Annotated in this window: 162 protein-coding genes, 3 tRNA genes and 4 pseudogenes (1 of these 169 only partly in view); 83 read left to right on the top strand and 86 right to left on the bottom strand. The window is 71.4% G+C overall.

What is annotated here, in order from left to right; all coding sequences use genetic code 11:
- Nucleotides 1-179, top strand: the end of a protein-coding gene (locus O7621_RS13745) for a lactate utilization protein B (protein ID WP_282234589.1). 1,312 nt of this gene lie to the left of the window's left edge; the window shows 179 of its 1,491 coding nt (coding positions 1,313-1,491); the start codon falls outside the window, past its left edge; the stop codon is at nt 177-179.
- A complete protein-coding gene (locus O7621_RS13740; RefSeq protein ID WP_282234315.1) occupies nt 172-846 on the top strand; it encodes an LUD domain-containing protein in 675 nt (224 codons plus the stop codon). Before O7621_RS13745 ends, O7621_RS13740 begins: the two co-directional genes overlap by 8 nt.
- Here O7621_RS13740 and O7621_RS13735 read toward each other — a convergent pair.
- From O7621_RS13735 to O7621_RS13720, 4 genes are read right to left on the bottom strand one after another with little or no spacing between them, the layout of a single operon-like run.
- Entirely contained in the window at nt 825-1,427 is a 603-nt protein-coding gene (locus O7621_RS13735; protein WP_278167549.1) for an ATP/GTP-binding protein, read from the bottom strand. The two genes, O7621_RS13740 and O7621_RS13735, sit on opposite strands and share 22 nt — an antisense overlap.
- A complete protein-coding gene (locus O7621_RS13730) occupies nt 1,408-1,794 on the bottom strand; it encodes a DUF742 domain-containing protein (protein WP_282234314.1) in 387 nt (128 codons plus the stop codon). Before O7621_RS13730 ends, O7621_RS13735 begins: the two co-directional genes overlap by 20 nt.
- Entirely contained in the window at nt 1,784-2,182 is a 399-nt protein-coding gene (locus O7621_RS13725; RefSeq protein ID WP_282234313.1) for a roadblock/LC7 domain-containing protein, read from the bottom strand. Before O7621_RS13725 ends, O7621_RS13730 begins: the two co-directional genes overlap by 11 nt.
- 23 nt (nt 2,183-2,205) lie before the next feature.
- Nucleotides 2,206-4,722: a nitrate- and nitrite sensing domain-containing protein gene (locus tag O7621_RS13720; RefSeq protein ID WP_282234312.1), complete on the bottom strand. Its 2,517-nt coding sequence runs from the start codon at nt 4,720-4,722 to the stop codon at nt 2,206-2,208.
- 325 nt (nt 4,723-5,047) lie between these two features.
- On the opposite strand from O7621_RS13720, the gene O7621_RS13715 reads away from it, so the two are divergent.
- The 3 genes from O7621_RS13715 (at nt 5,048) to O7621_RS13705 (ending at nt 6,796) form a co-directional block, all read left to right on the top strand.
- On the top strand, nt 5,048-5,662 hold the full coding sequence (locus O7621_RS13715) for a hypothetical protein (RefSeq protein WP_282234311.1): 615 nt from the start codon (nt 5,048-5,050) through the stop codon (nt 5,660-5,662).
- An 11-nt stretch (nt 5,663-5,673) separates the two neighbouring features.
- Nucleotides 5,674-6,318: a hypothetical protein gene (locus O7621_RS13710; protein WP_282234310.1), complete on the top strand. Its 645-nt coding sequence runs from the start codon at nt 5,674-5,676 to the stop codon at nt 6,316-6,318.
- A 166-nt stretch (nt 6,319-6,484) separates the two neighbouring features.
- Nucleotides 6,485-6,796, top strand: coding sequence for a hypothetical protein (locus O7621_RS13705; protein ID WP_282234309.1), 312 nt, complete (start codon nt 6,485-6,487; stop codon nt 6,794-6,796).
- 113 nt (nt 6,797-6,909) lie between these two features.
- Here the strand turns inward: O7621_RS13705 and O7621_RS13700 are convergent, their stop codons facing one another.
- Entirely contained in the window at nt 6,910-8,709 is a 1,800-nt protein-coding gene (locus tag O7621_RS13700; protein WP_282234308.1) for a glycoside hydrolase family 6 protein, read from the bottom strand.
- Nucleotides 8,710-9,179: 470 nt separating this feature from the next.
- Here O7621_RS13700 and O7621_RS13695 point away from each other — a divergent pair, with 470 nt between their 5' ends.
- From O7621_RS13695 to O7621_RS13675, 5 genes are read left to right on the top strand one after another with little or no spacing between them, the layout of a single operon-like run.
- Nucleotides 9,180-10,052 carry a glycosyltransferase family 2 protein gene (locus tag O7621_RS13695; RefSeq protein WP_282234307.1) on the top strand — a complete coding sequence of 291 codons (873 nt, stop codon included), beginning with the start codon at nt 9,180-9,182 and terminating at the stop codon, nt 10,050-10,052.
- Between the two features lie 3 nt (nt 10,053-10,055).
- Nucleotides 10,056-11,018, top strand: a complete 963-nt coding sequence (locus tag O7621_RS13690; protein ID WP_282234306.1) for a glycosyltransferase — start codon at nt 10,056-10,058, stop codon at nt 11,016-11,018.
- Nucleotides 11,015-12,325, top strand: coding sequence for a glycosyltransferase family A protein (locus O7621_RS13685; protein ID WP_282234305.1), 1,311 nt, complete (start codon nt 11,015-11,017; stop codon nt 12,323-12,325). Before O7621_RS13690 ends, O7621_RS13685 begins: the two co-directional genes overlap by 4 nt.
- On the top strand, nt 12,322-13,677 hold the full coding sequence (locus O7621_RS13680) for a hypothetical protein (protein ID WP_282234304.1): 1,356 nt from the start codon (nt 12,322-12,324) through the stop codon (nt 13,675-13,677). The genes O7621_RS13685 and O7621_RS13680 overlap by 4 nt, the downstream gene beginning before the upstream one ends.
- Nucleotides 13,674-16,043, top strand: coding sequence for a hypothetical protein (locus O7621_RS13675; protein ID WP_282234303.1), 2,370 nt, complete (start codon nt 13,674-13,676; stop codon nt 16,041-16,043). Before O7621_RS13680 ends, O7621_RS13675 begins: the two co-directional genes overlap by 4 nt.
- Here O7621_RS13675 and O7621_RS13670 read toward each other — a convergent pair.
- The 12 genes from O7621_RS13670 to O7621_RS13615 all read right to left on the bottom strand — a co-directional run bounded on the left by O7621_RS13670 (nt 16,028) and on the right by O7621_RS13615 (nt 52,588).
- Nucleotides 16,028-16,960 (bottom strand): glycoside hydrolase family 16 protein, encoded by a 933-nt coding sequence (locus O7621_RS13670; protein WP_282234302.1) that lies wholly within the window; start codon nt 16,958-16,960, stop codon nt 16,028-16,030. The two genes, O7621_RS13675 and O7621_RS13670, sit on opposite strands and share 16 nt — an antisense overlap.
- The gene (locus O7621_RS13665; protein ID WP_282234301.1) at nt 16,957-17,763 is read right to left on the bottom strand and encodes a polysaccharide deacetylase family protein; all 807 of its coding nucleotides are present in this window, start codon (nt 17,761-17,763) and stop codon (nt 16,957-16,959) included. The genes O7621_RS13670 and O7621_RS13665 overlap by 4 nt, the downstream gene beginning before the upstream one ends.
- Nucleotides 17,764-18,136: 373 nt before the next feature.
- Nucleotides 18,137-19,249: an endo-1,4-beta-xylanase gene (locus O7621_RS13660; RefSeq protein ID WP_282234300.1), complete on the bottom strand. Its 1,113-nt coding sequence runs from the start codon at nt 19,247-19,249 to the stop codon at nt 18,137-18,139.
- A 239-nt stretch (nt 19,250-19,488) separates the two neighbouring features.
- The gene (locus O7621_RS13655) at nt 19,489-19,908 is read right to left on the bottom strand and encodes a cold shock domain-containing protein (RefSeq protein WP_282234299.1); all 420 of its coding nucleotides are present in this window, start codon (nt 19,906-19,908) and stop codon (nt 19,489-19,491) included.
- A 270-nt stretch (nt 19,909-20,178) separates the two neighbouring features.
- On the bottom strand, nt 20,179-29,697 hold the full coding sequence (locus O7621_RS13650) for a type I polyketide synthase (RefSeq protein WP_282234298.1): 9,519 nt from the start codon (nt 29,695-29,697) through the stop codon (nt 20,179-20,181).
- A gap of 6 nt (nt 29,698-29,703) precedes the next feature.
- Nucleotides 29,704-44,811, bottom strand: coding sequence for a type I polyketide synthase (locus O7621_RS13645; protein WP_282234297.1), 15,108 nt, complete (start codon nt 44,809-44,811; stop codon nt 29,704-29,706).
- A 93-nt stretch (nt 44,812-44,904) separates the two neighbouring features.
- Complete coding sequence (locus O7621_RS13640) at nt 44,905-46,095, bottom strand: cytochrome P450 (RefSeq protein WP_282234296.1); 1,191 nt, start codon at nt 46,093-46,095, stop codon at nt 44,905-44,907.
- A gap of 282 nt (nt 46,096-46,377) precedes the next feature.
- Nucleotides 46,378-47,637, bottom strand: a complete 1,260-nt coding sequence (locus tag O7621_RS13635) for a methylaspartate mutase (RefSeq protein ID WP_282234588.1) — start codon at nt 47,635-47,637, stop codon at nt 46,378-46,380.
- A gap of 68 nt (nt 47,638-47,705) precedes the next feature.
- A complete protein-coding gene (locus O7621_RS13630; RefSeq protein WP_282234587.1) occupies nt 47,706-48,167 on the bottom strand; it encodes a cobalamin-dependent protein in 462 nt (153 codons plus the stop codon).
- Nucleotides 48,164-49,390 carry a type III PLP-dependent enzyme gene (locus O7621_RS13625; protein WP_282234295.1) on the bottom strand — a complete coding sequence of 409 codons (1,227 nt, stop codon included), beginning with the start codon at nt 49,388-49,390 and terminating at the stop codon, nt 48,164-48,166. Before O7621_RS13625 ends, O7621_RS13630 begins: the two co-directional genes overlap by 4 nt.
- A complete protein-coding gene (locus O7621_RS13620; RefSeq protein ID WP_282234294.1) occupies nt 49,387-50,883 on the bottom strand; it encodes an AMP-binding protein in 1,497 nt (498 codons plus the stop codon). Before O7621_RS13620 ends, O7621_RS13625 begins: the two co-directional genes overlap by 4 nt.
- Before the next feature lie 157 nt (nt 50,884-51,040).
- A complete protein-coding gene (locus tag O7621_RS13615) occupies nt 51,041-52,588 on the bottom strand; it encodes an AMP-binding protein (RefSeq protein WP_348775303.1) in 1,548 nt (515 codons plus the stop codon).
- Nucleotides 52,589-52,702: 114 nt separating this feature from the next.
- Between O7621_RS13615 and O7621_RS13610 the strand changes: the two genes are divergently transcribed.
- On the top strand, nt 52,703-52,951 hold the full coding sequence (locus O7621_RS13610) for an acyl carrier protein (protein WP_281553691.1): 249 nt from the start codon (nt 52,703-52,705) through the stop codon (nt 52,949-52,951).
- Between the two features lie 109 nt (nt 52,952-53,060).
- On the opposite strand, the gene O7621_RS13605 is transcribed toward O7621_RS13610, so the two are convergent.
- Nucleotides 53,061-53,993 carry an ACP S-malonyltransferase gene (locus O7621_RS13605; protein WP_282234292.1) on the bottom strand — a complete coding sequence of 311 codons (933 nt, stop codon included), beginning with the start codon at nt 53,991-53,993 and terminating at the stop codon, nt 53,061-53,063.
- On the bottom strand, nt 53,986-54,903 hold the full coding sequence (locus tag O7621_RS13600) for a proline iminopeptidase-family hydrolase (protein WP_282234291.1): 918 nt from the start codon (nt 54,901-54,903) through the stop codon (nt 53,986-53,988). Before O7621_RS13600 ends, O7621_RS13605 begins: the two co-directional genes overlap by 8 nt.
- A 216-nt stretch (nt 54,904-55,119) precedes the next feature.
- Between O7621_RS13600 and O7621_RS13595 the strand changes: the two genes are divergently transcribed.
- Nucleotides 55,120-55,857 carry a thioesterase II family protein gene (locus tag O7621_RS13595; protein ID WP_282234290.1) on the top strand — a complete coding sequence of 246 codons (738 nt, stop codon included), beginning with the start codon at nt 55,120-55,122 and terminating at the stop codon, nt 55,855-55,857.
- An 82-nt stretch (nt 55,858-55,939) separates the two neighbouring features.
- On the opposite strand, the gene O7621_RS13590 is transcribed toward O7621_RS13595, so the two are convergent.
- From O7621_RS13590 to O7621_RS13550, 9 genes are read right to left on the bottom strand one after another with little or no spacing between them, the layout of a single operon-like run.
- Entirely contained in the window at nt 55,940-56,683 is a 744-nt protein-coding gene (locus O7621_RS13590) for a class I SAM-dependent methyltransferase (RefSeq protein WP_282234289.1), read from the bottom strand.
- A gap of 8 nt (nt 56,684-56,691) precedes the next feature.
- Nucleotides 56,692-65,520: a type I polyketide synthase gene (locus O7621_RS13585; protein WP_282234288.1), complete on the bottom strand. Its 8,829-nt coding sequence runs from the start codon at nt 65,518-65,520 to the stop codon at nt 56,692-56,694.
- A gap of 21 nt (nt 65,521-65,541) precedes the next feature.
- Nucleotides 65,542-75,102, bottom strand: coding sequence for a type I polyketide synthase (locus tag O7621_RS13580; protein ID WP_282234586.1), 9,561 nt, complete (start codon nt 75,100-75,102; stop codon nt 65,542-65,544).
- An 8-nt stretch (nt 75,103-75,110) separates the two neighbouring features.
- Complete coding sequence (locus O7621_RS13575; RefSeq protein ID WP_282234287.1) at nt 75,111-79,838, bottom strand: type I polyketide synthase; 4,728 nt, start codon at nt 79,836-79,838, stop codon at nt 75,111-75,113.
- Nucleotides 79,839-79,844: 6 nt separating this feature from the next.
- Complete coding sequence (locus O7621_RS13570) at nt 79,845-84,062, bottom strand: SDR family NAD(P)-dependent oxidoreductase (RefSeq protein WP_282234286.1); 4,218 nt, start codon at nt 84,060-84,062, stop codon at nt 79,845-79,847.
- On the bottom strand, nt 84,049-85,317 hold the full coding sequence (locus O7621_RS13565) for an activator-dependent family glycosyltransferase (RefSeq protein WP_282234285.1): 1,269 nt from the start codon (nt 85,315-85,317) through the stop codon (nt 84,049-84,051). The genes O7621_RS13570 and O7621_RS13565 overlap by 14 nt, the downstream gene beginning before the upstream one ends.
- Nucleotides 85,318-85,351: 34 nt before the next feature.
- Nucleotides 85,352-86,332: an SDR family NAD(P)-dependent oxidoreductase gene (locus O7621_RS13560; protein ID WP_282234284.1), complete on the bottom strand. Its 981-nt coding sequence runs from the start codon at nt 86,330-86,332 to the stop codon at nt 85,352-85,354.
- Entirely contained in the window at nt 86,275-87,663 is a 1,389-nt protein-coding gene (locus O7621_RS13555; protein ID WP_282234283.1) for an activator-dependent family glycosyltransferase, read from the bottom strand. The genes O7621_RS13560 and O7621_RS13555 overlap by 58 nt, the downstream gene beginning before the upstream one ends.
- 58 nt (nt 87,664-87,721) lie before the next feature.
- The gene (locus O7621_RS13550) at nt 87,722-88,927 is read right to left on the bottom strand and encodes an NAD(P)/FAD-dependent oxidoreductase (protein WP_282234282.1); all 1,206 of its coding nucleotides are present in this window, start codon (nt 88,925-88,927) and stop codon (nt 87,722-87,724) included.
- 269 nt (nt 88,928-89,196) lie between these two features.
- Here O7621_RS13550 and O7621_RS13545 point away from each other — a divergent pair, with 269 nt between their 5' ends.
- Genes O7621_RS13545 through O7621_RS13525 form a run of 5 tightly spaced genes read left to right on the top strand, consistent with a single transcriptional unit; the run spans nt 89,197 to nt 95,367 of the window.
- Nucleotides 89,197-90,171 carry an aldo/keto reductase gene (locus tag O7621_RS13545; RefSeq protein WP_282234281.1) on the top strand — a complete coding sequence of 325 codons (975 nt, stop codon included), beginning with the start codon at nt 89,197-89,199 and terminating at the stop codon, nt 90,169-90,171.
- Between the two features lie 5 nt (nt 90,172-90,176).
- Nucleotides 90,177-91,502, top strand: a complete 1,326-nt coding sequence (locus O7621_RS13540; protein WP_282234280.1) for a P450-derived glycosyltransferase activator — start codon at nt 90,177-90,179, stop codon at nt 91,500-91,502.
- 30 nt (nt 91,503-91,532) lie between these two features.
- Entirely contained in the window at nt 91,533-92,642 is a 1,110-nt protein-coding gene (locus O7621_RS13535) for a DegT/DnrJ/EryC1/StrS family aminotransferase (RefSeq protein ID WP_282234279.1), read from the top strand.
- A gap of 34 nt (nt 92,643-92,676) precedes the next feature.
- A complete protein-coding gene (locus tag O7621_RS13530) occupies nt 92,677-94,131 on the top strand; it encodes an NDP-hexose 2,3-dehydratase family protein (protein WP_282234278.1) in 1,455 nt (484 codons plus the stop codon).
- Between the two features lie 39 nt (nt 94,132-94,170).
- On the top strand, nt 94,171-95,367 hold the full coding sequence (locus O7621_RS13525) for a class I SAM-dependent methyltransferase (protein ID WP_282234277.1): 1,197 nt from the start codon (nt 94,171-94,173) through the stop codon (nt 95,365-95,367).
- A gap of 166 nt (nt 95,368-95,533) precedes the next feature.
- Here O7621_RS13525 and O7621_RS13520 read toward each other — a convergent pair whose 3' ends face one another.
- Complete coding sequence (locus O7621_RS13520) at nt 95,534-96,349, bottom strand: ABC transporter permease (protein WP_282234276.1); 816 nt, start codon at nt 96,347-96,349, stop codon at nt 95,534-95,536.
- Nucleotides 96,346-97,308 (bottom strand): ATP-binding cassette domain-containing protein, encoded by a 963-nt coding sequence (locus O7621_RS13515; RefSeq protein ID WP_282234275.1) that lies wholly within the window; start codon nt 97,306-97,308, stop codon nt 96,346-96,348. The genes O7621_RS13520 and O7621_RS13515 overlap by 4 nt, the downstream gene beginning before the upstream one ends.
- Nucleotides 97,309-97,499: 191 nt before the next feature.
- On the opposite strand from O7621_RS13515, the gene O7621_RS13510 reads away from it, so the two are divergent.
- From O7621_RS13510 to rfbA, 7 genes are all read left to right on the top strand, one after another.
- Complete coding sequence (locus tag O7621_RS13510; RefSeq protein WP_282234585.1) at nt 97,500-98,288, top strand: TetR/AcrR family transcriptional regulator; 789 nt, start codon at nt 97,500-97,502, stop codon at nt 98,286-98,288.
- A 151-nt stretch (nt 98,289-98,439) separates the two neighbouring features.
- Entirely contained in the window at nt 98,440-99,768 is a 1,329-nt protein-coding gene (locus tag O7621_RS13505; protein WP_282234274.1) for an activator-dependent family glycosyltransferase, read from the top strand.
- A gap of 6 nt (nt 99,769-99,774) precedes the next feature.
- Nucleotides 99,775-101,046, top strand: coding sequence for an activator-dependent family glycosyltransferase (locus O7621_RS13500; RefSeq protein WP_282234273.1), 1,272 nt, complete (start codon nt 99,775-99,777; stop codon nt 101,044-101,046).
- 20 nt (nt 101,047-101,066) lie between these two features.
- A complete protein-coding gene (locus O7621_RS13495; protein WP_282234272.1) occupies nt 101,067-102,371 on the top strand; it encodes an activator-dependent family glycosyltransferase in 1,305 nt (434 codons plus the stop codon).
- Nucleotides 102,368-103,795, top strand: coding sequence for a hypothetical protein (locus O7621_RS13490; protein WP_282234271.1), 1,428 nt, complete (start codon nt 102,368-102,370; stop codon nt 103,793-103,795). Before O7621_RS13495 ends, O7621_RS13490 begins: the two co-directional genes overlap by 4 nt.
- Nucleotides 103,796-103,797: 2 nt before the next feature.
- On the top strand, nt 103,798-105,018 hold the full coding sequence (locus O7621_RS13485) for a nucleotide disphospho-sugar-binding domain-containing protein (protein WP_282234270.1): 1,221 nt from the start codon (nt 103,798-103,800) through the stop codon (nt 105,016-105,018).
- A 30-nt stretch (nt 105,019-105,048) separates the two neighbouring features.
- Nucleotides 105,049-105,933 carry a glucose-1-phosphate thymidylyltransferase RfbA gene (gene rfbA / locus O7621_RS13480; RefSeq protein WP_282234269.1) on the top strand — a complete coding sequence of 295 codons (885 nt, stop codon included), beginning with the start codon at nt 105,049-105,051 and terminating at the stop codon, nt 105,931-105,933.
- 130 nt (nt 105,934-106,063) lie between these two features.
- Here the strand turns inward: rfbA and O7621_RS13475 are convergent, their stop codons facing one another.
- Nucleotides 106,064-108,886, bottom strand: coding sequence for a LuxR family transcriptional regulator (locus O7621_RS13475; protein WP_282234268.1), 2,823 nt, complete (start codon nt 108,884-108,886; stop codon nt 106,064-106,066).
- A gap of 69 nt (nt 108,887-108,955) precedes the next feature.
- Nucleotides 108,956-110,014 carry a hypothetical protein gene (locus O7621_RS13470; RefSeq protein ID WP_282234267.1) on the bottom strand — a complete coding sequence of 353 codons (1,059 nt, stop codon included), beginning with the start codon at nt 110,012-110,014 and terminating at the stop codon, nt 108,956-108,958.
- Between the two features lie 202 nt (nt 110,015-110,216).
- Between O7621_RS13470 and O7621_RS13465 the strand changes: the two genes are divergently transcribed.
- Nucleotides 110,217-110,417: a hypothetical protein gene (locus O7621_RS13465; protein ID WP_282234266.1), complete on the top strand. Its 201-nt coding sequence runs from the start codon at nt 110,217-110,219 to the stop codon at nt 110,415-110,417.
- 126 nt (nt 110,418-110,543) lie between these two features.
- Nucleotides 110,544-111,653: a ScyD/ScyE family protein gene (locus O7621_RS13460; RefSeq protein WP_282234265.1), complete on the top strand. Its 1,110-nt coding sequence runs from the start codon at nt 110,544-110,546 to the stop codon at nt 111,651-111,653.
- A gap of 41 nt (nt 111,654-111,694) precedes the next feature.
- Here the strand turns inward: O7621_RS13460 and O7621_RS13455 are convergent, their stop codons facing one another.
- The 5 genes and pseudogenes from O7621_RS13455 to O7621_RS13435 all read right to left on the bottom strand — a co-directional run bounded on the left by O7621_RS13455 (nt 111,695) and on the right by O7621_RS13435 (nt 119,289).
- Entirely contained in the window at nt 111,695-114,820 is a 3,126-nt protein-coding gene (locus O7621_RS13455) for an AfsR/SARP family transcriptional regulator (RefSeq protein ID WP_282234264.1), read from the bottom strand.
- A gap of 949 nt (nt 114,821-115,769) precedes the next feature.
- Nucleotides 115,770-117,329: a CotH kinase family protein gene (locus O7621_RS13450; RefSeq protein WP_282234584.1), complete on the bottom strand. Its 1,560-nt coding sequence runs from the start codon at nt 117,327-117,329 to the stop codon at nt 115,770-115,772.
- Between the two features lie 114 nt (nt 117,330-117,443).
- Nucleotides 117,444-117,641, bottom strand: a pseudogene (locus O7621_RS13445) (chitobiase/beta-hexosaminidase C-terminal domain-containing protein); the annotation flags it as partial.
- A gap of 185 nt (nt 117,642-117,826) precedes the next feature.
- Nucleotides 117,827-118,687: a polyphosphate polymerase domain-containing protein gene (locus O7621_RS13440; protein WP_282234263.1), complete on the bottom strand. Its 861-nt coding sequence runs from the start codon at nt 118,685-118,687 to the stop codon at nt 117,827-117,829.
- Nucleotides 118,684-119,289, bottom strand: coding sequence for a DUF4956 domain-containing protein (locus O7621_RS13435; protein ID WP_282234262.1), 606 nt, complete (start codon nt 119,287-119,289; stop codon nt 118,684-118,686). The genes O7621_RS13440 and O7621_RS13435 overlap by 4 nt, the downstream gene beginning before the upstream one ends.
- 453 nt (nt 119,290-119,742) lie before the next feature.
- On the opposite strand from O7621_RS13435, the gene O7621_RS13430 reads away from it, so the two are divergent.
- Together O7621_RS13430 and O7621_RS13425 are read left to right on the top strand one after the other, a co-directional pair.
- Nucleotides 119,743-120,525: a hypothetical protein gene (locus O7621_RS13430; protein ID WP_282234261.1), complete on the top strand. Its 783-nt coding sequence runs from the start codon at nt 119,743-119,745 to the stop codon at nt 120,523-120,525.
- Nucleotides 120,526-120,559: 34 nt separating this feature from the next.
- The gene (locus tag O7621_RS13425; RefSeq protein WP_348775317.1) at nt 120,560-120,970 is read left to right on the top strand and encodes a PIN domain-containing protein; all 411 of its coding nucleotides are present in this window, start codon (nt 120,560-120,562) and stop codon (nt 120,968-120,970) included.
- A 52-nt stretch (nt 120,971-121,022) separates the two neighbouring features.
- Here O7621_RS13425 and O7621_RS13420 read toward each other — a convergent pair whose 3' ends face one another.
- Nucleotides 121,023-121,424: a winged helix-turn-helix domain-containing protein gene (locus O7621_RS13420; protein ID WP_282234260.1), complete on the bottom strand. Its 402-nt coding sequence runs from the start codon at nt 121,422-121,424 to the stop codon at nt 121,023-121,025.
- A 127-nt stretch (nt 121,425-121,551) separates the two neighbouring features.
- Here O7621_RS13420 and O7621_RS13415 point away from each other — a divergent pair, with 127 nt between their 5' ends.
- From O7621_RS13415 to O7621_RS13385, 7 genes are read left to right on the top strand one after another with little or no spacing between them, the layout of a single operon-like run.
- Entirely contained in the window at nt 121,552-121,875 is a 324-nt protein-coding gene (locus O7621_RS13415) for a DivIVA domain-containing protein (protein ID WP_282234259.1), read from the top strand.
- Nucleotides 121,872-122,114, top strand: coding sequence for a hypothetical protein (locus tag O7621_RS13410; RefSeq protein WP_282234258.1), 243 nt, complete (start codon nt 121,872-121,874; stop codon nt 122,112-122,114). The genes O7621_RS13415 and O7621_RS13410 overlap by 4 nt, the downstream gene beginning before the upstream one ends.
- Nucleotides 122,107-122,313 (top strand): hypothetical protein, encoded by a 207-nt coding sequence (locus O7621_RS13405; RefSeq protein ID WP_282234257.1) that lies wholly within the window; start codon nt 122,107-122,109, stop codon nt 122,311-122,313. The genes O7621_RS13410 and O7621_RS13405 overlap by 8 nt, the downstream gene beginning before the upstream one ends.
- Nucleotides 122,310-122,525 (top strand): flavin reductase, encoded by a 216-nt coding sequence (locus O7621_RS13400; RefSeq protein ID WP_282234256.1) that lies wholly within the window; start codon nt 122,310-122,312, stop codon nt 122,523-122,525. The genes O7621_RS13405 and O7621_RS13400 overlap by 4 nt, the downstream gene beginning before the upstream one ends.
- Nucleotides 122,525-122,716, top strand: a complete 192-nt coding sequence (locus O7621_RS13395) for a hypothetical protein (RefSeq protein ID WP_282234255.1) — start codon at nt 122,525-122,527, stop codon at nt 122,714-122,716. Before O7621_RS13400 ends, O7621_RS13395 begins: the two co-directional genes overlap by 1 nt.
- Before the next feature lie 40 nt (nt 122,717-122,756).
- A complete protein-coding gene (locus O7621_RS13390) occupies nt 122,757-123,608 on the top strand; it encodes a hypothetical protein (protein ID WP_282234254.1) in 852 nt (283 codons plus the stop codon).
- A 10-nt stretch (nt 123,609-123,618) separates the two neighbouring features.
- Entirely contained in the window at nt 123,619-124,092 is a 474-nt protein-coding gene (locus tag O7621_RS13385) for a hypothetical protein (RefSeq protein ID WP_282234253.1), read from the top strand.
- 313 nt (nt 124,093-124,405) lie between these two features.
- Here O7621_RS13385 and O7621_RS13380 read toward each other — a convergent pair whose 3' ends face one another.
- Complete coding sequence (locus tag O7621_RS13380) at nt 124,406-125,587, bottom strand: AAA family ATPase (RefSeq protein ID WP_282234582.1); 1,182 nt, start codon at nt 125,585-125,587, stop codon at nt 124,406-124,408.
- 248 nt (nt 125,588-125,835) lie between these two features.
- Between O7621_RS13380 and O7621_RS13375 the strand changes: the two genes are divergently transcribed.
- Nucleotides 125,836-128,400, top strand: coding sequence for a DUF262 domain-containing protein (locus O7621_RS13375; protein ID WP_282234252.1), 2,565 nt, complete (start codon nt 125,836-125,838; stop codon nt 128,398-128,400).
- A gap of 10 nt (nt 128,401-128,410) precedes the next feature.
- A complete protein-coding gene (locus O7621_RS13370) occupies nt 128,411-129,142 on the top strand; it encodes a UvrD-helicase domain-containing protein (protein ID WP_282234251.1) in 732 nt (243 codons plus the stop codon).
- A 67-nt stretch (nt 129,143-129,209) separates the two neighbouring features.
- On the opposite strand, the gene O7621_RS13365 is transcribed toward O7621_RS13370, so the two are convergent.
- Both O7621_RS13365 and O7621_RS13360 read right to left on the bottom strand, forming a co-directional pair.
- Complete coding sequence (locus tag O7621_RS13365) at nt 129,210-130,472, bottom strand: glycosyltransferase (RefSeq protein WP_282234250.1); 1,263 nt, start codon at nt 130,470-130,472, stop codon at nt 129,210-129,212.
- Between the two features lie 12 nt (nt 130,473-130,484).
- Entirely contained in the window at nt 130,485-131,075 is a 591-nt protein-coding gene (locus tag O7621_RS13360; RefSeq protein WP_282234249.1) for a tetratricopeptide repeat protein, read from the bottom strand.
- Between the two features lie 298 nt (nt 131,076-131,373).
- On the opposite strand from O7621_RS13360, the gene O7621_RS13355 reads away from it, so the two are divergent.
- A complete protein-coding gene (locus O7621_RS13355; RefSeq protein WP_282234248.1) occupies nt 131,374-133,695 on the top strand; it encodes a DUF4573 domain-containing protein in 2,322 nt (773 codons plus the stop codon).
- A gap of 501 nt (nt 133,696-134,196) precedes the next feature.
- Here O7621_RS13355 and O7621_RS13350 read toward each other — a convergent pair.
- The 3 genes from O7621_RS13350 to O7621_RS13340 all read right to left on the bottom strand — a co-directional run bounded on the left by O7621_RS13350 (nt 134,197) and on the right by O7621_RS13340 (nt 137,915).
- Nucleotides 134,197-135,285, bottom strand: a complete 1,089-nt coding sequence (locus O7621_RS13350; protein ID WP_282234247.1) for a Gfo/Idh/MocA family oxidoreductase — start codon at nt 135,283-135,285, stop codon at nt 134,197-134,199.
- 12 nt (nt 135,286-135,297) lie between these two features.
- Nucleotides 135,298-136,464 carry a Gfo/Idh/MocA family oxidoreductase gene (locus tag O7621_RS13345; RefSeq protein ID WP_282234246.1) on the bottom strand — a complete coding sequence of 389 codons (1,167 nt, stop codon included), beginning with the start codon at nt 136,462-136,464 and terminating at the stop codon, nt 135,298-135,300.
- Nucleotides 136,465-136,532: 68 nt separating this feature from the next.
- The gene (locus tag O7621_RS13340; RefSeq protein ID WP_282234245.1) at nt 136,533-137,915 is read right to left on the bottom strand and encodes a PHB depolymerase family esterase; all 1,383 of its coding nucleotides are present in this window, start codon (nt 137,913-137,915) and stop codon (nt 136,533-136,535) included.
- Between the two features lie 172 nt (nt 137,916-138,087).
- Here O7621_RS13340 and O7621_RS13335 point away from each other — a divergent pair, with 172 nt between their 5' ends.
- The 7 genes and pseudogenes from O7621_RS13335 (at nt 138,088) to O7621_RS13305 (ending at nt 146,667) form a co-directional block, all read left to right on the top strand.
- On the top strand, nt 138,088-139,218 hold the full coding sequence (locus O7621_RS13335; RefSeq protein WP_282234244.1) for a LacI family DNA-binding transcriptional regulator: 1,131 nt from the start codon (nt 138,088-138,090) through the stop codon (nt 139,216-139,218).
- A gap of 78 nt (nt 139,219-139,296) precedes the next feature.
- A complete protein-coding gene (locus tag O7621_RS13330; RefSeq protein ID WP_348775316.1) occupies nt 139,297-141,144 on the top strand; it encodes a prolyl oligopeptidase family serine peptidase in 1,848 nt (615 codons plus the stop codon).
- A 5-nt stretch (nt 141,145-141,149) separates the two neighbouring features.
- Nucleotides 141,150-141,308 carry a hypothetical protein gene (locus O7621_RS13325; protein ID WP_282234242.1) on the top strand — a complete coding sequence of 53 codons (159 nt, stop codon included), beginning with the start codon at nt 141,150-141,152 and terminating at the stop codon, nt 141,306-141,308.
- A 97-nt stretch (nt 141,309-141,405) separates the two neighbouring features.
- Nucleotides 141,406-143,265, top strand: a pseudogene (locus O7621_RS13320) (RiPP maturation radical SAM C-methyltransferase); the annotation flags it as partial.
- Nucleotides 143,266-143,356: 91 nt separating this feature from the next.
- Nucleotides 143,357-144,079: a DUF5825 family protein gene (locus O7621_RS13315; RefSeq protein ID WP_282234241.1), complete on the top strand. Its 723-nt coding sequence runs from the start codon at nt 143,357-143,359 to the stop codon at nt 144,077-144,079.
- Nucleotides 144,080-144,119: 40 nt separating this feature from the next.
- Nucleotides 144,120-145,322, top strand: a complete 1,203-nt coding sequence (locus O7621_RS13310) for a cytochrome P450 (protein ID WP_282234240.1) — start codon at nt 144,120-144,122, stop codon at nt 145,320-145,322.
- A 16-nt stretch (nt 145,323-145,338) separates the two neighbouring features.
- Complete coding sequence (locus O7621_RS13305) at nt 145,339-146,667, top strand: MFS transporter (RefSeq protein WP_282234239.1); 1,329 nt, start codon at nt 145,339-145,341, stop codon at nt 146,665-146,667.
- Nucleotides 146,668-146,672: 5 nt separating this feature from the next.
- On the opposite strand, the gene O7621_RS13300 is transcribed toward O7621_RS13305, so the two are convergent.
- The 3 genes from O7621_RS13300 to O7621_RS13290 form a co-directional block, all read right to left on the bottom strand.
- On the bottom strand, nt 146,673-148,424 hold the full coding sequence (locus tag O7621_RS13300; RefSeq protein WP_282234238.1) for a ricin-type beta-trefoil lectin domain protein: 1,752 nt from the start codon (nt 148,422-148,424) through the stop codon (nt 146,673-146,675).
- A 316-nt stretch (nt 148,425-148,740) separates the two neighbouring features.
- On the bottom strand, nt 148,741-149,190 hold the full coding sequence (locus tag O7621_RS13295; protein ID WP_282234237.1) for a carboxypeptidase-like regulatory domain-containing protein: 450 nt from the start codon (nt 149,188-149,190) through the stop codon (nt 148,741-148,743).
- Between the two features lie 154 nt (nt 149,191-149,344).
- Nucleotides 149,345-150,322, bottom strand: coding sequence for a trypsin-like serine protease (locus tag O7621_RS13290; RefSeq protein ID WP_282234236.1), 978 nt, complete (start codon nt 150,320-150,322; stop codon nt 149,345-149,347).
- Between the two features lie 248 nt (nt 150,323-150,570).
- Here O7621_RS13290 and O7621_RS13285 point away from each other — a divergent pair, with 248 nt between their 5' ends.
- The 3 genes and pseudogenes from O7621_RS13285 to O7621_RS13275 all read left to right on the top strand — a co-directional run.
- Nucleotides 150,571-150,948, top strand: coding sequence for a hypothetical protein (locus tag O7621_RS13285; RefSeq protein WP_282234235.1), 378 nt, complete (start codon nt 150,571-150,573; stop codon nt 150,946-150,948).
- On the top strand, nt 150,948-154,562 hold the full coding sequence (locus O7621_RS13280) for an AAA domain-containing protein (RefSeq protein ID WP_282234234.1): 3,615 nt from the start codon (nt 150,948-150,950) through the stop codon (nt 154,560-154,562). Before O7621_RS13285 ends, O7621_RS13280 begins: the two co-directional genes overlap by 1 nt.
- Nucleotides 154,563-154,729: 167 nt before the next feature.
- Nucleotides 154,730-154,984, top strand: a pseudogene (locus tag O7621_RS13275) (HAD family hydrolase); the annotation flags it as partial.
- On the opposite strand, the gene O7621_RS13270 reads toward O7621_RS13275, so the two are convergent.
- The gene (locus O7621_RS13270; RefSeq protein WP_282234233.1) at nt 154,985-156,010 is read right to left on the bottom strand and encodes an XRE family transcriptional regulator; all 1,026 of its coding nucleotides are present in this window, start codon (nt 156,008-156,010) and stop codon (nt 154,985-154,987) included.
- On the opposite strand from O7621_RS13270, the gene O7621_RS13265 reads away from it, so the two are divergent.
- The 9 genes from O7621_RS13265 to O7621_RS13225 all read left to right on the top strand — a co-directional run bounded on the left by O7621_RS13265 (nt 156,003) and on the right by O7621_RS13225 (nt 161,828).
- A complete protein-coding gene (locus tag O7621_RS13265) occupies nt 156,003-156,854 on the top strand; it encodes a hypothetical protein (RefSeq protein ID WP_282234232.1) in 852 nt (283 codons plus the stop codon). The two genes, O7621_RS13270 and O7621_RS13265, sit on opposite strands and share 8 nt — an antisense overlap.
- 51 nt (nt 156,855-156,905) lie before the next feature.
- Nucleotides 156,906-157,427, top strand: a complete 522-nt coding sequence (locus tag O7621_RS13260; RefSeq protein WP_282234231.1) for a topology modulation protein — start codon at nt 156,906-156,908, stop codon at nt 157,425-157,427.
- Nucleotides 157,428-157,451: 24 nt separating this feature from the next.
- Nucleotides 157,452-158,267, top strand: a complete 816-nt coding sequence (locus O7621_RS13255; RefSeq protein ID WP_282234230.1) for a class I SAM-dependent methyltransferase — start codon at nt 157,452-157,454, stop codon at nt 158,265-158,267.
- Nucleotides 158,264-158,653, top strand: a complete 390-nt coding sequence (locus tag O7621_RS13250) for a hypothetical protein (protein ID WP_282234229.1) — start codon at nt 158,264-158,266, stop codon at nt 158,651-158,653. Before O7621_RS13255 ends, O7621_RS13250 begins: the two co-directional genes overlap by 4 nt.
- Before the next feature lie 7 nt (nt 158,654-158,660).
- Entirely contained in the window at nt 158,661-159,002 is a 342-nt protein-coding gene (locus O7621_RS13245; RefSeq protein WP_282234228.1) for a phosphotransferase, read from the top strand.
- A 20-nt stretch (nt 159,003-159,022) separates the two neighbouring features.
- Nucleotides 159,023-159,673, top strand: coding sequence for a histidine phosphatase family protein (locus O7621_RS13240; protein WP_282234227.1), 651 nt, complete (start codon nt 159,023-159,025; stop codon nt 159,671-159,673).
- Nucleotides 159,670-160,461 (top strand): aminoglycoside phosphotransferase family protein, encoded by a 792-nt coding sequence (locus tag O7621_RS13235; RefSeq protein ID WP_282234226.1) that lies wholly within the window; start codon nt 159,670-159,672, stop codon nt 160,459-160,461. Before O7621_RS13240 ends, O7621_RS13235 begins: the two co-directional genes overlap by 4 nt.
- A gap of 142 nt (nt 160,462-160,603) precedes the next feature.
- On the top strand, nt 160,604-161,284 hold the full coding sequence (locus O7621_RS13230) for a hypothetical protein (protein ID WP_282234225.1): 681 nt from the start codon (nt 160,604-160,606) through the stop codon (nt 161,282-161,284).
- Nucleotides 161,285-161,480: 196 nt separating this feature from the next.
- Nucleotides 161,481-161,828: a hypothetical protein gene (locus O7621_RS13225; RefSeq protein WP_282234224.1), complete on the top strand. Its 348-nt coding sequence runs from the start codon at nt 161,481-161,483 to the stop codon at nt 161,826-161,828.
- 171 nt (nt 161,829-161,999) lie between these two features.
- Here the strand turns inward: O7621_RS13225 and O7621_RS13220 are convergent.
- Nucleotides 162,000-162,075, bottom strand: a tRNA-Lys gene (locus tag O7621_RS13220).
- 186 nt (nt 162,076-162,261) lie between these two features.
- On the opposite strand from O7621_RS13220, the gene O7621_RS13215 reads away from it, so the two are divergent.
- Both O7621_RS13215 and O7621_RS13210 read left to right on the top strand, forming a co-directional pair.
- Complete coding sequence (locus tag O7621_RS13215) at nt 162,262-163,542, top strand: Ig-like domain-containing protein (RefSeq protein ID WP_282234223.1); 1,281 nt, start codon at nt 162,262-162,264, stop codon at nt 163,540-163,542.
- Nucleotides 163,543-163,765: 223 nt separating this feature from the next.
- On the top strand, nt 163,766-165,067 hold the full coding sequence (locus O7621_RS13210; RefSeq protein WP_282234222.1) for an Ig-like domain-containing protein: 1,302 nt from the start codon (nt 163,766-163,768) through the stop codon (nt 165,065-165,067).
- A gap of 73 nt (nt 165,068-165,140) precedes the next feature.
- On the opposite strand, the gene O7621_RS13205 is transcribed toward O7621_RS13210, so the two are convergent.
- Nucleotides 165,141-165,216: transfer RNA gene (locus tag O7621_RS13205), tRNA-His, on the bottom strand.
- Between the two features lie 131 nt (nt 165,217-165,347).
- The gene (orn, locus tag O7621_RS13200) at nt 165,348-165,938 is read right to left on the bottom strand and encodes an oligoribonuclease (RefSeq protein WP_281553624.1); all 591 of its coding nucleotides are present in this window, start codon (nt 165,936-165,938) and stop codon (nt 165,348-165,350) included.
- A 72-nt stretch (nt 165,939-166,010) separates the two neighbouring features.
- On the opposite strand from orn, the gene O7621_RS13195 reads away from it, so the two are divergent.
- On the top strand, nt 166,011-167,303 hold the full coding sequence (locus tag O7621_RS13195; protein WP_282234221.1) for a glycosyltransferase 87 family protein: 1,293 nt from the start codon (nt 166,011-166,013) through the stop codon (nt 167,301-167,303).
- On the opposite strand, the gene O7621_RS13190 is transcribed toward O7621_RS13195, so the two are convergent.
- Both O7621_RS13190 and O7621_RS13185 read right to left on the bottom strand, forming a co-directional pair.
- The gene (locus tag O7621_RS13190; RefSeq protein WP_282234220.1) at nt 167,257-168,090 is read right to left on the bottom strand and encodes a YcnI family protein; all 834 of its coding nucleotides are present in this window, start codon (nt 168,088-168,090) and stop codon (nt 167,257-167,259) included. The two genes, O7621_RS13195 and O7621_RS13190, sit on opposite strands and share 47 nt — an antisense overlap.
- 13 nt (nt 168,091-168,103) lie before the next feature.
- Nucleotides 168,104-169,759, bottom strand: a complete 1,656-nt coding sequence (locus O7621_RS13185; RefSeq protein ID WP_282234219.1) for a copper resistance protein CopC — start codon at nt 169,757-169,759, stop codon at nt 168,104-168,106.
- Nucleotides 169,760-169,939: 180 nt separating this feature from the next.
- Between O7621_RS13185 and O7621_RS13180 the strand changes: the two genes are divergently transcribed.
- The 3 genes from O7621_RS13180 to O7621_RS13170 are packed head-to-tail and all read left to right on the top strand — an operon-like array spanning nt 169,940 to nt 172,363.
- A complete protein-coding gene (locus tag O7621_RS13180; protein WP_282234218.1) occupies nt 169,940-170,404 on the top strand; it encodes a MauE/DoxX family redox-associated membrane protein in 465 nt (154 codons plus the stop codon).
- Nucleotides 170,405-170,436: 32 nt separating this feature from the next.
- Entirely contained in the window at nt 170,437-171,147 is a 711-nt protein-coding gene (locus O7621_RS13175; protein WP_282234217.1) for a thioredoxin domain-containing protein, read from the top strand.
- Nucleotide 171,148: 1 nt separating this feature from the next.
- Nucleotides 171,149-172,363: a hypothetical protein gene (locus O7621_RS13170; RefSeq protein WP_282234216.1), complete on the top strand. Its 1,215-nt coding sequence runs from the start codon at nt 171,149-171,151 to the stop codon at nt 172,361-172,363.
- Here the strand turns inward: O7621_RS13170 and O7621_RS13165 are convergent.
- The 4 genes and pseudogenes from O7621_RS13165 to O7621_RS13150 form a co-directional block, all read right to left on the bottom strand.
- A pseudogene (locus tag O7621_RS13165) lies at nt 172,343-173,092 on the bottom strand (ABC transporter ATP-binding protein); the annotation flags it as partial. The gene O7621_RS13170 and the pseudogene O7621_RS13165 overlap by 21 nt on opposite strands.
- A 50-nt stretch (nt 173,093-173,142) precedes the next feature.
- Nucleotides 173,143-173,913 carry a cobalt ECF transporter T component CbiQ gene (cbiQ, locus tag O7621_RS13160; protein ID WP_282234215.1) on the bottom strand — a complete coding sequence of 257 codons (771 nt, stop codon included), beginning with the start codon at nt 173,911-173,913 and terminating at the stop codon, nt 173,143-173,145.
- 6 nt (nt 173,914-173,919) lie between these two features.
- Entirely contained in the window at nt 173,920-174,315 is a 396-nt protein-coding gene (locus O7621_RS13155) for a PDGLE domain-containing protein (RefSeq protein ID WP_282234214.1), read from the bottom strand.
- Nucleotides 174,312-175,055: an energy-coupling factor ABC transporter permease gene (locus O7621_RS13150; protein WP_282234213.1), complete on the bottom strand. Its 744-nt coding sequence runs from the start codon at nt 175,053-175,055 to the stop codon at nt 174,312-174,314. Before O7621_RS13150 ends, O7621_RS13155 begins: the two co-directional genes overlap by 4 nt.
- Nucleotides 175,056-175,189: 134 nt before the next feature.
- Between O7621_RS13150 and bcp the strand changes: the two genes are divergently transcribed.
- The 3 genes from bcp to O7621_RS13135 all read left to right on the top strand — a co-directional run bounded on the left by bcp (nt 175,190) and on the right by O7621_RS13135 (nt 176,484).
- Nucleotides 175,190-175,681 carry a thioredoxin-dependent thiol peroxidase gene (bcp, locus tag O7621_RS13145; RefSeq protein ID WP_282234212.1) on the top strand — a complete coding sequence of 164 codons (492 nt, stop codon included), beginning with the start codon at nt 175,190-175,192 and terminating at the stop codon, nt 175,679-175,681.
- A 77-nt stretch (nt 175,682-175,758) separates the two neighbouring features.
- A tRNA-Leu gene (locus tag O7621_RS13140) sits at nt 175,759-175,832 on the top strand.
- Nucleotides 175,833-175,878: 46 nt separating this feature from the next.
- Nucleotides 175,879-176,484: a GNAT family N-acetyltransferase gene (locus O7621_RS13135; protein ID WP_282234211.1), complete on the top strand. Its 606-nt coding sequence runs from the start codon at nt 175,879-175,881 to the stop codon at nt 176,482-176,484.
- On the opposite strand, the gene O7621_RS13130 is transcribed toward O7621_RS13135, so the two are convergent.
- Both O7621_RS13130 and O7621_RS13125 read right to left on the bottom strand, forming a co-directional pair.
- The gene (locus O7621_RS13130) at nt 176,470-177,501 is read right to left on the bottom strand and encodes an expansin EXLX1 family cellulose-binding protein (protein ID WP_282234210.1); all 1,032 of its coding nucleotides are present in this window, start codon (nt 177,499-177,501) and stop codon (nt 176,470-176,472) included. The two genes, O7621_RS13135 and O7621_RS13130, sit on opposite strands and share 15 nt — an antisense overlap.
- A gap of 54 nt (nt 177,502-177,555) precedes the next feature.
- Nucleotides 177,556-178,425, bottom strand: coding sequence for an MOSC N-terminal beta barrel domain-containing protein (locus O7621_RS13125; protein ID WP_282234209.1), 870 nt, complete (start codon nt 178,423-178,425; stop codon nt 177,556-177,558).
- Nucleotides 178,426-178,556: 131 nt separating this feature from the next.
- Between O7621_RS13125 and O7621_RS13120 the strand changes: the two genes are divergently transcribed.
- Genes O7621_RS13120 through hutH form a run of 6 tightly spaced genes read left to right on the top strand, consistent with a single transcriptional unit; the run spans nt 178,557 to nt 186,558 of the window.
- Nucleotides 178,557-179,480 carry a MurR/RpiR family transcriptional regulator gene (locus tag O7621_RS13120; protein WP_282234208.1) on the top strand — a complete coding sequence of 308 codons (924 nt, stop codon included), beginning with the start codon at nt 178,557-178,559 and terminating at the stop codon, nt 179,478-179,480.
- 12 nt (nt 179,481-179,492) lie between these two features.
- Entirely contained in the window at nt 179,493-181,208 is a 1,716-nt protein-coding gene (locus O7621_RS13115) for a urocanate hydratase (RefSeq protein WP_282234207.1), read from the top strand.
- A gap of 14 nt (nt 181,209-181,222) precedes the next feature.
- Entirely contained in the window at nt 181,223-182,497 is a 1,275-nt protein-coding gene (locus tag O7621_RS13110) for an allantoate amidohydrolase (RefSeq protein WP_282234581.1), read from the top strand.
- 10 nt (nt 182,498-182,507) lie between these two features.
- A complete protein-coding gene (locus O7621_RS13105; protein WP_282234206.1) occupies nt 182,508-183,827 on the top strand; it encodes a formimidoylglutamate deiminase in 1,320 nt (439 codons plus the stop codon).
- Between the two features lie 23 nt (nt 183,828-183,850).
- A complete protein-coding gene (hutI, locus tag O7621_RS13100) occupies nt 183,851-185,029 on the top strand; it encodes an imidazolonepropionase (protein ID WP_282234580.1) in 1,179 nt (392 codons plus the stop codon).
- Nucleotides 185,017-186,558 (top strand): histidine ammonia-lyase, encoded by a 1,542-nt coding sequence (gene hutH, locus O7621_RS13095; RefSeq protein WP_282234205.1) that lies wholly within the window; start codon nt 185,017-185,019, stop codon nt 186,556-186,558. The genes hutI and hutH overlap by 13 nt, the downstream gene beginning before the upstream one ends.
- A gap of 102 nt (nt 186,559-186,660) precedes the next feature.
- Here hutH and O7621_RS13090 read toward each other — a convergent pair whose 3' ends face one another.
- The 22 genes from O7621_RS13090 to O7621_RS12985 all read right to left on the bottom strand — a co-directional run bounded on the left by O7621_RS13090 (nt 186,661) and on the right by O7621_RS12985 (nt 210,220).
- Nucleotides 186,661-187,929, bottom strand: coding sequence for a DUF4143 domain-containing protein (locus tag O7621_RS13090; RefSeq protein WP_282234204.1), 1,269 nt, complete (start codon nt 187,927-187,929; stop codon nt 186,661-186,663).
- A 475-nt stretch (nt 187,930-188,404) separates the two neighbouring features.
- On the bottom strand, nt 188,405-189,328 hold the full coding sequence (locus O7621_RS13085; protein WP_282234203.1) for a glycosyltransferase family A protein: 924 nt from the start codon (nt 189,326-189,328) through the stop codon (nt 188,405-188,407).
- Nucleotides 189,325-189,900 (bottom strand): glycosyltransferase, encoded by a 576-nt coding sequence (locus O7621_RS13080; RefSeq protein ID WP_282234579.1) that lies wholly within the window; start codon nt 189,898-189,900, stop codon nt 189,325-189,327. Before O7621_RS13080 ends, O7621_RS13085 begins: the two co-directional genes overlap by 4 nt.
- Before the next feature lie 124 nt (nt 189,901-190,024).
- The gene (locus tag O7621_RS13075) at nt 190,025-190,507 is read right to left on the bottom strand and encodes a UDP-N-acetylglucosamine--LPS N-acetylglucosamine transferase (RefSeq protein ID WP_278167457.1); all 483 of its coding nucleotides are present in this window, start codon (nt 190,505-190,507) and stop codon (nt 190,025-190,027) included.
- Between the two features lie 365 nt (nt 190,508-190,872).
- The gene (locus O7621_RS13070) at nt 190,873-192,183 is read right to left on the bottom strand and encodes a hypothetical protein (RefSeq protein ID WP_282234202.1); all 1,311 of its coding nucleotides are present in this window, start codon (nt 192,181-192,183) and stop codon (nt 190,873-190,875) included.
- Nucleotides 192,180-193,082, bottom strand: coding sequence for a sulfotransferase domain-containing protein (locus O7621_RS13065; RefSeq protein ID WP_282234201.1), 903 nt, complete (start codon nt 193,080-193,082; stop codon nt 192,180-192,182). Before O7621_RS13065 ends, O7621_RS13070 begins: the two co-directional genes overlap by 4 nt.
- Nucleotides 193,083-193,089: 7 nt before the next feature.
- On the bottom strand, nt 193,090-194,589 hold the full coding sequence (locus O7621_RS13060; protein ID WP_282234200.1) for a lipopolysaccharide biosynthesis protein: 1,500 nt from the start codon (nt 194,587-194,589) through the stop codon (nt 193,090-193,092).
- Nucleotides 194,586-195,830: an O-antigen ligase family protein gene (locus O7621_RS13055; protein WP_282234578.1), complete on the bottom strand. Its 1,245-nt coding sequence runs from the start codon at nt 195,828-195,830 to the stop codon at nt 194,586-194,588. Before O7621_RS13055 ends, O7621_RS13060 begins: the two co-directional genes overlap by 4 nt.
- A gap of 46 nt (nt 195,831-195,876) precedes the next feature.
- Nucleotides 195,877-197,601 carry a lipopolysaccharide biosynthesis protein gene (locus tag O7621_RS13050; protein ID WP_282234199.1) on the bottom strand — a complete coding sequence of 575 codons (1,725 nt, stop codon included), beginning with the start codon at nt 197,599-197,601 and terminating at the stop codon, nt 195,877-195,879.
- On the bottom strand, nt 197,594-198,142 hold the full coding sequence (locus O7621_RS13045) for an acyltransferase (RefSeq protein WP_282234198.1): 549 nt from the start codon (nt 198,140-198,142) through the stop codon (nt 197,594-197,596). The genes O7621_RS13050 and O7621_RS13045 overlap by 8 nt, the downstream gene beginning before the upstream one ends.
- A gap of 111 nt (nt 198,143-198,253) precedes the next feature.
- Nucleotides 198,254-200,191, bottom strand: coding sequence for a hypothetical protein (locus O7621_RS13040; RefSeq protein ID WP_282234577.1), 1,938 nt, complete (start codon nt 200,189-200,191; stop codon nt 198,254-198,256).
- 181 nt (nt 200,192-200,372) lie between these two features.
- Nucleotides 200,373-202,100, bottom strand: coding sequence for a glycosyl hydrolase (locus O7621_RS13035; protein ID WP_282234197.1), 1,728 nt, complete (start codon nt 202,098-202,100; stop codon nt 200,373-200,375).
- Nucleotides 202,101-202,222: 122 nt separating this feature from the next.
- Nucleotides 202,223-202,852: an RdgB/HAM1 family non-canonical purine NTP pyrophosphatase gene (rdgB, locus tag O7621_RS13030; RefSeq protein WP_282234196.1), complete on the bottom strand. Its 630-nt coding sequence runs from the start codon at nt 202,850-202,852 to the stop codon at nt 202,223-202,225.
- On the bottom strand, nt 202,849-203,577 hold the full coding sequence (gene rph, locus O7621_RS13025) for a ribonuclease PH (protein WP_282234195.1): 729 nt from the start codon (nt 203,575-203,577) through the stop codon (nt 202,849-202,851). The genes rdgB and rph overlap by 4 nt, the downstream gene beginning before the upstream one ends.
- A 112-nt stretch (nt 203,578-203,689) precedes the next feature.
- Nucleotides 203,690-204,841 carry a glycosyltransferase family 1 protein gene (locus O7621_RS13020; protein WP_282234194.1) on the bottom strand — a complete coding sequence of 384 codons (1,152 nt, stop codon included), beginning with the start codon at nt 204,839-204,841 and terminating at the stop codon, nt 203,690-203,692.
- 98 nt (nt 204,842-204,939) lie between these two features.
- Entirely contained in the window at nt 204,940-205,686 is a 747-nt protein-coding gene (locus O7621_RS13015) for an MBL fold metallo-hydrolase (protein ID WP_282234193.1), read from the bottom strand.
- 262 nt (nt 205,687-205,948) lie between these two features.
- Nucleotides 205,949-206,914 (bottom strand): pyridoxal-phosphate dependent enzyme, encoded by a 966-nt coding sequence (locus O7621_RS13010; protein WP_282234192.1) that lies wholly within the window; start codon nt 206,912-206,914, stop codon nt 205,949-205,951.
- A 10-nt stretch (nt 206,915-206,924) separates the two neighbouring features.
- Nucleotides 206,925-207,242 carry a MoaD/ThiS family protein gene (locus O7621_RS13005; RefSeq protein WP_282234191.1) on the bottom strand — a complete coding sequence of 106 codons (318 nt, stop codon included), beginning with the start codon at nt 207,240-207,242 and terminating at the stop codon, nt 206,925-206,927.
- Nucleotides 207,243-207,303: 61 nt separating this feature from the next.
- The gene (locus tag O7621_RS13000) at nt 207,304-207,795 is read right to left on the bottom strand and encodes a M67 family metallopeptidase (RefSeq protein ID WP_282234190.1); all 492 of its coding nucleotides are present in this window, start codon (nt 207,793-207,795) and stop codon (nt 207,304-207,306) included.
- A gap of 79 nt (nt 207,796-207,874) precedes the next feature.
- Entirely contained in the window at nt 207,875-208,384 is a 510-nt protein-coding gene (locus O7621_RS12995) for a DUF2017 domain-containing protein (RefSeq protein WP_282234189.1), read from the bottom strand.
- Nucleotides 208,381-208,671, bottom strand: a complete 291-nt coding sequence (gene clpS / locus O7621_RS12990; RefSeq protein ID WP_278167442.1) for an ATP-dependent Clp protease adapter ClpS — start codon at nt 208,669-208,671, stop codon at nt 208,381-208,383. The genes O7621_RS12995 and clpS overlap by 4 nt, the downstream gene beginning before the upstream one ends.
- Before the next feature lie 49 nt (nt 208,672-208,720).
- Entirely contained in the window at nt 208,721-210,220 is a 1,500-nt protein-coding gene (locus O7621_RS12985; protein WP_282234188.1) for a hypothetical protein, read from the bottom strand.
- A gap of 173 nt (nt 210,221-210,393) precedes the next feature.
- Between O7621_RS12985 and O7621_RS12980 the strand changes: the two genes are divergently transcribed.
- From O7621_RS12980 to O7621_RS12965, 4 genes are all read left to right on the top strand, one after another.
- Nucleotides 210,394-213,069 (top strand): LuxR family transcriptional regulator, encoded by a 2,676-nt coding sequence (locus O7621_RS12980; protein WP_282234187.1) that lies wholly within the window; start codon nt 210,394-210,396, stop codon nt 213,067-213,069.
- Nucleotides 213,066-214,355: a nicotinate phosphoribosyltransferase gene (locus tag O7621_RS12975; RefSeq protein ID WP_282234186.1), complete on the top strand. Its 1,290-nt coding sequence runs from the start codon at nt 213,066-213,068 to the stop codon at nt 214,353-214,355. Before O7621_RS12980 ends, O7621_RS12975 begins: the two co-directional genes overlap by 4 nt.
- A gap of 78 nt (nt 214,356-214,433) precedes the next feature.
- A complete protein-coding gene (locus O7621_RS12970) occupies nt 214,434-215,018 on the top strand; it encodes a nicotinamidase (protein WP_282234185.1) in 585 nt (194 codons plus the stop codon).
- A gap of 399 nt (nt 215,019-215,417) precedes the next feature.
- Nucleotides 215,418-215,699: a hypothetical protein gene (locus tag O7621_RS12965; protein ID WP_282234184.1), complete on the top strand. Its 282-nt coding sequence runs from the start codon at nt 215,418-215,420 to the stop codon at nt 215,697-215,699.
- Between the two features lie 33 nt (nt 215,700-215,732).
- Here the strand turns inward: O7621_RS12965 and ctaD are convergent, their stop codons facing one another.
- The 4 genes from ctaD to eda form a co-directional block, all read right to left on the bottom strand.
- Nucleotides 215,733-217,493 carry a cytochrome c oxidase subunit I gene (ctaD, locus tag O7621_RS12960; RefSeq protein WP_278167436.1) on the bottom strand — a complete coding sequence of 587 codons (1,761 nt, stop codon included), beginning with the start codon at nt 217,491-217,493 and terminating at the stop codon, nt 215,733-215,735.
- A 136-nt stretch (nt 217,494-217,629) separates the two neighbouring features.
- The gene (locus O7621_RS12955) at nt 217,630-218,745 is read right to left on the bottom strand and encodes an FAD-dependent monooxygenase (RefSeq protein ID WP_282234183.1); all 1,116 of its coding nucleotides are present in this window, start codon (nt 218,743-218,745) and stop codon (nt 217,630-217,632) included.
- Between the two features lie 177 nt (nt 218,746-218,922).
- Nucleotides 218,923-220,050, bottom strand: coding sequence for a sugar kinase (locus O7621_RS12950; RefSeq protein WP_282234182.1), 1,128 nt, complete (start codon nt 220,048-220,050; stop codon nt 218,923-218,925).
- 91 nt (nt 220,051-220,141) lie between these two features.
- A complete protein-coding gene (gene eda, locus O7621_RS12945) occupies nt 220,142-220,840 on the bottom strand; it encodes a bifunctional 4-hydroxy-2-oxoglutarate aldolase/2-dehydro-3-deoxy-phosphogluconate aldolase (protein WP_282234181.1) in 699 nt (232 codons plus the stop codon).
- Nucleotides 220,841-220,904: 64 nt separating this feature from the next.
- Between eda and O7621_RS12940 the strand changes: the two genes are divergently transcribed.
- Nucleotides 220,905-221,678: an IclR family transcriptional regulator gene (locus tag O7621_RS12940; protein ID WP_282234180.1), complete on the top strand. Its 774-nt coding sequence runs from the start codon at nt 220,905-220,907 to the stop codon at nt 221,676-221,678.
- Between the two features lie 92 nt (nt 221,679-221,770).
- A complete protein-coding gene (locus tag O7621_RS12935) occupies nt 221,771-222,910 on the top strand; it encodes a cellulose binding domain-containing protein (RefSeq protein ID WP_282234179.1) in 1,140 nt (379 codons plus the stop codon).
- 111 nt (nt 222,911-223,021) lie between these two features.
- Here O7621_RS12935 and O7621_RS12930 read toward each other — a convergent pair whose 3' ends face one another.
- Nucleotides 223,022-223,756, bottom strand: a complete 735-nt coding sequence (locus O7621_RS12930) for an aldo/keto reductase (protein ID WP_282234576.1) — start codon at nt 223,754-223,756, stop codon at nt 223,022-223,024.
- Between the two features lie 248 nt (nt 223,757-224,004).
- Between O7621_RS12930 and O7621_RS12925 the strand changes: the two genes are divergently transcribed.
- From O7621_RS12925 to O7621_RS12905, 5 genes are all read left to right on the top strand, one after another.
- Nucleotides 224,005-225,411 (top strand): trehalase family glycosidase, encoded by a 1,407-nt coding sequence (locus O7621_RS12925; protein WP_348775302.1) that lies wholly within the window; start codon nt 224,005-224,007, stop codon nt 225,409-225,411.
- A 445-nt stretch (nt 225,412-225,856) separates the two neighbouring features.
- Nucleotides 225,857-227,035 carry a hypothetical protein gene (locus tag O7621_RS12920; RefSeq protein WP_282234178.1) on the top strand — a complete coding sequence of 393 codons (1,179 nt, stop codon included), beginning with the start codon at nt 225,857-225,859 and terminating at the stop codon, nt 227,033-227,035.
- A gap of 34 nt (nt 227,036-227,069) precedes the next feature.
- Nucleotides 227,070-229,652: a nitrate- and nitrite sensing domain-containing protein gene (locus O7621_RS12915; protein ID WP_282234177.1), complete on the top strand. Its 2,583-nt coding sequence runs from the start codon at nt 227,070-227,072 to the stop codon at nt 229,650-229,652.
- Nucleotides 229,649-230,131 carry a roadblock/LC7 domain-containing protein gene (locus tag O7621_RS12910; RefSeq protein WP_282234176.1) on the top strand — a complete coding sequence of 161 codons (483 nt, stop codon included), beginning with the start codon at nt 229,649-229,651 and terminating at the stop codon, nt 230,129-230,131. The genes O7621_RS12915 and O7621_RS12910 overlap by 4 nt, the downstream gene beginning before the upstream one ends.
- Entirely contained in the window at nt 230,128-230,643 is a 516-nt protein-coding gene (locus O7621_RS12905) for a DUF742 domain-containing protein (RefSeq protein ID WP_282234175.1), read from the top strand. The genes O7621_RS12910 and O7621_RS12905 overlap by 4 nt, the downstream gene beginning before the upstream one ends.
- Nucleotides 230,644-230,686 lie beyond the last annotated feature (43 nt).

Below are 230,686 nucleotides of genomic sequence, written 5' to 3'. Positions count from 1 at the left end.
GGCGCGGCACGGTCCGCCGACTGCCGTGGCCGCTGGCCGGTTGGACGGCGAGCCGGGACGCACCGGTGCCACCCCGGCAGAGTTTCCGTGACTGGTGGCTGACCCGCTCCGACGACCGGACCGGACCGCAGGACGACAGCGCCGGACCGCACGAGGACGGGAGGCCACCCGGTGGCTGACGCCCGTACCGAGATCCTGGCCCGGTTGCGGACGGCGCGGGACCACCAGCCGGCACCGGTTCCGGTGCCACGCGGATACCGGACCGCCGGCGCGGACCCGACCGGCGCGGACCCGGTGGCTCTGTTGGTGGACCGGCTGCTCGACTACCGGGCGACGGTGCACCGGTGCGTCCCGGACCGGTTGGCCGACCTGATCGCCGAGGTACTCACCGGAGTACGCCGGGTCGCGGTGCCGCCGGACCTGCCGGACGGCTGGCTGGGCGGCTGCACCGCAGAGGTACTACGCGACGGCCCGACCCGACCGCTGTCCGTCACCGACCTGGACCAGCCCGGCCTGGCCGCGCTGACCGGCTGCGCGGTGGCGATCGGCCGGACCGGGACGGTGCTGCTGGACACCGGGCCGGCGCAGGGTCCGCGCCGGCTCACCCTGGTGCCCGACCACCACGTCTGTGTGGTCCGGACCGACCAGGTGGTGGCCGAGGTACCGGCTGCGCTAGCCCGGCTGGCCGACCCGACCCGACCGATCACGCTGATCTCCGGGCCGTCCGCCACCAGCGACATCGAGCTGAACCGGGTGGAAGGGGTGCACGGGCCGCGCCGGCTGGACGTCGTGCTGGTCGACACCGGCCGGCAACCGGCGGCAGGTCAGCCCGCCGGCACCGGCTGACCGCGCAGGTACGCCACATGCTCGACCAACGCGATCAGCACCGTCTTGCCCGAGCCACGGTTGCGGGCGTCGCACAGCACGATCGGCACGTCCGGGTCGAGGTCCAGCGCACGGCGCACCGAGTCCTGACTGAACTGCTGCGCCCCTTCGAAGCAGTTGACCCCGACCACGAACGGCGTACCCCGCTGTTCGAAGTAGTCGACCGACGGGAAACAGTCGGCGAGCCGGCGGGTGTCGGCCAGCACCACCGCACCGAGCGCGCCGAACGCCAACTCGTCCCAGAGAAACCAGAACCGGTCCTGCCCCGGCGTACCGAACAGATAGACCTGCAAATCATCGTTGATGGTGATCCGGCCGAAGTCCATCGCGACGGTCGTGGTGTTCTTGCCCTCCACCCAGGACGTGTCGTCGGTGCCCAGGCTGGCGCTGGTCAGCACCTCCTCGGTCTGCAGCGGCCGGATCTCACTGACTGCGCCGACCAGGGTGGTCTTCCCGACGCCGAAACCGCCCGCGATGAGTATCTTCAGCGCGAGTGGGACCCGCCGAGAGGGCTGATGCCGGTTAGAGCGCACGGAGTCCATTGACCACCGCCTTGAGTATGTCGTCGTGGGGGTGAGCGGCCGAAGCCGGGGGTTCGTAGAGGGCGATCAGTCCGGCGGCGAGCAGGTCCCCGAGCAGGACCCGGACCACACCGAGCGCGAGATCAAGGTCGGCCGCCAGGTCGGCGACCGAGACCGGCTGCTGGGCCAGCCCGACGATGCGCCGATGTTCCGGCTGCAGCGCAACTTCGGCGCCGACGCCCTCCGGGGCTTTCGCCACCACGAAGGCCAGCAGGTCGAAGGTGGCACCGGTCGGCTGCACCCGGCCACCGGTCACCGCGTACGGACGGACCACCGGGCCGGCGTCTGAGTCCAGCCAGTCGTGGGGTCCGGCCGGGTCACCCCGCATCGGATTGCGCCGCCGGTGTCCGGCTCGGCGTGCTGAGAGTCTGCCCGACCCTGGTGACCAGCATCGCCATCTCGTACGCGATCAGGCCGATGTCCGCGTCGGCCGCGCTGAGCACCGCCAGGCAGGCCCCGTGCCCGGCTGCGGTGACGAACAGGTACGCCGACTCCATCTCGATCACGGTTTGCCGTACCGGGCCCGACCCGAAGTGCCGGCTGGCACCCTTGGCGAGGCTCTGGAAGCCGGCGGCCATCGCCGCCATGTGCTCGGCACCCTCCCGGGTCAGCCCTCGCGACGCGCCCATCAGCAGGCCGTCGGCGGAGAGCACGACGGCCTGCTGCGCGGTCGGGACCCGGTCGACGAGGTCGTCGAGCAGCCAGTCGAGGTTCATCGCATGCCGCATGGTATGCACAGCTACAGCTCCCTCTCCGACTCTTCCGTCGCCGGGGGCGGCAGCACCGCGCCCGGAGGCGGAGTCGCGGTGCCCCGGACCGGGCCGGTCGACCCGGTCGGGGACGGTTCCGATGCCACGGAAGCCGGCTCGTCGCCGGAACCGGGGGTGCCGTCGCCGACCGGCAGCACCGGGCCGCCGTCGACGATCGGCGTCGTGTCGCCGGCGCCATCCGGCTGCGAGGCCGCCGGCAGGCCGGCCGCCTGCCGGCCTCGGGCGGTTCCCGCCTGCAACGCGGACATCAGGGACCGCACCTCCTGCGGGGACCGTTGCGGGGCTTCCCGCAGCGGCTGACCGTCGGCCCCGGACGAATCGGGCGCCTGGCGCAGTTGGGGCGCCAGGCTGGACTGGCGTACCCGGCGCGGCAGGCCGTCCTCGGTGGTCGCGCCGGCGCCGTTGGACCGCCGGGTCGGCAGGGTGGTGGGACGGCGGCGGGACGGCAGCTGAACCCCGGTCGGCTCCGCTGCGGGCTCGGGGCTCGGGCGGGGGGTGGCCAGCGCGTCCGGCGCGGGAGTCTGCCGGACCGTGGTCAGTGCGGTAGGTGGCCGACCGGACGGCAGCGCCAGCACCTCGGACTCGGGCACCACCAGCTCCGCCGGGATCAGCGTGACGGCGGTGATCCCGCCGAACGGTGACGGCCGGAGCCGGACCCGTACGCCGTGCTTGGCCGCCAACTGGGCGACAACGAACAGGCCGAGCCGGGCGCTGTTGTGCGGGTCGAAGTTCGGCGGCTCGGCGAGGCGCTGGTTGGCGTCTTCGATCGCGTCCGGCTCCATGCCGAGACCCCGATCCTCAACCTCGACCGCGTACCCGTTGGGCAGGCTCTGCCCGATAACGGTGACCCGGGTCTGCGGCGGCGAGAAGGAGGTGGCGTTCTCGATCAGCTCGGCCAGCAGGTGGATGACGTCGCCCACGGCCCGGCCGGCGACCGCCGCGGCCTCCACGGTCGTGACGTGCACCCGGGCGTAGTCCTCGACCTCGGAGACGGCGCCCCGGATCACGTCGACCATCGGCACCGGGTTGCGCCATCCCCGGCCCGGTGCCGCTCCCGCGAGGATCACCAGGTCCTCCGCGTGCCGGCGCATCCGGGTCGCCATGTGGTCGACCCGGAACAGATCCTCCAGCTCCGTCGGGTCGGTGCTGCGCCGTTCCATCCGGTCCAGTACGGCCAGCTGCCGGTGCAGCAGCGTCTGGCTGCGTCGGGCGATGTTGAGAAACGTCTCGTTCAGCCCACGACGCAGCGCCGCCTCCTCGACGGCCGATCGTACGGCGGTCCGCTGCACCTCACTGAACGCGTGCCCGACCTGGCCGATCTCGTCGGCGCCGTACTCCAGCGGCGGGGCTTCGGTGACGACGTCGACGTCCTCGCCGCGGCGTAGCCGGGCGACCACCCCGGGCAGCCGCTCGCCGGCCAGCTCCAGGGCGGCGGCGCGCAGCCCGGTCAGCCGGTGGATCAGCGACCGGCCGACCCGCAGCGAGATGACCACGGAGACGATCACCGCGGCCAGGCCGACCAGTCCGGCTGCGGCGAGTCGGGCCAGAATGGCGATCGCGGTCGGCATGCTGCGTTCGGTCAGCGCGTCGGCGGCGAGCAGCTCGAAGTCGCGCAGCTGCTCCTGGACCAACTGGTAGCTGCCCCGCCATCTGGACTCGGATACCGGCAGCCCGTCCTCAGTGGGCCCACCGGCGATCAGCGTGTCCTGCATCTGCCGTAGCCCGGTGTAGTCGTCGCCGGCGGCGAGCTGGTGGTAGGCCCGGCTGTCCGGGTCGGGCAGCTCGGCCACCGCCCGGTCGAACAGCAACCGCTGGTTGGCGACGATCTGCACCAACTGCAGGTGGCCGGCGGAGGTCAGCTCACCGGCGGCGAAGGCCCCGGCGAGCAGAGCGTCGGTCCGGCCGAGCAGGTCGCGGCCCAGCCCGATGTCGGTCAACGCCCGCGCCTGGCGGTTGATCTCGTTGTCCGGCAGCCCGGCCAACGCCCCGAACATCTGAAACGCGGTGTCGACGATGCCGCTGTACAGGCCCAGCGCGCCGGCTGCGTCCATCTCCCGACGCTCGATGAACCCCCGGCCGGACGGCAGCAGCTCCAACTCGGACAGGGTCGCCGCGATCCGCTCGTCCAGCACAGACGGATCCGCCGGCGGTTCGTCGCCGCGAGCAGAGCTTTGGAACTCGTCGACCGCCGCGTCGGTGGCCTTCCACTGGTCGCGCAACTGCCGCAGGTCACCGGCGCGCAGCGCGTTCTGCCCCTCGGCGCGGGACAGGTACACCACGGAGAGTCGGCGTTCCCGCTGCAGCTCGGCCACCACCGCCTCGCCGGGGCGGCCGACGTCGTCGAGCAGTGCCTGGGCACCCAGCAGGCTCAGTGCCGGGCCGACGGTCAACGACGTCGCGAAGATCCACAGCGCCAGCAGCGCGGCGATCGGGACAGCGACCAGCGCAACGATCTTCGAGCGGATCGACCAGTTGCGGGTATTCATCAGACCTCGCCGGCGCGGTGGTGGCTGAGCTGGCGCGGCGGATGCGAACCGACCGGTCCGGGTGAGTGGATGGTCAGTCGCGTCCGGCGCCTCCGGAAGGATACGTAATTAACGGCTCAGGCACTACCAGAGGCACTCAGCGGTCGATTGTGGGCACGGAGCGTACCGAAAGCGGCAGCATCCACGGTCCTCGTCGCGACCTGCAGCGGACCATCCCGGCGAGCGATCCGGATCAGATGCCGACGAGATCGTCAAGGAGATGTGACAAACCTGGATTGAGGATCCGGGTCGAGCGGGAATACCAGGGTGAGAAGGAGGAACAACCATGTCGCCCATCGAGATCGTCCTCATCGCCGCCGTACTTCTCGTCGTGCTCGCGGCGCTCGCCCTGCTCTGGACCCGGTGGCGGCGGCGCCACGACCTGCGTGGCACCTTCGGTCCGGAGTACGACCGGGTCGTCGCCGAGCAGGACAGCCGCAGCGCCGCCGAGCGCGAGCTCCGGCAGCGGGAACGCCGGCACGCCGAGTTGACCCTGACTCCGCTGTCCGGAACGTCCCGTGCCCGCTACGCCGCCGCCTGGGCCGACGTGCAGACCCGGTTCGTCGACGCGCCCGGCGCCGCAGTCGGCGACGCCGACGAACTGCTCACCCGGCTGATCGCCGAACTCGGCTACCCGACCGGGGACTACGACGAGCAGGTGGCTCAGCTCTCCGTGGAGCACGCCCGTACGCTCGGCAGGTACCGCGAGGCGCACGAGATCCATCTGGCCAACGAGCGCGGGGAGGCGAGCACCGAGCAGTTGCGTCAGGCGGTGGTGCACTACCGGGCGCTCTTCGCAGAGCTACTCGGCGAGGATCCCGTGCCCACCGCGGCCCCGACCGAGCAAGCCTCGACCCCGACCGAGCAAGCCTCGACCCCGACGGAAGCTTCGACCCGCTGAGGAGAGACATCATGACCCGCACCGATCAGTGGCACGACGAACGTACCGAGGTCATCACCTCGCACGGCGGACCGGGCCGGCCGGACGCCGGTCACGGCCGCGACGGGTACGTGGACCCGGACCGTACCGAGGTCATCTCCGGCGTGGAGACGCCCGAGCGGAACGAGCCGGTCCACCACGAGCCGGTCGAACAGCCGACCGCGTTCGGCGCCGCCACTGTCGGCGGCGCGGTCGCGGCCTCGGCGATGGCCGGCCCGGAGCGGCTACACGAGCCGCGCGACCCCAGCGACGACGACACCGTACAGGTAGGCGACGGCGGCGAACCGGAGCAGACCGGGCAGCCGGAGCCGACCGCCACCGCCGACCGGACGCCCGACCCGGGTTCTTCCCCAAAGGGGATCTTCGGGACGGAGCAGGCAGACGCGTTCCGGGACCGGTGGCGCGACGTGCAGCTGCGCTTCGTCGACGACCCGCACGCCGCGGCGGGCGAGGCACAGAACCTGGTGACCGAGGCCGTCGAGGCAGTCACCGCGGCGCTGACCGCGCAGCGCGACGAACTCGGCGGGTGGACCGACGCCGGTCCGGAGGACACCGAGCAACTGCGGATGGCGGTCCGCCGCTACCGGGATCTGCTGGACCGGGTGCTGTCGATCTGAGCCGTCGGTCGAACTGAGCCGTCGCCAGACCTGAGCCTCCCGATCTCTGCGGCCTCCGGCGCCAGCTGCGCCGGAGGTCGCGCGTTTCCGCCGGGCGGCGCCCGCGCATATTCGCCCCTGCCCCGGGTACCCGGCGCCTCGAAGGCTCCGACGGGAGGGGGCAGCCATGACGGACCGGGACAATGCGATCGGCCGGGTGCCGCTGGAGGAAGAACCGGCAGTGGCCGCCGCGGTCGAGGACGACACCACGGTGCCGCTGCTGGTCACCGACCCGGACACCGAGCAGGACAGTCCGGACTTCCAGCCACCGGACGGCCAGTCCGGTCCGGCAAGGGTGCGAACCGGTGCTGAGCAGCCGTGGGACGCCAAGGACCTCGCGGTGGCCAAGGGTGGTGACGGGAGCCCGGAGCAGGTGGAGCGGGCGCGTCAGGAGCTGGAACACGACGGTGCCGCGGCGATCGAACGCACCGTGCCCTGACCTGCCGTGCCCTGACCTGAGCGCTGACCCGTCAGGGGCAACGGCCGAAATGGGGCGGGGCCCGGTGCCGTGTCCGGCACCGGGCCCCGCTCAGTGTCGAGCGTCCAGCCTTGTCACAGTGGCGGGTACGCGTTCGCCATCAGCTCCTGGAACTGAGCCGAGAACCAGTGCCCGGAAACCGGGGCGTTCGGCAGGGCACCACTCATGTTGTTGTTGTTCCGCGGGTTACCCGTGTACGTCGGGTCACACATCCGGTCGAAACCCTTACCCTCGTCGTTCGGGATCTCCGAGCTCGAACCGTCCGACTCACCCGGCGGCTTGATCCACACGTACGCGTCGATACCCGAAGCGGGCGCCGCGGTCGGACGCTCACCCAGACCCGCACCCGACTGGTTGCACCAGTTGCCCTTCTGGAACCGCCGGTCGATCCGCGACTCGTCGACACGGGTGTCCACATCCGTGGCGTTGCTCGGACCGGTCGGACGGTCCGGACCACCCCAACCGTTACGCGACGTGTCGATCAGCATACCGATGCTCGACGGGAACCCGGCCTGCACCAACCGCTGCCGGAACGCCTGCGCGAACGTCAACTCGTCGTTGTAGTTGTTCCAGTCGATCCACGACGACTGGCGGGTGTTGCTGTCCACCGTGATGTACGGCTCCCGCAACGCCGAGTAGTTCGCCGTGTTCGTGATGAACCCGTGCACATCCGACGGCGACGCACCCGACGCGTTCGCCGCCTGCGCGATGATCTGCGCCGTCGGACCGAAGTTGTCCTCCCAGCCGATCCAGCCGTGATGCCCGGCGTCGATGTAGTTGTACACGTTCGGCACGTCACCCAGCTGCGAGATCGCGTAACCCACACCCGTCACGTAGTTGCCGTTCGCCAGCATCACGTCACACTCAGGCGTCGCCGTCGCCCGGGAACCCACATTCGTCACCAGGTTCGGCAGCGAGTCGATCTCGATCACCGCCACGATCCGCAGATTCCGGTACTCCGCCCGACCCACGATCTCCGCGATCGGATCGATGTACTCCGTCCGGTACGCGCCGATCTCCGTCGGACCCAACTCACCGTTCGACGCCAACGCCGCACAGTCCCGACCCGGCAGGTTGTAGATCACCACCTGGAACACCAACGGACGACTACCGTTCGCCGCGTCCTGCCGCACCGCCTCGTCCAGATGGTCCGCCAGACCCATGTCACCCGTCGTCGGGCTGTTGTTGCCGTAGATCGCACTCGTGCGGTCCAGCCACACACCCGTCGGCTCGTCCGCGATCCGGCTACCACCCGGCTCAGCCGCCGCGTTCGCACTCCAGATCGGGTTCACGTAGACATCGGCACCCACGTACGGGTTGTCCACCCGCGGCCCACCCGGCGGCGGGGAGGTGGGCGGGGGCGCGGTCGTCGGCGGGGCCGTCGTGGGCGGCGCAGTCGTCGGCGGCGCGGTGGTGGCCGGCGGCGTGGTGCCGACAACCTGACCGGTGCAGGCGACGCCGTTGAGCCGGAACACCGTGGGCGCGGTGTTGGTGCCGGAGTAGCTCGCGTTGAAGCCGGGGTTGACGCTGGCGTTGGTGCCCAGCGAACCGTTCCACGGCGCATTGCGCAGAGTCACCCGGTTGCCGCTCTGGGTGAATTCACTGTTCCACGCCTGGGTGATCTGCTGGTTGCCGGAGTAGTCCCACTCCAGGGCCCAGCTGCTTAGCGGGTCACCGAGGTTGGTGACGGTCAGGTTGGCGGTGAATCCGGTGTTCCACTGGTTGACCGAGTAGTTGACACGACACCCGGCCGCGGCGCTGGCCTGGGTGGCCGCGACCACGAGCACACCGGAGCCGAGTACGACCGCGGCGGCCGCGGACAGCCCGCGACGCATCCGCGAGCGCCCAGCGCCGCGTAGTGGGTTCAGGTTCATGCGGAGTTGTCTCCTCGCGACATAACTGGTCACCGGCACGTCGGCCGGGACCCTGGTGAGGTCGGTGCGCCACCTGTCGTCGGATGGACGACTCGGCGGTCGAATCGCCGGCCGGAAGATCCGGTTGCCCTCGGCGAAACAGGTGTGCTTGGCTGGCTCCGCAGCGCCAATCGATCATCATCATGTCATGGGAACGCTCCCACCGCAACCGCCCGGAAATCTGCCGGTGACGAACCCACCCGGCACGGCTCAGCGCACACGCCCGGCGCCACCCTGATGCCGGCCCTTGTCGAACCAACCACGCCACGTCGGATGTGACCCAGCCCACCGACCTGCGCGACGCCCGAAATAACCGGCATATCAGGTTGTTGACCCCCGGTGATGGACCGCTAGTCAGTCCGGGCGGCTCGCGAACGGCCCCGCGTCGCCTGGTGTCCAGCACCCTCCCCCCACCCCCGGAGGACACCGGCATGTCCGTCTACGCCAACCCCCGCCTGCACCCGACGCTGCCAGCGCCGCACCCGACCCCACCGCCGACCGGGCACGGCCCGCACCTGCCGTCGGTGACCGTCGTCATCCCCACCATCAACGAGGAACGGAACCTGCCGCACGTCTTCGCCCGGCTCCCCCGCGACGTCGACGAGGTCGTCGTCGTCGACGGCGGCTCGGTCGACCGTACGGTGCAGGTCGCCCGGGAACTCTGGCCTGCGGTGCGGATCGTCCAGCAGACCCGCACCGGCAAGGGCAACGCCCTCGCCTGCGGCTTCGCCGCCGCAACCAGCGACATCGTGGTGATGATCGATGCCGACGGGTCGACCGACCCGGCCGAGATCCCGCGCTTCGTCGCCGCGCTGCTCGCCGGAGCCGACTTCGCCAAGGGTTCCCGCTTCCGCGCCGGTGGCGGCAGCCACGACATCACCCCGCTGCGCCGGCTCGGCAACGAAGGCCTCAACGGCATGGTCAACCTGCTGTTCGGCACCCGGTTCACCGACCTGTGCTACGGCTACAACGCCTTCTGGCGACGGGTGGTCCCAGCGCTGGACCTGCCCGACCCGACCACCCCCCGGCCCGCCGACGGCAGCAAGCTGTGGGGCGACGGTTTCGAGATCGAAACGTTGATCAACGTCCGGGTCGCCGCCCACGGGCTGCGGATCACCGAGGTGCCCAGCATCGAGCACCTACGGATTCACGGCGAGAGCAACCTCGACACGGTGCGCGACGGCACCCGGGTGCTGCGCACCATCCTCAGTGAGTTCGGCCGCGAACGCCGACTGCGCCGGACCCGCCGGCAGCACCGCCGGCAGCGGACCGCCACCGTACCGGTGACCGTCGAGGAGGGCTGAGCGATGCGTCGACCGACCGTCAGCGTGGTGGTCCCGACCCACCACCCGGACCGGCTCGCCGGGCTGCGTAGCGCCGTCGAGTCCGTCCGCCGGCAGGACCTCGAGCCGGCCGAGATCATCGTGGTGGTCGACCATCACCCCGCGCTCGCCGACCGGATCCGGCGGGAGCTGCCCACGGTCACCGTGCTCGGCAACGCGTACCAGCGGGGCGTCTCCGGCAACCGCAACACCGGCGCCCGGCACGCCGGCAGCGACCTCGTGGTGTTCCTCGACGACGACGTCGTCGCCCACCCCGGCTGGCTGGCCGGACTGGTCGCCGCGTTCACCGACCCGACGGTGGTCGGGGCCGGCGGCGCCATCGAACCCGCCTGGGAACGGCACCAGCCCGGCTGGTTCCCCGCCGAGTTCCGGTGGGCGGTCGGCGGCTCGTACGCCGGCCAGCCGGTCCGACCCGGACCGGTGCGCAACGTCTGGTCGGCAAGCATGGCGGTACGCCGCGACGCGTTTCTCACCGCCGGCGGTTTCCGCACCGGCTTCGGCAAGGTCGGCAACCGGGCACGGCCCGAGGACACCGAGCTCTGCCTGCGGATGGCCGCGGTCACCGGCGGGCAATGGTGGTACGTGCCACAGGCGGTCATCTCGCACGGCGTACCCGCCACGCACAGCACCTTCCGCTACTTCCTGCGCCGCTGCTTCGCCGAAGGCCGCGGCAAGGTCATGATGGCCGGGCTACTCGACGGCGCGCCCAGCCTGGGCGCCGAGCAGGACTACCTGCGCCGTACCCTGCCCGCCGCGCTACGTCGGGAGATCGGCGCGACCCTGCGGGGGCGCGGCCACCGGCACGTCGCCCGGGCCGGCGCCATCCTCGCCGGCACCGCCGCCGCAGCCACCGGCGCGCTGACCGAACTCGCCGGCCGCGCCACCCAGACTCCGTCCCCACCCCCACCGATCGGAGCCGCACGATGAACCCGCGTACCTCCGTGCACTTCCCGGCCGCCACCGCGGACCGGATCCCGGCCACCGTCATCGACCTGGAAGTCACCGACCGGTTCCCGGACGTCCCCGGGACCGACCCGGCCGGCCGCCGGGTGGAACGCGCCTGGCTGCTGGTCCGCCAGTTCACTCAGCCGATCGGCGCGCTGCTGCTCGACGTACCGCCGCACGGGCTGACCGGCGCGGACCTCGCCGCCGCCGTCGACCGGGAGATCCCCCCGGCCGAACGGCCCGAACCCGGCTACCTGACCCGGCGGGCCGAGGTACTCGACGACGCGCCGCACATCACCGTGGTCGTCTGCACCCGGGAACGGCCCGTCGGGCTGGCCCGCACGCTGGACAGCGTGCTGGCCCAGCAGTACCCCCGGTTCCGGGTGCTGGTGGTGGACAACGCGCCGGTCAGCGACGCCACCGTCCGGGTGGTCGCCCGCGCTGCCGCCGACGGCGGGGCAGCCAACGGCCACGCTGTGCCGGTCGACTACATCCGTGAACCCCGGCCCGGGCTGTCGCACGCCCGCAACCGGGCGCTGCGCGCCACCGTCGGCGAGATCGTCGCCTGGATCGACGACGACGAGGTGGCCGACCCGCACTGGCTCACCGAGATCGCCCGCGCCCTGGCCGACCACCCGCAGGCCGACGCGGTCACCGGGGCCATCGTGCCGGCCGAACTCGCCACTGACGCCCAGCTGTGGTTCGAACAGTACGGCGGGCACAGCAAGGGCCGTGGCTTCACGCCGGACGTGTTCTCCCCGGCCACCGCGCACCGGCAGAGCCCGCTCTACCCGCTGCCGCCGTTCGGCGCCGGCGGCAACATGGCCTTCCGACCCGGCGTGCTGGAGCGCATCGGCGGCTTCGACACCGCGCTCGGCGCCGGCACCCCCGCGATGGGCTCCGAGGACACTCTGGCCCTGATGCAGGTGCTGATCGCCGACGGCACCGTCGCCTACCAGCCCAGCGCCCTGGTCTGGCACCACCACCGCCGCGACCTGGCCGGGCTGCGCAACCAGCTGGTCGGCTACGGCACCGGGCTGACCGCCGCCTACACCAGCCTGCTGCTGCGCGAACCTCGGCTGCTCGGACCGCTGCTGCGGCTCGCCCCGACCGCGCTGCGCGACACGTTCGGCGGCGGTGACGGGCAGCGGTTGGCCGGGCTGCGCGACGACTTCCCCCGCGAGCTGGTCGGCGCCAACCGGCGCGGGCTGCTCGCCGGGCCGGTCGCGTACCTGCGCAGCCGGATGGCCGACCGACGGCTGCGCCGTCGGATGCGGGGCTGGCCGTGACGGCCGCCGGCACGACCGTCCCGCCACCGGCAGTGGTGGTGGTCCGCCGCCCGGCGCTGCTGCGCAGCGCGGCGGCGCTGATGACCTCCACTGTGGCCAGCGCCGCGCTCGGGTTCGTGTTCTGGGTGGCGGCCGCCCGCTGGTTCGCGCCGGAGGCGGTCGGCCGGGCGTCGGCGGCGGTGTCGGCGATGACACTGCTGGCCGGGCTCGCCCAACTCAACCTGATCAACCTGTACGCCCGGTTCCTGCCCGGCGCCGGTCGGCACACCCGCCGGCTGGTGCTCGCCGGATACGCCGCGTCGGCGGCGATGTCACTGCTGCTCAGCGGCGGGTTCCTGGCCCTCGGCATGGGCACCGGCATCATCGGCCCGGCACCGACGCAGCGGCTGCTCTTCGTCGCCGCCGTGATCGGCACGGCGATCTTCTTCATCACCGACGGGGTGCTGACCGCGCTGCGGCGGGCCGGCAGCGTACCGGCGAAGAACGTGATCGCGTCCACCGCCAAGGTGGCGCTGCTGCCGCTGCTGGCCGGCACCGCCGCCGGCGACGGCATGCTGGTCGCCTGGTCGGTGCCGATGCTGGCGACCATGCTCGGGGTCAACTGGTGGGTGCTGGCCCGGCTCGCCCCGGCGCACGCCCGCACCGCACCGGCGGCGCCGGCCCCGGCCCGGCGGGAGCTGCTCGGCTTCGCCTCCGCCGAGTACGTCAACGGGCTGCTCACCAACGCGGTCGCATACCTGCCGCCGGTGCTGGTGGCCAGTGTGCTGGGCGCCACCGCCAGCGCCTACTTCTATATCCCGTGGGTGATCGGGGTGGCCGGCAGCACGCTGCTGTGGAACGTCGTCACCTCGTTCGTGGTCACCGCGTCCAGCGACGCGGCGGCGGCCCGGGCACATGTCGACCGGGCGGTCCTGCTGGTCGCCGCCGTGGTGCTGCCGGGTGCCGCCGTGCTCGCCGGGGCGGCCGGGCCGCTGCTGCGGCTGCTCGGCGGGCAGTACGCCGCCGAGGGCGCCGACACGCTACGGCTGATCGGGCTGTCGCTGCCGTTCACCGGGGTGATCCTGCTCTACTGCGCGTTCGCGATGATGGAGAAGCGGATGTGGCCGGTGGTGACCGTACAGTCGGCCGGCATCGCCGCGTTTCTGCTGGTCAGCTGGGTCGGGTTGCCCCGGGTCGGAATCATCGCGCCGGCCGCCGCGCTGTGTATGGCACAGGCTGCGGTCGCGATCGTGCTGCTTCCCGGGCTGATCCGCCGCTACCGGGCCACCGGCGACGTGACGAACGCCCCGGCCTGGGCCCGACGTACCGCCGAGTCCGAGACCGTTACCGCCGACACCGGAGGTGCCGGATGACCGAGCTCGCCCTGCGCCCCGTCCGCCCGCTCCCCCAGGCACCGGCAGCCGGGCCGGCCGTCGACACCGCGCCTGGTGTCCACACCGCGCCAGCTGTCGACGGCGTACCTGCCGTGGACGGCCGGACCGGTCAGGCGGTCACCGGTCTGGTCGTCGCGGTCCTGGCGCTGCTCGGTCTGGCAGCCGGCGGCCCGTGGCAGGCCCCGACCGCGGTCGCGTTCGCCGCCCTGGGCCCCGGCGCCGCGCTGCTCAGTCACCTGACCGTCCGGCCGGCGGCGACCCGGTGGGCGACGACCGTACTCGCCAGCCTGGCCGGGTACGCGGCCGTGGCCACCGGATCGGTCTGGGCCGGCTGGTGGCAGCCCAGGTTGGCCGTCGGCGCGATGGCGGTGGCGGTGGCGGCCGCCAGCGCCGCCGGCCTGCTCCGGGTCGCGCGGGCGGGCCATGGCCTCAGTTCCCGCCCCGGGCCGGTCCGACGGTGGCCGTACGCCCGGCGGGCGGGCCTCGCCGGGCGTACGGCTGTCGCACGGCGGCCGCTGCTGGCGCATGCCGTGGTGATCGGTGCGGCGTTGGCGCTGTGGTGGATCGCGGTGTCCCGCACCGATGTGGCCCAGGTAGGCGGTTTCGGGCTGCTCGGCACCGTCAGTCCGGTCTTCCTGGCCGGGCTGGCGCTCACCGTGGCCGGCTTCGTCGCCGCGCTGGCCGGCCTGCGGCCCACCGGTGACCGGCCTACCGCTGCCGACGGGGCCGCCAGGCGCGGGCTGGCCGCCGCCGGCTACCTGGTGCTGCTGGTCGTGCTGCTGCACGGCACCACCCCGCTGCTGCTCGACCAGCCGCAGTACGCCTGGACGTACAAGCACCTCGGGGTGATCGACCTCATCGCGGCCGGCAACCCGGTCGGTGCGGCGACCGACATCTACCAGCAGTGGCCGGCGTTGTTCGCCGGTGCCGCCCAGCTCGGCGCGGCCGGTGGCATCGCCCCGGCGACGCTGGCCGACTGGTCGCCGGTCTTCTTCAACCTGGCCGCCGCCCCGGTGCTGTACGCCATCGCCCGTACCCTCGCCGACGACCGGCGGGTGGCGTACCTGACCGTGTTCGGGTTCTTCGCGGTCAACTGGGTGGAAGAGGACTACCTGTCCCCGCAGGCGTTCGGTTTCCTGCTCGGCCTCGGGGTGCTGCTGATCGTGCTGACCTGGCTGCGCTCGCCGGCCAACGCCAGCGCATCGGACCGCCGCGATGGACCGGACCGCCGGGTCCGGGGCTGGGCGACCGTGGCGGCGTTGGCGCTGCTGGGCGTGCTCACCGCCGCCCACCAGCTGTCGCCGTACCTGGTGGTGGCGCAGGTGGCCGTGCTTGCCGCGCTGCGGCTGGTCCGGCCCCGCTGGCTGCCGCTGGCGATGGGCGCGGTCGTGCTCGGCTACCTGCTGCCCCGATTCGGGTTCGTGTCGGAGGCGTTCGGCGTCTTCGACGGGTTCGACGTCTTCTCCAACGCCGCCGGCAACGCCGAGAGCTGGGGTTCGACCGGGCAGGCGTTCTCGGCGATCGTGGTCCGTACGCTCGCGCTGACCGTCTGGGCGCTGACCGTGCTGGCGGTGCTGGCGTACCGGCGCCGGCTGCGTGCCGTGCTGGTGCCGGCGCTGCTGGCCGTCACGCCGTTCGTCCTGATCGCGGCGCAGAGCTACGGCGGCGAGGCGATCTACCGGGTGTTCCTGTTCTCCGCGCCGTGGTGCGCGTTCCTGATCGCCCGCGCGGTGGTCGACCGGGCCGACCGTCAGCTCGACCGCGCCGACCAGCGTCGGGCTGGCCGGCGTCGGCGGTGGCTGGGGCCGGTCGCAGCGGTGGCGGTCGCGGCGGCGCTCGGCGGCTTCGCCCTCGGTACGGTGCAGGGCCGGCACGGGCAGTTGGCCGTGGACCGGCAGACCGCCGACGAGGTGGCCGCCGCCCGCCAGCTGTACGCCGCCGCCGAGCCCGGTGCCACCATCGCGGTCGCCACGTCCAACTTTCCCAGCCGCCTGACGGCGGCGTACCCACAGTTCAACACCGATGTGCCGGCCGGCGAGCCGGACCTGGTGGTCGGGGCGCAACTGCGCGGCGCCGCACTGGACGGCGAGCACCTGCCGACGATCGAGCAGTTCCTCGGCTCGTTCACCGGCGACCCGGCGTACCTGGTGGTCAGCGACGGAATGCGGCGGCAGTCCGACTACTTCGGCTACTTCGCGCCCGGGTCGTTGGACCGCCTGGAACAGTTGCTCGACGGCCGGGACGGCTGGTCGGTCTTCCAGCGCAGCGAGGACGTCACCGTCTACCGGTACGCCGGGGACGGTGCCGACGGCGGACGCCCCGCCGGGCGTCAGGCCGGAGCGTAGATGGCGACCCAGTCGATCTGCAGGTTGACCACGTCCGGTGTGGTCTCGTCCGGGCAGGCCTCCCAGGTGTGTCCGCAGTACCACGCCTGGCTCTGCAGAGCCAGCGCCATCGGCTCGTCGGGCACCTGGTCGCCGGTGATTGTCGCCCACGGCTCGCCGTCCAGGGTGTAGACCAGCCGGTCCGGCGTCCATTCCAGACCGGCGGTGTGCCAGCGGGTGAAGTCACCGCCGACGTCATGCCCGATCCGGTCGCCGGTCACCGGATGCAGCACCCCGTACATCCGGTCCCGGCCCTTGCCGTTGTCCTCGGCGATGTCGATCTCCGGCGGGTAGACGTTGTCGCCCGGCCAGAGCAGCAACGCGTATGCGATCCCGGTGCCCTGGTCCATCCGGAACCGGATGTCGTACCGGCCGTAGCTGCGGGTCACCGCCCGCCGGTTGGACACTCCGCCGGTGACGTAGATGTTGTCCCGGCTGGCTTCCCGCCAGGCGCCGATGGTGAGCATGCCGGCTCCGACCGACACGTGGCCGGGGTCGAACCAGCCGCCCGGATCACCGTCCGGCTGCCCGGAGTAGGCGAACCAGTCGTCGCTCAGCTCGGTGCCGTCGAAGTCGTCGACGAAGATCTGCCGCCAGTTGGGCAGATCACCGGTGGGCAGGGCGATCCCGGACGGGTTCATCGTCCGGTCACCGCCGGCCGTGGTGGGTGGCGGCCCGGACGGCGGCGGTCCACCGCCGGCGTCCGGCTGGCCGGTCCCGTCGGGCTGACCGGGCTGGCTGGTCTGGTCGGGCTGGTCCGGCTGGTCGGCGCGGTGCTGCAGCAGCGGGACCACTACGCCGAAGGCCAGTACCAGCGTGGCAAGGGCGGCCGCGACCGCGAGGGGGCCGCCGCGCCGCCACCAACGGCGGGCCGTCACGTCAGTTGGCGGCCGGCCCGCCGGGCCACCCGCCGGGTCAGCCGCCAGGCGGGCTGGGCCAGTCGTTTCGCCTGCGGCACCATCCGGGGTCCGCCGGTGCGGACCAGGTCGAGCAGCGCGGCGCCGTCGTGGTCACCGGTCGGCAACAGCCGGGGTACGGCGAGCCGCCGGTCGCCCGGCCGGTACCGCCGTCGGCCCACCTCGCACGCGTTGTCGTGCCCGGCCCGGCGGACCGCCGCCCGGACCCGCCAGTCGTGGTAGCCGTGTGGATAGCAGAACGACCGGACCGGGGTGCCGAACCGCTGTTCGAGACGGTCCCGGGCGACGACGATTTCTTCCGCCGCCCGCTGTGGCGGCAGGACATCGAGCGGATGGTGCAGCAGACCGTGTGAGCCGATCTCGACCCGGCCCGACCCGGCCACCTCGTCCAACTGGGTCCAGTCCAGCAGCGGGCCGAACTCGTCGGCCCACTGGCCCAGCCAGTCGGCGTACTGCCCGAGGTGCCCGACCGACGGGTAGAGGGTGGCCCGGGCGTCCGCGGCTTCGAGCAGCGGCAGCGCTTGGGTGAGGAAGTCGGCGTACCCGTCGTCGAAGGTCAGCGCGACCATCGACGGAGCCGGCCGGTTGCGGTCGATCGCCGCGTCGTCGAGCAGGTCGAGCGCCTCGCTGAGGCCGACCATCCGGTAGCCGGCGTCGGCGAGCGCGGCGAGTTGCTCGGCGAACCGGGTCGGTCCGACGGCGAGTGACCGCAATGGCCCTCGGGCCGCAGGAGAGATCGAGTGGTACATCAGCACGGGCAGCACCGGTCGCACGGCGCTCGGGCGTGCCGCGGAGCTGTATGCCGGAGGCTCGGGCCCGGTCATCCGGGCTGTCTACCCGACCTACGCGGGGCAAACCTGCTTCTCGCCCCTGCTCCTTGTCGCCGGCCGTGCTCGGCGTGACCGCCAAACCGGCCGTGGCTGAACTGGCTGGGGTCGGAGTTCGCCAGGGCAGCCACGGCCGGTGGTCGTTGGTCCGGCACTGGGGAGCATTGGACCAGCTAGAACAGCAGTGAAACTTCCGGGATCTGTCCGGTATTTTCGGCTGTTCTGTCGGTCAGGCTACGGCCGGACGGTACAGCGGTCAATCAATGCCGATGGTTACCAGGGTGCTGTCCAGTGGACGCTCCCGTGGCGGTCACCGGCGCGGTGGCACGGCGAGGCCGAGGGTCGCCCGGACCGCGTCGTATGCCGGCTTCGGCTGGTACTCCTCGTCCAGGATGTTCGCCGCACCTTCGCCGTCGAACCAGTCCGGCACCCAGGAGTACTTGTCGGTGAAGCCCCAGAAGGTGAACGAGTTGCACCGGTCCGCCAGCAGACAACCCTGCAGCAGGGTGTTGTAGCCCTGTGCCTGCGACTGCAGCTTGATCACGTCGGTCGGCATCGGCATCCGGACGTCCGCCTCGGTCACCGCGGTCTCCAACCCGAGCGCCTCGAACCGGCGCAGGTTCTCGGCAACCGCGGTTGCCGACCAGAAGCCGTACTGGATCCCGAGATGGCCCTGGATCCCCATGCCGTGCACCGGAACCCGTTGCCGGCGCAGCTCCCGCACCAGGTCGTAGTAGGCGGTGCTCTTCGCGCTGATGCCCTCCACGTTGTAGTCGTTGAGGAACAGCTTCGCGGTGGGGTCGGCCCGGTGCGCCCAGCGGAACGCGTCGGCGATGTAGGACGGACCGAGCTCGCGCAGCCAGATCGAGTCCCGCAGCTCGGCGTTGTCGTCGAAGATCTCGTTGGCCACGTCCCACTGGTGGATCCGGCCCTTGAAGTGGCGGACCGTCTCGGTGACGTGCTCGCGCAGGATCTGCCGCAGCTCGGCGGAGTCGATCTCACCGGACTCGACGCCCTCGGTCAGCCAGGCCGGGTTCTGGTTGTGCCAGACCAGGACGTGCCCACGGACGACCTGCTTGTTGCGGCGGGCGAAGTCGACCAGTTCGTCGGCGGGCCCGTAGTCGCGCTCGCCCCGCACCGGCTCCAGCGTCTCCCACTTCATGACGTTCTCGGCGGTGACGCTGGAGAACTCGGTGGCGATCCGGTCGCGGTAGGTCTCGTCCTCGGCCAACGCGGTCATGTTGACCGCGGTGCCGATCTGCAGCTTGTTCCACTTGGCCAGGCCGCGCAGGGACTGGTCGGTAACGGGTGGGCCGCCGGCGGGTGGGCGGCCGGAGTGGGAGGTCGCGGAAGCGCTGGCACCGATCGTGGCCATCATGGCCACGGAGAGTACGCCAGCGGCGAGTATACGGGTCGCCTTCATGGCATCCTTCCGGAGACTGCACGGCGGAAGCACCCGGAGGGCAAGGCCGAAAGGTGCCCGAAACCAGGACGGCGGTTTCCGGAATACTTCCGTAAGTTGATTGGAACCTATGGCCGTCAGAGGCCATAGTCAACCCTGGATGTGAAGGTGAACGGCCCCGGCAGGCCGGAGAGCGCCGGCGAGCAGCCGGCGACGGAACGCCCGTCAGACGGTCGCCAGCGGACGGCGCGCGGAGAGAGTCAGTCGACCCAGCCGCACTTGCGGGAGAACCGCAACAGGTGCCCACGCAACTCGACGATCTGCGCACCGGTGAGGTACGGCGCGTCGGAGAGCAGCAGCTCGGTGATCCGCTGCAGGTACTCCGGCTCGGAGAAGATCTCGCAGAGCTCGTCGTCGCCGCCCTCGCCGGAGGTGCCCGCCGCCCGGCTGACCGCGACGCTGGCAGGAGCGGTGGCATCGTCGATGATCTCGACGTCGTACGCCTTGGGACCGCGACCGCCGTCGATCACCTTAAACGACACCCGGGTGCCGGTCGCCACCCGGATGCCCCGTTGCGTGAGCTCACCGGCGTGCACGAAAACGTCGTCGCCACCGTCGTCCGGGGCGATGAAACCGTACCCACGGCCCTCGTCGAACCGCACCACCCGACCGGCACCCATGCCAACTCCTCCTACCGAACCACCTCGGCCGCGACCGGCCGTCGATCACCGAACTCGTCCGGACCAACCGCCGCCACCGGAGGTCGCGCCCGACGCTCACCGACTATGACAGTGTGGCACTCCCTCGCCGGCGAGGGAGACCGCCGGCTCGACCCGGTCCCGGTGGAACCCGCGACCCGCTGCGACCGGGCACCGGCTGCGGCTGGTCGAGCCAGCCAAGGATCTCACTCGTCGGGCGCGTCACCGGCCAGCGACCCACCGACGGAGATTTCAGCGGGACCGGCCGAGTTCCCCGTCCAACAGCTCGAACAGCTCCTCGGCACTCGACGAACCCAACTCGCCGACGGACGACCCCGTCCCGTCGGGAGGTGGAGCCAGCCGTCCCGCCAGCGCCTGCAGGCGTGCCGCCAACGCCAGGCGCTGCTCGTCGCCGGGACCGACCCGGGCGAGCGCCGCTTCGAGGGACGCTTCGAGGGTCGCCAGGTGCTCGCCGATCCGGCGGGACTCGTCGGCGCCGAACTCGGCGGTCAGATGGTCCGCGACCGCGGCGACACTCGGATAGTCGAAGATCAGCGTGGCCGGCAGCTTCCGCCCGGTCGCACCGGTCAGTCGGTTGCGCAGCTCCAACGCGGTCAACGAATCGAATCCGATGTCGAGGAACCCCTGCTCGGTTGAGACCGCGTCGGCTCGGTTATGGCCGAGCACCGCCGACGCGTGTGCCCGCACCAGCTCGAGCAGCGCGGCACGGCGCTCGGTCGCCGGCAGGTCCGCGAGCCGATCGGCGCCGTCGGTCGCCACCGGTGCGGTACCCGCACCGGCCGGGGTACCCGCGCCCGCGGGTGAGGTGCCCCCAGGTGACGTCGTCGAGACGGCGGGCGGTCCGGCCGGCACCGGCGCGACCGGGCCGGTCAGGTCGAGGAACACCGGCGCCGTCGCCCAGCCCTCGGCACGCAGCGCCGCGACGTCGAACTTGGCCGGCACGAGCACGTCGGCGTCACTGGCGAGCGCGGTGTCCAGCAGCGCGAGTCCTTCCTCGGCCGATAGTGGCAGCAGTCCGGACCGGGACAGCCGACCACCATCTACCGTGGACAACCGAGTGGCCATGTCGTCCCCGGTCGCCCACCGGCCCCACAACAGCGAGTGTGCCGTCAGCCCGCGTGCGTGCCGATGCTGGGCGAGACCGTCGAGAAACGCGTTGGCCGCCGCGTAGTTGGCCTGCCCGGCCGCGCCGCCGACACTGGCGACCGACGAGAAGAGCACGAACGCAGACAGTTCGGAGTCGGCGGTGAGCTCGTGCAGATGCCAGGCGGCGTCCACCTTGGCCCGCAGGACGGCGGAGATTCGCTGCGGGGTCAGCGCCGTCAGCACCCCGTCGTCGAGCACGCCGGCCGCGTGCACGACCGCCGTCAGCGGGTGCGCGGCCGGTACTCCGGCCAGTAGCTCACCGACCGCGTCGCGGTCGGCGACGTCGCAGGCCACGACCGCGACCTCGGCCCCCATGCCGGTCAGTTCGGCCACCAGCGCGGCGACGCCCGGCGCCCGACCCCCCCGGCGGCTGACCAGCAGCAGACGCCGCACGCCGTACGCGACGACGAGATGGCGGGCCACGGCCGCGCCGAGACCACCGGTGCCGCCGGTGATCAGCACCGTCCCGTCCGGCGGCAGGGAGCGCCGCGCGGGCGACGGTGGCACCGGCGCCACCGTCAGCCGGGGCACCAGCAGCTCCCCGCCCCGGATCGCCAATTCGGTCTCCCCGCTGGCCAGGGCGGCGGCGAGGACCTGTGCGGACTCGGCCCGCCCGTCCTGGTCGACCAGGAGGAACCGGTCGGGGTTCTCCGCCTGCGCCGCGCGGACCAGACCCCACACCGCGGCGGCGGCGAGGTCGACGTCAGGACCGTCCGGCCCACCTGCGGCAGGCCCACCGCCTGCCCGTACGCTCACCGCGCCCCGCGTGACGATGGCCAACTTGGCTGCCGCGTACCGTTCGTCGGCGAGCCAGCCACACAGCGCGTCGTGGATCCGTGTCACGCTCTGGTGGGTCGCGGCGACCGGATCATCCGCCGGCAGTTCTTCGGCGGGCGCGCACCGCAGCACGACCGGCACCGGATCGAGCGGCCCGGGTGGCCGGGCGTCCCACTCAAGGTACGGTGCGGCGTCCGGCGCCGAGCGGGGGCCTGCCTGCCACCGCAGCTGGTGGACGGCCCCGGCCGGCTCGCCGGTCGACGGCAGCGCCCGGGCCACGATCGTCTCGATCTGGGCGACGGGCTCTCCCGCCACGTCGGCGAGCGTCAGCGACAGATCGCGCTCACCGACGCGGGCGATGCGCGCCCGTACCGTCTCGACACCGGCGTGCCGCAGGGTGACCCCCCGCCAGCTGAACGGCACCTCCACCGGCCCGTCACCGTCGAGCAGGACGTGGACGGTCGCGTCGAGCACGGCCGGGTTCAGGGTGAACCGGTCCATGGCCGCGTCGGCCACGGACACCTCGACGAAGACCTCGGTGCCCCGGCGCCAGGCCGCCCGTACTGCCTGGAACGACGGGCCGTATCCGAGGCCGCGCTCGGCGAGCCGCCCGTACAGGGCGTCGATCGGCAGCGGTACGGCGTCGTGTGGCGGCCATTCGTCCAGCCGTGGCCCCGGCGGCGGGCAGCCCGACGGACCGGTGGGCCGGATGCTGCCCGACGCGTGATGGCGCCAGGCGGCGTCGCGTGCTTCGCTGCGGTCCCGGGAGTGGATGCTCAGTTGCCGTACCCCCGCCGGGTCGGCGGCGGTGACGACGACCTGGACGTCCGCGCCGCCCTCGCCGAGGGTCAGTGGCGCGTGCACGGTGAGCTCGTCGATCCGCGGGCAGCCGACCTCGGCCGCAGCGGACAGGGCCAGATCGATGAAGCCCGCGCCGGGGAAGAGCAGCTGCCCGTCCACCCGGTGGTCGGCCAGCCACGGCTGGCTGGTCGGGGCCAGCCTGCCCGTGAAGTGCACCACGCCCGGCTCCGGGGTGCTCAGCCCCGCGCCGAGCACCGGGTGGCCGATCGCGTCGAGGCCGAGCGCGGCGGGGTCGCTCGCCCAGCTCCGGCTGCTGATCCAGTAGCGCTGGTGGTCGAAGTGGTGCGTCGGCGGCTCCACCCCCCAACCCACCGCCACATCCCCCGGCGCCTCCTCCACGATCACGTGCGCGTTCGTCCCGCTCAACCCGAACGACGACACCCCCGCCCGCCGTGCTCCGCCGGTACCCGACCACGACCGCGCCCGCGTCAACACCCGCACCCCACCCGCCGACCAGTCCACATGCGACGACGGCTCCGACACATGCAACGACCGCGGCAACACCCCCGCCCGCAACGCCATCACCATCTTGATCACACCACCGACACCCGCCGCCGCCTGCGCATGACCGATGTTCGACTTCAACGACCCCAACCACAACGGACGATCCACATCCCGACCCTGCCCGTACGTCGCCAGCAGCGCCTGCACCTCGATCGGATCCCCCAACCGCGTCCCCGTACCATGCGCCTCCACCACATCCACATCCCCCGCCGACACACCCGCCACCGCCAACGCCCGCCGAATCACCCGCTCCTGCGCCGGACCCGACGGCGCCGTCAACCCGTTCGACGCACCATCCGAACCCACCGCACTACCCCGCACCACCGCCAACACCCCATGACCACGACGCCGCGCATCCGACAACCGCTCCACCACCAACACACCCACCCCCTCCGACCACGCCGTCCCATCCGCGTCATCCGAGAACGACTTGCACCGCCCGTCCGGCGCCAGACCACGCTGCTCGCTGAACTCGACGAACATGCTGGGCGTCCCCATGACGGCGACCCCACCGGCCAGGGCCAGCTCACACTCACCCGAACGCAACGCGTTGACCGCCAGATGCAACGCCACCAACGACGACGAGCACGCCGTGTCCACCGACACCGCCGGCCCCTCCAGACCCAGGTGGTACGCCACCCGACCGGAGACCACGCTGCCGGCGCTGCCGGTCGGGCCGTAGTCGTGGTACATCACCCCGGCGTAGACACCGGTACGGCTACCCGCCAACGACGCCGGCTCCACCCCCGCCCGAAGCAACGCCTCCCACGACACCTCAAGAAACAACCGCTGCTGCGGATCCATCTCCCGCGCCTCACGCGGACCCACCCCGAAAAACCCCGCGTCGAACCCCGCCGCGTCGTACAGGAACCCACCACGACGCACATACGACCGCCCCACCCGACCCGGCCGAGGATCGAACAACGCCTCCGTGTCCCACCCCCGATCCACCGGAAACTCACCAGTCGCATCCCCCTCACCCACCACCAGATCCCACAACCCCTCCGGCGACACCACCCCACCGGGGAACCGGCACGCCATCCCCACGATCGCGATCGGGTCGTCCTCTGGTGCGGCGGCCGGGGCCGCAGTCGCCGTACCGGCGGATCCGGTCAGGGCGGCCGGGCTGACGCCGGCGTGGCGGTCGAGTTCGGCGCCGAGGAAGTCGGCCACCGACTGGCTGTTCGGGTGGTCGAAAACCAGGGTCGCCGGCAACCTGACCCCGGTGGCACCTTCGAGCTGGTTACGTAGTTCCAGTGCGCTCAGCGAGTCGAAGCCGAGTTCGGCGAACGCCCGCCGGGGGGCGACCTGCTCCGGTCCGGCGTGTCCCAGCACCGTGGCGACGTGGCGGCGTACCAGGTCGAGCAGCCGCCGGTCGCGGTCGGCACCGCCGACGTCGGTGAACGGCCCTGCCGGTGAGCGCTGGTCGCCGCCCGCGCCGGTACCGGCGGCGGCCAGATCCCGCAGCAGCGCCGGCACCTGATCGGTACGGGCGGCCAGCGCGCGCTGGTCGACCCGCACCGGCAGCACCAGCGCGGCGTCGGCGGCGAAGGACGCGTCGGCCAACGCCAGCCCGTCGTCGACCGGCAGCGCCGGCAGCCCGAGCCGGGTCATCCGGCGGCGGTCGGCCTCGGTGAGCGCGGCGCCCATGCCGGTGGCGGTGTCCCACAGTCCCCAGGCAAGGCTGACCGCCGGCAGGTTCTCGGCCCGGCGGTGCGCCGCGAGCGCGTCCAGGAAGACGTTCGCGGTGGCGTAGCCGCCCTGGCCGGCGGCGAGCAGCGTGCCGGCCGCCGACGAGAACAGCACGAACGCGGCCAGCGGCAGTTCCCGGGTCAACTCGTGCAGGTGCCAGGCCCCGTCGACCTTCGCCGCGAGCATGGACTCCATCTGTTGACCGGTCAGGGTCTCCAGCGTGCCGGCCTCGGCGACACCGGCGGCGTGCACCACCGCCGTCAACGGATGATCAGCATCGATCCCCGCCAACACCCCCGCCACCGCACCCCGGTCCGCCAAATCACACCCGACGACCCTGACCCGCGCCCCCAACCCCGACAACTCAGCACACAACTCCCCCACGCCCGGCGAACCCAACCCACGCCGACCCACCAACACCAGATGCCGCACCCCGTGCACCCGCACCAGATGCCGCGCCACCAGACCACCCAGACCACCCGTACCACCGGTGATCAGCACCGTGCCGTCGCCGGCGAAGCCCGGTGGCGCGGCCGGAGGCGTGGCAACCAGGCGGGGGGACAGAATCCGACCGCCGCGTACGGCCAGTTCCGGCTCGTCGGTGGCGATTGCCCGGCGCAGCGTCGCGCCGTCGACATGTCCGTCCACATCGATCAGTTGGATCGCGCCGGGATGCTCGGCCTGCGCGGCGCGCAACAGTCCGTACAGCGGGGCGACCGCCAGATCACCGACGCCGTCTCCAGCGGTGGTGGGCACCGCCGCGGTGGTCAGCACCACCAGGCGGGTCGCGGCCAGCCGGGGTTCGGTCAACCACCGACGCAGTACGGTCAGCAGCCCGGCGACGTTGGAGCGGAGCCGTGGCAGCAGCGCGCCACCCGACGTCGCGGTGAGCGTCTCGACGCGCACGCACACGATCGTCGGTGCCGCCGCGCCCGGGGTGCCGTCGGCAGCGTCAGCGATGTCAGCGGCGGCGTGGCTGCCAGCGGCGACGGCTGCCAGCAGACCGTCCAGATCGGGGTGCACGTGGCCGCCCAGGTCGAGATCGTCGCCGATCGCGTCCATCCGCTCGGGCAGCGGCTCGTCACGGTGACCGGCCGTGGTCGGCCGCCAGCCGATCGTGAACAGCGCATCCATCACCGCCGGGTGTGTCGCCGCCAACTGGTCACGGGACACCGGCCGGGCGATGATGGACCGCACCGACGCGACCGGACGGTCGTCGGTGTCGGTGACGACGAGTCTCGTCTCGACGTCACCGCGAACCCTGGTCAGCCGGACCCGGACCGCCCGGACGCCGGCCGCGGCGAGCTGGAAGTCCGACCAGGTGAACGGCAGCAGCGCCACGTCCTGGTCGTCGTCGACGAGCAGCCCGACGTGCAACGCGGCGTCCAGCAGCGCGGGATGCAGGCCGTATCCGGCGACGGCGGCCGGTTCCGGCAGGGACACTTCGGCGAACAGCTCGGCGCCGCGTCGCCAGGCGGCGGTGAGACCGCGCAACGCCGGGCCGTACCGGTAGCCCCGGCGGGCGAGCCGGTCGTACGCCTCGGTCACCGGCAGCGCGGTCGCACCCGGCGGCGGCCACTCCGGCTGGCCGTGCTCCGTGGCCCGGGTCACGCCGGACGGCTCGGACGGGAACAGGTCCGACGCGGACGGGTCCGACGCGGACAGGATCCCGGCGGCCGCCGGGGCGAGCGAGCCGACGGCATGGCGGGTCCAGGCATCCGTGTCGTCGAGCCGGGAGAAGATCTGCACCGACCGGACCCGGGCGTGGTCCGCCGCACCCACCAGCACCTGCAGCGCCGCGCCGCTGCCGGCCGGCAACACCAGCGGTGTCTGCAACGCGAGCTCCCGCAACAGGTCGCAACCCAGGTGCTCGCCGGCCCGCCGGGCGAGTTCGACGTACGCGCTGCCGGGCACCAGGACGGCGCCGAGCACCTCGTGGTCGGCCAGCCAGGGCTGCCGCGTCGGTGACAACCGCCCGGACAGAACGACGCTGTCGGCGTCCGGCGCGGGTACCGCGACCGACAGCAGCGGGTGCGCCAGCGGGGTCATCCCGAGTGACTCGACGTCGGTCGACGTGGTGTCACGGGGTGGCAGCCAGAAACGCTGATGCTGGAACGGGTACGTGGGCAGCGGCACCCCTGGGCGCCGGTCCGCGCCGAGCACCGCCGACCAGTCCACCGGGCACCCGTTGACGTAGGACCGGGCGAGCGCGCCGAGCAGTTCTTCGGCCTCCGGCCGGGCGCGGCGCATCGTCGCGGCGAACGTCCGCCCGGTCGGCTCGACGCAGCGCATCGCCAGCGGCGCCAGCACCGCGTCAGGCCCGACCTCGACGAAGGTGGTGGCACCGGCCTCGACCAGCGCACCGACGGCGTCACGAAAACGCACCGTACCGCGCACCTGGCGTACCCAGTACTCGGCGTTGCCCAACACCGAGCCGTCGGCCAACGCGCCGGTCGCCGTGGAGACCAGGGCGATGTCCGGCTCGGCGTAGTCGAGCGCGGCGGCGGTGCGCGCGAACGCGGGCAGCATCGGATCCATCAACGGCGAGTGGAACGCGTGCGACACCGACAGCCGGATCGTCCGGTGCCCGAGCTTCTCGCACCGGGCGACCGTCGCCAGGACGGCGGACTCCTGCCCGGAGACCACCACCGACGCCGGCCCGTTGACGGCGGCCAGCGACGCACCGTCAACCAGCAGCGGCTCCACCTGCTCGGCGGCGGCCGACACGGCGACCATCGCCCCGCCGGGGGGCAGCGCCTGCATCAGCCGCCCCCGGGCCGCGACCAGGTGGCACGCGTCCGACAGGGACAGTACGCCGGCCACCTGCGCCGCAGCGATCTCACCGATCGAGTGTCCGCAGACGAAGTCCGCCCGTACGCCCCAGGCGGCGAGCAGCCGATAGAGACTCACCTCGATGGCGAAGACCGCGGCCTGGGTGTACGCCGTCTGGTCGAGCAGGGCCGCCTCGGCGCTGCCCGGCTCGGCCCACATGACGGAGCGCAACGGCCGGTCGAGCTGCGGGTCGAGCAGTTGGCAGATCTCGTCCAGGGCGGCGGCGAACGGCGCGTACCGCCGGTACAGCTCGCGGCCGGCGCCAATGCGCTGCGAGCCCTGCCCGGTGAACAGCAACGCGATGCCGCCCGCAGTGTCCTCGCCCTGCCAGACGCCGGGGCCGCCGCGGCCGTCGGCCAGCTGGCGCAGGCCGTCGACGAGGTCGGCACAACTGGTGACGACGAGCGCCGCCCGGTGCTCCAGCACGGTACGCGCGGCGGCCAGGGTGGTGGCGACGGCGGCCGGCGACTCCTGCGGCACGGCGTCGAGCCGGTCGAGCAGCCGTGCCGCCTGGTCCCGTACCGCCTGCGCCGACCGGGCCGACAGCGGCACCGGGACCGGTCCTTCGGCCGGGCGGTCCGCGGCCGGCGCCGGATCCGGGTCGCCTTCCTCGATCACCACGTGGGCGTTGGTGCCGCTGATCCCGAAGGAGGAGACCGCGGCGCGGCGCGGCCGTTCGCCGGCCGGCCAGTCCCGCGCCTCGGTGAGCAGTTGGACGGGCCCGGCGGACCAGTCCACCTGGCGGCTGGGGCGGTCGGCGTGCAGGGTACGGGGAAGCGTCCGGTGGCGCATCGACTCGACCATCTTGATGACGCCGCCGACTCCGGCAGCGGCCTGCGTGTGGCCGATGTTCGACTTCAACGAGCCGAGCCACAGCGGCCGTCGTCGGCCGCGGCCGTACGCACTGAGCAGCGCATGGGCTTCGATCGGGTCGCCGAGGGTGGTGCCGGTGCCGTGCGCCTCGACCACGTCGATGTCGTCGGGGCGCAGACCGGCGCTGTCCAGGGCCTGGTGGATGACGCGTTGCTGGGCGCTTCCGTTCGGCGCGGTCAACGCGCTGCTGGCCCCGTCGGAATTGACCGCGCTGCCACGCACCACCGCGAGGATCCGGTGGCCGTTGCGGCGGGCCTCGGAGAGCCGCTCGACGACCAGCACCCCGGCGCCTTCGGCCCATCCCGTACCGTCGGCGTCGTCGGAGAACGACTTGCACCGGCCGTCGGCTGCCAGTCCACGCTGCCGGCTGAACTCGATGAACGTCTCCGGCGTCGCCATCACCGTGACACCGCCCACCAGGGCGAGCGGGCACTCGCCCCGGCGTACCGACTGGATCGCCCAGTGCAGCGCGACCAGCGAGGACGAGCAGGCCGTGTCGACGGTGACGGCCGGCCCTTCCAACCCCAGCGTGTAGGCGATCCGGCCGCTGATGAGGCTCCCGTCGCTGCCGCCGGTGCCGTAGTCGTGGTACATCACGCCGGCGAAGACACCGGTACGGCCGCCCCGCAGCGAGCGGGGGTCGATGCCGGCGTTTTCCAGGGCCTCCCAGGACACTTCGAGCAACTGCCGCTGCTGGGGGTCCATGGCGGTGGCCTCGCGGGGGCTGATGCCGAAGAAGTCGGCGTCGAAGCCGGCGGCGTCGTACAGGAAGCCACCCGAGCGGGTGTAGCTACGCCCCGGCTTGCCGGGTTCGGGGTGGTAGAGCGATTCGACGTCCCAGCCCCGGTCGGTGGGGAACGGGCCGATCGCGTCCCGCCCGGCGGCGACCAGGTCCCACAGCTGTGCCGGCGAGCCGACGCCACCCGGGTAGCGGCAGCCCATGCCGACGATGGCCACCGGCTCGGCGGCGGCGGCCGTGATCGCCTCGTTCTCCCGACGCAACCGGTCGTTGTCCAGCATGGACTTCCGGAGGGCCTCGACGATTTCTGCGACAGATGCTTCCACGGTGCCTCAGCCCTTCGAGTTGCCGGCATCGCCCCGACCAAGGGCGGCGCGTACCAGGTCGTCCACGTTCATGGCCCGGATCGATTCGGCGTCGATCGCGGACCGCTCGGCTGCGTCGCCGTCGCGGTGCGGGGCGTCGCCGTCGCGGTGCGGGGCGTCGCCGTTGCCGGCGAGCGCGAGCAGGGTGTCGAAGATCCCCGCCTGACGGATCGCGGCCAGCGGCACCGCCGCCAGGGCCGCCCGCAACCGTTCCTCGTCCGGGTCCGGACCGTCGGCGGGCTCGGGCTCGGCACCGAGCAGTTCGGTGCGCAGGTACGCCGCGAGCAGGTTGGCGGTCGGCTGGTCGAACACCAACGTCGCCGGCAGCCGCTGGCCGGTGGCCGACGCGAGCCGGTTACGCAGTTCGAGCGCGGCCAACGAGTCCAGTCCCAGGTCGAGGAACCCCTTGTCCGGGTCGACGGTGCGCGGGTCGGAACGGCCGAGAACGGCGACGACGTGGGACCGGACCAGGTCGAGCATGGTCCGCTCCCGGTCGGCGGTGCCCATCGCCGCCAGCCGCTGCCGCAGAGGTACGTCGGCTGCGGCGACCGGGACCGAGCGGGCGGCCGGGCCGGCCAGATCACGCAGCACCGCCGGTACGTCAGCGGAGCGGGCCCGTACGGCGGCGGTATCCAACTGCACGGCGACCGCCACCGGACCGGCGGCGGCGACCGCGCGGTCCAGCAGCGCGAGCCCGTCGGCCGGGGCGATCGCGGTGACGCCGAGTCGACGCAGCCGCTCGATGTCGCCGGCGGCCAGTTGGCTGGTCATCGCGCTGGAGGCCAGTTCGGGATCGTCCGCCCACAGCCCCCAGGCGACCGAGACTGCGGGCAGTCCCTGGGACCGGCGCAGCCGGGCGAGCGCGTCGAGGAACACGTTGGCTGCCGCGTAGCTGCCCTGGCCGCCACCGTCCAGCACGCCCGAGGCCGAGGAGAACAGCACGAACGCCGACAGGTCCCGGTCGGCGGTGAGCTCGTGCAGGTGCCACGCGGCATCGACCTTGGGACGGAGAACGGTGTCGATCCGCTTCGGGGTGAGGCCGGTGACGACCCCGTCGTCGAGCACACCGGCGGTGTGCACCACGGCCGTCAACGGGTGCGCGGCCGGGATCTGGGCGAGCAGGTCGGCCAGCGCGTCGCGGTCGGCGACGTCGCAGGCCACCACCGACACCGCTGCACCGAGCTCGGTGAGGGTCGTGACCAGGCGGTTCGCCGCAGGTGCCTGCTGGCCACGTCGGCTGGTCAGCAGTAGGCGGCGCACGCCGTGCCGGGTGACCAGGTGACGTGCGACCAGCGCGCCCAGGGCTCCGGTGCCGCCGGTGACCAGGACCGTACCGTGCCTCGGCCAGGCCGCGGCCGCGTCATCCGCCTCAGCCGGTACCAGCCTCGGTACCCGCAGCTCGCCGTCGCGTACCAGCAACTCGGGTTCGTCGGACGGCAGGGCCGGCAACTCGCCGGAGTCACTGTCGACCAGGACGAACCGGTCGGGGTTCTCCGCCTGCGCGGCCCGGACCAGGCCCCACACCGGCGCCTGGGCCAGGTCGGTGACCGGTTCGACGGCACCCTGGGTGAGTACCACCAGTCTGGCCTTGGCGAAGCGCTCGTCGGCCAGCCACCGCTGGACCGTGGCGAGTGTCCGGTGGGTCACCTCACGGACCCGCTGCGGTACGGCGCCGTCGTCGTCGCCCACGCGGCAGGTCAGCACGACAAGATCCGGTGCCGGATCACCGGCGTCGATCACCGCCGCGAGGGCGTCCAGGTCAGGCTGGTCGGTGCCGAGCACGACCCGCCGACCCTCACCGGTTGCCGGCGGTGCACAACCCCGCCACACCAGGTCGTACAGTGGCTCGTCGCCGTCGGTGAGTTGCTCCGGCGTCAACGGCCGGGGCGTCAGCGCACCCACCGTCGCCACCGGCTGGCCGGCGAGGTCGGTGACGTCCAGCGCCACGACACCGTCCGGCTGCAGGGCGCGGGCGTGCACCCGCACCGCGCCCGCTCCGGCGGCGCGCACCGCGACGCCGGTCCAGGCGAACGGCACCCGGGTCTGGGTGATCGCCCGCGGTCCGCCCTCGACCAGGAAGTCCGCGGCCTGCACGGCGGCGTCCAGCAGCGCCGGATGCAGCCCGAACGCCCCGGCGTCCGCGCTGTCGGGCAGCACGACCTCGGCGAAGACCTCGGCGCCGCGCCGCCACAGTGCGCGCAGTCCCCGGAACGTGGGACCGAACCCGTACCCCAGGGAGGCGAAGTCGTCGTACACGGTGTCCAGATCGACCGGCTGGGCACCGGCCGGCGGCCACTGGTCGGGTGCGGTCACCGTGGGCGGGGCGTCCGGGGCGAGGGTCCCGGTGGCGTGCCTGGTCCACCCGTCGGACGTGTCGTGCCGCTGCGGCCGGGAGTACACCGACACCGGCCGGCGACCGGTGTCGTCGGCCGCGCCGAGCACGACCCGCAGGGCCAGGGCCGCGCCGTCGGGCACCACCAGCGGCGCCAGTTGGGTCAGTTCCTCCAGGTACGCGCAGCCGACCTGGTCGCCGGCCCGGGTGGCGAGTTCGACGAAGGCGGTGCCGGGCAGCAGCACGCGGCCGAGCACCTGATGGTCGGCCAGCCAGGGCTGACCGGCCACGGAGATCCGTCCGGTCAGCGTCAGCCCGCCGGTGTCCGGCATCGCCACCACGGCCGACAGCAGTGGATGGTTCAGCGGTTCCAGTCCGGCCGCACCGAAGTCGCTCGTGCCGGGGCCGTCCTCCAACCACAGCCGCTGGTGGTCGAAGTGGTGCGTCGGCGGCTCCACCCCCCAACCCACCGCCACATCCCCCGGCGCCTCCTCCACGATCACGTGCGCGTTCGTCCCGCTCAACCCGAACGACGACACCCCCGCCCGCCGTGCTCCGCCGGTACCCGACCACGACCGCGCCCGCGTCAACACCCGCACCCCACCCGCCGACCAGTCCACATGCGACGACGGCTCCGACACATGCAACGACCGCGGCAACACCCCCGCCCGCAACGCCATCACCATCTTGATCACACCACCGACACCCGCCGCCGCCTGCGCATGACCGATGTTCGACTTCAACGACCCCAACCACAACGGACGATCCACATCCCGACCCTGCCCGTACGTCGCCAGCAGCGCCTGCACCTCGATCGGATCCCCCAACCGCGTCCCCGTACCATGCGCCTCCACCACATCCACATCCCCCGCCGACACACCCGCCACCGCCAACGCCCGCCGAATCACCCGCTCCTGCGCCGGACCCGACGGCGCCGTCAACCCGTTCGACGCACCATCCGAACCCACCGCACTACCCCGCACCACCGCCAACACCCCATGACCACGACGCCGCGCATCCGACAACCGCTCCACCACCAACACACCCACCCCCTCCGACCACGCCGTCCCATCCGCGTCATCCGAGAACGACTTGCACCGCCCGTCCGGCGCCAGACCACGCTGCCGACTGAAGTCGACGAAGACCTCCGGGGTGGACATCACCGTCACCCCGCCGGCCAGGGCCAGCGCACACTCACCCGACCGCAACGCGTTGACCGCCAGATGCAACGCCACCAACGACGACGAACACGCCGTGTCCACCGACACCGCCGGCCCCTCCAGACCCAGGTGGTACGCCACCCGACCGGACAGCACACTGGCGGAGCTGCCGTTGGTCAGGTACGGCACGACGTCCTCGGGTGGGTTGTGCAACCGGGTGCCGTAGTCGTCGTACATCACGCCGGCGAAGACGCCGGTCGCGCTGCCGCGCAGGGCACGGGGGTCGATCCCGGCGCGTTCGACGGCCTCCCAGGCGGTCTCCAGCAGCAGGCGCTGCTGGGGGTCCATGGCGATCGCCTCACGACGGCCGATGCCGAAGAAGTCCGGATCGAAACCGGCCGCGTCGTCGAGGAAGCCACCTTCCCGCACGTAGCTGCGCCCCGGCATGCCCGGCTCCGGGTGGTAGATGCCGTCGACGTCCCAGCCCCGGTCGGTGGGTAGCGGCGCGATCGCGTCGACCTCGTCGACGACCAGCCGCCACAGGTCGGCCGGCGAGTTCACCCCGCCGGGGTAGCGGCAGGCCATCCCGACGATCACGATCGGATCGTCGACGGTGGCCGGGGCGACGGCGACCGACGACGCCGCGCCCGCCGTGGTGGTGGTGTCGGCCGGTGCGCTGTCCGCGGTCGACAGGCCGTTCGGCGGCGGGCCGCCGGGCGTGAGCCGGTCCGCCAGCAACCGCGCCACGGCGGCGGGAGTGGGGTGGTCGAACACCATGGTCGCCGGCAGGGTCAGCCCGGTCGCCGTGGCGAGCTGATTACGCAGCTCGACCGCGGCGAGCGAGTCGAACCCCAGATCGCGGAACGCCCGGCTGGGCGCGACGGCGTCCGGACCGTCGTACCCGAGCACCCCGGCGACCTCCACCCGGACCCGGTCGAGCAACGCCTGCTCGCGTTGCTCGGCGGGTAGCTCGGCGAGTCGGGAGACGTTACGGCGGGCCGACGGTCGGTCACCGTCGCGGACGGACCGCCCGGCCAGGGAACGTAGCAGCGCCGGCACCTCGGACCTGGCGCGCAGCGCGGCCCGGTCCACCTGGAGCGGAACGATCGCAGGCACACCGGCGGCCAGCGCGGCGTCGAACATCGCCAGCGCGTCCCCGCGGTCCAGGGCGGGCATCCCGAGCCGGGACATCCGGTGCAGGTCGGCGCGGTCCGGCGCACCCATCCCGGTGGCTTCGTTCCACATCCCCCAGGCCATCGCCGTCGCCGGCAGCCCGTGCGCCGCCCGGTACTGCGCCAACTGGTCGAGGACCGTGTTGGCCGCCGCGTAGGTGCCCTGCCCGGCGGCCAGCACCAGCCCGCCGGCGGAAGAGAACAGCACGAACGCGGCCAGCGGCAGCTCCCGGGTCAACTCGTGCAGGTGCCAGGCGGCGTCGACCTTGGGGCCGAACACAGCAGACACCGCGTCCGGGGTCAAGGTGGTCAGCGTGCCGGCCTCGGCGACACCGGCGGCGTGCACCACCGCCGTCAACGGATGATCAGCATCGATCCCCGCCAACACCCCCGCCACCGCACCCCGGTCCGCCAAATCACACCCGACGACCCTGACCCGCGCCCCCAACCCCGACAACTCAGCACACAACTCCCCCACGCCCGGCGAACCCAACCCACGCCGACCCACCAACACCAGATGCCGCACCCCGTGCACCCGCACCAGATGCCGCGCCACCAGACCACCCAGACCACCCGTACCACCGGTGATCAGCACCGTGCCGTCGGGATCCCAGGTCGCCGTGGCGGCGGTACCGGCCGGGTAGCGGCTCAACCGGGGCACGAAACAGCGCCCGTCCCGCACCGCCAGCTCCGGTTCGTCGCCAGCGAGTCCCGCCCGTAGTCCAGCGACGGCCGTCGCGTCCCCGCGGTCCAGGTCGATCAGCTGGAACCGGCCCGGCTGCTCCTGCTCCGCCGCCCGGATCAGCCCCCACACCCCGGCGTGGGCGAGCGCCGGCTCGGCGTCGGTGGGCAGCCGGACCGCCCTGTCGGTCACGACGGTCAACCGGGTCGCGTCGAACCGGCGGTCGGCGACGAACGCCTGCGCGACGGCCAGTGTCGTCTCGACCGCCGCCCGGGCCGCCTGCGCGACCGTGCCCGATCCGTCCCGGTCGGGCACGCGCAGCACCAGCACCCGGGGCGCCGGGGTTCCGTCGTCGACCGCCGCCAGCAGGGCAGCCGGATCCGGCCAGGTCGGCTCGGTGCCGTACGGCGCGCCGATCGTGTGCCACTCGTCGGCGGTGACTGGTTCTCCGCCGGACACCGGTGTCCACTCGACGGTGTGCAGCTGCTGACCGGCCGGTGCGGCCAGCTGGGCCGGCGCGACGGGTCGAGAAACCAGTGTGCCGATGCTCGCCACCGGCTGGCCGGCGACGTCGGCGACGTCGATCGAGGACAGCTCGTCGCCGCGCCGGCGGGTGATGCGTACCCGTAGTTCGGACGCGCCGGACCGGTGCAGCACGACGTCGTTCCAGACGAACGGCAGCAGGGTCGGTCCACCGGCGAGCAGGTCGGCGTGCATCGCGGCGTCCAGCAGCGCCGGGTGCAGCCCGTAACCGGTGCTGGCGGTGTCGGCGGGGAGGGTGACCTCCGCGAAGATCTCCTCGCCGCGCCGCCACGCGGCCTGCAGTCCCTGGAAGGCCGGTCCGTAGCCGTAGCCGCGATCGGCGAGCTGGTCGTAGGCCGCGGTCACGTCGATCGCGGTGGCCCCGGCCGGCGGCCACTCGGTCAGCGCGGCACCGGTGGCACCGCCGCCGGTTGCGGTCGTCGCGGGCCGCATGGTCCCGGTCGCGTGCCGGGTCCAGGCGGCGTCAGCGGCAGCGTTGGCGGGGCGCGAGTGGATGGATATCGAGCATCCGTCGGGCCCGGGGCAGTCGACGACGACCTGGACGACCGCGCCGTCGGCCCCGTTCAACGGCAGCGGGGCCTGCAGGGTCAGCTCACCCAGGACCGGATGGTCCACCTGCGCCCCGGCGCGCAGCGCGAGTTCGACGAACGCCGTGCCGGGCAGCAGCACGGTGTCCAGTACCTGATGGTCGGCGAGCCACGGCTGCGTGGCCGGGTCCAGCTGCCCGGTTAGTACGACACCCGCGCCGGCCAGCGGCAGCACCGCCGCGAGCATCGGGTGCCGCGCCGGGGTCTGGCCCACGCCGGTCGGGTCGGCGCTGGCCGCCAACCAGTAACGTCTGCGCTGGAACGGATAGGTGGGCAGGTCGACAGGTCCACGGCCGCTGTCGTTGTCGGCCGCGGGCGGCAGCACCGCGTCCCAGTCGACCGTGGCACCGCGTACCCACAGCCGGGCGGCGCCGGTCAGCACCGACTCCACCTCGTCGACCCCGGTGCGCAGCAACGGCACCACCTCGGTGCCGGCGACGCTCGTGGCGACCAGGCCGGACAGCGCCGCGCCGGGCCCGACCTCCACGAACGTCGTCACGCCGGTGTCGACCGCGCTGGTCACCGCGTCGCCGAAACGTACCGGCCGCCGGATCTGGTCCACCCAGTAGTCCGGCTCGCCCCACTGGTCGTCAACCGCGTCGCCGGAGACCGACGACACCGCCGGCACCGTCAGCGGTCGGCTCGCCACCTGCGCCACGACCTGCCGGAAGTCAGCCAGAACCGGTTCCATCAGCCCGGAGTGGAAGGCGTGGGACACCCGCAGCCAGGAGACCGGGGTCCCCGCCGGCAGCCGATCCACCGCCGACTCCACCGCCGGGCGCGACCCGGACAGCACCACCGCCGACGGCCCGTTGACCGCCGCCAGCCACACGCCGTCGCCCAGCAAGGGACGCACCACGTCCTCGGCGGCACCCACCGCCGCCATCGCTCCGCCTGCGGGTAGTCGCTGCATCAACCGGCCCCGGTGTGCCGCCACCTGGCAGCCGTCGGTGAGCGACAGCGCACCGGAGACCACCGCCGCCGCCAACTCGCCCACCGAGTGGCCGAGCACCACGTCCGGGTTCACCGCCCACGAACGCAGCAACCGGCTCAGCGCCACCTCCACCGCGAACAGCCCCGGCTGTACGTACGCGGTCTGGTCCAACCAGTCGTCGGTCTCGCCGAGCAGCGCGTCGCGCAACGGCAGCCCCAGCTCGTCGAAGACCGCGCACGCCTCGTCGAACGCCGCCGCGAACACACCGAACCGGTGGTACAGCCCACGACCCATCCGCGGCCGCTGCGAACCCTGGCCGGGGAACACGAAGCCGACCTCGCCGTCACCGGTCACCGAACCGACGACGACCCGCGCGGCGGTTCCGCCAGTGGCGACCAGCCGTAGTCCGGCGGTGGCGTCCATCGGGTTCTCGGCCAGCACCACGGCCCGGTGCGGGAACACCGCCCGCGTGCCGGCCAGCGCCCGCGCCACGTCGGTCAGTGGCACACCGGACTCCACCACGGGCACCAGCCGCTGCGCGAGCTCCCGCAGCGCGGCGGAGTCGCGCGCGGACAGCACCAGCGGCACCACTGCGGCGTGAGCCGGTCCCGGGTCGGCGGGCACCGGCGCCGGCACCCGCACCGGCGCCTGCTCGAGGATCACGTGGGCGTTCGTACCGCTGATGCCGAACGACGACACCGCCGCCCGCCGCAGGCCGTCCGGTGCCGGCCACGGGCGTGCCCGCGCCAGCAGTCGCACCTCGCCCGCCGACCAGTCGACCTGTGCCGATGGCTGGTCCACGTGCAGGGTCCGAGGCAGTTCAGCGTGCCGCATCGCCTCGACCATCTTGATCACCCCGGCGACGCCGGCGGCCGCCTGGGTGTGGCCGAGGTTCGACTTGATCGAGCCGAGCCACAGCGGTCGGTCGCCGCGCCGATGCTGTCCGTAGGTGTTGATCAGCGCCTGCGCCTCGATCGGGTCGCCCAGGGTGGTGCCGGTGCCGTGTGCCTCGACGGCGTCGACGTCCGCCAAGCTCAGCCCGGCACTGGCCAGCGCGTCGTGGATCACGCGTTCCTGGGACGGGCCGTTCGGGGCGGTCAGTCCGTTGCTGGCGCCGTCGGAGTTGACCGCCGAACCTCGGATGACCGCCAGCACCGGGTGGCCGTTGCGCTGGGCGTCCGACAACCGCTCCAGCAGCAGCACGCCGGCACCCTCGCCCCAGCCGGTGCCGTCCGCCGCCGCCGCGAACGACTTGCATCGGCCGTCGCCGGCCAGCCCGCGCTGGCGACTGAAGTCGATGAACGTGTCGGGTGTGGACATGACGGTCACCCCGCCGGCCAGGGCCAACGTACACTCCCCCTGCTGTAGCGCCCGCGCCGCCCAGTGCAACGCGACCAGCGACGAGGAGCAGGCGGTGTCGACGGTGACGGCGGGCCCTTCGAAGCCGAAGGTGTACGCGATCCGGCCGGACACCACGCTCGCCAGACTGCCGTTGCCCAGGTAGCCCGCGATCTCCTCGGAGACCTGCCCGAGCCGGGTGCCCCAGTCGTGGTACATGACGCCGGCGAACACCCCGGTACGGGATCCGCGCAACGAATGCGGGTTGATTCCGGCGCGTTCGACCGCCTCCCAGGTGATCTCCAGCAGCAGGCGCTGCTGCGGATCCATCGCGGCCGCCTCCCGTGGACTGATCCCGAAGAACTCCGGATCGAACATGGCCGCGTCGTGCAGGAATCCGCCCTGGTTGACATAGCTGCGACCGGGTTGTCCCGGCTCGGGGTGGTAAATCTGCTCGAGCTGCCACCCCCGGTCGGTGGGGAACTCGCTGACCGCGTCCACCCCGTCGGCGACCAGGCGCCACAGCTGCTCCGGTGACGCCACGTCGCCCGGATAGCGGCACGCCATCGCGACGATCGCGATCGGCTCGTCGGTGGCGGCGGTGACGGTGCCCGGCGCGGCTGCCGGCGCGTCGACGACCCGCACCGCCTTGTCGACCAGGTAGGCGGCCAGCGCCTGCGGGGTCGGGTAGTCGAAGACGAGCGTGGCCGGCAGGGTGAACCCGGTCTCGGTGGTCAGCAGGTTGCGCAGCTCCACGGCGGCCAGCGAGTCGAACCCGACCTCGCTGAACGGCCGGTCGGGCTCGACGGCCTCGGCACCGCTGTGCCCGAGGACGGCGGCCGCGTGGCGGCGGACCAGGGTGAGCACGGCGCGCTGCCGCTCGGCCGGGGCGAGCCGTGCCCAGTCGGCCGCCGCTCCGTGCGGTGCCGGACGCCCGTCCGGCCTCGCGGTGCCGGACGCCACGGTGCCGGTCACGGCTGTCGACCGGTTTCCGCCGGGGTGGACCACCGGGACGATCTGACGCAGCAGCGGCGGCACACCGTCCGGCCTGGCCCGCAGCGCGGCCGGGTCGAGCCGCAGCGGCAGCAGCGTCGCCGCCGGTACGCTCAGCGCCGCGTCGAACAGCTCCAGATTTTCCTGGGTGGACAGGCCGGGCAGGCCGGATCGTTCGATACGTCGCCGGGCCGCGTCGTCCAGCCGGTCACCCATGCCACCGGCCTGTGCCCACAGCCCCCACGCCAGACTGAGCGCGGGCAGGCCGGCGTCACGACGGTAGGCGGCGAGGGCGTCCAGCGCGGCGTTCGCGGCCGCGTAGTTCGCCTGGCCGGCACCGTCAAGGTGACCGGCGGCCGACGAGCAGAGCACGAACCGGGCCAGCGGCAGTTCCCGGGTCAGCTCGTGCAGATGCCAGGCGGCGTACGCCTTCGCGGCGGCGACGGCCTCCATCCGCTGCTCGGTGAGGGTGTCGACGAGCCCGTCGTCGAGTACGCCAGCGGCGTGCACCACCGCGGTCAGCGGGTGCTCGGGCGCGATGCCGTCGAGCAGCGCGGCGAGGGCGGACCGGTCGGACACGTCGCAGGCGGCGACGCGCGCGCTGGCCCCCAGCTCGGCCAGTCTGGCGGTCAGGTCCCCGGCTCCGGCGGCCTGCGGGCCGCTCCGGCTGACCAGCAGCAGGTGCCGTACCCCGTGCGCACGGACCAGATGCTCGGCGAGGACGGCCCCGACCCCGCCGGTGCCACCGGTGATCAGCACCGTGCCGGCCGGATCGAGCCGGCCCGACCGACCGTTGCGGACGGCTGCGCCAGCGGGGGCGGCTCCGACGGCCGGAACGGACGGGAGTGGTTGCACTGGCGGGGCGAGGACCAGCCGGGGCGCCAGCACCGCGCCGACGCGAACCGCGACCTGGGGTTCGTCCGCGGTGACGGCGACGGCGAGCGCGGCGGCCAGGCCGCTGGCGTCGGTGTCGACGACGTCGAGCAGCAGGAACCTGCCGGGATGTTCGGCCTGGGCCGCCCGGACCAGGCCGTGTACGCCCCCGTGGGCAGGGTCGGCGGTGCCGGCGCGATCACCGTCGAGGGTGTTACCGCCAGCGGTCACGATGGCCAGCCGGCATTCGGTCGTACGGGGGTCGGCCAGCCACGACCGGATCACCGCCAGCGTCTCGTCGCAGGCGGCGCGGACCGCCTCCGCTCCGGTGCCGGCGGCACGCACCGGCAGTACCACGACCTGCGGCAGCACGTCGGGCAGTTGCCGGACCTGGTCGAGCAGCACGTACGTGAGCGGCCGCTGCGCCGGGCCGACCGGAATCCAGGTCACCCGGTAGAGCTGGCCGCCGGCGGTCGGTACGGCCAGCCGGGCGGCGTCGGCGGGACGGGTGACGAAGGACTCGACGTTCGCCACGGGCGCGCCGGTGGCGTCGACGGCCTCGATCGACACCCCGTGCCCGCCGGCCGAGGTGACCCGCACCCGCAGGGCGCGCGCGCCGGTGGTCAGAGCGGACACCTGGCGCCAGGCGAACGGCAACCGGATCTGCCCGGCACCGCCCGGCTGGGCCGGCGGCGAGTCGGTCGCCGGCTCGTCCGGCGCCCTGGTAGGCGGCTCGGTCGCCAGTTCGGTGGCCTGCAGCACCGCGTCGAGCAGGGCCGGATGCAGCCGGTAGCCCTCGACGTGGACCGGCTCGGGAAGTTCGACGTGCAGGAACGCCTCGCCTGCCGAACGCCAGGCGGCCCGCAGCCCACGGAAGCTGTCGCCGTACTGGTAGCCCTGGGCGGCGAGCCGCTCGTACCAGCCGGACAGGTCGACCGGTTCGGCGCCGGGCGGTGGCCACGTCACGGCCCAGTCGGCTTCGGTGGGTGCGGCCGGCGCGGCCGGCGCCAGGGTGCCACTGGCGTGCTGCAGCCAGCGGCTGCCGCTGGTCACGGCTTCGCCGCAGGAGTGGATTGTGACGGTACGCCGGCCGTCATCCTGGTCGGGACCGACCATGATCTGCAGTGCGGTTGCCGCCCCGTCGGCCAGGACCAGCGGCGCGTGCAGGGTCAGTTCGGCCACCATCGGGCTGCCCAGCAGCGCGCCGGCGTGTCCGGCGAGTTCGACGAAGGCGGTGGCGGGCAGCAGGTTCGCACCGGCGACGACGTGGTCGGCCAACCAGGGATGGGTCTGCGCCGAGATCCGGCCGGTGAGCAGCGTACGGTCGCCGTCGGCGAGCCGGACCACCGCGCCGAGCAGTGGATGTTCGGCGTCGGCCTGGCCGAGTGCGGGCGCGTCACGGCGCGGGCCGGGTGGCGTGAGCCAGTGCCGGCGACGCTGGAACGGATACGTAGGCAGCTCGACCCGGTGGTTCACCCGCCCGCCGAACACGGCCGGCCACGTCACCGACGCACCGCGCTGGTGCAGGTGGGCGAGCACTCCGACCAGGTCCCTGACCTCGTCGCGGCCCGGCCGCAAGGTGGCGACGAGGGAGACGTCGTCGAGGCCGTCGGGCAGGCAGGCCGGGCCGAGCACGCTGAGCACCGCGTCCGGGCCGAGTTCGACGAAGGTACGCACCCCGGCGGCGACCAGCGCGGCCATGCCGTCGGCGAACTGGACGCTCTGACGCACCTGCCGTACCCAGTACTCCGGGTCGGCCAGTTCGTCGTCGCCGATCAGCGCGCCGGTCACCGTCGACACCATCGGGATCCGGGCCGGAGCGAAGTCGACCACCTGGGCGAACTGGCGGTACGGCGCGAGCATCGGGTCCATCCGGGCGGAGTGGAAGGCGTGCGACACCCGCAGTGGGTGAATCCGGCGGCCCTGTGCGGCGAAGGTCTCGGCGACCTGGGTGACCGTCCGCTCGTCGCCGGAGATGACCAGCGAGCGCGGACCGTTGACGGCCGCGACGCTCACGTCGGCGGGCAGCCGCTCGGGCAGTTCGTCGGGTGCCGCCTCGATGGCGACCATCGCTCCGCCGACGGGCAACGCCTGCATGAGCTCGCCCCGGGCGGTCACCAGCAGCGCCGCGTCGGCCAGGGTGAGCACCCCGGCGACGTGGGCGGCGGCCAGCTCGCCGACCGAGTGGCCCAGTACGTAGTCGGGGCGAAGCCCCCACGACTCCAGTAGCCGGTACAACGCCACCTCGGTGACGAAGATCGCGGCCTGGGCGTACCGGGTCTGGTCGAGCAGGGCCGGGTCGTCGCCGGCCAGGATGGAGCGCAGCGGTCGGTCCAGGTGCACGTCGACCTGGTCGGCGGCGTCGGCGAAGGCCCGCGCGAACGCGGGGAACCGCCGGGCGAGGGCCTGCCCGGCGGCGAGCCGCTGGGCACCCTGACCGGTGAACAGGTACGCGACCCTGCCGCCAGCCGTACGTCCTACATAGACTCCGGAACCGGTCGTCTCGCCTGCGGCCAGCGCCTCCAGGCCCCGTACCGCCTCGGGCGCGTCGGCGGCGAGCACCACGGCCCGGTGTTCCAGCGCGGCGCGGGTGGTGGCCAGCGCGTACGCGGTGTCGGGCAGCGACGTCCCGGCCCGCAGCAACGGCAGCAGCTGACCGGCCTGTGCCCGCAACGCCGACGCGCTGCGGGCCGAGAGCACCAGGGGCAGCACCGCGGGCGCTTCCTGGCCCGCCGGTTCGCCGGCCCCGGCGGACACACCGGTCTCGGCGGGTACGGCGGTCTCGGCGTCGGCCTCTTCGACGATGACGTGGGCGTTGGTGCCGCTCACACCGAACGAGGAGATCCCGGCGCGGCGCGGACGCGGCAGTGCCGGCCAGGGGCGGGCGTCGGTCAGCAGCGCGACCGCGCCGGCGGTCCAGTCCACCCGCGGCGTGGGGCGGTCGACGTGCAGCGTCGCGGGCAGCAGCGAGTGCTGCAGGGCCATGATCATCTTGATCACGCCCGCCACCCCGGCTGCCGCCTGGGTGTGGCCGATGTTGGACTTGAGCGAACCGATCCACAGCGGTTCGACCCGCTCCTGGCCGTACGCCGCGAGCAGCGCCTGCGCCTCGATCGGGTCGCCGAGCCTGGTGCCGGTGCCGTGCGCCTCGACGGCGTCGACGTCACCCGGGACGAGTCCGGCGTCGGCCAGCGCCGCCGCGATCACCTGTTGCTGCGCGGGCCCGCTGGGGGCGGTCAACCCGTTGCTCGCCCCGTCGGAGTTGATCGCCGAGCCGCGCAGCACGGCGAGAACCCGGTGTCCACGCCGACGTGCCTCACCGAGCCGTTCCAGGACGAGGATCCCGACCCCCTCGGCGAAGCCGGTGCCGTCGGCGGCATCGGCGAACGGCTTGCAGCGGCCGTCGGGGGCCAGGCCGCGTTGGCGGCTGAACGCGGTGAAGGTGCCGGGGCCGCCCATCACCGCGACCCCGCCGGCCAACGCCAGCGACGCCTCGCCGGTGCGCAGGGCCTGGCTGGCCAGGTGCAGCGCGACCAGGGACCCGGAGCAGGCGGTGTCCACGGTCAGGGTGGGGCCGTGCAACCCCAGGATGTACGCCACCCGCCCGGCGACCACGCTCGGCGCGTTGCCGGCCAGCAGGTAGCCGTCCAGCCCGGCCGGGGCCTCGTACAGTCGTGGTCCGTACTCCTGCGGTTCGGCGCCGACGAACACCCCGGTCCGGCTGCCGCGCAGTGACATGGGGTCGATGCCGGCGTGTTCCAGCGCGACCCAGGACGTTTCCAGCACCAGCCGCTGCTGCGGGTCCATCGCCGACGCCTCGCGCGGGCCGATGCCGAAGAAGTCGGCGTCGAACTCGGCGGCGGTGTCGAGGAAGGCGCCGTGGCGCACGTAGCTGGTGCCCGGCCGGTCGGGGTCCGGGTCGAACAGTCCGGCCAGGTCCCAGCCCCGGTCGGTCGGGAACTCCCCGATCACGTGCCGGCCGTCGGCGACGAGCTGCCACAGGTCGGCGGCGGAGAACACCCCGCCGGGGTAGCGGCAGCCGATGCCGACGATCGCGATCGGTTCGTCCGCGCTGTCGCGTCCGGGGCGTACCGGCCGGGCGTCGGCGGGCGTGCCGACCAGCTGCCGCACCACGAGATCGGCGACGGCCTGCGGGGTCGGGTGGTCGAACGCCAGGGTCACCGGCAGCGCCAGGCCGGTGGCGGCGGTCAGCCGCTCGTGCAGTTCGACCGCGGCCAGCGAGTCGAACCCGAGGTCCTGGAAGGGCAGCACCGGGTCCACCGCGGCCGGCGCATCGGGCTGGACCTGCGAGATGACCTGGGTGGTCACGACGCACACCAGCTCGAGCACCAGGCGGTGCTGCTCCACCGGGGGCAACCCGGCCAACCGGGTACGGAACCCGGCGACACCGCCCGAGCTGCCGGTGGTGTCGTCGACGACGCTCTCGGGCTGGATGTTCATCCGGGCACTCCACAACTAAAGCGGCAAAGCGAATGCGAGGACTTGGCTCGATGCTAGTGACGGGCAATCCACCGCCGGACCCCTAGCGACCCCTCACCAGGTGATCGGCAGAGTGGCCGGACCGCGTACGATCACGCCGAACTTCCACTCCAGATCGTCGGTGACGTCGAGTCGTAGGAACCGGTCGAGCAGGGCACGCAGGGCGACCTGCAACTCCAACCGGGCCAGTTGCGCCCCGATGCACAGATGTGGCCCGTAGCCGAACGTCACGTGCGGGTTCGTCGCCCGGGTCAGGTCGAGGCGGTCCGGATCCGTGAACACGTCCGGGTCACGGTTGGCCGCCGCCAACGACGGCAGGACGGGTTCACCGGCGCGTACCGTGACACCGGACAGCTCCACGTCCTCCAGCGCGTATCGGGCGAACATCGCCGCCGTGTTGATCGGCACGAACCGCAGCAGCTCCTCGACCGCCGACGGCATCAGGTCCGGCTCGGCGCGCAGCCGCGCCAGCGCCAGCGGATGCCGCAGCAGCGTGTAGACGAAGCTCGGCAAACCGCAGGAGACCGTCTCGGTGCCGGCGGTGAGCAGGCCGGCACCGGCCAGGTCGATCAGCTCGGTCTCGGTCAGCTTGTCACCGTCGTCGCGGGCCCGGACCAGGGCGCCCAGCAGGTCGTCGGTAGGCCGTCGGCGACGCTGGGCGACCAGCTCGGCGAAGTAGGCGTCCATCTCCGGGCCGACCGTGGCGAGAACACCGGTCGACGCCGACTCGTCGTTGGTGAACGCCTCGGTCCAGCGAGTGAACCTCGGATAGTCCTCGAAGGGCACCCCGAGCAACCCGCAGATGACGGTCACCGGCAACGGCCGCGCGAAATGCGTCACCAGGTCGGCCGGCTGGCCGGCGGCCACCATCGCGTCCAGCAGCTCGGTGGTGATCCGCTCGACGGTGACGCGCATCCTCTCGACCCGCCGTGCGGTGAACGCCTTCATCGCCAGCCGGCGCAGTCGCGTGTGGTCCGGCGGGTCCATCCCCATGATGCCGTCGTTCATGTTCTCGACCCGCATCCGTGGCTGGTCGAGGCCCTGTGCGACGGCCCGGCTGAACCGCGGATCGGACAGTACGGTCCTGACGTCCCGGTGCCGGGTGACCAACCAGGCCGGCTCACCGTAGGGCAGCTGCACCCGGCTGACGGGTTCGCTGCGGCGTAGTGTCGCGTACATCGGCGACACCTCGGTGCGCTGCATCGGGAACGGATACCGGCGGACCTGCCGGTCGACTGCCGTCATCGGATTCCTTCCGTGGATACTCCGGCGTCGCGGCCGGGGAGAAGACGGAACTCCTGCGGAGCAGGGCAGGGCAAGCCGATCCGGCGCCGAGGCGGACCGGCGTCCACCCCACACACCGCCCCACGGCTCACGGCCGGATCGATAGGGCTCTCCGTGATTGCCTGTGGAGGCGGTGCAGGACCTCACCGGGAGTCCTCCTCTCGGACGGGGCGGTCGTCGGTGGAACAGGAATCCCCTTGGGCGGCCAAGGGAGTCCCCCGATCCTTCAGCGCGGGACGGAGGTCAACGCAACTCACTTCCTGCCGTGTCGTACTTGCGTCGCACGTAGCCGAGTGCGTCCAGCAGCCCGGCCGAGCTCACCTGCCGCCGCTGCCGGCGTGGCACCAGATGACCGATCGGAAGCAGCCCGATGTCCGCCCACCTCAGGGCCCCGTCCACGTCCAGGTAGCTGCGGGTCCGGCCGAGATTGTCCGGGTGCAGGCAGTACGGGATGTCCAGGTAGCCGCGTTTGAAGCTGTGCAGCAACGCACGACCGAGGTCGCCGTCGAGGTCGCGGATCGCTTCCACCATGGCGCGCGCCTCCTGGTAGGTCTGCGAGTCGGCGGCCGGGTCGACACCCGGCCGCGGTGCGGGCCGGCTGCGGGCGGCGGCACCGGCGAATTCGAGCGCGTCGACGTTCTCGGCGATGGTCGGAATCCGCTGCGACTCCACGACCGTCTTGACGATCAGCCGCTCGGACCCGGTGGCCCGGGCCAGCTCCACGGCTTCGGCGAGCAGCCGCCGCGCTCCGCACGGCGTGGTCGGGTACACCCCCATGTACGTGTAGACGACCACGTGCCAGTCGATGTCGTCGAGCAGCTCGGCGCAGAGTCGGCGCAACGCGAAGATTGCTTCCTCGTCCTGGCGCGGGTTCGTCTGCTGGGCGTAGCTGACCGCCACGCTGCGTACCCCGTACTGGCGGAAGAACATCGCCTCCAGCACGCTGAGCGCCACCAGTTGGCTGGGTGGGCAGAGCTGGCCGAGCATGCAGCCGCCGAACGTCTCCAGGTTGGGCTCGACCGGCGCGTGCTCGCGCAGGTGGGCGAAGAGCTCACAGCACTGTGCCCAACTACGCACGGACTCTTCCAGCGGCACCCGTCCGTACGGCAGGCAGTAGGAGACCGGTCCGCCTTCGGTGGCGTCCAGGCCGGCGGCGATCAGCGCGGCGAAGATGTGCTGCGGAGTCGCCGAGCCGTGGCGCAGCTGGACCGGGAACCCGCTGTCGCGTACCCCGTCCAGAACGGACCGGGTCACGTGCACCGGATGACTGACGATGGGGTAGCCGTTGAGGTCCGCGCCGGCGAGGACGGCCCGCTCGGCGGCGGCAAGGTCACCGACCCGGGTGTAACTGTCCAGGGTGATCGTGCCCACGGTGGTCGCCGGTACCGCCTTGGTGGCCCGCAACCCGCTGCGCATCGACTCCGGGCTGCCGAAGCCCATCCTCGGCTGCACCACCAGGTTCCCGGCGGCCCGCGCGGCGCGGACGAACTCGCCGAGGCCGATCCGGACCCGGTCGCCGGCCGTCGCCGCGACCGGTGCACCGGTCGCCGTCACCGGTGAACGGGTCGAGGTCACCGGATCGCCCGGACGGGCAGCGTGTCGAGAAATCGGCGGAACGCGGTGACGGTCTCGGCGTTCTCCTCGAACACCGCGTCGCAGCCGGCCCGGGCCAGCTCGTCGCGCTGTGCGGCGGTCAACCCGCCGGCCACCCCGAGCTTGCCGCCGATCACGATCGGCAGGCCCGCCAGTGGCGGCAGACCGCGCAGCCGGCGAACCACCCGCGCCCCGTCGAGGTGGCCGTGCCCGTTGACGCTGCTCAGCACGAGCAGCTCGGGTGCCCGGTCCAGGCACTCGCGGACGAGAAGTTCGTCGGGCACGCACGCCCCGAGGTTGGTCACCCGGTACCCGAGCTCGGCGAGCAGCAGTTCCAGGAAGACCAGATTCCAGGTGTGCGCGTCCGAGGAGAGCCCGCTGACGATCACCGTCGGAGGTCCGGGCCGGGTGGCCTGGCGTACCCGGCCGGCCGGGTTCATGTCCACGGGCCGTGGCCACGGTGGAATTCCAGGCGCGACACGGAAACGACCTGGCGGCCCCGGACGACCACTTCGACCGGGGCCGGTCGGCCCAGGAAGGCCAGCAGGCTGGCTGTCGGCCCGTACGCGCCCGCGTTCGGGATCGCCACCACGTCGCCGGAGGCGAGCTCCGGCACGTCGACGTCGCGTCCGAGCACGTCGCCCGGGGTGCACAGCGGCCCGACCAGGCTCGCGGTACCGACCGGGGCGTCCTCGTCGAGCTGAACCGCCACCGGTAGCAGCCGGCCCAGCCCGGACATGCCGCCGAAGGTGTTGATCCCGCCGTCGAGGATCACGAACCGCCGGCCCCGGCTCGTCTTGAGGTTGACCACCGAGCAGAGCAGGGTGCCACTGTCCCCGACGAGGTAGCGCCCGGACTCGCAGGCGACACCCGGCGTACCGTGGCGCCAGCCGGCGAAGCTGGCATCGAGCGCGTTCTCCAGCTCGACGCGCACCTTGTCGTACCTCGGGCGGCTGCCCGGCACCGCGTACGGCGCCGCGAAGCCGCCACCGATGTCCAGCAGCCGCACCGGCAGACCGAGCTCGTCGTGCAGTTGCGCCGCGAGGGTGACGGTGTGCTGGAACTCGCTGATCAGACTCGCCTCGTCACGGGCGTTGCTCAGCGGGAAGAAGTGGGCACCGACGATGTCGGTGCCGGCCACGTCGCGCAGCTCGGGCAGCAGGTCGGGCAGGGTCTCGCTGTCGATGCCGAACTGCGACGGCGCCCCGGTCATCCGGATACTCGTCGACGCCCGCGCGCTGGCGCTGTTGATCCGTAGCAGGCACTGGGCGACCACGCCGTGCCGGCTGGCCACCGTACCGATGCGACGGAGGTCGCCGGGAGATTCCACGGAGAACGTCCGCACGCCCCGGCCGATCGCCTCGGTCAGCTCACCGGTGGTCTTGCCCGGTCCGGTGTAGAGGCAGCGCCCGGCGTCGAAACCGGCGGCGAGGGCGACCGCCAGCTCGCCGGTGGAGCTGATCTCCGCGCGGACCCGGTCCGCGGCGACCGCCGCGGCCACCTGCGAATGCGGGTTGGCCTTGACCGCGTAGAACAGCTCCATCGGTTCGGGCAGGCTGGTCAGCAGATCCCGCCGGGCGGACTCGATCCGGTCCAGGTCGTAGAGATACAGCGGGGTGCCGTACCGCTCGGCCAGTTCCGCGTACCAGGTGGCCGTGCTCACGACAGCGCCTCGTCCAGGATCATGGCGAGCTTCCCTCTCTCGTTCTTGCCGTGGTGGTTCAGCGGCAGTTCGTCGAGCACCCGGCAGGTCGCCGGCACCTTCGCCGGCTCCAGCCGCCGGGCCAGTTCCCGGAGCACCACGTGCGGGGCCAGCTCGGAGACCACGCAGAGGGCGAGGTCGCGGTGCGGGGTGGGCGGCACCGCGACGGCCGCCCGCACGCCCGGAACGTCCATCGCGGCGGCTTCGATCTCCACCGTGCTCATCCGGATCCCCTTGCGCTTGAACATCTCGTCGCGCCGGCCGGCGAAGTAGAGGTAACCGTCCTCGTCGAGACGGCCGTAGTCGCCGGTGTGCAGCCGGATCCGCCCGGTGCGCGGGTCCGGCCGGAACGTCCGGGCGGTCTGCTCCGGCGACCGCCAGTAGCCAGCCATGACGTGCGGGCCGGTGACCACGATCTCGCCGGTCTCACCGGGCGGCACGCTCCGCCCCTCCGGGTCGAGGATCAGCACCTCGGTGCCGGCGAGCGGGCGCCCCACCGAGTCGGGACGTTCCCGGTCCTGTTCCGGGGGCATCACCGAGATGCGCTTGCACTCGGTCTGGCCGAACTGGCGGACCACCCGGGCGCCGGGGAAGGCCGCGCGCAGCTGCTCGATCGTCGGTTGCGGCAGCGCGGCGCCGGTGTTGGTGAACATCCGCACCGGCGGCAGCGGCCCGGCGGCGCGCCGGGCCAGCGTGACGATCATGGCGGCGAGTGACGGCACCACCGGAACCACGGTCGTGGCGGTCTGCCGCATCCGGTCGAGCAACGCCAGGTCCGACTCGGTGCCGGCGAGCACCACCTCGGCCTGCGCGGCACAGGTCATCAGCACCTTGTGCAGCCCGTAGTCCCAGGACATCGGGAAGCGACAGAACACCACGTCGTCCGGGCGGTAGCCGAGCGCGTCGCGCAACGCCCGTACGGCGAACGTGGTCTGGGCGTGCGGGGTGACGACCGCCTTGGGCGCGGCGGTGCTGCCGGAAGTGTAGATCAGGGCGGCCGCGTCGGTGGACGCCGGCGTCGCCGCACGGGCGAGCCGTCGCCCGGCACCGGCGTGCACCTGTGGCCACACCGTCCCGGTCTCGTGCACCGGCAGCCGGGTGACCGAGCGCAGCGTCTCGGCGTTGGCCCGGTCGGCGACGACCAGGCGGGGTTCGGCGTTGGCGACCACCGCCGCGAGGTGGAACGCCTTCGTCGCGGGATTGATCGGAACGAAGGTCGCGCCGCGCCGGGAGACCCCGAAGAACATCGCGACCAGCTCGCGGGTGGTCTGGGCCTGCACCAGCACCCGGTCACCCGGGCCCACCCCCCGGTCGTGCAGCCAGGCATCGACCGCGTGGCTGTGCTCGTGCAGCTCGGCGTAGGTCCAGGCACCAACCGCGTCGCGTACGGCGGGCCGGGTCGGGGCGACCGCCTCGGCCACGTCCAGCAACGAGTGAACCAGATCGTCGTCCAAAACCGCACTCCTGCCGCCTGGAAAAGACTGGAGGCGCCGTCGCGGAATTGCTGTCCAGCACCCGGACCGAATCGGCCGATCGAATCCGCCGACCGGGATCAGCCAACAGAAAGATAACCGCCGGTCGACGGCTTCGGGATCCCCTACCAGCCCCTACTCAGGCCGGTGCCAGCGTGGGGATCCCGGTCACCATTTCCCTCGCCCGGGCCCGGAGCGCCGGCCGGTCCACCTTGCGGTTCGCATTCAGCGGCAGCTCGTCGCGGTGTTCGTAGCGCCTGGGCACCAGTCGCTGCGGCAGGCTCTGCCGCAGCTGCCGGGTCAGCTCGACCACCGCAGCCGGTCGCCCGGTGTAGAACACGACCAGCTCGGTCGTGTCCTCAACGGCGACGTCGAGGACGGCTGCGTCGTCGACGCCGACGCAGCCGCGTACCGCGTGTTCGATCTCGGCGAGTTCGACCCGCCACCCGTGCACCTGCACCTGGGCGTCGAGTCGACCGAGGTAGAGCAGTTCGCCGCCGGCGGTGCGGCGTACCCGGTCGCCGGTGCGGTACCAGGTCCGCCCGTCGCGGACGACGAAGCGTCCGTCGCCGTCGGCTGGATCGAGGTAGCCGGGGGTCAGTTGCGGCCCGCTCACCCACAGCTCCCCCTCGTCGGCAACCGGCTGTCCGGCCTCGTCCACCAGCAACTGCTCGTGCCCGTCGTGCAGTGGCCCGATCGGCACGACACCGTTGACGGCCAGCTGATGCGACCCGGCCCCGTAGCGGTGCCGGGTGACGGTGATGGTCAGTTCGGTCGGCCCGTACAGGTTCTCCACGGTGGAGTTGACCGCCGCGTCCTGCCAGTGCGCCGCGTCCCGGCAGCGCAGTGCCTCACCGGCGAAGAAGCTGCGCCGCAGCGTCGGCAGCGTGCCCGCGCCGAGGCCGCCGAGGCGACGGACCAGCCCGATGCTGCTGGGGGTGGAGAACCAGACGGACACCTGGTGGGCGGCGAGGAAGCCGGGTAGGTCCCGGTAGGCCTGCCCGGGTACCCGCAGCAGCTGTGCTCCGGCTCCCCATGCGCAGAACAGGTCGAACATGGCGCAGTCGAAGTTCAGGTCGAACGTCTGCGAGAACACGTCGGCGCTGTCGAAGTCGTAGCGCTGATCCAGCAGGCGGAAGTAGTGGGCCAGACTGGCATGGGTGATCGGCACCCCCTTCGGTCGCCCGGTCGACCCGGAGGTGAACAGCATGTACGCGGCGTCGCCGGGCCGCACCGGTCGCGGCGCGGGCAGCGGCCGTCCGGACCTGCCGGGCAGCATCCGCAGCGGCGACCGGGGCTGCGGGTCCTGCCCGGCGACCAGGACCGCGACGTCCCGACCGGCCGGTAGCGACGCGGGCAGGCCGGCCACCGCCGGCTCGTCGGTCACCACGACGGTGACGCCGGCGGCGTCGAGCATGGCCCGGGTACGCGCCGGCGGGAAGTCGGGATGCAGCGGAACGACCGTGGCACCGGCGTACAGGGCTGCGAGGATCCCGACGTACGCCGGAAGGCTGCCCGCCGCCAGGACCCCGACCGGAGCGGGTCGCCCACCGGCGTGCTCGGTCAGCACCGCCGCCCAGCGCAGTGCCGTCCGGTGCACCTCGGCATAACTGATCGTGTCGGAACCGATCCGGACCGCCGGCTGGTCCGGGGCGGCCTCCAGCCCTCGCATGAATCGTGCCGACAAGACGCCAATGGCACCTTCGTCCATTTTTTGCCCCCATCTCTTCAGTTCGCATCATCGATGCGAAATGGTATGGTCAATCAGACCAGCAGGATTTCTTCAATCGGAGTCGCCATCATGTGGGACGACCAGTTCGAGACACTGCTCCGCCAACACCTACCATTCATCGGCGACGACGAGAAGCTGTCGCCAGAAAGCTCGCTGCGTGATTTCGGTCTCGATTCACTCGGGACCGTCGAACTGCTCGCCGCGATCGAGTCGGCGTACACGGTGCGGTTCACCGACGAGGCGTTGGCGATGGAGTCGTTCGCTACCCCGGAGGTGCTCTGGACAACGCTGTCGGCGGTCCGGATGCAGGCTGCCTGAGCTGCCAGGTCCGGCCGGTCCGGGTTGCGGTCCGCGCCGGATTCGGCCGCAACGGCGAAGCGCCGGCGGTTGTCCGCCCCGGTCACCGGTGACCGCCAGCCCGGCCGTTTCAGACCGCCGCGCTGGACCGTCTCGGCTGCAGAGCCAGCCGGGGCGTGACAGCGACCACGTCGAACGCCGCAGTGGTAGCCCGCACCCGGCCGAACAACCGGTCGGGTCCGCAGACGCGCACCTCGCGCACGCCCCGCGTACGCAGCGACGCGACCACGTCGGGCCAACGCAGCGGCCGGACGAAGCTGTCCAGCAGCATTTGCCGCACCCCTGCTCCGGTGGTGATCAGCGTGCCGTCCTGATCGGCGACGACCGGCACCGTCGGGTCGGCGAACTCAAGCCCGTCGAGCACCTCCCGCGCCACGATGTCGCGCAACGGCGCGAACGCGGCGCAGTGCATCGGCGGGCGCATCGTGTAGAGCGGAAGTCCGCCCGCCGACCGCAGCCTCGCCGCCAGCCAGTCGAGCATGTGTTCCCGCAGCGACAGCATGTGGAAGTCATGATCGACGTAGCAGGAGATCTCGTGCCACTCCCCTTGCCCGGCGAGCTCGTCGAGCACCTCCCGCAGCAGCGGCTCGGGCGTACGGGTGAACGAGTGCGTCACCACGTCCCGGTGCTCGGTGGCGAAGTAGTCCTCCATCCGACGGGCCAGCTGCGCGGTCAGCCAGATCGCCTGCGGGACCGGCAACGCGCCGACGTACGCGATCAACGGCTTCTCACCGAAGCTCGGCCCGACGCAGAAGTCCGGCACCGTCCCGCCCTGCTCGCTCCAGCGGGCCAGCGCCAGGCAGTTGACGAAGAAGGCCACCTGCGCGGCCTCCGAGTAGTCGCCGCCGGTGCGGTAGCGCTGCAGCAACGGGTATCCGAGGACCTCGTCGGCGGTCGCGGTCAGCTCGCGCGCGTACGGGTTGGCCAGCATGAACCGGCCGACCTCGGCGAAGCCGGTGGGTCCCATGCCCGGAAACACCAGCGCGGTACGCCCCTCAGCCATGCGTGCCCTCCCCCTTCAGTTCGGTGAGGAACTCCAGCAGCACCTCGGCGAAGCGCTCCGGCTCCTCCAGGTGCGGCAGGTGACTGGACTCCTCGAAGACCACCCACCGGGCACCGGGCACCCGATCCAGGTACGGCTGCAACGTCGCCGGGGTCGCCTCGTCGTGCCGGCCGGACAGCACCAGGGTGGGCACCCGGATGTCGGCCAGGCAGTCGACGACGGACCAGTCCCGCAGCGTACCGATGACGTGGAACTCGCTCGGGCCGTTCATGGTCAGGTACACCGTCGGGTCGTTCGCGATCTCCATGAACGACGCCAGATAGTCCCGTGGCCACGGCGTGACCCGGCAGACATGCCGGTCGTAGAACACCCGCATGGCGGTGAAGTACTCCTGGCTGTCGGTGGTCCCCGCCTGCTCGTGGCGGATCAGGGTCTCGTTCACCCCGGCCGGCAGCGCCTGGCGCAGCCGTCGCGCCTCCTGCAGCCACAGTGGATACGAGGCCGGCGCGTTGGCCACAACCAGGCCACGCAGCCCAGCCGGGCGGGTCGCCGCGTGCCGGGCTACCAGCGGGCCACCCCACGAATGGCCGAACAACACGTAGTCGTCGGCGACGCCGAGCGAGCGCAGCAAATTGTCCAGCTCGGCGAGGAACAGCTCGACGGTCCAGAAGTCGGCGCCCCGGTCGGGCAGGCGGGTGGATCCGCCGTTACCGATCTGGTCGTAGTGCACCACCGGCCAGCCGTGTTCGGCCAGCCCGGCCAGGTTCAGCAGGTAGTCGTGGGTGCTGCCCGGCCCGCCGTGCACCACGACCAGCGCCGGACCGCCCGCGCCGGCCGGTCTGGTCACCCGGTACCACGTCTGGTACTCCCCGAACGGCACGAGTCCCTTGTCGTGCGCAGCCACTGCCATGTTCACACCTCGCCGACCTCACCGTGTCCGCCCCGTACCGCATCGGATCCGGCCGGTACCGGGACCGACGGTGTCGGTTCCGACGGTGCCAGCGGCCACGACGCCGGACAACCCCAGATCAGCCCCGCACTGCCGCTAGGGGTGGACACGGGTTGCCACACCCGCCGCCGGCCTGTCACGGTCACACCATTTGCTGGTACGGCGATCGGAGTCCTCTTGACCTCGGCCACGACCTCGTGGGTCCGCCGGTTCCGGCCGAAGCCGGACGCCGCCACCCGACTGGTGTGCTTCCCGCACGCGGGAGGGTCTGCTTCGTACTATCTGCCGGTCGCCCGAGGCGTACCAGCCTCGGTGGACGTGCTGGCCATCCAGTATCCGGGACGCCAGGACCGGCGGCACGAGCCCGGCATCGACGACATCGAACGGCTCGCCGACCTGGTCACCGCGGAGCTCGCCGACTGGCGTGACCGGCCCCTGGCCCTGTTCGGGCACAGTATGGGCGCGATGGTCGGCTACGAGGTGGCGCGCCGGTTGGAACGCGACGGCACCACGCCGGCCGCGCTGATCGTCTCCGGCCGACGCGCGCCGTCGCGGCATCGGGAGACCAGTGTGCACCGTCTCGACGACCACGGCCTGCGCGCGGAACTGGCCCGGCTCAGCGGCACCGGCAGCGAACTGCTGGACGACGTGGACATGCTCAACATGATCCTGCCGGCGACCCGCTGCGACTACCGTGCGGTCGAGTCCTACCGGTACCGGCCGGGGCCGCCACTGCGCAGCCCGGTACTCGCCCTGGTCGGCGACCAGGACACCGAGGTGACCGTCGCGGAGGCCGAGGCGTGGCGGGAACACACCGCCGGTGCCTTCGAGCTACGGGTCTTCCCCGGCGGCCACTTCTACCTCAACGAACACGCGGCCACCGTACTCGAACTGATCACCCGACGGCTGGTCTAACCGACGGCGGCTGGCGCGCCGTGATGTCCGGGCGGGCGGTGGGACCCTCCGGTTCCACCGCCCGCCCGGCGCCACGTACCGGTCAGGCACCCGCCGACGCCGGCTCCGGCCACACCTGCCGGACCGCGACGAACAGGCCCCGGGCGCCCGGTCCCTGGTCCAGATAGGTCGGCGTGAACCCGGCGGCCCGGAACGCGGCCTCGTACTCCTCGCGGGTGAACAAGGTGATCAGAGTGCTTTCCGCAAGGTGGCGGATGCCCGAGTCCGCGTCGGCGATCAGATACTGCACGTCCATCCGGGTGGCGTTGCCCTCCTGCGACGCGTGGGAGACCCGGGCGATGGTGCGCCCGTCCGCTCGGACCACGTCGCTGGCGACGTACCCGGGCAGGAACGTGTCGGGAAACCACCACGGGTCCACCACCGCGACGCCGCCGGGCACGGTGTGCTCGGCGAAGCAGCGCAGCGCGGCGGTGAGCTCGGCGGTCGTACGCATGTGGCCGATCGAACTGAACAGGCAGGTCACCGCGTCGAACCGACGTCCCAGGGCGAAGGAGCGCATGTCGCTCTGGTGCAACGGCACCAGCGGCAGCCGCGCCTTGGCGCTCAGCAGCATGTCGGCGGATATGTCGACCCCCTCGACGTGCGGAAAGGACGCCGAGAGGTGCTGCAGATGCTCGCCGGTGCCGCAGGCGACGTCCAGCAGTGAGGCCGCGTCCGGCTTGTGGGCCAGCACGAGTCGGGTGACCTCGGCGGCCTCAGCGGCGTAGTCCTTGCCCCGCCCCTGGTGGATCAGGTCGTAGATCTCGGCGTCCTCGGATTCGTACACGTCGCACCTCAGCCCTTCACGGTCGGCTCGGGAACACGCTGCTCGGCTGTTGCCGCCAGCCACTGCTCGATCGCCTTCGACGTGGTCGCCGCCTGCGCGTCGACCATGGTGAAATGATTGCCGGGAACCGTCTCGGTGCTGTCGGCGTACGGCCACGACACGGCCGCCGTGGCCGGCACGGCGGCACCGATCGGCTCGGCCCCGCGCAGGTAGAGAACCGGGGCCCCGGTGGCCCCCAGCTCGAACTCGGGAAGCAGGTCGACGTACCAGGCCATCGCGGTGAGCTGGGCGCTGTCGAACCTGCCCGCAGCCGCCTCCAACTCGAACAGTCCCAGCACCATCTCGGTCATCACCGCGCTGGCGGAGGCGTCCTCGACGGAGCCGCCGCCGGAGTCGCCCGGCCGCTGCACCGGCTGGGTGTCGAGCAGCACGACGCCGTGCGGGCCGGTGCCCATCCGTTCCAGGTGGCTCGCCGTCGCCTGGGCGAGGATGCCACCGGCCGAGTACCCGACCAGGACGAACGGCTCGCCATCGGCGGCGCTCAGCGCCGCGTCGGCGAGCAACTCGACCACCAGCTCGGCGGTCGCCGGCAGCGGAGCGCCCCGGGTGAAGCCGGGCACCGGTAGCGATACGACGTCACGGATCTGCTGGAAGTGCGCGACCAGCCGGCTGTACTGGTAGTGGTTGCCCATCGCCATCGGGGTCTCCACGAACAGCAGCCGGGGACGGGCCGGGCCCTGCGCCAGGCGCAGCGGGGAGATCCGCTGATTCGCACCGGCCGGCGTGTCGAAGGTGGGACGCAGTCGCGCCGCTGCGCTCAGCACGTCGATACCGTCGCCGAGCCGGCCGGCCAGCGCCGCCGCCCGGAACAGACCGCGCAGTGTCTCCCCGCCCTCGTCGCTCCCGTGAACCGGTTGCTGACCGACGCCGTTCGCGGCGAGTTCGTCGAGCAGGTGACGGGTGAGGTGGTTGGGTGTCGGGTACTGGAAGATCACCTCGCTGAGGTCGAGACCGGTCCGGGTGCCGAGGTCGATCCCGAGCTCGGTCACGGTCAGTGAGGTGAATCCGGCCTCGACGAAGTGCCCGTCAAAGTCGATCGTCTCCGGGGTCGTGTTCACCACGGCCGCGATCGCGCTGGCGACCAGGTCCCGCACGGCGGGCTCCCGTTGCTCATCGCCGAGCGCGGCGAGCTGGCGCCACGTCTCGGCTCCCGCGTCGCCGGCACCCGCGCCACCGGTCGCCGCGACGGCCGCCGCCGGGCGGCCCGGCACACCGTTCGCGCGCGGCCGACCGTTGTCGCCGGGCCGGACGGCGGCCGGGGTGGCCGGCGTCGGCAGGATCTGCTCGGTGTCCGAGCCCGACGGGTCGCGCTCGGACACCGACCGCAGCTCGATCGAATCCGCCGTGAGCACGGGACGGCCCGCCGGGTCGACCATGACAAGCGAGAGCCTTCGACCGTCGGCGCGCAGCAGCACCCGGACCGTGACGGCGCCGGTGGCGTGCAGCTCGACCCCGGACCAGGAGACCGGCCGCCCCGGCCGGCCATCGGTGCCGTCGGCCAGCCCGGTGGCGTGCAGGGCCGCGTCGAGCAGGACGGGATGGATCGCGAAGGCCGCCGTACCGGCGCTCTGCGGCAGGTCGACCTCGGCGAACAGGTCCTGCCCGGCCCGCCAGGCGCGACGCAGGCCGCGCATCGCCGGCCCGTAGGACAGGCCTCGGCCGGCCAGCTCCTCGTACCAGCCGGACAGGTCGACCGGCTCGGCGCCGGCCGGTGGCCAGTGCCCGTCGTCCACCGTCAGCGGCGAAGGCCCGCCCTGGCCGGCCGTCAGCCGGCCGGCGGCGTACTGCGACCAGGCCGTGGAACCGTCCTCGGCACGGGCGTAGACGGCGAAGTCCCGCTCCCCGTACCCTGCCCCGGCGTCCCGCACCACCACCTGGACCTGGGTCGCGGTGGCCGGATCCAACGGCACCGGAGCCAGCTCGGTCAGCCGGGCGATCCGGCCGCAGCCGACCCGGTCCCCGGCATACACCGCGAACTCGACCAGCGCCGAGGCCGGCAGCACGGTGGCATCCCCGATCCGGTGATCGTCCAGCCAGGACCTGGCGGCCCGCGACAGGCGGCCGGTCAGCACCAGGTCCTGCGTACCGGCGACCGGCACCGCCGCACCCAGCAGCGGATGCCCGGTCTCCTCCAACCCGGCGGCGACCACCTCGCCGACCGCCAGCGCGTCCATCTCGACCCAGTACCGCTGCCGATGGAACGAGTACGGGGGCAGGGTCACCTGCCGCGCGCCCCGACCGGCGTACAGCCGCGACCAGTCCACCGCGTGCCCGGTCACCTGCAGCCGGGCCACCGCCGCGAACAGCGCGCCGACCTCCGCCGAGTCCGCGCTCACCGTCGGCACCACCGTGTGCTCGGCGTCGGGCAGGCAGGCCGCCACCATCTGCGCCAGGCCACCGTCCGGACCCACCTCGACGAACCGGGTCACGCCCAGTTCCGCCAGATGGCGTACGTCGTCGACGAACCGGACCTCGGCCCGCAGCTGCCGCTCCCAGTGTTCGGCGGTGGCCAGGTCGTCGGCACCGACCAGCTCGCCGTCGACGTGCGCGACCAGGCTGACGGCCGGCGGGTGGTAGGTGAGCCGGTCCGCGACGTCGAAGTACTCCTCGAGGACGTCGTCCACCGCCGGGGAGTGGAACGCCCGGCGCACCCGCAGCGGGCTGACCGACCGTCCCGCTGCCCGCCACCGCTCGGCCAGCTCGGTGACGTCGTCGCCCGGCCCGGACACCACCACCCAGTCAGGGCCGTTCACCGCCGCGATCTCGACGTCCCCGTACAGTTCGGGCCGCACCTCGTCCTCGCTGGCGCGCACCGCCACCATCGCCCCGGCGGGCAGCTCCTGCAGCAGTTCCCCACCGGTCGCGCAGAGCTTCACCGCGTCGGCCAGCGACAGCACCCCGGCGACGTGCGCGGCGGCGAGCGCCCCGGCCGAATGCCCGACGACGTGGTCGGGCCGCAGGCCCCACGACTCCAGCAGCCGGTACGTCGCCACCTCCACCGTGAACAGTGCGGCCTGCATGTAGCTCGTCTGGTCGAGCAGGCCGGCGGCCACCGTGCCCTCCTCAGCGAACACCAGATCCCGCAACGGCCGGTCGAGATGCCGGTCGAACTTGGCGCAGACCTCGTCGAACGCTGCGGCGAAGGCGCTGAACGAGGCGTACAGCCGCCGGCCCATCCCCGCTCGCTGCGCCCCGGCACCCGGGAACACGTACGCCGTACCACCGGTCGACCGGACGTGGCCGGTCACCACCCGTGGCGACGGCGTCGCGGTGGCCAGGTCGGTCAAGGCCCCCAGCAGGTCGTCACGGTCGGCGCCGACGACAACGGCCTGGTGGTCGAAGGGCACCCGGGTGGCCGCCAGGGAATACCCGACGTCGACCGGGTCGAGGTCGGCGTCGGCGCGCAGCGCGGCGACCAGCGCCGCCGCCTGGGCCGGCAACGCCTCCCGGGTACGCGCCGACACCAGCAGCGGCAGCACCGGCCCGGCCGGCCGCTGCGTCTGCTGGTGCGGCTGACCGGGCGCCTGCGCACCGGCTGCGGCGGGGTCCGCCTCCTCCAGGATCAGGTGCGCGTTGGTGCCGCTGCGCCCGAAGGACGACACCGCGGCCCGGCGCGGACGCTCGCCCGCCGGCCAGGGCACCGACTCGGTGAGCAGCCGCACCTGGCTGTCGGCCCAGTTCACGTGCGGGGACCGGTCGTCGGCGTGCAGCGTTCTCGGCAGCACGCCGTGCCGCAGGGCGAGCACCATCTTGACGACCCCGGCGACGCCGGAGGCCGACTGGGTGTGGCCGATGTTCGACTTGACCGATCCCAGCCACAGCGGCCGGTCGCGGTCCTGCCCGTACGTGCCCTGCAGGGCCCGCACCTCGATCGGATCGCCGAGCCGGGTGCCGGCGCCGAAGCCCTCGACCGCGTCGACCTCGTCGGCGCGTAGCCCCGCGGTCGCCAGTGCCCGACGGATCACCTTCTCCTGGGCCGGCCCGTTGGGCGCGGTCATCCCGTTGGAGGCACCGTCGGAGTTGACGGCGCTGCCCCTTACCACGGCCAGCACCTGGTGGCCGTTGCGTCGGGCGTCGGAGAGCCGCTCCACCACGAGCACCCCGACGCCCTCGGCCCAGCCGATCCCGTCGGCTGCCGCCGAGAACGACTTGCAGCGCCCGTCGGTGGCCAGCCCGCCCTGCTGGTCGAAGTCGACGAAGGTGGCCGGGGTCGAGATCACCGTCACCCCGCCGGCAAGCGCCAGCGAACAGTCCCCCTGGCGCAGCGCCTGGATCGCCCAGTGCAGCGCGACCAGAGAGGACGAGCAGGCGGTGTCCACCGACACCGCCGGGCCCTCCAGTCCCAGCAGGTAGGCCACCCGGCCGGAGACGATGCTCTGCGACAGGCCGACCCCACGGAACGCGGCGGCGTGTTCCACCGACCCGAACATGCCGGGGTCGTAGTCGGGCTGCATCACTCCGGCGAACACACCGGTGGTGCTGCCACGCAGCGAACGCGGATCGATGCCGGCCCGCTCGATCGCCTCCCACGAAGCCTCCAGCAGCAGCCGCTGCTGCGGGTCCATGACGGTCGCCTCGTCGTCACTGATGCCGAAGAAGCCGGCGTCGAAGTGGGTGGCGTCGGCGACGAACCCGCCCTGGCGGGAACCCGCGCCGGAGTCGTGGCTGAACCATCCTTCGATGTCCCAGCCCCGGTCCGTGGGAAACGACGAGATCCCGTCGTCGCCGGCGGTCAGCAGCCGCCACAGGTCCTCGGGCGAGCTGACCGCGCCGGGCAGTCGGCAGCTCATGCCGACGATGGCGATCGGTTCGTCCGCCGACACCGGGACCTGGTCCGGATCTGCCACGGACGGTTCCTCCGCGTCACCGACGAGTTCCTCGGCGAGGTGGTCGACCAACGCCATCGGGGTCGGGTTGTCGAACACCAGGGTCGCCGACAGCTGGACCCCGGTGGCGACGCTCAGCCCGTTGCGCAACTCGACCGCGGTGAGGGAGTCGAATCCGAGGTCCTGGAACGCCCGGTCCAGCTCGATGCTCTCCGGGGCGCTGTGCCCGAGCGCCTGCGCCACCTGCGCGCGAACCAGCTCCCGCAGGGTGTTCCCCCGGTCCTGGACCGACATCGCGGCCAATCGTTGACCGAAGGTGCCGGTGGCGTCGCCGGGGGCGGCGACGGCGCGGCGCGGCGCTGGGACGAGGGCCCGGAAAAGATCCGGCAGCGCGTCCCCCTGCCGGCGGAGGACCGTGAGGTCGAGCCGGATCGGGGCGAGGAACGGTTCCGGCGACATCCAGGTGGCGTCGAACAGCGCCAGCCCTTCCGCGCCGCTGATCGGGACGAACCCGGTACGGGCCACCTGCGGCAGTTCGTCGGCTGTGACGTGACCGGCCATCCCGGTGCCGGTGCCCCACATTCCCCAGGCGAGGGAGACCCCGGCCAGGCCGTTGGCCCGCCGGTGGGTGGCCAGCCCGTCCAGGAAGGTGTTCGCGGCGGCGTAGTTGCCCTGCCCCATCCCGCCGAGCACGCCGGAGGCCGAGGAGAACAGCACGAACGCGGCCAGGTCCATCCCGGCGGTCAGCTCGTGCAGGTGCCACGCGGCGTCGACCTTCGGCCGCAGCACGGCGTCGATCCGCTGCGGCGTCAGAGTGTCGATCGTGCCGTTGTCCAGCACCCCGGCGGCGTGCACGACCGCGGTGAGCCGGCGTCCGGCGACCAGCGACGCGGCGGCGTCGCGGTCGGCGACGTCGCCGGCGACCAGCTCGACCTGGGCGCCCAGCCCGGTCAGCTCCTCGACGAGCTCGGCGGCGCCTTCGGCGGCCGCACCACGCCGGCTGACCAGCAGCAGGTCCCGTACTCCGTGCGTGGTGACCAGGTGCCGGGCGATCAGCCGGCCGAGGCCACCGGTGGCCCCGGTGACCAGCACCGTGCCGGCGGCGACGTCGGCCGGTGCCGCGGCGGCCGCAGCCGCGGCGGCTCTGCGCAGCCGGGCCACCCGTACCGCCCCGTCACGGACCACGACCTGGGACTCCCCGGCCGCCAGCACCTTCGGCAGCAGCGTCACCGCGTCCTGCTCGGCGTCGGTGTCCACCAGCACGATCCGACCCGGATGCTCGGTCTGCGCGGACCGGATCAGTCCCCACACGGCGGAGCCGGCCAGGTCGGTCACGTCCTCGCCGGGCAGCGCCACGGCCCGCCGGGTCAGCACCACCAGCCGGGTGCCGGCGAACCGGGGCTCGGCCAGCCAGGTACGCAGCGCGGTGAACGCCGCCACGGTGCCGGCGCGGACCGCCTCGGGCGTACCAGCGGCGGCGCCGGACACGGCGGCGTGACGGTGCAGCACCACCGCCGGTACCTCGGCGTCGGCGGTCACGCCGGCCAGGTCGGCGACCGTGACCGGGGCACCCGCCGGCAGCGCCACCGGCGTCCAGTCGACGGTGAACAGCGCGTCGCGGTACGGCCCGCTGTCGGCGGCGGCCAGCTCCGCCGCCACGACCGGGCGCAGCACCAGCGAACCGACCGAGGCGATCGGCGTACCCGCACCGTCGGCCAGCAGGATCGACACGCCGCCGTCGGCCGAGCGGCTGACCTGGATCCGGGCACTGGCCGCGCCGGCGGCATACACCTCGACGTCGCGCCACTGGAACGGCAGGGCCGCCTCCTGCCCGGCCAACCCGCTGCGGCCGACCGCCTGCAGGGCCGCGTCCAGTAACGCCGGATGCAGACCGAACCGGTTCACCTTGCCCCGTGCCTGGTCCGGCACGCCGATCTCGGCGTACAGGTCGTCGTCGCGGCGCCAGGCGGTCCGCAGCCCCTGGAAGGTCGGTCCGTAGACCAGTCCACGTTCGGCGAACTCGTCGTAGACGCCGACCAGGTCGACCGGCTCGGCGCCGTCCGGCGGCCAGGCGGTCAGCTCGGCACCGGTGTGCGGCCGACCCGGTACCAGGGTGCCGGTCGCGTGCGGCGTCCAACGGCTGTCGTCCGTACCGTCGTCGGTCCTGCTGTGCACGACCAGCGAACGGGCTCCGGAGTCGTCGGGCCCGCCGAGCGTGATCTGGATCTGCAGCGCGTCCCGGGCCGGCAGCACCAGCGGGGCCTGCAGGACGAGGTCGGCGATCCGGCCACAGCCGACCCGTTCACCGGCGTGCGTGGCGAGTTCGACGAAGCCCGCTCCGGGGAACAGGACCGTCTCGCCTACCCGGTGGTCGGCCAGCCAGGGCTGGTTCGCCACCGACAGCCGCCCGGTGAGCACCATGCCGTCGTTGGCAGCGAGCATGACGGCGGCGCCGAGCAGCGGGTGGTTGGCGGGGGCGAGTCCCATCGAGACCGGGTCACCGGTCAGCGGGGAGGCGGTCAGCCAGTAGCGCTTGCGCTGAAACGGCACGGCCGGCGGATCCTCGACCGAGCCGTCGGCCGGCACCGGGCCGGCCGCCAGATCCGCCGGCGCCTCCTCCAGGATCACGTGTGCGTTCGTCCCGCTCAACCCGAATGACGACACCCCGGCCCGGCGTGGTTCGTCGGTACCCGGCCACGGCCGCGCCCGGGTCAACAGCCGCACCCCACCCGTTGACCAGTCCACATGCGACGACGGCTCCGACACATGCAACGACCGGGGCAGCAACCCCGCCCGCAACGCCATCACCATCTTGATCACACCACCGACACCCGCCGCCGCCTGCGCGTGACCGATGTTCGACTTCAACGACCCCAACCACAACGGACGATCCGCGTCCCGACCCTGCCCGTACGTCGCCAGCAGCGCCTGCACCTCGATCGGGTCGCCCAGTTCGGTGGCCGTGCCGTGGCCGTCTACCGCGTCGACCTGGTCGGCGGACATGCGGGCGTTGGCCAACGCCTGCCGGATCAGCCGCTGCTGAGCCGGACCGTTCGGCGCGGTCAGCCCGTTCGACGCGCCGTCGGAGTTGGCCGCGGAGCCGCGTACCACGGCGAGAACGCGGTGGCCGTTGCGGCGCGCGTCGGACAGCCGCTCGACGAGCAGCACCCCGACGCCCTCGGCCCAGGCCGGCCCGTCGGCGTCGTCGGAGAAGGAACGGCACCGGCCGTCACGCGACTGGGTGTCCTCCAGGTTGAACTCGACGAAGGTCTGCGGGGAAGCCATCACCGACGACCCGCCGGCGACAGCGAGGGAGCACTCCCCCCGACGCAGCGACTGTACGGCGAGGTCGAGCGCCACCAGGGACGACGAGCAGGCGGTGTCGAGCGTGATCGCCGGTCCTTCGAAACCGAAGTGGTACGAGACCCGCCCGGACACCACCCCCGACGACCCGTAACTGCCGGGATAGTTGTGGTACATGACCCCGGCGAAGACGCCGGTCTGGCTGCCGCGTACCGACGCCGGGGCGATACCGGCGCGTTCGAACGCCTCCCAGGTGCTTTCCAGCAGCAACCGCTGCTGCGGGTCGATCAGCAGGGCGTCGCGGGGAGCGATGCCGAACCAGTCGGCGTCGAAGTCGCCCGCGTCGTAGAGGAACCCGGCCTGCCGTACGTAGGTCGTGTTGGGCCGGGTGCCGTCGGGGTCGTAGAGCCGGTCCAGGTCCCAGCCCCGGTCGGTGGGGAACCCACCCATCGGATCGACCTCGTCGACCAGCAGCCGCCACAGCCCTTCCGGGCTGGTCACCCCACCGGGGAACCGGCACGCCATGCCGATGATGGCGATCGGCTCGTGTGCTGCCTCGGTGAGCTGGCGGCTGTGCTCGCGGAGTCGCTCGTTCTCCTTCAGCGACGCGCGGAGAGCGTCGACGATCCTCTGGTCCGCCTGCGTCATGTCTATCTCACACCTCTCGCGTCACTCGCCGAAGTCGGCCGTCTGCAGGGCCATGCTGATGAGGTTCTCGGTGTCCATTTCGTCAATCGCGGAGCCGCCCGCCGGGTGGGGCGTGCCGGCCGGGTGCGTCGCCGCGCCGGCCAGCGCGAGCAGGCTCTCCAGCAGTCCGGCGGCACGCAGCCGGCCCAGCGGGATGCTGCTCAGCACCGCCCGGATCTCGTCGTCGGGCAGCGCCGCGCCGCCGTCGACGGTGTCCGGCACGAGGTCGGCGGCGAACTGCCGGGCCAGCGCGGCGGCGTTGGGATAGTCGAAGATCAACGTCGCCGGCTGCTGCCGGCCGGTGAGCAGGGTCAACCGGTTACGGAACCCGATCGCGGCCAACGAATCGAAGCCCAGCTCGCTGAAGGCCCGCTCCGGCTCGATCGCCTCCGGCCCCGGGTGCCCGAGCAGCTTCGCCGCCTCACTGCGGATCATCTCCAGCAGCAGTTCCTGCGCCTGCGGGCGGGACTTGCCGGCGAGCTGCTCGCGGAGCCGGCCGCCGCCGGCGGCACCGGCCGGCGCGCCACCGGCCGCGTCCCGCGCGGAGCGGCGCCGCGTCCCGGTCGCGCCGCCCGCCGACGGGGACACGGCCAGGCCGTCGAGCAGCGGCGGCCGGTCCGGCCCCAGCTTCGCCGGATCGAGCCGGATCGGCACCAGCACTGCGTCGGGCAGGGCCACCGCCCGGTCGTACAGGGCGAGACCGGTCTCGACGTCGAGCGGGTGGACACCGGTCTCGGCGAGCCGCCGCAGATCGACTTCGGTCAGTGCACCGGCCATCCCGTCGTCGGCAGTGGACCACAGCCCCCAGGCCAGTGACTGGGCCGGCAGGTCGTGCGCTCGCCGGTGGGCGGCCAACCCGTCCAGGTAGGCGTTGGCCGCGGCGTAGTTGGCCTGACCGGGCGGACCGAGGACCCCGGCGGCGGAGGAGAACGTCACGAACGCGGCAAGCGGCGTGTCCCTGGTCAGCTCGTGCAGGTGCCACGCGGCGTCCACCTTGGGCCGCAGCACGTTCGACATCCGGTCGGCCGTCAGCGAACCGATCACCGCGTCGTCGAGAACGCCGGCAGCGTGCACGACGCCGGTGAGCGGATGCTCCGAAGGCACCGTGGCGAGCAACCGGGCGACCTCGTCGCGGTCGGTGACGTCACAGGCCGTGACCGTCACCTGCGCACCGAGGTCAAGCAGGTCGGTACGCAGCCGTGCCATGTCGGGCGCGGCCATGCCCCGCCGGCTGGTCAGCAGCAGATGCCGTACGCCGTGACCGGTCACCAGGTGCCGGGCGATCACCCGACCGAGGGCGCCGGTCGCCCCGGTTACCAGGACCGTGCCCGAGCCGAAGTCCGCAGACGCGGGGGGCGCGTCCTGCGACGGCGGACCGCTCGGCACCAGACGGGGCACGTACAGGGCTTCGTCGCGGACCGCGACCTGGGGCTCCCCCGTGGACACCGCCGAGGCCAGCAGCGCGGGCGAGACCCGGTCCGGCTCGACGTCGACCAGCACGATCCGGTCGGGGTGCTCGGCCTGCGCGGTGCGTACCAGGCCCCAGATGGCGGCACCGGCCGGGTCCACGTCGGCGGCGGCACCGGCCGGTACGCCCCCGCCGGTCACCACCACCAGCCTCGACCCGTCGAACCGGCTGTCGGCCAGCCAGGTACGCAACGTATCGACCACCCGCCGGGTCTCGCGGTGCACGACGTCCGGGTCCGGGCCACCGCCACAGCTGAGCAGGAACACCGGCCGGCCCGCGCCGTCGCCGCCGGCCGCCGACGCGACGGCGGCGTCGAAGTCCGGTACGGCGGTCGCGGCGAGCGGCGCCGCCAGCGTCCAGCGGTCCGGGCCGACCAGCTGCCAGGCGACGCTCGGTGACGCGTCGGGCGCGGCGATCGGCTGCCACTGGACCCGCAGCAGCGCCGCCGCTGGCCCGTCGCCCGGCCCTCCGCCGTCGCGGCTGGCCGCTGACCCGTCACCGGCGGACCCCTCCGCGTCGTCTAGGGTCTGCGCCAGGTCACCGGCGGGGCGCAGCGCGAGCGCGTCAACGGTGGCGACCGGTACACCGGCACCGTCGGCGATCTCGACCGACACCGTCGCCGGCGCGGCCACCCGGACGCGCACCCGCGCCTCGACGGCGCCGGTGGCGAACAGGCTCACCCCGGTCACCGCGAACGGCAGCAGCGGGCCGGCCGCCGCCACCGGGCTGTGCGCCACCAACTGCCAGGCCGCGTCCAGCACGGCCGGGTGCAGGTTGAAGTCGGCGGCGTCAGTGCCGGCCACGGCCGGCAGGGCGACGTCGGCGTACACCTCGTCGGCCCGCCGCCACACCGCGCGCACCCCGCGGAACACCGGGCCGTAGGCGATTCCGGCGGTCGCGGCGAGCTCGTCGTACCAGCTGTCCAGCGGCACCGGGGTGGCTCCCGGCGGCGGCCACTGGGTGAGCTCCGGGGCTGGTGCCAGCCGGTCGGCGGCCGCAGTGTGCGGCACCAGCACCCCACTGGCGTGCCGCTGCCAGGGCAGGTCGGTCCCGGCGGTTCCGGCCCGGGAGTGGACCAGGACACGCCGTGCCCCATGTTCGTCGGCGGCACCGACCTCCACCTGCACGGCGACGCTGCCGCCGGCCGGCAGGACCAGCGGACGTTCGAAGTCGAGCTGCTCGATCCGCCCGCACCCGAGCTGGTCGCCGGCCCGGGTGACGAGTTCGACGAGGCCGGCGCCGGGCAGCACGGTCAGTCCGTGCACCACGTGGTCGGCCAGCCAGGGGTGGGTGGCGGTGGACAGCCGGCCGGACAGCATCAACCCACCCGACCCGGGCAGTTCCACCGCCTGGTCGACGAGCGGATGTGCACCGGCAGACGGGTCGGCGAGGGCACCCGCGACACTGTCCAGCCAGTACCTCTGGCGTTGGAAGGCGTAGGTGGGCAGGGGTACCCGGCGCACCGGAAGGTCGGCGAGGACCGCCGACCAGTCCACCGCGACGCCGCACACGTGCAACCGGGCGAGCGTGTCCAGCAACGTACGCGGCTCGTCGCGGCCCCGACGCATCGTCGGCGCGACCGTCGGCGACGCCACCGTCGCGGCGACGCCACGCGACACCAGCGGGACGAGCACGGCGTCCGGCCCGACCTCGACGAACCGGGTGACACCGGCGCGTTCGAGGCAGCGGACCGCGTCGTGGAAGCGCACCGGCTCGCGAACCTGCCGTACCCAGTACTCCGCCGAGCACAACTGCTCCGGGTCCGCCGCCGCGCCGGTGAGTGTGGAGACCAGCGGCACCGTGGGCGGCCGGAAGGTGACCGACTCGACCACCTCGCGGTACGCGGCCAGCATCGGTTCCATAGCCGCCGAGTGGAACGCGTGCGACACGCGCAGCCGGGTCACCGCCCTGCCCTGCCCGGCGAACCTTTCGGCGGCGGCCCGGATCTCCTGCTCGTCACCGGAGAGCACCACCGACTGCGCCGCGTTGACGGCGGCGAGGTCCAGCCGGCCGGTCAGTAACGGGCGTACCTCGTCCTCGCCGGCCTGCACGGCGAGCATCGCGCCGCCGGCCGGCAGCGCCTGCATCAGGGTGCCCCGGGCGGCGACCAGGGCGCACGCGTCGGACAGCGAGAGCATGCCGGCGGCGTACGCGGCGGCCAGCTCACCGATCGAGTGTCCGGCGAGCCGGTCCGGACGGACCCCGACCGACTCCAGCAACCGCAGCATGGCGACCTCGACGGCGAACACCCCGGCCTGGGTGTAGGCGGTCTGATCGAGCAGCGCGGCCTCGGCGCTGCCCGGCTCGGCGGCGAGCACCGTACCCAGCGGCGGGTCCAGGCGCGTGTCGAACTCGCTGGTCACCTCGTGCAGCGCCGCCGCGAACACCGGGAACCGGGCCGCGAGCTGCCGTCCCATCCGGGGGTGCTGCGCGCCCTGGCCGGAGAAGACGAAGGCGAGGCCGCCGGTGCTGACCGTGCCGGTCACCGACTCGGCCTCCTCGACGCCGTCGACGAGTGCGACGAGCCCGAGCAGGAAGTCGCCCCGTTCCGCGCCGAGCAGGACGGCCCGGTGCTCCAGCTGTGGCCGGAACACGGTGGAGTAGCCGATGTCGGCCGCTTCGTCGTCGGTGTCGTCGACGTGGTTCAGCAGCCGCTCCGCCTGTGCCTGCAGCGCCTGGCGGGTACGGCCGGACAGCAGCCACGGCACCACCGGCGGCTCGCCGGCCCCACCGCCGGATCCACCACCGGATCCACCACCGGCCTCGCTACCGGCCGCACCACCGGCAGGGACCGGGACATCCTGCGGCTCTGCCTCCTCGATCACCAGATGGGCGTTGGTACCGCTGACGCCGAAGGACGAGACCGCGGCCCGGCGGGGCTGACCGGCCCGCCGCCACGGCCGGTCCGTGGTCAGCAGCTGCACCTTCCCCGCGTCCCAGTCGACATGCGTCGACGGCTCGGTCACGTGCAGCGTCCGCGGCATCGTCCCGTACCGCATCGCCTGAACCATCTTGATCACTCCGGCGACCCCGGCGGCCGCCTGGGTGTGCCCGATGTTCGACTTGAGCGAGCCCAGCCAGAGCGGTTCGTCCCGGTCCTGCCCGTAGGTGGCGAGCAGGGCCTGCGCCTCGATCGGGTCGCCCAACGCCGTGCCGGTGCCGTGCGCCTCCACCACGTCGACGTCGCCCGGCCGCAGACCGGCGTTGGCCAACGCCTGGCGGATCACCCGCTGCTGGGCGGGTCCGTTCGGAGCGGTGAGCCCGTTGGATCGGCCGTCGGAGTTGACCGCCGAGCCCCGGATGACGGCGAGCACCGGGTGACCGTGGCGGCGGGCGTCGGAGAGTCGTTCCAGAACGAGCACCCCGGCGCCCTCCGCCCAGGCAGTGCCGTCGGCGTCGGTGGAGAAGGCCTTGCAGCGACCGTCGCGGGCCAGCCCGCGTTGGCGGCTGAACTCGACGAACGTCTCCGGGGTCGCCATCACCGTGACCCCGCCGGCCAGCGCCAGCGCGCATTCCCCGGTACGCAGCGACTGCGCCGCCCAGTGCATCGAGACCAGCGACGAGGAGCAGGCGGTGTCGACACTGACCGCCGGACCTTCGAATCCGAAGTGGTGGGCCACCCGACCGGACACCACCGCGCCGGTGGAGCTGCTGGCCACGTAGTCGTGGTACTGGACACCGACGAAGACGCCGGTAGCGCTGCCCCGCAGGGACAACGGGTCGATGCCGGCCCGTTCGACGGCCTCCCACGAGGTCTCCAGCAGCAGCCGCTGCTGCGGGTCGACGGTCGGCGCCTCACGAGGTGAGATGCCGAAGAAGCCGGCATCGAACTCGGCGGCGTCGTAGAGGAATCCCCCGGTACGCACGTACGTGCTGCCGGGCCGTTCCCCGCTGGCGTCGTAGAGCTGGTCGATCTGCCAGCCACGGTCGGCGGGGAACTCGCCGATGGCGTCGACCCCGTCGGCGACGAGGGTCCACAACTGCTCCGGAGAGCTGACGCCGCCCGGGTAGCGGCAGGCCATCGCGACGATCGCGATCGGCTCGTCGGTGCCTGCCGACGACGCGGCGGCTGGGGCTCCCCCCGGCTGGCCCTCGTCGACGACGAGTTCGGCGCGCAGGTAATCGGCTACCGCGTTCGCCGTGGGATGGTCGAACACCAGGGTGGCCGGCAGCCGTAGCCCGGTCGCGGCGGTCAACGCGTTGCGCAACTCGACGGCGGTGAGCGAGTCGAAGCCGAGCTGGTGGAATTCACGGTCGGCGGCGACCGCCTCCGGTGATTCGTGTCCCAGCACGGTCGCGACGTGGGTGCGGACCAGATCGACGAGCAGGCTTACCCGTTCCCGCTCGGCGAGCTCGGCGAGGCGCGCGGCGAGTGCTTCGGTGCCGCCGCCCGCGGCCGGCCGGGTGAGCGGACCCACCAGCGAGCTGAAGACCGGCGGTACGCCGTCGCCGGCACGCAGCCGGGCCGGTTGCAGCGCCGCGGCGACGACGGCGGGCGCGGCGGCGGCGACGGCGGCGTCGAACAGCGCCAGCCCGGCGGGCACGGACAGCGGCAGTACGCCGCCGCGGGCCATTCGGGCGCGGTCGGCCTCGGCGAGCGTTCCGGTCATGCCGCCGTCGGTGTCCCACTGGCCCCAGGCCACGGAGACGGCGGGCAGCCCCGCCCGGTGCCGCCGGGCCGCCAGCGCGTCCAGAACCGAATTGGCGGCGGCGTAGTTAGCCTGCCCCGGCGCGCCGAGCACCCCGGACAGGGAGGAGAACATCACGAACGCGGCCAGGTCCATCCCGGCGGTCAGCTCGTGCAGGTGCAGCGCGCCGGCGACCTTGGGCACGAGTACGGCGTCGAGCCGGTGCGGGGTCATCGCGGTGACGACGCCGTCGGCGACCACCCCGGCGGCGTGCACGACGGCGGTCAACGGTCGCTGGGCGGTGGTTTCGGTCAGCACGCGGGCCAGGGCGGCGCGGTCGGCCACGTCGCAGGCGACCACCCGGGCCCGCGCGCCGAGTTCGGCGAGTTCGGCGACGAGCGTGGCGGCTCCGGGGGCCTGGTCGCCCTGGCGACTCAGCAGCACCAGGTGCCGGACCGCGTACCGGTCGACCAGGTGTCGGGCCACGATGGCGCCCAGCGACCCCGGCCCGCCGGTGATCAGAACGGTGCCGGCCGGGTCGAGCAGGGGTCGAGTGTTCCCCGCCGCCGGGAGGTGGGCCAGCCGGGCCGCGTGTGCCGTGCCACCGCGTACGGCCACCTGTGGTTCCCCTGCGGCGAGCGCCGCCGCGACCGCCGCCGCGACGGTGTCGTCGTCGGCACCGGCGCGGTTGTCGGCGGCGGCCTGCGTGTCGCCGGTGGCGGCCACGCCGCTGACGCCGGACGGGTCGGTGCGGTCCGCCGGGTCCGCGTCGACCAGCAGGAACCGGTCCGGATGCTCGGCCTGGGCGGACCGTACCAGCCCCCAGACGGCCGCGCCGGCGAGATCACCGCCGGTGCCGGCGACCGGTACGGCGCCCCGGGTGACGACGGCCAGCCGGGTGCCGTTGTTGGTGGCGTCACCGAGCCAGTGCTGCAACGTCGCCAGCAACTGCCGGCAGTGCTTACGGATCGTGTCCGGGTCGTCGCCACAGACCTCGTCGAGGCGAAGCAGGCGCACGCCTTCGGCCGGGCGGTCACGGCCCGGGTCCGCGATCGCGACCCAGTCGAGCCGGTGCAGGTCGGCGGTGTGCGCCGGTGCCGCCGCGACGTCGGCGAGCGGCCGGAAGGTGACCGCTGTCGCGGTGGCGACGAGGTGGCCGGCGTGGTCGAAGGCCGCCACGGCGTAGGTGTCCGGCGAGGTCGGGGTGAACCTGACCCGCAGTTCGGCGGCGCCGGTGGCGTGCAGGGTGACGCCGGACCAGGAGAACGGCAACCGGGCGTGGCCCTGCCCGTCGCCCAGGTCGACGGCGAGTGCCTGGGTGGCGGCGTCGAGTACGGCCGGGTGCAGGCCGAAGCGGTCGGCGTCGCCGGGGTCGGGCAGCCGTACGTCGGCCCAGAGCCGGGCACCCTGACGCCACACGGCGCGCAACCCGCGGAAGGCTGGTCCGTAGTCGAGACCGGCACCGGCCAGCGTGTCGTCGAGGGTGTCAATCGGGACCGGCTCCGCGCCGGCCGGCGGCCAGCTGAGCTCGGCCTCCGGCTGGTCGGCCCCGGACGGGGTCGGGGCGGTGGTGAGGTGACCGGTGGCGTGGCAGGTCCACGACCGCGCCGCGACGGCCTGCTCGGCCCGGGAGTGGATGCTGATCCGCCGGTCACCGGAGTTGTCGGGTTCACCGACGACGACCTGGATCCGTACGCCGCCGTGGGCCGGCAGCCGCATCGGAGCGTGCAGGGTGAGTTCGGCGATGTGGGCGCAGCCGAGCTGGTCGGCGGCCCGGAAGGCGAGCTCGACGAAGGCGGTGCCCGGCAGGATCACCTCGCCGTGTACCCGGTGTTCGGCGAGCCACGGGTGGGTGACGGTGGACAAGCGTCCGGTGAGCACCGCGCCCTGGGTGTCGGCCACGACGGTGACGGCGGCGAGGAGGGGATGGTCGGCGGGGTCCAGCCCGGCGGTCGCCAGATCTCCGGCCGGTGCCCGATCGTCCAGCCAGTAGCGTTTGCGGTGGAACCGGCGGGTCGGCTGCGGCAGGTCGGTGTCGCCGGTGCCGGATTCCCCGGCCGGCTCGGCCTGTTCCAGGATCAGGTGGGCGTTGGTGCCGCTGACGCCGAACGACGACACCCCGGCCCGGCGTGGTCCGCCGGTACCCGGCCACGGCCGCGCCCGGGTCAACACCCGCACCCCACCCGCCGACCAGTCCACATGCGACGACGGCTCCGACACATGCAACGACCGCGGCAACACCCCCGCCCGCAACGCCATCACCATCTTGATCACACCACCGACACCCGCCGCCGCCTGCGCATGACCGATGTTCGACTTCAACGACCCCAACCACAACGGACGATCCACATCCCGACCCTGCCCGTACGTCGCCAGCAGCGCCTGCGCCTCGATCGGATCCCCCAACCGGGTGCCGGTACCGTGCGCCTCCACCACATCGACGTCCGCCGTCGACAACCCGGCCGCCGTCAACGCCTGCCGGATCACCCGCTGCTGCGCCAGCCCGTTCGGCGCGGTCAGGCCGTTGGAGGCGCCGTCCTGGTTGACCGCCGATCCGCGGATGACGGCCAGAACGGGATGCCCGTTGCGCTGGGCGTCGGAGAGCCGTTCCAGCAGCAGGACACCGGCGCCCTCGGCCCAGCCGGTGCCGTCGGCGTCGTCGGAGAACGGTTTGCACCGCCCGTCCGACGCAAGACCACGTTGCTTGCTGAAGGCGACGAACGGGCCCGGAGTCGCCATGACCATCACGCCACCGGCGAGCGCCATCGAGCACTCCCGCTGCCGCAGAGCCTGCGCGGCGACGTGCAGCGCCACCAGCGACGACGAACAGGCGGTGTCGATGGTCAACGCCGGGCCGGCCAGGCCGAAGGCGTACGAGATCCGGCTCGAGATGACCGACGCCGCGTTGCCGGTGCTGAAGTACGCGGAGACGGCCTCCGTCGCGGCCGCCGACAAGTCGTCGTAGTAGTCCTGCGCACCGCTGCCGACGAACACGCCGACCTGCGCCCCGTCGAGCGAATCCGGGGCGAGCCCGGCCCGTTCGAAGGTCTCCCACGCCAGCTCCAGCATGATCCGTTGCTGCGGATCGGTGGCCAGGGCCTCCCGGGGCGACATTTCAAACAGCTCAGCGTCGAAGCCGGCCGGGTCGGCGAGGAAGCCACCCTCCCGGACGTGGCCGTCGGCCGGACCGTCCTCGCCACCGGTCGGCAGCGGCCCGGTGGTCCAGCCACGGTCGGTGGGGAACGGGCCGATCGCGTCGACCTCGTCGTCGACGAGCCGCCACAGCTCCTCCGGACTGGTGACGCCACCCGGGTAGCGGCAGGACATCGCCACGATCGCGATCGGGTCCCGGTCCGCCGACTCCACCTCGTGCAGGCGCCGGCGGGTCTGATGGAGTTCCGCGGTCACCCGCTTGAGGTACTGCAGCAGCCTACCGTCGTCATCCATAGTGGCCATCAGCCAAGCTCCTTGTCGATGAAGTCGAAGACGTCATCGGCACTCGCGTCCGCGAGCCGATCAACGACCGTGGTGACGGCGGGTCCATCGACGACTTCGGTCAATCTGCTCACCAGCGACTGCAGTCTGCTGGCGATGCGGGTGCGCGCGATCTCGTCCGGTGTGAGGGGTCCGGCCAGGGCTTCCAGCCGGTCCAGCGTGGCCAGCACCGGCTCCGCCTCGGAACCCGGTCCGCACAGTTCGTCACGCAGGTAGCTGGCCAGCGCCGCCGGGGTCGCGTGGTCGAACACGATGGTCGCCGGCAGCCGCAGGCCGGCGGCCGCGCCGAGCCGGTCGCGGAAGTCCACGGCGCTGACCGAGTCGAAGCCGAGGTCCTTGAAGTTGGTGCCAGGGGCGACGTCGGTGGCCTCGCCGTGGCCGAGGACCGTGGCTGCCTGCGCCCGTACCAGATCCGACAGGACCTGCAACTGGTCGCCGTCGTCGAGTCCGGCGAGCTGGGCAACGAGCGCGGCGGTCTCGGCCTGGCCGACCGGCTGCCCCGGTTCGGCGGTGGGCGGCAGCAGTCCGGCGACCAGCGGTCGGGGCCGGGCAAGCGTGTGGATCGGTCCGAACCTCGCCCAGTCGATGTCGGCCACCACCAGGGCGGCCTCCTCCCCGCCGGCTTCGACGAGCCGACCGGCGGCCAACCGTGGGTCGAGCTCACCGATGCCGAGCTGCCGCAGATGGGCGCTGGCCGTCCCGTCCACCATGCCGCCACCGGCCCAGGGCCCCCAGGCGATGGCGGTGGCCGGTCTGCCGGCAGCCCTGCGGCGTGCCGCGAACGCGTCGAGGAAGGCGTTCGCGGCGGCGTACCCGGGCTGCTGGGCGCTGCCCCAGATCGCCGCGCCGGAGGTGAACAGCACGAAGGCGTCCAGCGGCAGGTGCGCGGTCAGCTCGTCCAGATGTACCGCGCCGGAGATCTTCGCCGCTCCGGCGGCGGCGAAATCGGCGACGGTGAGCTGGGTGATCGGCCGCTGCCCGTGCAGCGTGCCGGCCGCGTGGACCACGGCGGTCAGCGGCGGTACGGCCGGCAGCCCGTCGAGCAGCCCCCGCAGTGCCTCCCGGTCGGTGACGTCGCAGGCCACGATGCTCACCTCGACGCCGAGTGAACGGATCTCGGCGGCCAGGTCCGCGGCACCGGCCGCCTCCGGTCCACGCCGACTGGTCAACACCAGGTGTTCGGCACCGTGGTCGGCGAGCCACCGTGCCACGTGCCGGCCGACGCCCCCGGTGCCACCGGTGACCAGGACGGTGCCGCGCGGTCGCCATTCGGCGGTGCCCGGGTCACGCCCGGCACGCACCATCCGACGGGCGAAGGTGGCGGCCGGCCGGATCGCGAGCTGATCCTCCGGGCCGCCAGCCCGCAGCACCGCCACGCACCGGGCGACCGCTTCCCGGTCGGGTTGGGCGGGCAGGTCGATCAGACCGCCCCAGGTGTCCGGCTGGTCGATCGCCAGCCCGGCACCCAGACCCCAGATCGCCGCCTGGTGCGGGTCGGCCGGGAGGTCGAACCGGTCCACCGCGACCGCCTGACGCGTGACACACCACAGGCGTGCCTCGATCCCGGCGTCGGTCAGTGCCTGGCAGAGCAGGACGGTTCCCCGGCTGCCACCGGTCAGGGTGGGGTGTGCCGGATCGGGGTCGCTGTGCGACGCGAGCAGGCTGAGCACGCCGTGCGGCGGGGCGTCCGCGGCGAGTGTGGTGAGCCGTGCGGCCAGGCTCTCCCGGTCACCGTCACCGACCTCGACGGTACGGACTCCGACGCCGTCGGTGGCGAGTTCGTCGACGAGCGCTTCGGACCTGGGATAGCCGACCGGTACGGCGACCAGCCAGTTCTCCTGACCCGATCCGGTCGGCTCGGGTCGGCCCGGCGGGTCTGCCACCGGCTGCCAGCGCACCCGGTAGCGCCAGGAGTCAACCGGTGCCGGCTGATCCCCGGTGCCGGCCGGTGCCGGCTGATCCCCGGTGGCGGCCGGCTGTGCTGCGGCCAACCCGGCCGGTGGCTCCGTCTGCGGCGTGTACGGTGCCGGCACCCACCAGAAACGTTGCCGTTCGAACGGATACGTCGGCAGTTCGACCGGCTCCGGCGTACCCCCCAGCACCGCCGACCAGTCCGGGGTGAATCCCCGCACGTGCAGTTCGGCCACGGCCCGCTGCAGGGTCTCCGGCTCGGGCCGGCCCCGGCGCAGCAGCGGCACCACCCGGACGTCAGGATCGGCGCCCAGGCAGCCGCGCATCGGACCGGTCAGCGCCGCGTCCGGCCCGATCTCGACGAAGGTGGTCGCGCCCAGGTCACGCAGCGCGGTCACGGCGTCGGCGAACCGCACCGGCTGACGGATCTGACCCGCCCAGTACTGCGCGGTCGCCAGCGGTGCCGACGCCGGCCGACCGGTGGCGGTGGACACGACCGGCAGCTGGGGCGCACGGAGGTCGAGAGTGGCCACGGCGGCCTGGAACTCGTCGAGCACCGGGTCCATCAGCGGCGAATGGAACGCGTGCGACACCCGTAGCCAGGTGACCTGCCGGCCGTCGGCGGCGAGCCGGTCGGTCACGGCGGTCACCGCCTCGCGTGGGCCGGACACGACCGCCGAGTCGGGGGTGTTCACTGCGGCGATCGCCGCCCCGCCGGTGAGCAGCGGGGTCACCTCGGATTCCGGCGCCTGGACCACCGCCATCGCGCCACCGGCAGGCAGCTTCTGCATCAGCGTTCCCCGGGTGACCACCAGCCGGCACGCGTCGTCGAGGGAGAAGACCCCGGCGGCGTACGCCGCGCTGATCTCGCCGACGGAGTGGCCGGCCAGCAACTGGGGTCGGATCCCCCAGGCGGCGAGCAGCCGGATCAGCGCCACCTCGATGGCGAACAGCCCGGCCTGGGCGTACACCGTCTGGTTGAGCACCTGCTCGTCGCCGCCGTCGACGACCTGACGCAGCGGCCGGGGCAGCTGGGTGTCCAGCCGGTCGCAAACGTCGTCCCACGCCTGCGCGAACGGCGGGTAGGCAGCGGCCAACTCGCGCCCCATCGCCAGCCGCTGCGCGCCCTGGCCCGTACAGACGAATGCGAGCTTGCCCGGCGCGGCGGACCCGCTGGCCACCGAGTTCGCCGTGGTCGCGCGGGCCACAGCGGTCAGCCCGTCGACCGCCGCCGCCCGGTCGGCGGCGAGCACCACCGCCCGGTGTGGCAGGGCGGCGCGACCGGTGGCGAGCGTGCCGCAGATGTCGGACAGCGCTTCGTCGCCGGCGACCACCGGCAGCAGCCGCCGGGCCTGGCTGCGCAGCGCGGCTGCGGTCCGGGCGGACAGGACCAGGGGCAGCAGCGGGCCGGCGGTGCTCGGCGGTGCCGCTGGTGACGCCGGCGGTGCTTCCTCGATGATCAGGTGGGCGTTGGTGCCGCCGAAGCCGAACGACGACACGCCTGCCCGACGCGGTTGGCCGTTCACCGGCCACTTGCGGGCCTCGGTGAGCAGTTCGACGTTGCCGGCCGACCAGTCCACCTGCGGGGTCGGGCGGTCGACGTGCAGGGTCCGCGGCAGCATCGAGTGCCGCATCGCCTGCACCATCTTGATGATCCCGGCCACCCCGGCGGCCGCCTGGGGATGCCCGAGGTTGGACTTGATGGAGCCGAGCCACAACGGTTGTTCGCGGTGCTGGCCGTAGGTGGCGAGCAGGGCCTGCGCCTCGATCGGGTCACCGAGCGTGGTGCCGGTGCCGTGGGCTTCGACCACGGCGACGTCGGACTCCCGCAGCCCGGCGTCACGCAGCGCCCGGCGGATCACCCGCTGCTGCGCGGGACCGTTCGGCGCGGACATGCCGTTGGAGGCCCCGTCGGAGTTGACCGCACTGCCACGCAGCACCGCCAGCACCGGGTGCCGGTTGCGCCGGGCGTCGGACAGCCGCTCCAGCAGCAGCAACCCGGCCCCTTCGGACCATGCCGCGCCGTCGGCCGCGGCGGCGAAGGACTTGCACCGCCCGTCCGGCGCGAGTGCCCGCTGCCGGCTGAAGTCGACGAACAGCTCCGGGGTGCCCATCACCGTGACACCGCCGGCGTACGCGAGGGTGCACTCGCCCCGGCGTAGCGACCACATCGCCTGGTGCACCGCGACCAGCGAGGACGAGCAGGCGGTGTCCACGGTGACCGCCGGTCCCTCCAACCCCAGGTTGTAGGCGATCTGACCGGACACGAGGCTGCCGGTGGGGCCGCCACCGGCGTAGTCGTGGTACATCACCCCGACGAAGACGCCGGTGGACGTGCCGGCGAGCGAGGTCGGGTCGACGCCGGCCCGCTCCGCCGTCTCCCAGGCCACCTCCAGCAGCAGCCGCCGCTGAGGGTCGGCCCGCATCGCTTCCCGGGGGCTGATGCCGAAGAACGCCGCGTCGAACTCGGCCGCGTCGTAGAGGAACCCGCCGTGGCGTACGTAGCTGCGACCCGGCTGACCCGGCTGCGGGTGGTACAGCTGCTCGACGTCCCAGCCCCGGTCCGTGGGGAACTCCCCGATCGCGTCCACCTCGTCGGCGACCAGCCGCCACAGGCCCTCAGGTGAACGCACCCCACCGGGAAAGCGGCAGCCCATCGCCACGATGGCGATCGGTTCCTGGTCACGTGCCTCGGCCGCGCGCAACTGCTGTCGGGTCTGCTGCAGCTCGCTGGTGGCGCGCCGCAGGTAGTCACGCAGCTCGTCGGCGGTCGCCATGGTCACTCACCCCCGTCCAGTCACGCCGAACTCGGTGTCGAGCGCGGCGAACAGCTCCTCGTCGCTGGCGGTACCCAGGTCCGGTGCCGCCGGCTGGCCGGCCGCCCCGCTGGCACGCCAACTGCGCAGCAGCGCCTCCAACCGGTCGGTGACCGCCTCCCGGTCGCCGACGGTCCCGCTGGCCGCCGTCAGCGTGGTCGCCAGCCGGTCGACCTCGTCCAGCAGTGGTTTCACCGGGTCCGTGGGCGTTTCCAGCTGCTGGGCCAGGTGCCGGGCGACGGCGACGGCGGTCGGCTGGTCGAAGACCAGTGACGCCGCCAGTGACAGCCCGGTCGCCGCCGCCAGGGCGTTGCGCAGTTCGACCGCGGCGAGCGAGTCGAAGCCCATGTCCTGGAAGGCGCGGTGCGGGTCCACCGCGTCCGGCCGATCGTGCCCGAGTGCGGTGGCGACGTGCCGGGTGACCAGAGCGAGCAGTTGCTCGTCGCGTTGCGCGGGCGGCAGGTGGTGCAGCCGGAGCGTCGGCCCGGACCCGGCAGCGGGAGCCGTGCTGCGACTGACCCGCCGGGACGGGCCGGCGACGCCGCGCAGCAGGGCCGGCAGGTCGTCGGCTGCCCGCTCGCGCAGCGCGACCGGATCGATCCGCAGCGGCGCCAGACAGGGCTCGGCACCACGCAGCGCGGCGTCGAACAGGGCGAGCGCCCGGTCCACCGGCAACGCGGGCACCCCGAGCCGGTCCAGCCGTTGGCGGGCCGGCTCGTCGAGGCCGCCCGCCATGCCGGCCGGACCCGCCCAGGCCCCCCAGGCCAACGCCAACGCGGGAAGGCCGGTGGCCCGCCGGTGGGCGGCGAGGGCGTCGAGGAAGACGTTGGCGGCGGCATAGCCGCTCTGCCCCGCCGGCAGGACCAGGCCGCCGGCGGAGGAGAACAGGACGAACGCGGCCAGCTCGCGGTCACGGGTCAGTTCGTGCAGGTGCCACGCGGCGTCTACCTTGGGGCGTAGGACCACGTCGACCTGGTCGGGTCGCTGGGTGACGATCAGCCCGCCGTCGGCGACTCCGGCGGCGTGCACCACCGCGCTCAGCGGGTGCGCGTCGGGAACACTGGCGAGCAGGGTGGCGAGCTCATCCCGATCGGCGATGTCACAGGCGACCAGCCGTACCTGCGCGCCGAGCGCGGTGAGGTCGGCCCGCAGCTGCTGGGCACCCGCAGCCGCAGGTCCGCGTCGGCTGGCCAGCAGCAACCGGCGTACCCCGTGTTCGGTGACCAGGTGCCGGGCCAGCAGGGCGCCGAGCCCTCCGGTACCTCCGGTGACCAGGACGGTGCCGGCGCCGAACGCCGGCTGGTGCCCGTGCCCGGTGGGCACTTCGACCCGGCGCAGGCGAGGTACCCACGCCACACCGGAGCGCAGCGCCACCTCGGGTTCGCCGGCGCTCGCCGCGGCGGCGACCTCCGCCACGGTCGTGGTGTCGTCGACGTCGACCAGGCAGAAGCGTCCGGGATGTTCGGCGGCGGCGGCCCTGACCAGGCCCCAGAGCGGGGCGGCCACCACGTCCAGGTCCGCGTCGGCGGCCACTTCAACTGCGGCCGCTTCGACCGTAGCCGCTCGACGGGTCACGACCGCGAGCCGGCAGCCGGCGAACCGCTCGTCGGCGAGCCAGGCGCGCAGGTCGGTGAGCACCTGGTGGATCAGCTCGCGGACAGCGGCTGGCACGTCGGGCACCGCCGGCAGATCGGCGTAGCGCAGCACGACCTGTGGTACCGGCCGACCGTCGTCGAGCGCGGCCGACAACGCCGCCAGGTCGGTGACGTGCGCTGCGGTACCGGACGGGTCGACCGGTCCGGTCGCGGGTCCGCCGACGGTCACGGCGGTCGGTGCGGTCGCGGCGGCGAGCGTGAGCCGGTCCCAGCCGATGCGGTACAGGGCCCCGGTCGTGGAGTCCACCTCGGCGGTGTCGACCGACATTGGCCGGGCGAGCAGCGAGCCGACGGTGAGCACCGGTTCACCGTCGGCGCCGGTGAGCGTGACGGACAGCGAACCGTCGGCCAGGTGCCGTACCCGGGCCTGCGCCGCGCCCGCCCCCGCCGTGTGCAACGCGACGTTGGTCCAGGCGAACGGCAGCCAGGCGTGGCCGTCGCCGGGCGCACCCCGCTCGCCGGCTATCGCCGCGTGCAGGGCGCTGTCGAGCAGGGCGGGGTGGATCCCGAACCGGGTCGCGTCGGTGTGCTCGTGTTCAGGCACGGCGACCTCGGCGAACACCTCGTCGTCACGACGCCACGCGGCGCGTGTCGCGCGGAACGCCGGCCCGTACTCGTAGCCGAGGTCGGCGAGTTCGTCGTACAGCCCGTCGACGGGCACGGTGCTGGCGCCGGCCGGCGGCCACGGAGTCCGCGGCCCGGTCGCGGCCAGGTCGGCGGCGCCGAGCAGGCCGCTGGCGTGGCGCTGCCACGGCTGGTCGGCCGTGTCGGTACGGGAGTACACCGCGACGGGGCGCCGGCCGGACTCGTCGGGGGCCCGGACGACGACGTGGACAGCGACCGTGCCGTGCTCGGGCAGCACCAGCGGGTGTTCGCAGATCAGCTCGTCGATTCCGCTGGTTCCCGCCTGGTCACCGGCCCGGATGGCGAGCTCGACGAAGGCGGTGCCGGGAACCAGGACCCGACCGTGCACCACGTGGTCGGCCAGCCAGGGTTGCGCGTCGACGCTGAGGCGGCCGGTGAGATGGATCTCGCCGGAGTCGGGGGATTCGACGAGTGCCCCAATCATGGGATGTCCGGCGCCGGTGAGGCCGGCCGCGGCGAGGGTGTCGGTCAGCGGGAGCCGCCAGAAGCGTTCATGTTGGAACTCGCGGGTGGGCACCGCCGCGGTGTCGGCGGGGCTGTCGGGCGCCTGTTCCAGGATCACGTGGGCGTTGGTGCCGCTGAAGCCGAACGACGACACCCCGGCCCGGCGCGGCCCATCCCCGTCCGGCCACGGCCGCGCCCGGGTCAACAGCCGCACCCCACCCGCCGACCAGTCCACATGCGTCGACGGCTCCGACACATGCAACGACCGCGGCAACACCCCCGCCCGCAACGCCATCACCATCTTGATCACACCACCGACACCCGCCGCCGCCTGCGCATGACCGATGTTCGACTTCAACGACCCCAACCACAACGGACGATCCACATCCCGACCCTGCCCGTACGTCGCCAGCAGCGCCTGCGCCTCGATCGGATCCCCCAACCGGGTGCCGGTACCGTGCGCCTCCACCACATCGACGTCCGCCGTCGACAACCCGGCCGCCGTCAACGCCTGCCGGATCACCCGCTGCTGCGCCGGACCGTTCGGCGCGGACATCGCGCTGCTGGCACCGTCCGAACCGGTCGCGCTGCCACGCACCAACGCGAGGATCCGTCGACCGTTACGCTGGGCGTCGCAGAGCCGTTCGACGGCGAGGACGCCGACGCCCTCGGCCCAGCCGGTGCCGTCGGCGTCATCCGAGAACGGTTTGCACCGCCCGTCCGGCGCCAGACCACGCTGCCGACTGAAGTCGACGAAGACCTCCGGGGTGGACATCACCGTCACCCCGCCGGCCAGGGCCAGCGCACACTCACCCGACCGCAACGCGTTGACCGCCAGATGCAACGCCACCAACGACGACGAACACGCCGTGTCCACCGACACCGCCGGCCCCTCCAGACCCAGGTGGTACGCCACCCGACCGGGGACCGCGCTGCCCAGTCCGCTGCTTTCGGGGTAGTCGTGGTGCATCACCCCGGCGTAGACACCGGTACGGCTACCCGCCAACGACGCCGGCTCCACCCCCGCCCGAAGCAACGCCTCCCACGACACCTCAAGAAACAACCGCTGCTGCGGATCCATCTCCCGCGCCTCACGCGGACCCACCCCGAAAAACCCCGCGTCGAACCCCGCCGCGTCGTACAGGAACCCACCACGACGCACATACGACCGCCCCACCCGACCCGGCCGAGGATCGAACAACGCCTCCGTGTCCCACCCCCGATCCACCGGAAACTCACCAGTCGCATCCCCCTCACCCACCACCAGATCCCACAACCCCTCCGGCGACACCACCCCACCGGGGAACCGGCACGCCATCCCCACGATCGCGATCGGTTCCCGGTCCCGCTGCTCGGCCGCGTCCAGCCGCCGACGCGTCTCCTTCAGTTCGGCGGTGGCGCGGCGCAGGTAGTCGAGCAGCCGCGACTCATCGACGGCCATCGCCTTCTCCCTTCGCCCGTACCCCGGCGATCTCCTCGACGTCGGGCACGATGTCGCGCGGGCTGGGCGTGGCGAGCATCTCCTTGCGCAACTGCGTCGCGGCGTCGGTGAACGACGGTTCGTCGAGCACCCTGGCGAGCTGGGCGACGAGAGTGCCGGGCTCGGCGACCAGCGCCGCGCCCCGGGCCGCCATCTCGCGCATGATGCCGGCCTCGCCCCAGATGTTCCCGGGCATTCCGACCTGCGGTACGCCGTGCACGACAGCGGCGTTGACCGTACCCATGCCACCGAGATGAACCACCGCCGCACAGGTCGGCAGCAACGCGTTGAGCGGGACGTAGTCGAACAGCCGTACGTTGTCCGGGATCGGCGTGCCCGGTGGGATCTGGCTGGCGTTGAGGGTGGCGATCACCTCGACATCGAGGTCCGCGATCGCGGAGAGCAGACCAGCGGCACCGCTGTCATCGGATCCGGCCGGGCCGAGTGCGCGGCGGGTCTGGCCCAGCGTGAGGCACACCCGCCGCCGCTTGGGCTTGCGGCGCAACCAGGCGGGGATCACGCTCGGCCCGCTGTAGGGAACGTGCCGCACGGGCCGGTAGTCGACGTCGGCGCGCACCCGCAGGCAGGTGGGAATCGGCTCCAGAGTGGCCCGGCCGACCACCATCTCCTCGTCGAACTCGCGGCCGTAGCGGGCCAGCTTGCCGCCGAGGTAGTCGGCCAGCGGGTCGTCGGCGGCCGCCGCCGGGTCGTCCCGAACCAGGTCGAGGAAGATCGCCCGCATTCGGGCCCAGTGGTCGGGCGCGGGGATGATGCGTACGTGCGGCAGGTCCGCCGCCCGGGCCATCACCGGCGCGGCGTAGTTGTGGGCGTCCCACAACACCAGGTCCGGCCGCCAGACCCGGGCGAAGTCCACCAGGTCGGACAGCATCGAGTCGCCCGCCATGTACTCACAGACCACCGAGGTGTACGCCCGGAACACCTCCCGCACGTACGGCAGGGTGAGCGTGGCCGGGTCGGTCTCGGTGATGTCGACGCCGAGCCCGTACGGGGTGTCCGAGGTGTCCAGATTGCCACGGGCGGTCGGCAACTCCTCGCCCACCGCCACCGCGGTCAGACCGGTCCGCTTGGTCTCCTCGACAAGATTGGGCTGGGTGGCGACGCAGACCTCGTGGCCCGCCGCACGCAGCGCCCAGGCGGTCGGCACGAGGTTGTACAGGTGCGAGTTGACGGCGGAGGTGGTCACCAGGACGCGCATTGCCTTCTCCTGTTGCGTTCGATGGAGCGGACGGTCAGGCGGCCGCGTACACGGTGCGGTACCAGTCGACCGTCTGGTCCAGCCCTTCCCGCAGCGACCTCGGAGCGAAGTCGATGATCTCGTTGAGCTTGGTGACGTCGAGGGTGCGGCTGGGCCGGCCACCGGAGCGGCTCAGGTCGGTACGGATCCGCTCCGGCCGGCCGAGCGCGGCGCAGATCGTCCGGGCGAGTTCGAGCACCGAGACCGTCTCGGTCGTGCCGATGTTCATCGTGTGGTACTTGTTCACCTCGACCATGCCGAGGATCGCCCGGACCAGGTCGGCGGCGTACATGTAGGTCCTGGTCTGGCTACCGTCGCCCCAGATCTCGATCTCCTGACCGGCGAGGACCTTGGCGAACATGCTGGGCACCACCCGGTCGGTGTCCGGCTCGAAGTTGTCCCGCGGGCCGTACACGCTGGTGAGCCGGGGCAGGAAAATGTTCATTCCGTACTCCGCCCGGTACGCCTCGGCGAGCATCTCGGCGTAGTTCTTGGACAGGTAGTAGCCGTCGCGGGAGTAGTTCATCCGCTGCCGGAAGTCGTCCTCCTCAGGAATCGGGTCCCTCGTCGGCGACAGGTAGATGTCGCTGGAGCTGATCAGCACGACATCGGCGACGGTGTGCCGGCGTGCGCAGTTGAGCACGTTGGACACCGAGCGCATGTTGGCGTCGAGGATGTGCGCGGGCCGGTCCAGGCGGACGTCCATCGGCCCGGACACCACCGCGCAGTGGACGACCGCGTCGACCGGCCCGGACAGCCCGGCGAACAGCTCCGCCAGTTGCGCCTCATCGTGCAGGTCGAGTCGCACCGGCCGGACATCGGCCGGCAGTTGGCGCAGCACCCGCCGGTTGTCCCGCCGGTACGGCAGGGTAACGGTGGCGCCGGCGGCGACGAGTTCCTCCGCGAAGTGCGAGCCGATCAGGCCGAGCCCACCGGTGACGACGACGTTCTTGCCTGCCCAGTAGTTCCTTGCCACGGTAATCCTCTCCGTCGATCCGGCCGGTGCCGGGCGGTCAGCCGTTCCAGCTCCGGCACGATGTCGTGCGGGCTGGGGGTGGCCCGCAGGTCGTCGCGGAGCCGGCCGGCGTTGCGGGTGAAGGTCACGTCGGTGAGTAGCCGGTCGACCCGGTTACGCAGCGCGTCGACCGAGAGCTTGCTTTTCAACCCGTCACCGGCGAGCCGGTAGGGGTCCACGTACAGGCCGGCGCCCTGGGTTTCCAGGTGCTCGCCGAACCCCATCTCGTCCCAGTAGCGGCCCGGCACGATGAGGTTTCGTACGCCGTGCACCAGGGCGTTGCCCAGGGTGCCGAATCCTCCGTGGTGGATGATGACCGAGCAGGTCGGCAGCAGTTCGTTCAACGGGACGAAGTCGACCACCCGCACGTTGTCCGGCAGGGTGCCGACCGAGTCCAGCTGGGCGGTGTCCAACGTGGCGATCAGCTCGACGTCGAGGCTCGCGACCGCCTCGATCAACTCGTCGATGGCGAACAGATCACCGCCCAGGCTCTCCCGGGCGGTCATGCCGAGGGTCAGGCAAACCCGGGGCCGTCGCGGCGGCTCGTACACCCACGACGGGGCCGTGGTCGGACCGTTGTACGGCACGTAGCGCACCGGCAGATAGGGCAGGTCGACCGGGAACCGCATCCACGACGGCGTCGGATCGATCGTCCACTGGCCGGTCATCAGCTCACCGGCGGTACCCGGCTCAAGTTCGCAGCCGAACCGGGACAGCCGGCTGACCAGCCAGTCGCCGACCAGGTCGTCCCGGCGTTCCGGCGGCTGCTGGGCGAGCAGCTCGGCGTAGCGCAGATACATCCGGCCGATGTGGTCCAGGCCGAAGAGCATCCGGGCGTGTGCCGCGCCGCACGCCTGGGCCGCGATCGGGCCGACGTAGCTGAGCGCGTCCCAGATCACCAGGTCTGGCTGCCAGTGGCGGGCGAAGTCGACCAGCCCGTCGAGCATCGACCGGTTCCCGGTGAGGTGTTCATAGTGCAGGGAGCAGCCGACGGTGAAGGCACCGAGGACGTACTCCCAGGTGAGCTGGTCGGCCCGGGTCTCGGTCATGCCCGCGTTGATGCTCTGCCAGGTACCGGCGCTGGTGACGTGGTCGCCGCGGGCGGCCGCCTCGGCCGGCTCGACCTCGACGGTCTCGTCGCCCACCGCCGCCACCGGCAACCCGGTACGGGCGGCGGCGTCCAGGATCTCCGGCTGGGTCGCGACGCACACCTCATGGCCGGCCGCCCGCAACGCCCACGCCAGCGGCACCATGTTGTAGAAGTGCGTCTTCGCCCCATAGACCGCGAACATCACGCGCATCGAGGTCCCCAGCCGGTACGGTGGTCGATCGTGGAGGTCGGTCGTCGGTCTAGCTGCCGGCGCCGACCGGGGCGTCCCAGTCGATCCGGTGCCCGTACAGCCAGCTCATGTGTTCCAGGTCCTTCTCCGCGGCCTTCTGGTTGAACGCGATCGGCAGGAACAGGTCCCGGAAGACCCGCCCGACGCGTCCGTTGACCGCGATGGACCGGCTCGCCTCCCGACCGAACTCCACGACCTTCTCCACCCGGGGCCGGCGAATCTGCTCGTAGCGCGCGAGCGCGTCGGCGATGTTCGGCACGTCGCGCAGGCACCGGCCGAGCTCGACCGCGTCCTCGATCGCCATCGACACGCCCTGTCCGCCGGACGGCGACACCGCGTGGCAGGCGTCCCCGATGATCACCATCCGCTCGTTGCGCCAGGTCGGCACGGTCGGCAGGTCGTAGATCGGCCGGGGCGGGGTGATCTCCTCGGTGGCGTTGATGATGTCGATCGCGGCGCTGTCGTCGCCGGCGAACATGTCGAGCAGCTGGGCACGCCACTGCTGCGGGGCGATCGCCGACAGCGTCTCCTTGCTGGGCTCCTCCGGCCAGGTCGGCGCGGCGTACCACCAGATGTCGCCGTTGGTGTCGTGGATGTAGCAGAAAAAGCTGCGCTTGCCGAGGTACATGAACTCGGTGCCCGGTTCGCCGGGAACGTCGACGCCTCGGGCGTACCCGCTGGTGGTGACCATGCCGCCGAACCGCAGCGGCACGTCGCCGCCGTTGATCAGGCGGCGGACCACCGAGTTCGCGCCGTCCGCGCCGATCAGCAGGTCGCCCCGGGCCTCACTGCCGTCGGAGAAGTACGCGACGACACCGTCGGCGGTGACCTTGGCATCGGTCAGTCGCCTGCCGAACTCGATCTGGATTCCGCGCCCGATCGCCTCGTCGCGGAGCGCGTTGTACAGATCGGACCGGGTGATGGCCCGGGCCACGGTGCCGTCGGGCAGTGGGTTGCCGTTGCGCACCTCGGCCAGCACGCGGCCGCTTCCCAGGTGGTAGCGGTACATGGGGATGTCGAACCCGGCGGCGAGGTGGTCGACTCCAAGTTGCAGCAGAGCGTGGTACCCGTTGACGGCGAGCACGAGGTTCGCCCCGATGCCGTCGGCGGTCCGGTCGTACGCCTCGTAAACGACCGGTTTGATACCGGCCTTCGCCAGCGCGATCGCGCTGATCGGTCCTGCCACACCGCCGCCGATGATCAGTGCAGTGGTCATCACGGTCTCCGTCCTGCGGTTCGGTGGACAGCCAGGACGCTGTCCGTGCAGCGGCTCGGTAAGACGAGGAAGCTGCGTCGTCAGTGTGTCGACCACCGGACGACGACACAGCCCCTAGCCGCCCCGGTCACCGGAGCGACCCGTAAGGGGTTGACGGTAGGGGTGTGCGGCGACGTAGACAGATGTCGCCTTGATGGTTGCTGTCCACGACAGCGCCGGCGGATTCGGCGACGGTGATGCTCGCGCAAGCCCGACGACAGAGGTGTGGGATGGACTACGTAAGGCTCGGCCGGACGGCGTTGTCGGTGAGCCCGTTGTGCCTCGGCACACTCAACTTCGGTGTCCGCACCAGCGTCGACGAGGCGTACGACCTCATGGACGCGGCGCTGAGTCAGGGAATCAACTTCTTCGACACCGCGAACCACTACGGCTGGCAGGTACACCGAGGACTGACCGAGGAGATCATCGGCGACTGGTTCGCCAAGGGCGGCGGGCGGCGCGAGAAGGTGGTGCTCGGCAGCAAGGTGTGCAACTCGATGAGCGACTGGCCCAATGATCGCGGCCTGTCGATGCGCCACATCATCGCGGCCTGCGACGACTCGCTACGGCGCCTGAGGACCGACTGGATCGACGTGTACCAGATGCACCACGCCGATCCTCACGCCTCCTGGGAGGAGGTGTGGCAGGCGATGGAGCTGCTCGTCCAGCAGGGCAAGATCCGCTACGTCGGCTCGTCGAACTTCACCGGCTGGAGCCTGGCCGCCGGGCAGGAACGTGCCCGGGCCCGGAACAACCTCGGCCTGGTGTCCGAGCAGTGCCTGTACAACCTGGTGAATCGGCAACCCGAGCTGGAGATCGTGCCAGCCGCCCAGGCGTACCAGATCGGAGTGCTGGCCTGTTCCCCGCTGCACGGCGGGTTGCTCGGCGGCGGGCTGCGCAAGCTCGCCGACGGCACCGCGGTCAAGACCGCACAGGGCCGGGCGATGGTCGCGATTGAAACACGGCGGGCGGACATCGCCGCGTACGAAAGTCTCTGTGCACGAGCCGGATTCGACCCGGCGGAGCTGGCCCAGGCGTGGTTGCTGCACCGGCCCGGAGTCACCGCGGTGGTCACCGGGCCACGCACGATGGCCCATCTGGACGCGGCCATCCATGCGCTGAAACTCGAACTCGACAACGACCTGCTCGCCGAGCTGGACCAGATCTTCCCGCCGATGGTCAGTCAGATCCCCCAGGCGTGGTGACCGTTGTGACCAGACACCAGATCGACCCCCGGAAGGTCAGCGAGAGCGATCTCGCCCGCCACCTGCTCGCCGCCCGTGGCATCCAGTGGATGCGCGGCAACCGCGGCGACCCGTACGCGTTGATCCTGCGCGCCCAGGGAATCGACCCGCGCCGACTGTTCCCGGCGTTGCGCGGCGCCCCGGCGCTACGCCAGAGCGAGACAGACGTCTGGGTCACCGTGGACCACGCCGCCGGCGCGGCGGTCCTGGCCGACCCGCGGCTGAAGCTACGCGACCGGTCGGCCGACCGGCGCCGCAAGCGGATCTTCTCGATCGACTCGCGCACCAGCCTCAAGCATGTGCTCTCGGTCGACGACGGCGTCTGCAGCCCGGAACGCGCCGACCAGGACCGGCTGGCCGCCCTCACCGCCGCAGCGATCGGGCCGCAGGCCATGCAGCGGCGACGTGACGACGTGACCCGGGTGTTCCGTGACGCGGTCAAGCGGTCCGGCGATCGGTTCGACCTGATGCGCGACTTCGCCCGGGTGGCGGTCGCCGACGTCCTCAGTGACCTGCTCGGCGTGCCCGAGGCGCAGCGGGACCGGTTCGCCGCCACGCTACCCGGTGCCGGGTTCGCGTTGGACGCCGCGCTGTGTCCACCGACGATGGGCATGACCCGCACGCTGGTCGAGTCGTTCGACGAGCTGCGGGACCTGATCGTCGCGCTGGTGGAGGCCCGCAGCACCGCCGGGTCCGGCGGCGGTGTCCCGGACGGTACGGCCGACGGCGACGTGATCGGTACGGTGCTGACCGCCGGCGGTACGCCCGACGACGCGGTGGCCGCCGGACTGATCACCGCCGTCGTGGGTGCGGAGATCACCGCGAACCTCATCGGCGCGGCGACGTGCGCCCTGCTCGACGATCCGGGGCAGTGGCGGATGCTGTGTGACGACCACGACCGGGCCGTCGCCGCCGTCGAGGAAACGCTGCGCCACGACCCGCCGGTACGGATCGAGAGCCGGATCGCGGCCGAGGCCGTCGAGATCGCCGGGCAGTCCGTGCCGGCTGGTGACCAGGTCGTCGTCCTGGTCGATGGCGCCAACCGCGACCCCGACGTCTTCACCGAACCCGACCGGTTCGCCATCGACCGGCCGCCGTCCTCGTCGGGCCATCTGTCCCTTTCGGCGGGCACCAGCAGCGCGCTCGTCGCCGCACCCGCGCGGCTACTCGCCGAGGTGGCGTTGCGCACCCTCGCCACCCACGCTGCCGGGCTCCGCCCGGCGGGCGAGGTCGTGCGTCGTATGAGGTCTCCGGTCGTGCGCGGCATCGCGCGCTGCCCGGTTGAGGTCTGACCAGACAAGCAAAGGTGGGTGGAGCGCCCTATGTCCACGTTGGTGTGGGACTACCTGGCGGAGTACGAGAACGAGCGCGAGGACATCCTCGACGCGGTCGACCAGGTGTTCCGATCGGGCAAACTCGTCCTCGGCAAGAGCGTGCTCGGTTTCGAATCGGAGTTCGCCGCTTATCACGGGGCGGCGCACTGCGTCGGGGTCGACAACGGCACCAATGCCCTCAAGCTCGGGTTGCAGGCGCTCGGCGTCGGTCCCGGCGACGAGGTGATCACGGTGTCCAACACGGCCGCCCCGACGGTGGTGGCGATCGACGGCACCGGGGCCACCCCGGTCTTCGTCGATGTCCGTCGCGAGGACTACCTGATGAACGTCGAACAGGTGGCCGCCGCCATCACGCCGCGGACCAAGTGTCTGCTGCCGGTCCACCTGTACGGCCAGTGTGTCGACATGGCGCCGCTGGAGGATCTGGCGGCCCGCCACGGGTTGGCGATCCTGGAGGACTGCGCCCAGTCGCACGGTGCCCGGCACCATGGCCGGCTCGCCGGCAGCATGGGCAACGCGGCGGCGTTCTCCTTCTACCCGACCAAGGTGCTCGGCGCGTACGGCGACGGCGGTGCCACGATCACCTCCGACGACGAGGTGATGGGCAACCTGCGGCGGCTGCGCTACTACGGCATGCGGGAGCGCTACTACGTCGTGCAGGTCCCCGGCCACAACAGTCGCCTCGACGAGGTGCAGGCCGAGATCCTGCGGCGCAAGCTGAGCCGTCTCGACGACTACATCGCCCGGCGGCGGGCGGTCGCCCGCCGGTACGCCGAAGGGCTCGCCGACACCGACCTGGTGCTGCCGTCGTTGGCACAGGGCAACGACCACGTCTACTACGTGTACGTGGTCCGGCATCCGCGGCGCGACCAGATCATCGAGGCGCTCAAGGCGTACGACATCCACCTCAACATCAGCTACCCGTGGCCGGTGCACACGATGACCGGCTTCGCCCACCTCGGCTACCAGACCGGCTCGTTGCCGGTCACCGAGGAGCTGGCACACCAGATCTTCTCACTGCCGATGTACGCCTCACTGTCCCTGGACATCCAGGACAAGGTGATCGACGCGCTGCGCGAGGTCCTGCGCACGCTCTGATCCGCGGCCTGGTTCCCGGTTGGAGGAGCAGCCCATGACCGTCCCCCGAACGTATCCTGTCGACCTGCGCGGTCGGGACAACCCCGCGACACCCGCGCAGATCGCCGAGTCGGTGCTTTCCAGAGTAAGCCCGTTCGGACAGCTGGAAGGCTTCTTCACCTGGTTCTCGGCGCTGAGTGAGCACTCCTACACCGACGTCGAGCGGATCCCCCTGGACGAGATGCAGGGCTGGCACACCGACCCGGACAGTGGGGACATCGCCCACCGCAGTGGCAAGTTCTACACCATCCGCGGGCTCGACATCCAGGTGCCGGACGGGCCTGTGCCACAGTGGAGTCAGCCGATCATCCACCAGCCGGAGGTCGGCATTCTCGGCATCCTGGTCAAGAAGTTCGGGGGGGTGCTGCACTGCCTGATGCAGGCGAAGGTGGAACCGGGCAACTGCAACGGCCTGCAGCTCTCCCCCACCGTCCAGGCGACCCGGAGCAACTACACCGCCGTCCACCAGGGCCGGGCCGTGCCCTACCTGGACTATTTCCGTGAGCCGGCACGGCACCACATCCTGGCGGACGTACGGCAGTCCGAACAGGGCTCCTGGTTCTACCACAAGCGCAACCGCAACATGGTCATCGAGGTGACCGAGGACGTCGAACTGCTTCCCGGGTTCTGCTGGCTGACCCTGGGGCAGATCCACGAACTGCTCGCCGTGGACGACGTCATCAACATGGACGCCCGCACGGTACTGGCCTGTCTGCCGTTCTCCGGCAGCGGCCTGCTGACCGCCTTCCCCGACACGGCCGACAACTTCCGCGCGGCGCTGGTCCGCTCGTGCAGCGTCGAACACGGCGGCCGGCACACCACCAGCGAGATCCTCAACTGGCTGACCGATGTCCGGACCAGGGCCGAGGTGTGGACCACCGACGTACCACTGCGCGGGCTGCCGGGCTGGTGCCGCCAGGACGGCCTGATCAGCCACGAGAGCGGACGGTTCTTCGAGGTCATCGGAGTGCACGTTCGCGCCAGGGGGCGGGAGGTGGACCAGTGGAGCCAGCCGATGATCAGGCCGTGCGAGGAGGGGATCGCCGCGTTCCTGGTCGCCCGCGTCGACGGGGTACTGCACGCCCTGGTCAGGGCGATGGTCCAGCCCGGCTACAAGGACGTGGCCGAGTTGGCTCCGACGGTACAGTGCGCCCCCGGCAACTACCGGGACCTTCCGGCGGCCGCCCGGCCACGGTTTCTCGACGTCGTGCTCGACGCCCGCCCGGAGCAGGTGCGCTACGACGTCACGCTCTCCGAGGAGGGCGGCCGGTTCTACCACGCCCGCAACCGCTATCTGGTCGTGGAGGTACCGGCCGATCGGCAGTTCGACGAACCCAACTTCCGGTGGATGCCGCTGCACCAGCTCGTCGACCTGCTCCAACACAGCCACTACGTCAACGTCGAGGCACGCAGTCTGATCGCTTGTCTGCACAGCCTGTCCGGCGGATGAGCCGGGTTCCCCCAACCACGATCACGGAGGCTGTGCGGTATGTCACCTTGTCGGGTCTGCAGCCATCCCATCCGGGAATTCTTCGATTTCGAGCGGCAGCCGCTGTCGTCGGCCTTCCCCCGACCGGGCGAGCTCGACCAGGAGTACTTCTTCCGCCTCGCGGTCGGCATGTGCGAGTCGTGCACACTGGTGCAGCTCATCGACGCGGTACCGCCGGAGCGCGCCCATCACCAGGGCTACCCGTACCATTCGGCGGCATCGTCGGTGATGTGCAAGCACTTCGAGCAGACCGCCCGCCGGTTCCTGGAGACCGAGCTGACCGGCGCGGATCCCTTCGTCGTCGAGATCGGCGCAAACGACGGGGTGATGCTGCGGACCTGTGGCGACGCCGGCGTACGGCATCTCGCGGTCGAGCCGTCGGGTGCCACCGGCGTACGGGCACACCGGGCGTTCTTCGACGTGGACGCCGCGACACGGATCCGCGACACGGACGGAGCCGCCGACGTGGTGTATGCGGCCAACACCATCTGCGGGGTCACCGACCTGCGACCGATCTTCGAAGGGTTGGACGTGCTGCTCGCCCCGGACGGGGTCTTCGTCTTCGAGGACCCGTACCTCGGGGAGATCATCGAACGGACCAGCTTCGACCAGATCTACGACGAACACGTCTTCTTCTTCACCGTCCGGGCGGTCGGCGCGCTCGCCACCCGGTACGGGTTCGAGCTGGTCGACATCGAGCGGCTGCCGGTGCACGGCGGCCAGATCCGGTACACGATCGCCCGGCCGGGCCGGCGTGCGCCGTCGCCGGCTGTCGCCGACGCGCTGCGCACGGAGCAGGCCCGCGGCCTGGCCGAGTTGGTCACCCTGGAGCGGTTCGCGGCCCGCGTGCAACGTATCCGCGACGACCTGGTCGCGCTGCTGCACGAGTTGCGCGCCGGCGGGGCACGGATCGTCGGGTACGGAGCCACCGCCAAGAGTTCCACGATGGCGAACTACTGCGGGATCGGGCCGAATCTGATCCCGTTCGTCTGTGACACGACCCCGGCCAAGCAGGGCCGGTTGACACCCGGCTCCCACATCCCGGTCCGTCCGGTGGAGGCCTTCGCCGACCCGTACCCGGACTTCGCGCTGCTGTTCGCCTGGAACCACGCCGAGGAGATCATGGCGAAGGAGCGGGCCTTCCGCGAGGCCGGCGGCCAGTGGATTCTGTACGTCCCACAGGTGCACATCGTCTAGCGCCCACCGTGCCGCAGCTTCGAACGTCGGGCCCGACCAGGTCTGGTCGGGCCCGGCACCGTGCGCCCCACCAGGCTGGTCGGGCCCGGCGGACGGCGGACAAGGGGGCGTCGCCCGCCGACGTCGGGGGAAACGCCGGCGGGCGACGCCGTGGGGGGTAAAGCCGTCAGGCGAAACGCTTACGGTAGATCCGGGTGGCCAGGGGCGCCGCCACACAGAGGATGGCCACCCACCAGAGGACCGCCTGCCAGCCGGTGTCCCCGACCGGGCGGCCCAGCAGCAGCTGGCGTACGGTGTCCACGACCAGCGTCACCGGCTGGTGTTCGACGAAGGCGCGCAGCCCGTCCGGCAGCGTCTCGGCCTGTACGAACGCCGTGCTGGCGTACGGGCTGAACATCAGGATGAGGCCGAGTCCGCTGGCACCGTCGACGCTCTTGGCGACCAGTCCCAGCACCGCCGACACCCACGCCAGCGAGAAGGCGAACAGCAGCAGCATGGCCGCCGCCAGAAGCCACTCGATGACCGACGCGGACGGCCGGAAGCCGACCAGCAGGCCGAGACCGACCATGACCACGAGGGCGATCATGCCCCGGATGACAGCGGCCACGATGTGCCCGGTCAGTACCGCTGAGTCCAGCATCGCGATCGCCCGGAACCGGTCGACCACGCCTTCCTGCATGTCGGACTGTACGGCCAGCGTCGTGGAGACGGAGATCATCGTCACGGCGATGACGAGGATGCCCGGCACCAGATAGTTGATGTAGGTGGTGGCACCGACGTCGATGGCTCCGCCGAACATGAAGCGGAACATCAGCAGCATCACCGCCGGCAACATGATCGCGGTGAAAATCTGGTCCGGGCTGCGCGTCAGGTGGTGCACGTGCCGTCCGATCAGGACGCGCGTGTCGCTGACGGCCCAGTACAGCTTGGATCGCTTCTCCGGCAGGACCACGCCCTCAGTGGCCGGTACGGTCGTCGTCACTGCATCGCTCCTGCGTGGTCGGTGGTGGTGGCGTCCTCGCGGTGGGTGAGCGCGAAGAACACGTCGTCGAGAGTCGGCTTGGTCAGCGACAACGAGTCGATCTCCAGACCGTGCTGCTCCAGCAGGTCGAGCAACCGCTTGACGTGCGCGGCACCGTCGATGAAGATGCTGATGCTCCGGGTCACCTCGTCGCGCTGGATACCCTCGCCGTCAATCAGTTCGACGGCCCGGGCGTAGTCACTGACGCTGGCCAGGACGAGTTCCACCCGTTCCTTGCCGACTCCCTGCTTGAGCTCGGCCGCGGTGCCCTCGGCGATGATCCGCCCGTCGTCGATGACCGCGATCCGGTCCGCCAGCTGGTCGGCCTCCTCGAGGTACTGCGTGGTGAGGAGAATGGTGATGCCGGCGGCGAGCAGTTGCTTGATCGCCTCCCACATCGTCGCCCGGCTGCGCGGGTCGAGGCCGGTCGTGGGCTCGTCGAGGAACAGCACCGACGGCGGGACGATCAGACTCGCCGCCAGGTCGAGCCGCCGCTTCATCCCGCCGGAGTAGGTCTTCACCCGGTTGTCCGCGGCGTCGACCAGGTCGAACTGCTCCAGCAGCTGCTGGGCGCGCAGCGTCGCGTTGGCCGTGCTCAGCCGGTGCAGGCGGCCCATCATGATCAGGTTCTCCCGCCCGGTGTGCATCCAGTCCAGGGAGACGAACTGGCTGACCAGGCCGATCGAGCTGCGTACGCCGTTGCGCTGCTTGACCACGTCGTAGCCGTTGACGAGGACCTCACCGCTGGTGGGCCGACTGAGCGTGCTCAGCACCTTGACGACGGTGGTCTTGCCTGCCCCGTTCGGGCCGAGCAGCGCGAGCATGGTGCCCCGCTTCACGTCAAGGTCGACCCCCTTGAGCACCTCGACCTTCTGGTACTTCTTCCGGAGATCACGTATCCGGATTCCTGACTCGCTCATCGGACTCCTTCTGTTGTTGCTTGGTCAGGCACGGCTGGCAGGAATGGTTGAACCCCGGCAGGACGCGACGGACGCGCGCCACCGGCGGGTTGATCGACTCTGACAGTCTCTACGCTAACAGTATGGGGGTCAAACTGATGTGTTTATGGTATACATGGTTCCGACAGGACGTCAACGAGCGGGCGGTGGGCATGGCATCTGGGCAGAACAGAGGCGGCGCGGCCGCCCCCTCCTTCGAGTTTCTCTGGCGCGACACGCGGGCCCCCCGGTCCGGCCCCGGCCCCAAGCCGGCGCTGAGTGTCGACAAGATCGTGCTGACCGCGATCGAGATCGCCGACGAGGAAGGGCTCGACGCGGTCTCGATGCAGCAGGTCGCCAAGCGGCTGGACTTCACCGCGATGTCGCTGTACCGCTACGTACCCAGCAAGTCCCACCTGGTCGAGGCGATGACCGACGTCGCCTCCGGTGGTCCGCCGGACCTCGACTCGGTGGCTGGCGGCTGGCAGGCGAGGGTCGAGACCTGGGTCAAGGCCATCTGGGGCCGGTACCAGCGCCATCCGTGGATGCTGCAGGTCCGGGTCAGCTACCCGATCGGGCCCAACCAGCTGGCCTGGTTCGAGAGCCTGCTCGGCGCGATCGCCGACAGCGGACTCGGCTACGACGAGATGGTCTCGGTCAGTCTGTTCCTCAGCGGCGCCACCCAGGGTATGGCCCGGATCTCCCTCGACATGGCCCCGGCCGGTGCCGAGCCCACCGGCGACGGTCCCGGCTACGAACAAGCCCTGGCGACGGTCGTCAACGCCGAGCGGTTCCCGACCCTCGCCCGCCTGCTCGCCGCCGGGACGTTCGCCACTCCGGCCGCACCCACCGGCCCGGACAGCGACGTCATTCCCAACCTCGAGTTCGGTCTGCGACAACTCCTGGAAGGCATCCACGTCTACGTGACTCGACGCGCACAGCTAGGGGCAGATAGGGGTTAACCACAATCGCATTTCACGGCTAGGCTCGGTCCGTAATTTCCGATACGGGGTGAGCGCACCCAACAATGAGGGTTATTCAGGCCGACGTCGAACAAGCACCTGAACCGAGGCGTCACGCACGAACAACCCTCGACATGCTGCGGAGCAGTTCATGCGCGTACTGTTCACGGTGTTCGCCGCCAAACCACACTTTTACAATCTGGTCCCGTTGGCCTGGTCGCTGCAAGCAGCCGGGCACGAGGTCCGGATCGCGAGTCAACCGGACCTCGCGGAGATCATCGCCGCGACCGGCCTCACCGCGGTCCCGGTCGGCAGCGAACTCGACATGGTCACGGCCTTCCAGAGCGGTACGGACGACGGCTCCGGCGGCGCACCATGGCAGCGCCTGACCGGGCTCAGCGAGCTCGACCCGGCCAGGCTCACCTGGAACTACGTCCTCGGCGTGTTCACCGTCGGCTGCTCCATGGAGTACGAGTACCTGGCTGGCCAGGCCGTGACGGACGACCTGGTCGAGTTCGCCCGTGGCTGGCAGCCCGACCTGGTGATCTGGGACGCGCTGACCTTCGCCGGGGCGATCGCCGCCCGCGCCAGCGGGGCCGCCCACGCCCGCATCCTCTTCGGGCAGGACTACGTGTTCCGGATGTACGCCGACTACCGCGCGATGCTCGACCGGCAGCCACCGGAGTGCCGGGACGACCCGGTCTCCGACTGGCTGGCCGGACGCCTGGCCCGCTACGGCTGCTCCTACGAGCAGTACCAGGACCTGGAACTGATGACCGGCCAGTGGACGATCGACCCCACCCCTGCCTGGATGCGGCTCCCCCTCGACCTGCCGTACCTGCCCATGCGCTACGTGCCGTTCAACGGTCCGACCAGTGTGCCCGGGTGGGTGCTCGCCCCCCCGGCACGCCCACGCGTCTGTCTGTCACTCGGGGTGTCCGGCAGGGAACTGTTCGGTGGCGACCAGCTTTCCCGCAGTGACCTCACCACCGTGTCCGATCTACTGGACGCGCTCGCTGACTTCGACGTCGAGGTGGTGGCGACGCTCAACGCCGAACAACTCGCCTCGGTCGACCGGCTACCGGACAACGTCCGGGTGGTGGACTTCGTCCCGCTCAACGAGTTGCTGCCCAGTTGCTCGGCGGTGATCCACCACGGCGGATTCGGCACCACCGGCAACGTGCTGGCGCACGGCGTACCTGGGATCGTGATCCCGGCGCCCTGGTGGGACGCCGCCCGGCTGGCCCAGCATCTGCAGGGACGTGGTGCCGGGTTCCTGCTGGACCACGACGAACTGTCCCGGGCCGCGCTGCGTGACCGGCTCGCCCGCCTGCTCACCGATCCGCAGATCGCCGACCACGCCGCACAGGTCCGCGCCGAGCTTCTGGACGCGCCGAGTCCGCACGAACTGGTCCCGCAGTTGGAGCGGCTGACGGCGCGGCACCGCGCTGCCGATCCCCAGCCAGTCGGAAGCAGGTGAACCGCAATGCGCGTCCTGGTCACCGTCATCGCCGTCAAGACCCACCTGTACAACGTGGTTCCCATGGCGTGGGCGCTGCAGGCCGCCGGGCACGACGTCCGGGTGGCCAGCCAACCGGACCTGGTCGAGGCGATCACCAACGCCGGCCTGACCGCTGTTGCGGTCGGTGATCCGCTCAGTATGGGCCGGTCGGCGCACGGCCCCCGTGGGCAGACGTTCCGGGCGCACGGCGGCGGCATGCTCGTCGCCGCAGGCGAGGAGCCGACCTGGGAGCACGCCCTCGGCGCACTCACTGTCGCGTGCGCGGTCGAGTACGAGTTCTTCGCCGGTCAGACGGTGCTGGACGACCTGGTGGAGTTCGCCCGTGGCTGGCAGCCCGACCTGGTGATCTGGGACGCGTTGACCTTCACCGGGGCGATCGCCGCCCGCGCCTGCGGCGCCGCGCACGCCCGCATGCTGTTCGGCATCGACTACATCACCCAGATGTACGGACACTTCGTGACGCTGCGCGACGAGCAGCCCGCCGACCGGCGCGACGACCCGGTGGCCGACTGGCTCACCGGCCGGCTCGGTCGCTACGGCTGCGAATTCGGCCCGTCGGACGCGCTGGAGCTGATGACCGGGCAGGTCACGATCGACCCGACCCCGGCGTGGATGCAGCTGCCACTCGGACTGCCGGTCCTGCCGGTCCGGTTCGTACCGTTCAACGGCGCGGCCAACGTTCCGCAGTGGATCTACGATCCGCCACGGCGGCCACGGGTCTGCCTCTCCCTGGGCATGTCGGGCCGGGACCTGTTCGGCGGCGACCTGGTCTCCGTGGCCGACCTGCTCACCGCACTGGCCGAACTCGACATCGAACTCGTCGCCACCCTCAACGCGGACCAACTCGCCGCCGTCACCACCCTGCCCGACAACGTCCGCGCCGTCGACTTCGTCCCCCTCAACGAACTCGCCCCCACCTGCACCGCCATCATCCACCACGGCGGCTTCGGCACCCTCGGCAACGTCCTCGTCCACGGCATCCCCAGCCTCACCGTCCCCGCCCCCTGGTGGGACGAGAAAGACCTCGGCACCCACCTGCACAACCGCCACGCCGGCATCCACCTCGACCCGCACACCCTCACCCCCGACACCGTCAAGACCGCCCTGCACCAACTCCTCACCGACCCCACCTACCGACACCACGCCACCGACGTCCAACACGACATACTCACCACCCCCACCCCCAACGACGTCACCACCCAACTCGAACAACTCGCGGCCGGTCCGCGGGCCTAGTCCGTCCGGGAGATTCCGCCATGCGCGTACTCGCCACCGTGTTCGCGACAAAGCCCCACCTGTACAACCTGGTGCCGGTGCTGTGGGCGATGCGCGCCGCCGGCCACGAGGTCTGCGTCGCCAGCCACCCCGACCTGATGGAGACCATCGGACGGACCGGCCTGACCGGGGTGCCGGTCGGCAACGAGCTCAACATGATGGGATCGTTGCAGGAGAAAGGGGACGACAGCGCCGGAACCGGCGCCACCTGGGAGAGCCTGACCTCCGGCATGACCGAGACCCGGTCGGAGCGCCTCACCTGGAACTACGTGCTCGGTGCCTTCACGATGGGCTGCTCGGCGGACTACGAGTACCTGACCGACCAGGTGATGCTGGACGACCTGGTGGAGTTCGCCCGTGGCTGGCAGCCCGACCTGGTGATCTGGGACGCATTGACCTTCGCCGGGGCGATCGCCGCGCGCGCCTGCGGCGCCGCGCACGCGCGCATGCTGTTCGGCATCGACTACATATCCCGGATGTACGACAACTACCGGGCGCTGCTCGACGAGCAGCCCGCCGACCGGCGCGACGACCCGGTCGCCGACTGGCTCACCGGCCGGCTGGCCCGCGCCGGCGTCGACACCGTGGTCACCCCCGAACTGGCCAGGGAGCTGATGACCGGGCAGGTCACGATCGACCCGACCCCGGCGTGGATGCAGCTGGCGCTGTCGGTGAACCGGCTGGCCATGCGGTACGTGCCGTTCAACGGGCCGAGCGCGATCCCACGGTGGATCTACGATCCGCCACGGCGGCCACGGGTCTGCCTCTCCCTGGGCGTGTCCGGCCGGGAGCTGCTCGGCGGCGACCTGGTCTCCGTGGCCGACCTGCTCACCGCACTGGCCGAACTCGACATCGAACTCGTCGCCACCCTCAACGCGGACCAACTCGCCGCCGTCACCACCCTGCCCGACAACGTCCGCGCCGTCGACTTCGTCCCCCTCAACGAACTCGCCCCCACCTGCACCGCCATCATCCACCACGGCGGCTTCGGCACCCTCGGCAACGTCCTCGTCCACGGCATCCCCAGCCTCACCGTCCCCGCCCCCTGGTGGGACGAGAAAGACCTCGGCACCCACCTGCACAACCGCCACGCCGGCATCCACCTCGACCCGCACACCCTCACCCCCGACACCGTCAAGACCGCCCTGCACCAACTCCTCACCGACCCCACCTACCGACACCACGCCACCGACGTCCAACACGACATACTCACCACCCCCACCCCCAACGACGTCACCACCCAACTCGAACAACTCGCCGCCGATTCATGGAGCCTGCGATCGTGACCACTTCGCCGCCCAACTTCGGAGTTCGCCTGGGGGTCGTCCGTGGCATCAGCTACGGCATGTACGGCCGCCCGGAGCGCTTCGTGCCCCATGTCCGCGCCATGAACGCCGGCCTGATCCGGGTGTACGTCTACTGGTCGCAGATCGAGCCGGTGTCCGGCCGCTTCGACTTCGACGTCGTCGACACCCTGTTCGATCAGCTCGACGGCACCGAGGAGATCTGGGTGACGGTCTGCTCCAGCTCGCCCTGGGCCACCCGGGTACCGACCCGGCTGCTGCCGCCGTCACCGGCCAAGAGCCTGCGGCGGTACGGCAAGTTCGTCGAACGGCTGGTCCGGCACTGCGCCGGCCGGGTGCACTACTGGCAGTGCGACAACGAGCCGACCGACAACGCGATGCTGTGGGCCGGCACCGCGCCGGAGTACCTCGCCCAGCTCAAGGTGCTGCACAAGGCGGTCAAGAAGGTGGACCCGCAGGCGTCGGTGGTCCTCGGCGGCGCGCCGTTCATGCTTCCGTTGTCGGCACCGGACAGTCACGAGCGCCGGTTCTTCGATCTGCTGCTCGACCAGGGCCGGGACCACTTCGACCTGTTCGACCTGCATCTGTACGGCCCGACGACGATGATCCCCGAACACGTGGAATCGGTCCGCGACCAGATGCGCAAGTTCGGCTACGAGAAGCCGGTGGTGGCCGGCGAGTACAACGGGCCGTGGCCGGCGCTGTTCCCGGAGGCGATGGCGATCCTCAAGGAGCCGGCCGAGGCCGCCGGCCAGCACGGCCGCCAGGCCGAGCACGAGGCCATCGCCAGGCTGTACGCCCGACGCGAGACGTTGCCGCCGACGCTGCAGATGTTCCTGCTCGACTGCCCACCCGACCTCGAAGACAAACGCTACCGGATCGCGTGCCGGGAGATCGTGATGCGCAACCTGCTGGCGTTCTCTGTCGGTGTCCGGCGTACCGCCTGCTGGAACCTCGCGCCGGAGGCCGCCGGCTTCGCCAACCCGTACTCGCTGATGGACGTGATGTTCCGGACGTTCGCGCTGATGGACTACGCCGGTGACGAGCTCGCGGTGCGTCATCCCAACGCCGAGGCACTCGCCCTGGTGTCCGGCCAGCTCGACGGGGCCGAGCGGGTCGAACGGGTCCCGGTCGGGGATCGGCCGCAGCAGTACCTGTTCGACGTGCGGCGGCCGGGACGCGAACCGCTGCTGGTCACCTGGATCGACCGGGACCCGTTCCACGGCGAGGACGAGCCCGACGTGCAGTTCGACTGGTTCTGGACGGCGCAGCGGGCGTACGCGGTCGACGCGCTGGGCCGTGCGGTACCGGTGACGTCGCGCGACGGCCGGGTGCACCTGCCGGTCGGCTGCACTCCGGTCTTCGTCTCCGCCGAGCCGATTCCCGCGAAGTCCGGAGGACACTGAGGATGCGAGTGCTGTTCACCGTCTCGTCGTGGTCGACCCACTACTCGACGATGATCGCCGTCGGTTGGGCCGCGCAGGCCATGGGACACGAGGTCCGGGTGCTGTGCCCCGCGTCGGAGACCGCCGCGGTGTCGAACACCGGGCTGATCCCGGTACCGGTGCTCGACGGCGTCGACATCGTCACCAGCAACCGGCTGGAGTACTACCGGGAAGCCGCCGAGGGCCGGTGGCGCTACCCGTGGCTGCCGCTGCATCCGCTGACCGGCGAACCACTGCGCAGCCTGGACGAGTTCGACCTCGCCGCGTACCGCCGTACCGTGGAACCGGAGCTGGCCGCCCGCGCGGCGCGCGGATTCGACGCGGCGGTCGAGTACGCCCGCCGCTGGCGACCGGACGTGGTGCTGCACGACCCCACGAGCCTTGAGGGCCTGCTGGCCGCCCGGGTGATCGGCGTTCCGGCGCTGCTGTGCCTGTGGGGTCCGGTGGGCACCGACGAGCCGGAGCACCGGCGGATCGTGCCGACCGACATCAGCGGGTCGTTCGCCCGGCACGGTGTCGGCGAATTCAGTCTCGACCTGATCACCCATGTGGTCGATCCGTGTCCGGCGGCGGTCGCCCCGCCGGTCGGTGGCGAGCGGGTGCCGCTGCGGTACGTGCCGTACAACGGTTGCGCCCCGGAGCCGGCCTGGCTGCTCGATGCTCCGGCCCGGCCCCGGGTCTGCATCGCCTGGTCGACGGCGCTGTCCACGATGTCGGGACCGAACTCCTACCTGCTGCCCGAGCTGATATCCAGCCTCGACGGTCTCGACCTCGAGGTGGTCGTCACCGCCACCGCGGCGGACGTGGCGGCGCTCGGCGTGGTGCCGGCGGGGGTCCGGGTGTTGGAACGCATGCCGCTGCGGCTGCTGCTGCCCGGTTGCGCCGCGATCGTCCATCACGGCGGCAGCGGCAACACGATGACCGCGCTCGTGTCCGGCACACCGCAGCTGCCGATCACCTTCACCACCGAGACCACGGTCACCGCAGAGCGGCTGCACACCGCCGGTGTCGGCATCCACCTGCAGGGCGACCTCGCCGACCGGCGGCGGGTACGCGACGCGGTGCTGGCGCTGGTGTCCGACCCCGGATACCGGGCCCGTGCCGGTGCGGTCCGAGACGAGATTCGGCTCAGGCCGACCCCGGTCGACCTGGTGACGAACCTGGAGAAGTTGGCGGGCCGTTGAACCGCGTGCTCGTTCGGTAGGGAGTGACAGGTGAAGGGCATCATCCTCGCTGGCGGGTCGGGGACCCGTCTGCATCCGGTGACATTGCCGATGTCCAAGCAGCTACTGCCGGTCTACGACAAACCAATGATCTACTACCCGCTGTCGGTACTCATGCTCGCCGACATCACCGAGATCCTGCTGATCAGCACCCCGCGTGACCTGCCGCAGTTCCAGCGGCTACTCGGTGACGGGTCGGCGCTGGGCATCAGCATCAGCTACGCGGAGCAGCCCAGGCCACGCGGGCTGGCCGATGCCTTCATCATCGGCGCGGACCATATCGGGGACGACTCGGTCGCGCTGATCCTGGGTGACAACATCTTCTACGGGCCCGGCCTGCCCGAGGTGTTGCAGAGCAGCGCCCGTCAGCTCGGCGGCTGCGTGCTGTTCGGCTATCCGGTGACCGACCCGTGGCGTTACGGCGTGGGCGAAACCGACCAGGCGGGCAACCTGATCTCGTTGGAGGAGAAGCCGGAGCGGCCGCGGAGCAACACCGCGATCACCGGTCTGTACCTGTACGACAACGACGTGATCGACATCGCCAAGAAGGTCCGCCCGTCGGCGCGCGGCGAGCTGGAGATCACCGACGTCAACCAGGTGTATCTCGACCGGGGCAAGGCCCGGCTGGTCGAGCTCGGTCGCGGGTTCGCCTGGCTGGACACCGGCACCCACGACTCGCTGCTGCAGGCCGGGCAGTACGTGCAGGCGCTGGAGCAACGCCAGGGGCTGCGGATCGCCTGCGTCGAGGAGATCGCACTTCGGATGGGGTTCATCAGCGCCGAGGCGTGTCACGCGGCCGGGGCTGGTCTGGCGAAGACCGGATACGGCCAGTACCTGATGATGGTGGCGGCCGAGCACCGATCGAGGACCGGCTGACAGCCCGGGGTGACGTGCGATCCGGCGGCGGTACGCCGCACCCGCCCGAAGTGCCCCGCCCGGCGTGCCGACATGTCGGGCGGGGCACTCACCCCGGACGGAGCACCGCCCCGGACCGGGTGCAGCCGGATCAGCGGGCCACGAGGGTACGGGCCGGAGACATCGGTGACTGGCCGGAGACGTCGTACTGCAACAGCTCAGACGGCAGATCGGCGCGGCGGGTCACCTTCAGCTTCCGGTAGACCCGGGTGAGATGCTGCTCGACGGTGCTGACGGTGATATACAACGTGCGGCCGATCTCCCGGTTGGTGTGCCCCAGTGCGGCCAGCGCGGCCACGTTACGTTCCGCCTCGCTCAACGCGACGACGCCGGTCGGGCCGACGTCTGCGGCCGACGTCGGCTCGGCCGCCGCCCCCACCTCGACCGGTCCGCCCGCCGCCTGGCAGACCTTGAGTTCCTGTTCGGCGCGGCGCAGCACCAACCGGGCCTGCCCGAGGTCGCCAACTTCCCGGTGCGCCTGGCTCAGGTCGGCCAGCGCGTACGCCAACTCGAGCCGGTCGCCGCAGCGTTCCAGCACCTCGATGGCCTGATACAGCAGTTCGGTCCGGTCTCGCGACGCGCCGACGGCGGCCAGGACCCGCAGCGCGGCGCCACGCGCCCGGTCCCCCGCCCGCTCCAGCTGATCGGAGACCAGGTGCCGGCCCTTGCCCCGCAGGCCGACTTGCAGGTACGCCCGGGCGAGCGGGCAACGCCACGGGATCATCGCCGGTACGTCGACAGCCAGCCGCTTGAGCAGTTCACCACAGCGCTCCAGTTCGTCCACCGCGGCCAGCGGCCGGCCGGCGGCCAGACTGTGACTGCCGCTGGCGTACAGGTAGTGGGCACCGGCGACGGTGTCGAACATCGCCTCGGGGACGGCGGCGTCCAGCAGCGCGGCCGCCCCATCGAGGCGTCCCATGGCGGTGCGGGCCAGGACCATCGTCGCCAGCGGCAGTCCGACGAGCACCCCCCAGTCACGCGCCGGCAGGATCGCCAACGCCTCCGCCGCCGCCACGTCCGCACCGGCCAGATCACCCCGCCGCCAGGCGAGGTCGGCCCGGACCCAACTCAGCAACGCGCGCCCGGCCCCGGTGCGGCGCCGATCAGTGCTGTCGAGCAGGGTCTGCGCCCAGTGCCGGGCGTGCTCGGGGCGTCCGGCGTACTCCAGCACCAGCAACGCCAGGGCGGCGACTTCCGGTGGCGCCTCACCCGCGCAGCTCTGCAACGCGTGCTCCGCGCTGCCCACCGGTGGTGTCGCGGATCGGGCCAGCGTGAGCCGCGCCGCCCTGGCCAGCGGTCCGCCGGTTGTCGGGGCCGGGGACACGAGCCAGCCCTGCACCGGCTCGGCCAGCCGTTGCCAGATCGGCCCGTACACCCATTCCAAGGTCAGGCGCAGCTCGATGAGACTGGTGGCGTCCGCCGGACCGTGGCGTTCACCGACGGCGTTGACGGCGTCGAGGGCAGCCGTCAGCTCTCCCTGCCAGAGCAGGTGGCGGATCACCGGTACGGCGTCCCGCCAGGGCAGGGTTCCGGCACTCAGCGCGGTACGTAGCTGGGGCAGGTGGGGGGCGAGTGCGGACGGATTCGCCCGCCAGGCCAGCCGGGCCAGCACGGCCCGCAACGCCAGCCGCTCATCGTCGTCGCAGTTGCGCAACGCCAGGTCGAGGCAGCCGATCGCGAACCGGTCGTCCTCGGCGATCATCTGTTCCGCCGCGTGCCGCAGCAGGCGTACCGCCCATGGCCCCGGGACCGCGCTGGCGGCCACTAGGTGCCGGGCGACCTCGACCGTCTCCGCCGACCGCCCGTACAGCAGTTCGGCCGCCCGCAGGTGCCACCCGGCGAGCTTCTCCGGAGCGATGCCCGCCAGCAGGATGTCGCGGATCACCGGATGGCGGATGCGGTCGCTGACCACCAGCCCGGCGGCCCTCAGCACGTCGAAGGCGGGTCCGAGGGGCCGGTCGGCCAGCCGGAGCAGCTGTGCGGTGAGCTCCTGGGTGGCGCACTCACCGAACAACGCGATGCCCCGCGCCACCACCAGGATCTCCTCGTCCCAGCGGGTCACGCAGTCCCAGACGTCCTGGTGGAACACCGGCCCGGCGACCGGCGCGGCGCACGCCGCACCCGCCAGGTTCGCCGCGCCTGAGGCGTCTGCGGCGCCGGCCGTGTCTGCCGCTCTCGCGGCGTTCGCGGCCCGCAGCTGGTCCTCGATCAGCGCATGGGTCAGGAGCGGGTTCCCGCCGGTGATGGCGTGCATCCGGGCGGCGAGCCCGGCGGGTGTCCCGGAACCGCCCAGCCGGCGAGCCACCAGGTCGGCGGTGCCGGCACAGGTCAACGGGGCAACAGTGATCCGGGCGTGCGGCTGCCGGGCCACCTCGGCGTGCAGTTGGGAACGCGGCAGGCTGGGCCACTCCCACTCGGTCATCGCCATCAGTACGCGGGCCGGCCGGATCCGCCGCCGCAGGCTGACCAGCACCTGCAGGGACGGTCGGTCGGCGAACTGAATGTCGTCGATAGCGATCACCACCGGCCGGTCGGCCGCGAGCTCCAGCAGCAGGGCGCACAAGCCGTGCACCGCCCGTGCGTCCAGCCCGCCGCTGTGCGGCGTGCCGCCAGGTCCGGGCAGAGCCGCCGGAAGCGTCAGTTCCGCCATCCGGCCGGGAATCTCGGGCGCCAGCGACGCGCTGCGGATCAGCTGCCAGACAACCCCCAACGGCAGCTCACGCTCGGCCCTGGCGCCCGTCGCGCTCAGCACCAGCGCCCCGGTTGCCGCGGCGCGCTCGGCGAACGCGTGCAGCAGCTCGGTCTTGCCGGTGGCCGGACCGCCCCGGACCAGGGCGACCCTGCCGCGTCCCGCAGCGCTCTCGGCCAGCAAATCGGTCAGTGACGACAGTTCTCCGTTTCGTTCTACCAACATGGTTTTCCCCCAACCTGTTTGGTCGCGCGGACTCCCCCATCCGCGCGGTCGATATGGTCGTCGCACCGGTCACGGCCACTCGTCACGCTGCACCCCGAATCCACGGGACAGCGCCACGCGATGCAACGTGCAGGCGAGCCGTACGTCGAGCGCCCACGCCCCGAGCAGGTCGACCAGCAGGATGTCGTCGGCGCCGGTACGACCGGCGTGCTCACCGGTCAGCAGCTGTCCCAACTCGGCTTCGATCGGCCGGACACCACGGCTCGACCTGCCCGGTCGGCCCGTTCGACGTCGGCGCGGCCACAGGCCGCCGAACCGGCGAGCCCCAGCGGCTGCCTGCGACGGATGTGTGCCGTGCGGCGCCAGCCACGTCTCCTCAGGTGACGAGTCGACACACCAGGGCGACGGCTCGTAGGCGATGTCGCCATCGACGGTGCGCTCGTAGGCGACGGATCGGCCGGGATCTCCCGGCCGGCTCAGCGACGCGTCGTCTACATAGATCTGCCGTACCTGGTCAACCACCCCGCCGGCGAAGCCCACCCTGGCGGTGTTGATCAGCAACGCACCGCTCGCCGGGACACCGATGTCCAGTCGGTCCGGTCGTGGCACCAGACCCACCACCAGGGTGGCGCCGAAAACCGCGTCAGCCGCCGCCTCGGTCACCGTCCAGCCGACACCTGCCCGGTCGAGCTCGGCCAGCAGCTGCGGTTGGACGTGCTCCTGCGAGGACGCCCCGGCGCCGTGGAAGATCGCCACGTGGCTGAGCCCACCGGCCCGGCCGAGGATCAGTGGGAGCAGCAAGCTGGTCGCGGATCCCGGACCGAGCACTGCTGCGGTCACCGCGCCCGGGGTCACCAACGCCCGGACCGCGATGGTGGCGAGCGCCGCCATCCGGGAGGCGGCAAGCGCTCGGGCCGGCAGCACGCAGCGCCGGCCGACCCGCTGGTCATCCAGCAGGACGAGATCATCCGGCCCCGGCAGCTGGATGATGCGTCCGTCCGGCATGTCGTCCCCCACCTTCCCGGTCACCCCGTCGCGTAGCTCCTCAGCGAGCAGGTCGACCGCGTCGACCGCGTGCAGCGCGCTGACCAGCTCGGCGGTGTTGAGCTGAAGGACGCGGCCGCTCATCTCGACAGTGGCTCCCTCCAGCCGGTGACCAGGAGGCCGCTCAACGTGACGCGGCGCTCTGGGCGGCAGGCTAGCCACGGCGGCTTCCCGAACGCTCTCGATGTGCTCTCAGTGGACCAAGAGTCCGTCGAGAGCGCGACGCGACATGCTGCGGTTGGTCCACCAACGGATGCGTCGAGACACGACACGGAGGCGACAGGACATGGGATTCCACCGGGAGTTGAGCCCGACGTCAACCCGCGAACGTACGGCGAGGACCCCGTCCACACCGCAGCTGCTCGGGTTGCTCGCGGCCGCCGCCATGTTCGTCGGAGCCGTGACGGCAACCGCCGCCGGGCCGCAGGCGCAGGCCGGTTCCGTCCCGGCCGAAGCAACCAGTGATCCCCGCGACATGCACTGGTGACGAGGACGGGCGGCGAGCCGGCTAGACCCGCTGGTGGACCACCTCGATGGGGATCCGACCATCGGCTCCACTTGTCACACCTGGCCCTCGGCGTGCCCGGGGTGATCGTTTCCAGAGAGGATCCTGATGAAAAGACTGGCCAGACATACCCTGGCGGTGACAGCGGGCCTCGCCGTCGTGCTGTCACCAGGCGCGACGACCGCCGCCCAGGCCGGCAGTCCCCAGCCCACCCTGCAGGTCGTCGCCAGCGGACTGAACAACCCTCGCCACCTGGTCGTCGACCGGGGCACCATCTGGGTGGCGGAGGCCGGCGTCGGCGGTGACCTACAGTGCATCATCACCCCTGAGGGCGAGCAGTGCCTGGGGCACAGTGGGGCCATCACCACCGTCCGCGACGGGGTCGTGAGCCGGGTCATCGAGGGGCTGCCGTCACTCGGCGCGCCCACCGACGGCTCGTACGCCACCGGCCCGGCCGACCTGTCGCTGCGCAACGGCCGACTGACGGTGCTCATGTCCACCTCGGGAATCGACCCGGTCACCGGGGAGAACCCGTTCGGCGCCAACGGTCCCGAGATGGGCCGGCTGCTGCACTTCATCTGCCCCGGCGCCGGGCACGTACGGCTCGGCGCCGACTTCGGCGTCCACGAGGCGCGGCACAACCCCGACGGCGGTGCCGGGGCACCCGCCGGCGCCGAGATCGAGTCCAACCCGTACGGGATGGTTCCGTTCCGGGGCGGTTTCGCGGTAGCCGACGCCGGCGGCAACGATCTGCTCTGGGCCACCCGGGGCGGCCGGATCAAGACGCTGGCGGTGTTCCCGACCAAGGACGTCGGCGGCGGCTGGCAGCTACAGAGCGCGCCCACCGCCGTCGAGGTCGGCCCGGATGGGGCGCTGTACGTGGCCGAGTTGAGCGTCGTCGCGGGAACCGCCCGGGTCTACCGGGTGGTGCCCGGACAGGAACCGACCGTCTTCGCCGACGGGTTCACCCTGCTCACCGACCTCGCCTTCGACCGTCAGGGGCGGCTGCTGACGCTCTCGATGGCCAAGAACGGCGCGATCTTCCCGCCGAGTCACGGCGAGATCGTCCGTGTCGAGCACGACGGAAGCAAGACCCACTTCTCGCCGGAAGGGCTGATCGCGCCGACCGGCATCGCGGTCTCCGGCGACGACGTCTACGCCACGAGCCAGGGCGTGTCTCCCGGCATCGGCGAGATCGTGAAGCTGCGCCTGCCGTGACCGACCGGTGCGGTTGTCCCGGCGGCGGGACAACCGCACCGTCACCGGCGGCCGGCCCGCTGCGGTGCGGCGAGTTCCAAGGCCGACCGGCTGGACCGGATCTGATCCAACCAGCGCGCGGCCTGTTTGGAGTCCAGCTCGGCCAGCAGTCGCGCGGCCCGTTCCAGACTGTCCGCCGCCTCGTTGAGGTTGTCGTTCATCGCGTGCAGGTCACTGAGCACGCTCAATGTCCGCGCCTGCCACAGCACCGAGCCGAGGTCCTCGAACAACCGGCTCGCCCCAGCCAGGTACTTCGCCGCGGCGACGGTCCTCCCGGTGGACAGGCACAGCTCGCCCAACGCGTACAGCGCCTCCCCTTCGACGAGCCGTTCCCCGACCCGCCGGGCCAGGTCCAGAGCGTGCAGGAGGGTCTGCTCGGCCCGCTCCGGCCGTCCGTCGCGGGTGTCGACGATACCGAGGCCGTAGAGCGCGTACACCTCGCCGATCCGGTCACCGATGTTGCGTACGATCAGCAGGACCCGGTGCAGCGCCTGCCGGCTCAGCTTGATCTGCCCGGTGCTCAGATGAAGATGGGCGAACTGGTGCACCACCTGGGCCTCGCCGCGCAGACACCGCACCTTGAGGCAGATGGTCAGCGCCTCCTCCAGCAGTGACCGGCCACGCTCGGTCTCCCCCTCGTCGATCCAGAACTTGGCGACGCTGCGCAGGATCTGCGCCTCGCCCATCTCGTCACCGACGGCGCGGAGCGCGGTGAGAGATCGCTCGTAGTTGCTCAGCATCGCCGAGGTGTCCCCACGCAGCCCTTCGATCAACGCCACGTTGCGCAGCACCAGCCCGCAGCCGTGGGTGTTCTGCTCACTTCGGAAGATCGACAGCGCCGCGGCGAAGTACTCCCCGGCGGTGGCGAGCCGCTTCTGGAACATATGCAGCGTGCCCAACGAGTAGAGCATGGCTGCCTGCCCGTTGCGGTTGCCGGCCTGGGTGGTCGCAGCCAGCCCGATCTCCGCGCTCTCCCGCCACAACTCGTAGTAGCCCTTGCTCTCGAACAGGGTCACCGAGGTGAGGGCCAGATCCCAGCAGTGGTCGTGCATCCCGTACGCGGCGGCCTGTCGGATGGCCGCGACGATCGCGAACCGCTCGTTGTCCCACCAGTCCCGCTCGGCGCCCCACCAGTCCAGTGCGGATCTGGACGACGGACCCTGGCACGGCGGACGCCAACGAGGGGCGTCTCCGTGCAGCAGGGTGAAGTCGCCGCCGTACTCCTTGCGGTGCGCCTCGTCGGAAAGGGTGAGCCAGGCACCGAGAACGCGGGCGACGGCGGCGTCCCGCTGCGCCGGACTCTCGGTGGCGCTAAGCATCTCCTGGGCGTAGACCCGGATCAGGTCGTGGCAGCTGTAGCGGACCCGGTTGCCGGCGTACTCGACGGTGTCGAGCATGCGGGCGTCGACCAGGCTCTCCAGCAGGTCGACCGCGTCCAGCAGGTCGGTGTCCAGCAACGCCGCCGCCGTCCAGGCCGGAAAGTCGCGTACCTGCACCAGGGCGACGAGGCGGAACAGCCGCTGCGCCCGCACCGGCAGCCCCCGGTAGGTGAGTCCGATGCTGGCCCGCAGCTCCAGTCCTCCGTGCGAGAACTCGTCCAGCCGGCGCGCCTCGTTGCCCAGCCGGCGGACCAGATCGGCGATCCGCCAGTGCGGGCGTGACGCAAGCCGTGCGCCGGCGATCCGCAGCGCCAGGGGCAGGCCGTTGCAGAAGCGGATCAGCTCCAGCGCCGCCGGCTCCTCGGCGCGGGCCCGGTCGTCACCGACGATCTTCTGCAACAGTTCCATCGACCGGGCTGCGTCGAAGGGTGCGACATCGACGCGCAGCGCTCCGGGAAGCCAGGCCAGCCGTCGGCGGCTGGTCACGATGACCGCGCAGGTCGGGCTGCCGGGCAGCAGCGGAAGGATCTGGTCTTCGCTGGTGACGTCGTCGAGCACGACCAGCACCCGACTGCCCGCCAGCGTGCTGCGGTACAGCGTCGCGCGTTCCCGGAGATCGTCGGGGATCGTGGAACCACTCACTCCCATCGCCCGGAGGAATCTGGACAGCACCGCACCCGTGTCACTGCCCTGCGGATTCTGGAATTCGCCGTACAGATGGCCGTCGGGGAACTGATCGGCGATCTCGTGCGCCACCCGGAAAGCGAGACTCGATTTCCCCACACCACCCACACCGGAGATAGCGACAATCCGCATCGAGTACGGCGCCAGCTCATTCGACGACTCGCCGGTCAGCGCTTCCTTTATCCGCCCTATCAGCGACTCACGCCCGGTGAAGTCGGCGATGCTGAACGGCACCTCGTGCGGCACGATCGGCTGTAGCGACGAAGCTTTCTCGTCAACGCCGGCATTTATCACCGGCCGGGGAAAGACGGGCTGTTGATCCAGCGCCGGATCGCGATTCAGAATCGCCCGCTCCAGGTCCTGCAGTTCCTGCCCCGGCTCGATGCCGAGTTCCTCCACGAGCACGGCGCGCGCGTGCCGGCGGACCTCCAGCGCCTCAGCGGGGCGTCCCGAGCGGTACTTGGCGAGCATCAGGTAGCCGTACAGCCGTTCCCGGAGCGGATACTCGTGCACCAGCGCGGTCAGCTCGTTGACGACCTCCTCGTGGCGGCCAAGGGCGAGGTCGAGCCGGACCCGCTCCTCAAGAGTGGACAGCCGCTGGTCGTCCAGCAGCACGGCCCCCCGGCGCACCAGCCCGCTGTGGATGTCGGCGAGCGCCGGCCCCCGCCACAGGTCGAGCGCCTTACGCAACGTCGTGGCCGCAGCGGCGATCCGTCCATGTTCGGTCTGCTGGCGCGCCTGCGCGACGAGGTCGGCGAACAGCTCGCTGTCCAGTTCGTCCCCGGACAGGGTGAGCAGGTAGCCGTGCGGATGGGTCCGGATGACGTCCGGCCGCCCAGCCGTTCCGAACAGCTTCCGCAACAAAGAAATGCAGGTCTGCACCTGACCGCGGGCGGTCGACGGCGGGTCGGTATCCCACACCGCCTCGACAAGTTGCTCGACGGGAGTCACACGGTTCACGCCGAGCGCCAGCATTGCCAGAATGGTACGCTGCCGCGGCCCACCAATATCCAGTGATCGGCGGCAGCCTATCAACTCCAGTGCGCCGAGAAGTTTGACATACATATCGCGACGAACCCCCGAGTCGAGCACCCTCCGCACATCACACCATACACGCGCCGCCTTTCAGGCACCAGCACCCTATTGCGGCCGCATATCCACATATGTCCGAGATCGATTACCCCGCCCACGACGTCGCCACCGAGGGGATTACCGCCGGTCAGATTCGACAAATGCCGCCGCAACCCCGCACAAGGAATAGCCTGAGTCGCCAACAAGCCACGCCACAGCTCCGATCAGCACAAGAATCGTCACCCACAGTAAGCGAACAACGGGCGGGGTCCACGCATCTGACAAATTACCGACCGTACTGCGAAAATAGACTCCGGTTTCATTTGGTAAATGCGGCTTAAGTCGGATATATCATGGTCACGCGCCGGCGGGGCTGCAGTCCGCCGCCCGGCCGGCGAACAGCGCGAACCCTCCCCGGTCGCCGTCGACCCCGGCAGGAGGGGCCATGCCGTGCCGCGAGCGACGCCTACCGACCCGGCCCGCCACCCACACAGGACCGGACACCCCCGCAACCAACCAGGTTGGACGGCTCCGGAATCGACCAGGCCGGGCCGGACAGCCGGCCATCACCGACACCGGCGTCGCGTCGAACAACGCCCGCCAACCCGGGCACCGACGGGAAATTCAGACCGATACGCCGTACCCGCCTGACCGGCGGCGCCGCGATCGCCTGAATGACATCGATGTCGATCAGAGTCGATTGACGCCGGCGTCGAAAGTCGACCGACACCTGAATGTCAGCCGGCGAATCGCAGACGCGACCGGTCTGCCATCGATGGCTGTTCCGGGCTGACGTCGAACATACGCCTGGCCTGCGTCGTCGCGCGTACCTGAATAGTCTTCATCGCCCGGCGGGACGAACAGACGCGACAAGCAGACGTCCCCAGTTCCGGCCACAACTGTCGTCGGGAGCCGGAACCGGGGACACGATGGAGTGACCCGATCAGTACGCGGTGCAGGTCACCGCCGGTGATGTGTTCGTGCCGCTCCAGGTGCCGATAAAGCCGAAGCTGGTGCTGGCGCCAGCAGCGAGCCGACCGTTGTAGTCGACGTTGCGCGCCGCGACGGTCGCCCCCTGCGAGGTGAGCGAGGCGTTCCAGGACTGGCTGACCGTCTGCCCGTTGGCGAAGGTCCACGTCACCGACCATCCGGTGATCGGTGACGGGCCCGCGGTCACCCGCACGTCACCCTGGAAGCCGCCCGGCCACTGGCTGGTCACCGAGTACGTCGCCGTACAGCCCGGTCCAGGGGGTGGCGTGGTCGGCGGCGGTGTAGTCGGCGGCGGCGTGGTCGGCGGCGGCGTGGTCGGCGGCGGCGTGGTGGTCGGTCCGCCCCAGCCGGCCGTGGAGTCCAACCAGGCCGCCCGCTGCAGCATCCAGTCCCGCATGTAGTCGACCTGGCCGCGCCAGGTCGGCGCGGTCGGGGTGAAGAAGAACCCGATCATCGGTGAGGTCAGGTTCGGCCACCGCTGGAAGTTACGCTGCGCACCGTTGGTCAGCGGTGCGGCCAGGGCGTCGATCCGGGCCCGCAGCGACGCGTCGGATAGCAGGCCGCGCCGCAACGACTGCCAGCGCAGCCGGACCTCGTTGACGAACGCCGGGTCACGCATCAACTGGTTGAACCAGTCGTTCGCCACCGGCTGGCGGGTTTGCTGGTACTGCCAGCCGGCGGTCTGGTCGTTCTGGAAGAAGCCACCGACGCCGAAGGTCAGGTCGTAGTCCCACAGCGGTCCGGCGAAGATCTTCGTGTCCCGGTCCTTGTAGAAGTAGGCGCTGCGGATGTACGCGTCCATCTCCCGGCTGAGCTCGTTGAGGATCATCTGGTCGATGAACGTGCCGACCTCGATGTACGCCCGGTAGCCGGTCTCCGGGTCGGCGAAGTTGGGTGCCCGCAGCACATCGTGGAACTCCTGCAGATAGCCGCGCAACCAGTCGGCCTGCTCGGGCTGCAACGGGTCAGGGTCGGCGACCTCCAGGTAGTTCCAGCAGGTGGCGGCCGGCCCGGTGCAGGGCAATGTCGGCTCCTCCGCAGCCATCCACTCGAACTTCCAGATGTAGCCACCGGTGATCTTCGGCAACGTCAGATCGTCCTCGTCGAGTTGCTTGAGGTCGAGCCGTTCCTTCGCGTTCTTGATCGTCTCGACGATCATGTAGACACCCATGTAGTCGTCGTCACCGACCGGGGTGGCGTCGGTGTTCCGGTAGAACTCCACAAAGCGGTAGCGCGGGGCGTACAGGCCCATCTCCCGGCCCAGGTCGTAGACGAGCGCCTCGCGGATCAGCGACTTGTCCGGGAAGGGGCCACGCAGCACCCAGTCCGACTGGGCTGGCATGCCGAGCACCGGGTAGTCCGCGTCATCGTCGTCGTTGTCCCAGAACTCGATCCGGTACGGGGTCTTCTCGAACGTCGACGACGACTGGCCACGCAGCCGGAATCCGGCCCGGGTGGCGACCGCCGGGGTGCCGTCCAGCGCCGTCGTGCCACTTCCCGGGTCGAAGATCATCAGGGACGAGTCGAAGTACTCGCGGGCGGGTCGGCCGGCACCGTAGGTGTCGACCACGACCACCGGCAGATCGTGGCGGGTGGTGACGGCGCGGGCGACGTACATCGCGGTACCGGGCGCCCCGGCCGCCGCCCCGCCGACAAACGCCTGGGCCCGCAGCTGGGTGGATCGGGTGAAGCGCAGCGCGGCCCCGGAGTAGAGCGTGGACTGTGCTGTCGGCAGCTGACCGTTGGTGGTGTAGCGGATCTGTGCGCCGCTGACCGTGGTACTCAGCGACACCGCGACCTCGCCCTGGAAGGTGCCACTGGGCACCGAGAACTGGATGTCGCCGACCAGGTCCTCGGCCGCGTCAGCGGCCGCGATCTGGTCGGCCGCAGCGAGCGGTTTGGCGCCGGCCGGCAAGGAGTGGTAGACGAGCAGCCCGGCGACCAGTGAAGCCGCGACCGCGACTCCCACGGCGCGGACGGCCGCCGGCGCGGCCCCGGTACTACGGACGGTTAGACGCACGATGCCTCCTGTTCGATGTGGCGTACGACGGTCGGCGTCAGGTGCGTCGCCGGGCCCGACGGCCGATCCGACGGCGCAGGGATGCCGCAGAAGTGCCGACGCAGGGTGCGCCGCCACGGGCCGTCCGGCAGGTCCGGCCGCAGCGCGGCCAGGCCGGTCGCGTACTTGGAGATGCGCATCGGTCGGATGCCGCCGCGCCACAGCAGCCGGTCGGCGGCCGCAGCCGCGGCGCTCGACTTCGTCTCGACGACGGCGACCTGCGGCAGCGTCAGACTCGCCGACCCGCACCGCCAGCGCAGCTCAGTGTCGATGGTGACCCGGCTGAAGCGCTGGCTGGTGGTGGCCGGCAGCAGCAGCGTGCTGCGCCGGTAGCTGGTGACCAGGGTCGGGGCGAAGTCGCCGTCCGCCGGGATGGCCTCCCGGGATAGCACCTCATCGACGAACTCGCGGCCGGGACCGACCGTGCTGCGGTCCTGTGACAGGTACCGCAGCCGATGCTTGGTAATGCTGTCCCGGGCGCCGTTGATCTTGACTTCAAGCCAGCAGTCGCCGGAGTCGAGGTAGGTGCGGGTGCGTACCTTGAACCGCCGCCGACGGCGGTAGGCGGCACAGTGGTAGCTGGCCAGCCAGGGGGTGTCAAAGTAGATCGACTCGTAGCGGAACGACCGGTCCGCGTCAATGTCCAGGACCCGGGTGCCGGCGGGCAGCTGACTCAGCAACGACGGCAGTGCGGTCAGCGGCACGACGTACTTGCGGTCCACCCTGGTCTGCAGCGCGGCGCGCTCGATCAGCTCGGCCAGATCGATCGGAGCCATCTCGCCGAGCGCGGCGGCGATCGCGAGGGCGGTCATCGGCCCGCTCCCGCCACAGCCGGCGCACCCGTCGCAGCTGGGGCGGTACGCCGCCCGGCAAGCGAGTAACGTACGTCCACGATGGTCGTTTCGTTGACCAGGTCGAGCCGTTGGACGGTGGCGCCGTGCACCCGGGCGCCGAGCAGTTGCTCCAGCTGCGCGACCAGGGCGACCTGGTCGGTGGCCGCCGAGTCGAGCACCATGATCTGATGGCGGTAGTGCCGCAGCAGCCGCGGGTGGTCGCCGAGGAACATCACCGCCAGGATGAGGGCCATCAGGCCGGCGCTGAGCCAGATCGAGGTGGTGCTCAGCGCGCCGAGGATGCCGAGCGCCAGGGCGGAGAAGTAGTAGGCGACCTCGTGCTGGTCCAGCTCCGTCGAGCGCAGGCGGATGATCGACAGTACGCCGAACAGCGCGAGCCCGAGGCCGAGCCCGGCGCCGACGTTGCTGGCGCTCAACGCACTCGCCACTGCCAGGACGCCGACGTTGACCCCCAGGTAGGCCACGACGAGGTCCCGACGGCGGTGGCGCGGAAAGTAGAGCCCGAAGACGAGCAGCGCCACCGCGCAGATGTCGATCGAGAACAGGACGAGCTGCGTCATCTCGTTCGTTCCTCCTGGGTCGCTGTCGGACGCCGACGCGTCCTGCCAGCCGGCCACACCGCCCGGCTGGGCAGGTATGGACGGCAGACGAACAGCGCCGGAATTTCCGGTAAACTTTCGGGAACTCTCTCGAAACGGTAGCCATCTCATCGATATACGTCAATGCTTATCGCCTGACGTGGTCCCGCTGCCCCACTCAGACCACCGCATCTGGACATCGCTGTGCGAGAGAACTGCCTGGTGAGGTCCGATACGCAGCCGCCAGGCCGGACGGCTGCGACACCGTCCAACCAGGCACCGGAAGTTTCGGGCTGCGCGGTCGGGCCGGAAGCCGAGCCGGTCGGCTGCGTCAGCGCGGCTCGGAGTCAGGCTGCGTCAGCGCGGCCTTCTGGTGTGCGAAGCTAGCTCCGTGCGCACGGAGCTGGACGTGACGCTGAGCGGCCCTGTGGGGGGATGGACGCTCGGCAAGCTCTGGTACGCCTGGAAGAGGTACTTGCCCTGCTCGCAGACCTGGAAGACGCAGACCGGAGACGACCTGTCGGTCAGCGGCGGGTGCCGAGAAGCACCTGGACCTTTGCCCGACTGGGGCTGGGGAGCGTACGAGCAGCGCTGGCTCCCCTGGAGCCAGGGCCGGGCGCAACCTACGACGAACTGGACGCGCTGAACGTTCGCGCTGTCGATGGCTTCGAGCAGGTCGAAGGTGCGGAGCTGCTGCCCGATGGTTGGGGCGTCAACGCGGCGCGCACCGCGCGCCGGCTTGCCGGCCGCCTTGGGGCGACGCCCGACACGGGGATGAAGCTCTCCCTCATCGTCAACGGCCAGGTCCGCAAGTCGGTAGCCGTCACCCGACGCGCGTCGGTCAACCTGGACCGGGCGCTGAAAGTACGCCGAGAGTCGATCGGCTCGGTGTCTGGCTCGATCGACTCGATGAGCGTGCGCACAAAGCCTTTCCTCGGTCTCTGGTCGCCCCGTGGAGAAGGCCGGATCAAAGTTGACCTGCCGCCGCAGCTCGTCGAAGCCGCGAAGCACGCACTCGGGCACAACGCTGCGGTCCGTGGTCGGATCAAGCGCAGCGCGGCAGGCCAGATCCTGGGGATGATGGCCACTAGCATCGAAATCCTGCCGGCGGTGGCGGATGCTCCCCCCTTACTAGGACTCGTCGGCGCAGACCCAGACCTGACCGGTGGGCTCAGTCCTCTCGCCTACCTGGAGGAAGTGCGTGAGCAGGCCCGGTGAGCCAGCTAGCGTTTACCTTGATTCCTGCGGCTAGATCTATGTCCTGACTCGATATCCGGGATACGAGCCGATCGAACGCCTCCTGGTGTTGTCCGACGCTGGCCAGTTGACGATCATGATCTCGCCGCTGAGCCTGGTGGAAGTGCGCGGCCAGGGAAGGGCGTCGTTCGACGCGGCCAAGGACAAGCAGGCACGCTCCCTCGTCGACAACCCCCGCTTCCTCATGATCGAGTTCGATCGCCAGGTCGCTGTGAAGGCGAGAGATATGGTACGGCGCTTCAAGCTGAAACCCGCCGATGCGATCCATCTCGCCTCCGCCGTCGTCGGGCAGGCGGACACCTTGATGACCTATGACAAGGGGTACCCGCAGGGCCAGAGCATCGACGGGGTCTGGGTCGACGAGCCGTACACTTACGGCGGACCGGATCTCTTCACAAATCGATGACGCACGGGCAGCCGGCCCATCGGACGCCGGAGCCAGTGGCTGTTGCGATGACCTACCTGCTGACGCGGGTGCGGTCGGCGGCGTACAGCTCGGTCGAGCCGTCGGCACGGTTGATCACGAGGATGGGTACGCCTTCCGAGAGGTCCAGGTCACGACGCTCGGTTGGGTTCGGCATGCGGGCAGAGGCAGTGTCGCCCTTGCGGAGCGTCACAGCGTCGGTGAACTCTGCCTCCCGGACGAAGGTGCCGCGTGGTCGCTGCACGCTGACCAGGCCTTCGGACCGCAGGATCGAGACAGCCTGCCGGACACTCGTACGGCTCAACCCATACTCCTGAGCCATCCGCAGCTCACTGGGCAACGACGCGCCGGGCTGCAGCTCGCCGGACAGTATCCGATTTCGTAGCAGGTCCGCGAGCTGGCGAAACACCGCCCGGTCGGCGCTGGGGTCGATCACAACGCCACGCTACGTAGTAGATGAGGCTACGTCTCATTGTATCTACGTACCGACATTGGTACCTTGACTGCCGAGCGAGCTTCAGCTCGACGCAAGGCACATGACGGTTGACCCACAAGGAGAAGTCGTGGAGCAGCGGAGCAGGCGGGGGCGGGTGGTGCCTCGGCAGGGCGTACTCGTGGAGCCCTGGCAGGTCAGGGCGATGCAGTTCGACACCCGGTGGCGTGGGCTGGACCCGGCGGCGGTGTACGCGTACCTGCGGCAGGTCGCCGACGAGCTGGACCGGCTGACTCGGCAGGCCGCCGTCGACCGGGCCGAGGTTGACCGATTCCGCGAAGGGCTGCGGCAGTGGCGGCAACGGCACGTCGGCTGCCGGTTCAACGACCCGCCCGCCGGCGTCTACCAGTCGGAGCACCAGCGCCAGACCGGCGGCAACGGAGGTCACTGGTGAGCGACGAACCGCGCTGGACCATCCACCTGCCGACCCGGCTCACCGACATCGAAGCCGCCGCCCGGTTCGCCGCCGCGCTGCGGGACTCGCTGGCCCACCTCGACGTCGTCGACTTCGCCGACACCACGCTGTCCGCCACCGACCGACCGTCGCTGCGTACCCGGGTATGGGGTGACGTCGACCCCGACCCGGCCGGCGGCCACCCGGTCAGCGACCGCACCGCGCCGGCCGATGACTGACCCCGTCCCCCGCCACGTTGAGATCGACCATCTGACCGCGCTGGTCGACCGGCACCCACCGCGCGCCGACGACTGCGCCTGCGGCGACCCGCTCACCGCCACCGGCCATTGCTGGCGGGCCGACGTCGCACTCACCCGACTGCACGACCTCGGCGTCCACATCGTCGCCGTCGCCGACCAACCGGAGAACGCCGGATGAGCATGCACGTCCCCACCCGCCCCAGCTGGACCTGCGCCGGCTGCGGCCACGCCTGGCCGTGCCTCGACAGCCGACAACAACTCAAGATCGAGTACGCCGACGCCCGCGTCTCCCTGTCGGTCTACCTCGCCACCAACCTGATCGAGGCGATGACCGACCTGCCGACCGGGCACGGCTGCGACCTCTACTGGCGATTTCTCGGCTGGCTGTGATGTCGATTCTGCGCCCCGGCGACGAACCGATGCACTACGACGACGGCTCCCACCGCTGGATCCCACCCGACCCCGACTACGACCAAGCGGCCTGGGACGACCGGGTACGCGAACACCAGAGTGAGCACCGCAGCCGCCCGGACCCACCCCCGCCCCGCTACCGTCTCACCCGGAGAACCGCCGCCGGGTGAGCCCGCCCGGCCGTACGCCAGCGGTAGGAAGGTGGTCGACGTGGCCCAGGCTGCGATCCTGCATCGGGTGGCCGCCGCACGCGCCCGGACCTCCACTGGAGCATGGCCGGCGGCAGCGGCCGCTGTCGGCACCCTGGCCGCGGTGCTGGTGCTGGCCCGCCAGGCCCGCCCCGTCGTCGAGGCCGCCGCCTGGTCGTGGCGCTTCGCCGAGCAGGCCCCGACCACCATCATCGGCCCGATCGGCACCGCCCGGCTGGCCGGCTGGGCGCTGCTGGTCGCGGCACTGGTCGCTGGCTGGCGGGTGGCCGCCGCGTTCGGGGCGGGTGTCGCCGTGGTCGCCGAGCTGGTGGTGTTGGTCACCGGGGTCCGCGACCACGCCGCGCCCGGCTGGCACCTGCTGCTCGCCGTGGTCGTCGCCGTACCGCTGTGCGGGTCGCTGCTACCGGCGACCGGTGGTGGCCGCGAGCAGCGACCGCTTCCGGGCCGGTTCTGGGCCGCTGCGGTCGCGATAGGGCTGTGTGCGGCGCTCAGCGCCGCCGGCACGCCACTGGTTGCCGAACGGTTCGGCGGCACCGTGGCGATCAGCAGCATTCCGGTGGCGCGCATCGGGTTCGGCGCTCTGGCGTTGATCGCGTTGTTCAGCCTCGTCGCGGTGTCTGCGCTGCCGGCAGCCGTACGCCACCGGGCGGTGGTGCTGCTCGCGACCGTGGCGGCCCTGCTGGCGACGACGCAGCTCGGCTATGACGAGGCGTTCATGTCAATGATCGGCCACCCGGTCCTGCGTGACCAGCCGGCCATGGCGTTGGCGCTGGCCGCCGTGGCAGCGACCGTGGTGCTGACGCTCGGCACGCTCGCGGTGCTCCTTCTTTCACGCCCCCGACTTCCACGGTAGTGTGGATGTCATGGTGGCGGTACATGAGGAAGTGCCGTTCAGCGAGTTCCTGCATCGGCCTGGTGCCGCCGCGGAACGGCTGAACGAGGTTCGTACGTTGCGGCTGCGTCGTCGCGACGCGGACGACCTGGCCCTTGTCCGCGCCGACCAGGTCGAACGAGAGGCCATCGTTGTCGACTTCACCGCCCGACTGCTGGCGGGCCTGGTCCGTTCCGGGTCGGTGGAGGCGGTTCGGCGGGTCCTTCAGGAGGCGCTGCCCTGGGTAACGTTCCTCCCGGAGTCAGACGTCGACGAACTGCTCTCGGAGCTGATCACCGTGGCCCAAGGCGCGGCCTCGCTGGAAAATCTGTCCCCAATCGCCACCCTGCTCGGGCAGTGGCGGCACACGGCGGAGATCTACAGCGACCCGGCCCTGCTGGAGATCATCAACCGAGAACCGGACGGCGACCTGGGTATGGTCGACCCGCCCGAAGAACGGCAATGAGCCCCAAGCGAGGCGACCGGGCAGCACCTCCAGCTGTCGGAACCGAGTACGAGTTGCGCTTCGCAACCTCTTCGGCTGCCGACGGTTGGGAGACGCTCGCACGGCAGGCTGCGACGAACCTCCGGCGCGCCTACGACACCATCCGGGCGCAACCGCGTGCCCGACCGCCGACCGAACGACATCACCGGCTGAAGGGCTCCCTGGCCACTGGAAGTTGGAAGGGACAGGTCTACGAGCGGTGGCAGTTCGAGGTCACCGGCGGCGGCCGGATCTGGTACCTCGTGGACGATGACCGACGTACCGCTTGGTTGACCTACGCCGGCACCGGGCATCCCCGAGAAACTGACTGACGCCGAACTCCTTCGCCATGCAGCTCCCGTTCCATGGCCCGCACCGTGTCCGGGTCGATCGCGGGAATACGCGACGCGGCGTCCTCGCCACGTTCACAGACGATCAGCTCGTCCGGAGTCAGCCGGTTGACCAGCGGCGGCGAGTGGGTCGCAATCAGGAACTGGGTGCGCTCGGATGCCTCCCGCAGCAACTCGACCAACCGGTCGAGGATGTGTGGATGCAGGCCGTGGTCGATCTCCTCGATGCAAGTGAGACGCGGCGGCGCCGGGTCGTAGAGCAGAGCGAGCAGAGCGAGAGCCCGGATCGAGCCGTACGACGCCTCCTGCAGGGTCGTCGCACCCGGTAGCCCACGCTCCACCAGGGTGAGTACAGTCCCCTCACCGGCACCACCGATCGGCCGGAACTGCAGTTCCTCCAGGCCCGGGATGAAGGCTCGCGCGTCGCGCTGCAGCGCGGCGAACTGGTCGCTGTGCTCATCGGCCAGGTAGGCGAGGAACGACGCCAGGTTGCTGGCGTCGTTGGCCAACTGCCGACTGCGCTGCTCCGTCGACGGCAGGCGGGCCGCAGCCACGTCGATGTCGAACACCCGGAAACTGGCGAACATGTCAGCGAGCGCTTCGACCTGCTCGCCGCCCTCCTCGGCACTGAGTTTGGGCAACGTCGACAAACCCAGCGAACCCTCGCGCAGACTGGCTCTCCGCTCCCCACCCTCGGGGCCGTGGAAGGTGACCTGGTTGCCGGAGACCGCGATACGCCGGCCCGGTCCGGCGGTCCGTTTGAAGGCGAATGTCTCGGACCGCCGCAGGTAGTAGCGGTCGGTCTGGCCGCGTAGCTTCCCCCGGGACACACCGAGCTGGTAGTTGTCGGTGGCTCTTAGATTGCTGTTCTTGGTGACAGCGGCTTCCACCTCGATGGTGATGCTGGGCCGCTGGTCGCCACCGCCCCGGAACAGTACCCGGTCGAAACCACCGCGTCGCTCCAGCGCGGGCCCGAGGTCCTCCCGGGTGGCGTCGCCGAGGAAGGCGATCACGTCGAGGAGGTTGGACTTACCGGCGCCGTTGGGCCCGACGAGTACGTTGAGTGCGGCGAGCCGCACCTCCACCGCCCGGAGGCTGCGAAAGTTGCTCACCTTGAGCCTGAGCAGGTACGGGGGATGTCGGACGGCCGCGGCAGCAGGCTACCCGCTTGGCGCAGCGCCGCCAGCCAGGCGCAGCAAGTTGCCCGCTTCGAATTGCCAAGGACGCAACCAGTCCCTTCCAGCGGTGTCCGATAACCGCCTCCGGCGGGCCGAACGAACACCCGGCAACTCGTACGGCTGGCCGTTGTCCATTGACGCGCACTCTGGTTGCATTGCCCGGGTTCTGGAGTGTGCACACTAGACGGGAGTCGCCGATGGTCGCGGCGCAGGAGACGACGCTGCAGAAGTTGCTCGAAGGCACCAAGCAGTACCGGGTGCCGTTGTACCAGCGGACGTACTCGTGGTCCGAGCAGCAGTGCAAGCGGCTCTGGGAGGACATCAAGAAGCTCGCCGACGACCGCCGCGCAGACCCGGCCGCCAGCCACTTCATCGGCTCGGTGGTGCTGGCGCCCAGCCCCGGGCTCGGCCCGGTCGGGGTGCAGGAGTTCCTGGTCGTCGACGGGCAGCAACGCCTCACCACGCTGTCGATCCTGCTCTGCGCCATCCGGGACCACCGGGCCGAGACCGAGGATCCGATGCACCGGGGGCGGATCGAGCAGCTGTACCTGGTCAACCAGTTCGAGTCCGATCCGCACCGGCTCAAACTCGTACCCACCCAGGCCGACCGGGACGCTTACCTCGCCTGTGTGGAGTCGACTCCCCAGGTCGGCGGCAGCGACCACGTCGGCTCGGCGTACCGGTTCTTCGCCAGCCGGCTGAGGGAGTACGACGACGTCGAGGACCCGTTCGACATCGCGCGGGTCGAGAACGCCGTCATCACCGGGTTGGCGCTGGTGGCGGTCACCGCGCAGGCCGGCGACAACGTCTACCGGATCTTCGAGTCGCTGAACAACACCGGCCTGCAGTTGACCCAGGCCGATCTGCTGCGCAACTACCTGTTCATGCGGCTGCCGACCCGGGGCGAGACCGTGTACAAGTCGCTGTGGTTCCCGCTGCAGGAGACCCTCAGCACCGACGACCAGGACCGTAAGAACCTCGAGCTGCTCTTCTGGCTCGACCTGGTGCAGCGCGACGGCCGCGCCAAGCAGACCGACATCTACGCCGCCCACCAGAAGCGGCTCAACGCGATACGCGGCGAAGCGGAAATCGAAGCGGAGGTACGCCGGTTCAGTCACCTCGGCGCGCTGCTGAAGATCATCCTGCACCCGGAGAGCGAACCCGACCCCGAGGTCCGGCGGCGGCTGACCCGGCTGCGTGCCTGGGGCGCGACCACTGTCTACCCGCTGCTGCTGCACCTGCTGGACCGTCGTGCGCAGGGCACCGCCACCGCCGGACAGGTCATCGCGGCCATGCGGTACGTGGAGAGCTTCTTCGTCCGCCGCCTGGTGATCGGTCGGGCCACCGCCAACGTCAACCGGATCCTGATGTCGATCGTCACCGAGATGGACCAGAAGCTCCCGGTCGACGAAGCGGTCCGGGCGTACCTGTCGACCGGCCGCAAGCACTACGCGACCGACGCACAGATCCGCTCGTCGACCAGGACGATCCCCTTTTATCTCAACGGACGCGCGCACCAGCGCAACCTGGTGCTGCAGTGGTTGGAGGAGGCGCACCGCAGCAAGGAGCCAGTGGCCGCCGACTCGCTCACCATCGAGCATGTGCTGCCGCAGACGCCGACCGCGCAGTGGCGGCAGATGCTCAACGACGACCTCGGGCCCGACGAGAACTTCACCGACGTGCACGAGTCGCTGGTGCACACCATCGGCAACCTGACCCTGACCGGATACAACTCCGAGCTGGGCAACAAACCGTTCGACGCGAAGAAAGCCGCGTTGGCGAAGAGCCCGATCGTGCTCAACCGCGACATCGCCCAACAGGAGCGGTGGGGGCGGCCAGAGATCCAGGCCCGCAGCGAGGCGCTGGCCGAGCAGATCATTTCGCTCTGGCCCGGCCCGGTCGAGGCCCCCCGCGACAACGACTCCGATGTGCCGTGGGACGTGATGAACCGGGCGCTGGCCGAGCTGCCCGCCGGCTCGTGGACCACATACGGCGACGTCGCCGCGCTGATCGGCAGCCACCCGGTGCCGGTCGGGGCACGGCTGGCGAACCATCCGGTGCCAAACGCACACCGGGTGCTGCAGACCGGGGGTACCGTCTCGCCAGGCTTCCGCTGGCCCGATCCGGCCCGTACCGACGACCCGCTCGACCTGTTGCGGGCCGAGGGGGTCGAGTTCGACGGCAGTGGGCGTGCCGTTCCGGAGCAACGGATCCCGCTGGACGAGCTGGCCCAGCTCGCCGGGCTCAGCACCGATGATCTGCCGCGCCCCCGGTCGCCGCGATCCAGCGCGGCGCACGCCGAACGCTTCAGCACCCAGCTGGCCCAGCTGCAGGATCCACCGGTGGCCGCCGCCGTGCAGGCCGTCCTCGACCGCTGGACCGCGCTCGGTGGCAGCCTGCTCTACGGCACCGGCGACGAGACGTCGTGCTTCCTCATCGCCCGCGGCAAGGACCACCGGCTCGGCAACATCTGGCCGGCAACGATCTACCCGAGTGGCAAGTTCGAGATCGTCTTCCAGCACTTCAAGAACCGGGTGCCGTTCGACGACATGGCGCTGCGTGAGGAGTTCCGGCAGCGGCTCAACAAGATCCCCGGGGTGAGCATCGCGGCGGCCAGGATCGGGCTCCGGCCGGGTCTGCGGCTGTCGGTACTCGCCGACCCGGCGGCCCGTGAGCTGCTGATCGAGCAGCTTGGCTGGTTCTACCAGCAGGCGCAACCGCCGGCCGAGGACGACGCCGACGAGGGTGAACAGTTGAGCTGACCGCCAGGCTGTGGAGGCGCTGCGCGCCGAGTTGGCCGCCGCTGGTGCCACCACCCACCTGCAGTTGTGCGCCGACGCGGCGCGGCTGCTCGCCGATGGCGACACCGGCGCCGCCGAGGACGCGTCTCTGCGGTTCGACCACGTGGTGGTTGACGAGGCGCAGGATCTGCACCCGGCGCAGTGGCGGGTGCTGCGGGCAGCGGTGCCGGCCGGTCCGGACGACACCTCCCTCACCGGCGATCCGCATCAGCGGGTCTACGACGCGAAAGTGTCGCTGGCCGCGCTCGGGATCCGTACCGCCGGGCGCAGCTTCCGGCTGCGGATCAACTACCGCAGTACGGCGGAGATCCTCACCTGGTCGACCGGGCTGCTCGACGGGGACGGCCGCGACGACCCGACCGGCTACCGGTCGCTGCTGCGGGGTCGGCGGCCGACGCTGGCCGGGTTCCGGACGAGCCGGCCGAGGCGGCGGCGCTGGTGCAGCGGGCCCGCGAGTGGCTCGACCAGGGCGTGCGGCCGGCAGAGGTCGCCGTCTGCACCCGGTTCAAGGCCAGGCTGGACCCGGTGCAGGCGGCGTTGGCCGAGGCCGGCATCCCGACGGTGCTGGTCAAGGACCAGCCGTCAGCGGACATCGGCGGGGTACGGCTGGCCACCATGCGTACTGTTCGTCGCCTGCACCCGCGCCCGCGAAGCGCTGCATGTGTCGTGGACAGGCCAACCGAGTCAATTCCTCCCGCGATAGCTTGTGTCTCTTGTTCCAGGGTTCGCGCGGCCGCCTTGGCAGGCCGGCTTCTCCGGCAACCGCCACGTCAGACCGCCAACAGCCCCCCGTTTCGCACCTCGTCCTTGATCGCGATCAGGTTGGCCGCCACGTACGGAATGTGGTGCGCGCGGTGCCAGTCCGTCGGGAAGTAGGTAACCAACCTGGACACCTGGAAACGGCAGGTAATCTCCGGTACGTACTTGGCGTACTGCTGGTCCGTGAAATACCAGAACGAGTTCTCGTTGTAGAAGGCAACATGCGTCGGGTCCTGGAACGCGCCCCTGCCGTCGCTGCTCGGCGTCAACGACAACAGCATCCCGCCAGGCGCCAACAAGCGGTACAGCTCGTTGAACAACGCGATCTTGTCCGGGATGTGCTCCAGAAAGTCACTCGCCCGGATCACTCCAACGCTGCTGTCCGGCAGATCCAGGCCCTTGGTGATGTCACATACCATGTCAACCTCAGGTCCGGCATGAACATCGACACCTTGGTAACCTTCGACCTTGTTGTGTGCCGCACCCAGGTCGAGCGCAAGCAGACCCTGCCGCTTGGCCCACGCCAACGCGTTCAGCTGCACATTCCGGTCATAGACCTCCACAGTACGCTGCTGAATCTTGGCGTTCATCTCCGGCACACGCTGCGTATTTCCTGCATGCATCCGTTGCAGGTAGAGACACTCTGGGATGTGATGAAAATCCGCTAGCTGATACATGCGACACATGAGGTCGGCATCGTCGGCGACGTCAAGTACCTCGTCGTACCCGCCGGACTTTTCGTAGATGTCCCGGCGAAACGCACGTACATGATTCGGCGCGTACCAGATGTAGCTCACGTTGTGCGGCGTCGGCGGCAGTGCCATACAGGCCAACACTTCGCGGCCATCAACCCTGACGTCCCGATATCGCCAACCATGATCAGCCGAAAAACGACTGTCGTCGCGACTACCGTCCTCAGCAATCTGGGCGGTGTCGCTGTAGACCAGGCCGGCCTCCGGATTCTCGTCGAAGGCATCAACCACCTTTTCGAGGCAGTCGCTAGCAAGAAGATCGTCGTGGTCCAACTCGACGAGTATGTCGCCCGACGCCTCCGCACAGGCCCGCTTCTTGACCGCACCAACGCCCGACACCTCATCCTGCACCACCAGGCGAATTCGCTGATCCGGCACCTCGGGCCGCCAGCGGTTCCCTTGATTCAGAACGATGACCCACTCCCAATCATCGAACGTCTGCGCTTGGAGCGACTGATGGCACTCATCCAAGAACTTGGTGCGATTACTGCCTGTGAAAACTGTAACAGCTGGCTTCCTCATCTCACCACTCACTCACTGGCTCAGAACATCTTCGACGTCGCCTCGATGTTCTTCGGGAACGCTTTCCAACAGCGCTCTATCGAGCCGCGCCGCCTTCTCGAACGCCGTACGGGCTTCGGCCTCATCACCCTCGCTCATCAGCAAGAGACCCAGCCGCAGGTACGCGGTCGAAGCCTCATCATCAAGGTCGACGATCTGGCGATACAGACCGATCGCCGCCTCCTTGTCACGGCTTTCGAGTGCGATGGCCTTGTTGAACAGAGCAGGCTTATAGGAGGGATCAGCCTCTAATGCCTGATCATAGCGTTCGATGGCCTGCGCGATCTGGTCCCGCGACTGCGCGATGTAGCCGAGGTTGTACCAGGCCAACACGTTATTCTCATCGACAGCCAGTACCTGCTCAAAGGTTTCTTTAGCCTTCTCAATATCTCCCGACTGGCCCTCCTCGACACCCTTCCGAACCAAGGCGACGAGGTCTTCGCTCACAGCTCCGGCATTCTTGGTTTCCGGACCCTGCGCTTCTCCGTCGGTGGTGCATGCCGGAACCCCGGCCAGTAGCACTGCACCACACGCCAGCGATCCAAACATCGTTCGCATTTTCATTTCTCGTCACTCCTAATAATTGATGTCCAACACCGAGCGCTCTCGTTCGTCGACCTTCAGATCACGCAATGTCCGCACAGACGACATAGACTGTGCCGCCAGTTCCGCCAAACTCGGCTTGCCAACCAGTCGGCTCACCGGCGATGGGGATTGGCCGCGATGTGTCGGGGCTTCCCTGGGATTGGTAACCACCACCGGTAGCAACGTCCCCCGCATCGCACTGCACCTCAAGCAGCCCGGACCCCCCTGCGGAAGCCGAGTTGACGTAGAGATCCGGGAAGCCTGCACCTTGCGCGCCTTGTGGCCCCTGGGGACCTTGCACGCCCTGGAAACCTTGAGCACCCTGCGCACCTTGAGCACCCTGCGCACCCTGCGCACCCTGGAAGCCCTGCGCCCCTTGAGCACCCTGCGCACCTTGAGCACCCTGCGCACCCTGCGCACCCTGGAAGCCCTGCGCCCCTTGAGCACCTTGCGCCCCTTGGACGCCTTGAGCGCCCTGCGCCCCTTGGGCACCGTCAGCACCCTGGAACCCCTGCGCACCCTGCGCACCCTGCACGCCCTGGAAGCCCTGCGCTCCCTGCACGCCTTGAGCACCCTGAGCTCCCTGCGCACCCTGAGCTCCCTGAGCTCCTTGGGCTCCTTGAGCTCCTTGAGCTCCCTGCACGCCCTGGAAGCCCTGCGCACCCTGAGCTCCTTGAGCTCCTTGAGCTCCTTGAGCTCCCTGCACGCCCTGGAAGCCCTGCGCACCCTGCACGCCTTGAGCACCCTGCGCACCCTGCGCTCCCTGCGCACCTTGAGCACCCTGCGCACCCTGCGCACCCTGCACGCCTTGAGCGCCCTGCGCACCCTGAGCTCCTTGAGCTCCCTGCACGCCCTGGAAGCCCTGCGCACCCTGAGCTCCTTGAGCACCCTGCGCACCCTGCGCACCCTGCGCACCCTGCACGCCTTGAGCGCCCTGCGCACCCTGCGCACCTTGAGCACCCTGCGCACCTTGAGCACCCTGCGCACCCTGCGCACCCTGCACGCCTTGAGCGCCCTGAGCTCCTTGAGCTCCCTGCGCACCTTGAGCGCCCTGCACGCCTTGAGCGCCCTGCGCCCCTTGAGCGCCCTGCGCACCCTGGAAGCCCTGTGCCCCTTGAACGCCCTGCGCACCCTGCGCACCCTGCGCGCCCTGCACACCCTGAGCACCCTGGAAGCCCTGCGCACCCTGCGCGCCCTGCACGCCTTGAGCGCCCTGCGCACCCTGCGCACCTTGAGCACCCTGCGCACCTTGAGCACCCTGCGCACCTTGAGCACCCTGCACGCCTTGAGCACCCTGCGCACCCTGGAAGCCCTGCGCACCCTGGAAGCCCTGCGCACCCTGGAAGCCCTGCGCACCTTGAGCACCCTGAGCGCCCTGCGCACCCTGCGCACCTTGAGCACCCTGCGCTCCCTGCGCGCCCTGCGCACCCTGCGCACCCTGCACGCCCTGGAAGCCCTGCGCTCCCTGCACGCCTTGCGCACCCTGCGCACCCTGAGCGCCCTGCGCACCCTGCACGCCTTGAGCGCCCTGCGCCCCTTGAGCGCCCTGCACGCCCTGGAAGCCCTGCGCTCCCTGCACGCCTTGCGCACCCTGCGCACCCTGCGCACCTTGAGCGCCCTGCACGCCTTGAGCGCCCTGCGCCCCTTGAACGCCCTGCGCACCCTGCGCACCCTGCGCGCCCTGCACACCCTGAGCACCCTGGAAGCCCTGCACACCCTGCGCACCCTGGAAGCCCTGCGCACCCTGCGCACCCTGCACGCCTTGAGCGCCCTGCGCACCCTGCGCACCTTGAGCACCCTGCGCACCTTGAGCACCCTGCGCACCCTGCGCACCCTGCACGCCCTGGAAGCCCTGCGCACCCTGGAAGCCCTGCGCACCCTGGAAGCCCTGCGCACCCTGGAAGCCCTGCGCACCTTGAGCACCCTGCACGCCTTGAGCACCCTGCGCACCCTGGAAGCCCTGCGCACCCTGCGCACCCTGAGCGCCCTGCGCACCCTGCACGCCTTGAGCGCCCTGCGCCCCTTGAGCGCCCTGCACGCCCTGGAAGCCCTGCGCTCCCTGCACGCCTTGAGCACCCTGAGCGCCCTGCGCACCCTGCGCACCTTGGAAGCCCTGCGCTCCCTGCGCGCCCTGCGCACCCTGCGCACCCTGCGCACCTTGGAAGCCCTGCGCTCCCTGCGCGCCCTGCGCACCTTGGAAGCCCTGCGCTCCCTGCGCGCCCTGCGCACCCTGCGCACCTTGGAAGCCCTGCGCTCCCTGCGCGCCCTGCGCACCCTGCGCACCTTGGAAGCCCTGCGCTCCCTGCGCGCCCTGCGCACCCTGAGCTCCCTGCACGCCTTGAGCGCCCTGCGCACCTTGAGCGCCCTGCGCCCCTTGAGCACCCTGCGCACCCTGCGCACCTTGAGCACCCTGCACGCCCTGGAAGCCCTGTGCTCCCTGCACGCCTTGAGCACCCTGCGCACCCTGGAAGCCCTGTGCCCCTTGAACGCCCTGCGCACCCTGCGCACCCTGAGCGCCCTGTGCCCCTTGCGCACCCTGAGCGCCCTGCGGTCCTTGAGGGCCACGGCTCGGCTTGTGTCGACGCCATTCGTCTTCTGAGCGCTGCCAACCCTGCGGCCCAAGGCCCGGCTGCCAGCGTTCGCGATCGCCAATCGCCGGGTCGTCGCGCAGCGGCGCTGCGGGATACCAGACGGCACGGTGCCCATGCGGCCCAGGTGTGACGAGCGATGACTCCGCGCTGGGACGCACATCCTCCAACTGCCGGACCTCTGCCGCAGCGGCCGGCTGCACCACCGGCGTCAAGCTACCGGTCGTCGCGGCAAGCAGCAGGAGATAGCCCACCTTGGCCGGGGTTTGGGCTTGTTTAAGTCGTCGACGTAGGCGTCGCTCACTGGTCACAGCTACTCCCGCAGCGTCCCGAAAGGCCAGTAGAAGTTCCTCGACGGGCGTTGGGGGGACCCGCACTGCTCAAGACCATAAGCGCGCAGAAGCCTATATGTACCTATTATCCAAAAATATCTGTTATGAGGCTTCCTCGCCTCGACGCAACGCTCGGCAACCGGTCAAGGGCTCCCAGAGCGATACACCGCGCCGAAGAAGTCAGCGGTCCACGGCGTGCCGGAGCACCCGTGCCTGCTGCTGGGCACGGACGCTGAGCTCCGCCGCTTTGAACGCGTGGGCCTGGGTCATGGCGTTCTCGGTCCGGTGCAGGCAGTCGAGGATCAGCTGGCCGAAGTACGGATAGCCGACCTGACCGGCGGCGACCAGATGGTGCTCGCCCGTGCCGTCGACGAGGAAGACGTGCCCGGGGCTGGCGTCGGTCGCCACGTTGATGTACTTGCGCAGTTCGATGTAGCCGTCGGTGCCGAGGATGAAGGTGCGCCCGTCACCCCAGGTACGCAGCCCGTCGGGCGTGAACCAGTCCACCCGGCAGTAGCCGGTCGCGGTGCTGTTCAGCACCAGGCTCAGCTCGCCGAAGTCGTCGAGCTCCGGGTACTGGGGGTGGTTGAAGTTGCCGACGGTGGAGTGGCTGATCTCGGCGTCGGTCGAGCCGGTGAAGTACAGCATCTGTTCGACGTTGTGGCTGCCGATGTCGCAGAGAATGCCGCCGTACTTCTCCTTGACGAAGAACCAGTCCGGGCGGCCGGCGGCGGACAGGCGGTGCGGCCCCAGGCCCATGACCTGCACCACCCGACCGATGGCACCCCGCTGGACGAGCTGACCCGCCAGCACCGCCGCCTCGACGTGGATCCGCTCCGAGTAGTAGACCGCGTACTTGCGTCCGGTGCGCGCGGTCGCTTCGCGCGCCTCGGCCAGCTGTTCCAGGGTGGTGAGCGGGGCCTTGTCGGTGAAGTAGTCCTTGCCGGCCGCGATGACCCGCAGGCCGAGAGCGCACCGTTGCGAGGTGACGGCGGCACCAGCCACCAGGTGGACCGCGTCGTCGTCAAGGATCTCCGCCTCGTCACGCGCCACCCGCGCCTGCGGGAACCGCTGACGGTACGCGTCGACCTTGGCCGGGTCGGGGTCGTACACCCATTTGAGGGTGGCGCCGGCACCGAGCAGACCGGAACTCATGCCGTAGATGTGCCCGTGGTTGAGGCCGACCGCGGCGAAGACGAACTCCCCCGGTGCCACCACCGGGGCCGGTACGGGATCCGGAGCGTACGTCGCCCCACTGACCTTCGCCACGTGTTCGTCTCCTCAGTTGTCGTGGTCGGCCGTGCCGCCGACGGTGATGGCACCGGGCAGGTTCCGCACCGCAGCGGTCTTCTCGAAGAACCGCGGCGCGCGCCGTACCAGGGTGCCGCGCTGATAGTAGGGATCGTCCGGGGACAGCGGGAGGGCCACCGGGCGGCGTTCGATCCCCGATTCGTAGATCGCGGTGACCAGCTCGACCGCGTTGCGTCCGTCGGTGCCGCTCACCGCAGGTGCCACCCCGTCGCGGACCGCACGCAGGACGTCGCCGATCTGGCCGGTGTGCCCGACATGTGCCAACGGGCGGCGCGCCTGCGCAAGAGCATTGAGGTCGGCGAGCAGGTCCGGGTTGCCACCCGGGGTGGGGAACCCGTTCGGTGCACTGGTCTCGGCCGCTGCCCGCCATGGCTGGGAAACCCGAGCGTACGCGCCCTGAATGACGATCTCCTGTTCTTCGCCGTGGTGCACCACCGAGCTGGTGAGCTGGGCCAGCGCCCGGTCGTACTGCAGGATCGCGACGGACAGGTCCTCGACCTCGGCGTTGTCGTGCTGCGAGTTGACCAGCATCGCGGTGACCGCCGAGGGCCGACCGAGCATCCACATGGTCAGGTCGATGTGGTGGATGGCGTGGTTGAGGGTGCAGCCGCCGCCCTCGGACGCCCAGGTCCCCCGCCACCACAGGTCGTAGTACGGCCGCCCCCGCCACCACGACGAGTTGACCTGCACGTGTGACACAGGCCCGATGAGACCAGAGTCCAGCACCGCCTTCAAGGTGGCCATGTCGTCGCGGAACCGGTTCTGTGCGACGACCGACAGCAGCTTGCCCGATTCGGTGGCGGCGCGGAGCATCGCGTCGCACTCCTGCAACGACGGAGCCATCGGCTTCTCCACCAGGACGTTGACGCCCGCGCGCAGGGCCGCGATCGTGATGTCGGCGTGCGTCGACGGCGGTGTCGCGATGCTGACCAGGTCCAACTCCTCGGCGGCGAGCAGGGCCCCGGCATCGTCGTAGACGCGGGCGCTGGTGAGATTGAAGGTCGTCCTGCACTCCCGCGCCTTCGCCAGGGTCACGTCGCAGACGGCGGTGATCCGGCAGTCCTCCCCGAACTCCTGGTAACCGGCGATATGCGTACCGGCGATGCCGCCGGCACCGATGATTCCCACCTTGAGCATGCCGTCCTCCATCGCATACGGGTGGTGGGGCGTCCGTCCGGTCGGACCCCCCACCACCGTGGCGCACGTCAGGCGACGGCGCAGGGGGTGCCGTTGAGGGTGAACGAGCTGGGCCTACCACTGTCGCCGGAGTGGGTGGCCTGGAAGCCGATGCTCTGTGAGCCGTTCGGCGGGATGGTGGCGTTGTAGGACATGTTGCGGGCGGTGACCGCGCCGCTGGTCGGCGAGTACGTCGCGTTCCAGCCGGAGATGATGGTCTGCCCGGCCGGCAGGGTGAACGCCAGGCTCCAGCCGTTGATCGCGCTGCTGCCGGTGTTGGCGATGGTCACCGAGGCGACCAGCCCGTTGTTCCACGCGTTCACCCCGTAGGTGACCCGGCAGGCCCCGGACGGCGGCGGCGTGGTCGGCGGTGCGGTGGTGGGCGGGGCCGTCGTCGGCGGCGCCGTGGTGGGCGGAGCCGTCGTCGGCGGCGCCGTGGTGGGCGGAGCCGTCGTCGGCGGCGCCGTGGTGGGCGGAGCCGTCGTCGGCGGAGCGGTGCCGTCGAGGCCGAAGAAGCGGATCACCTGGGCGGCGTCGACCGGCAGGTTGTGCCCGGTGCCCTGCATGCTGATCGCCTCGACCGGGGCCATCCCGCCTGAGCTGCCGTACCGGGTGCGGGTGTAGTTGCCCTGCGGGCTGTCGGTGTAGGTCGGGGTCTGGCTCAGCCCGTGCACGTTGGTCCACTGCTTGATCTGCTCGGCGAAGTTGGGGTAGCGCAGCGTGTCGTCGTTGGTGCCGTGCCAAATCTGCATCCGGGGCCACGGGCCCGAGTAGCCGGGCAGGCTGTTGCGGACCGCGTCGCCCCACTGCTGGGGGGTACGGACGATCTGCCCGCCCGAGCACTGGCTGTTCCACTCGGAACCGCCGGTGGTGGCGAAGCAGGTGAACGGCACCCCGGCGAAGGACGCGCCGGCGGCGAAGACGTCCGGGTAGACGCCGAGCATCACGTTGGTCATCATCGCGCCGGACGAGACGCCGGTGGCGAAGATCCGGTTCGGGTCGGTGTTGTAGCGCTGCTCCACGTAGCTGATCATCGACCGGATGCCGACCGGGTCGCTGCCGCCGCCCCGGGTCAACGCCTGCGGCGAGTAGACGTCGAAGCACTGGCTGCTGCGGGTGACCGACGGGTAGATGACGATGTAGCCGTACCGGTCCGCCAGGGCGGCGTACTGGGTGCCGGAGTAGAACGCCGGGCCGGTGCCGGTGCAGTAGTGCATCGCGACCAGGATCGCCGGACGGGGCGCGACCCGGTCCGGCACGTACAGGTACATGCGCAGGTTGCTGGGGTTGGTGCCGAAGTTGGTGACCTCGGTCAGGGTGGCTGCCGAGGCAGGTGCCGCGAAGGTCAGTGCGGCCGCCGCGGCGGTGACGGTTGCTGCGGCGGCGGCCAGCATCTTGGCCATGAGTCTCATGTGGTTCCTCCGGAACGCACGCAGAATTGGGGTCTGACGCGGGGCTGCCCAGGCTCCCGCTTTACTCCGGCTCGAAACAGTTACTAGTATCGATAGAAACGGTTCAAGATTCAAGGTCGGCGTCGAACCAACATCGAGACATGCACATAGAAACGCTTCGACACTCCGTAGCATGAGCCGGGCGATGCCCCAGATCAAGCGGAAGGTTGGCGAATCGGTCGTGGACCACGCCCCCACCCACCCGGACCACCCACCGGCGACCGGTAGGCCGCCGGAAGGTCAGCGACGCGGACGCCGCCGTGGCGACCTTTCCGTCGCGACGATCGCCGAGCTCGCCGGCGTCTCGAAACCCACCGTCTCGAAGGTGCTCAACGGACGGTCCGGAGTGGCGCTGGAGACCCGCCGTCGAATCGAGGCACTGGTTCGCGAGCACGGCTACCAGCGGCCCGGCTCGGCCTCCCCGACCGCCGGCATCGAGGTCGTCTTCTATCAACTCGAGAGCCACCTGGCGATCGAGATCCTGCGTGGGGTGGAACTGGTCGCCCGGACCGCCGAGCTCGCCGTCGGATTCACCGAGGTGCAGGGCCGCACCGAACCGGGCCGGTCCTGGGCCGAGCAGTTGCTGGCCCGCCGACCGGTCGGGGTGATCGCCGTATACTCCGCGTTCACGCCGGAGCAGCACGCCCAACTGGCCGCCAGCGCCATCCCCCTGGTCGCCCTGGACCCGGTCGGCGAACCGGCCCACCCGACCCCGTCGGTCGGCGCCACCAACTGGAACGGCGGCATCACCGCGACCCGCCATCTGCTCGACCTCGGGCACCGCCGGATCGCCGTGATCAGCGGCCCGCTCGACATGCTCGGCGCCCGCGCGCGGCTGGAGGGCTGCCGGGCGGCGATGGCGGCGGTTGGCGTACGGCTCGATGACGACCTGGTCCGCAGCGGCCGGTTCTTCTTCGAGGACGGTGAGACACACGGGCGTGACCTGCTCGACCGGCCCGATCGGCCGACGGCGGTGCTCTGCGGCAACGACCTACAGGCCCTCGGCGTCTACAGTGCAGCCTGGCGGCTCGGCCTGCGCATACCGGACGACCTGAGTGTGGTCGGCTTCGACGACATCGACAACGCCCGCTGGTGCTGCCCGCCGCTGACCACCGTGCGCCAGCCGCTGACCGAGATGGCGTCGACCGCCGCCGGGATGGTACTCGCGCTGGCCAACGGTGGCGTGTTGCCGCAACACCGGGTGGAGATCGGCACCACTCTCGTCGTCCGGGGCAGCACCGCACCCACGCCGGCGACCAGGTGATTCAGCCGACAGTCGAACATCTTCTTTACCAATAGAAGCAGATCAATTACGCTCGGTGTGGTACGCGACCCGATCGGGGTGGTTGTGAACACACCACACGTACCTGCCTTCGCTACGCACCAGCCGACCAGGGCCGTCGAGTTGCACGACGACGGTGACCTTACCCAGGTCCTGACCTGGAACGTCGAGACAGACCGACGTCGAATTCGCACCGCCGCACCGAACGGGGTGTCCGCCTGCGACATCGAGCCCGACGGCCGGCACTTCTGGTGGTTCGACGCGGACCGGACCGACGTCGGTGTCTGGCGCCGCCAGCCGGTCGACCCCGGTCAGACGGAGACTGGTCGACTCGCAGCCGGTCGGGACACGGCCGGCCCGCCGCCGCTGGCATTGACCGGGTTACCGCCCGGCCGGCAGCACGGCATCGCCTTCGACGCCACCGGCCGCCGCGCCGCAGTCTGCGTCGGCACCGGCCGGCAGACCCGCTGCTATGTGGGAGAACCGGGCGGACCGGGTCACCTGGTGGCGGTCAGCGCCGGCTACACCGCCCTGGTCGACCTGGCCGGCGACGGAAACACCATCGCGCTCGCCGCCCGGGCCGACGCCGCGACGGCGGTCAGCGTCGTGCGGCTCACCGACGGACGGACCGACACCGTCGCCGGCAGCGACCAGCAGCGGATCTGGGCCCTGGAGTTCCGCCCCGGCGACCGACCCGATCCGGAACTGCTGATCGTCGTCGAGACGCCGGACCGGTACCAGATCGGCATCTGGCGGCGCGACCGCGGCATCGAACTGTCCAGCGGCCTGTCATACGAGTCGGAGATCACCGCCCACTGGTACGGCGACGACGGACGGATCCTCGTCCAGCACGACCGGGCCGGGCGCAGCCGGCTGCTACTGGCCGACCCCGGAACCGGCGAGCAGATCACCGTCGCCACCCCATCCGGCACCATCCTCGACCTGGCCGTCGCCCCCGACGGCGCGATCCACTACATCTGGACCAGCGACTCGGTGCCACCCCGCCGGTTGGTCACCCACCCCGGTACGGCCACCGCGCAGCCGGCCCGCCGGCCCCGACCCACCAACCACCCCGCCACCCCCGCCGGACGCACCGAACTGTGGACCGACCAGCCGTACGGGCGGATCCACAGTTTCCTGGCCACCCCAACCGGCACCGGACCATGGCCGACCCTGTTCCTGGTGCACGGCGGGCCGTACCTGCACGACCGGGACGCCTACGACCCGAGGGTGGAGCTGCTGGTACGCGCCGGCTACGCGGTGGCGCGTACCAACTACCGGGGATCAACCGGATACGGGCCACGGTGGCAGCGGGACTTCAACCACCGGGTCGGTCTGGCGCAGTTGGAGGACCTGGCCGCCGTACGCCGCAAGCTGCTCGACCTCGGCGTGGCCGAGCCGGGCCGGACCGGGCTGTGCGGCTACTCGTGGGGCGGCTACCTGGTGCTGCTCGCGATGGGCGTCGCGCCGGCCGACTGGGCGGTCGGTCTCGCCGTCTGCCCGATCGCCGACTACCCAGCGGCGCACCGGGGCGCCACCGCCGCGCTGCGTGAGGTCGACGACGAACTGTTCGGCGGCGGGCCCGACGACGTACCGCAGCGGTACCGCGCCGCAGACCCGACGACCTACCTGGACCGGGTCCACGGGCCGCTGTTCATCGCCGCCGCCACCGATGACGACCGCTGCCCGCCGGACCAGATCCGCCGCTACGTCGCCGCGTTGCGGCACCGGCGCGTACCGCACCGACTGCACTGGATGCCCGGCGGCCACCACGGCGACGCGGCCGGCCAGACCCGGACCTTCGACGAACTGCTCCGGTACGCCGACGCGGTGTTGCGACCGGACCGAAGCCGGACGACCGCAGTGGACGGTCGCCCGTACCTGACAGCCAGCCAGGGAGGGAGGTGAATGGTATGAAGCGACGCAGCGTACGTCACGACCCGATCACCACCAGCGAGCGGGAGCGTGGGGCGGTCATCGTCAAGATGCTCCTCGACATGGACCGGGCAGTCCCGGCCAGGCGGCACGACGTGACCGAGTCGGCGGCCGACAAGGCACCCGCCGGCGAGTGACAGGTCGGTGCTGAGCGCACGGTCGACGGCGTCGTTCCGGAGTGAGAGCGCCTGCCGCTCCGGAACGACGCCCACCACCGTCGGAGAGGGGCCGGAAGTGAAAGTCGTCCTGCTGCACATGCCGTGGGGGTCGATCGACGTGCCGTCACTGGCGTTGGGCATTCTGCGCGCGGCGGCCGGTCGCGCCGGTCACGACGTGCAGGTCCGCTACGCGAACATCGACTTCGTCGACTGGGTGACCGGGGCCACCGACTTCACGCTCGCCGACTACCGCTACTTTTCTGAGTCCTCCTACTTCCTCGGCGCCGGGGACTGGGTCTTCTCCGGACTGCTGGACGACGAGGAGCGCCCGTTCGACCCGTACGCCCGGCTGCTCACCGAAGGCGGCTCGACCGACACCGAGATCGCACTGACCCGGGCGATGCACCGGCTGGTGCCCGGCTTCATCCGCGAACTCGCCGCCGAACTGGCCGACGCCGCGCCGGACGTCGTCGGATTCACCACCACGTTCCAGCAGAACGCCGCCAGCCTCGCCGTCGCCCGTCTGGTCAAGCAGGCACGGCCCGGCACCCGGATCGTGTTCGGCGGGGCCAACTGCGACGGTCCGCAGGGAGCGGCGCTGCACCGCAACTTCCGCTACGTCGACTACGTGGTACGCGGCGAAGGCGAAGTCGCCTTCCCGCAGCTGCTCGCCGCCCTCAACTCGGCCGACGGGTCCGGCCGGATCGGCTCATCGGGGCTCGCCGACATCTCCGGGCTGTGCTGGCGCGACGCCGACGGCCTCGCCCGGGCCAACCCGATGTCGTCGCGACCACTGCCGCCCGGCGACATCGTCGCGCCCGACTACACCGGCTACCTGGACCGGCTGGACACGTCGGCGGCAGCCGACTGGGTAGCGCCCCGGCTGGTCGTCGAAGGCTCCCGCGGCTGCTGGTGGGGCGAGAAACACCACTGCACGTTCTGCGGGCTCAACGGGTCGTTCATGCAGTTCCGCAGCAAGAGTCCGGCCCGCTTTCTCGACGAGGTCCTCAACCTCGCCCGGAGCCATCAGCTGCTCGACTTCATCGTGGTCGACAACATCCTCGACATGGCCTACTTCGACTCGGTGCTGCAACGCCTGGCCGAATCGGAGTACGACGTCCGCCTGCACTTCGAGGTCAAGGCCAACCTGCGCCGACGACACTTCCAGCAGCTCAACGACTCCGGTGCGGTGCAGGTCCAGCCGGGCGTGGAGAATCTCAGCAGCCACGTGCTGCGGCTGATGGACAAGGGCGTGACCGGCTGCCAGAACGTGCGGGCGCTGCGCGACGCGCAGAGTGCCGGTGTGACGGCCAGCTGGAACTACCTGTACGGATTCCCCGGCGAGACGGCGCGGGACTACACCAGCATCGTCGACCAGCTGCCGGCACTGCACCACCTGGAGCCGCCGATGGGGGCCGCCCGGATCGCCATCGAACGGTTCAGCCCCTACTTCGACCGCCCGGAGCTGGGATTCGCCGACCTTCGGCCGGCACCGCAGTACGCCGAGATCTACCGGCTGCCCGAGGCGGAACTCGCCGACCTGGCGTACATCTTCACGTCGGTGCCGCACGGCATCGACCAAACCCAGGCCGCCGAGCTCGACGCGGCCCTCGCCACCTGGCAGGCGCAGTACCCCGTCAGCCGACTCACCTGTCAGGAACTGCCGGACCGGATCGTGCTGGTGAGCCAACGCGCGGCCTACGACTGGACCGTGCTGGAGCTGGCCACGCCACCGGAGATCGCCCTGTTCCGGCTGCTCGATCAGCCGCGTACCGCCGCCACCCTCGCCGCGAAGGTGCCCGGCGGATCGGCGGTCGTCGAACCGCTGCTGGACCGCTGGTCGGCGCTGGGCATCCTGTTTTACGACGACGGCTACCAGGTGCATCTCGCGGTCGAGTCCGACAACCAGATGCTGGCCCGGACAGACCACCGCCGGAGGGCCGCCGCAGGCACCGCCGGGAACGCAGCCGGCGGCAGCGGCGGACAACCGGGCACCGGCACGACCGGGCAGAGCGAGGAGGAGCCGCATGCCGTCGCCGTCGGCTGACGTCACCACCCAGACCAGCCCGAGCAGCCCGCCCGGGTCAACCGGCCCGACCGACTGGACCGGGTGTGCGATCGAGATCGCGCTGTCCCGCGACTATCTGCCCGACGCGGCCCAGGTGACGGGGATGTCGTTCGGCACCCGGCGGGTCGCCGGTGCGTGGCGGCCGCTGGTGGCGGACCTGCACCGGGCCGGCGTACGACATGCCCGGCTGCCCGCCCCGGTCGACCTGTGCCGGGACGCCGGGTTCGCCTCCGCCCGCGCCCTGGTGCTGATCCGGGAACTCACCGCCCGCGCCATCGCGGTCGACTGGGTGGCCCGCTGCCACGACGGCTGCGCCGGACAGGGCATGTTCGACCATCTGTTCCCACCGGACCGGGTGGACAGCGGTGCCAGCGGTGCCGACGACCAGGCGGTACGCGGTTGGCGGGACTCGTTCTTCCTCGGCAAGTGCGTGTTCCGGCGCGGGCCCGGGTTCGTCGAGGTCCGCGACCGCCGCGCCGGTGCGCTGGAGCTGTTCACCATCGACGAACCGGAGCATCTGGTCGCCATCGGGCAGCTGACCGAAGGGGTACCGGCCGGGCAGGTGCCCGCGCCGGTTCGGCGGGACCTGGCCGACGCCCGGCTGATCGCGGCCCAGGCTGGGCAGCTGTGGTGGCTGCCGACCCCGGCTTACCGCTGGCCGTTCCCGGCGCTGGCGGTATGAGTACCACCCACCTTCACCGACCGTTTCCGCGAGGAGGGACATGGACACCGTGGCCGGTACGGCGACGCAGCCCGAGGTGCCGTACATCGCCGACCCGTACCCGACGTTGGCCCGCATCCGGTCCAACGGCCCGGTGTCGATCCTGCACAGCGACGAAGGGCTGCCGATGTGGGTGATCGCCCGGTACCGCGACGTGCGGGCGGCGCTCGCCGATCCGCGGTTCGGGCAGGACGCCCGGCGTGCCCAGGCGCTCGCCGACGACCGGGTAGCCGGGGTCACCCTCGGCGGTGACGTCGTCCACATGCTCAACAGCGACCCGCCTGACCACACCCGGCTGCGGCGGCTCATCCACGCGGCGTTCACCGCCCGGCGGGTGGCCGCCATGCGGCCGATGGTGGACCGGATCACCACGTCGCTGCTCGACGACATCGCCGGACGCCGGACGGTGGACCTGGTGAAGGACTTCGCCTTCCCGCTGCCGATGCTGATCATCTGTGAGCTGCTCGGCTTCCCGGCCGAGGACCGCGCCGCGTACCGCGCCTGGTCGACGGCGATCCTCACGCACAGCGACGACCCTGCGGACTTCGCCACCGCCCTCGGTGAGATGACCGACTACATCGGCGGGCAGCTGCGGCACCGACGGGCACATCCCGGCGACGACATCCTGACCGGCCTGCTGGCCGCCCGGGACGCCGGTGAGCTGACCGACGACGAAATCGTCGGAATGGTCTTCCTGCTGCTGATCGGCGGCCACGAGACCACCGTCAACCTGCTCGGCACCGCCACGCTCGCCCTGCTGCGCCACCCCGACCAGCTACGGTGGCTGCTGGCGAACCGACCGGCGCTGCCGGCCGCGATCGACGAGTTCCTGCGCTACGAATCGCCGGTCAGCATGGCGACGCTGCGGTTCACCACCGAGCAGGTCGACATCGACGGGGTACGGATTCCCGCCGGTGAGCTCGTGCTCGTCTCGCTCGGCGGCGCCAACCGGGATCCGGACCGGTTCCCCGAACCCGACCGGCTGATCCTGGACCGGAGCGACCCCGGACACCTGGCGTTCGGCCACGGTCTGCACCGCTGCCTAGGCGCGTTCCTCGGCAAGCTCGAAGGCGAGCTGGCGCTCGGCGCCCTGCTGGACCGGCATCCCGGGCTGACACTCGCCGCCGACGAACACGAACTGCCGTGGCGGAACACGATCATGCTCCGAGGGCTGGAATCGCTGCCGGTGGCCCTCGGTGACTGATTCGATGCCTGGCTCCGTGACTGAGTCCGCGACCGACTCGGCGCCTGATTCGACGTCGGAGACTGCGGCGGCCGGGACAGCGGCCCGGCGGTTCCGACCGCGACTCAGCTTCGCGCCGCTGCGCTCGCGCGGCTACCGCCTGCTGTTCGCCGCCGAACTGGTGTCCGTGTTCGGCGACGCGTTCCACGCCGTCGCTCTGCCGTTCCTCGTCTACCAGCTCGGCGGTGGCGGGCGTGAGCTGGGCCTGCTGGTCGCCGGGTACGGGGTGTGCCGGCTTGTGACGACACCGCTGGGTGGGATTCTGTCCGACCGGATCGGACCGTGGCGGGTGATGCTGATCTCCGATTTGAGCCGGGTCGTCTTCACCGTCGGCATCGTCGCGGCCGCCGTCGCCGACGATCCGTCCGTACCGGTGATCGCGGTGCTGGTCGCCGGCACCGGCCTGGGTGCGGGCCTGTTCCAGCCGGCCGCCTACGCGATCACCCCACGGCTGCTGCCCGCCGATCAGTTGCAGGCCGGCAACGGGCTGCACAGCACCGCGAGTTTCACCGCCGGGATGATCGGCCCCGGGGTGGCCGGGCTCGTCGTGGCGGCGCTCTCCCCGGCGGTGGCGTTCGGGGTGGACGCGGCGACGTTCGCCGTCTCGGCGGTCTGCCTGGCGATGATCGGCGGCGTCGCGCGGGGCACGGCGCCACCGCCACCGCCGCCGGTCGACGACGGCGGCCCGCAACCGGGCAGGGTGGGACCGGACGGTGGCGCACCGCCGGTCGGGTTCTGGCGGCTGCTACGCGAATCGGCGCTGCTGCGTACCGTGCTGCTGGTGACCGCCGCCGCCAACCTGACCGTCGGCGGCATGGTCCGGATCGGGTTACCGTCGCTCAGCAACGGCGAGCTGGCCGCTGGCGCGGGCGGGCTGGGTGGTCTGCTGGCCGCGTTCACCGCCGGCTCGCTGGTCGGTGGGCTGTTCTCCGCCGGCCTGGCCGGGCTGCCCCGACGCGGCGCGACGGCGATGCTCGCCGGCATTGTGCTGGGCCTGGCGATCGCCGCCGTGCCGTTCGCCGGCTACCTCGGCGCGGTGGTGGCCCTGGTGGTGGCCGGTCTGGCCAGCACCGTCACGAACGTACTGGTGATCACCACCATGCAGCAGAGCACCGCGCCGCACCTGCTGGGCCGGGTGATGAGCGCGATCGTCTTCGCGGCACTGAGCCTGTTCCCGCTGTCCACGGTGACCGCCGGCCTGGTGGTCGACCGGTACGGCAGCACGGCGGTCTTCCTGGCCTCCGGGGCGACCCTGCTGGCCGCGTTCGTCTTCGGCCTGTCCCGCCGCGAGCTGCGGCAGCGGTGACCCGGTCACCAGTTCACCCGCCGGATCAGTGCCCAGTCGTGGTCGTCGTTTCCTCTACAGACAGTCACTTCGATGTGTTCGTCCAATCCACCGGTCCCGGTGCCGAGCACGTCGAGGCAGAGGTTCGAGGCGGTGTTGATCAGCCGATAGAACTGAGTGTCGCCATACTTCACCGTGGGCTGCAGTCGCCAGTACTGGTTCTCGTCGTCGAAGCAGCCGGTCTCGTACACCCTGGTTCCCGCTGGGACCGAGCCGAGGCCGGGCAGGTCCAGGCAGTACTGGGAGGTGATGCTACGAATCCAGTACAGCTGGTTGCCGGCGGAGTCGACCCGGCGTGGGACGAAGGCATACTCCTGGTTGTCCTGGCTGTGCACGTAGCAGAGGTTCTGCAGGACCGGTCCGTCGCGTGGCCCGGCGGCGATCCCCGGAATGTCCAGGCACATCTCGGTGGCCAGGTTGTAGACGAAGAACGGGCCGTACGCACGGTTGGTCCCGTCGGCATCCGTGGCCTTGACCGGCGGCTGGTCGGAGGCGTTCGGCGCCGGGGCGCTCGGCTTGGTCGCCTGCGCCGTCGGCGCTGGCTGCGCGGGCGCTGTCGGCGGGGCGGTCGGGGCGCCGGTGGTTGCCCCGGCCTTGGGTCTGGGCGTGGTGGTCGGGCTCGCCGACGGGGAGGCGGCGGCAGGCGGGGCCAGCCTTGGATCCTTTGCGTACTCGGTCTCGAAGCGGCCCACCTGCTCGGCGAGGGCCAGGATCCCGTCGCCGCCCGGCACCTCGGCCAGCGTACGGATCGTCGGGTCGCCGCGGAGGAACGCCGCCAGTGCCAGCGGATAGTCGTCCGGTCCGGCTCCGGGTATGGCCTCCAGGAGCGCGCACATGGCCTGGCCGAGAGCTGGAACAGCCGAGGCCGGGTTCCACGGCGAGGCCGTCGACGACGGCCGGGCGTAGCTGACCCACATCTGGGGGAGGAACTGCGCGATGCCCTGCTCGCCCAACGGGCCGAGCCGCTGTGGGTCGAACGCGGAGGTCGCCATGATCTGCGCGGCGACCCGAGCCGGGGGCAGCTGTGGGCAGACCGCACCAGCAGCCTGGATCAGTTCGAGATACGCATCCGGCACCGGCGACGGCGCGGCGTCGGTGGCGGCCCGCACGACGGCCGGTACGAACGTCTCGGGCGCCGCGTCACCACTGCCACCGAACTCCGGCTGCAACGTGTACCAGATGGCGTACCGCTCCACCGTGTCGATGTACTCCTGGGCGCCGGCCGGGATGTCACCCGCGTCGACGACCGGCTCCATGCCGACCCAGTGCGCCGCCAACGCCAGCTGCCACCGGTCGCCGTCGATCTGCAGCACCCGAAGCTGGCCGACCAGCTGACACATATGGTGGGCGAGGGCGGTGACGCTGGCTTCCCGGTCAGCCGGCAGCGCTTCCTCCCACGGCGCCCATTTCTGCCACACGGTCGGCACCAACCCGGCGACGCCCTGCCCGCCGACCGAGCGCACCGCCTCGACCGGCAACCCCGAGAACCGGGACGCGACCATCACCTGACCGGCCAGTCGCGCCGGGGTCAAGGTCGGACACGACTTGGCGGCCTCGGTCAGCAGCCGGAGATCCGCGTCGGACACCCTGGTGCCGGGCAGCGGCTCACCGGCGTCGGCCGGGCTGGGTGCCACCGAGGCGGTCAGGGCAACCATCGTGACCAGGCCCATGACCGCTCCGGTGAGGATCCGGAACTGACTCCTCATCGAGACACTCATCGCTTCGCCTCGTTCGGCACCGATCTCACACCTTTCAGCCAGCACCAGATGCTAGCCAGCACCAGACAGAGGCACCGTCCGAGCCCGGCGCAGGGGCACAGAGTGCTCATGGTGGATCGTTTGATGATACGTGCGGGCGAGCGCGGGCAGGGATGATCGAGGTGAATCCCTAGTGATCAGCTGGCCAGCACCGTCACGAACGTACCGGTGATCACCACCCGCGCCGGACCGGCTGACCAATGGTGTTCTCGATCACAGCACCGCTCGCCGGGTGGGACGGGGCGGGCACCCCGGCACGGCGTCACCGCGCTCCCGCTCAGCCGAGGGTCATCGGCACCCGGCTGGTTTCGTCCGCCACCACCGTCACCCGCTGGGCTGCGGCGACGTCCTCGCCCGGAACCCGTACGGTGAACTCGTAATCCCCCGGTGGCAGGTCGGTCCAGGCGTACTCGCCACGCGCGTCGGTCATCCGGGCGATGTCCTCGGACAGTTCTGCGGGCATCGGCCAGCCGACCGTACGGACCTCCACCGGGATCACCGGTAACGGTTCACCCGCCGGGTTCCGTACCTCGATGATCGCCGTACCGCGACCAGCGACCGTACCCGGCGATGCCGAGGGCCCCTCAGGCGATCGCTGGTCGGAGACGGGGGTGTCCGGGCCGGTCGACACCGACGGTCCGGGCGAACTCGATGATTCAGTCGCGCAGCCCGCCACCAGCAAGCTGACGATCAGCACCGGCAGAAGCGCACGTCGTACTGGCTTCATGGCCAGTCCTCGTTTCATGGCCAGTCCTCGAATCACGTCATGGTTCGATCACACAGAGTATCAGAACTCTGGGTGAGGTGCGGCTCGTCGCGCCGCGCCGACCCCCGCCCGGCGACCGGGCTGTGCGGTCACCGGACGGGCTGTCGACTCCGTACTACAGGTCCCGCCAGTAGATGAAGTTGTTGAACGCGGACTCGGTGATCCGCGGTCCGCTGTTGTGGTTGTTGTTCGGCGCACCGCTGCCGTGTAGGCCGTGCGCGTGCACCGCCACGGCGCAGGGGCCGCAGTCGGTCACTGAATACGTGTAGACGGGTCCGCCACTGTTACCGCCGACCGTGTCGTGGTGGTAGAACAGCTCGGTGGACTGGGTCACCCGGATCTGGTCGGAGCTGGCCCACTGGGTGCCGAAGGACTTGTCCCCGCTGTAGCCCCGGTTGTAGGTCGACGTGCCATTCTGACTGGCGGAGGTCCACATGAACCCGAAGGTTCCGGTGCTGTTGCCGACCGTACAGTTGAGCTTCATCGCACCGTAGTCGTAGCCGTTGATGAAGCTGTTCACCCATCCCGCAACCGAGTGCAGGCTGGCTACGCTGCACGAGCCGTACGGCGTGGAACCGCCGTCGCGTCCCGGCCAGACGGTGAACTCGTTGCGCGGGTACCACGCGGTGCCGTTACGGGGATAGACGCAGTGCCCAGCGGTGATCAGCGTGTCGGCACCGATCATCCAACCGGTGCAGTGTCCCCGGGTGACCCCACCGGAGGTACGGGTGATCTGGACCGTGGAGCTCGCCGGCCACCAGTCCGCCGGGGTCGTCTGGTAACGGTTGTCCGTACCGATGATGCTGCTGATGCCGATCTCGCCCGGCTCGGTCTTGCCTTCGACCTCAGCGGCGGGCGCTCGGTCCGTCCCGTCAGCGCCGCGCCGCGCCGCAGGACGGGTGGCCCGTACCATCGTCTCGTCGATCCGCTCGGCGAGGACCGCCGGGTTGATGGTTCCGCCCGTGTCGGAGACCGGGGTGACCATGTCGACGGTGCTGGTGGGTGTGGCCGCGGCGGGTGTCGCCGCGGCGGCCAGCGCCAACGCCGCCGTCGCGACGAGGACACCGATCGTCCGGCGCGCCTTGTTTTCCATGGAACCTCCCGATGATGAGGTGGGTGTCCGGTGGCCTCTACTCGGACGTACTCCCATAGGTGAATCTTCATCGTCTCCTCCTCGCTGGCGAGACTTCTGTCCTTGAACCAACAGTTATTCGACCAAGGTCGATGAGATCATCGACGGCGGGTATTGACCGGTTGTCGGTACGATCGGATAGCCGACAGACGCGCCCGGCCGCATCGGCGACTCCGTAGCCTTCTCGTCGCGAAACAGGAGGAGGCTGCGTGTCGCAGGTACGTGTCGAGGTCGCTTTCACACCGCTGACCGGCGACGACGATTTCGTTCTCGACCAGCTCACCGAGGAGCTGGCAGGCGATCTTCGTGAGGTCGGGGAGGTACGGCGCATCCCGCTCGCCCCCGATCCGGCGAGCAAAGGCATCGCGGAGCTGGCCCTGGCAGCCGTCACCGTACTGACCAGCGTCGACCCCTCATACGTACAGTCGCTGGTCGATGTGATCGTGGCGTTCCTGCAACGCCACACCGGCCGCCGCATCCAGCTACGCGTCGGCGACGTCGAGTTGACGATCGACCAGCCCACGCGGGGAGAGACCGCCGAACTGATCGAGACGGTACGGGCCGCGATCGAAGCGGGCCACCGCTGATGGGCCGGCACGCGCTGCTGCTCGGCACAGCCAGCTACCACGCCGATCGGCGGCTCCCGGCGCTGCCCTCGGTACGCCAGGACGTCACCCAGCTCAAGACGCTACTCGACGGCAGCGGCGGCTTCGACACCGTCGACGCCAAACTGGACCTGCCGGTCGCACACCTACGCCAGGTCGTTGAGGAGTTCTACGGCCGGTGCGGCAGAGACGACCTGGCCCTGCTGTACTACTCCGGGCACGGCGTGCTGCACGAGGACCGGGAGTCGCTGTTTCTCACCGCCACGGATTCCCACGCCGGGCAGCTGCACGCCACCGCCTTCGATGTCGACGGCACCCTGCGGCATCTGCTGAACAGCACCAAGGCCAGTCAGAAGGTCGTCCTGCTGGACTGTTGCTTCTCCGGAGCCTTCACCGCACGGCACCGGTTCCGGGGCGGCGTACGGGAGGAACCTCGCCGGGGCAAGCGCGAACGAGGTACCTTCGTCCTGACCTCCAGCACGCACATGAAGGCGTCGAAGGCGCAGGGGTCCGATCGGCCGTCGGTGTTCACCGAGGTGCTGCTCGAGGGGTTGCGCGGCGCAGCCGACGGGTCCGCCGACGGCTGGGTCACCACCAACGACCTCGCCCGTTACGCGATGACCGAGATGGCCCGACGTCGGCAGCACTCGCCGGTCGAATCGAGCGAGGGGGTGACCGAACCCATCCGGCTGGTCACCGCGCCGGACTCGGCGGCCGCCCGGGCGCGACCTGACGCCGGCCCGACCAGCCCCGCCGACGACGCCCCGTTCGACGCCGACCAGTGGCGCCGCCTGGTCACCTACTACGTCAACTGCATGGAGCGCTCGGCCGCCCTGCGGTCCTTCATCGACCCACAGGCGGTCAGCACGTACGCTCCGGCACCGACCGGTGCCGAGGCGGTGTTCACGGCGGCCTCCCCGGTCCGGCTGACCGGCCGGGCCGCCGCGCTGGCCACCCGGGCCCGCGCCGACGGCAAGGAGTTGCAGTACGGCTATCCGGTCGTCGCGGTCCGACCCGCCAGGCAGCAGCCGGTACGGTTGACGCCGCTGCTGATCTGCGACGTCACGGTGGGCACCGACGATGTCGTGCACGCCTCCTTCCCACCACGACCCGGCCCGGCGCTGCTCGACCTGCTGCAATTGTCCGACGTGGAGTCCGATGAACTGCTGCAACGAGTCGGGCAGGTCTTCGTACCCGGTGACCCGGCGGCTCTCACCGCCACCGTCGACCTGCTGATCAAGACGTTCGGTATGACTCCGGTGGCGGACCTCGACCCGACTGCGCTGGTCGGCCAACCGCGTCCCGGGCCACTCGACCGGGTGCAGAACGCCGCGCTGCTCTACTCCGTCGACGCCACGGCCTCGCCGCAGCAGCAACTCGTCGTGGACCTGCAAGGGATGATCAAGAATCCACGGCTCATCGGCCGGACGGCGTTGGCAACCCTCGCGGCGGGCCCGAGCGAGGAGGCTCCGGCACCGATCGCGACAGTCGCGCTGGCTCCGGCCAACGAGGCGCAGGAGGAAATCATCCGGGCCGCGATGTCGCAGCCGTTGACCGTCGCGCAGGGTCCACCGGGGACAGGTAAGAGCCAACTGGTCACCGCGCTGCTCGCCACCGCCACCGCCGCCGGCCAGAGCGTGCTGATCGGCTCCACCAGCAACCAGGCGGTGGACGCGGTCTTCGGCCGGGTCGGCGAACTGGTCGGTCCCGGGCTGGTGCTGCGCACCGGGAACAAGGAGCATCGGCTGCAGGAGCCGAAGCACATCGCCGACCTGATCGCCGCGTACCCGCCGGCCGAAAGCCACCTGGCGCCCGACGATCGGACACCGCTGTACGAACTCCGCCTGATCGCCGACGAGATCAACGGCCTGCGGCAGAGCCTGGACGATCAGCGGCTACTCGAACGCGATCTGGCCGACCTCGCGGCCGAGCGCCGACCGGGGCCGCGCCACGAACACCGGGCCGGCCGCGATGCCGCAGCGGCCGGGCTGCCGGACGACGACGCGGCGCTCGCGCGGCTGTACCGGCTCACTGACCGTGCGCTGACCAGCCGGTGGCTCGGCTGGTGGTACCGCTGGCGGATGCGTCGGCACGGCGCCGGCGACCAGGATGCCATCCGGACCCTCGGTGAACGCGCCGTCATCGAGCTGCGGTGGCGGGATTGCCGGCGACAGGCCGACGCGCTGCCCGCTGCCGAGACGTCCTGGCAGCGGTTGACCGAACTCATCGGCGTCGAGCGGCCTCGGCGCAGTATCGAACTGCTGCGCGCCCAGATCGCCCAACGGGTGACGTCCGGGGCGCGGCTGCTGCAGAACCGGGCCGACGAGATGACCAAGGTCAAGCCGGACAGCTGGGCCTACTTCCCGGAGCTGCTCCGGGTGCTGCCGGGCTGGGCCGTCACGGCGCTGTCCGTGCGATGGTTGCGGCGGGAACCGGCGATGTACGACCTCGTCGTGATCGACGAGGCCGCGCAGTGCACCGTGCCGGCCGTCCTGCCCATGCTGTACCGCGCCAAACGGGCACTGATCATCGGTGACCCCCGGCAGCTGGCACCCGTCGTCGAGCTTACCGACGCCGACGATCTCGCCGAGCAGGTCAAGGCCGGGCTCGGCACCGGATGGTTGAACACCCGACGGCTGCGCTACGCAAGCCATTCGGCGTACGACGCATTCGCCGCAGCGGCTGGCACGGCCTATCTGCTCGACGAGCACTACCGCTGCCACCCGGACATCGTCGACGCCCCCAACCGGGAGGTGTACCAGGGCCGGCTCACCGTGCTGACCGATCCGGCCCGGCTGACCGCGCCCGCCGAACCGGCCGTACGGTGGCGCGACGTGCCGGGTACGTACAACTACGGACCGACCGGATCCGGACGCAACGACGTCGAGATCGCGGCGGTGGTGACCGAGGTGGCCGAACTTCGCGCGGCCTTCCCGGAGGCGTCCATCGGAGTGGTCACACCGCTCGCCGCGCAGCAGCGCGGCCTGAAGTCCGCGCTCCAGGCCGCCGGCCTGTCCGAGAACCTGCTCTGCGCGACCATCCACCGGTTCCAGGGCAGCGAACGCGACATCATGGTCGTTTCACCGGTCGGTGCCCACGGCATCGGTGACCGCACCCGGGACTGGCTCGCCCACCAGACGAACCTGTGGAACGTCGCCATCACCCGGGCCCGATCCCAGCTCGTCGTCGTCGGCGACCGGTCGTGGTGGTCGGGCCAACGGGGCCTGCTCACCGCCGTGGCCCTCGGCCACAGGTCGACCACAGCGCTGCCGGACGCCGTCCCAGGGCCCGCCGATCAGCTGCACCGTGCCCTGCGCGAGGCCGGAGTCGCCGTACAGCGGGACATCGCCGTGGCCGGGCAGACCGCCGATCTCGTCATCCGCCAGGCCGGTCGGGAGATCGCCGTGTACGTCGACGACCCGGCCGGCGATCCGTCCGGCCGCGCCCTGCGCAAGGTCCTTGCCCGCCTCGACGTCGCCGCCCACCACGGCACCGTCCGCCGGGTGCCCGCGTGGCGTTGCCTGGCCGAACCGGAGCAGGTGGCTACCGAGCTGTCCGAGCAGCTCCGTCACCTGGATGGTCGACCGAGCAGTTGAACGCAGGTCCGCCCACTCCAGTTCGTACGTTGATCCGGCCGTCGAGGGAACCGTCGTTGTCGTCAAATCGGCGCTGAGACAACCGTGTGGGTTCCCTCGGCGCCGCCGAGCCCTGGTCTCGTCTGGCCATGTCATAGCTCACCGCCCGACGCCGTGATCGTCGCCCACCCGCCGTGGCGTTCTTCGACCGGGTGGTCGCCGAGGCGGGATGCCCGGCTAGCCAGGTGCTCTATGTCGGGGATCGGTTGGACAACGACATCCGACCGGCGCAGCAGGCGGGGATCGCGACCGCCCTGATCCGTCGCGGCCCGTGGGGGCACATCCTCGACGACCAGGCGATCATCGACCGTTGCCTGTTCCAGCTCGACTCGCTGGCAGAGCTACCCGACCTCGTCCGCAAGCACAACGAGTCAGCTCGCTGACTATCCCGAGAGCGCGGCCCGGCCGGCGGTGAGAGCGGCGACGCGTTCACCAAGCGATGCGCCGTGTCGGCTGTCGCCGAGCATCGGACGGACGGCTCGGACCCGGTCAAGGCCGGTGCCGTACCAGTCGGTGTGTAGAGCGTCGACGGCCTGGTTGAGGTAGTCGGCGACGCGGTCGCCGTCACTGCCCTGCGCGGTCGCGAGGTCGGCGAGAACGACGCTGCGCTGCTTGGCGCTGGTGCCGGGGAGCGTGGCGAGTGCCTGGTTGAGCTGGACGGCGGCTTCGCCGTGGTCACCGCTGGCGAGGGCGGCGTACCCGGCGAACGAATGCAGGCGGCCGTCGTCGTAGAAGTCGAGCCACTCGGGTGGGGTGGAGTCGCTGTCGACCGCGCTGGCGGCGAGGTCGATGTGGCGGCGGCTGACCGCCGCCGCTCCGGCACGGGCCTCGACCTCCGAGGCGACGCAGTGCAGCCAGGAGCGGACCATGGGGCTGACGCCGTGCCAGGTGTGTTGCAGAGCAGCGTCGATCAGCGGGCGGGCGTTGGCCGGTTGGTGGCCGAAGGCGGGGATGAACGCCATGTGACCGAGGACGGCGGCGGCCAGGGCGTAGTCGCCGGCTTCACGGGTGGCGGCGAGGGCGACGTCGTAGCAGCGTTCGGCGACGGCGGGTTGGCTGAGGTCGAAGAAGGCGAGCCGGGCGGTGAGCAGCGCGGATTCCGCGAGGGCGCTGGCGAGACTGGCCCGGCTGGTACCGGTGGCGGCGGCGCGCAGGAGTCCGACGCCGAGCTGGGTGTGGGCGTAGGCGGCCTCGTAGAGCGGGCGGGCCGGGCTGGTCCGGTACAGCTCACGCTGGCAGCGCACGATCTGCTGGTACGAGTCGGGGTCGACGGTTCTGCGGTCGGCGTGGACGGCGTCTGGATCGAGGGACAGCAGGGGCGCGACCAGGGGCAGCATGCTGGCGCCGACGAGCGCGCGTAGTACCGATGCGCGGTCCCATCCGTTGCTGTTGTCGTCTCCGGTGAGCATCTCCCACAACCTCCTGAACTCGTTGTTCCTCGAATGGCGCTGGCCTATCCCCGGCCGCAACACCACGCCGTGCGGCCGGCCCGGACACACCTGCGATCTGCACCGCCAGTCCGAACTCGTCGCCCACTACACCCGCCGGCTCGGCACCCCGACGATCCTCTGGGACAAGGACCGGCGGCTCGACCCGGCGGACCCGCTGCGTCGGACCAGCAACGTCACCATCTGCGAGCCAGCCCTGCGGCCGAGCCCTGGCGCGACGACGCTGCTCTTCCCCGTCGCCGATACGGCCCTCGATGCCGCTGACCCCGGCGGGCTGGCCGCGCGGCACCGGTCGACGCCGCTGGTCTACGTCGGCAACCAGTACGACCGCGACGACGCCTTCGACACCTTCTTCGCCCCCGCCGCCGCGCACCTGCCGCACCTGATCGCCGGGAAGTGGACCGATACCCGCCGCTGGCCCGGTCTCAACTTCATCGGCCGGGTCGCGTTCCCGCAGGTCGCCGAGATCCACGCCGACGCGCTCGCCACAGTGCTGCTGCTTCCCGACCGCTACGCCGAGGCAGGCCAGATCACCCAACGGATCTTCGAAGCGGTCCTCGCCGGCTGCGTTCCGCTCCTGCCCGGCACTGTCCGCGGCACCGCCGCACTCGTACCGCCAAGCCTGCACGTCAGGCACGCCACCGACGTACGGCACCGGGTCGGCTGGCTCGCCGAGATCGCCGGCACCAACGACCACGCCAACCTGATCGCCGACTGTCTGCGCCGCCTCGCCCCGTTTCGGCTCTCTGCCCAACTCGGCGTGCTCGATCGTCTCCTACCCCATCCGGATCCGGTGCCGTCATGACCGGCCGTGTCCGCCCAGCCGCACCCCGCACCACCCCTACCCTGGAGGACCATGGACAGGATCGCCATCATCGGCTGCGGCGGCAGCGGCAAGTCGACGATCGCCCGGCAACTCGCCCAGGTCCTCGACGCGCCGCTGACCCACCTCGACGCGATCTACTACGACGAACAGTGGAACCCGCTCCCGCAACACGAGTTCGCTGCCCAGCAGGAGAAACTCGTCACCGGCGAACGCTGGGTCATCGAAGGCAACTACGCCGGCACCCTGCCGATCCGGCTGGCCGCCGCCGACACCGTGATCTTCCTCGACCTCCCCGCCGCCACCTGCCTCTGGGGCATCGCCCAACGACGCCGCCGCTACCGGGGCGGCCAACATCAGACCGACGGCGTATACGACCGGATCACCTGGAACTTCATCCGCTACATCCTCGGCTACCGACGCGCCATGCGGCCCCGGGTCCAGAACCTCATCCGAGAACACGGGCCGCACGTCCGGCTGATCTCACTCACCAGCCGCCGACAAGCCAACCAACTGGTCGAGCGGCTCCGACGACAAGCCCAACCGATGACCTGACCCGGACCGGACGGGCGGCGACCGATGTCGGCTAACCCGTTCCTCGATCCCGATCTGGTCCACGGCGACCTCTACCGGGCCAACGATCGGCTCGCGGACCGCACCCGTGCGCTTCGCGAAGCCAAAATCGCCGGGCGGGACGCCGCCGAAGTCATCGCCGACCTACTCGCCCGGCGGACCACACCCGGTGCCGTGGTGCTCGACCTCGGCTGCGGACGGGGCACCAGCACGCTTCGCATCGCCGCCCGTCTCCGCCCTCGATGCCTCATCGCGGTTGATGCCTCGATCGCACTGCTGGACACCGTCCGGACACGGCTGCACGAGGCCGACGAGGTCGGCTCGACAGTCTGTGCCAACTTCCACCACCTGCCGCTGCCCGATGCAGTGGCCGACGCAGCCGTAGCCGCCTTCTGCCTCTATCACTCGGCCACCCCGGCAGCTGCCGTCAAGGAGATCGCCCGCTGCCTCCGTCCCGGAGGCATCGCCGTCCTGGTGACCAAGTCGCTGGACAGCTACACCGAACTCGATCAACTCGTCCACGCCGCCCACCTGGACCCCGACGCCATCCGTTGGCCGAGCCTCTACGAGAGCTTTCACAGCGGCAACCTGCTCGACATCGCCGCCGCGCACCTCACCGTGCTCGATGTCCTGCACGAGGAGCATGTCTTCGAGTTCACCGATGCCACTCACCTCGCCCGATACCTGGCCACAACCCCGAAGTATCAGATCCGCCCAGACCGTGGACCGGCTGACCTCGCCGCAGTCCTCCAGGAGCGGCTACCAGCGCCGCCGTATCTGACCCGCTCCACCGTCAGCTACGCCGTGGCGGCCCGGCCGTGACCAACAACCTCTTCATCAAGCGGTACGACGACCCGCAGCGCTGCTCGGCAGCGGCGGCACACCACGACTGGCTCGCCGGGCTGCAATCGGGAGTCCGCCTTCCGCACCTGGTCACCCGGGCACCTCGCCACCTGGTCTTCGAACGCCTGCCAGGCCGGACACCCCAGGTAGCGGACCTGCCCCGAGTCGCGGCAACACTCGGCCAGCTGCACGACGCCGCGCACCGGAGAGAACTGCGCTCCGCACGCCTCGACCAACCCCACAGCACGTCGACCGGACTGGCGCTTCCCGACTTCGCCAGCCCGCGCCGCAAAGCGCTGCACCGCGCCGCCCGCATCACGGGTATCGACCTGGCCGCGCTCGACGCGGTCCTCGGCCGGGGGTGACCGGCCGGTGGCCTTCTACAAGGACCCGAACATCCGCAACTACCTCGTCGAGGGCGAGGACGTCGCGGTCGTCGACTTCGACGACCTCACCCTCGCCCCCTTCGGCTACGACCTGGCCGGCCTCATCGTCACCGCTTCCATGACGTACGGCAGCCTCGACCAGTGGATCCTCACGGACTGCGTTGACGCCTACCGGGACGCGATCTCGCCGATCCGTTGCGGCATGGATGAGCTGCGGCAGTACGCCGAACTTCACCAACTCCTGACTCTGCGCTACCTCGGCGCCAACGGCTACCGACACCCGTGGCCCACCGTGCGGCCATGGCCCGACCCGTTCGCGTCAAACTGACCCCCAGAGGAGTCCCGCCAATGGCCCAGACCACCGAACTCGTCATCGCCCGCCACGGCCAGGCCGCCTGCAACGTCGCCAGAATCGCGGGCGGCGAACACGGCTGCACCGGCCTGACCGACCAAGGCCGCCGCCAAGTCGCCCAGCTCGCTGCCCGGCTTGCCGCCGAACACGCAGCCCGCCCGTACGCGGTCTTCTACTCCACTCCCCGACTCCGGGTGGTCCAAACCGCCGAGATCATCACCCAGGCCCTCCGCCTACCGCCCACCGCCGAGCCGCAACTTCGCGGACCAGACCACGGCGAGGCCGACGGCCGCCCGTGGGCAGACATCAAGACCGCCTTTCAGGGTCCGCCCCAACACGCCCCCGACCTCCCGTACGCCCACGGCTCCGGAACGTGGAACGAGTACCTCGACCGCGCCACCAAAGCCCTCCAGAAAATCCTCGCCCGGCACAACGGCGAGCGCATCCTCATCGCCGCCCACGGAGAAACCATCGAGGCCGCCAACAACCTGCTCCTCGCGCTCCCCCGGAACGCCTGCCTACGGCTCGGCTTCGTCACCGACCACGCCTCCATCACCCGATGGCAGCGGCCAACCAACCGGTTCGGCCGCACCACCTGGCAGCTCGTCGCGCACAACGACACCCGCCACCTCAAACCCACGCGATGAACAGCACCGACCTCCTTCAACTCTGCCGGCGCCTGCTCGACACCGACGCCGTCCCCGTGGCCTGGCACCCGGGACACGCCGGCACCCAGGTGCTCCGCGCCTTCACCGCCGAACACGGGGAAGTCATGGTGAAGCCACACCGCAACCAGGAACGGCACACGCAGGAGGTTCACGCCTACAGCACCTGGGTCACAGCGGCCCTCCACGACCGGGCACCCCGCCTACTCGCGACAGCCGACGATCCGCCCACGATCGTCATCACCGCCCTGCCAGGTTCCCCGCTCAGCCAACAAACACTCGCCCCCAAGGCCGAGCAGGACGCATACCGGCAGGCAGGACAGCTACTCAAGACGCTCCACGCCGCCGGGCCACCACGGCTGGAGCCCGACTGGACAGCCTGGCTCGCCGACCGCGCCGAGCACTGGATCCACCAAGCCGCAGACCGGATCACCCCCAGCTACCGCTCCGAGATACGCGCCCACATGCGAGCCCTTCAAGACCTCGCCCTGCTACCGACCGTCCCCTGCCATCTCGACTTCATGCCCCGCAACATGATCTACGGTCACGACGGCATCGTCCGCCTGATCGACTTCGAGCACAGCCGCTACGATTTGCCCGCCCGCGACCTCGTACGCCTCGCCACCCGCCTCTGGCCGCAGCGCCCGGACCTCCGCGCCAGATTCCTCGACGAGTACGGACAACTCACCGAGGTCGATCGGGAGGTATTGGAACCCTGCGCCTACCTCGACACGCTGACCCGATTCAGCAGCACCCGCGACGATGAGTGAGCGCCGCTCGCGCGACTTCGGCCGTCAGCAGACGGTCGACTTGCGGGCAATGAGCGTGCGCGCAACCCAAAGGAGCAGCGCCCTGCCCGCGTTTGGCCGGGTGGGCGATCAAGGACGCTGCCTGCGCCCGTAGGGTCGTCCGGTGACCGTATATGACGTCGCCGCCAGACTGCCAGGCATCGATCTGCTCCGGCAACGCTGTAAGGCACTGGCCTTGCTGGAACGCATCATCGACGGCGGAGAGCCCTACTACGTCTACACCTCGGCATGGGGCGAGGATGAGGCGGCACTGATGAGCAACGGCAGCGGCGACGAGTGGGCGGCCGTGTTCACCGCCGACAGCGTGTTCATACGGGTCTTCCACCACGAGTCAGCGATGTCGCCGTACCGCGATCCGGACCACGAGTTGTGGCCGGGCCTGCTCGACGGCCTTCCCACGGTGCTGCTGCCGCAGCTGGAGGAACCTGCCTTCGGTGATGAGACCGGGCAGTTCGTCGCCACCGCCGTGCTGTGGCGGTTGACCGGCGACGATCGCTGGCAAGCTGGTGCCGGTATCGACTTCCCACCCCAAGCCGGGCCGGACGACAGGTCCGGGCCGGACGGCTCCGGGCTGCTCGACATCCTCCTCGACGACATCGTCGACCGGTACATCGACTTTGCCAACGACTACTACCAGATCGGGGTGGACCGGACTGCGGTCGAGCACGTCCTCGCCCACCGGCCGCTCACCGACGACACGGTCCGGGCCTTGAACCCACGATTGGCAGTCGTGGACCTGCGAGACGACATCGCCACGATCGGCTATCCCATCGCTGAGGCGTAGTGGGTCAACCGACAACCCGAGCTGCCGCCACACCAGCGACAACCGCAGTCGACAGCATGCACCAGGATGCTCGCTATGGACGTCGCCCACGAGTGCCCCGTTCGGCGCTCGCGATCAACGAGCACGGCCTGCTCCTCGTTCAGTCCGTGGCACCTGGGCGAAATCCGTCCAGCGCGGGTGTGCGATAGTCGCCGGCGTGGCGTTCCCGCTCGAGGCGCTGTCCGACGCGGCGCTGGCGCGGACCGAGACATGGTCGAGTCTGACCATGTCGTGGCACACACGGCCGATCGAGCCGAACCACGGCAAGCCGATAGTGATCAGCGAGCTCGAGTCCGCCTCGTGGCTCGCCGAGATCGCGATCTGGAGCACCGGCGAAGCCGAACTGGCGACGGTCCGCCTGGCTGACGACAGGATCGTCAACAAGCACTACGACCTGCACGGCCTCGGCGATCTCGAACACCTGCTCGACGAGGTCGTCGCCCTACTCACCGAAGACCGCATCCCCACCGCCGCGATCGTCGCCCACCAGCCGACATCAAGCTGAGAACTACCCGTGGAGGACTGCGGCGGGCAGCGTCCACGGGGACGGTCCCAGTCCCGCTGGCCAGCGACCAGTCCATCGGCTCCCGAACACCCAGCGAGGCACCCGGCGGGCGGTACGGCGTACGGCAAAGGCCCCGACCGGGCGGAAACTGCCGGTCGGGGCCTTGGTGTCTGGTACGCCGCGTAGGACTCGAACCTACAACCCGCGGATTAAGAGTCCGCTGCTCTGCCAGTTGAGCTAGCGGCGCTCGCTGACAACGCGGGCAACCCTAGCATGTCCGGCCGTCCAGCTTCCAACCAGTTGCCGGCAACGAGCCGTCTGTCCGGCGGACCTGCCCATGTGCGCGGATCTGGCACCCTTCCGGATCAGGCACGAAGGGCATGGCGGGTGATGCACGATGTCGGCAGGGACGGAACAAGGAACGGGGACTGGCATGCACAAGGTCAGGAGGGGTTGGTCGGTCGCGGTGACACTGGCAGTCATCGCACCGGCGGCACTGGCAGGGTGTGGATCGGACAAGACGCCACGATTCGTCAACGGCCAGGTGGCCACGGCGAGTCCGACACCCCCGCCGGAGCCGTTCGAGTTCGCCATCGCGCCGAAGGCGGACGCGAAGAACCTGCCGATCAGTACGGAGATCGGCACCACGGTCAGCGGCGGGGAGGTCACCTCGGTGACCCTCGTCGAGGACGGTGGCGGCGAGGTCAGCGGCAGTATGCGGGAGGACGGCACCGCCTGGGTGCCGGACAAACCACTCAAGAATCAGAAGAAGTACACGGCGACTGTCGTCGCGACCAGCAGCACCGGGGAGGAGGAGACCAAGACCACGTCGTTCACCACGATGGGCAAGTCCGGGTCGCAGACCGGCACCGGCCTCTACCTGTTCGACGGGCGGACGTACGGGGTGGCGATGCCGGTGGTGGTCGAGTTCTTCCCCGCCATTCCGGAGCAGGAGCGGGCCAGCGTACAGAAGCGGATGTTCGTCAAGACCGACCCGCCACAGCCGGGCACCTGGCACTGGGTGTCCAACGGTACCCAGGCGTTCTACCGGGCTCCGGACTTCTGGCAGGCCGGCACGACGTTGACCACCCGGATCGCGCTGGACGGTCACCCGACCGGTGACGGCCGGTACGGGGACATGGACCGGGGCGCCACCGCGAAGATCGGCGAGAAGGTGACCGTCGAGGTCGACAACGCCACCAAGCAGCTGTCGATGTTCAAGGACGACAAGCTGGTCAAGCAGATGCCGGTCAGTCTCGGCAAGCCGAGTACGCCGTCGTCGAGCGGCACCATGGTGGTGATGGACAAGCAGGAACAGACCGTTTTCGACACTTTCGCCGAGTTGGGCCCGGAGGAGGGCTACCGGACGGACATCTCGTTCGCCCAGCGGCTGACCTGGGGTGGCGAGTTCATCCACGCCGCCCCGTGGTCGGTCGGCGACCAAGGGGTACGCAACGTGTCACACGGCTGCATCAACATGTCGATGGACAACGCCAAGTGGCTGTTCAACCAGACCAGGGTCGGTGACCCGGTCACGGTCAAGGGCACCGAGGTCAAGCTCGCCAACGGCAACGGCTGGACCGCCTGGAACCTCACCTGGGACGAGTTCGTCAAGGGTAGTGCGTTGCCGGTTCCGGCTGATCTGCAGCCGGCAGGGGCTGGTTCACCGGCACCGACGGCACCGACGCCGGTACCGACAGCAACGTCCGGGTGACGGTCGATGCGGTGCCGGGTCGGAGTTGGATCGGCACAGTATGACATCTGAATAACTGCCAAATACGGATAAATGAGGCACGGCTGACCGAACGGACCGGATGATCCGGGAAATATCGGTCAGCCGTGTCGATGTTGCATACGTTGAGGCACGAACCCGGGAGTTGCCCCACTGCGTCTTTGATGGACGATGGGATCCGGGGACCGAACTTCGTGAGGGGATCATGCGAGTCAGCCGCTTCCAGGTAAAGCCGCGCACCGAGCGGGCGCGACCGCCCGTACCGCGGGTTGTCACGGCCGTCGCGCTCGCCGCCGCGCTCGCGCTCACCGGTGCCTGCACCGGCGCCGGCGACGCCCCCACCTGGCAGGGCGGTACGGAGTCCGACCCGAGCCCGCAGGCCCAGGCGACGATCACCGAGCCGGCCGCCGACGCCACCGACGTGCCCGCGTCGACGGCGATCACGTTCACCACCACCGAGGCGGCGCAGACCACGGTGGAGTTGACCGACGCCGACGGCAATCCGGTGCCGGGCGAGGTCGACGCCGACGGCACCGTCTTTCTGCCGAACGGGCAGTTGGAGTACGACGCCGCGTACACCGCAACGGTGACGGTGACCGGCGACGACGGCGAGACCACCGTGACCAGCCACAACTTCCGGACCATGGCCCAGCCGGGCAATCAGGTACGGGTGTCCAGCTTCCTGGGCGACGGCAACGTGGTCGGCGTCGCGATGCCACTGATTCTGCGGTTCAGCCGGGGCATCCCGCAGGACTACCGCGACGACGTGCAGCGACGGTTGAGCGTCGAGACCGAGCCCGCCCAGGAGGGCATCTGGTACTGGGTGAGCCCCACCGAGGTCCAGTTCCGGCCACGCGAGTTCTGGCAGGCCGGCACCCAGCTGTTCTACAAGGCGCAGACCGGTGGCCTGCCGATGGGCGACGGCTGGTACGGCCGCAACGACCTGACGGTGGACGCCGAGGTCGGCGCGGCGCTGGTGATGACGGTGGACAACGCCAGCAAGACGATGGTGGTCACCAAGGACGGCGAGACGATCAAGGAGATCCCGGTCAGTCTCGGCAAGCCGAAGACGCCCTCCTCCAGCGGCACCATGATCGTGATGGAGAAGCTGAAAGAGACCGTCTTCGACACGTACGAGGAGCTGGGTCCGGAGGAGGGCTACCGGACGGATATCGAGTACGCCCAGCGGCTGACCTGGGGTGGCGAGTTCATCCACGCCGCCCCGTGGTCGGTCGGCGACCAGGGGGTACGCAACGTGTCACACGGCTGCGTCAACATGTCGATGGACAACGCCAAGTGGCTGTTCAACCAGACCAGGGTCGGTGACCCGGTCACGGTCAAGGGCACCGAGGTCAAGCTCGCCAACGGCAACGGTTGGACGGTGTGGAACCTCAGCTGGGACGAGCTCGTCGAAGGCAGCGCCCTGCCGTACGAGCCGCCGACGACCGAGTCGACGCCGGGCGGTGCCGCCGGCGGATCCGCAACCGGCTCGGACCCGCAGGGCTGACCCGACCCGTCCGGGAACGGGCACCGAGCAGAAGCGCCCGGCCAGGATCTGATCCTGGCCGGGCGCTTCGGTATGGGGTGACTGAAGGGACTTGAACCCTCGACACCCGGGACCACAACCCGGTGCTCTACCTGCTGAGCTACAGCCACCAAGAACCACACCCGGCGGACTGCCGCGTGGGGTGCCGACCAATGATAGCCCTACCGGCGGGCATCACGTCGAGCGGGTTCCGCCGGGCCGGCCCCCGGCCGCCGCCCACCGGCCGGTCGTTCGGCGACGGTCAGAGGCCGGCGGCGATCGCCTTGGCCGCGTCGACGTCCGGTCCGGGCAGCGGCACGAAGATCGACCGCCGGTAGTACTCCAGCTCCCGGATACTCTCCCGGATGTCCGCCAGCGCCCGGTGCGACAGCCCCTTGGCCGGCTGCCCGAAATAGACCCGGGGGTACCAGCGCCGGCACAACTCCTTGATCGACGAGACATCGATCATGCGGTAGTGCAGGTAGGAGTCGAGTCGCGGCATGTCCCGGGCCAGGAAGCCCCGGTCGGTGGCGATCGAGTTGCCGCACAGCGGCGCGGTCTTCGGCTCCTGCACAAAGCTGGTCACGTACTCAAGTACCCGGTCCTGCGCCTCGGCGAGGGTGACCGCCGAGCGCCGCACCTCCTCGGTCAGCCCGGACTTGGCGTGCATCTCCCGCACCACGTCCGGCATCCCGGCCAACGTCTCTTCGTCGGCGTGGATCACCAGATCGACGCCGTCGCCGAGCACGTTGAGGTCCGAGTCGGTGACCAGCGCGGCCACCTCTATCAACGCGTCCCTGCCGAGGTCGAGCCCGGTCATCTCACAGTCGATCCAGACAAGAAGATCCGCCACGCGGACAGCCTACGCGGCACCGTCCAGCAGCCTGCCAGGTCACCGGCGGCGGCCCCCGCTAGGCTCGCGGGCGTGCCCGCCGACACCCTCCCGGACGGCCCCGCGCCGCGCCCCGTCGACGACAGATCACACACGCCGCGCCGGGTCGCGGTCGTCGTCGCGCTCAGCACCGCCGTGGTCGCCGCCCTGATCTGGTACGGCAACCGGCACGACTTCTACGACCTGAAGATCTACCTCAGCGCGATGCGCTGGTGGGCCGACGGCAACCAGCTGTACGACTACGTTCAGCCCGACATCGTGCAGGGCCAGCTCTACTTCACCTATCCCCCGTTCACCGCGCTGTTGCTGCGCCCGTTCGCTGCGGTGGGCGCCGGGACCGCCGCCGCCGTGTTCACCGTCGGCACGCTGCTGGCGGTGATGGTCACCACGGTCTGGCTGGTCACGCCGATCGCCCGCCGACGCGGCCTGCCGCGCTGGTGGCTGGCCGGTCTGGCGGTACCGCTGGTGGTGCTGATCGAGCCGACCCGGGAGACGATCTTCCTCGGGCAGATCAACATGCTGCTGGTCGTGCTGATCCTGGCCGACCTGCTGTTCGCCGTACCGAAGCGGTCCCGCTGGGCCGGCGTCGGCACCGGCCTGGCGACGGCGATCAAGCTGTTCCCGGGGATCTTCATCGTCTACCTGCTGGTCACCCGCCGGTGGCGGGCGGCGCTGGTGTCCTGCCTCGCGGCGGCGGCCGCCACCGGGCTCGCCGCAGCGGTCGCCCCGACAGAGTCGTGGCGGTTCTGGTTCACCGAGTTGTGGAGCACCGACCGGGTGGGGCGCAGCGACTACACCGGTAACCAGTCGCTGCAAGGGCTACTCGCCCGGCTGGCCGCTCCGGCCGAGCCGGACCGGCTGGTCTGGCTGGTGCTGGTGGCCGTCGCCGCCGGCTACGGGCTGTGGCGCGCGGCCCGCGCGGTACGGGCCGGCGACGAGCTGGCCGGGCTGACCCTGACCGGTCTGGTGGCCGCGCTGATCGCACCGATCACCTGGCCGCACCACGTCTACTGGTTCGTCCCGGCGCTGATCGTGCTCCTCGACGCGGCGCTGCCGGACCGCCCGCTGGTCGCCGCCGGGCCGCAGCCGGCGGCGGCCCGGAGCGGAGTCCGGGCCGCCCGTCCGGCGGTGTCGGTGGCGTTGGCGGCGGTCATCTTCGCAGCGCTGGTCGTCGGCGTCGTGTCACTGATCGACTGGGGGCACGCGAAGGTCCCGACCGACGATCCGGCCACCTTCGTGTTGCGCAACCTTTACGTGCTGGCGGCCGCGCTGCTGCTGGTCAGTCTGCCGATCCGCCGCCACCCGACGTCGGCTCCGGGCGGGTAGCGGCCGCCGGGGCAGCCGCCGGAGCAGGCGTCGGGCGGCGGGTCCGGGCGAACGCCAGCCCGCCGAGGGCCAGCCCGCCGAGGCCGGCGAACAGCCCGGCGATCCCCACCCCGAGCGCGACACCGTTGCCGCCGGTGTCGCTTTCGCCGGTGTCGCTGCCGGTCCCGGCGTCGTCGGCCGGTGCCTCGCCGTCGACTGGCTCCTGACCACCGCCGACGGCCGGGCTGTCCTCCTCAGCCGAGGTCAGCGTGAGCACGCTGGCCGGGGTGGCCGGCTCCTCCTCGCCGGGCACCGGCACCTCGATCCACCGCACCACAGTGCCGTCGGAGTAGGTCTGCAACGACTTGAAGACCAGCTGCTCGGCCTCGGGCAGCGGGCCGAGGGAGACCGGGAACTCCACGAACTCACCCGGCTGCACCCCGTCCTGCGGGCTGTCGGCGGTCCACACGATCCGGGAGACCGCTTCGGTGACTTGGGCGCCGTGCACCTCCAGCGGCGGATCCACCGGTGCCACCTGCACGTCGGCGGTCCAGCCCGGCACCCGGGCCAGCGTCACCGAGGCGACCGGCGCGTCCTCCGGCAGGACCACCTCCACCTCGACGGTGCTGTGTTCGTCGCTCTCGTTCGGCACCCGGAACGCCAGCCGGGCGTAGTCGCCGACGGCGGCCTGCGACGGGTTGACCGTGATGTGCGCGGCCGCCGGGGCGGCCAGGCCGAGGACGCCGACGAGGACGGCCGCACCGGCGAGCGCTGCGGCGCGGGCCGGTGTGCGTCGGTGACGGAGCATGAAGTAGCCCTTTCTAGTTGATTTCCACCGTCGTGGAGACGGTCGCCTGATCGATGTCGGAGATCCGGACCGTGATCCGCAGCTCCCAGTCTCCCGCCGCCGGCAGGCTGATCTCTCCGGTGGCGTGGTTGTCGGTCAGCGGCAGCAGCGGGATCTCGATCGGCTCGACCCCGCTGGCCGGCAACGCCGCCGTGGCCTGCCACTCGATCACCGGCTGCGGACGGTTGTCCTCGGTGTAGGCGTACAGGTGTACCGAGTTGTTGCCCCGCCGGGCCGGGTCCACCTCTACCTGCAGCGAGTAGATGTCGCTGTTCAGCGTGGTGGAGAAGTAGCCGCTGTCGGCCCGCAGGTCCTCGCCGATGGCGGTCCGGGCCGGGGTGGTCTGCACCAGCACCGCGGTGACCGCCAGCACCACGGCGGTGACGGCCAGTTCGGCGACGATCGCCTGCCGCATCCGGCCGGGACGGCCGGCGGCGCTGCGATTGCGCACCAGCTGCCGCGAGTACGCCGCCACCGCGAGGACCAGCCCGAACAGGCCGATCTTGGCCAGCAGCAACCGGCCGTACGTGGTGCCGAACAGCGCCTCGAGCGTGCCCACCTCGATCAGCGCCTGCACCGTACCGGCCAGCAGCAGGGCGCAGACCGCCAACGCCGCCCAGCGCGACCAGATCGGCAGGATCGCGGCGAGTTCCCGCTCCTCGGCCTGCCGGAGCAGAAACACCGCGAGCATCGCCAGACCGCCGAGCCAGACCGCCATCGAGCTGAGGTGAACGGCGTCGATGACGACGGAGACGGCCGGCACCGGCGAAGCGCTCGGGTGACCGGCCAGTGGCCAGGTGAACACCCCGATGACGGCCAGGACGCCGAGCAGGATCTGGTCACTGTGGCCTTCCGAGCCGGCCAGGAACGGCCGCAGCAGCACCGCCGTGGCGGCCAGCACCCCGAGCCGGACCAGCAGCGCGGCGCCGATCCCGCTGCCGAGGACGTCGCGTAGCGCCGCGCCGTCGGCGTCGCCGATCCCGCCGCCGGTGACGTACGGGGCCTGCAGCCAGATGGTGGCCAGGGTGGACGCCGCGACCAGTCCCAGCCCGGCCCAGGTCAGGCGGCCCGGACCGCCACGGGCCAGCCGGCGTGGCCAGAGCATGCTCAACACCAGCACCGGGCCGACGATCAGCAGCAGTCCGGCGTACCCGACGAACTTGGCCGCCTGGAGCAGCCCGCTGACCAGCGGATCGGTGTCGGCGCCGCCGTCGTCGGTGGGCACCGCCGACGGCGCGCCGACCGAGTAGGTGAAGCCGCCGCTGACCGGGTGTCCGTCGGCGGAGATCACCCGGTAGCTGACCAGGTAGGTGCCGCGCGACGTCCGCTGCTCGACACCGACGGTGACCACCGCGCCGTCGAAGACCGGCTCGCCCTGGTCGACCCGCTGCCCGTCCGGGGCGATCACCCGGACCCGGTCGGGGACCTGCCGCACCGATTCGGAGAAGGTCAGCACCACTTCGGCCGGGGCGTTCGGCAGTACCGAGTCGGTCACCGGGCTGGTGCTGACCAGGACGGCGTGCGCGCTGGCCGGCGCTGCGGCGGGTAGCAGGACCACGGGCAGTGCCGCCAGCAGCAGGCCGGCGACGACCACGAGGCGCGACGTCCATCTATTCGTTGCGGCAGTCATGGGCAATATGCTCGCCGGTCCACCTGGGTCCGCGCGACCCGGCCTCCCCTCATTGGTGGTTGGTCGGTTGGTCGGTGGCCGAAGTTCCGCGATGACCGATGTGACGTATGACATCGGATTTTCCGGTTTGGCGTCACGTCGCCGTGGAACTCGGCACCGGGTGCGCAGCGACTAACAGACATGAGGGTACGACCCTGGATAGGTGCCGCCGCCCGCCTCGGGCTGGCCGCCGTGTGGTTGTTCGCCGGCGGGTCGAAGGTCACCGACCTGGCCGGGTCCGGCCGGGCGGTCAACGCCTACCAGGTCTTCCCGTACGACCTGGCGATGGTGATCGGTGCCGCGCTGCCCTTCATCGAACTGGCGCTCGGCGTGCTGCTGCTGATCGGGCTGGCCACCCGGCTCTGCGCGGCCGTCTCGGCCGGCCTGCTGGTGGTCTTCATCGCCGGTATCACCTCCGCGTGGATGCGTGGGCTGCGGATCGACTGCGGCTGCTTCGGCGTCGGCGGTGAGCTGGCCGCCGGGCAGACCCCCGCGTACGGCCCGGAGATCGCCCGCGACCTGGCGTTCCTCGCGCTCGCCGGGTTCCTGGTGTGGTGGCCGCGCACAGCGCTGTCGACGGATTCTTGGGTAAACAACAGCAGATAGTCGGATTTCAGGTAGATCGGCGGGTGACGGCGATGAGCCGGCGAGTGGAGCAGAAGAAGGCAGCCCGGGTGGTCCGCGACCAGCTGGCCCGGGAGCGGCGGCGCCAGCGTGCCCTCTGGACGTCGGTGGCGGCCGTGGTGGCGCTCGTCCTCGCCGGCACGATCGGCTGGGCCGTCTACCAGACCCAGCGCGGCGGCGAGTACACCGCGCCGCCCGGCGCGGTCGCCGCCGACTCCGGCATCCCGATCGGCGACGGCCCGGTCACCGTCGACCTCTACGCCGACTTCCTCTGCCCCGCCTGTCGGCAGTTCGAACAGCAGGTCGGCCCGACCCTGGACCAGCTCGTCGAGGATGGCAGGATCACCCTGGTGTACCACCCCGTCGCGATCCTCGACCGGCTCAGCGACGACGCGTACTCGACGCGGGCGTCGGCGGCGTCCGGCTGCGCGGCGGCCGGCGGCAAGTTCCAGGAGTACGCCGCCGCGCTCTATGGGCAACAGCCGGCCGAGGGCGGCCCCGGGCTCAGCGAGGAGCAGCTGATCGCCATCGGCGGTGAGGTCGGGCTGGACACCGACAGTTTCGGCAAGTGCGTCCGGGACGACACCTACGCTGGGTGGCCGTCCCACGTCACCGAGCAGGCCGGCCGGGCCGGGGTCAGCGGCACCCCGACCGTGATGGTCGACGGCGCGACCGTCGCTTCGAGCGCCCAGGCCATCACCGCCGCCGTCGACGCGGCCGGCTGACGTGCTGTTCGCCCGACGGCCGGCGCAGGTGCGGTTCACCCGACGGCCGGCGCAGGTGCGGGCCACCCGACTGGCCGGCCGGCTTGCGGCGTTCGTCGGCGTGGCGGCGGCGCTGCTCGCCGGTGCCGCGACGCCGGCCGGCGCGCACGGCGCAGACGCCCCTGCGGCGACCGACTACCGAGTGGCGGTGACCGGCACGGTGCCGGTCGTCGACGGGCTCACCGTCCGGGTCGTCGAGGCCGGTGCCCGACTCGAGCTGACCAACCGCAGCGGCCGGCCGGTCGAGGTGCTCGGCTACGCCGGGGAGCCGTACCTGGAGATCCGACCGGACGGGGTCTACCAGAACCGGCGCTCCCCCACCGCGTACCAGAACGAGACCCTGGCCGGCGACACCCCGGTGCCGGCCGACGCCGACCCGGCCGCGCCGCCGGACTGGCGACGGATCGCCGACCGGCCGGTGGTCCGCTGGCACGACCAACGGACCTACTGGCTGGACGCCGCGCCGCCGGACGCGGTGCGGGCCGCGCCCGACCAGGTGCACCGGGTACGCGACTGGGTGGTGCCACTGCGCGACGGCGTCACCCCGGTGGAGCTGCGCGGCACGCTGGACTGGATCCCGCCGCCCGACCCGCTGCACTGGTGGGGCGGCACGCTGCTCGGCACCGTACTGCTGGCGGTCGCTCTGGTGGCTACCGCCCGGCGCGGCCGGTGGACCGCACAGCTGGTCTCCGCCGGCGGGCTCGCCGTCGGCGGCGCGGCCGCCGTCGGCTATGCGATGGCCCGCGCCGTCGAATCCGGCACCGGTGGCCCGGCCGGCCTGCTCAGCGTGCTGCTCGACGGGCCGGTCTGGGCGTTGCTGACCGGGCTGGCCGCGCTGGCTGCCGCCGGGTACGCGGCACGCCGCCGGCCCGGTGCCGAGCTGGCTCTCGCCCTGACCGGCGCCTGCCTGGCGATCTTCGCCGGGGCGGCCAACGCCGCCGTGTTCACCCGGGCGATCGCCCCGGTGCCCGGACCGGCCTGGTGGCCGCGGATCGTGGTCGCCGCCGCCCTGGTCAGCGGGGTCGCCGTGACGCTCGGCGCGGTGCTACGCCTGCGCGCGGAGCCCGTCACCGGGCCGGGCGGCGTCGGTCGGGACGCCGGCGACGGACCGGGCAGCACCGGCCCGGACGGAGGCGAGCTGGCGCGCGGCGAGCAGCGGGTCGAAGCCCAACGGTAGCTCCAGCCGGTGCCGGGCCAGCAGTTGCGCGTCGGCGAGCAATTCGGTGGTCGGACCGTCCGCCACCACCCGGCCGCTGTCCAGGATCACCGACCGGTCGCACAGCTCCAAGGCGTACGGCAGGTCGTGGGTGACCATCAGGATCGTCACCGGCAGCCGGTGCAGGATCTCGGCCAGTTCACGGCGGGCCGCCGGGTCGAGGTTCGACGACGGCTCGTCCAGCACCAGGATCTCCGGACGCATCGACAGCACCGTCGCCACTGCCACCCGCCGCCGCTGACCGAACGACAGGTGCTGCGGGGACCGGTCCCGGTGCTGCGCCATCCCGACGGCGTCGAGCGCCTCATCGACCCGCGCCGCAAGCTCGGCGCCACGCAGCCCCAGGTTCGCCGGGCCGAACGCCACGTCCTCGGCGACCGTCGGCAGGAACAGCTGGTCGTCCGGATCCTGGAAGACGATACCGACCCGGCGGCGCACCTCGGCGAGCGTCGCCCGCCGCTGGTCCACCGCCAGCCCGCCGACCTCGACCTGGCCGGACCCGGCCCGCAGTACGCCGTTGAGGTGCAGCACCAGGGTGGTCTTGCCGGCACCGTTGGGCCCCAGCAACGCCACCCGGGCCCCGGCCGGCACGGTCAGATCCACCCCGTGCAGCGCCGGTTGCCCGTCCGGATAGCTGAACCGCAGGTCACGCACCCGCAGCGACGGCGACACCGGATCGACAGACGGCATCGGACCGCCGTCGCCGGCCGGCTGCGTCGAGCCCGCGTCAACCGGATCGCTCACCGCGACAACACCGCCACGGCGGCGATGGTAGCCGCCGTCACCGGCACCGACGCGGCCAGCATCCACTGGCCGGCCGTGGCACCGCCGGTGGCCTGCCAGGCCACCGGCATCCGACCGGTGTACCCGCGGGAGATCATCGCCAGGTACACCCGCTCGCCGCGCTCGAACGCCCGCAGGAACAACGCACCGACGCCGGCTGCGAAACCGCGTACTTGCCAGAGGAAACGCGGGTCGTCACCCCGGGAGATCCGGGCGATCCGCATCCGCCGGGCCTCGTCGACCAGCACGTCGACGTAGCGCAGCATGAACGTGGCGATCTGGGTGACGACCGACGGGCAGCGCAGCCGGTCCAGCCCGACCAGCAGGTCACGGCTGGTGGTGGTGGCGGCCAGCAGTAGCGACGCGAGCACCCCGAGGGTGGCCTTGGCCAGGATGTTCCAGCCGCCGTAGAGGCCTTCGACGGACAGGCTCAGACCGGCGACCGGGATCCGTTCACCGCCGGCCAGCAAGGGCAACGCGAACGCGAAGGCCACGAACGGGACTTCGATCAGCGACCGCCGGGCCAGCCAGCCGGCCGGCACCCGGGCGACGACGGCGACCGCCACGACCAGCAGCAGATAGCCGCCGAAGGCCCACAGCCGCTCGCGCGGGGTCGCCACCACCACCAGGGTGAACGCCAGCATCGCGGCGATCTTCGTCTCCGGCGGGAGCCGGTGCACCGGGCTGTCCCGCTCCAGGTACAGCAGCTGTGCGTGCCCGGCTCCCACCGCTGGTCAGCTCTTCGGTCCGCCGGCCGGCGCCTCGATGGCCGCCGCCTCGGCGGCCGGTGTCCCGGCGGCCGGCCGGCGGCTGCGGGTCAGCCAGAACAGCCCACCGGCGACCGCGAAGGTGAGTAGCACCCCGACCGCACCGGCGACCGCCGTACCGACGAAACCGTTGTCCACGGCGGTCAGGCCGTAGTCGGCGAACGGGCTGTCGGCCAGCTCGTGGTCCTGCGCGCCGGAGCTCATGCAGGCCCCGCCGACGATCTCCTCGCCGTCGAATTCGCAGCCCTGGGTCGACGCCGAGTCCAGCCCGTCGGGCGAGCCGGAGGCAAAGTTGCTGACCACGCCGGCCAGCAGCAGCGAGACGAACAGACCGGCCAGTACGAAACCGGTGTTGCGCTTCATGCGGCACCTCCGGTGGACGCGGGCTGGGCGGCGGTGGGAGCGGCCGGCGGGCTCGCCACGGCCGGGCGGCGCAGTCCGCGCAGGGCGTACACCAGGTCCGGGCGGGTCCGGGCGACGGTCAGCACGGTGACCGCGGCGATCAGCCCCTCACCTACGCCGATCAGGACGTGGGTGCCGGTCATCAGGGCCAGCACCTGACCGAGGCCGAACTCCTGCAGCTGCGTGGTGCCGCCGATGGCGTACTGCAGCACGAAGCTCAACGCGGCGGCGACCACACTGACCACCGACGCGACGAACGCGGTGACCGCCAGCCCGGTCGGGGTACGCGGCAACAGCCGCAGCAGGACGAAGATCAGCCCGTACGCGGCGGCGGTGCCGACCAGCGCCATGTTGGTGACGTTCGGGCCGATCGCGGTGACTCCGCCATCGGCGAACAGCAGTGCCTGCACGATCAGCACGATCGACACGCAGAGCGCGCCGACCCACGGGCCGACCAGCAGCGCGGCCAGCGCGCCGCCGAGCAGGTGGCCGCTGACCCCGGGCAGCACCGGGAAATTGAGCATCTGGACGGCGAAGATGAACGCGGCGACCAGGCCGGCCATCGGGGCGAGCCGGTCGTCGAGGTCCCGGTGGCCGCGGACCATGCAGTATCCGAAGGCCACTGCGGCAAGCACGGCGTAGCTGATCGCTACGGGGCCGTTGAGCACCCCGTTCTGGATGTGGAGTGCGAGGGGGTCCACCTGGTTCCTCCCGGCTGGGCAGTCCGTTGGTCGCGTAGCCAGCCTATTTCGCTATCGCTGCTCTTGCATAGGGCATGCAACTGATCACGGTTGGCGGTCCGACCCCGCCAACGGCCTCGGAGTAGGCTCCGGCCATGACCTCAGCTGCCACCGGCGGGCCGGTCCGCCTCGCACCGGGCGATCCCGCCCCGGAGTTCACCCTGCCGACCGACAGTGGCGACCAGTTGTCCCTCAAGGAGCTACGCGGGCGCAACGTGGTGCTGTACGCGTACCCCTCGGCGATGACCCCGGGCTGCACCAAGCAGGCGTGTGATTTCCGCGACTCGCTCGCCGGACTGCAGGCCGCCGGCTACGAGGTGGTCGGCATCTCTCCCGACAAACCGGAGAAACTCGCGAAGTTCCGCGAGCGCGACGGGCTCACCTTTCCGCTGGTGTCCGATCCGGACAAGACCGTGCTCACCGCGTACGGCGCCTACGGCGAGAAGCAGCTGTACGGCAGGACGGTCACCGGGGTGATCCGGTCGACCTTCGTGATCGACGCCGAGGGGCGGATCGCGAGGGCGCTGTACAACGTCAAGGCCACCGGGCACGTCGCCAAGCTCCGCCGCGACCTCGGCCTCGACTGACGCGGCAGCCGCCGGCTCCGGCTCCGGCCGACCGGGATTCGGCTAACCTGTCCTCGGCACGTAACCTAGGAGCGCTCGGGGCCGTAGCCCAATTGGCAGAGGCATGCGACTTAGGATCGCACCAGTGTGGGTTCAAGTCCCGCCGGCCCTACCCAGCGCCTGGCACCCAGGCCACCCGGAGTCGACACAACGCAATGATGCACCCACTCCACGTACGGCTGGGCTTCGTCCTTGATCCGCCGCTCGACGACGAGCTGCGCGAGCGGATCATCGCGGTCTGGGCGGACGCGACCAACGCCGGTGGCGCGGTCGGCTTCGTCGCCCCGGTGACCGTCGCCGACGTACGCCCGACCGCCGAGGCGGCGTTCGCCGGGGTCTCTGCCGGCATCGACCGGCTGCTCGTCGGCCACGACGATGCCGGGCTGGCCGCGTTCGTCTTCGTCACCAGCAACCGGTTCGACCTCAAGGAGCACTGGCGGGTACTCAAGCGGGTGGTGGTCGCACCGGACCGGCAGGGGCGCGGCTACGGGCTGGCTCTGATGGCCGAGGCGGAGCGGGTCGGCCGGTCGATGGGTCTGTCCGCGCTGCAGGTCACCATCCGCGACGGGCACGGGTTGCCGGCGTTCTACCAGCGGTGCGGCTACCGGGAGGTCGGCCGGCTGCCGGGCGCGCTGCGGGTGGTTGACGGCGACGACCGGGACGAGATCATCATGTGGCGGGAGCTGAGCGGCGCGCCGACGAACTGGCCAGCCACAGACTGGGTCGGGCAGCCGCAGACCGCCGGTCGGTCAGCCGCAGACTGACGGCGGGTCGGCAGGGGCTGTGGCCGGCACCGTTGACGGGCCGGCGGCCGCGCCGAGACCCGCTGCACCGGCGGTTGGCGACGGACCCGGCGAGGCCGACCCGGTGGGCGTCGGACCTGGCGACGGTGGTTCGGCGGTCGACGTAGGCGGCGCCGCCGTCGACCGGTCACCGGACCGGTCGGCACCGGAGCCGCCAGCGGCCGAGGACGACCCGGACGACCGGGAGCCGGAGCTGGAACCCGATTCGCTGCCGTACAGCCGCACGTCGGTCTGCTGGGTCCGCCCCGGGGCCAACCGGACCCCCGGCACGGTTGCCCGGTTGCCGTACACGTCGGTGACCCGCAGGGAGTACGGGCCGGGGCCGAGCCCGTCGTCGGCGAGCCAGTAGTTGTAGTCGTGCCGGACAAGTCCGCGCCACTCCGATCCGGTTCGAACCTCGACGGTCGCGAGCGGGTTGCCGTGGTCGGTGACCCGCACCGCGAACCACCACTGCGACGCGCCCTGTTTGACCCGCACCGCGAGCGGCCCGGTCGGCGGGTCGACCACCGCCCGGTAGCTGACGTCGACGATGCCCCGCACCGGATCGGCGATCCGGGCGAACGCCTCCCGGGACAGGTCGAGGTGGCCGGCAGCGCACTCCGGGCACTGGTCCATGACGACGACGCGGACGGTGCCGCGGGGACCGGTGACGTCGAGGTGCCCGCCGCACGCGGCGGCATCGGCGTACTCGTCCGGGCCGAGCGCGACGTACATCCGGTCGGCCGGCGCACTGTCGAACGAACAGTTGCCACCCTGCCCCTGCGCGTCGTAGAAGGTGGCCTTGCCCTGCTGAATGCCGCCGCCGACGGGTGGTGCCGCGCAGGCCGGGCTGGCACCGACCTGGGCAGCCAGCAGCAGGCCGAGCAGGCCGGCCCCGGCCGCGGCCGCACCGCCGGCCAGCCAGCGGGTCCGGCCGGCCCAGATCGACCGGCCGGCCCGAGGCCGGCGGGCACGGGAGGCGGGTCCGTCGTCGGTCACGTCCGGTGATGCTGCCGTACTGCGACGTACCCGGGCAACGGTCCTAAGTGAGACCTAAGAGTCGGGACCGGCCGCAACCACCACGTTGTCGCCGACGGTGACTCGTCCGGTGCCGTCCGGAATGATGTTCATCCCGAACAGGACACCCTTCGGCCCACGGTGATGTCGGGCGAGGATCCGCAGCGGCTGTTGGCCGCGTTCGCCGGTGTCCTGGTCGGTCGTGGTGACGACACAGCGGGTGCAGGACTTGGCCACCCGGAAGGTGACGTCGCCGATCCGGATCCGACGCCCCAGCCACCCGTCCTCGGCCCAGGCCGGCGCTCCACTGATCACCACGTTGGGGCGGAACCTGTGCATCGGCAACGGCGCGGCCGGGTCGCCCGACTCGACGAGCCAGTCGTTGACCGCGTCGAGGGAGGCCGCGTTGGTCAGCAGCACCGGGTAGCCGTCGGCGAAGCTGACCGTGTCACCGGGACGGCTGTGGTCGGGGTTGACCGCCCGTACCGTCGGGTCGGCCAGCCAGGCCAGTCGGGCCGGTCGGCCGATGACCGCACTGATCCAGGCGTGTGCGGCGGCCTCGGCGAGCCGGGCCGGCACCGGGGCCTTGGCCCGGAAGACGCGGACCTGCACCGGCGGGCCGGCGACCGGTGCGCGAACATCCAGTGTGGGCGCGACCGGTGGGGGGACGACCGGGGTCGGCCGGCCGGCGGTGTGCAGGGTGAGTCCACCGGCGACGGGCTGGGGGCGGATGTGGACCAGGGCCGGAGCCTCCCGCTGGGTGATGCCGACTCCGTCCGGGTCGATGATCATCCAGCGTCGGTCCCCGGCCAGGCCCCAGGGCTCGACCTGGGCATCGTCGTGGTCGAGACGGCGACACCCCTTGACCGGGTACGTGTGGAGGGCGGCGACTCGTACGCCGGTCACGACGGCGGCCGGGTGAGGACCGGGTTGCGATGCGACGGTAGGCGTTCCACGCGCTGGTTCTACCACAGCGGCCGCCGGTGCCGTCGCGGCCACCGTTGCCGGCTGAATGAAATATTGCATACAGTGTCATGGTGAATGACAGCGAGGTCGTCCCGGCCGCTTCGGCCGAACGGGTGCTCGACCTGTTCACCGGTGTCCGCCTCACCCCCACCCAACGACGGATCGCACACAGCCTGGTGCAGCACGCCGGCTCCGCCGCGTTCCTGTCCGCCGCCGAGGTCGCCGAGCTGGCCCGGGTCAGCCAGCCGTCGGTCACCCGGTTCGCGATGGCGCTCGGCTACGACGGCTACCCGGCGCTGCGCCGCCGGCTACGGGAGTTCGCCGTCAATCCGGCTGGCACCGGCCAGTCCGGCGGCCCGGCCGGCCTGCCCGCACCGCGCGGCGAGTCTCGGCGCGGCGGGCGGCGGGCCTACGCCGCCGACAACGAGATGCAGCGCGCGGTACGCGCCGAGGCCCGGCATCTGAGCACGCTCGCCGACCAGCTGGGTGATCGGGACCGGCTCACCGCCGCCGGCACCCTGCTGGCCGGCAGCACCCCGCTACCGGTACTGGGGCTGCGGGCCGCCGCGCCACTGGCCACCTACTTCGGGTTCTTCGCCGCCAAGGTCCGCCCCGACGTACGGGTGCTCGACAGCGGCGGCAGCCTGCTTCCGGAGCGCCTGGAGCAGACCCGGGAGGCCGGCGCGACCGCGTTGCTGGCCATCGTGCTGCCCCGCTACCCCCGGGAGGCCGTCGACGCGCTGGTCGAGGCGCGCGCCGTCGGCCTGGCCGTGGTGCTGATCACCGACTCCCTGCTGAGCCCGGCCGCCGAACACGCCGACCTGGTGCTGCCCGCCCCGGTCGGCGACCAGCTGGTGTTCGACCTGCACGCCGCGCCGATGGCGTTGGCGATGGTGCTGTTGCAGGCGATCTGCGACGCGGCACCGGGTGAGGCACAGCGGCGGCTGGAGCAGTTCGAGCGCTCCGCCGCCCAGCGCAACGTCTTCATCGGCTGAAGGGACCGCGACATGGCTGAGCTGATCCGCGCGGCGCGCGGTGCCACCCGTACCGCCAAGGGGTGGCCGCAGGAGGCCGCGCTGCGGATGCTGATGAACAACCTCGACCCGGACGTCGCCGAACGACCTGACGACCTGGTGGTGTACGGCGGCACCGGCCGGGCGGCCCGGGACTGGCCGTCCTACCACGCGCTGGTGGCGACGCTGACCGAGCTGGCCGACGACGAGACGATGCTGGTCCAGTCGGGCCGGCCGGTCGGCGTGCTGCGCACCCACGAGTGGGCGCCCCGGGTGCTGCTGGCCAACTCGAACCTGGTCGGCGACTGGGCGACCTGGCCGGAGTTCCGCCGGCTGGAACAGCTCGGCCTGGCCATGTACGGGCAGATGACCGCCGGCTCGTGGATCTACATCGGCACCCAGGGCATCCTGCAGGGCACCTACGAGACGTTCGCGGCGGTCGCCGCCAAACTGGCGGCCGGCGGCGCTCCCGCCGAGGTCACCGACCCGACCGCGCCGCCGGCCTGGATCGACCGGGTCGGCACCGCATCGCTGGCCGGCACGCTGACCCTGACCGCCGGCTGCGGCGGGATGGGCGGTGCGCAGCCGCTCGCGGTCACCATGAACGGTGGGGTGTGCCTGATCGTCGACGTCGACCCGCAGCGACTCGCCCGCCGGGTCGCCACCGGCTACCTGGACACCGTCGCCGCCTCGCTGGCCGAGGCGGTCGCGGCGACGCAGGCGGCCCGGCGGGACCGGCGGGCGCTGTCGGTCGGCGTGGTCGGCAACGCGGCGACCGTCTTGCCGCAGCTGCTCGCCGACGGCGTCGAGATCGACATCGTCACCGACCAGACCAGCGCGCACGACCCGCTGAGCTACCTGCCGGAAGGGGTCGATCTGGCCGACGCGGCGGCGTACGCCGGCCGGGCACCGCAGGAGTACACGCAGCGGGCCCGGGAGTCGATGGCCCGGCACGTCGCCGCGATGGTCGGCTTCGCCGACGCCGGCGCGGAGGTGTTCGACTACGGCAACTCGATCCGCGACGAGGCCCGGCTCGGTGGCTACGACCGGGCGTTCGACTTCCCCGGTTTCGTGCCGGCGTACATCCGGCCGTTGTTCTGCGCCGGCAAGGGCCCGTTCCGGTGGGCGGCGCTGTCCGGCGACCCGGCCGACATCGCCGCCACCGACCGGGCGATCCTCGACCTGTTCGGCGACAACGAGGCGCTGGCCCGCTGGATCCGGCTGGCCGGCGAACGGGTCGCGTTCCAGGGGCTGCCGGCCCGGATCTGCTGGCTCGGGTACGGCGAACGGGAACTCGCCGGGGTGCGGTTCAACGAGATGGTCGCCGCCGGGGAGCTGGCCGCTCCGGTGGTGATCGGTCGGGACCATCTGGACTGCGGGTCGGTGGCGTCGCCGTACCGGGAGACCGAGGCGATGGCCGACGGCTCCGACGCGATCGCCGACTGGCCGCTGCTCAACGCCCTGGTCAACACGGCCAGCGGCGCGTCCTGGGTGAGCATCCACCACGGCGGCGGGGTCGGCATCGGCCGGTCGATCCACGCCGGTCAGGTCTGCGTCGCCGACGGGTCGGCGCTGGCCGGGCAGAAGATCGAGCGGGTGCTGCGCAACGACCCGGCGACCGGGGTGCTGCGCCACGTCGACGCCGGATACCAGCTGGCCGGTCAGGTCGCCGCCGCGCATGACCTGCCGGTGCCGATGGGCCACGGATGACCGGCCCGGCTCCGATGACCACCGCTGACCCGCTGGCCGAGCGGTTCCGGGCGATGTGGGCGGAGCTGGCCGGCGTCGGGCGTGATCCGGCCACCGGCGGCTACCTGCGCTACGCCTGGTCAACGGCGGAGTTGACCTGCCGGGAGTGGTTCACCGCCGAGGCGGTCCGGCGCGGGCTTGCGGTGCGGGCCGACGGCAACGGCAACCTGTGGGCCGACTGGGTACCATCCGGCGTGGATCCGGCCGCCCCGGCGGTGGTCACCGGTAGTCACTTCGACTCGGTGCCGCACGGCGGCGGCTACGACGGACCGCTCGGCATCGTGTCGGCGCTGCTCGCCGTCGACGAGCTGCGGGAGCGGGGGTTCGTGCCGGCGCGGCCGGTGACCGTCGCCGTGTTCGTCGAGGAGGAGGGGGCCCGGTTCGGCCTGGCCTGCCTCGGGTCGCGGCTGCTCACCGGCGGCGTGTCGGCGGCGCACGCGCTGGCGCTGACCGACTCCGACGGGGTGACGGTGGCCGAGGCGATGCGGGCGGGCGGCGCCGACCCGGCGGCGGCCGGGCCCGACCCGGACCGATTGGCCAGGATCGGGGTCTTCGTCGAGTTGCACGTCGAGCAGGGCCGGGCGTTGGTCGACCTCGGTGCCCCGGTCGGGGTGGCCAGCATGATCTGGCCGCACGGGCGGTGGCGGCTGGAGTTCACCGGGGCCGGCGACCACGCCGGGACCACCCGGATGGTCGACCGCCGGAACCCGATGCTGACCTGCGCGCACACCGTACTCGCCACCGAGGCACAGGCCCGCCGGCTGGGCGCGCATGCCACCATCGGCCGGATCTCGGTGCGGCCCAACGCCACCAACGCGATCCCGGCCCAGGTGCACGCCTGGCTGGACGCGCGGGCCGCCGACGACACCGCGCTGGCCACGCTGGTCGAGGCGATCGGGGCCGACGCGGCGGCCCGGGCGCGGGCGGACGGTACGTCGGTGGCGGTGGTCCGCGAGTCGGACAGCCCGCCGGTCGCCTTCGACCCGGACCTGACCGACCGGATCGCCACGGCGGTGGGTGCGCGGCCGACCGGCGCGGTGCCGGTGCTGCCGACCGCCGCCGTGCCGGTGCTGCCGACCGCCGCCGGGCACGACGCCGGCGTCCTGGCCGGACACGTGCCGACGGCGATGATCTTCGTACGGAACCCGACCGGGGTGTCGCACGCCCCGAACGAGCACGCCACCGACGACGACTGCGCCGCCGGGGTGCGGGCCCTCGCCGCCGCGCTGGCCGACCTGGCCGGCGAATGAGGCGGCGCGGATGAGGTGGTACGCCGAACACGCCTGGCTGGGCGGGCCGGCCCCGGCAGCCGGGGTACTGATCGAGGCCGAGGCGGGCCGGTTCACCGCGGTCACCGCCGGAGTGGCGGCACCGCCGGGCGTACCGAGGCTCGCCGGGGTGACCCTGCCCGGCCTGGCCGACACCCACTCGCACGCCTTCCACCGGGCGCTGCGCGGGCGGACCCACGACGGCCGGGGCAGCTTCTGGACCTGGCGGGACCGGATGTACGCGGTCGCCGGGCGCCTCGACCCGGACAGCTACCTGGCGCTGGCCCGCGCGGTGTACGCCGAGGCGGCGCTCGCCGGGGTGACCTGCGTCGGCGAGTTCCACTACCTGCACCACGATCCACAGGGCCGGCGGTACGCCGAGCCGAACGTGATGTCCGACGCGCTCGCGCACGCCGCCGCCGACGCCGGGCTGCGACTCACCCTGCTGGACACCTGCTACCTGACCGCCGGGGTGGACGGGGCACCGCTGACCGGGGTGCAGCGCCGGTTCGGCGACACCGATGCGGGAGCCTGGGCGCAGCGGGCGCAGGCGTGGTCACCGGCCGGTGACCACGTCCGGGTGGGCGCGGCGGTCCACTCGGTACGGGCGGTACCGGCCGCCGAGCTGCCGGTCGTCGCCGGGGCCGCGGCGCAGCGGGGCGTTCCGCTGCACGTACACCTGTCGGAGCAGCCGGCCGAGAACGCGGCCTGTCTGGCCCGGTACGGCCGGACCCCGACTGCGCTGCTGGCCGACGCCGGGGTGCTCGGCCCGAGGACGACCGCCGTGCACGCCACCCACCTGACCGATACCGACGTGGCGTTGCTCGGCGGGTCGGACACCGGGGTCTGTCTCTGCCCGACCACCGAGCGGGATCTGGCTGACGGCATCGGCCCGGCGGGTCCACTGTCGGCCGCCGGGGTCGCGCTCAGCGTGGGCAGTGACAGCCACGCCGTGATCGACCTGTTCGAGGAGGCGCGGGCGGTGGAGACACACGAGCGGCTGCGCACCGGCCGGCGGGGAAACTTCTCCCCCGGAGAGCTGATCTCGATGGCCGCCGGAGCCGGGCACGCCGCGCTGGGCTGGGCCGATGCCGGGCAGATCGCGGTCGGTGCCCGCGCCGACCTGGTCACCGTGGCGCTGGACGGCGTACGTACCGCCGGGGTCGACCCGGCCGGCCTGGTCTTCGCGGCGACCGCCGCCGACGTCACCGACGTGGTGGTGGACGGCCGGCCGGTCGTCACCGACGGCCGGCATCTGCACCTCGACGTACCGACCGAACTGGCCGCCGCGATCCGGGTGGTGACCCGGTGACGGCGGTGAGCGGCACGCTGCCGGTGAGCGGCACGCTGCTGGTGACCGGCATCGGGGAGCTGGTCACCAACGATCCGACCCACGACGGCGGCCCGCTGGGGTTGCTGACCGACGCGGCGGTGCTGGTCGACGGCGACCGGATCGCCTGGGTGGGGCGCGGGGCGCACGCGCCGGCCGCCGACGGGCGGATCGACGCGGGCGGCCGGACCGGGCTGCCGGGCTTCGTGGACAGCCACGCGCATCTGGTCTTCGCCGGTGACCGGGCGGGCGAGTTCGCCGCCCGGATGGCCGGGGTCCGCTACGACGGCGGCGGCATCCGGACCACGGTGGCGGCGACCCGCGCCGCCGGCGACGACGAGCTGCGCGGCACCGTCGGGCGACTACGCCGTGAGGCGCTGCGGCAGGGCAGCACCACGATCGAGATCAAGAGCGGGTACGGGCTCAGCGTCACCGATGAGGCCCGGTCGTTGCGGGTGGCGGCGGAGTTCACCGACGAGACGACGTTCCTCGGCGCCCACCTGGTGCCGGCCGAGTACGCGGACCGCCCCGACGACTACGTCGACCTGGTCACCGGTGACATGCTGGCCGCCGCGGCCCCGTACGCCCGCTGGGTGGATGTGTTCTGTGAACGCGGCGCGTTCGACGCCGACCAGGCCCGCGCGGTGCTGGCCGCCGGGGCCGCAGCCGGCCTGGGGTTACGGGTGCACGCCAACCAGTTGGGTCCCGGCTCTGGCGTTGCGGTGGCGGTGGAGCTGGGGGCGGCCAGCGCCGACCACTGCAGCCATCTGTCCGATGCGGACGTCGCCGCGCTGGCCGGATCGGCGACGGTGGCGACGCTGCTGCCGGGCGCGGAGTTCTCCACCCGGGCGGCGTACCCGGATGCCCGCCGGCTGCTCGACGCGGGAGCGACGGTGGCGTTGGCCACCGACTGCAACCCGGGTTCGTCGTACACCACGTCGATGCCGTTCTGCGTGGCGCTGGCGGTCCGGGAGATGGGGATGACCCCGGCGGAGGCGGTCTGGGCGGCGACCGCCGGCGGTGCCCAGGCGCTGCGCCGCGCCGACGTCGGCGTGCTGCGCCCGGGTGCCCGCGCCGACCTGCTGCTGCTCGACGCACCGTCGCATCTGCACCTGGCCTACCGGCCGGGTGTGCCGCTGATCCATCAGGTCCTGCACGACGGAGTTCCGACATGTCCACTGTGACGATTGAACCGGACGGGATGACCGCCGCACAGGTGCGGGCGGTGGCCCGGGACGGGGCACGGGTCGAGTTGAGCCCCGGTGCGGTCGCGGCGATGACCCGCAGCCGCGACATCGTCGAGTCGATCGAACGCGACGGCCGCCCGGTGTACGGCGTCTCCACCGGGTTCGGCGCGCTGGCCAGCAGTTTCGTCGCGCCGGACCGGCGTTCGGAGCTGCAGCACGCGCTGATCCGTTCGCACGCGGCCGGGATCGGCGCGCCGATGCCCGACGAGGTGGTCCGGGCCATGCTGGTGCTGCGGGTGCGGTCGCTGGCGCTGGGCCGTTCCGGGGTACGTCCGCTGCTCGCGCAGGCGCTGCTGGACCTGCTCAACCATCGGATCACCCCGTGGGTTCCGGAGCACGGGTCGCTCGGCGCTTCCGGTGACCTGGCACCGTTGGCGCACTGCGCGCTGGTGCTGATGGGTGAGGGCTGGGTGCGGGACCCGGACACCGGGGACCGGGTCGACGGCGCGGTGGCGTTGCGTCGGGCCGGGCTGGCCCCGGTGGAGCTGGCCGCCAAGGAAGGGCTGGCCCTGATCAACGGCACCGACGGGATGCTCGGCATGCTGCTGCTGGCGGTCGAGGACGCCGGGCACCTGTTCACCATGGCCGACGTCACCGCCGCGCTGGCGATCGAGGCGATGCTCGGCTCGGACCGGCCGTTCCAGGCCGACCTGCACACCATCCGGCCGCATCCCGGTCAGGGCGTGTCGGCCGGCAACATCCACCGGCTGCTGCAGGACTCGGCGGTGATGGACTCGCACCGCGACGATCTGCTGCACGCGGTGCAGGACGCGTACTCGATGCGCTGCGCGCCGCAGGTGGCCGGGGCGGCCCGGGACACGCTGGCGTTCGCCGGCACGGTCGCCGGCCGGGAGCTGCGGTCGGTGGTGGACAATCCGGTGGTGCTGCCGGACGGGCGGGTCGAGTCGACCGGCAACTTCCATGGCGCGCCGCTCGGCTTCGCCGCCGACTTCCTGGCCATCGCGGCCGCCGAGGTCGGGTCGATCAGCGAACGCCGGGTGGACCGGCTGCTGGACGTGAACCGGTCCCGGGGCCTGCCGGCGTTCCTGTCCCCGGACGCCGGGGTCAACTCCGGGCTGATGATCGCCCAGTACACCGCCGCCGGCGTCGTCGCGGAGAACCGCCGGCTGGCCGCACCGGCCTCGGTGGACTCGGTGCCGACCTCCGGCATGCAGGAGGACCACGTGTCGATGGGCTGGGCGGCGACCCGCAAGCTTCGTACCGTGCTGGACAACCTGACCAGCCTGCTCGCGGTGGAGCTGCTGGCGGCGGTACGCGGCCTGCAGCTGCGCGCCCCGTTACGGCCGTCGCCGGCCGGCCAGGCGGCGGTGAAGCTGGTCGGCGCATTGGCCGGTCAGCCGGGGCCGGACATCTTCCTGGCCCCGGTGCTGGAAGCCGTCCGAGACGTGGTCGCCGGCCGGGAGCTGCGCACCGCGATCGAATCCGAGATCGGCCCCCTGCACTGACCAGACGGTGACGTTCGCCTGTCTGCTGGACACAAGGTGGGTGAGCTGCTCGCGCATGACGTCGCTGCCGCCGACCCGCGCCGGATGGTGCCTCGTTCAGGGTCACGGGCCGAGTAGGGCCAGCGGTACGACCGCGATGTCGTCGCGGCGCCGAAAGGCGTGTTCGCCCGCGTACACGACAACCCCATCGATCAGCTCCTTGCCGATGCGGTCGCGGAGCCATCGCAGGTGCTTTGTGTCGGCGTCCTCGACGCGATCGGCCAGCTTGACTTCGACACCCAGCACTCGGCCGTCCGCGTGTTGGACGATCAGGTCCACCTCGTGATCGCCGTTGCGGGTGCGCAGATGACCAACTCGGGCCTCCGCGGCCTCTGCGTAGGTGTGAATGCTCAGCGCGGCGAGGTGCTCGAAGAGCGCGCCGAGGATCGTGCCTTCTGGCCGGTCCGTGCTGCCCTGCTCGGCGCGCAACAGCGCGGCGCCGTCGAGCCCGAGCAGCCGGGCAGCCAACGCTGGGTCGGCAAGGTGGTGTTTGGCCGCTTGGCCGAGCCGGTCCAGGTGGTTGTGGCTGGGAATCCACGGCGGTATCGCATCGAGTAGCCACAGTGATGTCAGGGCGTCGCGGTAGGCGAGGGTGGTCTCCTTGGCCGGTTTGTTCGCCAGCCCGGCGGTTGCCGCGTCGAGAATCTTCGAGTACGCCGTCGTGGTTGATGTCGCGGCCGCGTACGCGGCCAGCCACGCACGCAGCACGGCCGGCCGGCGAACCGGATAGCCCTGCTCGGGGAACTCCCGCTGGACGACGTTGTCCAGGTACGCGTCCAACTCCCTTCGACGCACCCGAGGCGGCAATCCACGGATGGCAGGAAAGCCCGACGCCACGATCTCCTCGACATAGTCCGTCAACCGGAGCTTGGTGGCACCGCCGACGACGCGGTCGCCCGCCAGCAGCGCCGCCAGGCTCACGGTCGGCGTTTCGATGGCCCGCTCGGCCAGACTCAGCGGCCGCATCCGCATCGGCACCATCCGCCCGGCACCGGAGTGGACGACTGCGCCCCGCGGTGCCGAGCTTCCAGCGACAATGAAGTGACCGGGCGGGGAGCCGGCATCGACGGCACGCCGCACGTAGTCCCACACCTCGGGCAGGCGCTGCCACTCGTCCACCAGCACCGGCCCCGGCAGCCGGGTCAGGATCGACGGGTCAGCCGTGACGATCTCGCGCTGGGCGGCCAGACTGAGATCGATGACCGACGCGGCTCGTTGCATCGCCGTCGCTGTCTTCCCAACCCCCTTCGGCCCGTGGATCGACAAGGCACGAAGATGCGGCTGAAGCTCATCCAGCGTGCCGTCCAGGACGCGGCGCCGATACTCGACCACAGAGGCACTCTACTAAACGCAGGACCCATAGTCTGCCAATCGCAGAGGTTCTAGTCTGCCAATCGCAGGCAAATCCGCCAGCGACGCCTCGCCGTCCACCCCAGCCGGCACATGCTCCGCCACCGGCACCGACCGCTGGGCTACCTCCGGCTCCACCGCCGTCCCCACCGGCGCAGCCACCTCCTGCGGAGCCACCAACGCAGACGCCACCACCACCGTCACCCCAGCGACCCGGCACGGCACACCCGACAACCACACCCGACCAGCCCGACGATCCGACATAGCCACCCCGAAGATCAACACAGGTAGCCAGCACCCTACGGCGACCACAGCGTCACCAAAAGACGCCAGAGCGTAATATGGGAAGAATCTGAGTACGAACTGAATCAAGCACCAACGGCAGCGGCGAACCCCACCAATCAACCTCCAAAGGCGACCTAGTGGACACCGGCGAGCAGGGCGGCACGTACCGGTGTCAGATTCCCCGGCCGCGCTTGTGCAGGGTACGGAGCACCAGGTCCGGCCGTACCGCCCGGCTGGCGACGGCGAGGGCGAGGTAGGCGCGCGGCTCGCGCGGGTTGCGGGCCAGGGTGTGCCGGGCCCAGCGGATCGCCCCGCGACGGTGCCCGGCGGCGGCCTCGGCGAAGGCGATCTGCCCGGCGACCCGGGCTTCGCCGGCCGGCTCGGTGGCGAACTCCGGGTAGCGGTCCAGCAGCCACTGCAGGGCGGTGGCGATGGTGTCCCAGCGCTGCGCGAAGTAGGACCGCTTGTGCCAGCGGACCAGCACGTACGGCGTGCGCAGGTTGCGCAACGGGGCGCTGCGGGCGGCCCGGAGCAGGAACTCGTAGTCCTCCGCGTAGCTGCCCGGAATCTCCTCGTCGACCAGCCCGAAACCATCCACCAGCGCCGCGCGGCGGATCAGGAAGGTCGACGGGTGCAGCTCGGTCATCCGGTCCCGCAGCAGCGCGGCGAGCGACACGCTGTCGAGGTCGAGCACCCGGTCGTTGACGGTGCCGTCGTAGCTGACCTGGATGCCGCAGCTGACGAACTCGGCGTCCGGGTGGGCGAGCAGCTCGTCGACCTGAGCGGCGAGCTTTCCGGGGAGCCACCGGTCGTCGTCGTCACAGAACGCGACCAGCTCGCCGGTCGCGGCCAGGATGCCGCTGTTGCGGGCACCGGCCAGGCCGGCGGTCCGGCCGTTGCTGATCACCCGGACCGGCCGGTGCGGGTCGTCACTGGCCAACGTGGTGTCCGGGGTGGACTGATCGTAGACCACGACCACGTCGACAGGTGCCGGATAGTCCTGCTCGCGGATCGCGGCGATCGCCTCGCGCAGCAGCTCGGGCCGGTCCCGGGTGGGGACCACGACGCTGATCGTCGGGGCCCGGCCGGCGGTCAACGCGACCGCCGGCTGAGCACGCGGCGCGGGTTCGCCGACGAGATCAGCCCTTCGATGATCTCGCCGACCCGGGCGACGGCCGCGAGTCGTGCCGAGTCGGTGCCGGCGTCGGCGGTGACGCCGAAGCTCGCCGGGGCGCGCAGCCCGGCCTCCAGCGCCTCGAACAGCGCCGTACGCGACTGGCAGAGCCGGATCAGCCCGGCGTCGGCCAGCCGGCGGGCGAACAGCATCTGATGGTCGTCGACGTGCTCGTCCAGAGTGGGATCCCGGGGTACGACGATCGGCAGATGCCGGTGCCGACGGGCTTCGAGGATGGTCGCCGGGCCGCCGTGGCACACCACCAGGGTGGCCCGCTGCATGGCCTGTTGCAGCGCGTCGTGGTCGAGAAAGTCGATTGCCCCGGCCAGCTCCGGTGCCCGGCTGTGCCCGTACTGCACGATCAGCTCGGCCCGGTCGGCGGCAGCGGCGTGCCAGTCCTCCAGCCAGCCGATCAGCCGGTCGAACCGGTGCCGGTCGGTTCCGACAGCGACCAGGATGGTGCCGGTACGCGGCCCACCGCGCTGCCGGGGGATTCGTGCGGCGACGCTGGTCGGCCCGGTGTTCGACAACGCGGATTCCACCACGATCAACTCCTTGACCTGGCCACTTCTACTCTTGTTACGTTGACATGTCATCGTCGTTCATAAATGCGCACAGTTATAGCAGGTTGCCGACGACGGTCGCCTCCGGGTACTGGCGCCGCTGCTCCTCCCACTGCACGAGCATCGCCGACAGGAAAGGGCGACACAGCCGCGCGGTGAGCGTCGCCGTGTCGATGCGGTCATAGACCTCGATGTAGATCGCGGGCACCCCGCGCAACCAGGCAAGAAACACGAAGGGAAAGGCCACTCCGGCACCGGTGGTGATCACGGCGGCGACCCGCCGCCGCCGGAAGATCCGCGCGGCGAGCCGGGCATTGCGGACCAGGTTCCGCAGGTTCCGGGTCGTCGGATGGTGCGCCCACATGACATCCTCGCCACGCAACAGCGACGTGGCGTCCGGCGTGTCGAAGGTCACCCAGCACCGGGTTCGGTTGACGTACCACGGCTCGAGCGCAAGCAACTGCGCGAGGTGACCACCGCTCGAGCCGACGAGCAGGAGCGTGGGTGCACTGTCAACGTCAGGCACGTTGTTGGCCACAGACGCCCCCAGAGTTCACTAGCCGGCCAACCGCTGTTTGGATTAACAATATATGCGACCACGGCCGGAAAGAAAATTGGCGGAGGTCGCTTGACACCTTCCCGTCGATCCACTTGACCTGCGACAACATCCCCGATCACCACAGTTCGCAACTACACACCGAAACCGTCCAACAACTGAGCATTCCAACAAACAGTTACTATCCGTGCCCAAGAATGTGAGAGATTTTCTATCCGTTCGATAGGATTAGTAGGTAAGCAGACCCCAGCGCCACCGCCGACAAGCTGGCAATCACATGATCAACAATCCTGACGTCGGGCATACGACAAGGGTGTCTCAATATATGAGACGATCCACGGCGACTGTCAGTCGGCACCCCGCTGCTCGATCACGTCCAGCAGCGCCGGGTGCAGCGCCGGATTCCAACCGGCGCCGCCAGCCGCCAGCCGCCAGGTCCGTAGCCACATCTCAATCAGGTAACTCTGGACGATCAGCCGCCGCCGCTCGGCGTCCACACCCAACGCTGGGGCCAGCCGGTGCAGTTGGGCGTCCACAGCAGCCGCCGCGCTCGCCGCCGGAGCCCCGTCGAGCACCAGCTTGCGCTGGAAGGCATCGTGCGCCAGGTCAAAGCCGACCGGTACCTCGGGGCCACTGTGCTCCCAGTCCCAGGCGACCAGCCGGCCGGCGTACCGGCCGAGATTCCACGGCACCCAGTCGCCGTGCCAGTGACCGAACTCGACCCGCACCTGCTCGAACCGCTCGGCCAGCCGTTCCACCGCCGCTGCCAGCCGGCGTCCGGCCAGCGGGTCGGCGGCGCCGGCGGCAGGCCCGCCGGCCGCCGCCGTACCGTCGGGGTCACTCGCGGCCGCAGCGGCCGACCGCCGCAGCCGGTCCAGGAATGCCGAGCCGGCCAGCGGCTGCGGCGCGGCCGGCGCACCACCCCGCCGGGCGACCGCCAGCACCGCCGCGACCTGCGGCGGCTCGCCCACCCCGACCCCCCGCACGTCGGCGGGCAGCGGCTCGACGACGGTGACCGCCTGACCGGACCACTCGCCGGCGGCCAGCAACCTCGGCACCACCGGATGGTCGCCCACCCCAGCGACCGGCGCCACCGCCGCCAGCGCGGCGGCCTCGGCACGGACCAGCTCCCGGGTGGCGTCGTTCCAACCGATCTTGGCGTAGCCGCGTGGCCGGCCAGCCGCGTCGAACAGCTGCACCGTCGGCTTGTGGTTCGGGTCCGGCGGACGGACCCCGATCGCCGCGTACCAGCGCGCCCCGCCGGAGTGCGCCGCCAGATGGTCGACCAGCGTCAACTGCCCGGCCGGCTCCGGTCCGGCCGACACGGTCAGCACCGCCGGCCGGGTCACCTGCAGCACCCCGGTCCGGGCCGCCAGACCGAGCAACGCCCGGGGCAGCCGCACCCGCAGCGGGCGCAGCGCGTTGTACGCCCAGACCGAGGCGGCGGTCACCCGACGCGGCCCCAACGGCAACAGGAACCGGGCCCGGGCCGGTGACGGCACCACCGCGTACCGGGCCAGCAGCCGGTCGGCCGGATCCAGCGCCGGCTGCGACGCCCCGGCCGGCAGCAGCGTCAGCCGGACCCGTTCGTCCGGGAAGACCGCCCGGGTCACCCAGCCGAGACCGTCGTCGCGGCGACGTGGGTCGGTGCCGGTCATCGCGGCGACCCGGCCCAGTCCAGCCGCAGCCCCAGCCGCTGGGCCAGCGCCTCGTTGTGCGGCTGGTAGTAGGCGGTCAGCTCGGCACGCAGCGCGTCGTCCATCGGCGCCGACCGGCGGTCGTTGTACACCTTGAACGTCGGCAGCTCATGCCCGGGCAGGCCGAGGAAATCGAGCGTACGCAGATAGGCCGACCGGGTGTCGCGGTAGAACTCCTCGCTGGTCAGGAAGAGGAACTGGGCGCGGTCGAACCGGTCCAGCCAGGGCTCGAGATGCTCCAGGTAGCGCCCACGCGCCCGGTAGGTGTACCAGTCGTACGGCTCGGAGAAACAGTTCGGATCGGCGATCAGCCGGTCGCGCTCACCGGCGGTCCGCTCCGGCTCGCTCGCCAACGCCTGCGGGAAGTCCAGCGGCTCCTTGCCCTCGGTCCGCCGCTCCTTCCAGTGCGAGTACGCCCGCTCGACCGGATCGCGCAGCAGCACGATCAGCCGTACCTGGGGCAGCAGTTGCTGGACCCGCTCGGCGGCCGTCGGGTGGAACATGTACAGCGGAGCGGCCTCGCCGGCGCGGACCGGGCCGCCGTACCGGGCGGTCAGCGCGGCGCGCTGACGCTCGGTGGGAAAGTGCGACCGGTACCACGCCTCCCCCCGCGACCAGTGCTCCTCGAAGTAGTGGGTGGCCTTGGTGTTCCAGGCCGGGAAGAGCCGCGGCACCAGCGGATGCTGGATCAGGTAGTTCCACAGCGAGGTGGTGCCGCCACGCTTGGTGCCGATGATCAGGAAGTCCGGCAGCGGACGACGGTGACTGGTACGTACTCCGTAGTGCACCATCGACTCGCGTACCCGGTCGGTCACCTGCGTCGGTACCGCCTGCTTGATGCGGTCCCTGATGGACGCCATGGCCTTCTCACCCACCTCTCTGTCTGACGCTGCGCCACACCCGGCGCCGCACACCCGGCAGCGCCGACATTACGATCACGACCGCGCCGACCAGAGCCAACGCGGTACCGAGGCCGGTTACGTCCCGGCCGGCCGCAGCGACCGCGACCACGCTGACCGCCCCGACGCCGGCCAACGTCGCCGCCGCCGCCACCGACACCGGACGGTCCACCAGTGGTTGCCCGACCACCAGCCGGGCGGCGGTCGCCGCGATCAGGTTCTCCAGCACGATCCCGGTGGCCCAGGCCACCGCCATGCCGAGCACCCCGTGCCGGGGCACCAGCCAGAACGCCAACGACACCGTCGCCGTCAGATTCACCAGCGTGGCCACCAGGTGCAGGCCGCTGTGGCCGCTCATCAGCAGCAACGTCTGCACGTTGCCGACCGCGATGTTCACCAGCATCGCGACGGCCAGCACCGTCATCGCCGTGGCACCGGCGGCGAACTCCGGTCCGAAGATGCTCAGGAAGCCCGGTGCGAAGACCGCCAGCAGCAGATAGACCGGCCAGGAGAGCACGATCGCCCAGCTGGTGGTCTGCCGGTGCACCGCTGCCGCCTCGGCCGGCCGGTCCGCGCCGAGCAGCCGGGACAACTGCGGCGCGACCGCGACCCGCAGCCCCTGCAGGGCGAGCTGCCCGGCCAGGATGTACCGACCGACCGCGCCGAAGATGCCCGCCTCGGCCTGCCCGGCCAGCGCGACAGCCAGCAGCACCCCGATCCACATGCTGCCCGCGTCGATCGCGGCCGAGCCGGCCCTCGGCAGCGCGAACCGCCAGAAGCCACGCCAGTCCGCCGACCCGGCCCGCAGTCGGGCGCCGCGCCCCAGACCGAGCGGGCCGGCGACCAGACCGGCGCAGACCAGCAGAGCGGCCAGCGCCGGCACCAGCCAGCCGGCCAACCCGAGCAGCACCGCGCCGCTGGCCAGCGCGGCGAGGCCGACCAGCACCGGCCGGCCGATCGGCAGCAGGAAGAACTGCACCGCCACGTAGCCGCCGATCGGTCGGACCCCGCGGACGGCCGCGAGCATCAGACCGGTGGCGACCAGCACCGGCAACCCGACCGCGCAGAGCTGAACCAGGCGTACGGTCTCCGTGCTCGCCCGGTCGAACAGGCCGTCCGCGAGCTGCGGGGCGACCAGCAGCCCGACGACGGCCGCCACGATGGCGAACACCAGCGGCGGCAGCAACGCCACCGGCAGCATCCGGGCGGCGTCCCCGCTGGCGCCGGTACGGCGCCGGGGCAACGCCCAGAGCAGTCCTGTCTCGGCCCCCAGGGTGCAGACCGCCGTGGCCACGGTGAGCAGTCCGACGGCGGCGAAGAACGCGCCCGCACCGGTTGGCCCGTAGCCGCGGGTGATGACCACCGCGAGGACGAAGCCGAACAGCCCGCTGACCGCCGCGCCGGCCAGTCCGATGGCACCGCTGCGGGCGCTGCGCCGGGTCTCCCGCTGATCGGTTTCGGCGGTCACCGTACGGCCCCGACCAGGCGCTGCGGAACTGGACGTCGACTGGGCGGGCGGCCCGGACGTTCCCGGTCGACGAGCACCAACGCCACCCCGGCGACGTAGAAGATCGCAGTCAGGTTCTGATTGACCAGGCCGTAGAAGGGCAGTTGGACCAGGCCGATCAGCGGCACGACGGAGAGCCACTGCGCGGCCGCCGTCCGGGCCGGCCAGCAGCGGAGCCCGACGATCACGAACCAACCGATGAAGCAGACCAACGCCGGAACACCGTGGCTGAACAGCACCGCCCACAGTTGACCCTGGGTGCCGATCGGCGCGTCGGCGGTGACCGTGTCGACCTGCACCGGTGCGCCGAAACCGAGCACCGGTGACCGCTGGACCCAGCGCAGCACCTCCAGGTAGAGCGACAGCCGGTCGGTGTTGGTGTCGCTGACACTCACCCGGCGCTCGATCAGCTCGCCGATCGGAATGAACAGGGTGACCAGCCCGCCGACGGCCACCACCCCGAGCATGGACGCCAACGCCTTGACGTTGCCCCGGGCCGCGGCCCGCAGGCCGAGCACGGCCAGCCCCACGCCGAGGCTGAGGAACATGCCCCGGTTGAGGGTCAGGAACGCTGGCGGCAGCGACAACGGCAGGGCGACCAGCAGGACCGTCCGGGCCGGACCCCGGGCACCGAGCAGCAGGCAGGCCACCACCGCCGGCAGGGTGATGGCAAACGTGCTGCCGAACGTGTTGGTGTAGGCGAACGGGGCTGCCGGCCGGAAGATCGGATCGGTCGAGCGGGCGCTGTACTCGGTCGTCTGTGCGTGCACCATGTCCCGGATGAACGGGTTGCCGGACAACCCACCCGGTAGCACCAGTTCGAACGGGGTGACCATGCCGAACCGGGGCATCAGCAGGCCGAACCAGCCGAGCAGCACCAGGGCGACGAAGAACGCGCACAGCGGGCCGAGCACCACCGTCAACGCGTCCCGCTCCCGCGCCATCGTGTACACGTAGCAGCAGACGACGATCGCGGTGACGTAGAACAACAACCGGAAGGTGAAGGTGAGCAGCGCGCCGACGTCGGCCAGTTGGGTGGCGCTGACCACCACGAGGGCCAGGAAGGCCAGCCAGAGCCCGGCGCCGGCGGGCAACGGGATCTGCCCCCGGACGAACATGACGATCAGCAGCAGCGCGCCGAGCACCGGCCAGCCGAAGTAGAACAGCCCGCTGAGCCACCAGACCGGCACCAGGCCGAACATCAGCCACAGCGGCCAGATCGGCAGCGCCGGGGGGTGCCGGGCCTGGTCAACCACGGCCGCTGCCGGTGAGCACGAAGCCGAGCGGCTCGGCCCCGGCGGCGCGTAACCGGTCGGTCAACCGACGCAGGTCGGCCAGCCGGGTACGGTCCCGCTCGACCACGACGATCGCGGTGCCGGCCCGTGCCTCCCGCACGCCACGCTCGTCCGACTCGGCCGGTGGGGCGTTGAACAGCACGATTTCCCCGTCGCGCGGTGCCTGGGCGTACAGGCCGATCCGGACCATGCCGGCCCCGACGGTGAGCGCGTCCGCCGGCAGCGTACGGACCGGGATGGTGGCCACCACCGGGCCGCCGTCACCGGCCGGGCGATCGCCGGTCGCCGACCGGTCCCCGCCCGACGGCTGGGACTGCCCGGTACCCGGGGTCGGCCGGGGCGACGGTCGCCGTGCGGGACCCGCCGGGGCGTCCGCGTTGTCGGTCACCCGGGGCAGGATCACCGTACGGTCCTGGTCGGCGTTGGGCAGGGAGAAGATCAGGGTGCTCTCCGGGTCGCCGCTGTCGCCGGAGCGCTGCTCCGCAGCACCCGGCGGGGTCGGTGCCGCACCACCCGGCGGGGTCGGTGCCCCACCGCCCGGCTGCGCCGGAACGAACGGCCCGGACGGCACCCGGCGCCGGTCGGCGAGCAGCGCGTCGCGCAGCGCGGTGACCCGGTGGCTGTCGTCGCCGATGTAGACGTCCCGCCCGTCGGCGGCGAGTGCGACGGCGAGGCTCGCGGTCATCGGGGTGGTGTCCTCCCGGTTGCGCGACGAGATCACCACCACCGGGGTACGGACCGCCTGGCGGAGCTGTTCGGCGATGGCCATGCCGACGTACCGGACGTCGGCATCGACGGTACGCGCGTCAACCCGCAACCCGCGGCGGCGTACGGTGCCCAGCAGCGGCAGCCCGGCGACCTCGCTGGCCTCCGCCTCGCTGCGGATTCGCCGGTCCACCGACTCCCGCAGGTAGGTCAGCAGCACCCCGAGCACCGCGCCGACCAGCAGACCGGCCGCCAGGTACAGGATCCCGGGCGGACCGTCGGTGGACAGCTGCTGCTGGGCACTTTGGGTGATCCAGCCGGGCGTGACGTCGATCGCGGCGATCTCGGTACGGGCCGCGTTGAGCTCGGTCAGCTGATTGCTCAGCGAGCCGAACTCGGCCAGCGCGGCGTCGGCTGCCGGGGTGCTGTTCGCGTTGGCGACCCGACTCTGCGCCGCGTCCTGCTGCTCGGCGACCTTGACAATGCTCTCGTCGTAGGAGGCCAGCATGTCGGTCCGCTGCCGCTCGTACATCTCCTGGCGGACCTGCAGGTAGGTGGCGGCCGCCAGGTTCACGGTGTCGACGGCGTCGTCGACCGTGCCGGTCGAGTAGGTGAACCGTAGGATCTGGCCGCCGGTGGGGACCTCGATCTCCAGCGCCCGGCGGACCTCCACGACGTCGGAGGACCGGGCCTCGGCGATCCGGGAGAGCACTTCGGTGCTGGCCGCGATGCCACTCTCGACGTTCATGTTGACCGAACGGTCGGCACCGGCCCCGGGATAGGTGAAGGCGTCGGTGACCACCGGCCGGACCGCGACGACCGCGGTGGCCGAGGCGGCGGGTGGGGCCACCACCAGGTAGCCGATCGCCAACAGCAGGCCGGTCGCGGCACCCGCGACGACCGTCATCCACCGCAGGCTCGGGATCCGCAGCAGGTCAGTGAGGGTCACGGTCCGGGCAGGCTGGTCACTCATCGAACTTCTTCACAATCTGCTGCGGATTGCCGACCACGACGACCCGGTCAGGTACGTCGACGCGAACCACCGTGCCGGCACCGACGACGCTGTCATGGCCGATCCGGACGCCCTTCATCACCAGGACGTGCGCCCCGATCCAGACGTTGTCCCCGACGACGATCGGTGCCCGGGTCGCCGGGCCGGGCGGTGCGTGCCGCAGCTGCGGCGGAAGATTGTGGAAGTCGTTGTCCATCAGTTCGCAGTCGGACAGCAGACAGCGGTCGCCGACCTCAACGCTGGTCCAACTGCCGATCCAGGTGGCGTTGAGCAGGCAGTCGGCACCGACGGTGACCTCACCCGTGCCGGCGAAGCGGACCAGCTTGTTGAGCCGGGTCCGGTCGCCGATCGTCACCCGTACCCCTCGGCGCAGCCGGATCCGGCCGCGGATCTCGACGTCCCGGCCGAGCCGCAGCCGGGGATAGCGCAGCTGGTAGTAGGTCCGTTTGACGGCGAACAACACCCGCAGCAACGCGCCGTGCCGACGTGTGCTCGACCCCACCGGTCCGCCTCCCCTGTGCAACGATGCCTCACCATACAAAATGGCCGGTGGGCCGGCAGCCTCGGTGCTGCCGCCGGCCCACCTCCGGTCACCGGGCGGTCTACCGCCAGGTCACTCGGCCGCGAAGAACATCGACCGGTTGGTCCAGTCGAGCGCCGGGTCGGGCTCGGCCAGCACGGTCACCGAGGCGCCAGCCACGGCTACGTCGGCGGTCGGATCGAACGGCACCGCTCGCAGCCGCCCGTCGGACGAGCCGAACACGATGCTGCCGGCCACCCAGGCCATGCCACGGACCGAACTCCAGGTGACGCCGTCGGTCGGCACGGTGAACTCGGTGGCGCCGAGATAGTTGCCGTCGAGTTCGAAGTACCGGTAGAACAGCTGGTTGTTGCCGCTGCCGGAGCGGGTGTAGTAGAGCCGGCCGTCCAGATAGAACGCCGCGTTCAGCGACAACGCGTCGAACCAGGAGTTGTAGCCCGAGCTCTCCCACGGACCGCCGACGCTGCTGCCGTTGAACATCGAGATGTCCAGCCGGCTGCCGGTCTCGGTGCCGGCGACCGGGCGGGCCCAGTAGATCCGGTCGTGCACCCGCCACACCGCGCCGGCGTTGGTCAGGTTCGGCTGGTTGGTGACGGTCGCCGTGCCGAGCGTTGCCCCGTCGAACGGCACCTTGGCCAGGTCGCCGTTGGCCGCCGCCAGGTAGAGGTAGCCGGTGCTGCCGGTCGGCGGGTTCCGCGGCACGATGGTCCGCCCGCCCGCGTCGGGGAACATCCCCAGCCGGCCGTGGTACTCGTTGCCCATGCCGTCGGAATTGTGGCCGAAGTAGAGGCCGTCGGAGCCGAACCAGAGCACCGGTACCGCGGAACCCCAGCTGCTGGCACCGGCCGGCAGCGCCGATCCGCCGCTGCGTCGCGGGTTCCAGTTGACCGGCATTCCGGTAGCCACCGTCACCGCACCGATACCGAGCCGGTCGACCGCGCCGTCGCCGGCGTTGTCGCTACGGTTCGGGTTGTTCAGCCAGCGGAAGTGCCCACCGGTGTACGCGATGCCGTCGCGGACCACCACCGAGGTGATGGTGTCGTTGCCGGTGAAGTTGAGCCAGGTGGCGTCGAGGTCGCTGCCCCGGGTGGCAGTCTCGTAGCGGGCCAGCGCGTCGCAGTACGCGGTCGGCCAGCCCGAGCCACCGTTGGTGCCGACGACGAAGTAGCTGCTGTCATCGCCGAAGCTGATGTCCTGCACGTAGTGGGTGAAGGTTCGCCAGGAGCAGTTCGGCGCGAACCGGTGGTTGCTGTCCCAGTCGACCAGGGTCGGGGTACCGGTCAGGTCGACCATCGCGATCTGCTCCCGGGTCAGGCCGTCGACCTCGCGGAAGTTGCCGCCGAAGACCAGCGTGTCGCCATCGGGCGCGACGTCGAGCGTCCACACGTACGGCGGCACGTCGTGCCGGCCGACCGCGATGTCGACCGCGAAGGTCGGATCGATCGCGCCGGTGTCCACGTCCAGCCGGGCGAGCCCGGCGTGCTGGGTGCCGTTGACCCAGTTGAACGCGCCACCGATGTAGAGCCAGTCGCCGCTGACCTCCATGTCGCGGACCACTCCGCCGTCGGAGCGGCCCTCCCAGGATGACACCGTGGCACCGGTCGTCGGGTCGAGGGCGACCAGATTGCGGCGGGCCTCTCCGTTGACGTTGCGGAAGACCCCGCCGACGATCAGCTCACCGGCCGGAGTGACCTCGAGGGTGTTCACCGCACCGTCCAGGTCGGGCTGGAAGCCGGCGACCAGCGCGCCGGTGGACCGCTGGTAGCCGAACAGGTACGGCCGGGCCTGCCAGGTCGCCGAGCTGGTCGGCCGGATCTCGGTGAAAGTGCCACCGACGAAGATCACGCCACCGATCTCGGCGAACGCTCGGGCCTCGCCGTTGCGGGCATGTGGAGTGTGGTCCGCCGGGTTGGTCGAGACCAGAGTGGCCGGAGCCGGGGTGGGGACGACGGCGGCGCCCGCAGCCGTCGCGTCAATGATCAGTGTCAGCACTACAGCGGTCGCGACCAGGGACGTTGCCCACACGCGACGGCCGCTGGACAGACGCCAGCCAGGCTGGGATTGGTTCACGCTTCCCTCCAGATGGGAAATTGTCTCAGACAGCGTGCGCCAACCCCAGCCGGGTCAGACATCCACCGATCGGACGGCGGCCGATCGGGTTTCTACCAGTTCTGCTGAGCGTCCTACCAGGTCAACTCCGGCCCGGCAGCGGCTGCCGGAAGTAGGAGTCCTTGCCGGCCTTGGTGAATCCGGCCAGTGCCGACGGGTTGTGGTTCATCGTCATGTTGCAGGTGGCTGAGGTGTTCGTCGATCCGGCGGAGTTGAAGTAGACCACCGCCTTGATCTTCGGATGCGCCTTGATCGCTGCCGGGAACTGCTCGAACCACCGCTGCTTCGCCGCTGGGTCGTCCGGGTGCAGGTTGCTGCCGAACTCGGCCAGCATCCGGGGTTTGCCCACGCCGATGCGGTGCTCGTCCAGCCACCGGTAGAAGCCACCGACCGTGGTGTGCGGGTCCTTCCAGGTCTTGCCACCGTTGCAGGCGTAGAAGTTGTACGGATCGTAGCCGACCCAGTCCACATAGGCATCGCCGGGATAGAGACCGGCGTACCGGTCGTAATGGCCCGACCAGCCCATCATCACCCACACCCAGACCGCGTTGTCCGCGCCAGCCTTCGCGAAGCGCTGGTGCACGTGCCGCCAGGCCCGCACGAAGTCGGCATCGCTGCCCTTGGCCGGCTCGTCCTCCGGCTCGTGGTCGAAGCCCATGAACACCGGCACCCCGGTCGCCTTGATCCGGCCGGCCACGTCGTCGATCACCGAGTCGTACCGGCCGCTGTAGACGTCCCGCCAGCTCAACGTGGTGCCGGAGGAGAAGATCCGGGACTCCCAGGCGAAGAACATCAACCGACCGCCGCGCATCTGCTCCTGCTCGAACTTGTCAGGGAACGCCCCGTTGCTGCCGGCATTCGAGAAGTCGTGATAGCGGTGCACGATGTCGAACTTGCGCCCGACCTGCGCCTCGACCTCGGCGACCGCGCCGGCGTGGTTCCAGCCCTTCGCGGCGCTGGTCGGCGAGTACATCCCCCACCAGGCACCGCAGGCGGGCACCAGCAGGTCCGACACCGAGCCGCAGCCGGCGCCGGGGGCCGGCGGACTGGCCGACGCGCTGGGCGCCACGGTCGGCGAAGCGGACGCCGACGCTGACGCCGACGGGGCCGCGGTGGTCGGCACCGGCGCGCTCGGCGGCGCGGACGGAGTCGGCGCCGCGGCCGGTGGCGGAGTGCTGGGCGCGTCGTCCGCCGCCGGTTCGTAGCTGATCACCAGCCGGGGCCGGATCGACTGGTCGCGGTATTCGACCGACGGCCAGTAGACGCGCTTGTTCAGTCCGGTCTGGCGCAGCGCGAACGTGTAGGTGCCGTTGCCTGCGACCTGCGCGGACACGTCCCACTCGTTGTAGCCCTTGCGGACCGTCGGCAGCGTCGCGAGTGCCCGGTCGACGGTCCGGGCGATCCCGTCCGCCCCGGCCAGCGACGGCCGCGGCTGACGGGCGTCCACTGCGGTCCGGTACGCGGTGACCTGCGCGTCCAGGTCCTGCCAGGAGTACAACTGCAGACGGACCCGCAGGTTACGGACGGACTCCGGCAGTTGGTCGACGGTGAACTCGACGATCGCGTCCCGGGCCCCCCGCGGGTTGCGTTCGCAGAGCGCGGGACAGGTGGCCAGGGTGGTCTTCGCCCCGTTGTCACCGTCCTGCGGCACGTCGGTGGCGGTGGTGTCCGCAGTGGCCGACACGGTGACCTCGTCGTCGGCGAGCAACGGCAGGGCGGTGACCACCATGCCGGCCAGCAGCGCGGCGCTCACGCCGCCGACGATGAGCCGGCGGCGGCCGGACCCGGTACGCGCGATGGCGTCGCTCAATCTGTGTCTACTCAAGAAAACAGCCCCCCTGTGGCATGAGCTTGCCGCGCGAGCCTAACGGGGGTGAGCTCAGATGTACGCCGCGTAACCAGAGATCTAAGCACTAATTAAATTTACCGGCGTCATCCGACGCTCTTCGCGACGACCTTCGCCATCAACCGGAATGCTTTGCCACGGTGGCTGATCGCGTCCTTCTCGGCCGGGCTGAGCTCGGCGTTGGTCCGTTCCTGGCCGTCGCCGAGAAAGATCGGGTCGTAACCGAAGCCACCGTCGCCGCGAGCGGCGCGCAACAGCCGGCCGGACTGGCGTCCTTCGACCAGGTGTTCCTTGCCGCCGGGCAGCACCAGGGCCGCAGCGCAGACGAACGACGCTGCCCGGTGTTCGTCCGGCACGTCGGCGAGCTGGGCCAGCACGAGATTCAGGTTGGCGAGGTCGGCACCGTGTCGGCCGGACCAGCGGGCACTGAACACTCCGGGCATCCCACCCAGCGCGTCAACAGCCAGACCGGAGTCGTCGGCGACCGTCGGCAGCCCGGTGTACCGGCAGCCTTCCCTGGCTTTGAGCAACGCGTTCTCGCCGAAGGTGAGACCGGACTCGGGCACCTCCGGGTAGGGCTCCAAGTCGGCCAGCCCGACCAGTTCGACCCGGTGGGCACCGAGCGAGGTGTCCAGGATCCGCTGCAGCTCGGTCAGCTTCTTGCCGTTGCGGGTGGCGAGCAGCAGCCGGGTACGCCCGGCCGGTGCCGCGCTCACCGGTCCAGCACCTTACGCTGCGCGGCGGTCAGCTCGGCGCAGCCGGCGACCGCCAGGTCGAGCATGGCGTCGAGCTGGTCCCGGCCGAACACCGCCGCCTCGCCGGTGCCCTGCACCTCGACGAAGTCCCCGTCGCCGGTGCAGACCACGTTCATGTCCACGTCGGCCGCGACGTCCTCCAGATAACACAGATCCAGCCGCGGCTCGCCGTCGATCACGCCGACGCTGACCGCCGCGATCGAGCGCCGCATCACCCGGTCCGGCTTGCCGCTGAGCGCCTTGCGGTCGGCCAGCCAGCTGACCGCGTCGTTCAACGCGACGTAACCGCCGGTGATCGCGGCGGTCCGGGTGCCACCGTCGGCCTGCAGCACGTCGCAGTCCAGCACGATCGAGTTCTCCCCGAGCGCCTTCAGGTCGACGGCGGCCCGCAGGCTGCGGCCGATCAGCCGGGAGATCTCGTGGGTCCGGCCGCCCAGCCGGCCCTTGACGCTCTCCCGGTCCGACCGGGTGGTGGTCGCCCGCGGCAGCATGGCGTACTCGGCCGTCACCCAGCCCAGTCCGGACCCTTTCCGCCAGCGGGGCACCCCCTCGGTGACGCTCGCGGTGCAGAGCACCTTGGTCTGCCCGAACTCGACCAGCACAGACCCTTCCGGGTGCAGGCTCCAGTTGCGGGTCAGGGTCACCGGTCGTAGCTGAGCGTGGGTGCGTCCGTCGGGTCGTGCCATGCGCAGAGCCTATGTGCCGCGCCGCTGCGGGCCCCGTCCGGGTCACACCGGACCGCCCAGGCCCGACCGGGTCACACCGGCGCCCAGGCCCGACCGGGTCACACCGGACCGGTCAGGCGGCGACCGGCAGGCGGGCCACGACGCCGGGTACGTCCAGCACGGCGCGGTAGTGCTCGATCAGCTCGTCGCCGATCGCCGCCCAGGTGCGGCCGGCGACCGCGGCCCGCGCGGCCCGGCCGTACCGGGCCCGACGGGCCGGGTCGGCGACCAGCCCGGCGACCGCCCCGGCGAGCGCCGTCGGGTCACCGGGTGGCACCAGCAGCCCGGTCACCCCGGGCGTGACCAGGTCCATCGGCCCGCCGGCGGCCGGCGCCACCACCGGTACGCCGCTGGCCTGCGCCTCCTGCACAGTCTGACCGAACGTCTCGTGCGGCCCGGTGTGGGTGAACACGTCGAAGCTGGCGTACAGCCGGGCCAGGTCCTGGCCGTGCCGGGCACCGAGGAAGCGCACCGCCGGCAGGGCGCGTTCCAGCTCCTTGCGGGCCGGTCCCTCACCCACCACCACGACGCGTACGCCCGGCAGCCGGCTGGTCTCGGCGAGCAGGTCCACCCGCTTCTCGGCGGCGAGCCGGCCGACGTAACCGACCAGCGTCTCACCGCCGGGGGCCAGCTCGCGGCGGGTCGGTTCGCAGCGGTGGGCCGGGGCGAACCGGACCGGGTCGATACCGCGGCCCCAGATGCGTACCCGGTCGATGCCGTTGGCGGTCAGGTCGGCGGCCGCGGCGGTTGACGGCGCCAGGGTGCGGTCCGCGGCGTTGTGGATTTCGCGCAGCCAGCGCCAGACCGTCGCTACGCTCCACCCCAGGTGGTACGCGCGGGCGTAGGCGGCCACGTCGGTCTGGTAGACCGCCAGGGTGGGTAGCCGCAACCGGCGGGCCACCGTCAGTCCCCGCGCGCCGAGCACGAACGGGCTGGCCAGGTGTACGACGTCCGGGGCGTGGTCGGCCAGCACCTCGGTGAGCCGGCGGCTCGGCAGACCGAGCCGGAAGCTGCGGTAGAGCGGCACCGGCAGGCTCGGCACCCGGACCACCGGGTACGGGTGAGCGCTGGCCTCCGCCCGCTCGGCGGCGGCCGGTGCCGGCGCCGGTGCGACAACCAACGGCTCGTGCCCGCGGGCGACCAGGTGTTCGGCGACCCGCACCACGGAGTGCGCCACCCCGTTGAGGTCCGGCGGGAAGGACTCGGTGACGATCGCGACGCGCATGGGTGTCACCGTCTCGCCTGTGCGGGTGGCCGAGGCTACGTCGCGTTGACCAGCGGGCGAACTCTGCGGCAAGAGAGCGGTTGGCCGGTGTCGACCGGTCAGACCTCGTAACGGGCGCCGGCCCGGACGATCTCGACCGGGCCTTCGAAGCTTGATGCCGCCGCCTCGAACGTCGACGCCTCGCTGCCCCAGGCGGTGACCAGGTGGGTCAGCAGCAGCCGGCCGACGCCCGCCTTGGTCGCGGCCTCCCCGGCCTCCCGGCCGGTCAGGTGCAGGTCCGGCGGGTTGTCCACCCCGTCGAGGTAGCTCGCCTCGCAGAGGAAGACGTGCGCGTCCTGGGCCAGCCGCAGCAGCGCCTCACAGGGTGCCGTGTCCGACGAGTAGGTCAGCACCCGGTCGCCGTGCTCCACGCGTACCCCGTAGGTTTCCACCGGGTGGTTGACCCGGTCGACGGTGACCTGCAGCGGGCCGATCGGGAAGCTGCCGGGCTGCAGGCCGTAGAAGGTGTAGACGTCGTCGACCGGCTCGCCGCTGATGTTGTACGCGGTGGCGATCCGGTCGGGCGCGCCGGCCGGGGCGTAGACCGGCAGCGGCGGGTACGGGCCGTCCGGGGCGTAGCGCCGCACCACCACATAGGTGCAGGCATCGAGCATGTGGTCGCAGTGCAGGTGGGTGAGCAGGATCGCGTCGACCGCGTGCAGGCCGGCGTACCGCTGCAGGGCGGACAGCGAACCCGAGCCGAAGTCGACGAGCAGGCGGAACCCGTCCGCCTCGATCAGGTAGGCCGAACAGGCGGCCTCGGGCCCGGGGAAACTCCCGGCGCAGCCGAGTACGGTCAGACGCATCAACTGTTCCCACGGTCGCGGTGAGACACCGGCGATGCGCCGTTCATGCCATCGAAGATCTCCACCAGCGGCTCTGCCACGCTCGGCAGCCTACGCCGCAGCCAGCGGCGGAATGAAAGATCCGCTGCAACTTGTCGTCAACGTGACACCGAAGCGCGAACAACTGGAGCGACTTCGACAACCCGCACCAGGATCGCCCATAGCGCAACCAATCATTTGCACCGGAACACCGCGGTCCGCAGACCGCGCCGACCGGTGCGGCTCAGGCCCAGAGCTGGCCTTCCAGCGCTTCCTCGGCGTCGGACAGCGTGCCGCCGTACGCACCGGTGGAGAGGTACTTCCAGCCGCCGTCGGCGACCAGGAACGCCACGTCGGCGCGGCGGCCGGCCTTGACCGCCTCGTGCGCGACGGCGAGCGCGGCGTGCAGTACGGCGCCGGTCGAGAAGCCGACGAAGAGCCCCTCTACCTCAACCAGCTGCCGGGTCCGCAGCACCGCGTCGCGGGTACCCACCGAGAACCGCCGGGTCAGCACGTTCGCGTCGTACAGCTCCGGCACGTAGCCCTCGTCGATGTTGCGTAACCCGTACACCAGCTCGCCGTAGCGGGGCTCGGCGGCGACCACCTCGATGCCGTCGACCTTCTCCCGCAGGTAGCGCCCGGTGCCCATCAGGGTGCCGGTGGTGCCGAGCCCGGCGACGAAGTGGGTGACCGTGGGTAGGTCGCGCAGCAGCTCCGGCCCGGTGGTCTCGTAGTGAGCCTGGGCGTTGCCGCTGTTGCCGTACTGGTAGAGCATCACCCAGTCGGGGTGCTCGGCGGCGATCTGCTTGGCGGTGGCCACCGCCTGGTTGGAGCCGCCGGCGGCCGGCGAGAAGATGATCTCGGCGCCGTACATCCGGAGCAGTTGGATCCGTTCGGCGGATACGTTCTCCGGCATCACGCAGACCAGCCGGTAGCCGCGCAGCTTCGCCACCATGGCGAGTGAGATGCCGGTGTTGCCGCTGGTGGGTTCGAGGATGGTGTCGCCAGGCCGGAGCCGTCCGGCCTGTTCGGCGGCGCGGACCATGAACATGGCCGCCCGGTCCTTGACACTGCCGGTCGGGTTGCGGTCCTCCAGCTTGGCCCACAGCCGTACCGGTGGTGCCCCGTCGGGCACCACCGGGGAGAGCCGGGGCAGGCCGACCAGCGGGGTGCCGCCACACGCGTCGAGCAGACTGTCGTAGCGCGTCATGGCGGGCCGATCAGCCGCTGACGGTGCTGGTGGTGGCCGAGGCGACGTCGCCCGCGCCGCCGGCCACCGCGGGCAGGATCGTCACGGTGTCCCCGTCGGCGACCTTGGCCTCGAGCGCGCCGAGGAACCGGACGTCCTCGTCGTTGACGTAAATGTTGACGAACCGGTGCAGGTTGCCCTCGTCGGTGACCAGCCGGCCACGTAGGCCGGAGTGCTTGGCGTCGAGGTCGTCCAACAGGGCGGCGAGGGTGTCCCCGTTGCCTTCGACGACCTTGGCGCCGCCGGTGTAGCTACGCAGGATGGTGGGGACGCGAACTTCGATAGACATTGACGTGCTCCTATTGCAACGGAAGGTCGGACCAGATCGCGGTGCGGTACGGCGCCAGGGGTCAGCGGCCAGACGAACACTCGTAGTCGACCGTGGTCGGGGTTTGCCCGAACAGGTACGACTGCACCGCGTGCGGGTCGACACCGGCGTCAATGAGATTGACCGGCTCCTCGGTCACCACGCCGTCCACGATGCGGAACGACCGGATCTCGGTGACATCCGGGTCACGGGTGGAGACCAGCAGGTAGTGGGCCTCGGGCCAGCCGGCGATCGCCGCGTCGGTGCGGGACGGGTACGCCTCGGTCGCGGTGTGCGAGTGGTAGATCACCACCGGCTCCTCGTCCCGGTCGTCCATCTCCCGCCACAGCTGCAACTGCTCCATCGAGTCGAACTCGTAGAACGTCATCGAGCGGGCCGCGTTCTGCATCGGGATGTGCCGGGTCGGCGTGTCCGAGCCGGCCGGTCCGGCGACGACGCCACACGCCTCGTCGGGGTGGTCCCGACGGGCATGGGCGACGATCGCGTCGATGATCGACCGGTCGATGCTCAGCACCACCCCAGCCTACCGCCTTCTCCGCTCTTCCGGCCCGGCCGGCCCGTGGCGGTCGTCACGCTGGCGACACTCGTCGACGCTAGTCGAGCAACGCGCCGAGCAGGGACTCCTGCAGATAGCCCAGGTAGGCGTAGACCGACAGCTGGAACAGCCGGCTCGACGACGGATCTTCCCGCTCGGCCGCCGCCAGCTCAGCGCCGAGATCGGTGTCGGCCCGCACCTGCAACCGGACGCCCATCGCCAGCCGGGCGTCGTTGATTGCGCGCAGCCACGCCTCGGCCGCCTCGCCGTCCAGGCGGACCTCCGCGCCCGTGTCGTCGGCGTCGGCCGGCAACGCGGCGAGCACCGCGCCCGCCTGGTCGATCTTGGCCGTCTTGAGGTCGCTCTCGGTGTACCGCCGCAGCTCCGCCGAGCTCGCCGGATCGTCCGGGTAGGTGTCCGGAAACAGCCGGTCGACCACTGGGTCGTCCCGTTCGAACCCGTCGGTGAGTAGGCCCACCACCTCACCGGCGACCTTGCGCAACACCCGTACCTCGTCGGGGGAGAAGACGGCGACGACGCGCCCGTTGCGGCGCCGGAACATGCTCATGCCCGGTCGACCGTCGCCCAGAGCCCGTAGGCGTGCAGCCGGGACGCGTCGAGCTCCATCCGCTCGCGGGCCCCGCTGGACACCACCGCCCGGCCCTTGTTGTGCACGTCGAGCATCAACTCCTCCGCCTTGGCCTGGCTGTACCCGAACAACTTCTGAAAGACCCAGGTCACGTACGTCATCAGATTGACCGGATCGTCCCAGACGATGGTCACCCACAGGCGTTCGTCACCTGGCATCTCGACCGTGTCCGGCGTCTCGACCGGAGCAACCTGGGGAGCCGCCATTCCCCCATCGTGCCACCGGCGGGGCCGGGGCGGACAACGCCCACCGCGGTCAGCCCGGCGCGTCGCCGCTGTCGATCGCATCAGCCAACAGGTTGGCCAGGCCACGCCGTGCCGCGGCGAACCGCAACGCGATCTCCTGGGACAGCGCGATCTCCACTGCCCGCAGCGCCCGCTGGATCCAGGACCGGGCCTGGTCCGGCGCCATCCCGGACGGTCCCCCGCGCGGATGCCAGCAGTCAGCGGCGAGCGCGACGCCGATCGGCGGCACGGTGCACCGGGACCGCTGCACCGGGTACGCGGCGAAGACATCCACCACCACGGTGGATGGCACCGGCTCGCACTGGCCCGCGGCGGTCGTCAGGAGTCCTTCCGCGACCGCCGTGGGCGGCTCCCTGAGCAGCCGGCCGCGGAGCTGCTCACGCAGCAGCGGTCCGAGCCGCTGTGCCGGGTCGGACCCGAACACCTGCTCGACGGCCTCGTCCACCGCGTCGTCCACGCCTACGGCACAGGCCGCGCTCGCGTGCAACGACAGGGTCAGGAGCTCGCGGTCCAGGAAGCCGGGTATCCCGGCCGGTCCACCGCCGAACAACAGCTCGCGGACGGCAGCCAGGTGCAGGTTGGCCAACTCGATCGCCAGCGTGTGCCGCACCCGCTGGCCGATCCGTCGCACCACCCGGTCCAGCCGCTCGGACCAGTCGACTGCCGGCCCGCCGGACGGCAGTGTCGGTGGTTCGTCGAACGCCAGCTGATCGGCCAGACCGGCGCCGGCCCGGTGCAGCGCCTCCCGGGCTGCCCAGTCGGTCACCTCCCGGCGAAGAAACACCGCATCGCCGGTTGCCGCATCGACCGAGTGCCAGGGTGCCTGTTCCAGCTCCGGAACAGCGGCGAGCAGCTCCGCCCGCTGGAACGACTCGCCCGCGCTCTGTATGCCGGCCGCGGTGATAGCGACGAATACCGCGACACCGGCACCCAGCGCCCGGCGCAGCAGTTCGTGTTCGATCTGTCCGGGCGGCGGCCCGGCACCAACCACGAAGACCAGCGCGCCGCCGCGTACCGCCGCGTCGAGCAGCACCGTCGCGCCGGCCGACCGGAGCGTCTCCAGGTCGGGCGAATCGACCAGGCTGAGCCGGCGCAGCGAGGCATCCGGCCGGATCACCTCGACCCGGCGCGGTGGACGGGGCAGGGCCAGGCCGGCACCGGACCGTGCCGACCGCGCCGGGACGATCCACGGCTGCGACCAGCCGGGCAGAAATGCCGCGATCCGCTCGACCGTACCGTGCCGGATGACCAGGAAACTCTCGGGCGGACGCAGGTCGGGCAGCGGTGCACCGTCGAGAAACGCGGTCAGCACGGCCGAGCGGCTACTGGCCGCGGCTCCGACCACGACGGCCGCGACCGGTTCGTCGGCCGGTGGGGGCGGCGGCACCGGGGCGGCCATCGGCAACTCCACAGCCAGGTCACCTGGGCGGCGCGGCTGCCTGCGCTGCCGGGGAACGCGGGCGGCGGCGCGGGTGGCCGGGCGATTCGACGGTACTGTCACGGACTCCACAAGACGAGCTCCTTCGGGCGTCATCGCCACGAAATACCAGCACACCGACGCTACGTGCACAATCACTTACACAACGACGACTATCACTACTCAACTGATCGAACACTTCATACTCAACTGCGATGCGTGACCGGCCCTTCCCCCTTGGCAACCGTTCTATATGCTCCCCTGCCATGGGCCTGTGGAGCTTCGTAGGACGGTCCGAAGAGCTCGACCGGCTGTTCGCCGCCGCCACCGACGGCGGTCGCGGCCTGATCCTCAGTGGCTCCGCCGGGATCGGCAAGAGCCGGCTGTTGCGTGAAGTCGTAGGTAGACTGCCGACCGAGACCTACGCGGTCTGGTTCGCCTCGGGCAGCGTCAGCGCCGCTGGCCTGCCGTTCGCCGGCCTCGCCCAGGTGCTCCCGGCGGACCAGCCACCCGGGTTGTCCCCCTCGGCGCTACTGCGGTGGGCCGTCGAGTCGCTGCGGCAACGGGCTGCGGGCCGACCGATCGTGCTCGCCATCGACGACGCGCATCTGCTCGACCCCTCCTCGGCGGCGGTGACGAACCTGATCGCCCGCTCCGGTCAGGCCACTGTGCTGGGTACGCTGCTCAGCGGCGAGCCGGTGCCGCTGCCGATCCGGGCACTGTGGGCCGACGATCTGGTGGTACACGACGAGCTGGCGCCACTGGACGTTGTCGACAGCACTGGCCTGCTGATGGAACTGCTCGGTGGGCCGCTGGACCCGGCCTCGGCCGAACGGCTGTGGCGGTTGTCCGAGGGAAACCCGCTGCTGCTGCGGGAACTCGTCATCGCCGCCCAGTCCGGGCAGGAGCTGACCCAGGCGTACGGGGTGTGGCGGTGGACCGGCCGGTTGGAGCTGGCACCGAGCCTGACTGACCTGATCGACACCCGGATCGGCCAGCTCAGCCCGCCGGTCCGCGGCGTCGTCGAGCTGGTGGCGTTCGGCCAGCCGATCGGGCTGCGGCTGCTGCTGCGGACCAGCCGGCACGCCGATGTGGAGGCCGCCGAGGAACGAGGACTGATCCGGGTCGACGTCGCCGACCGCCGGCAGGACGTGCACATGGCCCATCCGCTGTACGGCGAGGTGGTACGCCGCCGGTGCCCGGTCACCCGGGCGCAGCGGCTGCAGGCGCAGCTCGCTTCGCTGGTGGACGGGGTAGGGGCACGCCGCCGGGAGGATCTGCTGCGGGTCGCCGTCTGGCGGCTCGAGTCGAACACCGCCGACGACCCGGCGATGCTGCTCAGCGCGGCCGGCCGGGCGTTCGCCGGGTACGACGTCCCACTGGCGGACCGGCTGGCCGCCCGAGCGTTCGACGCCGGCGGCGGGTTCGACGCCGCCGAGCTGTGGGCGACCATCCTGATGTTCCGAGACGAGCCGGAGCGGGCTCTGGCCACCATCGAGGCGGTCCGCGACGAGGTCACCACCGACGAACGACGCAGCCGCTGGTTGATGGTGCTGGGACTGGTCGCCTACTGGGGGCTCGGCAACGAGTCGACGCTGGAGGACCTGGCGGCCGGTGCCCGTGAGCTGACTGACCCGGCCGAGCGGGTCCGGGTCGACTCGTTCGAGGCGATCATGCGGCTGCACCGGCTGGAGTGTGACGCCGCGCTGCGGCTGGCACACGCCGTACTCGACCGGCCGGCGGCCAGTCACGCCGCCCACGGGCTGGCCCAGTGCACCATCGCCCACCTGCAGGCCGCGCAGGGCGACCTGACCGGCAGCGGCCGGGCCATCGCCCGGGTCGAGGCCGACGCCCCGCACTGGCGTACCGAACTCCCCTACCTGCAGCTGGCGCTGGAACTCGCCCGCGGCACCCGGTTGGTGCTCGCCGGCGACCTGGCCGGGATCGAGGCGATCGTCGCCGAGGAGTTCGCCGACCTGGCCGACGCCGGTGACTTCCGGCTCGGGTCCGGATACCTGTCGGTGATCCGGGCGCAGGCCGCCCGGCTGCGCGGCCGGCTCGACGACGCGCTGCGACACAGCCTGCAGGCATGCGCCACGTTGGCCACCGGCCGGGTGTACGCCGGGCTGGCCCACGCCGAACGCGCACACGCGGCCGCCCTGCGTGGCGAGGCGGCCCAGGCCGCCGCGGCGATGGCCGACTCGGACCGGGCGCAGACACCCGGAATGGCCATCCTGTACCCGTGGCGGGAGCAGGCGCGCTGCTGGGTGGCGGTCGCCGAGGGGGACGTCGCCGGCGCGGTCGGCATGCTGCGGGAGCTGGCGGCCCGGCTGCGTACCGACGGTTTCGCCGGCCACGAGGTGATGGTGCTGCACGACCTGGTCCGGCTGGACCGGGCCGACCTGGCAGTGGACCGGCTGACCGAGCTCGCCAAGGTCGTCGAAGGCCCACTGCCGCCGCTGGTCCTGCGCCAGGCACAAGGCGCCGCCGACGGACCGTACGGTGCCCTGCTGCGCGCCGCCAGCGGCTTCGCCGGCCTCGGGCTGCACCTGTTCGCCGCCGAGTCCGCCGCGATGGCGGTACGGCGGCAGCGGCTGGCCCGATCGCCGGTCACCGGGCAGACCAACGTGCTGCTCGGTCGGTCGCTCGGCCAGTGCGTCGACGTGCGTACCCCGGCGTTGCTGGCCGGCCAGCCCAACCTGACCGACCGGGAGCACCAGGTGGCGAAGCTGGCGGCGGCCGGCGTCGCCAGCCGGGAGATCGCCCAGCGGTTGTTCCTGTCGCCCCGCACCGTGGAGAACCATCTGCAACGGGCGTACGGCAAGCTCGGCGTGACCGGGCGTGCCGAGCTGGCCGAGGCGGTGCGCGCCCTGCCCGACGAGCCGGGGCCGCCGGGCCAGGCCGGGCCGCACCGGCCGGGCGGCCGTACAGTAGCCAGGTGACCAGCTCCAGCCCTGCTCTGCTGACCGACCACTACGAGCTGACCATGCTCGCCGCCGCATTGGCTGACGGCAGCGCACACCGGCACTGCGTGTTCGAGGTCTTCGCCCGGCGGCTGCCGACCGGCCGCCGGTACGGTGTGGTGGCCGGCACCGGTCGGCTGGTCGACCTGATCCGGGACTTCCGCTTCGACGCGGAGACCGTCCGACACCTGCGGGACCGCGCGGTGGTTGACGCCGGCACCGCACGATGGCTGACCGACTACCGGTTCACCGGGGACGTCGACGGGTACGCCGAGGGAGAGTTGTTCTTCCCGAACTCGCCGATTCTCACGGTCTCCGGCACGTTCGCCGAGTGCGTCCTGCTGGAGACCCTGGTGCTGTCGGTGCTGAACCACGACTGCGCGATCGCGGCGGCGGCGGCGCGGGCGGTGACCGCCGCCCGCGGCCGGCCGGTGATCGAGATGGGTTCGCGGCGCACCCACGAGGAGGCGGCGGTGGCGGCGGCCCGGGCCGCGTACCTGGCCGGTTTCGCGGCCACGTCCAACCTGGCGGCGGGTGCCCGGTACGGCATCCCGACGGCGGGCACCTCGGCGCACGCGTTCACCCTGCTGCACGACGACGAACGGGCGGCGTTCGCGTCGCAGGTGGCCACGCTCGGGCGGGACACCACACTGCTGGTCGACACCTACAGCATCAGCCAGGGCATCCGGAATGCGATCGAGGTTGCCGGGCCGGACCTGCGGGCGGTCCGGATCGACTCCGGCGACCTGTCGGTCCTGGCGCAACAGTCCCGGGAGCTGCTCGACTCGCTCGGCGCCACCGAAACCAAGATCATAGTCTCCGGTGATCTCGACGAGTACGCGATCGCCTCGCTCGCCGCCGAGCCGGTCGACATGTACGGTGCCGGCACCGCGGTGGTGACCGGCTCCGGCGCGCCGACCGCCCGGCTGGTCTACAAGCTGGTCGAGGTCGACGGCCGGCCGGTGGTCAAGCGCTCCGAAAACAAGGCCACCGTCGGGGGCCGGAAGGTGGCGGTACGCCGGCACAAGCCGACCGGCACCGCCACCGAGGAGATTGTCGTCTCGCAGGGAGTACCGGACCGGGCCAACGGTGACCGGGTGCTGCAACGGTCCTTCGTCGCCGCTGGCGAGGCGCTGACCCGGCCGACCCTCGACGAGTCCCGCGAGCACCTGCGCCGCTGCCTGATCTCGATACCGTGGGAAGGGCTGAAGCTGTCCGCCGGAGATCCGGCCATCCCGGTGACCGTCGTGCCCGCCGTCCAGTGACCACCGGGCCGCGACCGGCGCGACCGGTAACGGCCGGTGACCGACCGTTCAGAAGTCAGCAGCAGGAGGACGACGAGCATGCACCGGGCACTGATCATCGTTGACGTACAGAACGACTTCTGTGAAGGTGGCTCACTCGCGGTGGGCGGCGGCACCGATGTGGCGGCGGCGATCTCCCGGACCGTCGCCGAGGCACCGCAGCAGCGGTGGCGGCACGTGGTGGCAACCAAGGACTACCACGTCGACCCCGGCGCGCACTTCGGCGACCCGCCGGACTTCGTCGACACCTGGCCGGCGCACTGCGTGGTGGGCACCGGCGGGGACGAGTTCCATCCCGCGCTGGCCGCCGATCGGATCGAGGCAGTCTTCCGTAAGGGCCAGTACGCGGCGGCCTACTCGGGCTTCGAGGGCCACAGCGACGACGGCACCGGCCTGGCCGACTGGCTGCGGGAACGCGGCATCACCGGGGTCGATGTGGTCGGCATCGCCACCGACCACTGCGTACGGGCGACCGCGCTGGACGCCGCCCGGGCCGGCTTCGACACCACCGTGCTGCTCGGCCTGACCGCCGGGGTGGCCCGGGACACCACCGAGGTGGCGTTGGACGCGATGCGGGCCGCCGGGGTGACGTTGACCGGCTCACCGGTGCTGCGTCCGGCCTGACCACCGCCGGCCTGAGAGACGCGGACATCGGCTGACCGACCCGGACGTGGGCCGCCGGCCCGGATATCGGCTGGCCGATGTCGTACCCGGCGGGCATGATGCCGGCCGGAGGCAACACCGCCGATGAATCTGACTCCTCACCGGCAGACGCTCGTGCTGCCCGGGGTGGCCGGCTGCTCGCCCTGTCGGTGCTGGCCCGGATGCCGAACACCGCCGCCGGTGTGGCGCTGACCCTGTACGTCGTGCTGAGCCTGGGCCGGGGTACGCCGCCGGTCTGGCCGGTACCGCGTCGACCATCGGGGCGCGATCGGCGCGCCGCTGCTGGGTCGGCTGGTCGACCGACGCGGCTTACGCCCGGCGCTGGCCGTCTCGGTCGCCGCCCAGGGTGCATTCTGAACCGTGGCGCAGGCGCTGCCGTACCCCGCGTTGCTGGTCGCCGCGGTCGTCGCCGGCCTGCTCAGCCTGCTGGTGTCCTCGGTGGACCAGCGTCGTGCTCGCGGGCTGGTGGCGTACTCCCTGGTCGGCTGGTTCGCATACGGCGCGACCCGGCGTACGGTGCCGCCGGTTGGGTTGATGGTCGCGCTGGCCGGTGCCGGCACCGCGGTGACGGGCTGTCCGAACCCCCGACGCGGCCCCGGGCGATGTCGCCCGGGGCCGCGTCGTAGATCGATCGTGGGTTGAGCGCCGGCCGCTCGGTCAGCGCCGGCCAGTGGGTCAGCGCCGGTCGACGTTGCTGGCGGTGTCCTCCTGGTATGTGGCACCGCCGTCCGACTCGCTGGTCAGCGGCTTGGCACCGCCCTCCGGCGGGCCAGCGACCGAGTGGTGGCCGGCGGCCAGCTCCGGGAACTTCAGGTCGAACGCCGGTCGCTCGGAGCGGATCCGGGGCATCCGGTCGAAGTTGCGCAACGGTGGCGGGCAACTGGTCGCCCACTCCAACGAGTTCCCGTGGCCCCACGGGTCGTCGACCTCGACCAGCGGTCCGGCCTTGTACGACTTCCACACGTTGTAGAGGAACGGCAGGGTGGAGATGCCGGTGACGAACGAGCCGACCGTGGAGATCATGTTCAGCGTGGTCCAGCCGTCGATCGCCTGGTAGTCGGCGTACCGGCGGGGAAAGCCCTCGGCCCCGAGCCAGTGCTGCACCAGGAAGGTGGTGTGGAAGCCGACGAAGGTCAGCCAGAAGTGCACCCGGCCCAGCCGCTCGTCGAGCATCCGTCCGGTGAACTTCGGAAACCAGAAATAGATGCCGGCAAACACCGCGAACACGATCGTGCCGAACAGCACGTAGTGGAAGTGGGCGACGACGAAGTACGAGTCCGAGACGTGGAAGTCGATCGGCGGGCTGGCCAGCAGCACACCCGACAGACCGCCGAAGAGGAAGGTGACCAGGAAGCCGATCGACCAGAGCATCGGCGTCTCGAAGCTGATCTGCCCCCGCCACATGGTGCCGATCCAGTTGAAGAACTTCATGCCGGTCGGCACCGCGATCAGGAAGGACAGGAAGCTGAAGAAGGGCAGCAGCACCGCGCCGGTGGCGAACATGTGGTGCGCCCAGACGCTCATCGACAACGCGGCGATCGCGATCGTGGCGGCCACCAGACCCTTGTAGCCGAAGATCGGCTTGCGGGAGAAGACCGGGATGATCTCGCTGATGATGCCGAAGAACGGCAGCGCGACGATGTACACCTCGGGGTGGCCGAAGAACCAGAACAGGTGCTGCCACAGCAGCGGCCCGCCGGTCTCCGGCGCGTACACGTGGGCACCGAGCATGCGGTCGGCGGCGAGCGCGAACAGCGCGGCGGCCAGCAGCGGGAAGACCATGATCACCAGGAGGCTGGTGACCAGGATGTTCCAGGTGAAGATCGGCATCCGGAACATGGTCATGCCCGGCGCGCGCAGGGTCAGGATCGTGGTGATCATGTTGACCGCGCCGAGGATGGTGCCCAGACCGGAGATCGCCAGGCCCACGATCCACATGTTGGCGCCGACGCCCGGGGAGTGCTCGACGCTGCTCAGCGGGGTGTACGCGAACCAGCCGAAGTCGGCGGCACCACCCGGGGTGAGGAAGCCACCCATCGCCAAGGTACCACCGAACAGGTACAGCCAGTAGGCGAAGCTGTTCAGCCGGGGAAAGGAAACGTCCGGCGCGCCGATCTGGATCGGCGTAACGTAGTTCGCGAAGGCGAACACGATCGGCGTCGCGAAGAACAACAGCATGATCGTGCCGTGCATGGTGAACAGCTGGTTGTACTGCTCCGGGGAGAGGAACTGCATCCCCGGCTGGGCCAGCTCCGCACGCATGATCAGGGCCATCAGGCCACCGATCATGAAGAACGCGAAGGCGGTGATCATGTACATGATCCCGATCTGCTTCGCGTCGGTCGTGCGCAGCAGCCGCGCCATGGCCGAGCCGCGGACCGGCCTGCGGACCGGGAAGGGCCGGCTGGCGATCGGCTTCGGTGCGACGGTGGTCACGAATGGCCTCCGGTTCTCGTCAATCCCACGGCGCCCGGGTTGATGATCCGCTGGCCGTGCCTCGCAGGCAGGATAGTCCCCGTTCACCGCCGGTCCGCACGCCGGGTGCCTGCACCGCTGCGGGCTGCCGGTCGGCTCACACCGGGTCGACGAGCAGCCGGTAGTGCTCCTGGAAGATAGTGCCGCCCTTGGCGCGCAGCATCGGGTCACGCAGGGCCGGGGCGACGTCGCGGGTCCGGTCCCGGTCACGGGTCCGGTCCAGGACCCACTGGGTACGCGGCCGACGTCGGCTCTCGTACCTGGCGAGCGCCTCGACGACCGACGGCGCGGCGCGTAGCTCCTCGGCCAGGACCAGCGCGTCCTCGAACGCCATCGCCGCCCCCTGGGACAGGGTCGGTGCGGTGGCGTGGGCGGCGTCCCCGACGAGCACCACGTTGCCCCGGGACCAGCCGCTCAGCTCCACCTCGTCGGTGACGGCCACCTGGACCTTCTCCACCGCGTCGAGGACCGCTGGCACCGGCCCACCATAGTCGCCGAGGAGCTGGTGGAGCCGGACCAACGGGTCGGCGGGCGGGGCGGAGCCGGCCGGCAACGGCTCGTCGGCGTAGAGGTAGACCCGGCCGTAGCCCATCGGGGCGAGCGCGATGCCGGACCGTCGCCCGAGCAGTGCCGTCCACTCGGTGATCTCCGGGCCGCCGCTGACCACGCTGCGGTAGGCGATCTGGCCGACCGGGTGCGGCGCGCCGCCGATCTCGGCCAGTCGACGGACCGCCGACCGGCGCCCGTCCGCTCCGACGACCAGGTCGTACTCGGCGTAGGAGCCGTCGCCGAAGGCGACCTTGGTGGTCTGGTCGCCGACCTCCACGTCGCACACCTCGGTGTGGTACCGCACTTCGCCGCCGGCGCCGGTGAGCAGCACCTGGTGCAGGTCCGCGCGGGGCAACGCCCGGCACTGCCCGACCCCCTGCCACAGCTGTTCCAGATTGACCGAGCACAGCTCGGCGCCGGTGGCGTCGAGGAATCGCTGGTGCCGGATCACCGCGCCGAGCGGGCGCAACGGATTGTCCAGCCCGAGTTCACGAAGCGCGCGGATGGCATTGCCGGGCAGGAAGATCCCAGCGCCGGCGACGACGGTCGGGGCCAGCTTCTCCACCAGCTCGGGCCGGATGCCGGCCAGCCGCAGCGCCCGGGCGGCGGCCAGCCCGGCGACGCTGGCGCCGACAATGAGCACGCGCACGGGTGGTTGAGCCATGGTCCGCGCCGCCTCCGGGGGAATAGACACTCATTGAAGCCAAGAGACTACTGCCGGCAACACTGTCCGCGGTAGGCCCATCCCGCCCTGCTTGCTCCGCGCGAATGCCGCCCGCCACGGCGCCAGGCAACATCCACCGGTGGAAATCTTAACGGCTCCCCGGTGCCGGCGGGACCCTCAGCGCTGCACCCTCGCCCCACCGCCACCGACGAGCGCCGCCACCTCCTTGAGGCTGGCCGTCGAGGTGTCCCCGGGAGTAGTCATTGCCAGCGCCCCGTGCGCGGCACCGTACTCCACCGCGACCGCCAGGTCGCCCAGCTCCAACAGGCCGTAGACCAGGCCGGACGCGAAGCTGTCACCGCCGCCGACCCGGTCCAGGATCTCCAGGCCCGGCCGGTGGGTGGCGGACACGAAACCGGTCGGTGCCGACCAGGCGACCGCGCCCCAGTCGTTCACCGTCGCGGAACGCACCGTACGCAGCGTCGTCGCCACCACCTTGAAGTTCGGGTACGCCCCGGTCACCTCGGTGATCATCCGTTGGAAGTTGGCGACCTCCAGGTCGGTGAGGCTCTCGTCGGTGTCCGGCACGGCGAACCCGAGACTCGCGGTGAAGTCCTCCTCGTTGCCGATCATGACGTCGACGTAGCCGGCCAGCCGCCGGTTGACCTCCTGCGCCCGAGACTGTCCACCGACCGCCTTCCACAGGCTGGGCCGGTAGTTCAGGTCGTAGGAGATGATCGTGCCGTGCCGGCGGGCGGCCGTCATCGCCGCCTCGATCGTGTCCGGCGTGGTCGGCGACAGGGCCGCGTAGATGCCGCCGGTGTGCAGCCAACGCACGCCGAGCGTGCCGAACAGGTGGTCCCAGTCGACGTCCTCGGGGCGCAGCTGGCTGGCCGCGCTGTTTGCCCGGTCGGAGGTGCCGATCGCGCCGCGCACCCCGAAGCCGCGCTCGGTGAAGTTGAGCCCGTTGCGGACGCTGCGGCCGATCCCGTCGTACGGCAGCCAACGCACGTACGCGGTGTCGACGCCGCCCTGCAGCACCAGATCCTCCAGCAGGCGACCGACCTCGTTGTCGGCGAACGCGGTGACGACCGCGCTACGCAGGCCGAAGCAGCGGCGCAGCCCCCGCGCGACGTTGTACTCGCCGCCGCCCTCCCACGCCCGGAAGCTGCGGGCGGTGCGCACCCGTCCCTCACCCGGGTCCAGCCGCAGCATGACCTCGCCGAGCGAGACCAGGTCGTAGCGACAGTCGGCGGCCGGCCGGGGGTGCAGCGGGACGCGGTCGACGGGGTGCTGTTCGGCCATCTCACGACTCCTCAGTCAAACGGTCGGACCGGTCCTGATCGCGGTCGAACCGGTCCTTGTCAAGGTCGGTTTCCACGTCGGGTCGGACCGGTCAGTCGGCGGCGCGGGCAGCGGCGACCGCGACCGCGGTCAGCCGGGTCACCTCGGCCCAGTCGCCGACGTCGAGCAGGCGGGGGGCGACCATCCAGGTGCCGCCGACGGCGAGGACCGCCGGGTGGGCCAGGTAGTCCGCGACGTTGGCGGGGCTCACCCCGCCGGTCGGAATGAACCGCACCGACCGGAACGGCGCGGCGAGCGCGGACACCATGCCCACCCCGCCGAGCTGTTCGGCCGGGAAGAACTTGACCGTGTCCAGCCCGGCGTCGAGGGCCATCTGGATCTCGGTGGCGCTGGACACCCCAGGGAAGACCGGCAGGTCGAGCTCCTGACAGCGGCGCACGACGGCAGGTCCGAAGCCAGGGCTGACCACGAACCGGGCGCCGGCGTCGACTGCCCGGTCGACCTGTTCGACGGTGAGCACGGTGCCGGCACCGACCAGCATGCCGGGGTGTCCGGCCATCGCCGCGATCGCGTCCGCCGCCGCCGGGGTGCGAAAGGTCACTTCTGCGGTACGCAGCCCGCCGGCGAGCAGCGCCTCGGCCAGTGGCGCGGCACCGGCCGGATCGGCCAGGACGACCACCGGAAGGATCCGCCCCGCACCGATCACCGAGACGACGTCGCCGCCGTCGTGCGCGCCCCGGTCAATCTCGCGGCCGGTCGACTCGCGTTCAGCATCATGAACATCGGTCACATACATGACCATACTCGGTGGCACATCGCTGTCAACCGGTGCGGCGCTGGTTAGAGTGACCGCCATGGCGGCGCAGGAGGGTTTCCAGCCGGTGAAGTCCGCCGGCCGGACGTTGGAGGTACTGGAGGCGCTGGCCGCCACCCCCGACCGCCGGTCCCTCGGCGACCTGGCGCGGGTTTTGCAGATCCCGAAGAGCAGCCTGCACGGGATCCTCCGCACGATGATGCATCGCGGCTGGGTGGAGACCGATCCCACCGGCACCCGGTTCGGCCTGGGCGTACGGGCGCTGCAGGTGGGCGCGGCGTACCTGGCCGCCGACAACGCCGTCAGCCTGCTGGACGGCGTGCTCGACGCGCTGGCCGGGCAGTTCGGTGAGACCGTCCATCTAGGCCGGCTGGACGGCCCGCACGTGGTCTACCTGGCCAAGCGCGAGTCGGTGCATCCGCTGCGGCTGTACAGCGCGATCGGCCGGCACCTGCCGGCGCACGCCACCGCGCTGGGCAAGGCGCTGCTCGCCGAACATCCGGACGACACCGTCGACCAGTTGCTGAGCTGGCCGTTGCGCCGGATGACCCGGCGTACTATCACCGACCGGGCCGCCCTGCACGCCGCCCTGGCCGAGGTCCGTGCCCAGGGCTGGGCCGTGGACCGGGAGGAGAACACCGAGGGGATCGTCTGCCTGGCGATGGCGATGCCGCTGCGCCGGCCGGCCGGCGACGCGATCAGCCTGTCCGTCCCGGCGAACCGGATCGACGCCGCCGGCGAAGCCCGGATGGTCGAGGCGCTGCGGGCCGCCGCCGACCAGGTGGCCGCCGCCCGCGGGCTCATCTCCTACTGACTCTTTTCATGCATGTCGATGTGATCTACCGTGATGGGAGCGCTCCCGCGACGTTGGTTCCTATCCGCCGTCTCCACGGTCTAAGGAGAACCATGAGACGTCCGATCCGCGCCGCCGCCGCAGCCGTACTGCTGCTCACCGGCGGCCTCGTCACCGTGGTCGCCGCCACGCCAGCCCAGGCCGACACACGCATCTGCGAACAGTACGGCAGCACCACCATCCAGGGTCGCTACGTGGTGCAGAACAACCGCTGGGGCACCACCGCCGAACAGTGCATCAACGTGACCGACACCGGCTTCTCGGTGACCTCGCAGCAAGGCAGCTCACCGACCAACGGCGCACCGGTGTCGTACCCGTCGATCTTTTACGGCTGCCACTACACCAACTGCTCCCCCGGCACCAACCTGCCGATCCAGGTGAGCCGGATCAGCAACGCACCGACCAGCATCAACTACCAGTACGTCGGCAACGGGACGTACAACGCCTCGTACGACATCTGGCTCGACCCGACCCCGCGCACCAACGGTGTCAGCCAGATGGAGATCATGATCTGGTTCCACCGGCAGGGCTCCATCCAGCCGATCGGCTCACCGGTCGGCAACGCCACCGTCGCCGGCCGCAGCTGGCAGGTCTGGACCGGCAGCAACGGTTCCAACAACGTGGTGTCCTACCTGGCCCCGTCGTCGATCACCAGTTGGAGCTTCAACGTGCTCGACTTCATCGCCGACGTCCGGGCCCGGGGGCAGATCACAAACTCCTGGTACCTGACCAGCGTCCAGGCCGGCTTCGAGCCGTGGAACGGCGGCGTCGGCCTCGGGGTGAACTCCTTTTCCGGTTCGGTCTCCACCGGCGGCGCCCCGCCGACCACCGCCCCGCCGACCACCGCCCCGCCGACCAGTCAGCCGCCCGGTGGTGGCGGGTGCCGGGTCAGCTACACGGCGAACACCTGGAACAACGGCTACACCGCCGACGTACGCGTCACCAACACCGGGAGCGGCACCATCAACGGCTGGACGTTGGCCTACCAACTGCCGGCCGGGCAGACGGTCGGCAACTCGTGGAACGCCACCGTCACCCAGAGCGGATCGTCGGTGACCGCTCGGAACGTGGGCTGGAACGGCACACTGGCCCCCGGGGGGACCGCCTCGTTCGGTTACCAGGCCAGCTACAGCGGTAGCTACTCCTCGCCGAACAGCTTCACCCTCAACGGCACCACCTGCACCACCGGCTGATTCACGGACCCGGGCCCGGCCCGCGGTGCGAGTGACCCTCCACCGCAGGCCCGGCCCGGGATCCCGGACAGCGCCGCGACCTACCCGCCCGGCCGCCGGTGTCGGTGGGCCTCAGTCGCGCAGGTCGTCGATCACGGCCATCTCGTCGGCGGACAGAGTGAAGCCGAAGACGTCGGCGTTGGTACGGATCCGCTCCGACGTGACGGACTTCGGAATCACCACGATGCCGTGCTGGATGTGCCAGCGCAGCACCACCTGGGCTGGGCTCACCTGGTGGGCGGCGGCGACCCGGGCCAGCACCGGGTCGGCGAGGTCGGTGTTCTTGAACGGGCTGTACCCCTCCAGAACCACCCCGCGGTCGCGGTGCTCGGCCACCGTCCGCGGATCATGCATCGCCGGTGCCCACGGCACCTGGTTGACCGCCGGCACCACCCCGGTCCGCTCGGTCAGTTCGTCGATCTGGTCGAGGCCGTAGTTGGAGACACCGATCGCCCGGACCGCACCGGTGTCCCGGTGGGCGACGAACTCCCGCCAGGTCGGCACGCCGGCGCCACCGGCCGGTGGCCAGTGGATCAGCCACAGGTCGACGTACTCGGTGCCCAGTGCGGCCAGGCTCGCGGCCAGCGTCTCCGCCTCCCGCCCGGCCCGCTCGGGTGGCAGCTTGGTGGTGACGAAGATCTCGTCCCGGGCGATTCCGCTGTCCTTGATCGCCCGGCCGACCTCGGCCTCGTTGCCGTACATCGTGGCGGTGTCGACGTGCCGGTAGCCGGCGTCCAATGCCGTTCGGACCGCCCGGTAGCCGGCGTCGCCCGACGCCTGCCAGGTGCCGAACCCGAGCAGCGGCATCCCGACCCCGGACGGCAGAATTGCCACAGGTTGCTCACCATGCGTTGCCATCCTCCCCGCCTACCCCCTTCGACCTGCCCGTATTCATTGACCGGACGACTCATGGTCCGGTAGCCGACAGACCCTACCGCCGTCTGCGACAAGGGCACATGCTGTTCACCGCGCGTACATTCGTCGTTACCACCCCACCGTTGGCGGTGGTTCCTGCCTGGCCGACGGCCCGGCCGGAGATTGACCAGGACGGAAGAATGAGCAGCATCAGCACCGCCCACACGGCCATCGCGAGCATTCCGGTCACGGACCGGCCGCCGGCCGGACAACTCACCGAACGCACGCCCGCCGACCTGTGGCACATGGCCAGAGCCGTACTCGACGCCAACTGGTCGCGCAACCACACCGTGCCGTCGCGCACCCTCTACCCGCACCAGTGGAGCTGGGACGCGGCGTTCATCGCGATCGGCCTGGCCCGGATCGACCCCGACCGGGCCTGGCACGACCTGCGCAGCCTGTTCCTGGCGCAGTGGCCGGACGGACGGGTACCGCACATCGTCTTCGACCCGGACGTCGCCGAACGCGACTACTTCCCCGGACCGGGTTTCTGGCAGGTACCGCTGCGCCGTCCCGGACACCCGGACGGCACCGGCATCGTCCAGCCGCCTGCCCACGCTCTCGCGGTCTGGGAGATCTACCAGCGGGCACCGGGGCCGCAGGCGGAAGCCGAGCTGCGCTGGTTCTACCCACGGCTGGTCGCCGCCCAGGACTATCTGTCGAGCTGTCGCGACGCCACCGGGGACGGGTTGGCCAGCATCGTGCACCCCTGGGAGTCCGGCCTCGACAACAGCCCGGCCTGGGATGCGGCGCTGGCCGCCGTACCGGCCGACCTCGGCGTGCTCGTCGGGCGGCAGCGGCACGACAACCGGGTGGCCGCGGCGGCCCACCGGCCGACAGATGAGGACTACGCCCGGTTCGTCGCGCTGGCGCTGGCGTACCGCGACGGCGGCTACCGGGACGACGAGCTCGCCGCGCGCCACGATTTCGTGGTCGAGTGTCCGACCTTCAACGCGTTGCTGGCCGCCGCCGAACACGCGCTCGCCCGGATCGCCGCCGTGATCGGCGCCGACCCGGCGGTCCACCTGGACCGAGCCGCGCGGATCACCCGGGCGGTCGACGACCAACTGTGGAACCCGCAGACCGGCATGTACCACGCCCGGGATGTCCGGACCGGACGGCTCAGTCCGGCACGCTGCGTGAGCGGACTGGTCCCGCTGATCCTGCCCGGCCTACCGCCAGATCGCGTCGCAGCGTTGGTGGCGACGGCCGAGTCGCACCGGTTCGGGCTGTCTGCGTCGATGCCGGTGGCCAGCTACGACCGCTCCGCCGCCGACTTCGACCCGGTGCGCTACTGGCGCGGACCGGTGTGGATCAACATCAACTGGCTGCTCCGCCGGGGACTTCGGGAGCATGGCCATCTGGATCAGGCCGAAACTCTGCGTGACGCGATGCTGGAACTGGTCCGCCGGTCCGGTTACTACGAGTACTTCCACCCGGAGACCGGCGACGGGGTCGGCTCAGCGGCTTTCAGCTGGACCGCAGCGCTGGTGCTCGATCTGCTGGGCGAAGGCGAGGCTCCACCGGTCAGCGGTCCGGTCGATTAGCCCTTACCCGGTAGTAGGGTAAGCCGTGTCGACCAGCGCCGATCCGACAGTCTGCCCGATACCAATACCCATTCGGCTGACCACCCGCAGATACCGATGATTCTGACATAAGCCCCAAACCAGACGGAAAACGGTTGCTGAACGACGAATTCTCACTGCTCGTAGCTGTCTTCGCACATTGCGGTCGAGTCGACCGTACGGTGCGCGACTGACGGCCTCACGGATGGTTCCGGCCCGCCGGCAGGGCATCTATCTTCCCTGCCGGCGGGCCGCACGAACGACGCGATCCTGCGCACTCGACGCTGTCCGCTGTAATTCGCTGCTACCGCCAGGGGGGTGGGCGATGCAACCTGCACACAAAGCCGTACGGCGACCCGCACAGGACGCCGTACGCCGGAAGCGACGGCTCGACGGGGCGCTGCTCCGATCAGCCATCACCGTACTGATGCTCGTACCCGTCTGTGTGCTGTTCACGCAGCTGTGGCGCGGCACCTCGGCGGACATCGCCTTCGCCGAACGCGAACGCGAGGGCGTGGCGTATCTCGGCGCGCTGAACGAGTTGACCGTGGCCCTGGTCGACGCACAGTCGGCGGCCGTCGCCGGCCAGCCGGTCAACGACGAGGCGCTGCTTCGGGCCCTCGACGCGGTCAGCGAGGTCGACCAGCGGATCGGCGCGTCACTACGGGCCCAGCAACGGTGGGCGACGCTGCGCTCCGCCGTGGAATCCCTGTCGGACCGGCAGTTCAGCCGGCCGGCCGAAGCCTTCGACGCGTACCGCCAGGCCACCGACCTGCTGCTGGCCCAGTACGACCGGATCCGGGAGAGCTCGAACCTGACGCGCGACCCGGAAGGCGACGCCTACCACCTGCAGGACGGTGCGGCCGAGGAGTTGCCGGAGGCGATCGTCGCCACCGGACGCTTCGCGGATCTCGCCGTGCTGCTGCCGACCCGGCCGGCGCAGGACCAACCACTGGCGTTGGTCGAGCTGATCAGCGCGGCCGGCGACGTGCTCTCTCCCGCCGGCGACCTGGCCGACAATGTCCAGGCTGCGGTGGAGAGCACCGACAGCCGGACGATGAGCAGCAACCTGCTCACCCAGGTCGACCGGTTCCGGCGCAGCATGGACACCATTGCCGCCGCCGCTGCCGCGCTGAAACCCGCAGATGTCGTCTCGGGGGACGGGTCCGCCGCACCGGGCGGCGGGGCAGCGCTGCCCGACCTGCAACCGCTCATCGGGCTCCGCGGCGATGCCCAGGTTGCCGCAGCCGAACTCACCGGCACCATGCTGGCCGAGCTGGACAATCTGATCACCGACCGGATCAGCACCCTGCAACGCGGCCAGTGGGTCTCGGTCGGCGCCCTGGTGGTGGCCTTCGCCCTGGCCGTAGCCCCGATGGTCATCGCCTACCTCGGCCAGCCCGCGTCGACCGCCGGCCAGCCCGGCACCGGTGCGGCCGGCCACCCCGGGACCGGCCACCCACCAGGACCGGCCGAGCCCCGGCCGGACGCGGCGGACCAGCCGACCCGCTGGCCGGAACTCGACCCGACTGCGCACGGCGGCGCGCCCGCTGACACCGCCGACCCGGGCACCGGACGATGGGGGCCGACCGTTGCTGCTCGATAGGCTCCGGATCCGGGGAAAACTGGCCCTGCTGGTCATGATCCCGCTGATCGCGGTCGCTGCCCTGACGGTGCCGATCGTGATCGACCGCGCCGCGCTGGCCGGCCGAGCCGCCGACACGGTCCGTACCGTGCAGACCGGTGGCCAGATCGGCTCGCTCGCCCAGGACCTGCAGCAGGAACGTCTGCTGGCGATCGGCTACCTGCTGGACAGCGTGGATCGGTCCCGACTGGTGTTGCAGGAGGCAACCGTCACCGACCGGGTGGCCGACATCCGGGCGGAGCTGGGGGGCCACCTCGGCACCGAACTGACCGCAGCGGTCGACACTGTCGACGACCTCGCCGAGGTCCGGGCCGCAGTACGCGACCGCACGGCAACCAGCGATCAGGTGATGGCCGCGTACGGCGATCTCATCGAGCGGTTGATCGACGGGTTGAAGCTGGTCGACTCGGCCGACGTCGCCACCCCGGAGGGACGCCAGATCGTAGCGTTGGACGCCGCGCTGCGGCTGGATGCCGCGATCAGCGCCGGAGCGACTCACATGCTGCTGGTGGTCGGATCCCGCGATCCGCAGTCCGCCAGCCGGTACGCGATGAGCCTGGTCGCCGCACAGGAGAACGCCGCTCGGTTCAGCCGATTCGCCACCGCCGATCAGGTGGCCCTCTACAGCCTGGTCGAGGAGGCACTCGACCAGCGGCTCGGCAGCGGGTTCACCGCCACCTCCCAGGCCGGCGCGCAGGACGGCTTTCCAGTCGACCCGACCCAGGCGTTGGCCGGCCTGTCCGTAACCACGCTGTTCCCGGCCCTGGAGTCGCTGATCGCCCTCGGCCGGTTCGTCGAACGCAAAATCGTTATCGACGTCACGGTCGACGTGACCCGGCGGCAGGAACAGATCCTCTTCATCGCGTACGGCGTGGTGGCCGGTGCGCTGCTGGTCCTGCTGGCGGTCGTCGCGTTGAGTCTGTACGTGGCCCGGTCGGTCGCCCAGCCGCTGGCCAGGCTTACCTCCTCGGCCGACCGTGTCGCCCGGATCGCCGAGGCGGAGCTGGTCCGGGTGGCCGATGACGAGTCGGAGCGCCCCGACCCGGTGCGCCTCGACCCGGTCGAGGTTTCCGCCACCGACGAGATCGGCGACCTGGCCCGCGCCTTCGAACGGGTGCAGCAGACCGCCGCCCGGCTCGTCGAACGACAGGTGTCGAGCCGACGCAACGTGGCGCAGATGTTCGGCCACGTCGGACGGCGGACCCAGAACCTGGTGGGCCGCCAGTTGTCGATCATCGACCGGCTGGAGCGGGAGGAGACCGACCCGCGCCGGCTGCAGCATCTGTACCGGCTCGACCACGTCTCCAGCCGGCTGCGGCGTAACGCTGGCAGCCTGGTGGTGCTCTCCGGCGCGACCGGCACCGAGGAGCACATGGCCCCACTGCCGATCTCCGACGTCATCCGACTCGCTCTCGGCGAGATCGAGGACTACACCCGGGTCGACGTACAGGCACCGGCCGGGTACGCCCTGCAGCCGTCGGTCATCGCCGACATGGTGCTGCTGCTGGCCGAGCTGATGGAGAACGGTACCGTCTTCTCGCCACCGCACACCCGGGTGACCGTGACCGCCGGACCGCTGGATGACGGCCTGCGGGTCAGCGTCATCGACCGTGGGCTCGGGCTGTCTCCGGCACGACTGGCCGAGGAGAATGCCCGACTGACCCGACGGGAACGGCTCGACCTGGTACCGACCGAGGTCCTCGGCCTGTTCGTGGTCGGCCGACTCGCCCGCCGGCATGCGATGGAGGTCGAACTGACCGCCACACCGGGCGGTGGGGTCACGGTCACGGTCGACTTGGGGTCCGATCTGATCGTGCCGGCCACCGGCGCCCCTGGACCGGCCATGGCCACCGGTTCCACCAGCCAGTCGCCAGCGGTCGCGCCCACCGTCGCGCCGATACCCGGTACGGTCCCGGCCGATGCGGTGTTGATCGGCACCGCACCGGGCGGACCGCCCGGGGACAGTCCAGCGGCCGCGACGCCGGCCACCGCCAGTGAGCGTCGACCGGAACGGACCGTCGCGCGGGCCAGCGTCCGCACCGGCGCACCGGACGGCGCCGGCGCCGGCTTCGACTCGTCGGCGGTGCAGCGGGCCACCCGGTCACTCGGCACCGGAACCCCGTGGAACGCGTTCGGCACGACAGTCGAACCGGCCGGGGCACCGGAGCAGCCGGCGGCGCCCGCCGCCGAGCCGGTGGGACGTGGACCGCTGCGGCAGCGCGTTCCCGGCGCCCAGCATCCGGTCGGCGGCGGCCCGGCGGCGCTCAGCGACACACCCGCCGACCCGATCGCCGCACGAGCGCTGCTGGAGGAATTCGAGGCCGGGGTACGGCGGGCACAGCAAGCGGTGGCGCAGGACCCGGCGGTCGTCAGGTCGGACCGCCTCACTCAGCGGGTGCCCGGGGCGAGCCTGCCCGACCCGCCCCCGGTTAGCACATCCGCCGGCAACAGCCAGTCCTGGCCACCGGACCCGCAGCGGGCCAAGGAGTCCCTGGACGAGTTTGAGACGGGCGTTCAGCGCGCGCTCACCGAGATCACCACCACCTTTCAGCACGGCAGCAAAGGAACCGACGGATGAACAGTCCCTACACGCCGGACACTGCGGAACGCCCGACGACCCCGGCCGGCAACGGCAATGGCTCGCTGAGCGCCGAAGCGCAGACCTTCAACTGGTTGCTGGACTCGTTCACCTCCAGCACAGCCGGTGTCCGTGAGGCCATCGCGGTCTCCTCTGACGGACTGCTGATGGCCATGTCCGGCATTCAGGACCGGGCCAACGCCGAGCGGCTGGCGGCGGTGGTGTCCGGCATGACCAGCCTGGCCGGTGGCGCGGCGAACTGGTACTCACTCGGCACGCTGAACCGGGTGGTGGTCGACATGGCCGACGGCTACCTGCTGGTCAGCTCGATCAGCTCCGGATCGGTGCTGGGGGTGATCGCCGACCGCTCGGCCAGCCTTGGCACCGTCGCCTACGAGATGACCCTGTTCGCCGGGCGCGCCGGCGGCCCGCTCACTCCCCGGCTGATCGCCGAGTTGAAGAACTCCGTCCAGTCGTGACCCGACCGCCGTACGGGGCGGACGAGCCGGTCGATCCGCAGCCGCGGATCCGCCCCTACCTGCGTACTCCGCCGTCGGGTGACACCCCGGCGGCGGGTGGGGGTTCGCCCGGCGTGGGCGGGTCCGACGGCGGCGGGCCGGACCGGTCGGACGGCGACGCCGCGCCGACGGCGCTGCGCCCGTTCGTGCTGACCGCCGGTCGGGTCACCGGGGCGGACCCGGACATCAACCTGGAGACGCAGGTGACCGCCCGGGTACCGGACCTGTTCGACCCCGGCCCCTCGGGAGCCAGCCTGGCCCCTGAACTGCGGGCGATCATCGCGCTCGCCGCCGACCCGATCTCCGTCGCGGAACTGTCCGCCCGGCTGGGGCTGCACCTGGGGGTGACCCGGGTACTCGTCGGCGACCTCCGCGCCTCCGCCCATCTCGACGTCCACGTACCCGACGTCGACGCCCCTGCCGATGCCGACACCATCCTGCGAGTGATCCGTGGACTACGTGCCATCTCCTGACCGTCCGACCGCCGGACCGCCCCCGACAGCCCGGCACCGGGCC

The sequence above is a fragment of the Solwaraspora sp. WMMD937 genome, from assembly GCF_029581175.1.
In the GTDB taxonomy this organism is placed as follows: domain Bacteria; phylum Actinomycetota; class Actinomycetes; order Mycobacteriales; family Micromonosporaceae; genus Micromonospora_E.
The sequence above is the reverse complement of the archived record's forward strand: the minus strand, read 5'-3'. Positions and strand labels throughout refer to the sequence as shown.

Bases quoted from the DNA above. Each gene is read 5' to 3' on its own strand.
- O7621_RS12950 (WP_282234182.1), bottom strand. From the start codon at position 220,050: ATGGCCGAACAGCACCCCGTCGACCGCGTCCCGCTGCACCCCCGGCCG.
- rph (WP_282234195.1), bottom strand. From the start codon at position 203,577: ATGGCACGACCCGACGGACGCACCCACGCTCAGCTACGACCGGTGACC.
- O7621_RS13335 (WP_282234244.1), top strand. From the start codon at position 138,088: ATGAGCCGGGCGATGCCCCAGATCAAGCGGAAGGTTGGCGAATCGGTC.
- O7621_RS13525 (WP_282234277.1), top strand. From the start codon at position 94,171: ATGTCACCTTGTCGGGTCTGCAGCCATCCCATCCGGGAATTCTTCGAT.
- O7621_RS13735 (WP_278167549.1), bottom strand. From the start codon at position 1,427: ATGGACTCCGTGCGCTCTAACCGGCATCAGCCCTCTCGGCGGGTCCCA.
- O7621_RS13190 (WP_282234220.1), bottom strand. From the start codon at position 168,090: ATGCTCCGTCACCGACGCACACCGGCCCGCGCCGCAGCGCTCGCCGGT.
- O7621_RS13535 (WP_282234279.1), top strand. From the start codon at position 91,533: ATGTCCACGTTGGTGTGGGACTACCTGGCGGAGTACGAGAACGAGCGC.
- O7621_RS13435 (WP_282234262.1), bottom strand. From the start codon at position 119,289: ATGACGCAGCTCGTCCTGTTCTCGATCGACATCTGCGCGGTGGCGCTG.
- O7621_RS13450 (WP_282234584.1), bottom strand. From the start codon at position 117,329: ATGATCTTCGACCCGGGAAGTGGCACGACGGCGCTGGACGGCACCCCG.
- O7621_RS13505 (WP_282234274.1), top strand. From the start codon at position 98,440: ATGCGCGTACTGTTCACGGTGTTCGCCGCCAAACCACACTTTTACAAT.
- O7621_RS13710 (WP_282234310.1), top strand. From the start codon at position 5,674: ATGACCCGCACCGATCAGTGGCACGACGAACGTACCGAGGTCATCACC.
- O7621_RS12925 (WP_348775302.1), top strand. From the start codon at position 224,005: ATGAGCAGCATCAGCACCGCCCACACGGCCATCGCGAGCATTCCGGTC.
- O7621_RS13515 (WP_282234275.1), bottom strand. From the start codon at position 97,308: ATGAGCGAGTCAGGAATCCGGATACGTGATCTCCGGAAGAAGTACCAG.
- O7621_RS13475 (WP_282234268.1), bottom strand. From the start codon at position 108,886: ATGTTGGTAGAACGAAACGGAGAACTGTCGTCACTGACCGATTTGCTG.
- O7621_RS13565 (WP_282234285.1), bottom strand. From the start codon at position 85,317: ATGCGCGTCCTGGTGACCACCTCCGCCGTCAACTCGCACCTGTACAAC.
- O7621_RS13575 (WP_282234287.1), bottom strand. From the start codon at position 79,838: ATGGCGACCGCCGACGAGCTGCGTGACTACCTGCGGCGCGCCACCAGC.
- O7621_RS13375 (WP_282234252.1), top strand. From the start codon at position 125,836: ATGGTCGCGGCGCAGGAGACGACGCTGCAGAAGTTGCTCGAAGGCACC.
- O7621_RS13260 (WP_282234231.1), top strand. From the start codon at position 156,906: ATGGACAGGATCGCCATCATCGGCTGCGGCGGCAGCGGCAAGTCGACG.
- O7621_RS13210 (WP_282234222.1), top strand. From the start codon at position 163,766: ATGCGAGTCAGCCGCTTCCAGGTAAAGCCGCGCACCGAGCGGGCGCGA.
- O7621_RS13395 (WP_282234255.1), top strand. From the start codon at position 122,525: ATGTCGATTCTGCGCCCCGGCGACGAACCGATGCACTACGACGACGGC.
- O7621_RS13405 (WP_282234257.1), top strand. From the start codon at position 122,107: ATGACTGACCCCGTCCCCCGCCACGTTGAGATCGACCATCTGACCGCG.
- O7621_RS13345 (WP_282234246.1), bottom strand. From the start codon at position 136,464: ATGCTCAAGGTGGGAATCATCGGTGCCGGCGGCATCGCCGGTACGCAT.
- O7621_RS13725 (WP_282234313.1), bottom strand. From the start codon at position 2,182: ATGAACCTCGACTGGCTGCTCGACGACCTCGTCGACCGGGTCCCGACC.
- O7621_RS12980 (WP_282234187.1), top strand. From the start codon at position 210,394: ATGGGCCTGTGGAGCTTCGTAGGACGGTCCGAAGAGCTCGACCGGCTG.
- O7621_RS13270 (WP_282234233.1), bottom strand. From the start codon at position 156,010: ATGCTCACCGGAGACGACAACAGCAACGGATGGGACCGCGCATCGGTA.
- O7621_RS13580 (WP_282234586.1), bottom strand. From the start codon at position 75,102: ATGGATGACGACGGTAGGCTGCTGCAGTACCTCAAGCGGGTGACCGCG.
- O7621_RS13180 (WP_282234218.1), top strand. From the start codon at position 169,940: ATGAGGGTACGACCCTGGATAGGTGCCGCCGCCCGCCTCGGGCTGGCC.
- O7621_RS13300 (WP_282234238.1), bottom strand. From the start codon at position 148,424: ATGAGTGTCTCGATGAGGAGTCAGTTCCGGATCCTCACCGGAGCGGTC.
- O7621_RS13660 (WP_282234300.1), bottom strand. From the start codon at position 19,249: ATGAAGGCGACCCGTATACTCGCCGCTGGCGTACTCTCCGTGGCCATG.
- O7621_RS13715 (WP_282234311.1), top strand. From the start codon at position 5,048: ATGTCGCCCATCGAGATCGTCCTCATCGCCGCCGTACTTCTCGTCGTG.
- O7621_RS13430 (WP_282234261.1), top strand. From the start codon at position 119,743: ATGGACGCTCGGCAAGCTCTGGTACGCCTGGAAGAGGTACTTGCCCTG.
- O7621_RS13105 (WP_282234206.1), top strand. From the start codon at position 182,508: ATGAGGTGGTACGCCGAACACGCCTGGCTGGGCGGGCCGGCCCCGGCA.
- O7621_RS12915 (WP_282234177.1), top strand. From the start codon at position 227,070: ATGATCCCGCTGATCGCGGTCGCTGCCCTGACGGTGCCGATCGTGATC.
- O7621_RS13310 (WP_282234240.1), top strand. From the start codon at position 144,120: ATGGACACCGTGGCCGGTACGGCGACGCAGCCCGAGGTGCCGTACATC.
- O7621_RS12995 (WP_282234189.1), bottom strand. From the start codon at position 208,384: ATGAGCATGTTCCGGCGCCGCAACGGGCGCGTCGTCGCCGTCTTCTCC.
- clpS (WP_278167442.1), bottom strand. From the start codon at position 208,671: ATGGCGGCTCCCCAGGTTGCTCCGGTCGAGACGCCGGACACGGTCGAG.
- O7621_RS13010 (WP_282234192.1), bottom strand. From the start codon at position 206,914: ATGACGCGCTACGACAGTCTGCTCGACGCGTGTGGCGGCACCCCGCTG.
- O7621_RS13675 (WP_282234303.1), top strand. From the start codon at position 13,674: ATGACCGAGCTCGCCCTGCGCCCCGTCCGCCCGCTCCCCCAGGCACCG.
- O7621_RS12955 (WP_282234183.1), bottom strand. From the start codon at position 218,745: ATGGCTCAACCACCCGTGCGCGTGCTCATTGTCGGCGCCAGCGTCGCC.
- O7621_RS13020 (WP_282234194.1), bottom strand. From the start codon at position 204,841: ATGCGCGTCGCGATCGTCACCGAGTCCTTCCCGCCGGACCTCAACGGG.
- O7621_RS13055 (WP_282234578.1), bottom strand. From the start codon at position 195,830: ATGTTCGGCCTGGTGCCGGTCTGGTGGCTCAGCGGGCTGTTCTACTTC.
- O7621_RS13570 (WP_282234286.1), bottom strand. From the start codon at position 84,062: ATGGCCGTCGATGAGTCGCGGCTGCTCGACTACCTGCGCCGCGCCACC.
- O7621_RS13500 (WP_282234273.1), top strand. From the start codon at position 99,775: ATGCGCGTCCTGGTCACCGTCATCGCCGTCAAGACCCACCTGTACAAC.
- O7621_RS13065 (WP_282234201.1), bottom strand. From the start codon at position 193,082: ATGGCGTCCATCAGGGACCGCATCAAGCAGGCGGTACCGACGCAGGTG.
- O7621_RS13550 (WP_282234282.1), bottom strand. From the start codon at position 88,927: ATGACCACTGCACTGATCATCGGCGGCGGTGTGGCAGGACCGATCAGC.
- O7621_RS13530 (WP_282234278.1), top strand. From the start codon at position 92,677: ATGACCGTCCCCCGAACGTATCCTGTCGACCTGCGCGGTCGGGACAAC.
- O7621_RS13115 (WP_282234207.1), top strand. From the start codon at position 179,493: ATGGCTGAGCTGATCCGCGCGGCGCGCGGTGCCACCCGTACCGCCAAG.
- O7621_RS13315 (WP_282234241.1), top strand. From the start codon at position 143,357: ATGCCGTCGCCGTCGGCTGACGTCACCACCCAGACCAGCCCGAGCAGC.
- O7621_RS12935 (WP_282234179.1), top strand. From the start codon at position 221,771: ATGAGACGTCCGATCCGCGCCGCCGCCGCAGCCGTACTGCTGCTCACC.
- O7621_RS13655 (WP_282234299.1), bottom strand. From the start codon at position 19,908: ATGGGTGCCGGTCGGGTGGTGCGGTTCGACGAGGGCCGTGGGTACGGT.
- O7621_RS13400 (WP_282234256.1), top strand. From the start codon at position 122,310: ATGAGCATGCACGTCCCCACCCGCCCCAGCTGGACCTGCGCCGGCTGC.
- O7621_RS13485 (WP_282234270.1), top strand. From the start codon at position 103,798: ATGCGAGTGCTGTTCACCGTCTCGTCGTGGTCGACCCACTACTCGACG.
- O7621_RS13465 (WP_282234266.1), top strand. From the start codon at position 110,217: ATGGGATTCCACCGGGAGTTGAGCCCGACGTCAACCCGCGAACGTACG.
- O7621_RS13295 (WP_282234237.1), bottom strand. From the start codon at position 149,190: ATGAAGCCAGTACGACGTGCGCTTCTGCCGGTGCTGATCGTCAGCTTG.
- O7621_RS12930 (WP_282234576.1), bottom strand. From the start codon at position 223,756: ATGCCGCTGCTCGGGTTCGGCACCTGGCAGGCGTCGGGCGACGCCGGC.
- O7621_RS13720 (WP_282234312.1), bottom strand. From the start codon at position 4,722: ATGAATACCCGCAACTGGTCGATCCGCTCGAAGATCGTTGCGCTGGTC.
- O7621_RS13455 (WP_282234264.1), bottom strand. From the start codon at position 114,820: ATGTATGTCAAACTTCTCGGCGCACTGGAGTTGATAGGCTGCCGCCGA.
- O7621_RS13015 (WP_282234193.1), bottom strand. From the start codon at position 205,686: ATGCGTCTGACCGTACTCGGCTGCGCCGGGAGTTTCCCCGGGCCCGAG.
- O7621_RS12940 (WP_282234180.1), top strand. From the start codon at position 220,905: ATGGCGGCGCAGGAGGGTTTCCAGCCGGTGAAGTCCGCCGGCCGGACG.
- O7621_RS13440 (WP_282234263.1), bottom strand. From the start codon at position 118,687: ATGACCGCCCTCGCGATCGCCGCCGCGCTCGGCGAGATGGCTCCGATC.
- bcp (WP_282234212.1), top strand. From the start codon at position 175,190: ATGACCTCAGCTGCCACCGGCGGGCCGGTCCGCCTCGCACCGGGCGAT.
- O7621_RS13600 (WP_282234291.1), bottom strand. From the start codon at position 54,903: ATGGCAGTGGCTGCGCACGACAAGGGACTCGTGCCGTTCGGGGAGTAC.
- O7621_RS13495 (WP_282234272.1), top strand. From the start codon at position 101,067: ATGCGCGTACTCGCCACCGTGTTCGCGACAAAGCCCCACCTGTACAAC.
- O7621_RS13240 (WP_282234227.1), top strand. From the start codon at position 159,023: ATGGCCCAGACCACCGAACTCGTCATCGCCCGCCACGGCCAGGCCGCC.
- O7621_RS13545 (WP_282234281.1), top strand. From the start codon at position 89,197: ATGGACTACGTAAGGCTCGGCCGGACGGCGTTGTCGGTGAGCCCGTTG.
- O7621_RS12920 (WP_282234178.1), top strand. From the start codon at position 225,857: ATGCTCGTACCCGTCTGTGTGCTGTTCACGCAGCTGTGGCGCGGCACC.
- O7621_RS13340 (WP_282234245.1), bottom strand. From the start codon at position 137,915: ATGAGACTCATGGCCAAGATGCTGGCCGCCGCCGCAGCAACCGTCACC.
- O7621_RS13695 (WP_282234307.1), top strand. From the start codon at position 9,180: ATGTCCGTCTACGCCAACCCCCGCCTGCACCCGACGCTGCCAGCGCCG.
- O7621_RS13135 (WP_282234211.1), top strand. From the start codon at position 175,879: ATGCACCCACTCCACGTACGGCTGGGCTTCGTCCTTGATCCGCCGCTC.
- O7621_RS13155 (WP_282234214.1), bottom strand. From the start codon at position 174,315: ATGAAGCGCAACACCGGTTTCGTACTGGCCGGTCTGTTCGTCTCGCTG.
- O7621_RS13255 (WP_282234230.1), top strand. From the start codon at position 157,452: ATGTCGGCTAACCCGTTCCTCGATCCCGATCTGGTCCACGGCGACCTC.
- O7621_RS13470 (WP_282234267.1), bottom strand. From the start codon at position 110,014: ATGAGCGGCCGCGTCCTTCAGCTCAACACCGCCGAGCTGGTCAGCGCG.
- O7621_RS13325 (WP_282234242.1), top strand. From the start codon at position 141,150: ATGAAGCGACGCAGCGTACGTCACGACCCGATCACCACCAGCGAGCGG.
- hutH (WP_282234205.1), top strand. From the start codon at position 185,017: ATGTCCACTGTGACGATTGAACCGGACGGGATGACCGCCGCACAGGTG.
- O7621_RS13280 (WP_282234234.1), top strand. From the start codon at position 150,948: ATGGGCCGGCACGCGCTGCTGCTCGGCACAGCCAGCTACCACGCCGAT.
- O7621_RS13360 (WP_282234249.1), bottom strand. From the start codon at position 131,075: ATGAAAATGCGAACGATGTTTGGATCGCTGGCGTGTGGTGCAGTGCTA.
- O7621_RS13555 (WP_282234283.1), bottom strand. From the start codon at position 87,663: ATGTTCGCGGTCTATGGGGCGAAGACGCACTTCTACAACATGGTGCCG.
- O7621_RS13290 (WP_282234236.1), bottom strand. From the start codon at position 150,322: ATGGAAAACAAGGCGCGCCGGACGATCGGTGTCCTCGTCGCGACGGCG.
- O7621_RS13510 (WP_282234585.1), top strand. From the start codon at position 97,500: ATGGCATCTGGGCAGAACAGAGGCGGCGCGGCCGCCCCCTCCTTCGAG.
- O7621_RS13110 (WP_282234581.1), top strand. From the start codon at position 181,223: ATGACCACCGCTGACCCGCTGGCCGAGCGGTTCCGGGCGATGTGGGCG.
- O7621_RS13385 (WP_282234253.1), top strand. From the start codon at position 123,619: ATGGTGGCGGTACATGAGGAAGTGCCGTTCAGCGAGTTCCTGCATCGG.
- O7621_RS13070 (WP_282234202.1), bottom strand. From the start codon at position 192,183: ATGACCGGCACCGACCCACGTCGCCGCGACGACGGTCTCGGCTGGGTG.
- O7621_RS13005 (WP_282234191.1), bottom strand. From the start codon at position 207,242: ATGTCTATCGAAGTTCGCGTCCCCACCATCCTGCGTAGCTACACCGGC.
- O7621_RS13645 (WP_282234297.1), bottom strand. From the start codon at position 44,811: ATGAACATCCAGCCCGAGAGCGTCGTCGACGACACCACCGGCAGCTCG.
- O7621_RS13585 (WP_282234288.1), bottom strand. From the start codon at position 65,520: ATGACGCAGGCGGACCAGAGGATCGTCGACGCTCTCCGCGCGTCGCTG.
- O7621_RS13605 (WP_282234292.1), bottom strand. From the start codon at position 53,993: ATGGCTGAGGGGCGTACCGCGCTGGTGTTTCCGGGCATGGGACCCACC.
- O7621_RS13685 (WP_282234305.1), top strand. From the start codon at position 11,015: ATGAACCCGCGTACCTCCGTGCACTTCCCGGCCGCCACCGCGGACCGG.
- O7621_RS13630 (WP_282234587.1), bottom strand. From the start codon at position 48,167: ATGAACCCGGCCGGCCGGGTACGCCAGGCCACCCGGCCCGGACCTCCG.
- O7621_RS12910 (WP_282234176.1), top strand. From the start codon at position 229,649: ATGAACAGTCCCTACACGCCGGACACTGCGGAACGCCCGACGACCCCG.
- O7621_RS12970 (WP_282234185.1), top strand. From the start codon at position 214,434: ATGCACCGGGCACTGATCATCGTTGACGTACAGAACGACTTCTGTGAA.
- O7621_RS13610 (WP_281553691.1), top strand. From the start codon at position 52,703: ATGTGGGACGACCAGTTCGAGACACTGCTCCGCCAACACCTACCATTC.
- O7621_RS13730 (WP_282234314.1), bottom strand. From the start codon at position 1,794: ATGCGGGGTGACCCGGCCGGACCCCACGACTGGCTGGACTCAGACGCC.
- O7621_RS13215 (WP_282234223.1), top strand. From the start codon at position 162,262: ATGCACAAGGTCAGGAGGGGTTGGTCGGTCGCGGTGACACTGGCAGTC.
- O7621_RS13700 (WP_282234308.1), bottom strand. From the start codon at position 8,709: ATGAACCTGAACCCACTACGCGGCGCTGGGCGCTCGCGGATGCGTCGC.
- O7621_RS13235 (WP_282234226.1), top strand. From the start codon at position 159,670: ATGAACAGCACCGACCTCCTTCAACTCTGCCGGCGCCTGCTCGACACC.
- O7621_RS13460 (WP_282234265.1), top strand. From the start codon at position 110,544: ATGAAAAGACTGGCCAGACATACCCTGGCGGTGACAGCGGGCCTCGCC.
- O7621_RS13690 (WP_282234306.1), top strand. From the start codon at position 10,056: ATGCGTCGACCGACCGTCAGCGTGGTGGTCCCGACCCACCACCCGGAC.
- O7621_RS13175 (WP_282234217.1), top strand. From the start codon at position 170,437: ATGAGCCGGCGAGTGGAGCAGAAGAAGGCAGCCCGGGTGGTCCGCGAC.
- O7621_RS13050 (WP_282234199.1), bottom strand. From the start codon at position 197,601: ATGAGTGACCAGCCTGCCCGGACCGTGACCCTCACTGACCTGCTGCGG.
- O7621_RS13185 (WP_282234219.1), bottom strand. From the start codon at position 169,759: ATGACTGCCGCAACGAATAGATGGACGTCGCGCCTCGTGGTCGTCGCC.
- O7621_RS13365 (WP_282234250.1), bottom strand. From the start codon at position 130,472: ATGAGGAAGCCAGCTGTTACAGTTTTCACAGGCAGTAATCGCACCAAG.
- O7621_RS13640 (WP_282234296.1), bottom strand. From the start codon at position 46,095: ATGACGGCAGTCGACCGGCAGGTCCGCCGGTATCCGTTCCCGATGCAG.
- O7621_RS13705 (WP_282234309.1), top strand. From the start codon at position 6,485: ATGACGGACCGGGACAATGCGATCGGCCGGGTGCCGCTGGAGGAAGAA.